General features: G+C 72.3%; 212 protein-coding genes and 5 pseudogenes (2 of these 217 cut by a window edge). 132 read left to right on the top strand and 85 right to left on the bottom strand.

The annotated features are described in order from the left end of the window. Together ACIA77_RS13645 and ACIA77_RS13640 are read left to right on the top strand one after the other, a co-directional pair. Positions 1-274, top strand: partial view of an OB-fold nucleic acid binding domain-containing protein gene (locus tag ACIA77_RS13645; RefSeq protein ID WP_204090244.1) — the 3' portion only. 107 nt of this gene lie to the left of the window's left edge; 274 of the gene's 381 nt are visible here — the last part of the coding sequence; the start codon falls outside the window, past its left edge; it ends in the stop codon at positions 272-274. 9 nt (positions 275-283) lie between these two features. Beyond that, positions 284-1,039, top strand: coding sequence for a DUF3159 domain-containing protein (locus tag ACIA77_RS13640; RefSeq protein WP_395886152.1), 756 nt, complete (start codon positions 284-286; stop codon positions 1,037-1,039). Positions 1,040-1,103: 64 nt separating this feature from the next. Here the strand turns inward: ACIA77_RS13640 and ACIA77_RS13635 are convergent, their stop codons facing one another. Both ACIA77_RS13635 and ACIA77_RS13630 read right to left on the bottom strand, forming a co-directional pair. Next, positions 1,104-1,760 carry a potassium channel family protein gene (locus tag ACIA77_RS13635; protein ID WP_395886151.1) on the bottom strand — a complete coding sequence of 219 codons (657 nt, stop codon included), beginning with the start codon at positions 1,758-1,760 and terminating at the stop codon, positions 1,104-1,106. Beyond that, positions 1,760-2,425 carry a potassium channel family protein gene (locus tag ACIA77_RS13630; protein ID WP_395886150.1) on the bottom strand — a complete coding sequence of 222 codons (666 nt, stop codon included), beginning with the start codon at positions 2,423-2,425 and terminating at the stop codon, positions 1,760-1,762. The genes ACIA77_RS13635 and ACIA77_RS13630 overlap by 1 nt, the downstream gene beginning before the upstream one ends. Positions 2,426-2,575: 150 nt before the next feature. Between ACIA77_RS13630 and ACIA77_RS13625 the strand changes: the two genes are divergently transcribed. The 3 genes from ACIA77_RS13625 to ACIA77_RS13615 all read left to right on the top strand — a co-directional run bounded on the left by ACIA77_RS13625 (position 2,576) and on the right by ACIA77_RS13615 (position 6,583). Further along, a complete protein-coding gene (locus ACIA77_RS13625; RefSeq protein WP_395886149.1) occupies positions 2,576-4,636 on the top strand; it encodes an APC family permease in 2,061 nt (686 codons plus the stop codon). Beyond that, the gene (locus ACIA77_RS13620) at positions 4,633-5,823 is read left to right on the top strand and encodes a class I SAM-dependent RNA methyltransferase (RefSeq protein WP_395886148.1); all 1,191 of its coding nucleotides are present in this window, start codon (positions 4,633-4,635) and stop codon (positions 5,821-5,823) included. Before ACIA77_RS13625 ends, ACIA77_RS13620 begins: the two co-directional genes overlap by 4 nt. 196 nt (positions 5,824-6,019) lie before the next feature. Next, complete coding sequence (locus ACIA77_RS13615) at positions 6,020-6,583, top strand: TIGR03086 family metal-binding protein (protein WP_395886147.1); 564 nt, start codon at positions 6,020-6,022, stop codon at positions 6,581-6,583. A 13-nt stretch (positions 6,584-6,596) separates the two neighbouring features. Here ACIA77_RS13615 and ACIA77_RS13610 read toward each other — a convergent pair whose 3' ends face one another. The 5 genes from ACIA77_RS13610 to ACIA77_RS13590 form a co-directional block, all read right to left on the bottom strand. Continuing rightward, on the bottom strand, positions 6,597-7,604 hold the full coding sequence (locus ACIA77_RS13610) for an ABC transporter substrate-binding protein (RefSeq protein WP_395886146.1): 1,008 nt from the start codon (positions 7,602-7,604) through the stop codon (positions 6,597-6,599). Positions 7,605-7,644: 40 nt separating this feature from the next. Continuing rightward, positions 7,645-8,070: a hypothetical protein gene (locus tag ACIA77_RS13605; RefSeq protein ID WP_395886145.1), complete on the bottom strand. Its 426-nt coding sequence runs from the start codon at positions 8,068-8,070 to the stop codon at positions 7,645-7,647. Between the two features lie 82 nt (positions 8,071-8,152). Then, a complete protein-coding gene (locus tag ACIA77_RS13600; protein ID WP_395886144.1) occupies positions 8,153-9,700 on the bottom strand; it encodes a GMC family oxidoreductase in 1,548 nt (515 codons plus the stop codon). Then, positions 9,697-11,232: an APC family permease gene (locus ACIA77_RS13595; protein WP_395886143.1), complete on the bottom strand. Its 1,536-nt coding sequence runs from the start codon at positions 11,230-11,232 to the stop codon at positions 9,697-9,699. The genes ACIA77_RS13600 and ACIA77_RS13595 overlap by 4 nt, the downstream gene beginning before the upstream one ends. A gap of 65 nt (positions 11,233-11,297) precedes the next feature. Beyond that, positions 11,298-12,767, bottom strand: a complete 1,470-nt coding sequence (locus tag ACIA77_RS13590) for an aldehyde dehydrogenase family protein (RefSeq protein ID WP_395886141.1) — start codon at positions 12,765-12,767, stop codon at positions 11,298-11,300. A gap of 207 nt (positions 12,768-12,974) precedes the next feature. Here ACIA77_RS13590 and dxs point away from each other — a divergent pair, with 207 nt between their 5' ends. Continuing rightward, positions 12,975-14,894: a 1-deoxy-D-xylulose-5-phosphate synthase gene (gene dxs, locus ACIA77_RS13585; RefSeq protein WP_395886140.1), complete on the top strand. Its 1,920-nt coding sequence runs from the start codon at positions 12,975-12,977 to the stop codon at positions 14,892-14,894. A gap of 236 nt (positions 14,895-15,130) precedes the next feature. Here the strand turns inward: dxs and ACIA77_RS13580 are convergent, their stop codons facing one another. The 4 genes from ACIA77_RS13580 to ACIA77_RS13565 are packed head-to-tail and all read right to left on the bottom strand — an operon-like array spanning position 15,131 to position 20,587. Further along, complete coding sequence (locus ACIA77_RS13580; RefSeq protein ID WP_395886139.1) at positions 15,131-16,528, bottom strand: aminobutyraldehyde dehydrogenase; 1,398 nt, start codon at positions 16,526-16,528, stop codon at positions 15,131-15,133. Continuing rightward, entirely contained in the window at positions 16,525-18,162 is a 1,638-nt protein-coding gene (locus ACIA77_RS13575) for a thiamine pyrophosphate-binding protein (protein ID WP_395886138.1), read from the bottom strand. Before ACIA77_RS13575 ends, ACIA77_RS13580 begins: the two co-directional genes overlap by 4 nt. Continuing rightward, positions 18,159-19,103, bottom strand: coding sequence for an agmatinase (speB, locus tag ACIA77_RS13570; protein WP_395886215.1), 945 nt, complete (start codon positions 19,101-19,103; stop codon positions 18,159-18,161). The genes ACIA77_RS13575 and speB overlap by 4 nt, the downstream gene beginning before the upstream one ends. A gap of 35 nt (positions 19,104-19,138) precedes the next feature. Beyond that, the gene (locus tag ACIA77_RS13565; protein WP_395886137.1) at positions 19,139-20,587 is read right to left on the bottom strand and encodes a sodium:solute symporter; all 1,449 of its coding nucleotides are present in this window, start codon (positions 20,585-20,587) and stop codon (positions 19,139-19,141) included. 106 nt (positions 20,588-20,693) lie between these two features. On the opposite strand from ACIA77_RS13565, the gene ACIA77_RS13560 reads away from it, so the two are divergent. The 5 genes from ACIA77_RS13560 to ACIA77_RS13540 all read left to right on the top strand — a co-directional run bounded on the left by ACIA77_RS13560 (position 20,694) and on the right by ACIA77_RS13540 (position 25,161). After that, a complete protein-coding gene (locus ACIA77_RS13560) occupies positions 20,694-22,187 on the top strand; it encodes a PucR family transcriptional regulator (RefSeq protein WP_395886136.1) in 1,494 nt (497 codons plus the stop codon). A 53-nt stretch (positions 22,188-22,240) separates the two neighbouring features. Continuing rightward, positions 22,241-22,918 carry a response regulator transcription factor gene (locus ACIA77_RS13555; RefSeq protein ID WP_395886135.1) on the top strand — a complete coding sequence of 226 codons (678 nt, stop codon included), beginning with the start codon at positions 22,241-22,243 and terminating at the stop codon, positions 22,916-22,918. After that, positions 22,915-24,048 (top strand): sensor histidine kinase, encoded by a 1,134-nt coding sequence (locus ACIA77_RS13550; RefSeq protein ID WP_395886134.1) that lies wholly within the window; start codon positions 22,915-22,917, stop codon positions 24,046-24,048. The genes ACIA77_RS13555 and ACIA77_RS13550 overlap by 4 nt, the downstream gene beginning before the upstream one ends. A 78-nt stretch (positions 24,049-24,126) precedes the next feature. After that, the gene (locus ACIA77_RS13545; protein WP_395886133.1) at positions 24,127-24,591 is read left to right on the top strand and encodes a hypothetical protein; all 465 of its coding nucleotides are present in this window, start codon (positions 24,127-24,129) and stop codon (positions 24,589-24,591) included. Between the two features lie 39 nt (positions 24,592-24,630). Next, positions 24,631-25,161, top strand: coding sequence for a permease-like cell division protein FtsX (locus ACIA77_RS13540; protein WP_395886132.1), 531 nt, complete (start codon positions 24,631-24,633; stop codon positions 25,159-25,161). 85 nt (positions 25,162-25,246) lie between these two features. Here the strand turns inward: ACIA77_RS13540 and ACIA77_RS13535 are convergent, their stop codons facing one another. Both ACIA77_RS13535 and ACIA77_RS13530 read right to left on the bottom strand, forming a co-directional pair. Further along, a complete protein-coding gene (locus ACIA77_RS13535) occupies positions 25,247-27,358 on the bottom strand; it encodes a 3-hydroxyacyl-CoA dehydrogenase NAD-binding domain-containing protein (protein WP_395886131.1) in 2,112 nt (703 codons plus the stop codon). Further along, the gene (locus ACIA77_RS13530) at positions 27,355-28,590 is read right to left on the bottom strand and encodes a thiolase family protein (protein ID WP_395886130.1); all 1,236 of its coding nucleotides are present in this window, start codon (positions 28,588-28,590) and stop codon (positions 27,355-27,357) included. Before ACIA77_RS13530 ends, ACIA77_RS13535 begins: the two co-directional genes overlap by 4 nt. Before the next feature lie 125 nt (positions 28,591-28,715). On the opposite strand from ACIA77_RS13530, the gene ACIA77_RS13525 reads away from it, so the two are divergent. Beyond that, entirely contained in the window at positions 28,716-29,666 is a 951-nt protein-coding gene (locus ACIA77_RS13525) for a tetratricopeptide repeat protein (RefSeq protein WP_395886129.1), read from the top strand. A 2-nt stretch (positions 29,667-29,668) separates the two neighbouring features. Here ACIA77_RS13525 and ACIA77_RS13520 read toward each other — a convergent pair whose 3' ends face one another. From ACIA77_RS13520 to ACIA77_RS13505, 4 genes are all read right to left on the bottom strand, one after another. Beyond that, positions 29,669-30,880 (bottom strand): hypothetical protein, encoded by a 1,212-nt coding sequence (locus ACIA77_RS13520; RefSeq protein ID WP_395886128.1) that lies wholly within the window; start codon positions 30,878-30,880, stop codon positions 29,669-29,671. 46 nt (positions 30,881-30,926) lie between these two features. Further along, positions 30,927-32,192 (bottom strand): HRDC domain-containing protein, encoded by a 1,266-nt coding sequence (locus ACIA77_RS13515; RefSeq protein ID WP_395886127.1) that lies wholly within the window; start codon positions 32,190-32,192, stop codon positions 30,927-30,929. A 71-nt stretch (positions 32,193-32,263) separates the two neighbouring features. Beyond that, entirely contained in the window at positions 32,264-32,980 is a 717-nt protein-coding gene (locus tag ACIA77_RS13510) for a response regulator transcription factor (protein WP_033291604.1), read from the bottom strand. A 720-nt stretch (positions 32,981-33,700) separates the two neighbouring features. Beyond that, on the bottom strand, positions 33,701-34,264 hold the full coding sequence (locus tag ACIA77_RS13505) for a DUF3000 domain-containing protein (RefSeq protein WP_395886126.1): 564 nt from the start codon (positions 34,262-34,264) through the stop codon (positions 33,701-33,703). Positions 34,265-34,492: 228 nt separating this feature from the next. On the opposite strand from ACIA77_RS13505, the gene hemE reads away from it, so the two are divergent. Genes hemE through ACIA77_RS13485 form a run of 4 tightly spaced genes read left to right on the top strand, consistent with a single transcriptional unit; the run spans position 34,493 to position 39,097 of the window. After that, complete coding sequence (hemE, locus tag ACIA77_RS13500) at positions 34,493-35,560, top strand: uroporphyrinogen decarboxylase (protein WP_395886125.1); 1,068 nt, start codon at positions 34,493-34,495, stop codon at positions 35,558-35,560. Beyond that, a complete protein-coding gene (hemG, locus tag ACIA77_RS13495; RefSeq protein WP_395886124.1) occupies positions 35,557-36,966 on the top strand; it encodes a protoporphyrinogen oxidase in 1,410 nt (469 codons plus the stop codon). Before hemE ends, hemG begins: the two co-directional genes overlap by 4 nt. Positions 36,967-37,013: 47 nt before the next feature. After that, positions 37,014-37,706 carry a hydrogen peroxide-dependent heme synthase gene (gene hemQ, locus ACIA77_RS13490; protein WP_395886123.1) on the top strand — a complete coding sequence of 231 codons (693 nt, stop codon included), beginning with the start codon at positions 37,014-37,016 and terminating at the stop codon, positions 37,704-37,706. 5 nt (positions 37,707-37,711) lie between these two features. Beyond that, the gene (locus ACIA77_RS13485; RefSeq protein ID WP_395886122.1) at positions 37,712-39,097 is read left to right on the top strand and encodes a CoA transferase; all 1,386 of its coding nucleotides are present in this window, start codon (positions 37,712-37,714) and stop codon (positions 39,095-39,097) included. A 305-nt stretch (positions 39,098-39,402) separates the two neighbouring features. Here the strand turns inward: ACIA77_RS13485 and ACIA77_RS13480 are convergent. The 5 genes and pseudogenes from ACIA77_RS13480 to ACIA77_RS13460 form a co-directional block, all read right to left on the bottom strand. Further along, positions 39,403-39,746, bottom strand: a pseudogene (locus ACIA77_RS13480) (DUF692 family multinuclear iron-containing protein); the annotation flags it as partial. Positions 39,747-39,939: 193 nt separating this feature from the next. Beyond that, entirely contained in the window at positions 39,940-40,365 is a 426-nt protein-coding gene (gene msrB, locus ACIA77_RS13475; RefSeq protein ID WP_395886121.1) for a peptide-methionine (R)-S-oxide reductase MsrB, read from the bottom strand. 19 nt (positions 40,366-40,384) lie between these two features. Beyond that, on the bottom strand, positions 40,385-40,690 hold the full coding sequence (locus ACIA77_RS13470; protein WP_395886120.1) for a hypothetical protein: 306 nt from the start codon (positions 40,688-40,690) through the stop codon (positions 40,385-40,387). A gap of 157 nt (positions 40,691-40,847) precedes the next feature. Then, the gene (locus tag ACIA77_RS13465; protein ID WP_395886214.1) at positions 40,848-42,560 is read right to left on the bottom strand and encodes a protein kinase; all 1,713 of its coding nucleotides are present in this window, start codon (positions 42,558-42,560) and stop codon (positions 40,848-40,850) included. Between the two features lie 117 nt (positions 42,561-42,677). After that, the gene (locus ACIA77_RS13460) at positions 42,678-43,352 is read right to left on the bottom strand and encodes a TVP38/TMEM64 family protein (protein WP_395886119.1); all 675 of its coding nucleotides are present in this window, start codon (positions 43,350-43,352) and stop codon (positions 42,678-42,680) included. An 89-nt stretch (positions 43,353-43,441) separates the two neighbouring features. Here ACIA77_RS13460 and ACIA77_RS13455 point away from each other — a divergent pair, with 89 nt between their 5' ends. The 4 genes from ACIA77_RS13455 to ACIA77_RS13440 all read left to right on the top strand — a co-directional run bounded on the left by ACIA77_RS13455 (position 43,442) and on the right by ACIA77_RS13440 (position 46,531). Further along, positions 43,442-44,464, top strand: a complete 1,023-nt coding sequence (locus ACIA77_RS13455) for a DNA polymerase domain-containing protein (protein ID WP_395886118.1) — start codon at positions 43,442-43,444, stop codon at positions 44,462-44,464. A 217-nt stretch (positions 44,465-44,681) separates the two neighbouring features. After that, a complete protein-coding gene (locus ACIA77_RS13450) occupies positions 44,682-45,074 on the top strand; it encodes a DUF6221 family protein (protein WP_395886117.1) in 393 nt (130 codons plus the stop codon). A 42-nt stretch (positions 45,075-45,116) separates the two neighbouring features. After that, entirely contained in the window at positions 45,117-46,106 is a 990-nt protein-coding gene (locus tag ACIA77_RS13445) for an LLM class flavin-dependent oxidoreductase (RefSeq protein ID WP_395886116.1), read from the top strand. A gap of 179 nt (positions 46,107-46,285) precedes the next feature. Further along, positions 46,286-46,531, top strand: a complete 246-nt coding sequence (locus ACIA77_RS13440) for a S1 RNA-binding domain-containing protein (RefSeq protein ID WP_395886115.1) — start codon at positions 46,286-46,288, stop codon at positions 46,529-46,531. 34 nt (positions 46,532-46,565) lie between these two features. Here the strand turns inward: ACIA77_RS13440 and ACIA77_RS13435 are convergent, their stop codons facing one another. Genes ACIA77_RS13435 through ACIA77_RS13425 form a run of 3 tightly spaced genes read right to left on the bottom strand, consistent with a single transcriptional unit; the run spans position 46,566 to position 49,324 of the window. Further along, positions 46,566-47,069: an AAA family ATPase gene (locus ACIA77_RS13435; protein ID WP_395886114.1), complete on the bottom strand. Its 504-nt coding sequence runs from the start codon at positions 47,067-47,069 to the stop codon at positions 46,566-46,568. Further along, the gene (locus ACIA77_RS13430) at positions 47,066-47,686 is read right to left on the bottom strand and encodes a maleylpyruvate isomerase N-terminal domain-containing protein (RefSeq protein WP_395886113.1); all 621 of its coding nucleotides are present in this window, start codon (positions 47,684-47,686) and stop codon (positions 47,066-47,068) included. The genes ACIA77_RS13435 and ACIA77_RS13430 overlap by 4 nt, the downstream gene beginning before the upstream one ends. A 42-nt stretch (positions 47,687-47,728) precedes the next feature. Further along, positions 47,729-49,324: a PucR family transcriptional regulator gene (locus tag ACIA77_RS13425; protein WP_395886112.1), complete on the bottom strand. Its 1,596-nt coding sequence runs from the start codon at positions 49,322-49,324 to the stop codon at positions 47,729-47,731. Between the two features lie 135 nt (positions 49,325-49,459). Between ACIA77_RS13425 and pruA the strand changes: the two genes are divergently transcribed. Next, complete coding sequence (gene pruA / locus ACIA77_RS13420; RefSeq protein ID WP_395886111.1) at positions 49,460-51,088, top strand: L-glutamate gamma-semialdehyde dehydrogenase; 1,629 nt, start codon at positions 49,460-49,462, stop codon at positions 51,086-51,088. A 12-nt stretch (positions 51,089-51,100) separates the two neighbouring features. Further along, on the top strand, positions 51,101-52,030 hold the full coding sequence (locus tag ACIA77_RS13415) for a proline dehydrogenase family protein (protein WP_395886110.1): 930 nt from the start codon (positions 51,101-51,103) through the stop codon (positions 52,028-52,030). 143 nt (positions 52,031-52,173) lie between these two features. On the opposite strand, the gene trxA is transcribed toward ACIA77_RS13415, so the two are convergent. Beyond that, complete coding sequence (gene trxA, locus ACIA77_RS13410; protein WP_395886109.1) at positions 52,174-52,551, bottom strand: thioredoxin; 378 nt, start codon at positions 52,549-52,551, stop codon at positions 52,174-52,176. 87 nt (positions 52,552-52,638) lie between these two features. On the opposite strand from trxA, the gene ACIA77_RS13405 reads away from it, so the two are divergent. Continuing rightward, on the top strand, positions 52,639-52,881 hold the full coding sequence (locus ACIA77_RS13405; RefSeq protein ID WP_395886108.1) for a DUF2630 family protein: 243 nt from the start codon (positions 52,639-52,641) through the stop codon (positions 52,879-52,881). 428 nt (positions 52,882-53,309) lie between these two features. On the opposite strand, the gene ACIA77_RS13400 is transcribed toward ACIA77_RS13405, so the two are convergent. From ACIA77_RS13400 to ACIA77_RS13355, 10 genes are all read right to left on the bottom strand, one after another. Beyond that, a complete protein-coding gene (locus ACIA77_RS13400) occupies positions 53,310-54,878 on the bottom strand; it encodes an alpha/beta hydrolase (protein ID WP_395886107.1) in 1,569 nt (522 codons plus the stop codon). Positions 54,879-54,955: 77 nt separating this feature from the next. After that, on the bottom strand, positions 54,956-56,035 hold the full coding sequence (locus ACIA77_RS13395) for an ATP-dependent DNA ligase (protein WP_395886106.1): 1,080 nt from the start codon (positions 56,033-56,035) through the stop codon (positions 54,956-54,958). Between the two features lie 26 nt (positions 56,036-56,061). Further along, a complete protein-coding gene (locus ACIA77_RS13390) occupies positions 56,062-56,661 on the bottom strand; it encodes an alkaline shock response membrane anchor protein AmaP (protein ID WP_395886105.1) in 600 nt (199 codons plus the stop codon). Next, positions 56,658-57,194 (bottom strand): DUF6286 domain-containing protein, encoded by a 537-nt coding sequence (locus tag ACIA77_RS13385; RefSeq protein WP_395886104.1) that lies wholly within the window; start codon positions 57,192-57,194, stop codon positions 56,658-56,660. Before ACIA77_RS13385 ends, ACIA77_RS13390 begins: the two co-directional genes overlap by 4 nt. Further along, a complete protein-coding gene (locus tag ACIA77_RS13380; RefSeq protein WP_395886103.1) occupies positions 57,194-57,583 on the bottom strand; it encodes an Asp23/Gls24 family envelope stress response protein in 390 nt (129 codons plus the stop codon). Before ACIA77_RS13380 ends, ACIA77_RS13385 begins: the two co-directional genes overlap by 1 nt. Next, positions 57,580-57,756 (bottom strand): hypothetical protein, encoded by a 177-nt coding sequence (locus tag ACIA77_RS13375; protein ID WP_395886102.1) that lies wholly within the window; start codon positions 57,754-57,756, stop codon positions 57,580-57,582. Before ACIA77_RS13375 ends, ACIA77_RS13380 begins: the two co-directional genes overlap by 4 nt. Before the next feature lie 25 nt (positions 57,757-57,781). Beyond that, the gene (locus ACIA77_RS13370) at positions 57,782-58,234 is read right to left on the bottom strand and encodes an Asp23/Gls24 family envelope stress response protein (RefSeq protein ID WP_395886101.1); all 453 of its coding nucleotides are present in this window, start codon (positions 58,232-58,234) and stop codon (positions 57,782-57,784) included. A 133-nt stretch (positions 58,235-58,367) separates the two neighbouring features. Further along, entirely contained in the window at positions 58,368-58,808 is a 441-nt protein-coding gene (locus tag ACIA77_RS13365; RefSeq protein WP_395886100.1) for a hypothetical protein, read from the bottom strand. Next, the gene (locus tag ACIA77_RS13360; RefSeq protein WP_395886099.1) at positions 58,805-59,350 is read right to left on the bottom strand and encodes an RNA polymerase sigma factor; all 546 of its coding nucleotides are present in this window, start codon (positions 59,348-59,350) and stop codon (positions 58,805-58,807) included. Before ACIA77_RS13360 ends, ACIA77_RS13365 begins: the two co-directional genes overlap by 4 nt. Beyond that, positions 59,350-60,096, bottom strand: coding sequence for a pyrimidine reductase family protein (locus ACIA77_RS13355; protein WP_395886098.1), 747 nt, complete (start codon positions 60,094-60,096; stop codon positions 59,350-59,352). Before ACIA77_RS13355 ends, ACIA77_RS13360 begins: the two co-directional genes overlap by 1 nt. 102 nt (positions 60,097-60,198) lie before the next feature. On the opposite strand from ACIA77_RS13355, the gene zapE reads away from it, so the two are divergent. Further along, a complete protein-coding gene (zapE, locus tag ACIA77_RS13350) occupies positions 60,199-61,221 on the top strand; it encodes a cell division protein ZapE (RefSeq protein WP_395886097.1) in 1,023 nt (340 codons plus the stop codon). Here the strand turns inward: zapE and ACIA77_RS13345 are convergent. After that, positions 61,184-61,759 carry a phosphatase PAP2 family protein gene (locus ACIA77_RS13345; RefSeq protein WP_395886096.1) on the bottom strand — a complete coding sequence of 192 codons (576 nt, stop codon included), beginning with the start codon at positions 61,757-61,759 and terminating at the stop codon, positions 61,184-61,186. The two genes, zapE and ACIA77_RS13345, sit on opposite strands and share 38 nt — an antisense overlap. A 104-nt stretch (positions 61,760-61,863) precedes the next feature. Between ACIA77_RS13345 and ACIA77_RS13340 the strand changes: the two genes are divergently transcribed. Beyond that, entirely contained in the window at positions 61,864-62,742 is an 879-nt protein-coding gene (locus tag ACIA77_RS13340; protein WP_395886095.1) for an FAD-dependent oxidoreductase, read from the top strand. 19 nt (positions 62,743-62,761) lie between these two features. Here the strand turns inward: ACIA77_RS13340 and ACIA77_RS13335 are convergent, their stop codons facing one another. Together ACIA77_RS13335 and rocD are read right to left on the bottom strand one after the other, a co-directional pair. After that, positions 62,762-64,129: a DUF2252 domain-containing protein gene (locus ACIA77_RS13335; protein WP_395886094.1), complete on the bottom strand. Its 1,368-nt coding sequence runs from the start codon at positions 64,127-64,129 to the stop codon at positions 62,762-62,764. A gap of 43 nt (positions 64,130-64,172) precedes the next feature. Further along, positions 64,173-65,408, bottom strand: coding sequence for an ornithine--oxo-acid transaminase (gene rocD, locus ACIA77_RS13330; protein ID WP_395886093.1), 1,236 nt, complete (start codon positions 65,406-65,408; stop codon positions 64,173-64,175). 144 nt (positions 65,409-65,552) lie between these two features. On the opposite strand from rocD, the gene ACIA77_RS13325 reads away from it, so the two are divergent. From ACIA77_RS13325 to ACIA77_RS13285, 9 genes are all read left to right on the top strand, one after another. Then, a complete protein-coding gene (locus ACIA77_RS13325; protein WP_395886092.1) occupies positions 65,553-65,885 on the top strand; it encodes an ArsR/SmtB family transcription factor in 333 nt (110 codons plus the stop codon). Continuing rightward, the gene (locus ACIA77_RS13320) at positions 65,882-66,349 is read left to right on the top strand and encodes an SRPBCC family protein (protein ID WP_395886091.1); all 468 of its coding nucleotides are present in this window, start codon (positions 65,882-65,884) and stop codon (positions 66,347-66,349) included. Before ACIA77_RS13325 ends, ACIA77_RS13320 begins: the two co-directional genes overlap by 4 nt. Positions 66,350-66,364: 15 nt before the next feature. Then, positions 66,365-67,216, top strand: coding sequence for a PPK2 family polyphosphate kinase (locus tag ACIA77_RS13315; RefSeq protein WP_395886090.1), 852 nt, complete (start codon positions 66,365-66,367; stop codon positions 67,214-67,216). Between the two features lie 20 nt (positions 67,217-67,236). After that, positions 67,237-69,357 (top strand): prolyl oligopeptidase family serine peptidase, encoded by a 2,121-nt coding sequence (locus tag ACIA77_RS13310; protein ID WP_395886089.1) that lies wholly within the window; start codon positions 67,237-67,239, stop codon positions 69,355-69,357. Beyond that, positions 69,354-70,307, top strand: a complete 954-nt coding sequence (locus ACIA77_RS13305; protein WP_395886087.1) for an LLM class F420-dependent oxidoreductase — start codon at positions 69,354-69,356, stop codon at positions 70,305-70,307. The genes ACIA77_RS13310 and ACIA77_RS13305 overlap by 4 nt, the downstream gene beginning before the upstream one ends. Before the next feature lie 728 nt (positions 70,308-71,035). Then, positions 71,036-72,481, top strand: a complete 1,446-nt coding sequence (locus ACIA77_RS13300) for a pyridoxal phosphate-dependent decarboxylase family protein (protein ID WP_395886086.1) — start codon at positions 71,036-71,038, stop codon at positions 72,479-72,481. After that, a complete protein-coding gene (locus ACIA77_RS13295; RefSeq protein WP_395886085.1) occupies positions 72,478-73,773 on the top strand; it encodes a lysine N(6)-hydroxylase/L-ornithine N(5)-oxygenase family protein in 1,296 nt (431 codons plus the stop codon). Before ACIA77_RS13300 ends, ACIA77_RS13295 begins: the two co-directional genes overlap by 4 nt. Further along, complete coding sequence (locus ACIA77_RS13290) at positions 73,770-75,563, top strand: IucA/IucC family protein (RefSeq protein ID WP_395886084.1); 1,794 nt, start codon at positions 73,770-73,772, stop codon at positions 75,561-75,563. Before ACIA77_RS13295 ends, ACIA77_RS13290 begins: the two co-directional genes overlap by 4 nt. Further along, positions 75,560-76,873, top strand: coding sequence for a glutamine synthetase (locus ACIA77_RS13285; RefSeq protein ID WP_395886213.1), 1,314 nt, complete (start codon positions 75,560-75,562; stop codon positions 76,871-76,873). Before ACIA77_RS13290 ends, ACIA77_RS13285 begins: the two co-directional genes overlap by 4 nt. 81 nt (positions 76,874-76,954) lie before the next feature. Here the strand turns inward: ACIA77_RS13285 and ACIA77_RS13280 are convergent, their stop codons facing one another. Then, on the bottom strand, positions 76,955-78,349 hold the full coding sequence (locus ACIA77_RS13280) for an FAD-binding oxidoreductase (RefSeq protein WP_395886083.1): 1,395 nt from the start codon (positions 78,347-78,349) through the stop codon (positions 76,955-76,957). Positions 78,350-78,440: 91 nt separating this feature from the next. Continuing rightward, the gene (locus tag ACIA77_RS13275) at positions 78,441-81,458 is read right to left on the bottom strand and encodes an ATP-binding protein (RefSeq protein WP_395886082.1); all 3,018 of its coding nucleotides are present in this window, start codon (positions 81,456-81,458) and stop codon (positions 78,441-78,443) included. Positions 81,459-81,618: 160 nt separating this feature from the next. Between ACIA77_RS13275 and sthA the strand changes: the two genes are divergently transcribed. Then, positions 81,619-83,031: a Si-specific NAD(P)(+) transhydrogenase gene (gene sthA, locus ACIA77_RS13270; protein WP_395886081.1), complete on the top strand. Its 1,413-nt coding sequence runs from the start codon at positions 81,619-81,621 to the stop codon at positions 83,029-83,031. A gap of 103 nt (positions 83,032-83,134) precedes the next feature. Here the strand turns inward: sthA and ACIA77_RS13265 are convergent, their stop codons facing one another. Beyond that, a complete protein-coding gene (locus ACIA77_RS13265; protein ID WP_395886080.1) occupies positions 83,135-83,458 on the bottom strand; it encodes a hypothetical protein in 324 nt (107 codons plus the stop codon). Between the two features lie 9 nt (positions 83,459-83,467). After that, positions 83,468-83,887 carry a hypothetical protein gene (locus tag ACIA77_RS13260; protein ID WP_395886079.1) on the bottom strand — a complete coding sequence of 140 codons (420 nt, stop codon included), beginning with the start codon at positions 83,885-83,887 and terminating at the stop codon, positions 83,468-83,470. Positions 83,888-84,120: 233 nt separating this feature from the next. On the opposite strand from ACIA77_RS13260, the gene ACIA77_RS13255 reads away from it, so the two are divergent. From ACIA77_RS13255 to ACIA77_RS13235, 5 genes are all read left to right on the top strand, one after another. Then, on the top strand, positions 84,121-86,031 hold the full coding sequence (locus ACIA77_RS13255; RefSeq protein ID WP_395886078.1) for an intein-containing Rv2578c family radical SAM protein: 1,911 nt from the start codon (positions 84,121-84,123) through the stop codon (positions 86,029-86,031). Positions 86,032-86,483: 452 nt separating this feature from the next. After that, entirely contained in the window at positions 86,484-88,256 is a 1,773-nt protein-coding gene (gene aspS / locus ACIA77_RS13250; RefSeq protein ID WP_395886077.1) for an aspartate--tRNA ligase, read from the top strand. Further along, positions 88,256-89,197, top strand: a complete 942-nt coding sequence (locus ACIA77_RS13245) for a DUF389 domain-containing protein (protein WP_395886076.1) — start codon at positions 88,256-88,258, stop codon at positions 89,195-89,197. The genes aspS and ACIA77_RS13245 overlap by 1 nt, the downstream gene beginning before the upstream one ends. 69 nt (positions 89,198-89,266) lie before the next feature. Further along, positions 89,267-90,454: a phosphotransferase gene (locus ACIA77_RS13240; RefSeq protein ID WP_395886075.1), complete on the top strand. Its 1,188-nt coding sequence runs from the start codon at positions 89,267-89,269 to the stop codon at positions 90,452-90,454. 150 nt (positions 90,455-90,604) lie between these two features. Further along, positions 90,605-91,474, top strand: a complete 870-nt coding sequence (locus tag ACIA77_RS13235; protein WP_395886074.1) for an SGNH/GDSL hydrolase family protein — start codon at positions 90,605-90,607, stop codon at positions 91,472-91,474. Here ACIA77_RS13235 and ACIA77_RS13230 read toward each other — a convergent pair. The 3 genes from ACIA77_RS13230 to ACIA77_RS13220 all read right to left on the bottom strand — a co-directional run bounded on the left by ACIA77_RS13230 (position 91,440) and on the right by ACIA77_RS13220 (position 94,215). Then, positions 91,440-92,195 (bottom strand): metallophosphoesterase family protein, encoded by a 756-nt coding sequence (locus ACIA77_RS13230; RefSeq protein WP_395886073.1) that lies wholly within the window; start codon positions 92,193-92,195, stop codon positions 91,440-91,442. The two genes, ACIA77_RS13235 and ACIA77_RS13230, sit on opposite strands and share 35 nt — an antisense overlap. Positions 92,196-92,266: 71 nt before the next feature. Further along, on the bottom strand, positions 92,267-93,475 hold the full coding sequence (locus tag ACIA77_RS13225) for a cytochrome P450 (protein ID WP_395886072.1): 1,209 nt from the start codon (positions 93,473-93,475) through the stop codon (positions 92,267-92,269). Positions 93,476-93,510: 35 nt separating this feature from the next. Next, the gene (locus ACIA77_RS13220) at positions 93,511-94,215 is read right to left on the bottom strand and encodes a TetR/AcrR family transcriptional regulator (protein WP_395886071.1); all 705 of its coding nucleotides are present in this window, start codon (positions 94,213-94,215) and stop codon (positions 93,511-93,513) included. A 129-nt stretch (positions 94,216-94,344) separates the two neighbouring features. Between ACIA77_RS13220 and ACIA77_RS13215 the strand changes: the two genes are divergently transcribed. After that, complete coding sequence (locus ACIA77_RS13215) at positions 94,345-95,721, top strand: replication-associated recombination protein A (RefSeq protein WP_395886070.1); 1,377 nt, start codon at positions 94,345-94,347, stop codon at positions 95,719-95,721. A 3-nt stretch (positions 95,722-95,724) separates the two neighbouring features. On the opposite strand, the gene ACIA77_RS13210 is transcribed toward ACIA77_RS13215, so the two are convergent. The 3 genes from ACIA77_RS13210 to ACIA77_RS13200 are packed head-to-tail and all read right to left on the bottom strand — an operon-like array spanning position 95,725 to position 99,346. Next, complete coding sequence (locus ACIA77_RS13210) at positions 95,725-98,058, bottom strand: FtsX-like permease family protein (RefSeq protein WP_395886069.1); 2,334 nt, start codon at positions 98,056-98,058, stop codon at positions 95,725-95,727. Beyond that, positions 98,055-98,780, bottom strand: coding sequence for an ABC transporter ATP-binding protein (locus ACIA77_RS13205; protein WP_395886068.1), 726 nt, complete (start codon positions 98,778-98,780; stop codon positions 98,055-98,057). The genes ACIA77_RS13210 and ACIA77_RS13205 overlap by 4 nt, the downstream gene beginning before the upstream one ends. Further along, positions 98,777-99,346 carry a PadR family transcriptional regulator gene (locus ACIA77_RS13200; protein ID WP_395886067.1) on the bottom strand — a complete coding sequence of 190 codons (570 nt, stop codon included), beginning with the start codon at positions 99,344-99,346 and terminating at the stop codon, positions 98,777-98,779. The genes ACIA77_RS13205 and ACIA77_RS13200 overlap by 4 nt, the downstream gene beginning before the upstream one ends. A gap of 229 nt (positions 99,347-99,575) precedes the next feature. Here ACIA77_RS13200 and ACIA77_RS13195 point away from each other — a divergent pair, with 229 nt between their 5' ends. The 11 genes from ACIA77_RS13195 (at position 99,576) to ACIA77_RS13145 (ending at position 111,301) form a co-directional block, all read left to right on the top strand. Beyond that, a complete protein-coding gene (locus ACIA77_RS13195) occupies positions 99,576-100,127 on the top strand; it encodes a cupin (RefSeq protein WP_395886066.1) in 552 nt (183 codons plus the stop codon). Between the two features lie 61 nt (positions 100,128-100,188). Then, complete coding sequence (locus ACIA77_RS13190) at positions 100,189-101,043, top strand: NAD(P)-dependent oxidoreductase (protein WP_395886065.1); 855 nt, start codon at positions 100,189-100,191, stop codon at positions 101,041-101,043. 185 nt (positions 101,044-101,228) lie between these two features. Then, positions 101,229-101,624 (top strand): DUF948 domain-containing protein, encoded by a 396-nt coding sequence (locus tag ACIA77_RS13185; protein WP_395886064.1) that lies wholly within the window; start codon positions 101,229-101,231, stop codon positions 101,622-101,624. Then, positions 101,621-101,932 carry a hypothetical protein gene (locus ACIA77_RS13180; protein WP_395886063.1) on the top strand — a complete coding sequence of 104 codons (312 nt, stop codon included), beginning with the start codon at positions 101,621-101,623 and terminating at the stop codon, positions 101,930-101,932. The genes ACIA77_RS13185 and ACIA77_RS13180 overlap by 4 nt, the downstream gene beginning before the upstream one ends. Positions 101,933-102,043: 111 nt before the next feature. Then, positions 102,044-104,707: an alanine--tRNA ligase gene (gene alaS, locus ACIA77_RS13175; protein WP_395886062.1), complete on the top strand. Its 2,664-nt coding sequence runs from the start codon at positions 102,044-102,046 to the stop codon at positions 104,705-104,707. Continuing rightward, positions 104,697-105,197 (top strand): Holliday junction resolvase RuvX, encoded by a 501-nt coding sequence (gene ruvX / locus ACIA77_RS13170; protein ID WP_395886061.1) that lies wholly within the window; start codon positions 104,697-104,699, stop codon positions 105,195-105,197. The genes alaS and ruvX overlap by 11 nt, the downstream gene beginning before the upstream one ends. An 833-nt stretch (positions 105,198-106,030) precedes the next feature. Then, positions 106,031-107,521, top strand: coding sequence for an endolytic transglycosylase MltG (gene mltG / locus ACIA77_RS13165; RefSeq protein WP_395886060.1), 1,491 nt, complete (start codon positions 106,031-106,033; stop codon positions 107,519-107,521). After that, a complete protein-coding gene (locus ACIA77_RS13160; RefSeq protein ID WP_395886059.1) occupies positions 107,508-108,371 on the top strand; it encodes a shikimate dehydrogenase in 864 nt (287 codons plus the stop codon). The genes mltG and ACIA77_RS13160 overlap by 14 nt, the downstream gene beginning before the upstream one ends. Before the next feature lie 65 nt (positions 108,372-108,436). Continuing rightward, positions 108,437-109,699: a GrpB family protein gene (locus ACIA77_RS13155; protein ID WP_395886058.1), complete on the top strand. Its 1,263-nt coding sequence runs from the start codon at positions 108,437-108,439 to the stop codon at positions 109,697-109,699. A 17-nt stretch (positions 109,700-109,716) separates the two neighbouring features. Further along, entirely contained in the window at positions 109,717-110,340 is a 624-nt protein-coding gene (locus ACIA77_RS13150; protein WP_395886057.1) for an HAD-IA family hydrolase, read from the top strand. 19 nt (positions 110,341-110,359) lie between these two features. Then, positions 110,360-111,301, top strand: coding sequence for a D-2-hydroxyacid dehydrogenase family protein (locus ACIA77_RS13145; RefSeq protein WP_395886056.1), 942 nt, complete (start codon positions 110,360-110,362; stop codon positions 111,299-111,301). Between the two features lie 216 nt (positions 111,302-111,517). Here the strand turns inward: ACIA77_RS13145 and ACIA77_RS13140 are convergent, their stop codons facing one another. The 4 genes from ACIA77_RS13140 to ACIA77_RS13125 form a co-directional block, all read right to left on the bottom strand. Next, a complete protein-coding gene (locus ACIA77_RS13140) occupies positions 111,518-112,333 on the bottom strand; it encodes a serine hydrolase domain-containing protein (protein WP_395886055.1) in 816 nt (271 codons plus the stop codon). Positions 112,334-112,434: 101 nt separating this feature from the next. Further along, positions 112,435-112,704: an HPr family phosphocarrier protein gene (locus ACIA77_RS13135; RefSeq protein ID WP_395886054.1), complete on the bottom strand. Its 270-nt coding sequence runs from the start codon at positions 112,702-112,704 to the stop codon at positions 112,435-112,437. A gap of 31 nt (positions 112,705-112,735) precedes the next feature. Continuing rightward, on the bottom strand, positions 112,736-113,977 hold the full coding sequence (locus ACIA77_RS13130; RefSeq protein ID WP_395886053.1) for a PTS transporter subunit EIIC: 1,242 nt from the start codon (positions 113,975-113,977) through the stop codon (positions 112,736-112,738). After that, positions 113,974-114,774 (bottom strand): GntR family transcriptional regulator, encoded by an 801-nt coding sequence (locus ACIA77_RS13125; RefSeq protein WP_395886051.1) that lies wholly within the window; start codon positions 114,772-114,774, stop codon positions 113,974-113,976. Before ACIA77_RS13125 ends, ACIA77_RS13130 begins: the two co-directional genes overlap by 4 nt. Before the next feature lie 232 nt (positions 114,775-115,006). Between ACIA77_RS13125 and ACIA77_RS13120 the strand changes: the two are divergent. Together ACIA77_RS13120 and ACIA77_RS13115 are read left to right on the top strand one after the other, a co-directional pair. Next, a pseudogene (locus ACIA77_RS13120) lies at positions 115,007-115,252 on the top strand (glucose PTS transporter subunit EIIB); the annotation flags it as partial. Continuing rightward, entirely contained in the window at positions 115,249-115,704 is a 456-nt protein-coding gene (locus ACIA77_RS13115) for a PTS glucose transporter subunit IIA (RefSeq protein ID WP_395886050.1), read from the top strand. The pseudogene ACIA77_RS13120 and the gene ACIA77_RS13115, both read left to right, overlap by 4 nt. A gap of 81 nt (positions 115,705-115,785) precedes the next feature. On the opposite strand, the gene ACIA77_RS13110 is transcribed toward ACIA77_RS13115, so the two are convergent. Beyond that, a complete protein-coding gene (locus tag ACIA77_RS13110) occupies positions 115,786-116,223 on the bottom strand; it encodes a Rieske (2Fe-2S) protein (protein ID WP_395886049.1) in 438 nt (145 codons plus the stop codon). Between the two features lie 132 nt (positions 116,224-116,355). Between ACIA77_RS13110 and ACIA77_RS13105 the strand changes: the two genes are divergently transcribed. The 11 genes and pseudogenes from ACIA77_RS13105 to ACIA77_RS13055 all read left to right on the top strand — a co-directional run bounded on the left by ACIA77_RS13105 (position 116,356) and on the right by ACIA77_RS13055 (position 125,722). Next, positions 116,356-116,760: a hypothetical protein gene (locus ACIA77_RS13105; RefSeq protein ID WP_395886048.1), complete on the top strand. Its 405-nt coding sequence runs from the start codon at positions 116,356-116,358 to the stop codon at positions 116,758-116,760. Between the two features lie 43 nt (positions 116,761-116,803). Beyond that, entirely contained in the window at positions 116,804-117,289 is a 486-nt protein-coding gene (locus tag ACIA77_RS13100; protein WP_395886212.1) for a sigma-70 family RNA polymerase sigma factor, read from the top strand. Next, a pseudogene (locus ACIA77_RS13095) lies at positions 117,286-117,384 on the top strand (zf-HC2 domain-containing protein); the annotation flags it as partial. The gene ACIA77_RS13100 and the pseudogene ACIA77_RS13095, both read left to right, overlap by 4 nt. Positions 117,385-118,155: 771 nt before the next feature. Beyond that, a complete protein-coding gene (locus ACIA77_RS13090; RefSeq protein WP_395886216.1) occupies positions 118,156-118,605 on the top strand; it encodes a hypothetical protein in 450 nt (149 codons plus the stop codon). 204 nt (positions 118,606-118,809) lie between these two features. Beyond that, a complete protein-coding gene (locus tag ACIA77_RS13085; RefSeq protein ID WP_395886047.1) occupies positions 118,810-119,928 on the top strand; it encodes a prepilin peptidase in 1,119 nt (372 codons plus the stop codon). 45 nt (positions 119,929-119,973) lie between these two features. Further along, positions 119,974-121,161, top strand: coding sequence for a chorismate synthase (gene aroC, locus ACIA77_RS13080; protein WP_395886046.1), 1,188 nt, complete (start codon positions 119,974-119,976; stop codon positions 121,159-121,161). Further along, entirely contained in the window at positions 121,158-121,697 is a 540-nt protein-coding gene (locus ACIA77_RS13075) for a shikimate kinase (protein WP_395886045.1), read from the top strand. Before aroC ends, ACIA77_RS13075 begins: the two co-directional genes overlap by 4 nt. A 10-nt stretch (positions 121,698-121,707) precedes the next feature. After that, a complete protein-coding gene (aroB, locus tag ACIA77_RS13070) occupies positions 121,708-122,817 on the top strand; it encodes a 3-dehydroquinate synthase (protein WP_395886044.1) in 1,110 nt (369 codons plus the stop codon). Beyond that, the gene (gene aroQ / locus ACIA77_RS13065) at positions 122,814-123,245 is read left to right on the top strand and encodes a type II 3-dehydroquinate dehydratase (protein ID WP_395886043.1); all 432 of its coding nucleotides are present in this window, start codon (positions 122,814-122,816) and stop codon (positions 123,243-123,245) included. Before aroB ends, aroQ begins: the two co-directional genes overlap by 4 nt. After that, a complete protein-coding gene (locus ACIA77_RS13060) occupies positions 123,242-124,171 on the top strand; it encodes a GNAT family N-acetyltransferase (protein ID WP_395886042.1) in 930 nt (309 codons plus the stop codon). Before aroQ ends, ACIA77_RS13060 begins: the two co-directional genes overlap by 4 nt. A gap of 21 nt (positions 124,172-124,192) precedes the next feature. Then, entirely contained in the window at positions 124,193-125,722 is a 1,530-nt protein-coding gene (locus ACIA77_RS13055) for a beta-xylosidase (protein ID WP_395886041.1), read from the top strand. On the opposite strand, the gene ACIA77_RS13050 is transcribed toward ACIA77_RS13055, so the two are convergent. Next, positions 125,646-126,239 (bottom strand): B-4DMT family transporter, encoded by a 594-nt coding sequence (locus ACIA77_RS13050; RefSeq protein WP_395886040.1) that lies wholly within the window; start codon positions 126,237-126,239, stop codon positions 125,646-125,648. The two genes, ACIA77_RS13055 and ACIA77_RS13050, sit on opposite strands and share 77 nt — an antisense overlap. Positions 126,240-126,374: 135 nt before the next feature. Between ACIA77_RS13050 and ACIA77_RS13045 the strand changes: the two genes are divergently transcribed. From ACIA77_RS13045 to nusB, 3 genes are read left to right on the top strand one after another with little or no spacing between them, the layout of a single operon-like run. Next, entirely contained in the window at positions 126,375-127,472 is a 1,098-nt protein-coding gene (locus ACIA77_RS13045; RefSeq protein WP_395886039.1) for a M24 family metallopeptidase, read from the top strand. 44 nt (positions 127,473-127,516) lie between these two features. Continuing rightward, positions 127,517-128,080, top strand: coding sequence for an elongation factor P (gene efp, locus ACIA77_RS13040; RefSeq protein WP_395886038.1), 564 nt, complete (start codon positions 127,517-127,519; stop codon positions 128,078-128,080). Then, the gene (gene nusB, locus ACIA77_RS13035) at positions 128,080-128,538 is read left to right on the top strand and encodes a transcription antitermination factor NusB (protein WP_395886037.1); all 459 of its coding nucleotides are present in this window, start codon (positions 128,080-128,082) and stop codon (positions 128,536-128,538) included. Before efp ends, nusB begins: the two co-directional genes overlap by 1 nt. Before the next feature lie 201 nt (positions 128,539-128,739). On the opposite strand, the gene ACIA77_RS13030 is transcribed toward nusB, so the two are convergent. Beyond that, complete coding sequence (locus ACIA77_RS13030) at positions 128,740-128,886, bottom strand: hypothetical protein (RefSeq protein WP_395886036.1); 147 nt, start codon at positions 128,884-128,886, stop codon at positions 128,740-128,742. Positions 128,887-128,896: 10 nt separating this feature from the next. Continuing rightward, the gene (locus ACIA77_RS13025) at positions 128,897-129,385 is read right to left on the bottom strand and encodes a transcriptional regulator (protein WP_003096372.1); all 489 of its coding nucleotides are present in this window, start codon (positions 129,383-129,385) and stop codon (positions 128,897-128,899) included. A gap of 261 nt (positions 129,386-129,646) precedes the next feature. Here ACIA77_RS13025 and pyrR point away from each other — a divergent pair, with 261 nt between their 5' ends. From pyrR to ACIA77_RS12960, 13 genes are all read left to right on the top strand, one after another. Further along, positions 129,647-130,264 (top strand): bifunctional pyr operon transcriptional regulator/uracil phosphoribosyltransferase PyrR, encoded by a 618-nt coding sequence (gene pyrR, locus ACIA77_RS13020; RefSeq protein WP_395886035.1) that lies wholly within the window; start codon positions 129,647-129,649, stop codon positions 130,262-130,264. Then, entirely contained in the window at positions 130,261-131,193 is a 933-nt protein-coding gene (locus ACIA77_RS13015; RefSeq protein WP_395886034.1) for an aspartate carbamoyltransferase catalytic subunit, read from the top strand. The genes pyrR and ACIA77_RS13015 overlap by 4 nt, the downstream gene beginning before the upstream one ends. Next, complete coding sequence (locus tag ACIA77_RS13010; protein WP_395886033.1) at positions 131,190-132,524, top strand: dihydroorotase; 1,335 nt, start codon at positions 131,190-131,192, stop codon at positions 132,522-132,524. The genes ACIA77_RS13015 and ACIA77_RS13010 overlap by 4 nt, the downstream gene beginning before the upstream one ends. Next, entirely contained in the window at positions 132,524-133,039 is a 516-nt protein-coding gene (locus ACIA77_RS13005; protein WP_395886032.1) for a transporter, read from the top strand. The genes ACIA77_RS13010 and ACIA77_RS13005 overlap by 1 nt, the downstream gene beginning before the upstream one ends. Continuing rightward, on the top strand, positions 133,036-134,169 hold the full coding sequence (gene carA, locus ACIA77_RS13000; RefSeq protein ID WP_395886031.1) for a glutamine-hydrolyzing carbamoyl-phosphate synthase small subunit: 1,134 nt from the start codon (positions 133,036-133,038) through the stop codon (positions 134,167-134,169). Before ACIA77_RS13005 ends, carA begins: the two co-directional genes overlap by 4 nt. Next, entirely contained in the window at positions 134,169-137,483 is a 3,315-nt protein-coding gene (gene carB, locus ACIA77_RS12995; protein WP_395886030.1) for a carbamoyl-phosphate synthase large subunit, read from the top strand. Before carA ends, carB begins: the two co-directional genes overlap by 1 nt. Beyond that, positions 137,480-138,328, top strand: coding sequence for an orotidine-5'-phosphate decarboxylase (gene pyrF, locus ACIA77_RS12990; protein WP_395886029.1), 849 nt, complete (start codon positions 137,480-137,482; stop codon positions 138,326-138,328). The genes carB and pyrF overlap by 4 nt, the downstream gene beginning before the upstream one ends. Before the next feature lie 107 nt (positions 138,329-138,435). Next, a complete protein-coding gene (mihF, locus tag ACIA77_RS12985; protein ID WP_003096398.1) occupies positions 138,436-138,753 on the top strand; it encodes an integration host factor, actinobacterial type in 318 nt (105 codons plus the stop codon). Further along, positions 138,750-139,412: a guanylate kinase gene (gene gmk, locus ACIA77_RS12980; protein WP_395886028.1), complete on the top strand. Its 663-nt coding sequence runs from the start codon at positions 138,750-138,752 to the stop codon at positions 139,410-139,412. Before mihF ends, gmk begins: the two co-directional genes overlap by 4 nt. A 5-nt stretch (positions 139,413-139,417) precedes the next feature. Further along, positions 139,418-139,687 (top strand): DNA-directed RNA polymerase subunit omega, encoded by a 270-nt coding sequence (gene rpoZ, locus ACIA77_RS12975; RefSeq protein WP_098509382.1) that lies wholly within the window; start codon positions 139,418-139,420, stop codon positions 139,685-139,687. After that, complete coding sequence (coaBC, locus tag ACIA77_RS12970) at positions 139,680-140,918, top strand: bifunctional phosphopantothenoylcysteine decarboxylase/phosphopantothenate--cysteine ligase CoaBC (protein ID WP_395886027.1); 1,239 nt, start codon at positions 139,680-139,682, stop codon at positions 140,916-140,918. The genes rpoZ and coaBC overlap by 8 nt, the downstream gene beginning before the upstream one ends. 82 nt (positions 140,919-141,000) lie before the next feature. Continuing rightward, a complete protein-coding gene (gene metK / locus ACIA77_RS12965) occupies positions 141,001-142,203 on the top strand; it encodes a methionine adenosyltransferase (protein WP_395886026.1) in 1,203 nt (400 codons plus the stop codon). A 217-nt stretch (positions 142,204-142,420) separates the two neighbouring features. Next, positions 142,421-144,532: a primosomal protein N' gene (locus tag ACIA77_RS12960; protein ID WP_395886025.1), complete on the top strand. Its 2,112-nt coding sequence runs from the start codon at positions 142,421-142,423 to the stop codon at positions 144,530-144,532. Between the two features lie 168 nt (positions 144,533-144,700). Here ACIA77_RS12960 and ACIA77_RS12955 read toward each other — a convergent pair whose 3' ends face one another. Together ACIA77_RS12955 and ACIA77_RS12950 are read right to left on the bottom strand one after the other, a co-directional pair. Continuing rightward, a complete protein-coding gene (locus tag ACIA77_RS12955) occupies positions 144,701-145,831 on the bottom strand; it encodes a hypothetical protein (protein ID WP_395886024.1) in 1,131 nt (376 codons plus the stop codon). A 2-nt stretch (positions 145,832-145,833) separates the two neighbouring features. Continuing rightward, positions 145,834-146,898, bottom strand: coding sequence for a helix-turn-helix domain-containing protein (locus ACIA77_RS12950; protein ID WP_395886023.1), 1,065 nt, complete (start codon positions 146,896-146,898; stop codon positions 145,834-145,836). 247 nt (positions 146,899-147,145) lie between these two features. Between ACIA77_RS12950 and ACIA77_RS12945 the strand changes: the two genes are divergently transcribed. The 4 genes from ACIA77_RS12945 to ACIA77_RS12930 all read left to right on the top strand — a co-directional run bounded on the left by ACIA77_RS12945 (position 147,146) and on the right by ACIA77_RS12930 (position 149,087). After that, positions 147,146-147,778, top strand: a complete 633-nt coding sequence (locus ACIA77_RS12945) for a hypothetical protein (RefSeq protein WP_395886022.1) — start codon at positions 147,146-147,148, stop codon at positions 147,776-147,778. 19 nt (positions 147,779-147,797) lie between these two features. Beyond that, positions 147,798-148,460 carry a Crp/Fnr family transcriptional regulator gene (locus ACIA77_RS12940; RefSeq protein WP_395886021.1) on the top strand — a complete coding sequence of 221 codons (663 nt, stop codon included), beginning with the start codon at positions 147,798-147,800 and terminating at the stop codon, positions 148,458-148,460. A gap of 82 nt (positions 148,461-148,542) precedes the next feature. Further along, on the top strand, positions 148,543-148,872 hold the full coding sequence (locus tag ACIA77_RS12935) for a hypothetical protein (protein ID WP_395886020.1): 330 nt from the start codon (positions 148,543-148,545) through the stop codon (positions 148,870-148,872). Then, a complete protein-coding gene (locus ACIA77_RS12930; protein WP_395886019.1) occupies positions 148,869-149,087 on the top strand; it encodes a hypothetical protein in 219 nt (72 codons plus the stop codon). The genes ACIA77_RS12935 and ACIA77_RS12930 overlap by 4 nt, the downstream gene beginning before the upstream one ends. Before the next feature lie 820 nt (positions 149,088-149,907). Here the strand turns inward: ACIA77_RS12930 and ACIA77_RS12925 are convergent. Beyond that, entirely contained in the window at positions 149,908-150,363 is a 456-nt protein-coding gene (locus tag ACIA77_RS12925) for a GatB/YqeY domain-containing protein (RefSeq protein WP_395886018.1), read from the bottom strand. A 103-nt stretch (positions 150,364-150,466) separates the two neighbouring features. Between ACIA77_RS12925 and fmt the strand changes: the two genes are divergently transcribed. From fmt to ACIA77_RS12910, 3 genes are read left to right on the top strand one after another with little or no spacing between them, the layout of a single operon-like run. Continuing rightward, positions 150,467-151,393: a methionyl-tRNA formyltransferase gene (gene fmt / locus ACIA77_RS12920; protein WP_395886017.1), complete on the top strand. Its 927-nt coding sequence runs from the start codon at positions 150,467-150,469 to the stop codon at positions 151,391-151,393. Next, the gene (locus ACIA77_RS12915) at positions 151,390-152,814 is read left to right on the top strand and encodes an RsmB/NOP family class I SAM-dependent RNA methyltransferase (RefSeq protein WP_395886016.1); all 1,425 of its coding nucleotides are present in this window, start codon (positions 151,390-151,392) and stop codon (positions 152,812-152,814) included. Before fmt ends, ACIA77_RS12915 begins: the two co-directional genes overlap by 4 nt. Further along, positions 152,811-153,314: a flavoprotein gene (locus ACIA77_RS12910; protein ID WP_395886015.1), complete on the top strand. Its 504-nt coding sequence runs from the start codon at positions 152,811-152,813 to the stop codon at positions 153,312-153,314. Before ACIA77_RS12915 ends, ACIA77_RS12910 begins: the two co-directional genes overlap by 4 nt. A gap of 47 nt (positions 153,315-153,361) precedes the next feature. Here ACIA77_RS12910 and phoA read toward each other — a convergent pair whose 3' ends face one another. After that, positions 153,362-154,765: an alkaline phosphatase gene (gene phoA / locus ACIA77_RS12905; protein WP_395886014.1), complete on the bottom strand. Its 1,404-nt coding sequence runs from the start codon at positions 154,763-154,765 to the stop codon at positions 153,362-153,364. Between the two features lie 169 nt (positions 154,766-154,934). On the opposite strand from phoA, the gene rpe reads away from it, so the two are divergent. From rpe to ACIA77_RS12880, 5 genes are all read left to right on the top strand, one after another. After that, positions 154,935-155,621, top strand: a complete 687-nt coding sequence (gene rpe, locus ACIA77_RS12900) for a ribulose-phosphate 3-epimerase (RefSeq protein WP_395886013.1) — start codon at positions 154,935-154,937, stop codon at positions 155,619-155,621. A gap of 93 nt (positions 155,622-155,714) precedes the next feature. After that, positions 155,715-156,320 (top strand): riboflavin synthase, encoded by a 606-nt coding sequence (locus tag ACIA77_RS12895; protein ID WP_395886012.1) that lies wholly within the window; start codon positions 155,715-155,717, stop codon positions 156,318-156,320. Between the two features lie 90 nt (positions 156,321-156,410). Further along, positions 156,411-157,688, top strand: a complete 1,278-nt coding sequence (locus tag ACIA77_RS12890) for a bifunctional 3,4-dihydroxy-2-butanone-4-phosphate synthase/GTP cyclohydrolase II (RefSeq protein WP_395886211.1) — start codon at positions 156,411-156,413, stop codon at positions 157,686-157,688. Then, positions 157,678-158,184 (top strand): 6,7-dimethyl-8-ribityllumazine synthase, encoded by a 507-nt coding sequence (ribH, locus tag ACIA77_RS12885; protein WP_395886011.1) that lies wholly within the window; start codon positions 157,678-157,680, stop codon positions 158,182-158,184. The genes ACIA77_RS12890 and ribH overlap by 11 nt, the downstream gene beginning before the upstream one ends. A 62-nt stretch (positions 158,185-158,246) precedes the next feature. Then, positions 158,247-158,642, top strand: a complete 396-nt coding sequence (locus tag ACIA77_RS12880) for a PH domain-containing protein (protein ID WP_395886210.1) — start codon at positions 158,247-158,249, stop codon at positions 158,640-158,642. Between the two features lie 71 nt (positions 158,643-158,713). Here the strand turns inward: ACIA77_RS12880 and ACIA77_RS12875 are convergent, their stop codons facing one another. Next, positions 158,714-159,499, bottom strand: coding sequence for an exodeoxyribonuclease III (locus tag ACIA77_RS12875; RefSeq protein ID WP_395886010.1), 786 nt, complete (start codon positions 159,497-159,499; stop codon positions 158,714-158,716). Positions 159,500-159,565: 66 nt separating this feature from the next. Beyond that, complete coding sequence (locus ACIA77_RS12870; RefSeq protein WP_395886009.1) at positions 159,566-160,282, bottom strand: S1 family peptidase; 717 nt, start codon at positions 160,280-160,282, stop codon at positions 159,566-159,568. 206 nt (positions 160,283-160,488) lie between these two features. Between ACIA77_RS12870 and uvrC the strand changes: the two genes are divergently transcribed. From uvrC to whiA, 4 genes are read left to right on the top strand one after another with little or no spacing between them, the layout of a single operon-like run. After that, the gene (gene uvrC / locus ACIA77_RS12865; RefSeq protein WP_395886008.1) at positions 160,489-162,507 is read left to right on the top strand and encodes an excinuclease ABC subunit UvrC; all 2,019 of its coding nucleotides are present in this window, start codon (positions 160,489-160,491) and stop codon (positions 162,505-162,507) included. Positions 162,508-162,557: 50 nt separating this feature from the next. Further along, complete coding sequence (gene rapZ, locus ACIA77_RS12860) at positions 162,558-163,415, top strand: RNase adapter RapZ (protein ID WP_395886209.1); 858 nt, start codon at positions 162,558-162,560, stop codon at positions 163,413-163,415. Position 163,416: 1 nt separating this feature from the next. Beyond that, entirely contained in the window at positions 163,417-164,388 is a 972-nt protein-coding gene (yvcK, locus tag ACIA77_RS12855) for a uridine diphosphate-N-acetylglucosamine-binding protein YvcK (RefSeq protein WP_395886208.1), read from the top strand. Positions 164,389-164,424: 36 nt separating this feature from the next. Then, positions 164,425-165,417, top strand: coding sequence for a DNA-binding protein WhiA (gene whiA, locus ACIA77_RS12850; protein ID WP_395886007.1), 993 nt, complete (start codon positions 164,425-164,427; stop codon positions 165,415-165,417). Here whiA and ACIA77_RS12845 read toward each other — a convergent pair. Together ACIA77_RS12845 and ACIA77_RS12840 are read right to left on the bottom strand one after the other, a co-directional pair. After that, the gene (locus ACIA77_RS12845) at positions 165,414-166,277 is read right to left on the bottom strand and encodes a hypothetical protein (RefSeq protein WP_395886006.1); all 864 of its coding nucleotides are present in this window, start codon (positions 166,275-166,277) and stop codon (positions 165,414-165,416) included. The genes whiA and ACIA77_RS12845 overlap by 4 nt on opposite strands. Positions 166,278-166,310: 33 nt before the next feature. Next, positions 166,311-167,185: pseudogene (locus ACIA77_RS12840) on the bottom strand (sterol desaturase family protein). A gap of 70 nt (positions 167,186-167,255) precedes the next feature. On the opposite strand from ACIA77_RS12840, the gene ACIA77_RS12835 reads away from it, so the two are divergent. Then, complete coding sequence (locus ACIA77_RS12835; protein ID WP_395886005.1) at positions 167,256-167,864, top strand: TetR/AcrR family transcriptional regulator; 609 nt, start codon at positions 167,256-167,258, stop codon at positions 167,862-167,864. Between the two features lie 217 nt (positions 167,865-168,081). Here the strand turns inward: ACIA77_RS12835 and ACIA77_RS12830 are convergent, their stop codons facing one another. Then, positions 168,082-168,519: a PPOX class F420-dependent oxidoreductase gene (locus ACIA77_RS12830; RefSeq protein WP_395886004.1), complete on the bottom strand. Its 438-nt coding sequence runs from the start codon at positions 168,517-168,519 to the stop codon at positions 168,082-168,084. A 77-nt stretch (positions 168,520-168,596) separates the two neighbouring features. Here ACIA77_RS12830 and ACIA77_RS12825 point away from each other — a divergent pair, with 77 nt between their 5' ends. The 4 genes from ACIA77_RS12825 to ACIA77_RS12810 are packed head-to-tail and all read left to right on the top strand — an operon-like array spanning position 168,597 to position 176,256. Then, entirely contained in the window at positions 168,597-170,075 is a 1,479-nt protein-coding gene (locus ACIA77_RS12825) for a hypothetical protein (RefSeq protein WP_395886207.1), read from the top strand. Beyond that, positions 170,075-170,878 carry a hypothetical protein gene (locus tag ACIA77_RS12820; protein WP_395886003.1) on the top strand — a complete coding sequence of 268 codons (804 nt, stop codon included), beginning with the start codon at positions 170,075-170,077 and terminating at the stop codon, positions 170,876-170,878. The genes ACIA77_RS12825 and ACIA77_RS12820 overlap by 1 nt, the downstream gene beginning before the upstream one ends. 10 nt (positions 170,879-170,888) lie before the next feature. Further along, the gene (locus tag ACIA77_RS12815) at positions 170,889-175,409 is read left to right on the top strand and encodes a hypothetical protein (RefSeq protein WP_395886002.1); all 4,521 of its coding nucleotides are present in this window, start codon (positions 170,889-170,891) and stop codon (positions 175,407-175,409) included. A gap of 19 nt (positions 175,410-175,428) precedes the next feature. Next, positions 175,429-176,256: a TIGR03620 family F420-dependent LLM class oxidoreductase gene (locus ACIA77_RS12810; protein WP_395886001.1), complete on the top strand. Its 828-nt coding sequence runs from the start codon at positions 175,429-175,431 to the stop codon at positions 176,254-176,256. Here ACIA77_RS12810 and ACIA77_RS12805 read toward each other — a convergent pair. Next, entirely contained in the window at positions 176,253-176,897 is a 645-nt protein-coding gene (locus ACIA77_RS12805) for a LysE family translocator (RefSeq protein WP_395886000.1), read from the bottom strand. The genes ACIA77_RS12810 and ACIA77_RS12805 overlap by 4 nt on opposite strands. A gap of 72 nt (positions 176,898-176,969) precedes the next feature. On the opposite strand from ACIA77_RS12805, the gene ACIA77_RS12800 reads away from it, so the two are divergent. The 6 genes from ACIA77_RS12800 (at position 176,970) to ACIA77_RS12775 (ending at position 182,259) form a co-directional block, all read left to right on the top strand. Further along, the gene (locus ACIA77_RS12800; protein WP_395885999.1) at positions 176,970-178,157 is read left to right on the top strand and encodes a winged helix DNA-binding domain-containing protein; all 1,188 of its coding nucleotides are present in this window, start codon (positions 176,970-176,972) and stop codon (positions 178,155-178,157) included. Positions 178,158-178,444: 287 nt separating this feature from the next. Next, positions 178,445-179,449, top strand: coding sequence for a type I glyceraldehyde-3-phosphate dehydrogenase (gene gap, locus ACIA77_RS12795; protein ID WP_395885997.1), 1,005 nt, complete (start codon positions 178,445-178,447; stop codon positions 179,447-179,449). Positions 179,450-179,454: 5 nt separating this feature from the next. Then, complete coding sequence (locus ACIA77_RS12790) at positions 179,455-180,675, top strand: phosphoglycerate kinase (protein WP_395885996.1); 1,221 nt, start codon at positions 179,455-179,457, stop codon at positions 180,673-180,675. Then, positions 180,675-181,460 carry a triose-phosphate isomerase gene (tpiA, locus tag ACIA77_RS12785; RefSeq protein WP_395885995.1) on the top strand — a complete coding sequence of 262 codons (786 nt, stop codon included), beginning with the start codon at positions 180,675-180,677 and terminating at the stop codon, positions 181,458-181,460. The genes ACIA77_RS12790 and tpiA overlap by 1 nt, the downstream gene beginning before the upstream one ends. Positions 181,461-181,591: 131 nt before the next feature. Then, the gene (gene secG / locus ACIA77_RS12780; protein ID WP_204090114.1) at positions 181,592-181,822 is read left to right on the top strand and encodes a preprotein translocase subunit SecG; all 231 of its coding nucleotides are present in this window, start codon (positions 181,592-181,594) and stop codon (positions 181,820-181,822) included. Positions 181,823-181,914: 92 nt separating this feature from the next. Then, positions 181,915-182,259 (top strand): RNA polymerase-binding protein RbpA, encoded by a 345-nt coding sequence (locus ACIA77_RS12775; protein WP_395885994.1) that lies wholly within the window; start codon positions 181,915-181,917, stop codon positions 182,257-182,259. A gap of 100 nt (positions 182,260-182,359) precedes the next feature. On the opposite strand, the gene ACIA77_RS12770 is transcribed toward ACIA77_RS12775, so the two are convergent. From ACIA77_RS12770 to tkt, 10 genes are all read right to left on the bottom strand, one after another. Further along, positions 182,360-182,965, bottom strand: coding sequence for a dihydrofolate reductase family protein (locus tag ACIA77_RS12770; RefSeq protein WP_395885993.1), 606 nt, complete (start codon positions 182,963-182,965; stop codon positions 182,360-182,362). Continuing rightward, complete coding sequence (locus tag ACIA77_RS12765; RefSeq protein WP_395885992.1) at positions 182,962-184,254, bottom strand: FAD-binding oxidoreductase; 1,293 nt, start codon at positions 184,252-184,254, stop codon at positions 182,962-182,964. The genes ACIA77_RS12770 and ACIA77_RS12765 overlap by 4 nt, the downstream gene beginning before the upstream one ends. A gap of 53 nt (positions 184,255-184,307) precedes the next feature. Further along, positions 184,308-185,126 (bottom strand): DUF6597 domain-containing transcriptional factor, encoded by an 819-nt coding sequence (locus ACIA77_RS12760; protein WP_395885991.1) that lies wholly within the window; start codon positions 185,124-185,126, stop codon positions 184,308-184,310. A gap of 126 nt (positions 185,127-185,252) precedes the next feature. Beyond that, positions 185,253-186,443: a sensor histidine kinase gene (locus tag ACIA77_RS12755; protein ID WP_395885990.1), complete on the bottom strand. Its 1,191-nt coding sequence runs from the start codon at positions 186,441-186,443 to the stop codon at positions 185,253-185,255. Between the two features lie 424 nt (positions 186,444-186,867). Continuing rightward, positions 186,868-187,644: a 6-phosphogluconolactonase gene (gene pgl, locus ACIA77_RS12750; RefSeq protein WP_395885989.1), complete on the bottom strand. Its 777-nt coding sequence runs from the start codon at positions 187,642-187,644 to the stop codon at positions 186,868-186,870. After that, entirely contained in the window at positions 187,641-188,669 is a 1,029-nt protein-coding gene (opcA, locus tag ACIA77_RS12745) for a glucose-6-phosphate dehydrogenase assembly protein OpcA (RefSeq protein ID WP_395885988.1), read from the bottom strand. The genes pgl and opcA overlap by 4 nt, the downstream gene beginning before the upstream one ends. Beyond that, on the bottom strand, positions 188,666-190,192 hold the full coding sequence (gene zwf / locus ACIA77_RS12740) for a glucose-6-phosphate dehydrogenase (protein WP_395885987.1): 1,527 nt from the start codon (positions 190,190-190,192) through the stop codon (positions 188,666-188,668). The genes opcA and zwf overlap by 4 nt, the downstream gene beginning before the upstream one ends. Then, a complete protein-coding gene (locus tag ACIA77_RS12735) occupies positions 190,189-191,808 on the bottom strand; it encodes a glucose-6-phosphate isomerase (RefSeq protein ID WP_395885986.1) in 1,620 nt (539 codons plus the stop codon). Before ACIA77_RS12735 ends, zwf begins: the two co-directional genes overlap by 4 nt. 9 nt (positions 191,809-191,817) lie before the next feature. Further along, positions 191,818-192,933 carry a transaldolase gene (gene tal / locus ACIA77_RS12730; RefSeq protein WP_395885985.1) on the bottom strand — a complete coding sequence of 372 codons (1,116 nt, stop codon included), beginning with the start codon at positions 192,931-192,933 and terminating at the stop codon, positions 191,818-191,820. Between the two features lie 26 nt (positions 192,934-192,959). Continuing rightward, positions 192,960-195,062, bottom strand: a complete 2,103-nt coding sequence (gene tkt, locus ACIA77_RS12725; protein WP_395885984.1) for a transketolase — start codon at positions 195,060-195,062, stop codon at positions 192,960-192,962. A 498-nt stretch (positions 195,063-195,560) separates the two neighbouring features. Here tkt and ACIA77_RS12720 point away from each other — a divergent pair, with 498 nt between their 5' ends. The 4 genes from ACIA77_RS12720 (at position 195,561) to ACIA77_RS12705 (ending at position 199,839) form a co-directional block, all read left to right on the top strand. Then, on the top strand, positions 195,561-196,541 hold the full coding sequence (locus ACIA77_RS12720; RefSeq protein WP_395885983.1) for a heme o synthase: 981 nt from the start codon (positions 195,561-195,563) through the stop codon (positions 196,539-196,541). Between the two features lie 181 nt (positions 196,542-196,722). Next, on the top strand, positions 196,723-198,999 hold the full coding sequence (locus tag ACIA77_RS12715) for a HelD family protein (RefSeq protein WP_395885982.1): 2,277 nt from the start codon (positions 196,723-196,725) through the stop codon (positions 198,997-198,999). Positions 199,000-199,009: 10 nt separating this feature from the next. Further along, entirely contained in the window at positions 199,010-199,591 is a 582-nt protein-coding gene (locus ACIA77_RS12710) for an FKBP-type peptidyl-prolyl cis-trans isomerase (RefSeq protein WP_395885981.1), read from the top strand. 2 nt (positions 199,592-199,593) lie between these two features. Continuing rightward, positions 199,594-199,839, top strand: coding sequence for a cold-shock protein (locus tag ACIA77_RS12705; RefSeq protein ID WP_395885980.1), 246 nt, complete (start codon positions 199,594-199,596; stop codon positions 199,837-199,839). A 40-nt stretch (positions 199,840-199,879) separates the two neighbouring features. Here the strand turns inward: ACIA77_RS12705 and ACIA77_RS12700 are convergent, their stop codons facing one another. After that, a complete protein-coding gene (locus ACIA77_RS12700) occupies positions 199,880-200,851 on the bottom strand; it encodes a quinone oxidoreductase family protein (protein ID WP_395885979.1) in 972 nt (323 codons plus the stop codon). Positions 200,852-200,947: 96 nt separating this feature from the next. Between ACIA77_RS12700 and ACIA77_RS12695 the strand changes: the two genes are divergently transcribed. Further along, positions 200,948-201,265: a hypothetical protein gene (locus tag ACIA77_RS12695; RefSeq protein WP_395885978.1), complete on the top strand. Its 318-nt coding sequence runs from the start codon at positions 200,948-200,950 to the stop codon at positions 201,263-201,265. Further along, positions 201,262-202,128 carry a RimK family alpha-L-glutamate ligase gene (locus ACIA77_RS12690; protein ID WP_395885977.1) on the top strand — a complete coding sequence of 289 codons (867 nt, stop codon included), beginning with the start codon at positions 201,262-201,264 and terminating at the stop codon, positions 202,126-202,128. Before ACIA77_RS12695 ends, ACIA77_RS12690 begins: the two co-directional genes overlap by 4 nt. On the opposite strand, the gene ACIA77_RS12685 is transcribed toward ACIA77_RS12690, so the two are convergent. The 5 genes from ACIA77_RS12685 to mptB form a co-directional block, all read right to left on the bottom strand. Beyond that, positions 202,125-203,075 (bottom strand): acyl-CoA desaturase, encoded by a 951-nt coding sequence (locus tag ACIA77_RS12685; protein ID WP_395885976.1) that lies wholly within the window; start codon positions 203,073-203,075, stop codon positions 202,125-202,127. The genes ACIA77_RS12690 and ACIA77_RS12685 overlap by 4 nt on opposite strands. 92 nt (positions 203,076-203,167) lie before the next feature. After that, positions 203,168-204,172 carry a heme A synthase gene (locus tag ACIA77_RS12680; protein ID WP_395885975.1) on the bottom strand — a complete coding sequence of 335 codons (1,005 nt, stop codon included), beginning with the start codon at positions 204,170-204,172 and terminating at the stop codon, positions 203,168-203,170. A gap of 84 nt (positions 204,173-204,256) precedes the next feature. Continuing rightward, positions 204,257-205,045, bottom strand: a complete 789-nt coding sequence (locus tag ACIA77_RS12675; RefSeq protein ID WP_395885974.1) for an ABC transporter permease — start codon at positions 205,043-205,045, stop codon at positions 204,257-204,259. After that, positions 205,042-205,968, bottom strand: coding sequence for an ABC transporter ATP-binding protein (locus ACIA77_RS12670; protein WP_395885973.1), 927 nt, complete (start codon positions 205,966-205,968; stop codon positions 205,042-205,044). The genes ACIA77_RS12675 and ACIA77_RS12670 overlap by 4 nt, the downstream gene beginning before the upstream one ends. A 6-nt stretch (positions 205,969-205,974) precedes the next feature. Beyond that, positions 205,975-207,615 carry a polyprenol phosphomannose-dependent alpha 1,6 mannosyltransferase MptB gene (gene mptB, locus ACIA77_RS12665; RefSeq protein ID WP_395886206.1) on the bottom strand — a complete coding sequence of 547 codons (1,641 nt, stop codon included), beginning with the start codon at positions 207,613-207,615 and terminating at the stop codon, positions 205,975-205,977. Between the two features lie 134 nt (positions 207,616-207,749). On the opposite strand from mptB, the gene ACIA77_RS12660 reads away from it, so the two are divergent. The 13 genes from ACIA77_RS12660 (at position 207,750) to ACIA77_RS12600 (ending at position 218,940) form a co-directional block, all read left to right on the top strand. Next, complete coding sequence (locus ACIA77_RS12660) at positions 207,750-208,589, top strand: helix-turn-helix transcriptional regulator (RefSeq protein ID WP_395885971.1); 840 nt, start codon at positions 207,750-207,752, stop codon at positions 208,587-208,589. After that, entirely contained in the window at positions 208,586-210,034 is a 1,449-nt protein-coding gene (gene sufB / locus ACIA77_RS12655; RefSeq protein ID WP_395885970.1) for a Fe-S cluster assembly protein SufB, read from the top strand. Before ACIA77_RS12660 ends, sufB begins: the two co-directional genes overlap by 4 nt. 2 nt (positions 210,035-210,036) lie before the next feature. Then, a complete protein-coding gene (sufD, locus tag ACIA77_RS12650; RefSeq protein ID WP_395885969.1) occupies positions 210,037-211,209 on the top strand; it encodes a Fe-S cluster assembly protein SufD in 1,173 nt (390 codons plus the stop codon). Positions 211,210-211,249: 40 nt separating this feature from the next. Further along, complete coding sequence (gene sufC / locus ACIA77_RS12645; protein WP_395885968.1) at positions 211,250-212,020, top strand: Fe-S cluster assembly ATPase SufC; 771 nt, start codon at positions 211,250-211,252, stop codon at positions 212,018-212,020. A gap of 46 nt (positions 212,021-212,066) precedes the next feature. Beyond that, positions 212,067-213,380: a cysteine desulfurase gene (locus tag ACIA77_RS12640; protein WP_395885967.1), complete on the top strand. Its 1,314-nt coding sequence runs from the start codon at positions 212,067-212,069 to the stop codon at positions 213,378-213,380. After that, positions 213,377-213,826, top strand: coding sequence for a Fe-S cluster assembly sulfur transfer protein SufU (gene sufU / locus ACIA77_RS12635; RefSeq protein ID WP_395885966.1), 450 nt, complete (start codon positions 213,377-213,379; stop codon positions 213,824-213,826). The genes ACIA77_RS12640 and sufU overlap by 4 nt, the downstream gene beginning before the upstream one ends. After that, on the top strand, positions 213,823-214,233 hold the full coding sequence (locus ACIA77_RS12630; protein ID WP_395885965.1) for a metal-sulfur cluster assembly factor: 411 nt from the start codon (positions 213,823-213,825) through the stop codon (positions 214,231-214,233). The genes sufU and ACIA77_RS12630 overlap by 4 nt, the downstream gene beginning before the upstream one ends. A 173-nt stretch (positions 214,234-214,406) precedes the next feature. Continuing rightward, on the top strand, positions 214,407-214,820 hold the full coding sequence (locus ACIA77_RS12625; RefSeq protein ID WP_395885964.1) for a hypothetical protein: 414 nt from the start codon (positions 214,407-214,409) through the stop codon (positions 214,818-214,820). Then, complete coding sequence (locus ACIA77_RS12620) at positions 214,817-215,152, top strand: YnfA family protein (RefSeq protein WP_395885963.1); 336 nt, start codon at positions 214,817-214,819, stop codon at positions 215,150-215,152. Before ACIA77_RS12625 ends, ACIA77_RS12620 begins: the two co-directional genes overlap by 4 nt. 29 nt (positions 215,153-215,181) lie before the next feature. Further along, positions 215,182-215,964, top strand: coding sequence for a signal peptidase I (lepB, locus tag ACIA77_RS12615; protein ID WP_395885962.1), 783 nt, complete (start codon positions 215,182-215,184; stop codon positions 215,962-215,964). A gap of 155 nt (positions 215,965-216,119) precedes the next feature. Beyond that, positions 216,120-216,674, top strand: a complete 555-nt coding sequence (locus tag ACIA77_RS12610) for a snapalysin family zinc-dependent metalloprotease (protein ID WP_395885961.1) — start codon at positions 216,120-216,122, stop codon at positions 216,672-216,674. Positions 216,675-217,075: 401 nt separating this feature from the next. Then, positions 217,076-218,296, top strand: a complete 1,221-nt coding sequence (locus ACIA77_RS12605) for a sensor histidine kinase (protein ID WP_395885960.1) — start codon at positions 217,076-217,078, stop codon at positions 218,294-218,296. Then, the gene (locus ACIA77_RS12600) at positions 218,287-218,940 is read left to right on the top strand and encodes a response regulator (RefSeq protein ID WP_395885959.1); all 654 of its coding nucleotides are present in this window, start codon (positions 218,287-218,289) and stop codon (positions 218,938-218,940) included. The genes ACIA77_RS12605 and ACIA77_RS12600 overlap by 10 nt, the downstream gene beginning before the upstream one ends. 4 nt (positions 218,941-218,944) lie before the next feature. Here ACIA77_RS12600 and ACIA77_RS12595 read toward each other — a convergent pair whose 3' ends face one another. Together ACIA77_RS12595 and ACIA77_RS12590 are read right to left on the bottom strand one after the other, a co-directional pair. Further along, positions 218,945-220,624: a GGDEF domain-containing protein gene (locus ACIA77_RS12595; RefSeq protein ID WP_395885958.1), complete on the bottom strand. Its 1,680-nt coding sequence runs from the start codon at positions 220,622-220,624 to the stop codon at positions 218,945-218,947. Between the two features lie 402 nt (positions 220,625-221,026). Next, positions 221,027-222,163, bottom strand: coding sequence for a lycopene cyclase family protein (locus ACIA77_RS12590; RefSeq protein WP_395885957.1), 1,137 nt, complete (start codon positions 222,161-222,163; stop codon positions 221,027-221,029). Positions 222,164-222,251: 88 nt separating this feature from the next. On the opposite strand from ACIA77_RS12590, the gene ACIA77_RS12585 reads away from it, so the two are divergent. From ACIA77_RS12585 to ACIA77_RS12565, 5 genes and pseudogenes are all read left to right on the top strand, one after another. Further along, on the top strand, positions 222,252-223,814 hold the full coding sequence (locus tag ACIA77_RS12585; RefSeq protein ID WP_395886205.1) for a deoxyguanosinetriphosphate triphosphohydrolase family protein: 1,563 nt from the start codon (positions 222,252-222,254) through the stop codon (positions 223,812-223,814). A 246-nt stretch (positions 223,815-224,060) separates the two neighbouring features. Continuing rightward, a complete protein-coding gene (locus ACIA77_RS12580; protein WP_395886204.1) occupies positions 224,061-226,928 on the top strand; it encodes a S8 family serine peptidase in 2,868 nt (955 codons plus the stop codon). Between the two features lie 53 nt (positions 226,929-226,981). Beyond that, the gene (locus ACIA77_RS12575; RefSeq protein ID WP_395885956.1) at positions 226,982-227,650 is read left to right on the top strand and encodes an acVLRF1 family peptidyl-tRNA hydrolase; all 669 of its coding nucleotides are present in this window, start codon (positions 226,982-226,984) and stop codon (positions 227,648-227,650) included. Positions 227,651-227,835: 185 nt separating this feature from the next. Next, a pseudogene (locus ACIA77_RS12570) lies at positions 227,836-228,423 on the top strand (ATP-binding cassette domain-containing protein); the annotation flags it as partial. Between the two features lie 75 nt (positions 228,424-228,498). After that, on the top strand, positions 228,499-229,145 hold the 5' portion of the coding sequence (locus ACIA77_RS12565; RefSeq protein WP_395886203.1) for an ABC-F family ATP-binding cassette domain-containing protein. Its footprint extends 328 nt past the window's final position; only the first 647 of its 975 coding nucleotides appear in the window; its start codon is at positions 228,499-228,501; the stop codon falls past the right edge of the window.

Here is a 229,145-nt window from a genome sequence, read left to right as displayed (position 1 = left end):
TGCGCAGCGCGCCTGTGACTGCAGGTCCGGCGAAGAGGTGACGGTGCTCGGCAGGCTCCGCAGCGTCGAACTGTGCCCGACCGAGGGAGCCCCGACGCTCCAGGCCGAGCTGTTCGACGGAACACAGGGAGTGACGCTAATCTGGCTGGGCCGACGCCGGATCCCCGGCATCGAGCCGGGGCGGACCATCAAGGTCCGTGGCCGGATGGCCGAGCGTGACGGCCAGAAGGTGCTGTACAACCCGTACTACGAACTCCAGAGCCCAGTAGGTTGATCGACTCCCGTGACTGAACCCGCCCCCCGCGACGAGAAGCACGTGCCCGAAGGCGGGGACGACCGGACGGACGCCGACAAGCCCGAGCCCACGTTGCTGGAGCAGATGGGCGGCGTGTCCGGACTGTTCTACTCGGCCGTGCCGGTGATCGTGTTCGTCCTGGTGAACGCGTTCTTCGGACTGACCGCGGCCATCTGGGGCTCGATCGGTAGCGCGGTGGCGATCACGGTCCTGCGGGTCGTGCGCAAGGAGCCGCTGCAGCCGGCGATCTCCGGCTTCTTCGGCGTGGCGATCGCGGCGTTCATCGCGTTCCGCACGGGTTCGGCGAAGGGCTTCTTCCTCTTCGGCATCTGGGCGAGCCTCGCCTACTGCGCCGTGTTCGTGATCTCGATCCTCGTGCGCTGGCCGATCGCCGGCGTCGTGTGGAGCGCGCTCAACGGCGCCGGCCAGGCGTGGCGCAAGGACAAGCCCTCGCGCTACGGCTACGACATCGCCACGGCCGCGCTGGCCGTGATCTTCGCCGCCCGGTTCGTGGTGCAGCGCTGGCTCTACGACAGCGACTACACCGGCTGGCTCGCGTTCGCGAAGATCGCCATGGGGTACCCCCTGTACGCGCTGGGCCTGCTCGTGGTCGTCTGGGCGGTCCGCCGCTCCGACAAGCGCCTCAAGGCCCTGGCCGCCGACGAGCCGAAGCCGGAGACCGACGAGGAAGTCGAAGCGCGCTTGCGCGAGAAGTACGCGCAGGCGCCGACCCCGGAAACCTGAGCCGCCGCCAGACTCGCGAAAGGCCCCCTCACGACGTGTGAGGGGGCCTTTCGCGTGCCGAAGCTCAGTACCCCAGCGCCGACCGGATCTCGGGCTCGACGTCCGCGCTCGCGACGAACAACAGCTCGTCGCCGGCCTCCAGCGGGTCCTCGGGCTGCGGCACGATCACGCGGTCGCCGCGCAGGATCGTGACGAGGGCGGAGTCGCGGGGCAGGGCGATGTCGCTCACGGGCTTGCCGGCCAGCGGGGTCTCCTCCGGCAGCGTCAGCTCGACGAGGTTCGCGTTGCTCTGGCGGAACGTCATGAGCCGCACGAGGTCGCCGACGCTCACGGCCTCCTCGACCATCGCGGCGAGCATCCGCGGGGTCGACACGGCGACGTCGACGCCCCACGCGTCGGTGAAGAGCCACTCGTTGGCGGGGTTGTTCACGCGCGCCACCACGCGGCGCACGGCGAACTCCGTCTTCGCGAGCAGCGACACCACGAGGTTGGACTTGTCGTCGCCGGTGGCGGCGATCACGACGTCGCAGCGCTCGATGCCGGACTCCTCGAGGTTCGAGACCTCGCACGCGTCACCGAGTACCCAGTCGGCCTGCGGCACGCTCTCGGGCTCGAACTGGTCCGCTTCGCGCTCGATCAGCATCACCTGGTGCCGCCCGTCGATCAGCTCGACGGCGATGGAGCGCCCGACGGCGCCCGCACCCGCGATCGCGACCCGCATCAGTTCTCCTCCTCCGGAGCGCGAGCGGCCACGCTCGTCACGTCGCTGACGGTGCCGGAGCGGGCCGCGACGTACACCAGGTCGTCGGCCTGCACCATGGTCTTGTTGTCCGGCAGCACACCGTTGCCGAACCGCATGATGAACGCGACGCGCGCGCCCGTGGCGTCCTGGAGGTCGCGGACGCTGCGCCCGACCCAGCCCTCGTGCAGCGGCAGCTGCAGTAGCGCGACGTTGCCGGAGGGGTCGCGCCACGCGGAGGCGACACCGTCGGGCAACAGGGTCCGCAGGAAGCGGTCGGTGGTCCACGGCACGGTCGCGACGGTCGGGATGCCCAAGCGCTCGTACACGGCGGCGCGCTTGTGGTCATAGATCCGCGCGACGACGTTCTCGATGCCGAAGTTCTCGCGCGCGACCCGCGCGGAGATGATGTTGGAGTTGTCACCGCTCGACACGGCCGCGAAGGCGCCGGCGCGTTCGATGCCCGCTTCCTCGAGCACCTGCCGGTCGAAACCGACGCCGACGATCTGCTGGCCGTGGAAGTCGCTGCCCAGCCGGCGGAACGCCTGGGGGTTCTTGTCGATGACGGCCACCTCGTGGCCGAGACGCTCCAGCGCCGCGGCCAGGGATGAGCCGACCCGGCCGCACCCCATGATCACCACGTGCACGCCCTGCCTCCTCGTAGGTGGGGTAAACCCGTCCGTAGGTACCCTCGCGCACCAGCGCCGAACCTACCCTGCCGGGTGCCGGTTGGCTCCACCGTCCTCCCCGCCACCGCCCTCGGCGGAACAGCTTCGCTCCGCTGTAGATTCGTCAGGGTGTCGAAGTTCCCGACCGTGCTGAAGCGACTGGTCCTCGGACGTCCGTTCCGCAGCGACAGCCTGGCCCACACGCTGCTGCCCAAGCGCATCGCGCTGCCGATCTTCGCCTCCGACGCGCTCTCGAGCGTCGCGTACGCGCCGGAGGAGATCTTCCTGACCCTCAGCTTCGCGGGCCTGTCCGCGTACGCGTTCGCGCCGTGGATCGGGGTGGCCGTGGCGGTGGTCATGCTCACGGTCGTCGCGTCGTACCGGCAGAACGTGCACGCGTATCCGAGCGGTGGTGGTGACTACGAGGTCGCCACCACCAACCTCGGCGGCAAGTTCGGGCTCACGGTGGCGAGCGCCCTGCTCGTGGACTACGTGCTCACCGTCGCGGTGTCCACGTCGTCCGGGGTGGCCAACATCGGATCCGCCATCCCGTGGGTCGCGGATCACAAGGTGCTCACCGCCGTGGTGATCGTCGCCGTGCTCACCGCGCTGAACCTCCGCGGCGTCCGCGAATCGGGCAAAGCGTTCGCGATCCCCACGTACGGGTTCATCGTGGGCATTCTGGTCATGGTCGTCTGGGGTCTGATCGAGGCCGCGACGGGCACGACCATGCGCGCGGAGAGCGCGGACTTCCAGCTGCACTCCGAGGGCACGTGGACCGGGTTCGCGTTCGTCTTCCTCATCCTGCGGTCGTTCTCGTCCGGCGCCGCGGCGCTCACCGGGGTCGAGGCGATCAGCAACGGTGTCCCGGCGTTCCGGAAGCCGAAGTCCAAGAACGCGGCCACCACGCTGCTGATGATGGGCGTGCTCGCGGTCACGATGCTCATCGGCATCATCACGCTCGCCGTGATCACCAAGGTGAACTTCGCCGACAACCCGGCCGAGCAGCTCCAAGGCGCGCCGCCGGGGTACCAGCAGAAGACGATCGTGGCGCAGATCGCCCACGCCGTGTTCGCGGACTTCCCGCCGGCGTTCTACTACATCTCGTTCTCCACCGGCATCATCCTGCTGCTGGCGGCCAACACCGCGTTCAACGGTTTCCCGGTGCTCGGCTCGATCCTCGCGCAGGACCGCTTCCTGCCGCGCCAGCTGCACACGCGCGGCGACCGGCTGGCGTTCTCCAACGGCATCCTGTTCCTCGCGATCTTCGCGCTCGTGCTGATCATCGCGTTCGACGCGGAGGTCACGCGGCTGATCCAGCTCTACATCGTGGGCGTGTTCGTGTCGTTCACGGTGAGCCAGGCGGGCATGATCCGGCACTGGAACCGCCTGCTGGCCAAGGAAACCGACGGTTCGAAGCGGCGCCGGATGCGGCGCTCGCAGACGGTGAACGCGATCGGCCTCACGATGACCGGCACCGTGCTGGTGATCGTGCTCATCACCAAGTTCCTGCTGGGCGCCTGGATCGCGATCGCGGCGATGGTGGCGATCTTCGCGCTGATGACCGCGATCCGGAAGCACTACGACCGCGTGGCCGAGGAGCTGAAGGAGCTCGGCGACACCCCGACCGTGCTGCCTTCGCGCAACCACGCGATCGTGCTCGTGTCCAAACTGCACCGGCCGACGCTGCGCGCGCTGGCTTACGCCAAGGCGATGCGGCCCGACGTGCTCGAGGCCATCACGGTGAACGTCGACGACTCCGACACCCGGCGGCTCACCCACGAGTGGGAAGCGCACAAGTTCAAGGTGCCGCTGAAGGTCGTCGAATCGCCCTACCGCGAGATCACCAAGCCGGTGCTGGACTACGTGAAGCGCGTGCGCGGCGACAACCCGCGAAACGTGGTCACGGTCTTCATCCCCGAGTACGTGGTGGGCCACTGGTGGGAACAGGTGCTGCACAACCAGAGTGCGTTGCGGCTCAAGGGAAGGCTGCTGTTCCAGCCCGGGGTCATCGTCGCGAGCGTGCCGTGGCAGCTGGAGTCGTCGGCGAAGGCGGCCGAGCGCGAGCGGCGGGCACGGCCGGCGGCCGGTGACGTCCGGCGCGGCTTCGGGGCCGCGGGTGCCGGCGTGCCGGTGAAGCCCGCCAAGCCCGCCGAGGAGCCGAAACCGGCCAAGGAGCCGGCTGAATGACGGAGAGCTGGCTCGGCCGCACGCTCGAGCTCGAGATCGGGCCCGTAGCGCACGGCGGGCACTGCGTGTCCCGTGTGGACGGACGCGTGGTGTTCGTGCGCCACGGGTTACCGGGCGAGCGCGTGCGAGCCGAGGTGACCGAGGACAAGGGCGGGTCGTTCTGCCGCGCCGACGCGGTGGAGGTCCTGTCGGCGTCGGAGCACCGCGTCACGCCGCCGTGCCCGCTCGCGGTGCCGGGCGGCTGCGGCGGGTGCGACTGGCAGCACGCCGACCCCGAGTACCAGCGGTCGCTCAAGGCTTCCGTCGTGGCCGAGCAGCTGCGGCGGCTCGCGGGGATCGAGCGGGACGTCGTGGTGGAACCGCTCGACGGCGGGCCGCTCGGCTGGCGCAGCCGCGTGCGGCTCGTTGCCGGACGTGACGGCCGCGCCGGGCTGCGTCAGCACCACAGCCATCGCGTCGTGCCGCTGGACGACTGCCCGATCGCGGTGCCGGGGATGCTCGACGTCGCGCTGGCGAAGCGCTGGCGCCCGGGCGCCGAGCTCGAGGTGACCAGCGACGGCGACGGGCACACGCACCTGCGGGAGCTGACGACCGTCCACGGGCGCGCGCGGTCGCGCGACCTGTCGGGCGGGGTCGCGGTGCAGCACGCGGCGGGCCGCGACTGGCACCTCGACGCGCACGGGTTCTGGCAGGTGCACCCCTTCGCGGCGGAGACCTTCGCACAGCTGGTGGGGGAGTGGGCCGAGGCGCCGCGCGGCGGCGTGGCGTGGGATCTCTACGCCGGGGTCGGGTTGTTCGCGTCGGTGCTGGCCGGGCAGGTCGGCCCGGACGGGCACGTGTTCGCCGTGGAGTCGGGCCGCCGGGCGGTGTCCGACGGGCAGCGCAACCTCGCGGACCTGTCCTGGGTTTCGTGGCGCACGGGCCGGGTGGAGCACGTGCTCCAGGGTGCGCCGAAGCCCGTCGACGTGGTGGTGCTGGACCCGCCGCGCAAGGGCGCCGGGCGGGAAGTCGTGGACGCGATCGCGGCGGGGGAGCCGGACCGGATCGTGTACGTGGCTTGTGATCCGGCAGCGCTCGCGCGGGATCTGGCGACGTTCGCCGAGCACGGCTACTCGCTGACGGACCTCCGGGCGTTCGACGCGTTTCCCATGACGCACCACGTGGAGTGCGTGGCGCTCCTGCAGTAATTCGGCCCCGCCTTCGGCGGGGCGGGCGAGATCGCTTTTGAGCCGGCTTCCGGATGCGGCGGTCGGATCGGCCCGGGGGCCGATCGCACCGCCCCATCCGGAAGCCGGCGCGATCTCGCGTCGTGGTGAGGTTGGCGCCGGCTGCCGCAGTGACGTCGGGTGCGAAATTGTCGGTGGTGCGCGTCACACTGACGGCATGGCTCTGCTCGACGATTTCGACCGCGCCGCGGTGGCGGTCCAGCACGTGGTTTCGGCGGTGCGCGACGACCAGTGGGCGTTGCCGACGGCGTGTTCGGAGTGGGACGTGCGCGCGGTCGTGAACCACCTCGCGCACGGCAACGCCCGCACGGCGGAGTGGGCCGGGTCCGGTCCGCCCGCCCCACCCGGTGACTACCTCGGCGCGGATCCCGCGACGGCGTTCGCCGCTTCGGTCTCGCGGGTGCGGGCGGTGCTGGCGGCGCCGGATCTGGCGGGGCGGCTGGTGGTGACGCCGCTCGGCGAGGTGCCGGGGTCGATGCTCGTGCACCTGCGGCTCAACGAGTTCCTCGCCCACGGCTGGGACGTCGCCGATGCGACCGGGCAGCCGACGGACCTCGAGCCGGAGCTGGCGGCGCAGGCGCTGGAGTCGTGGCGGGCGCGGTTCGGCGACCGGGAACGGACGCCGGGCGGACCGTTCGGCCCGCCGCGACCGGCTCCGCGGGGCGCGGCGGCGGCGGACCGGCTCGCGGCGTTCCTGGGGCGGGTGCCGGTGCGAGCGTGAGGTTCCCGCCGGCTCAGGCCTTGAGGGCGCCGGAGAGCTGGGGCACCACTTCGCGCAGGCCGTAGGGCACGCTCAGCGCCGACGGGAACGCCAGCGCGATCGCCGTGGTCAGGTCGAGCGCGAGGTAGGAGCCGCGGCGCACGGCGGGCAGGTGCTGGAACAACGGCTGCGCCTCGGTCTGGGCCCGGCTGCCGGGCGTGGTGTAGGTGAGGACGAGGACGTCCGCGTCGATGAGGTCGAGCCGTTCCGGGCTGATCTGGGAGCGGCCCGGGATGGAGGTCTGCGGCAGCGAGGTCACCTTCGGCGACAGCACGAGCCCGAGCTGCGCGAAGAACACGGCGGACGCGTCGGTGACGCTGCTGATCGTGGTGATGGTGCCGTCGCCGGTCACGGGACCGATGGTGAACGTGCGGCCCGCGAACGCGGGGTTGGCGGCCTTCGCGGCCTTGATCTGGGCTTCGACGTCGGCGACGAGGCGGTCGGCCTCGGGGGAGCGGCCGAGCGCGGTGCCGGCGCGGCGGGTGGTGACCTGCCAGGTGTCCTTGTTGTAGCCGTCGGCCGAGGACACCGTGGGCGCGATCGCGCTCAAAGTCTTGTAGTCCTGCGCGAGCGTCGGCCGGTCGGTGCCCAGGATGAGGTCGGGCTTGAGCGCGGCGATGCGCTCGAAGGGCAGCTGCGCGTCGGCGAACAGCTCCGGCGGGTGGGCCCCCGCCTCGGCCGTCAGCCACGGTGACCGGCCGCCGGGCAGGAACTTGCCCAGGTCCGGCGTGATCAGCGGGACGACGCCGAGCGCGACGGCCGCGTCGGCGTCGCGGTACTGCCCCACGGACACCACGCGCCGCGGCGGCCGCGGGATCGTCGCGGTGCCCTCGACGCCCTTCACCTCGACCGGGAAACCCGGCGCGGACACACCCCCGGCGTCCGCCGAACCGCCGCTCGAACACGCCGCGAAGGCCAGCCCCGCCGACGCCCCCGCCGCGGCTTTGAGGACACCGCGCCGCCCCACCAGGCCAGAAGTCATGGGCGGATATTAGGTAAGCATTGCCTATGTTGGCAACGCCTCAGGTTCGCTTGACGGCGAACCCGGCGGCCAGCCCGGTCACCGTGAGCAGCACCCCGACGCCGAGCAGCAGCCACGCACCGAGCCCCGGAGCGATCGCCGCGGCCGGGAAGAGGTCGGCCAGGCCCGGCAGCGTCCGCGCCAGGTACCGCACGGCGATCCCGACCACGATCAGCCCCGGCAGCGTCGCGAACGCCAGCACCTCGTCGCTGTGGCGCTTCAGCGCCACCCACCCCAGCGCGACGGCCGCCGCGAGCGCCGCCGCGCACACCAGGCGCAGCGCCAGGCTCAGGTCCGGGCTCGGCACCCCGTCGGGGAACTTCGCGGTCGTGTACCGCACCGCGGGCAGCACCAGGGCCGCCCCGCCGGCCACCGAAGCGGCCAGCACCACAACCGCCCGCGTCCTCCGCAGCGCCCCACCGCCCACGACACCTCCCGCGACCCAGGGGCCCCGAGCCTACCGGCGGCGTTACCGGTTCCACCGCCTCCGGACGGCCGCATGTGGCCGGTCAGCCGCGGTCTTCCTTCACCAGGTCCACGCACTTCTCGCCGATCGCCATCGTCGTGATGCACGGGTTGACGGTCACCAGGTAGGGCATCACCGACGCGTCGGCCACGCGCAGCCCGGACACCCCGCGCACGCGCAGCCGGGCGTCGAGGACCGCCGCGGGGTCGCCGTGCGGGCCCATGCGGGCCGTGCAGGCCGGGTGGTAGACGGTGTTGTGGGTCTTGCGCAGGTAGTCCGCGATCTCGTCGTCGGAGACGCAGTCGCGGCCCGGGGCGAGTTCGACGCCGGCCCATTCGTCCAGGGCCGGTTGGGCGGCGATGTCGCGGGCCAGCCGCACGCCGGCCGTCATGACGCGCATGTCGTGCTCGTCGGTGAAGTAGCGGGGATCCACGCGGGGTTTGTCGCGGAAGTCGCGGGTGCGCAAGCGGACCGTGCCGCGCGAGCGGCTGCGCGTGACGTTCGGCGTGAGGCAGAAGCCGTTCTCGGTAGTGGGGTAGCCGTGGCGCAGCGTGTTCAGGTCGAAGGGCACCGAGCCGTAGTGGAACATCAGGTCGGGGCGGTCCAGGCCGTCCTCGGTGGTCGTGAACACGCCGATCTCCCACCACTGCGTGGACTCCGCGACCATCGGCTGCAGCGCGTCCCACATGACCAGGCCCTCGGGGTGGTCCTCCAGGTTCGAGCCGACGCCCGGCGAGTCCACCAGCACGTCCACGCCGACCTCGCGCAGGTGCTCCGCCGGCCCGATGCCCGACAGCATCAGCAGTTTCGGCGTGTCGATCGCGCCCGAGCTGACGATCACCTCGCGCCGCGCGGTCACCGTCGAGTGGTGGATGAGGTCCGGGGCCTGCAGTTCGACGCCGGTGCAGCGGCGGCCGTCGAACAGCAGCCGCTTGGCCCGGGCGCCGGTGCGCACCTCCAGGTTCGGCCTCGAGTCCATGATCGGGTGCAGGTACGACACCGAAGCCGACGACCGGACCCCGTCCTCGCGCGCGTTGATCTGGAACCAGTTCGCCCCGTGCGTCACCGTCTTGCCGGAGTTGAACTCGGTCGTCGGGATACCCGCCTGTTCGCACGCCGCCAGCAGCGCGACGCCCGCGGGGTCCTTCGGCGGCACCGACCGGATCGTCACGGGACCCGAGCGACCGTGGTGCTCACCGGGGCCGTCGTTGGTCTCGAGCCGTTGGTACAGCGGGAAAACGTCCGCGGCCGACCAGCCCGGCAGGCCCAGCGCGGCCCAGTCGTCGAGGTCCTCGGCCGGTGCCCAGAACGCGATGCACGAATTGTGCGACGAACACCCGCCCAGCACCCGGGCGCGCGCCTGGCGCAGGTACGAGTTGCCGGCTTCCTGCGGCTCCACCAGGTAGTCCCAGTCGTAGCCGGATTCCAGCAGTGCCATCCACTTCGTCAGTTCGAGCACGGCCGGGTCGTCCACATCGGACGGTCCGGCCTCCAGCAGGCACACGGTGACGCTCGGGTCCTCCGAGAGCCGAGCCGCCACCACCGAACCCGCCGTGCCGCCGCCGACCACGACGTAGTCGAACTCGTTCACCGGGAATCCTCCTCATCAGCAACGGAAAGCGGCGCCGCGGCGTGGTCGGCCAGCACCCCGATGCGGTGGCGCTGCACGAACCAGTAGTAGGCGAACCCGCCGGCCGCGAAGACGCCGACGAAGAGCACCGAACTCCACCGCAGGTACCAGTGGAACGGCGGGGACGCGTTGTAGATCTCCGTGCGGGGCCAGGCGAGGTTCACGGTCATCGCGAGGCCCCACAGCACGGCCAGCACGTTCACCGGCAGCCCCCAGCGCCCCAGCGAGAACCGCCCGGGCGGGCGGTCCTCGCGCGGCCAGCCGCCCCGCAGCCGCTTGACCAGCATCGGCACCGTGACCAGCAGGTACGCGAGGTAGATCAGGATGATCGCCAGGCTCGTGACGGCCGAGAAGATCTGGGTCGAGTTGATGTTCACCAGCAGCAGCGCGACCGCGAGCACGCCGATCACGATCGCGGGCAGCACCGGCGTCCCCGACTTCTTGCTCACCTTCGCGAGCTTCGAACCGCCGGGCAGCGCGTTGTCCCGCGCCATGGCGAACGCGATGCGGATCGCCGCGGTGTGCACGGCCAGCACGCACACCGTGATCGCCACGAACACCACGAACAGGAAGATCCGCCCGATCGCCGGCCCCAGCGCGTCGGTCAGCACGTACTGCAGGCCGATCGTGCCGAGCTCCGGCGCGCGGATGTTCCCGACGGCCATGAGCGCGAACAGGATGATCAACCCGCCGAGCACGAACGACGCCACCAGCGCGCGCAGGATCGCCTTCGGTGCGTTGCGGTGCGGGTCCACGGATTCTTCGCCGAGCGACGCCGCGGTGTCGAACCCGTACATGACGTACGAAGATGCGATGGCCGCGATCAGGAACGCGCCGAGGTAACCGCCCGCGTGGCCCGCGCCCGTGCCGTTGGTCTCGGTGACCACACCGGGGCCGCGCACGAAGTGCAACGCCAGGAAGAGCACCAGCAGCACCGCGAAGAGCAGTTCGACGAACACGCCCGTGCTGTTGATCCGCGCCATCAGCTTCACCCCGAACGCGTTGACCAGCGTGGTGAACACGATCAGGCAAGTCGCGAGCAGCACGCCGTTGGCCGCGTCGCTGGAGCCCGAGCCGTCGCCGAGGAACTGGAAGAACGACGTGATCTGCGGCAGCGTCCGCTGGTAGGCCAGTGCCGTCGCGGAGATCGACACGATCGAGGCCAGCAGCATCATCCACCCCGCGAGCCACGCGACGTGGGAGTTGCCGAGCTTCTTCGCCCAGTTGTAGACCGACCCGGCCACCGGGTACTGCGCGGCCAGCTCCGCGAAGCTCAGCGCCACCATCAGCTGGCCGCCGAACACCATCGGCCACGACCACCAGTACGCCGGTCCGCCTTCGGAAAGGCCCAGGTAGGAGAGCTGGAAGACCCCCGTGAGCACCGAGATGTAGCTGATCCCCGCCGCGAAGGTGTGGAAGCTGCCCAGCGTTCTCTTGAGCTGGTTGGTGTAGCCGAACTCGCTCAGCTCGTGGTCGCTGGTGTCGGTGCTCACGGGCACTGGTCCTTTCGGTGGTTCTCGATCGGACTAGGGCTGGGGGCGGGGCCCGACCGGCGGGGTCAGCCGGCGAACCACTTCTGCGGGCCGGGCCGCAGGTTCTGGTAGATGTGCTTGGCCTCCGTGTACTCGGCGAGCCCCGTCGGGCCGAGCTCGCGGCCGAAGCCGGATTGCTTGTACCCGCCCCACTCGGCCTGCGGCAGGTACGGGTGGTAGTCGTTGATCCACACGGTGCCGTGGCGCAACCGGCCGGCCACGCGCTGCGCCTTGGCCGCGTCGTTGGTGAACACGCCGCCGGCCAGCCCGTAGGACGTGTCGTTCGCGATGCGCACGGCGTCGTCCTCGTCGGTGAAGGTCTCGACCGTCAGCACCGGTCCGAACGACTCCTCGACCACGGCGTTGCTGCCCTGGCGCACGTCGTCGAGGATCGTCGGCAGGTAGTAGAAACCCGACTGCAGCCGGGGGTCGTCGGGCCGCTCGCCGCCGGTGCGCAGCACGGCGCCCTCTTCGAGGGCCTTGGCGACGTAGCGCCCCACCTTCTCGCGGTGGGCGGCGGAGATGAGGGGCCCGGTCTCGGCGTGCTCGTCGAACGGCCCGCCGAGGCGGATCCGCTCGGCGCGGCGCACCAGCTCGGCGACGAACTCGTCGTGCCACTCGCGCTGCACGATGAGCCGCGCGCCGGCGGAGCAGACCTGCCCGGAGTGCAGGAACACCGCCGTGAGCGCGTAGTCCACGGCCGTTTCGAAGTCGGCGTCGGCGAACACCACGTTGGGGTTCTTGCCGCCGAGCTCCAGTGCCACCTTTTTCACCGTCGCGGCGGCGGTGGCGGCGATGATCCGGCCCGTGGCGAGGCCGCCGGTGAAGGACACCAGGTCCACGTCCGGGTGCTCCGACAGCGGCGCGCCGGCCTCCGGGCCGGCGCCGAGCACCAGGTTGGCGACGCCGCCGGGCAGGCCGGCCTCGGTCAGCAGCTTCATGAGCATGATCGACGTGTGGGGCGTCAGCTCGCTCGGCTTGAGCACGAACGTGTTGCCCGCGGCCAGTGCGGGCGCGACCTTCCAGCTGGTCTGGAGCAGGGGGTAGTTCCACGGCGTGATGAGACCGCACACCCCCACCGGCTCGTGCACGATCCGGCTGAACGCATCGGCGCTGCCGGAGTCGACCACGCGGCCGGCGTCGTGGGCCGCGAGCTTGCCGAAGTAGCGCAGGCAGGCGGCGACGTCGGCCATGTCGTAGCGGCTCTCCACCAGGCGTTTGCCGGTGTCGAGCGATTCGGCGCGGGCGAACGCCTCGGCGTCGCGGTCGAGCAGGTCGGCCGCGCGCAGCAGCAGGTCACCGCGCTCCGCGGCGGGGGTCGCGGGCCAGGGCCCGGTGTCGAACGCGCTCCGCGCCGCGGCGATCGCGGCCTCGGTGTCCTCGCGCGTGGCCTCGGCCACCTCGGCGACCGGCGACCCGTCGGCCGGGCACCGGATCTCGCGCCGGCCACCCGCCTTCGCGTCCACCCATTCGCCGCCGATGAACAGGTCCGCCATGAGGTCCTCTCGATCTTGATCCGGTTCGGATTATCGTGGCCACTCGCGGTAGCCGCGACTCGGCCGGAGCCCATGGTCACACCCGGCAGGGGGAAGTGCGGCGGGTGCTCCGTGTGATCCGGGACGCGGGTGCCGCAGCCGTGGTGGCGCCGGTCCGTAGACTGGCCGGATCTGGCGGGAGCGAAGGGAACCAGGCGAGGTGGAGCTGTGACGATGCTGGACTCCGTGCACGGACCGGCGGACCTGAAGCGCATGAGCGTCGAGGACCTCGACGAGCTGGCCGCCGAGATCAGGGACTTCCTCGTCGAGAAGGTGCGGCGTTCGGGTGGCCACCTGGGGCCGAACCTGGGTGTCGTCGAGCTCACGCTCGCGCTGCACCGGGTGTTCGACTCACCACGCGACGCGATCGTGTGGGACGTGGGGCACCAGGCTTATGTCCACAAGATCGTGACGGGCCGTCACGGTGACTTCGACAAGCTGCGCCAGCTCGGCGGCCCGACGGGGTACCCGTCACGCGCCGAGAGCGAGCACGACCTGGTGGAGAACAGCCACGCGTCCACCGCGCTGTCCTATGTGGACGGCCTGGCGAAGGCGTTCGAGCTGTCCGGCGGGGCCCCGCGCCACGCCGTGGCGGTCGTCGGCGACGGCGCGCTGACCGGCGGCATGTGCTGGGAGGCGCTCAACAACATCGCGGCGAACAAGGACCGCCCGGTCGTGATCGTCATCAACGACAACGGCCGTTCCTACTCGCCGACCATCGGTGGCCTCGCCGACCACCTCGCGTCGCTGCGCCTGCAGCCGGGTTACGAGCGCCTGCTCGACGGCGGTCGCGAGATCCTGCGCAACACGCCGGTGGTGGGCAAGCCCATCTACGCCGCGCTGCACGCCGCGAAGGCCGGCATCAAGGACGCGCTGAGCCCGCAGGTCATGTTCTCCGACCTCGGCCTGAAGTACCTCGGCCCGGTCGACGGCCACGACCTCGTCGCGCTGGAGAAGGCGCTGCACAGCGCCCGCTCGTTCGGCGGCGCGGTGATCGTGCACGTCGTCACCGAGAAGGGCCACGGCTACGCGCCCGCGGTGAACCACCAGGCCGACCAGATGCACCAGACCGACCCGATCGACCCCGAGACCGGGCTGCCGCCGGTCAAGGGCCCGAGCTGGACCGGCGTGTTCGGCGACGAGCTCGTGAAGATCGGCGGCGAGCGAGAAGACGTAGTGGCCATTACGGCGGCGATGCTGCGGTCCACCGGGCTGGAGAAGTTCGCCGAGAAGTTCCCGGACCGCTGGTTCGACGTCGGCATCGCCGAGCAGCACGCCGTGACGTCGGCGGCCGGCCTCGCGATGGGCGGCTGCCACCCGGTGGTGGCGGTCTACTCCACGTTCCTCAACCGCGCGTTCGACCAGGTCCTGATGGACGTCGCGCTGCACCGCCAGCCCGTGACGTTCGTGCTCGACCGCGCCGGCATCACCGGTCCCGACGGGCCGAGCCACCACGGCATGTGGGACCTCTCGCTGCTCGGCATGGTGCCCGGCATGCGGGTGGCCGCGCCGCGCGACCCGGGCACGCTGCGCGAGGAGCTGCGCGAGGCCGTCGCCGTGGCCGACGGCCCGACCGCGCTGCGGTTCTCGAAGGGCTCGGTCGGCCCCGACGTGCCGGCCCTCGAGCGCCTCGGCACGGTCGACGTGCTGCGCCGCCCGCGCGACACCTGCACGCCCGACGTGCTGCTGGTGGCCGTGGGCTCGTTCGGCAAGCTGGCCCTCGCGGTCGCCGACCGCTTGGCCGACCAGGGCATCGGCGTGACCGTCGTCGACCCGCGCTGGGTCGTCCCGGTGCCCGCCGAGCTGGTGGCCCTCGCGGAGCAGCACCGCCTCGTCGTGACCGTCGAGGACAGCGGCCGCCACGGCGGCTTCGGCTCCGCCCTCGCGGCCCTCCTGCGCGACGCCGACTGCGACGTCCCGCTGCGCGACCTGGCCGTCCCGCAGACCTTCCACGAGCACGGCACGCGCGACCAGGTCCTCGACCGCGTCGGCCTCACCGCCCAGAACGTCGCGCGGCGCATCACGGAGTGGGCGTCGGGCCGCCTGGGCTCGGCGCAGGACGTACCGGCGGAGAACCCGCGGGGCTGAACCCCGGCAGAGCGAACCGGACGGCGGGTTTCCTCGAGGGAGACCCGCCGTTCGTCGTCTCCTGCCTGCTTGCTCGGCTGGTTCGTGCGACGACGGTGGTTCGTGGTGTGGCCGAGGCCGGAAATAAGGAGCGCACGGACGTCCTCGGCGGCTTTCCACACGGTAGGCCAGTTGGAAGTGTTGCTCCGGAATGCTCTTGGACCGTTGCCCGCAAGATCTTCTCGCTCATCGGCACCTCATCCGAAGCGAGTCATGACGTGCTTGACGCGGGTGTACTCAGCGAACGCGTACGCCGAGAGGTCTTTCCCGTGACCCGAGTGGCCGAACCCGCCGTGGGGCATCTCGGCGGTCAGCGGGCCGTGGGTGTTCACCCACACGCAGCCGAAGTCGAGGTCGCGTGACACCCGCGCCACGCGGGCGACGTCGCGCGTCCAGACCGACGACGCGAGCCCGTACGGCACGCCGTTGGCCAGCTCGATCGCCTGCTCTTCGGAAGTGAAGGCCTGCACGGTGAGCACCGGCGCGAAGACTTCTTCCTGCACCAGTTCGTCGTCCTGGTGCAGACCGGTGACGACGGTGGGGGAGAGCTGGAACCCCGGCCCGGGCGCGGTTCCGCCCGTCTCGACGCGTGCGTGCGCGGGCAGCCGCGCCAGCAGGCCCAGCACGCGGTCGAGCTGCGCCCGGCTGTTCAGCGGCCCGTAGTCCACCCCGGGTCGCTGCGCGGCGGCGGCCTTCGTCAGCTCGGTGACGAATTCGTCGTGTACGTCCGCGTGGACGAGCACGCGGCTGCCCGCAGTGCAGTCCTGGCCGGCGTTGTAACAGGCCGCGCCGACGATGCGGGCCGCGGTGTCAGCGATGTCGACGTCGGGGAACACGAGCAGGGGAGCGTTGCCGCCCAGCTCGAGGTGGGTGCGTTTCAGGTCGGCCGCCGCGACCGTGGCCACGTCGATCCCGGCGCGCGTGGAACCGGTGATGGACACCAGGTCCGTGAGCGGGTGGCGCACGAGCGCGCGGCCGGTCTCGCGGTCGCCGCAGAGCACGGTGAAGACGCCGGCGGGGAAGAACTCCGCGGCCACCCGCGCGAGCAGTACCGCGGTCGACGGCGTGGTCTCGGCGGGTTTGAGCACCACCGTGTTGCCCGCGGCGAGCGCCGGCGCGATCTTCCACACGGCCATCATGAGCGGGTAGTTCCACGGCGCGATCTGGGCGCACACGCCCACCGGCTCGCGGCGGATCACCGAAGTGTGCCCGTCGAGGTACTCACCCGCCGCCGTGCCCTCCAGTTGCCGCGCGGCGCCGGCGAAGAACCGCAGCGCGCTCACGCACTCGGGGATCTCCTCGGCCAGCACGACGTCGCGGATCTTGCCGGTCTCGCGCACCTCGGCGCCGGCGAACTCCTCCGCGCGGGTTTCGAGGGCGTCGGCCAGCCTCAGCAGCGCGCCCTGGCGTTCGGCCGGGGTGCTGCGCCGCCACGTGCGGAACGCCCGCGCGGCGGCGGTCATCGCTTTGTCGACTTCGGACTGTCCGGAGAGGACGCTCGTGCCGAACGCCTCGCCGGTCGCCGGGTCGGTGAGGGTGAGCGAGCCGCCCGCGTCGGCCGGGGAGCCGTCGACGAAGTTCAGGACGTGGGTCACCGCTTCTCCAGGTGGGTCGGGGCGAACATCCTCAGCACGGTGGGCAGCACGACCACCGACGGACCCGGCGTGCGCAGCGCCTTCGCCAGCTCCGCGCCCACGGAGTCCTCGGTGGCCGGCACGGCCGGGACACCGAACGACTCCGCCAGCGCCACGAAGTCGGGCCGCGCCAGTTCGGTGGCCGTGGTCTCGCCGAACGCGCCGGTGAGGTATTCGCGCAGGATGCCGTATCCGCCGTCGTCGACGATGAGCCACGTGACGTCGAGGCCGTGCTGCTTCGCGGTCGCGAGTTCGGCCAGGCCGTACATCGCGCCGCCGTCACCGGAGACGGCCAGCGCCGGGACGCCCGCGGCGGCCGCGCCGAGGGCACCGGGCAGACCGTAACCGAGGCCGCCGGCACCCTGCGCGGTGTGGCTCGGCGCGCCGTCCGGGCGCCACGCCGACCACGCCCAGTACGCCGCGATCGTCATGTCCCAGAACGTCTGCGCGCCGCCGGGCAGCGCGGCGCGGACGTCGTCGACGAGCTTGCGCTCCGCGCTCAGGTCCTGCTCGGCCAGCCGGGTTTCGACGCGGCCGAGCAGCTCGGCCACCGCCGCTTCGGCGCGCCCGTCGGCGGCGCGCGCGGGAACCTCCAGGGCTCGCAGGAACAGCCGCACGTCGGCGTGGATGCCGAGCGCGGGGTAGTTCGACTCGAGCTTCCCGAGGTCGGCTTCGACCTGGATCACGCGGCCGCGCGGCGCGAATTCGCGGTAGTTGCTCGACAGCTCGCCGAGCCCGGAGCCGAGCACCAGCAGCACGTCGGCGCCGGCCAGGAACTCCGTGGTGTGCCAATCCTCCAGCCACGACCGCGCGGACAGCTCGTGGTCCCAGCCGAACACGCCCTTGCCGCCGAAGGTCGACACCACGGGTGCGCGCAGCGCTTCCGCGAGTGCGCGCAGCTCGTTGTGGGCGCCGGCCCGCAGCGCGCCACCACCGGCGAGGATCACCGGTTTCCGCGCTGCCGCAAGGAGTTTCGCCGCCTCGGCCACCAGCTCCGGCAACGGTTCGGGCGGTGCCGGCGAGGCGGGGACAACGCTCAGCGGCGGCAGCGTGGCCGGCGCGAGCAGCACGTCCTGCGGGATCTCGACCCACACCGGCCCGTACGGCGCCGTCGCCGCGACCGTCCACGCTTCGCGCAGCGCCGCCGGGATCTGGCTCACGGTGCGGACCACGTGCACGGACTTCACCACGTCGCGGAAACTCGCCTGCTGGTCGGGCAGCTCGTGCAGGTAGCCGTGGCGTCCGCCGCCGAGCCCGGCGACGGGGATCTGGCTCGAAATCCCCAGCACCGGCACCGAAGCCGCGCGCGACTCCTGCAGCGAGGCGAGCGTCAGCAGCGCACCCGGGCCGGTCGACACGACCATCGGCGTGACCGGCACCGGACCGTCGGGAGCCGCGGCGAGCCGGGCCCGCGCGAAGCCGTCGGCGGCGAACGCGAGGTTGTTCTCGACCCGCGAGCTCACCACGCGCACGTCGTCGGCGCGGCGCAACGCCTCGAACAGGCCCAGCGCGTGCTGGCCGGGCAGGCCGAACACCGTGTCCGCGCCGAGCGCCCGCAGCGTCTCGACGACGACGTCGCCCCCGATCCGACTCATTCCGGTTTCCCGAGCGCCAGGAGGCTCACCAGGTCGTAGGCCACGTGCGACGCGGCGATGGCGGTGATCTCGGCGTGGTCGTAGGCGGGCGCGAGCTCGACGACGTCGGCGCCAACCAGGTGCAGATCGCGCAGCCCGCGCAGGATTTCCAGCAGTTCGCGGCTCGTCAGGCCGCCGGCCTCGGGCGTGCCGGTGCCCGGGGCGTGCGCGGGGTCGAGCACGTCGATGTCCACCGAGATGTACAGGGGCCGGTCGCCGATGCGCCGGCGCAGCGCGCCGACGGTCTCGTCGATCCCGCGGCGCAGCACGTCGCCGGAGGTGACGATGCCGAAGCCGAGCCGGCGGTCCTCCTCGAGGTCGCGCTTGCCGTAGAGCGGACCGCGCGTGCCGACGTGGGAAAGCGCGCTGGTGTCGAGGATGCCTTCCTCGGCGGCGCGCCGGAACGGCGTGCCGTGCGTGTAGGGCTCGCCGAAGTAGGTGTCCCACGTGTCCAGGTGCGCGTCGAAGTGCAGCAGCGCCACGGGACCGTGCTTCTTCGCCGCCGCGCGCAGCAGCGGCAGCGCGATCGTGTGGTCGCCGCCGACCGTCACGAGCCGCGTGCCGCCGGCGGTGAGGGCTTCGGCGTCCTGCTGCACCTTTTCGATGGCTTCGCCGATGTGGAACGGGTTCACGGCGATGTCGCCCGCGTCCACCACCTGCCGCTCGGCGAACGGCGACACGTCCAGCGCCGGGTGGTACGGCCGCAGCAGCCGGCTGGCCTCGCGCACCGCCGCGGGACCGAAGCGCGCGCCCGGCCGGTAGGACACGCCGGAGTCGAACGGCACACCGACCACGGCGACGTCGGCGTGCGCCACTTCGTCGAGCCGCGGCAGCCGCGCGAACGTCGCGAAGCCGGCGAAGCGCGGGACGCGCGACGAGTCGAGCGGGCCGATCGGGGGCAGGTCACTCACTGCGGGTTCTCCTGGTTCTCGTGGGTTCAGGCCTGTGCTGCGGCAGCGGTTTCCGCCTGCTGCTCGTCGGCCGCCGCGGACCCGTTCAGGCGCCGCGTCCAGACCGACAGGATGCTTTCGGGCGTGCGCGGGGTCGCCAGGCTCACCGCGACGTACACGACGAGGCTCGCGCCGAGCCCCCAGTAGATCGGGCTGTTGGCGGCGACGCCGTCGATGATCATGAACGCGAGCACGAACCCGGTGCCGGCGACCATCGAGGCGTACGCGCCCTGCCGGGTGCCGCGCTTCCAGACCAGGGCGCCGATGATCGTCACGAGCAAGCCGCCGACGAGGATGTCGTAGGCGATGGTGAGCGCGTTGACCACGTCGTCGACGACCATCGCGATGCCGATGGCGACGATCCCCAGCACGAGCGTGGTGATCCGGTTGCGCAGGACTTCGCCGCCCTTGAGGCCGATCTTGCGCAGCAGGTCCGACGTCGTGGTGGTCGAGCACGCGATCAGCGCACCGCTGGAGGTCGACATGAGCGCCGACAGCGCGGCGGCCAGCACGAGCCCGCGCACGCCGGTGGGCAGCAGCCGCTCGGCAATGGTGGCGAACGCGTCCTGCGCGCTGCCGAGGTCGGGGTAGAGCACCTTCGCGGCCGTGCCGATCAGCGCGCCGGCCACGCCGTAGACGAGGCAGTAGACGCCCGAGATGATGCCGCCTCCGGTGGCGACGCGCGGCGTGCGCGCGGTGAACACGCGCTGCCAGATGTCCTGCCCGATCAGCAGGCCGAAGGTGTAGATGAGGAAGTAGGTGAGGATGGTGCCGCCGCCGATCGAGGTGAACTCGAAGTAGGTGGCGTCGAGCTTCGCGGCCATCCCGCCGAACCCGCCCGCGGACACGAGCGCGATGGGCAGCAGCACGAACAGGATGCCGACGGTCTTGATCACGAACTGCGCGATGTCGGTGAGCGTGATCGACCACATGCCGCCCAGCACCGAGTACAGCACCACGATCGAACCGCCGATGGCGATGCCGGCCCAGCTGGGGATCGAGAAGAGGACCTTGAAGATCGACGCGAACGCCAGCGTCGAGGTCACGGTGAGCATGAGCGTGTAGCCCCACATCACCACGCCGGACACGGCGCTGGTGCGCCCGCCGTAGCGCAGGTCGAGCATCTCGCCGACGGTGTACACGCGCAGCTTCACCAGCCGCCGCGCGAACACCGCGTGGAGCACGAGGATGCCGACGCCGATCGTCACGACGAGCCACGCGCCGGAGACGCCGTAGGTGTAGCCGAGCTTCACGCCGCCGACCGTGGACGCGCCGCCGAGCACGACGGCCGACATCGTGCCCGAGTACATGAACCAGCCCAGCCGCCGGCCCGCCACGAGGTAGTCGGATTTCGTCTTCGCCAGCCGCAGGCCGATCCAGCCCACGCCGATCATGCCCGCGATGTACAGCGCGATCACCGCGTAGTCGCCGCCCACGGTGTCCTCCTCGGTCGTCTGCGGGGTGTTCGGGCCACCGTAGGTTCGCTCGCCACCCCTCCGGCATGGGACGATCCGTCCAGGAACCGTGGAAAGCCGGGATGGAATGACCCAGAACCTCGAGCCCGAGTCCGCTGAGGTGACCGTGCCGCTACGGACCGTCGTCGGCAACCCGGAGCTCGCGCTCGACGTCGTCCGGGAGTCGGTGCGCCCGGGCGGCCTCGACGCGCCCGTGCGCTGGGCCCACGTGAGCGAGCTCGACGATCCGGCGCCGTACCTGCTGGGCGCCGAGCTGGTGCTCACCGCCGGGGTCAACCTGCCGCGCGACCCCGGCCGCTACGTCCGCCGGCTGCGCGACGCCGGCGTGACCGCGCTCGGGTTCGGCCTCACGCCGACGGTGTCGGAGACGTTGCCGGAGCCGCTGCGCGACGCGTGCGTGCGCCACGGCCTGCCGCTCGTCGTCGTGCCGCCGCGCACGCCGTTCCTGGCGATCAGCCGGGCCGTGGCGGTCTCGCTCGCCGAAGCGGGACAACGGGAACAGCGCCGGACGGCGGCCGCGCGGGAGGCACTCACACGTGCCGCCGGCGACGGCATGGGCGCGCTCGTGACGGCGCTGGCGGCCCGGTTGCGCGGCTGGGTGGCGCTCGTCGGGCCGGCCGGCGAGCACGTGGCCGGGCACGACGCGCCGCAGCCGCTGCCGCCGGCGGTGACCGAGCTGCTCTCGCCGCTGCGCGCGGGCAGCGGCATCCGCAGCGCGACCACCGAACTGGCCGACGGCACGTTCGTGGTGGCGCAGCCGGTGTACCCGCAGGCGACGGCGGCGCACCTGCTCGTGTTCGGGCGGTGGCGCCGGTTCGACGGCGGTGACCGCTCGATCCTGGCCGTCGGCGCGGCGCTGCTGGGGCTCGTCGGCCGCGCCGGATCGGACACGGCCGAACTCGGCGCGGCGGCGACGGGACTGCTGCTCGGCCGGGGTGGCGCGGCGGTGCTCTCGACGGTGCTGGGTTCGGCGCGGGCCCGGCTCGTCGCCGGCGTCGCGCACCGCCGGGGCCCGGACGAGGTCGCCGTGCGGCACGACTGGCTGCGCGCCCGGCTCGACACCCCGCTCGTGCAGGTGCTGCCGGGGCCGCGGTTCCTCGCCGTGGTGAGCTCGGTGCCCGCCGACCTCGACGGGTTGCGCGAACACGGCTGGCTCGCCGTGGCGGGTTCTTCCGTTGCCGCCGAAGGGTTGCCGGGCGCACTCGCCGAAGCGGACCTGTTGCTGGCGCGAGCGCGAACGCTGGGGCGGCCCGTCGTGGCCGAGACCGATCCGCTCGGCTTCGACGCGCTGGTTTCCCCGGGCGCGGCGGGGGAATTCGCCGTCCGGGTGCTGGCCCCGTTGCGGGAGCTGGACCGGGCGCAGGATCGCGAGCTGGTGCGGACGCTGCGGACGTGGCTCGCGCACCACGGCGGCTGGGACCGCACGGCCGCGGAGCTCGGGGTGCACCGCAACAGCGTCCGGCACCGCATCGGGCAGGCGGAGCGGGCGCTGGGCGTGGATCTCGCCGATCCGGAGACGCGGATGCGGCTGTGGTTCGCCTTGCGGTGGTCCACAGCCTGAGTGTCCATTCCGGTCTCTCAGGTGCTCTCAGGAAACTGTGGGATTGTGGACTCGTGCGTGTTCTGGTAGTCGAAGACGAAGAGCCCTTGGCCGACGCGATCGCCCGCGGCCTGCGCCGCGAGGGCATGGCGGTGGACATCGCCCTGACGGGTGACGACGGGCACGAGAAGTCGACCGTGACGCGGTACGACGTCGTGCTGCTCGACCGCGACCTGCCCGGGATGTCGGGCGATGAGCTGTGCCGCGAGATCGTCGCGTCGGGCGAGCTCACGCGGGTGCTCATGCTCACCGCGAGCAGCTCCGTCTCCGATCGCGTCGACGGCCTGTCGCTCGGCGCCGACGACTACCTCGCGAAACCCTTCGCGTTCCCCGAGCTGGTCGCCCGCGTGCGCGCGCTCGGCCGCCGCGCGACCCCGGCCGCGCCGCCGCTGCTGACCGCGGGCGACGTGGAGCTGGACCCGGCGAAGCGCACCGTGCGCCGCGCGAGCGGGCCGATCGAGCTGACGCGCAAGGAGTTCGGCGTGCTCGAGGTGCTGCTGTCGGCGTCGGGGTCCGTGGTGAGCAGCGAGGAGCTGCTGGAGCGCGTGTGGGACGAGAACGCCGACCCGTTCACCACGACCGTGCGGGTCACCGTGATGACCCTGCGGAAGAAGCTGGGTGAGCCGGGCATCATCGAGACCGTGGTGGGTTCGGGCTACCGGGTTCCGGTCGCGGAGGCCGGCGCCGAGTGAACCTGCCCGGCACACGCAGCCTGCGGGCCCGGGTCACGATCCTCGCGACCGTACTCGTGGCCGCGGCCGGGCTGCTCCTGCTGTGGCTGGCGTGGTCGCTCGTGGGCGACGCGGTGGACGCCGTGCCGCACATGCCGCCCGGCACGATCGTGCGGGTGGACGGCGTGGACGTCGACGCGTCCACGCTCGCGCAGCACCTGCGCACCCACGCGGTGAACCGGGTGCTGCTGTTCGGGTCGCTGGCGTTCTGCTTCGTCGTGGCGGCAGCGGCGATCCTGGCCTGGACCTTCACCTCGCGCGTGTTGCTGCCGCTGCGCGAGATCACCGGCACGGCGCGGCGGCTGTCGGTGGAGTCGCTGGGGGAGCGCATCGGCGAAATCCGCTCGCGCGACGAGCTCGCCGAGCTGGCCCGCACGTTCGACGACATGCTCGACCGCCTGCAGGCGGCGTTCGACGCGCAGCGCCACTTCGTCGCCAACGCGAGCCACGAGCTGCGCACGCCGCTGTCGGTCATCCGCACGGAGCTCGACGTGACGCTGTCGGACGAGCACGCCGACGAAGCCGAGCTGCGCCGCATGGGCGGCGTGGTGCGCGACGCGACGGAACGCGCGGCACAGCTCGTGAACTCACTTCTGCTGCTGGCCCGCACCGACGGCGCGGGGCTCGTCGTCCGGGAACCCGTCGACCTGGCCGTGCTCGTCGACCGCGCGTGGGCGGCGGTGCGGGCGGAGGCGTCTTCACGGGGCCTGCGCGCCGAGTTCTCGTTGGTCGGCGCACCCGCATACGGCGACCCCGCACTGCTGGAACGGATCGCGGGCAACCTCGTCGAAAACGCCGTCCGCCACAACGTCGACGGCGGCTGGCTCGAAGTGAGCACCCAGCCCGGCCCGCAATGGGCGACGCTGCGCGTGCGCTCGTCGGGCGGCCTGCTGGATCCCGCGGCTGTGCCGGAGCTGTTCGAACCGTTCCGCCGCGCCGGCGTCGCCCGCACGGCCCGCTCGGGCGCCGGCCTGGGCCTCTCCATCGTCCGCGCCGCCGTCCAGGCCCACGGCGGCGCCCTCTCGGCGGAACCGGTGGTGGGCGGCGGGTTGACGGTCACGGTGCACCTGCCGGTGGGCCCGGGCCGGTAACGTTCCCGCGCTGTTCGTTGATGATCGTGCGTGGGGATTCGCTTGTGGCGCTGGTTGGCGCCGGTTCTGGTGGTTGCTGTGGGCGCCGGTGTCGCTTCGGCTTTCGGAGTCGCGTCTCTGGTCCGGCCCGATCCGCTGCCGATCGACCGCACGGCGGTGCCGCTAGCCGCGCACCAGCCGTGCCGGGACGTCCAGGTGTACTTCGACACCGACGAAGAGATGACCCGCGCCGCCGCCTCGTTCCACGACGACCCCGACGCGCGCCTGGTCTTCGTCGAGACCAAACACGACTCGTACCTCTCGTTGCGCGACGGCTTCAAGGACCACCCGGAGATGCTGAACGGCCTGGGTGGCGAAGAGAGCTCGCCGGCGGTCGTCACGGTGCTGCCGCTGCCGGCCACCGACCTCGCCGCGTACACCGCACGCCTGAAGACCCGTTTCCCGCGGGCGCAGGAGGTCTACTCCATGGACGTCAACGCCTTCAACAAGATGTTCGGCAAACCCCGCGACGGCCGGACCTGCCCGCGTGCGGGGGAGTTCTGACCCGGGACAGGTCCCGGCCGGTTGTGTGATGATCGCGCCATGGGGATTCGCATCTGGCGCCGGCTCGTCCCGGTGCTGGTGCTCGCGCTCGGCGCGGGCGCCGGGCTGGCCTTCGTCGCCGCGGCGATCGTGCGGCCGGCTCCGCTGCCGGTGGACCGCACGCCGGTGCCGCTGGCCGGGCACAGGCCGTGCGCGGCCGTGCAGGTGTTCTTCGACGCCGGTACCGACGCGCGCGATCTCGACGCCGAGATGCGGAAGGCGGCCGCGGCGCTCGCCGACGACCCGACGGCGCGCCGCGTGTACACCGAGACGCAGGCCGAGGCGTGGGTGCGCTTCCAAGAGGTGTTCAAGGACCGCCCCGACCTGCTGGCCGAGGTGAGTCAGGAGAACATGCCGGCCATGGTGACCGTGGTCCCCGTGCCGGGCACCGACCTCACCGCCTACGCGGCGGACCTCGCCAAGCGGTTCCCGGCCGCGAAGAACGCCCAGACCTACGATCTGAACGCCGTCCGCGAGCGGGTGGCGCCGGACAAGCGGGGCCCGGCGTGCCCGCGCGCGGGCGAGTTCTGACGGGCAGGAGGAATCCGGCGAAACCGCCGCGCCGGGCGGCCGGACCGGGGCGGCCGTCCACACAGGACAGCCACCCCGGGCTCGATCAAGCCACCGGCACCGAAGCGACACCCGGAGCCAGGAACGGCTTCCCGTTCACCCGCTCCGAGACACCCGCGCGGTCCAGGTACGGCGTGATGCCACCGAGCCAGAACGGCCAGCCCGCGCCCAGGATCAGGCAGAGGTCGATGTCCTGGGCTTCGGCGACCACACCCTCGTCGAGCATGATGCGGATCTCCTCGGCGATGGCGTTCAGCGCGCGGTCGCGGACCTGCTCGGCGGTGGACGGCTCGTCGCCCTGCGTCCACAGTTCGGCGACCTCCGGGTCGACGGACGCGGTGCCCGACGAGTCCCAGGTCCACACGCCCTTCTTGCCCGCCTGCACGAACTTCGCGAGGTTCTCGCTCACGGTGAAGCGGTCCGGGAACGACGCGTGCAGCGTCTCGCCCACGTGCAGCGCGATCGCCGGGCCGACGAGCTGCATCAGGTTCAGCGGCGACATCGGCAGGCCCAGCGGCTCGAGCGCCGAGTCGGCGACGTCGAACGGCGTGCCCTCGTCGACGGCCACGAGCACCTCGCCGAGGAAACGCAGCAGTAGCCGGTTGACGACGAACGCCGTCGCGTCCTTCACCAGCACGCTCGACTTCTTCAGCTGCTTGCCGACCGCGAACGCCGTCGCCAGGGCCGCGTCGTCGGTCTTCTCGCCGCGCACGATTTCCAGCAGCGGCAGCACGGCCACCGGGTTGAAGAAGTGGAAGCCCACCACGCGCTCGGGGTGCTGCAGCTTCGACGCCATCGCGGTGATCGACAGCGACGAGGTGTTCGTCGCGAGGATCGCCTCGGGGGAGACGTGCTGCTCCAGGTCCGCGAACACCTGCTGCTTCACGCCGAGTTCCTCGAACACCGCCTCGATCACGAAGTCGGCGTCGGCGAACGCGGCCTTGTCGAGCGACCCGGTGACGAGCGCCTTGAGCCGGTTCGCGCCGTCCGGCGACACCCGCTTCTTGGCGAGCAGCTTGTCGATCTCGTCGTGGACGTAGCCCACGCCCTTGTCGATCCGCTCCTGGTCGACGTCCGTGAGCACCACGGGCACCTTGAGGCGGCGCACGAACAGCAGCGCGAGCTGGCTCGCCATCAGGCCCGCACCGACGATGCCGACCTTGTTCACCTTGCGCGCCAGCGACTTGTCCGGCGCACCGGCCGGCCGCTTGGCGCGCTTGTTCACGAGGTTGAACGAGTACAGCCCGGCGCGCAGCTCGTCGGACATCAGCAACTCGGCCAGGCCGTCGGTCTCGGCGGCGTACCCGCGGTCGAGATCGTTCTCCCGCGCCAGCTCCAGCAGCTCCACGGCCTTCGTCGCACCCGGCGACGCGCCGTGCGTGCGACCGTCCACGATGGACTTGGCCCGCGCGATCGCCGCGTCCCAGCCGGCCCCGCGGTCGATCTCCCGCCGCGCCGGGGTGACCTCGCCGTTCACGACCTTCGCGAGCCACAGCAGCGACTGTTCGAGGTAGTCGGCCGAGCCGAACACCTCGTCGACGATGCCGAGCTCGGCCGCCTGCTTCACGTTCAGCATCTTGTTCTGCGCCAGCGCGTTCTCGATGACGACCGTGACGGCGGCGTCCGCGCCGATGAGGTTCGGCAGCAGCTGCGTGCCGCCCCAGCCCGGGAACAGGCCGAGGAACACCTCGGGGAACGCGATCGCGGCGGTGTTCTCCGACAGCGTGCGGTAGTGGCACGACAGGGCGAGCTCGAGCCCGCCGCCCATCACCGCGCCGTTGACGAAGCCGAACGTCGGGACCTTCGACTCGGTCAGGCGGCGGAACACGTCGTGGCCGGTCTGCGCGATCTTGCGCGCCAGCGCCGGGTCCGCCACAGCCTCCACACCGGACAGATCCGCGCCGACGGCGAAGATGAACGGCTTGCCGGTGACCGCGATCGCCGCGGGCTCGGCGGCGAACGCCACGTCGAGCGCCGCGTCGAGCGACACGAGGCCCTGCGGGCCGAACGTGCTGGGGCGCGTGTGGTCGTGGCCGTTGTCGAGGGTGATCAGCGCGACGGGCTTGCCGAGCCCCGGCACCTTCACCAGCCGTGTGACGGCGGTCGTGACGACCTCGTCCGGGAACGCGGCCTTGGCCTCTTCAGCGGTGAACATCACTTCGCCCCCTCGTACGCCGGGTTCTCCCAGATCACGGTGCCGCCCATGCCGATGCCGATGCACATCGTGGTCATGCCGTAGCGCACGTCGGGCCGCTCGGCGAACTGGCGCGCCAGCTGGGTCATCAGCCGCACCCCCGACGAGGCCAGCGGGTGGCCGCACGCGATCGCGCCGCCCCACTGGTTCACGCGCGGGTCGTCCTGGTCGATGCCGAAGTGGTCGAGGAACGCCAGCACCTGCACGGCGAACGCCTCGTTGATCTCGAACAGGCCGATGTCGTCGATCGACAGGCCGGTGCGCTTGAACAGCTTCTCGGTGGCCGGGATCGGGCCGATGCCCATGACCTCGGGCTCGACGCCGGCGAACGAGTAGCCGACCAGCCGCATCGCGACGGGCAGGCCGAGCTCGCGCGCGGTCTCCTCGTCGGCGACGATCGCGGCGGTGGCGCCGTCGTTGAGGCCGGCGGCGTTGCCCGCGGTGATGCGCCCGTGCGGGCGGAACGGCGTCTTGAGCTTCGCCAGCCCTTCGACGGTGGTGCCCGGCCGCGGCGGCTCGTCCTCGGTCGCGAGACCCCAGCCGAGTTCCTTCGACCGGATCGCCACGGGCACCAGCTCCGGGCCGATCTTGCCGGTCTTCACAGCTTCGGCGTAACGCTCCTGGCTGCGCGCGGCGTAGGCGTCGGTGCGTTCCTTGGTGATCTCCGGGAACCGGTCGTGCAGGTTCTCCGCGGTCTGGCCCATGACGAGCGCGGTCGGGTCGACGAGCTTGTCGGCGATGATCCGCGGGTTGGGGTCCACGCCCTCGCCCATCGGGTGGCGGCCCATGTGCTCGACGCCGCCCGCGATGGCGATGTCGTACGCGCCGAAGCCGATCCCGCTCGCGACGGTGGTCACGGCCGTCATCGCGCCCGCGCACATGCGGTCGATCGCGAAGCCCGGCACGGACTTGGGCAGCCCGGCCAGCAGCGCGGCCGTGCGCCCGATCGTGAGGCCCTGGTCGCCGATCTGCGTCGTCGCCGCGATCGCGACGTCGTCCACCCGCTCGGGCGGCAGCTCGGGGTGCCGGCGCAGCAGCTCGCGGATGGCGTTGACCACGAGGTCGTCCGCCCGGGTCCCGGCGTAGATGCCCTTGTCGCCCGCCTTGCCGAAGGGGGTGCGTACCCCCTCGACGAACACGACGTTCCGTACCGCTCGCGCGGTCGGCGCGAGCGGCGGCGTAACTGGTGCGGCCACGAATGCTCCTGAAGTAGACAGAAATCCTGTCCGCACGATAGCCCTTGTTACCCGTGGGTAACCAGTGGAGTGGCCCGGACGAGTGGGCGACGGCACACTCCCGCGCACCTGACATACTTCGCACTGTGGACAGAACCTCGCGGTGGCGCTTCGGACCCCGGCCCGTCGACGAGGTGGGTGCGCTGCGCGCGGCGGTCGCCCGGCTGCGCGGCCGGTCCGGCGCGCGCGACCTCACCGAGCTCCTCCAGCTGGGCGCGGCGCTCGGCGAGCGCGGCGAATGGCGCGACGCCGAGCAGGTCTTCCGCGAGCTCGTGCCACCGGCGACCGCCGAGTTCGGGGCGCAGGGCAAGCTGACGCTGATCGTCTGGCAGTACCTCGCGCTGTCGTGGTCCGGGCAGGGCCGGCCCGACGAGGCGGTGCCGCTGCTGGCCGAGACGGAGGGCGTGTTCGAGCAGGTCTGGGGCGCCGAAGCCGAGACGATCGCCTGCCGCAGCGCGCTCGTCGAGGTCCTGGGCGTCGCCAACCGGGTCGACGAGCGCGTCGCCGCGTCGGCTTCGCTGGTCCGCTACTGCGCTGCCGAGCTGGGCGACGAGGACCCGCTGACCATCGGCGTGCGCTTCGCGGACGTTGTCGCGCTGTGCGACGTGGACCGCCAGGACGAGGCACTGCGCGAGCTGGACGAGAAGATCGTCCCGTTCCTGCGCAAGCCCGCCGACCTCGACCGCGCCGAAGCCACCCGCCTGACCATCACCGCCGAACGCGGCGCCGAGGTCCTCGAACCCCTGCGCGCCCTCGCCGACCGCCACCCCCGCGACGGCTTCTACCGCCAGTGCCTCGCCGACACCCTCGTCCTCACCGGCGACCACCCCGCCGCGGCCGACCTCCTGGCCCCCCTCGTCGCCGACGGCTGGGGCGGCTGGCGCCAGACGCTGCGCAACCGCGGCACGCTGGCCCAGGTCCACCCTGATCCGGAGGTGGCGGCGTTCCACGCGCGCGCGGTGCTGGCGGCGGGCGCCTGGCCGGTCGGGCATCCGGAAGTGGTTGCCGCGCAAGAGGTCCTGAACCGCTGGGGCTGAGCTCAGCGGGTCCACTCGCGCAGGAATCCGTCGCGCACCTCGGCGAAGCGGCCGGTACGCGGGTCGGCTGCCGCCGGCCGGAAACCGGGTACGAACGCGATCCGGGCGCCGTCGGCGGGGTCCCACACTTCGAAGCCGCCGGCCGCAGACACGTACAGCAGGTTGCGGACTGCCCACATCGGACCATCCGGGCCCGCGAACAGTCCGCGGCTCTCTCGCGTGTTGGGGTCGAACAGTTCGACGCCGTCGATGGTTTCGCCGTCGTCCGGGCCGGGCTTCTGCATGGCCAGGAGATCGTCGCCAAGCCAGGCCATCGGTGTGTCCCACACATACCCGCGGTCGGCCAGCGGCTGCGGATCTCGTGGTGCGCGAGCGTCGCCGGCGAGCCAGGCCGCCGCGTCGATCACGGTGGGGACGCCGACCGGGTGCCAGACCCAGCCGTCGTCGACGAGCCAGCGACCGGACGGGCTCGGCGTGAGGCCGCCGTGGAAGTGGTCCGGGTCTTCGCCCTCCAGCGGGAGCCGTTCGCCGGTCTCCGCGTCGAAGAGGTCGAGGCGGTTCCACGCCGTGGCGGCTGCGAAGTGGCCGGGCAGGAATGCGAACGGGAACCGCACCTGCTCGCTGTGGTAGTCCTCGTTGTCGAGCCGCCGAACGACCTCGCCGGTGCGGGTCGCGAGGACCACGCCGTGGCTGCCGTAGTCGCAGACCACCGCGACCCGCTCGCCATCTTCGGACGTGTGCAGAGCCGGAGTGGGTTCGTGGTGCCGGGACTCGGGCGAGTCCTCGTCGGGCAGCACGATCGGTCCGGTGACCGCGCGTGGGTCGCCGCCGTCGGGGATGGCCACGAGGCCGTCGGCGGTAAGCACGAGCCAGCCGTCCGGCAGTGGCGCGAGGCAGCGGTCGCCGAGCGGTACGACCGGGCACGCGCGGGTGCGCCACCACCCGCCAATCGGCGCGTCACGGTGGACCGGCTGAGGGGTGCCGATGAGGCGCTCGACCTGGAGGACCCGGTGCGTTGTCGCGACGCACCTCGCGCAGATCGCTTCGAGTGAAGCGGCGGCCGGATCGGCGGCGCAGGTCTCGCACAGCAGGTCGAACTCGCTGGCGACTCCGGTGAAGACGAGGCAATGGCAGGGGGAGCCTGGGCCGATCAGGTGCGGGCACCGGCGGGTGGCCGAAGCCGGACCCGGGTGCCCGCAGGAAAGCATGTTCACGCCGGCAAGCGTGGCAGCCCGGGAGCCGCCACCGCATGCGGTTTTCTCAGACCGCCGCCGTCGAGTGCAGGGCCTTGCTCAGCGCGCCCACCGTCAGCTCGACCTGCCACGGCCGCGCGCCGCCGGCGCGCAGGACCTCGGCCACGCCGTCCTCCGACAGGTCCGACGGCGGGCGCCAGCAGGTGCGGCGCACGAGGTCGGGCAGCATCAGGTTCTCCACCGGCAGGCGGCGGTCTTCAGCGATGGCGGCCAGCGCCGTGCGGGCCGCGGAGAGGCGGGCGGCGGCGTCGGGGTCCTTGTCGGCCCAGCGGTTGACCGGGGGTGGGCCGTCGGAGGGCTGGGTGGCGCTGGGGAGCTCGCTCGCGGGCAGCGTCTTGGCCGCCTGGAGGTGGCGCAGCCAGCTGGCCGTGTACTTGCGCTGCACGCGCCCGCTGAACACCGGCAGGGCCTGCAGCTCCTCGACCGTTTTCGGATCCGAAACCACGGCGTTGACGATGGCGCTGTCGGGCAGGATGCGGCTGGGCGCGCGGTCGCGTTTGCGGGCGAGCTCGTCGCGGGCCTGCCACAGCTCGCGCACGGCGGCGAGGCCGCGCGGGCTGCGGATCTTGTGCACGCCCGACGTCCGGCGCCACGGCTCGGCCCGCGGGGCGGGCGGCGGCGCCGTGCGCACGTTCTCGAACTCCTGCCGCGCCCACTCGATCTTGCCCTGGGCCGCCAGCTCGGCCTCGAGCTTCTCGCGCAGCTCGTTGAGCAGCTCGACGTCCAGCGCGGCGTAGTTGAGCCAGTCGACGGGCAGCGGCCGCTTCGACCAGTCGGCGGCGCTGTGGCCCTTTTCGAGCGTGTAGCCCAGCAGCAGCTCGACGAGCGTCCCGAGCGCCACGCGCTCGTAGCCCGCCAGCCGGCCGGCCAGCTCGGTGTCGAACAGGGACTTCGGGTGCAGGTCCAGCTCGGCCAGGCACGGCAGGTCCTGGGACGCGGCGTGCAGCACCCATTCGGTGTCGTTGAGGACTTCGCGCAGGGGGGCGAGGTCGTCGGCCAGTGCGATCGGGTCGACCAGCACCGTGCCGGAGCCTTCGCGGCGCAACTGCACGAGGTAGGCCTTGGGCCAGTAGCGGTAGCCGGACGCGCGTTCGGTGTCCACCGCCACGGCGCCGGTCCCCGCGGCGAGCCGCGCGCACGCCTCGGCCAGCGCCGCCGCGTCGGTGACGACGGGCGGGGTGCCTTCGGCGGGTTCGCGTAGCAGCACGGGCGTTCCGGCGTCCTCGGTGGTGGTCTCTCCGGTCCGAACGCCGTCCGCCTGTGCACTTCCCATGGTGTGCGACCCTACGGGACGGGCGTACCGCGCCTGGTCCGCCCGCCCCGCAGGGCCTCTGTTCGCCTTCGTCAGCGGATCACACCGGCTCGCATCGCCAGCGCGACCATCTGCGCCCGGTCACCCGTGCCGAGCTTGCGCCCGATCCGGGAGAGGTGCGACTTCACGGTGAGCGCGGAGAGGGAAAGCTCCTCCCCGATCTCCTTGTTCGATTGCCCGTCGGCGACGAGCTGAAGCACCTCGACCTCGCGGGCGGAGAGCTCGCGCGGCGTGTTGTCGGTGCCCGCGACCCGCGTGCCGGTCGCCAGGACCGGGGCCACGCTCGGGTCGGCGTAGACGCCGCCTTCCAGGACCCTGCGCACGCCGTCGGTGACCACCACCGGCGACGCGGACTTCAGCAGGTACGCCTGGGCACCGGCCTGGAACGCCGACCTGACCGCGTACGGGTCGTCGGACGATGCGAGCACCACCACGCGCGGCCATCCGTGGCTACGGAGTTCCGTAACCAGTTCGATGCCGCTGCCGTCCGGCAGTCCGAGGTCGAGGATCGCCAGGTCGCACGGGCCGGTGGCCTGTGCTCGCGCCCTCGCCTCGGCCACCGTGGCGGCCTCGTGGACCGTGCCCGCACCCATCTGTGCGAGTCGTGCTGCGATCGCCTCCCTCAACAGCGGGTGGTCATCGACCACCAACACGGAAAAGAGCTCTTCCCGCGGGTGCGGAACCATGCTCGCCGGCAATGCACCGGCTGGCGTGGATCGAACGGCCTGAGATAAGCCGACGGTAGCCACGTCACTACCTCCCTGGAGTCGGTCGTGCCCCCCGACCGGCACCGGGACCTTCGGCCGTTCAGCCGCGCCAGCTTTAGACCGAAAGTGGTGTCGTCGAAGGCACTGTAGCCGCCCGGAGGCCGTTACGGGGGGATCGAATGGGTATCTATCTGAAACGACTCGTCACTCAGGGCGTTCGCTGTCACACGATCGGGCTAGTGCTGCGACATTTGTTAACGGAAGAGCTTGCAAGTGCGATGGAACATAGTTACCGAGACTGAAATGCCCGTGCAGGTGGGCCGTGCACCTGCCGGTGCTTCCGCCCGGACGCCTCCCGACGAGTGCACCAGACGCCGGAAATCGGCCTCGGCCGGGGCAAGATCAACTTTCTTCACGTTTGCCGAACGGACCTCCGGGTGGGTCTGCGCGGGGGTGTGGCGGCCGGTTCCGGGCGCCGGAGCGCCGCGGTGTGGGTGACCAGGGCATAACAGCGCGTGATTGCCGGGTCTTCACGAACGTGGGCGTCCGCGCGTGCTAGCCCGTGCGGTCCGGGATGGACGGACGTGAACGGCGTTCAGAACCGCGTTCGGTCGCCCGCCAGTGCCCTCTGTTGTCCAGACCACGAGAGGCCGTTCTGGGCGAGTTCAGGGCTCGCAAGGGCCTCGGGTGGGGTGCCCGTCCGGGTGAACTTCGGAAAACGAGCGAAATCGAGCGGGATTCAGCCGGGGGCCGGACCCGGGTTCAGGAGCTCTGGCGCTGCTCGAACAGCGTCACGCCGACCGGCGGCAGGCCCACGACGCTCGCCATCACCTGGCAGAACGCGTAACCGTGGGCGCGCAGGGCGGCGTCGGTGGGCGTCCAGGACGCCCGCAGCTCCAGGTCGTCGGTGCGCGCCGGGCCGGCGATGTCGCCGAAGCGCGCCGACGACGTCTCCGTGACCGTGCCGCCCAGCGCCCGGTACGACGCGCCGGACGCCTCGAGCGCGTCGGTCAGCCACGACCAGCCCACCGCCGGCAGGAACGGGTCCGTCGCGAGTTCGCGGTCGAGTTCGGCCCGCACGTACATGACCAGCCGCAGCACGCCGTCCCAGCCCTCCTGGCCCTCGGGGTCGTGCAGCAGCACCAGGCGGCCCGACGCCAGCACGTCGGCCGGTCCGGAAACCTCGCAGCTCAGCGCGTACGACCACGGGGCCAGCCGCTGCGGTGCGCGCATCGTCTCCAGCTGCACCTCGGGACGGGGCCGGACGGACTTCAGCGCCGCGACGGCTTCGCGGAAGAGCTCGGGCACTGGTGTCATCGCGGTCACGCACCGACTGTAGGGCGGCGGCGCCCCGTTGCGGACGCAGGCGCGCCGAGGGAAGACCCGACCGGCCGAATGGTCCGGTTCCGGGCTTTCCGGCCGGACTCGTGAACGTTCCCGGGCCGGCGGCGAGGTGACCTGCACCGCCGCCGCGTCCGGCACCGGGCGTCGACGGACGAAGCCCCGGGCACACCGCCGCCTCCCCGCCCGGGCGCCCGGAGCGCGCGTGGGAGCATGGACGGCGTGGCCCAGGTTTCCCCCGCACCCGTCCCGACCCGTCGCGACCTCGCCGGTTCGCCCTTCCTCGCCGCGGCGCGCGGGGATCGGCCCGCGCACCCGCCCGTGTGGTTCATGCGCCAGGCCGGCCGGTCGCTGCCGGAGTACCGGAAGCTGCGCGAGGGCGTGCCGATGCTCGACGCGTGCTTCGACCCGGAGATGCTCGCCGAGATCACGCTGCAGCCGGTCCGCCGCCACGGCGTCGACGCGGCGATCCTGTTCAGCGACATCGTGGTGCCGCTCAAGGCGGCGGGGCTGGACATCGACATCGTGCCCGGCACGGGTCCCGTCGTGGCCGAGCCGGTGCGCGACACCGCGGCCGTGCGGGCGCTGCCGCTGCTCGAGCCCGACCAGGTCGCGCGCGTGGCCGAAGGCGTCGGCCTGCTGGTGGAGAGCCTGGGCGACACGGCGCTGATCGGGTTCGCCGGCGCGCCGTTCACGCTGGCCAGCTACCTCATCGAGGGCGGCCCGAGCCGCAACCACGAGCACACCAAGGCCCTCATGCACGCCGAGCCGGCGCTGTGGCACGAGCTCGCCGGCCGGCTCGCCGACATCGCCCTGACCTTCCTGCGCGCGCAGCTCGACGCCGGCGCCGACGCGATCCAGCTCTTCGACTCGTGGGCGGGCGCGCTGTCCGAGCGCGACTACCGCGAATTCGTCCAGCCCCATTCGCGCAAGGTCCTCGAAGGCGTCGCGGACTACGGCGTGCCGCGCATCCACTTCGGCGTCGGCACGGGCGAGCTGCTCAAGGCGATGCGCGACGCGGGCGCCGACGTCGTCGGTGTCGACTGGCGGGTGCCGCTCGACGAGGCCGTGCGCCGGCTCGGCGGCTCGGCCGTGGTCCAGGGCAACCTCGACCCGGCGCTGCTGTACGCGGGCTGGCCCGTGATCGAGGCCGAGGTGCGCCGCATCGTCGACGAGGGCCGCGCGGCCGACGGCCACATCTTCAACCTGGGCCACGGTGTGCTGCCCAGCGTCGAGCCCGAGGTGCTGACCCGCGTCGCCGAGCTGGTGCACTCGCTGTGAAGCACGTCGCCGTCGTCGGCGGCGGCATCTCCGGCCTGACCACCGCCTACCGGCTGCGGACGCTACTCGGCGACGCCGTCGAGATCACCGTCTTCGAGAGCACCCCCGCCGCCGGCGGCAAGCTCCGCACGGCCGAGGTCGGCGGCGTGGCCTACGACGTCGGCGCGGAAGCGTTCCTCGCGCGCCGGCCCGAGGTCACGGCGCTGGTCGCCGAGGTCGGGCTGGCCGAGCGGCTCGTGCACCCCACGAAGGCGCGCGCCAAGATCCACGCCGGCGGCGCGGTCCTGGGCCTGCCGCCGGGCACCGTGATGGGCGTGCCGGGGTCCGCCGAGGTCGTCGCCGGGGTGCTGTCCGAGGACGGCCGCCGCGCCGTCGAAAAGGAACGCTCGCTCGGTCCCGTCGAGCTCACCGGCGCCGACCTGCCCCTGGGGCCTCTGCTGCGCGGCCGGTTCGGCGACGAGCTCGTCGACCGGCTCGTCGACCCGCTGCTGGGCGGTGTCTACGCGGGCGGCGCCGACGGTCTCGGCCTGCGCGCGACCATGCCCGGCCTCGCGAAGGCCGTCGCCGAGGGCGCCGGCTCGCTCACCGACGCCGCGGCGTCGCTGTTGCCCAAGACCCCCGGCACGGCCCCGGTGTTCGGCACCCTCACCGGCGGTTTGACCACCCTGCTCGACCGGTTGCGGGAACTCTCGCGCGCGACCGTGCGGACGTCTTCGACGGTCCGCGCCCTGACCCGCACCGCCACCGGGTGGCGCCTCGACGTCGGCGCGGCTGCGCCGGCCCACGCGCCCGCGGACACCCCGGTGGACGTCGACGCGGTCGTCCTCGCCGTGCCGGCGCCCGCCGCGCGCAAGCTGCTCGACGGCGTGGCCCCGGCCGCGTCCGCGGCGTTCGCCGAGGTCGAGCTGGCGTCGATGGCGGTCGTCGCGCTCGCGCTGCCGCCCGGCACGCAGCTGCCCGACGCGTCGGGGATCCTGATCGGCGCGGGGGAGCGCGACGACCACAGGGTGCCGTACGCGTCGAAGGCCTTCACGTTCTCCTCGAACAAGTGGGCCCACTACGGCGGCGAAGGCCCCGTGCTCGTCCGCGGGTCCGTCGGCCGCTTCCGCGAGCCCGGCGCGCTGACCGGCGACGACGATTCGCTCGTGGCCGCGGTGCGCGACGACCTGGCGCGGCTCACCGGCGTCACCGCCGAACCGATCGACGCACTGGTCACGCGCTGGGGTGGCGGCCTGCCGCAGTACGGCGCCGGGCACCTCGAACGCGTCACGCGCATCGAAACCGCCGTCGCCGAGGTGCCGGGCCTGGCGGTCGCGGGCGCGACCCTGCACGGCGTCGGCCTGCCCGCGTGCGTCGCGACGGCGGACGCGGCCGCGCGGCGGATCGCGGCGGGCCTCGCGGTGTGACGCCAGCCGCTTGGCGCTCGACCCGCGCGCGGTGGGAGGATGGAGTCATGGCGCGGCTGAACTACAACGAGCTCAACGACACCATCCGTTACACCGCTTGGTCGGTCTTCAAAGCCGAGCCGGGCCGGCTGGGCGAGGACCGCGGGGCCGCGGGCCAGGAGACGGCGGAGTTCCTCGACGGTCTCGCCGACAAGGGCGTGGTCGTGCGCGGGGTCTACGACCTGTCCGTGCTGCGCGCCGACGCCGACTTCATGGTCTGGTGGCACGCCGAGGAGATCGAGCAGGTCCAGGCGGCCTACTCCGGGTTCCGGCGCACCCCGCTGGGCCGCGCGTCCACCCCGGTGTGGAGCCAGGTCGCGCTGCACCGGCCGGCGGAGTTCAACAAGAGCCACGTCCCGGCGTTCCTCGCCGGTGAGGAAGCGCGCAAGTTCATCTGCGTGTACCCGTTCGTCCGGTCCTACGACTGGTACCTGCTGCCGGACGAGGACCGCCGCAAGATGCTCGCCGACCACGGCAAGGAAGCGCGGGACTACCCGGACGTGCGGGCCAACACCGTCGCGTCGTTCGCGCTCGGCGACTACGAGTGGATCCTCGCGTTCGAGGCCGACGAGCTGCACCGCATCGTCGACCTGATGCGCCACCTGCGCGCCACCGAGGCGCGCCGGCACGTGCGCGTGGAGATCCCGTTCTACACCGGCACGCGCGTGGCGCCGGCCGAGCTCGTCGCGGCTCTGCCGTAACCGCCGTGCAGGACGTGCTGGCCGGGGTGTGGCGGACGCTCACCGGCGATGCCCTCCCGCCCGTTTCCCTGACCGGCGACGAATCCGTGCTGCCCGGGACGTTCCGCGTCGCTGCCGCCGCTTCGGCCGGCGTCGGCGCGGCCACGCTCGCGGCCGCCGAACTGCTGCGGCTGCGCGGCATCGAGCCCGGCGCCGTCGGCGTCGACGCGCGCCACGCCGCGGCTTCGATCCTCAGCGAGGCGTTCCTGCGCGTGAACGGCGAGCCGCCGCCGAGCCCGTGGGGCCCGATCGCGGGCGACTACCGCGCGGCCGATCGCTGGGTCAAGCTGCACGCGAACTACCCGCGTCACGAAGCCGCCATCTGCTGGGCGCTCGGGGTGCCCGCGCAACGCGAGGCCGTGGCGAAGGCCGTGGCCGGGCGGCCCGCCGCCGAGGTCGAGTCGGCCGTGGTCACCGCGGGTGGCGCGGCCGCGCTCATGCGCTCGCGCGAGGAGTGGCTCGAGCACCCGCAGGGCCGGGCCGTCGCGGACCTGCCGCTCGTGGAGATCCGCCGGCTCGGCGAAGCGCCGAACCGCGTGCTGTTCGACTCCGACCGGCCGCTCGGCGGTGTGCGCGTGCTGGAGCTGACGCACGTGCTCGCCGGTCCGGTGGCCGGGCGCGTGCTCGCGGCGCACGGCGCGAACGTGCTGCACGTCGGGGCCGCGCACCTGCCGCGCATCCCCGCGCTGACGATGGACACCGGGCACGGCAAGCGATCCGCCTTCGTCGCGCTCGACACCGAGGGCGGGCGGGCGAAGCTGAAGAAGCTCGTCGCGCGCGCCGACGTGGTGCTGCAGTCGTTCCGCCCCGGCGCTCTCGCCCGAATCGGGTTCGGTCCGGACGAGCTCGCCGAGCTGCGGCCCGGCATCGTCACGGCCGATCTCTCCGCGTACGGCTGGACCGGCCCGTGGGCGCGGCGACGCGGGTTCGACAGCCTGGTGCAGATGTCGTCGGGCATCGCGGACGAGGGCGCGCGTGCCGAGGGGGCCGACCGGCCGGTGCCGCTGCCCGCGCAGGCGCTCGACCACACCACGGGCTGGCTCGCGGCCGCGGCCATCATGACGGCCGTGCGCCGCACCGTCGAGGTGGGCGGCAGCCAGCACGTGCGGCTCTCGCTCGCCGGCACGGGCCGCTGGCTGGATTCCCTGGGCCGCAAGGACTCCGGACCGTCCGGAGTGGACTACGCCGCCTTCGCCGACCGCGCGGACCTCGTCGAAGACGTCGACAGCGACTTCGGCCGGCTCACGCGCGTGCGCATGGCCGGCGAGCTGCCGGGCGCGCCGCCGCACTGGGACCACGCGTCGCACCTGCCGGGGGCCGACAGCGCGGTGTGGCACCCCGTCGCCACCTGAACCAGCGGCGCCGCTTCGGTTTCGGGAGCTCACCGCGTTCGTCGAGCCACGGCGTGTTCGCAGGCCCGGACGGAGTCCCGAAACGGATGCGAGGCGGCGGAGGTGTCGAAGAGGACTTCGAAACGCTCGTCGCCCAGCGTTTCGAGCAGGTCGGGGCGCAGGCCGGGGCCGTTTGCGGAGCAGGACACCGGATTCGAGCAGCAGGCGGTCGCGCGCGAAGCCCGGTGGGGCCGGCGCACCGGTGAGCAACGCGTCGAGCAGCGCCGCCTGCGGGCGGCGAGTTCTCCGCGGCTCACGCCGTCACCGGAGGCGATGTTCTCGAGAGGCCAACGGTGCGTCCACAATGGACTGGGCGAGCCCGGGCGTTGGCCACGAGCACGTTGAGTGCCTCGCGCGTGCGCGGCAGCGGCATGAGGTGGCCGGAATCGAGGCCCCCTGCGCGGCCGAAGCACACGTGGTCGCTCGCCGGCGACGCGCCGAGGACCCGCGCCAGCTCGGCGAGGTGCTCCACGCGGTTCGTGTCCAGCGGCTCGGCGCCATCCGGCGACAGCGAAACCGCGTGCGGCAGCACGGGTGGCCCGCGCTTGCGCAGCGCCGGCAGGTGCTGCGCGCGCAGGTCCGCCATGACCTCGACCCGGTCGACGCCCGGTCGGAGGTCACCAGGCGCCGGCGCTGCAGTTCGGTGACGAAGGTCGCCCATCGACTGCGCTCGCCCCAGCTTGACCCGCAGGTGGACCCGGACCGTCCGGTTCGCCGGGTGGGTCGGCACATCTGACCCCGATGTGGGCGCGGAGATTCCCCTGGAAGAAGAGGTGCCCTCCCCGCGGGGAGGGCACCGGTCGTCACTCGGAAGCGGGGGTGAGCTTCAGCGAGATCGAGTTGATGCAGTAACGCTGATCGGTCGGTGTGTCGTAGCCCTCGCCCTCGAAGACGTGGCCGAGGTGGCTGTGGCAGGACGCGCAGAGCACCTCGATGCGGCGCATTCCGAGCGTGCGGTCTTCGCGCAGCAGCACGGCGTCGGACTCGGCCGGGTCGAAGAACGACGGCCAGCCGCAGTGGCTTTCGAACTTCGTGTCGCTGCGGAACAGCTCCGCGCCGCAGGCCCGGCACTCGTAGACACCGGTGGTCTTGGTGTCGGTGTACTCGCCGGTGAACGGCCGCTCGGTGCCGGCCCGGCGCAGCACCGCGTACTCCTCGGGGCTGAGCTGCGCCCGCCACTCCTGCTCGGACTTCACCACACGGGGCGTGGTGCCGACCACGGGTTTCATACCTTTCACCACGTCCACGTTACCCCGCGAGGAACGCGATCGCGTGGGTCACGATGTCCCATGCGGTCACGATCACCCCGAGCACGATGAGGGCCACGATGAGCGCTGAAACCCAGTAGCGCAGCCCGCCCGCACGGCTGCTGGAATCGGCGAAGTCGGAGACCTGGTCGAGGCACGCTTCGACGGTGAACGTCGGGCCCGTGCGCTCCATCCGGTCGAGGTGCGCGGCGAACGCGCGAGCCTCCGGGTCGTACGGATCCAGCCCGACCAGGTCCTCGTGGAACCGAGGACTCCAGCCCGGCTGCTGAGCTCCGCTGTCGGCCATGGCACCACGGTAAGCCATCGCGCCTGCTCAGCACACTCCCCGCGCGGTGAGTCTCACTCGCGCCGGGGCGTTGCCTGCCACGGTCTCGACTCCCTGCGACAGCGCGGCTACCGCGTGGTGGACATCGGTGGTGGAACTCACCGCTCCACCACGGTGATCACTGGCTGGCGGTGCCGTCCGGGCGCGGGTCGGTGTTGAGCATCAACGTGCCGTCCTGCGCGGCGATCACTTGCACGATCTTCGGCGCGGTAGCCCCGTTCGCGGTCAGGTTGATCTGGATGTCGACCGACCCGTCCGGGTTGTTTTGGCGCTTGTAGGCCGCGGCGCCCTTGTAGCCGTTGATGTCCTGCTGGCTCCAGAACGAGGTGAAGCCGTCGAGGCTGCCGTACGGCGCCTGGGCGGTGGGGGTCAGCATGGCCCAGGCGGCAGCCGGGTTCTTGCTGACGGTCGAGTAGAACTCCACCACCCGGGCGCCGGCGGGCTGCCACTGGACATTGCCGTTCGAGGCCACCGGCGGCGGCGAGGAGCTGCTCGGGGTGCTGCTGGGAGCGGGCGGCAGAGCCGAATGCGTCGGCTGCTGCGGCTGCTGGGCGGTGTTGTCGGTCCCGTTCGAGCCGCCGCTGCCGGAGCTCAGGACGAGGAACACCACGACCGCGATGACCACGACGGCGGCCGCGCCGCCGGCGAACAGGGCGATCTTGCGCTTGCGGTCGTGGTCCGGACCGCCGCCGGACGACGCGGCGCGGTAGTTCGGCGCCGCCGCGGTGGTGGCGGGCGTGCGGGGCTGCTGCTGGGTCGGGCGGGCCGCGGGCTGGGGGCGCGGCGGGGTGTGGGGTGGTGCCGCGGGGGAGCGCATCGGCATGAACGCCGCCGTCGGGGTGTGGGGCGGGTTCGACGGGGTCTTCGGCGCGGGGACCGGCGTGGGGGCGGGCTTCGGGGCGTCGAAGCGCTGCCACGGCGGACGCGCGCCACCGCGATCGGCGGCCGCGGCGCCGGCGGCGGCACCCGCGGCGGCCGCACCGGCGGCGCCCGCCGCCGGGCCGGCGTCGAGCTTCGGAGTGGCCGGTTCGCCCGACGCCAGCTTGGCGAGGCGTTCCCGCGCCTCCGCCATGCTCGGGCGCTCGCCGGGCTCGCTGCGCAGCAGCGACATCAGCAGCGCCGTCGCGGGCCCGGCCTGCGTCGGCGGGTTGATCTGGCCGTTCGCGGCCGCGTAGAGCAGCGCGAGCTGGTTGGTGGTGTTGCCGTAGGGCGTCTGGCCCTCGATGGCCTGGTACAGGGTCGCGCCGAGGGCGAACACGTCGGAGCTGGGCACCGGGTCGGCGCCGCGCGCGAGCTCGGGCGCGAGGTACGCCGGGGTGCCGCCGATGAGGCCCGTCTGGGTGAGCGTCATGTCGCCGGCCGCGCGGGAGATGCCGAAGTCGGTGATCTTCGCGGTGCCGATCTCGTCGATCAGGATGTTGCCCGGCTTCACGTCGCGGTGGACGATGCCGGCGCGGTGCGCGGCCACGAGCGCCGCGGCGACCTGCTCCCCGATGCGCGCGACCTGCCCGACGGGCAGCGTGCCCTGCTCGGCCAGCACGGCCGAGAGGCTCGGCCCGTTGAGGTACTCCATCACGAGGCAGGGGTCGCCGCCGTGCTCGGCGATGTCGAAGACGACGATCGCGTTCGGGTGCTGGAAGCGGGCCGCGTTCTTGGCCTCGCGCATGGCGCGCTGGCGCATGTTGTCGCGTTCGGCCTCCGACACCCCCGGCTGCGGGAGGATCTGCTTGATCGCGACCGTTCGCTCGAGCCGCACGTCGACCGCGCGCCACACCACACCCATGGCACCGCTACCAATGTGCTCGACGAGGCGGTAGTGCCCCGCGATCAGCTGCCCGGTGTCGATGGCGACCGCTCCTGACGAAATCCCGGTGATCGTGGCTTTACACAGCGCGGATTCCCCTCGCGCACCCGAATGAGTGTAGCGGTCGGGCGGACGTCGCCGCCGTCAGCCAGCCGGTGCGGACGCGGCGGGCTCTTCCGCCTCGGGCGCGGGCACGCGCTTCTTCAGCACCCTGACCAGGCCGAGGGCGCCGGCCACCGCGAAGACGCCGTAACAGGCCAGCAGCGCAGGCGGCGTGTCGCCTGTCAGCGCGTCGGCCAGCACGACCACGGCGACCGTGCCCGGGACGCTGCCCAGGGCCGTTCCGACCAGGTAGGGCACCAGTTTCACCGACGACACGCCACACAGGTAGCTCAGCGGCGCGAACGGCACCACGGGGATCAGCCGCAGCGACGTGATCGCGAGCACACGGCCGCCCGAGAGCCGGTCGTTGACCGCGCGCACGGGCGCGCGGTGCAGGTGCCGCAGCACGAGGTCACGGCCCAGCAGCCGCGCCAGGCCGAACGAGAGCCCGGCGGCGATCGTGGTCGCGACCAGGCCGATCACGATCCCGGCGACGCTCCCGACGAGTAGCCCGGCCGCCAGGTTGAACACGGTGCGCGGGATCGGGGCCACGGTGAGCAACGAGTACGCGACGAGCAGCACCAGCGGCGTCGCCGGCCCCGTCGCCTGAGCCCAGTGCCGCAACTCGGCCGGGCCCGGGATCGGCAGGAACACCGCGGCCGCCGCGAGGAGGGCGAGCACGGCGAGCGCGAGGATCAGTTTGGTTCTGCCGGACACCCGGCCCACGGTAGGGCACGGTGGTCCGACCAGTGCGCGCCCGCATGCGAAAGGCCGTCGCGCGGCCCGGATCCGGCTACGGTGGGCTCATGCCCAAACACGGCGATCCGGTCGAGTATCAGGTGGGGGAGCGCACCGTCAGGGTGACGAGCCCGGACAAGGTCTACTTCCCGCAGCGCGGCATCACCAAGCGCCAGGTCGTGGAGCACTACCTCGCCGTGGGCGAGCCGCTGCTGCGCGCGATCGGCGAGCGGCCGACCACGCTCAAGCGCTACGTCGACGGCGTCGAAGGCGAGTGGTTCTACGCCAAGCGCGTGCCCAAGGGCGCGCCGGAGTGGGTCGAGACGGCGAAGATCACGTTCCCGTCCGGCCGCACGGCCGACGAGGTGTGCCCGACCGAACCCGCGGTGTTCGTGTGGGCGGCCAACCTCGGCACGTTCGACTTCCACCCCTGGCCCGTCCGGCGGTCCGATGTGGACCATCCGGACGAGCTGCGGATCGACGTGGACCCGCCGGACTCGGCCGGCTTCGACGACGCGGTCGCCGTCGCGAAGGTCGTCCGCGAGGTACTGGCCGACGCCGGGCTCACCGGCTACCCCAAGACGTCCGGCGGCCGCGGCGTCCACGTGCTCGTGCGGATCAGGCCGGAGTGGGACTTCATCGCCGTGCGCCACGCCGTGATCGCGCTCGGCCGTGAGGTCGAACGCCGCATCCCGGACAAAGCCACGGTTTCGTGGTGGAAAGAGGAACGCGGCGGACGGGTGTTCCTGGACTACAACCAGGCGGCGCGCGACCGGACCGTCGCGTCGACCTGGTCCGTCCGCGGCACGCCGCGCGCGACCGTGTCGACGCCGCTGACCTGGGCGCTGCTCGACGAGGTGCACCCGGACGACTTCGACGTGCTGACCGTGCCGGCTTTCCTGGCGGAGCACGGTGATCTGCACGCACCGATGGACGAAACGGCGTTCGGGCTCGAAACCCTGCTGGAGTGGTACGAACGCGACGATCGCGATCTCGGCGGGGCAGAACTGCCCTATCCGCCGGATTACCCGAAAATGCCGGGTGAACCCAAGCGCGTGCAGCCGAGCAAGGCCCGCGCCGACACCGAGTGAGCACACCCTCGCCGCAGGTGATCACCCACGGTGCTCAACTTCGGCGAATGCGAGAATTTTCCACCTTCACGGCTGCATAACGTTCCCGCAGGTCAGACTGGGACGCGAGTAGCGTGCGGCGGACCCGGGGGTAGCCCGTGGCGTGCCTGGGGCGTAACGCCCCGGCCGCGTGCCACGACCGGATCGGAGGAGCCAGGCTTGAGGAGGGAGGCTCTTCGTGGACGACCTGATCGCGTTCCTCGCCGCGCGGGTCGGTCAGCGGCAGGCGCTGATCATGCAGGCGGTGCAGAAGGCGAAAACGGGTGAGGCGCTCAACCGGGGCGAGACGAAGGTCTCGGTCGAGCAGCGCGTGCGCTCGCTCGGCGACCTCGAACTCGACGTGGTCAACCAGATGATCAGCGAGGTCGAAGCCACGCGGCGGATCATGCTCGCGCACCGCACGACCGTGTCCGAGAAGGTGCCCGGCTTTCCGTTGTACGGCAGCGAGTACTGGTGCGAGACCTGCAACGTGCCCGCCGACGAGGCCGGGTCGAACTGGTGCCTGACGCTGCGGCTGCTCACCCTGCCCTACGCCGATCACCCCGACTACAGCGAACGCTGGCGGCCCTGAGCCGAGGGGAATCCGGGGCCCGGCGCTCGTGTTGTTCTCGAGGTGACGTTCCGGATCTCCGTGCTCGACCGTTCGCCCGCCCGGCGTGGGCAGGGCAGTGCGCAGGCGCTGAGGGACACGGTGGCGTTCGCGCGGGAGATCGAAGCGCTGGGCTACCACCGGTTCTGGGTGTCGGAGCACCACAGCGTGCCCGGCGTCGCCGGGTCGGCGCCGACGGTGCTGGCGGCCGCCGTGGCGTCGGTGACGTCGCGGATCCGCGTCGGGACCGGCGGGGTGATGCTGCCGAACCACCGGCCGCTGGTGGTGGCCGAGCAGTTCGGGGTGCTGGAGTCGCTGTTCCCCGGGCGCATCGACCTGGGGCTGGGCCGGTCGGTCGGGTTCACCGACGGCGTGCGGCGCGCGCTCGGCCAGGGCCGCGAGGCCGCCGCCGACTTCGGCGCCCAGGTGCGTGAACTCCTCGGCTTCTTCCGCGGGGACCAGACCACGTACCCGGGTGTGCACGCGATCCCGGCCGAAGGTCTGGACCTCCCGGTGTTCCTGCTGGCCACCGGCGCCGGCGCGGACCTCGCCGCCGAAGTGGGGCTGCCGCTGGTGATCGCGCCGGCCCGCGGGGAGCGGGCGATGGCCGAGGCCATCCGGCGCTACCGCGACCGGTTCACCGGCGCCGAGCCGTACGTCGTGGTGTCGACCGCGGTCGCCGTCGCGGACACCACGGAGGCGGCGCGCCGGCTGCTCGTCCCGGAGGCCTGGTCGACGGTGTACTCCCGCAGCCACGGCGTCTTCCCGCCGCTGGCGCCGGTCGACGAGATCATGGCGCTGACCATGACCGACCGTGAGCGCGGCCGCCTCGACGACATCGTCGCGACCCAGATCGGCGGCACCCCGGCCGAGGTGACCGACCGGCTCGGCGCACTGGTCGAGACCACCGGCGCCGACGAGGTGCTCGTGAGCACGAGCACCTACGACCAGGCCGCGCGCGTCGAGTCGTTCGCCGCGCTCGCGGAGCTGGCCGCTTCGGCGGTGTCCGTCTGAGCCGGCGCCGGAAATTTCGCTCACGTCCGCCGCGCCGCGCTGCTAGCGTGGCGGCATGACTGCCGGGTCGGCCTTGCGCCGTGAGCAGACGGGGTACCCGGCCTTGCCGTGACCTCCCGGCGGGCCCGCGGCCCGCCACCTCCTCGCGCACCGGAGAAAGCACGAGTGCGGGAGAGGAGGTGAATTCTTTGTCCACAGCGGAATCCGCGTGGCGGGGCTGGGTGTCCGAGCACGCCACGGGCGGGGTGCTCGACGGCGTTGTCGTGCAGCAGCTGCCGTTCGGCGCGTTCGTCGAGGTGGCGCCCGGAGTGCAGGGCCTGCTGGTGACCGACCGCGGCGCGGCCCCCGAGGTCGGCGCGCGGCTGTCGGTGCGCATCCAGCAGATCGACGTCGAAAAGCGCCGGTTCAGCCTGGTCGCGGCGTGACACCGAAGGCCGGGGCGGCTTGCCGCCCCGGCCTTCACCGCACGGCCGCGGCGATCCTCCTGGCCACGTCCGCCGGCGGGGTGTCTTCGGTGTCGACGACCGTGCCCGTTTCCCGCAACCACGGCAACGCGTCCTCGTACGCGTCGAGGTGGTCCAGCCGCCACCGCCGGATGCTCGCCTCGCCGGCTTCGATGCGGCGCCGCAGCTCTGCCCGGCCGGCGTGCAGCACGAAATGGTTGACCTCGATGCCGCGCTCGGCGAGCGCGGTGAAGATCTCGCGGGCGTAGCGCTCGACGAGGAGCGTCTGCGGTGCCACGAGCGGGCCGCCGGTGTGCTCGTGCACGCGCGCCGCGTTCTCGACGACGAGCGGGCGCCACAGGTCGAGGTCCTGGAAGTCGCCGACGGGCTCGGGGAACGGGACGCGCAGCAGGTAACCGACGAACTCCGGGTCGAAGACCCGCGCGCCCAGCAGGTTCGCGAGCTCCCGCGCGGTGGACGTCTTGCCGGATCCGAACGTGCCGTTGAGCCAGACGATCACCCGAGCGCCACCGGCTCGAACCCGGCCGGCGCGGGCAGTCGCCCCGTCGCGAACAGCAGCGCTTCGCGGTCGTCGGCGGCGGGCGCCGGCCGTCCGGCGACGCGTTCGACGATTTCCCTGGTGGCGGCGAGCGTTTCGGGTGGCGGTCCGTCCACTCCGGACAAGTGCAGGGTGAGGTCGAGGTGGTGCAGAGTGGTCTCGACCACGTAGGTCGTGAGGTAGTCGGCCACGGTCAGCACTTCGTCGCGCGTTTCGACGCGCGCGGCGGGATCCGCTGCGGCGGCGGCTTTTCCCGCGGCCACGGCCAGGTCGTCGAAGTGGTGCGTCAGCGCGGCCGGGCCCGAATACGCGCCGGCGCCGCGCCGGATGAACGCCGACTCGGCGTCCGTGCCGTCGCCGGGGGTGCCGGGTTCCCAGTAGCTCACGGCGTCGCGCGTCGCGGGCGCACCGGTGGTCGTGACGAGCGTGATCAGGATGTCCTGCGCCCCGATGATCAGGTGGAACACGAGGTCCTGCACGAGCCACCCGGCGCACCCGGACGGCGCGACCCACTGCGGGGCCTCGAGCGCGTGGACGGCGTCCTGCAGGGCGTTCCAGGCCCGGGGGAAAAGCTCCATGCCGCACCCTAGCGAGCCGAACCCCTCGTGGCAGCCGGGTTTCTAGAGCCGCAGCTGCAGTTCGGTGAGCAGCCGCTGAGCGGGATCGCCGAGGTCGACGCCGGAGATCTCGGCCGCGCGGCGCACGCGGTACCGCACGGTGTTCGGGTGGATGTTCAGCGCTTTGGCCGCCGCCCGCACGTCGCCGAACGCGTCGAGGTACGCGAGGACCGCGGGCACGAGGATGTCGCCGTGATCCGCGTCGTGGGCGCGCAACGCGGTCAGCCGCGGGTCGCGGATGCGGGGCTGCTCGCCCAGGTACGCCAGCACTTCCGACAGCAGCACGTCCGCGCGCACGTCCGCCAGCGACGCCACGGCCCCGGGCCAGCGGCCGCGCGCCATGGCGAGTAGCACGCGGTCAGCGTCACCGCGCGAGGCGGCGGCTTCGGACAGGCCCGGCACCACGCCACCGAGCGCGGCGCGCACGGGCACGTCGAGGTGGCGTTCGGCCGCGGTCACGATCTCCTTGGCCAGCGAGAGAACGGCCGCGTCGGAGTGCTCCGGCAGATCGGGCAGCAGCGCGTACACCCGGCTGCCCAGCACGCTCACCAGCGCGCTGCGCCGGTACGCCGCCGTGTGCACGGCGATGAGGTGCACCAGTTCCGCCCGCCGCAGCAGCCGGTCCGACGCCGCGGGCCCGGCCGACGACAGCGCGAACGCCAGCACCTGCGCGGGCCGCGCGGGGTCGGCACCGATGTCGTCGGCCACCGATTCGGCGTCGACGCGGCCCTCGAGCAGGCCGGCCAGCAGGTCTTCGCGCAGGCGCAGCTGCGGGCTCGGCAGCGTGCGCGCCCGGATCAGCTGCGGTGCCAGGCTGCGGCTCGCGCCGAGCAGCGCCACCTCGGCCTGTTCCGTCAGCGGGGTGGAGCCCTCCTGCACCCAGATCGTGCCCAGCGGCTGCGACCCCGCGTGGATGCCGGCCGCGATGCGCCGCCGGATGCCCAGGTCGGGCCGCTCGTCGATCCGCACGATGCCCTCACCCGCGCGCAGCCGCTGGTAGACGCCCCACTCGCGCAGCATCGCCAGGTACCGCTCGGGTCCCTCGCGGCCGAGGATCGACAGCCGGCGCAGCTCGTCGACCTCGTCGGACGAGCGGGAGTACGCGAGCACCCGGCTCGCCGTGTCCTCGATGCTGACGAGGCCACCGGTGAGCGTCGCGACCGTCTGGGCCAGGGCGAACAGGTCACCCAGCACCTCGCCGGTCTCCGCTTCGCCACCCGCACGGGCCGCGTCGACGACCCCGCGCGCCAGCGCCTCGACTTGCTCCCACCGCGCCTCGGCGCCGACGGTCAGCAGCGCGACGCCCGCGTCGGCCGCGAGGTCCGTGCCGCTTTCACCCTTCACGGCCACCGCGGCCGCGCTGCCGCGCCCCGCCGCCCGGATCGCGGCCGCCGCCGCCCGGCCGCGCGCGCCGATCACCAGGACGAGGTCACCGGGGTGCGCCTCGGGCGGGTCCTCCGGGTCGAGGATCACCACGTCGTCGACCCGCACGCCGAGCCCGCGCGGCGCCACGAGCACGCGGACGAGCGGCTCGCCGAGCGTCGCCAGCACGTGTCTGAGCGACGTCGCGGGCAGCCCGTCGGCACTGTCTGTGCTCACCCGGACACCTTCATCCGATCGGACAAGTTCATCACCTCGATTCTAGCCGGTCGGACAAACCCACCGGCGCTTTCCGGAGTTACCGTTCGGGCATCCGACCAGCACGATGCTCAAGGAAGACCAGAGGGAGCCGCCGTGGACGCCGTGACCCAGACCCCCGCCCCGAAGAACGAGCCGGTGTACACCTACGCACCGGGTAGCGCCGAGCGCGCCGAGCTGGAGGGCGCGCTCAAGAAGCTGGGTCAGGCCGGTCCCGTCGACCTGACCGTGACCGTCGGCGGCGAGCAGCGCGCCGGTGGCGGCGAGAAGATCGACGTCGTCCAGCCGCACAACCACGGCCACGTGCTCGGCACCATCTCCAGCGCGTCCCAGCAGGACACGAAGGACGCCATCGCCGCGGCCGCGAAGGCCGCGCCCGAGTGGCGCGCGCTGTCCTTCGACGATCGCGCCGCCGTGCTGCTGCGCGCCGCCGACCTGCTCACCGGCCCGTGGCGCGCGACGCTGAACGCCGCCACGATGCTCGGCCAGTCGAAGACCGCGACGCAGGCCGAGATCGACTCCGCGTGCGAGCTCGCCGACTTCTGGCGCTTCAACGTCCAGTTCGGCCGCCGCGTGCTCGCCGAGCAGCCGAACAGCTCGCCCGGCGTGTGGAACCGCATGGAGCACCGCTCGCTGGAGGGCTTCGTCTACGCGATCACGCCGTTCAACTTCACCGCCATCGCCGGCAACCTGCCCACCGCGCCCGCGCTCATGGGCAACACGGTGCTGTGGAAGCCGTCGCCGACGCAGAGCTTCGCCGCGCACCTGACCCTGCGACTGCTCGAAGAGGCCGGCCTGCCGGCGGGCGTGATCAACCTGCTGCCCGGTGACGGCAAGGCCGTGTCCGAGGTGGCGCTGACGCACCGTGACCTCGCCGGCATCCACTTCACCGGCTCGACCGCGACGTTCCAGCACCTGTGGGGCACCGTCGGCGCGAACATCGCCGGCTACCGCAGCTACCCGCGGCTCGTCGGCGAGACCGGCGGCAAGGACTTCGTGCTCGCGCACCCGTCGGCCGACGTCGACGTGCTGCGCACGGCGCTGGTCCGCGGCGCTTTCGAGTACCAGGGCCAGAAGTGCTCCGCCGCTTCGCGTGCGTACGTGCCGCGCAGCGTGTGGGAGCAGCTGAAGGACGGCCTGGCGTCCGAGACCGAGGCCCTCACCTACGGCGACGTCAGCGACCTGTCGAACTTCGGCGGCGCCGTGATCGACCGGCGCGCGTTCGACAAGCACGCGGCGCTGTTCGAGCGGGTCAAGGGCGACAGCGAGGTCGAGATCCTCACCGGCGGCACCGCCGACGACAGCGTGGGCTACTTCGTGCAGCCGACGATCCTCGTGTCCTCGAACCCGAAGCACGAGATCTTCAGCACCGAGTACTTCGGGCCGATCCTGTCGGTGCACGTCTACGAGGACCGCGAGTTCGACTCGATCCTCAAGGTCATCGACGAGACCGCCGCCTACGCGCTGACCGGTTCCGTGATCGCGACCGACCGCGCGGCCGTCGCCAAGGCGTCGGAGGCGCTGCGGTTCGCCGCGGGCAACTTCTACGTCAACGACAAGCCGACCGGTGCCGTCGTCAGCCAGCAGCCGTTCGGCGGGGCCCGCGCCTCGGGCACCAACGACAAGGCCGGCTCGATCTTCAACCTGCTCCGCTGGACGAGCCCTCGCTCGATCAAGGAGACGTTCGTGCCGCCGACCGCCGTGCGCTACCCGCACCAAGGCTGAGGGAGAACCGCCATGTTGCGTGCCCCGTTGCTCGCCGCCGCCCGATCGAAGCGGATGCGCGCGCTGGTCGAAGCCGTGCCCGCGACGCGATCCGTCGTGCGCCGCTTCGTCTCCGGGTCCACGACGGCCGACGCCGTGCGCACCGCGCGCGAGCTGGCCGCCGACGGCCGGTCGATCACCATCGACCACCTCGGTGAGGACACCACCAACGCCACGCAGGCGGCCACGACCGTCCGCGCCTACGAGGACCTGCTCTCGGCGCTGGCCGCCCAGGGCCTCGCCGCGGGGGCGGACGTGTCGGTGAAGCTGTCGGCCGTCGGGCAGTTCCTGCCCGGCGACGGAGCGGGCGTCGCGCTGGAGAACGCGCGCAAGATCTGCGCGGCGGCCGAGGCCGTCGGCGCGACGGTGACGCTGGACATGGAGGACCACACCACGACGGACTCGACGCTCGCGATCCTGCGGGAGCTGCGCGCCGAGTACCCGTGGGTGGGCGCGGTGCTGCAGGCCTACCTGCGGCGCACCGAGCAGGATTGCCGTGAGCTGTCCGGCCCGGGCTCCCGGGTTCGGCTGTGCAAGGGCGCCTACGCGGAACCCGAGGAGGTGGCGTTCCAGGACAAGGCGGAGGTCGACAAGTCCTACGTGCGCTGCCTGCGCGTGCTCATGGCCGGCGAGGGTTACCCCATGGTGGCCTCGCACGACCCGCGCGTGATCGCGATCGCGCGGCGCCTCGCCGCCGACGCCGGGCGCGAGCCGGGCGACCACGAGTTCCAGATGCTCTACGGCATCCGCCCGGAAGAGCAGAAGCGCCTCGCGGCCGAAGGCAAGACCATGCGCGTGTACGTGCCGTGCGGCGACGAGTGGTACGGCTACTTCATGCGCCGCCTCGCGGAACGGCCGGCCAACTTGGCGTTCTTCCTGCGCGGTCTCGCGACGCGATCCTGACGGGAAGGCGTGGCCCCGGCCCGGGCCACGCACTCCCGTGACTTACCCGGCCCGAAACGCCGAAGACCCCTCGCACCGCGGTGCGAGGGGTCTTCGGCGTCCATCGGTCACCCGGCCGCTCGGGGCGGCGGTGCTCACGGCCGTCAGGCCTGCTGCTGGGCGGCGGCCTGCTCGGCGGCGGCCTTCTTCACCTCGTCCATGTCGACCTCGCGGGCCTGGCGGATGAGGTCCTCGAGCGCGGCCTCCGGCAGCGCGCCCGGCTGCGCGTAGATCAGCGTCTTGTCGCGGATCACGGCGAGCGTCGGGATCGAGCGGATGTCGAACGCGGCGGCGAGCTGCTGCTCGGCCTCCGTGTCGACCTTCGTGAAGGCGATGTCGGAGTGCTTCTCCGAGGACTTCTCGTACACCGGCGCGAACTGGCGACACGGGCCGCACCAGCTCGCCCAGAAGTCGATCAGGACGAATTCGTTGTCGGTCACGGTCTGGTCGAAGTTGGCGGCAGTCAGTTCCTGGGTGCTCATGCCGTTGTCAACGGATGGTGCCGGGTGGGAATTCCCCGGCGGCGGGTAGCGTCATGGGCCGGTAGTACGAGGTGAGGAGGACACTCGATGGCTGACGGAGAAATCCTGGGCCGCATCGACGGCCTGATCGCGGAAGAGCACGAACTCCGGTCGCGGTCGGTGGGCGTGGGGCTCAACGGAGACGACCAGTCGCGGCTGACGCAGGTGGAGCAGGAGCTCGACCAGTGCTGGGATCTGCTGCGGCAGCGGCGGGCGAAGACGGAGTTCCACGAGAATCCGGAAGAAGCGAAGGTGCGGTCGGTGGGGGAAGTTGAGGGGTATCGGCAGTAGGGGTGGATGAACCCCCTCGCGGGTGGCTCGTCGCGCTGGCGGTGTGGTCGCGGGTGGCTGGTCGGTCGCGGGCGGTTGGTCATTGGCGGGCGGCTGGTCGGTCGCGGGCGGCTCGTCGCGCTGGCGCGCGACGTTGCGCCCGGGGGTTGGGGGCACCCCGATTTTTGAGTGTCTCTACGGTTCTGGGCCCTTTGTCAAGGCTGGAAAGCGTGCCTTGACAAAGGGCCCAGAACCGTGAGGAGAGCGGGGATCGAGGTGCAGGGCGGGGGCTGGGTGACTGGTTGGGCTTTGTAGAGCCGTGGTTGTTTCGTAGGTGGTTGTGGGGCCGTGCGGCCCCTTTTTTGTTGCTGTTGCGGGGTTGGGGTGCGGTCGGCTGGGTGCGTTGGGCTCGTGCGGTGTGTGTCGGTGTGGCCGGCGGTCCGACTGTTTTACGCGGGGCAGAGGGTGCCGTTGGTGGGGACCTTGCCGTCGATCAGGAAGGACTGGGCGGCGGCGGTGACGCAGGGGGATTGGGTCAGGGCGCCGTGGCCGGAGCCTTGCCAGGTGATGGTGACGGCGCTGGGCATCTGGTCCGCGGCGCGGGTCGTGCCGATCTCCGGGGTGACGGGGTCGGAGGCGGTGGCGGCGACGAGGATGGGCGGGGCGCCGGGGGCGCCGGCGCTGGGGAGGGGTTCGCGGCGGACCGGCCAGGGGCCGCACCAGGCGAGTTCCTGGGCGATCGCCGCGCCGAACTGGGGGTACTTCGTGCGCATGCCCTGGGCGACCTTGTCGATCTGGTCGGCGGGGAGGCGGGTGGCGCTGTCGTTGCAGCGGGTGGCGATGGTGCCGCCGATGCGGGACGTGCGGCCCTCCGCGTCGGTCAGCACGGGGTCGGCGAAGGACTCCAGGGCGGTGACGTCGCCGGTCTTCGCGGCGTTCAGCGCGTCGGCCAGTGCGGGCCAGCGGGTGCGGTCGGCGAGGCCCAGGTACACGGCGTAGGTGGCGATGCCCGGCGACACGGTGACGCCGTCCGGGGTGGTGACGGGCGCGGCGCGCAGGCGGTCGGTGACCTGCTTCAGCGCGGCTTTCGCGTCGCCGAGCGGGCAGCCGCGGGAGGCGCAGTCGGTGGAGAACGCGTCGAAGGTGGACTCGGCGCCGGCGGCGACGGCGTCGAGGACGGCGGCGCGGTCCTCGCCCGGGTCGGGCAGGCCGTCGAGCACCATGCGGCCCACCTGGGACGGGAAGCGCACCGCGTACGCGGACAGGACCTTCGAACCGTCGCCGCGGCCGAGGGCGTTCAAGCGCGGCAGGCCGAGGTCCTGGCGGAGCTGGTCGAGGTCACCGGCGGTGCGCCAGCTGTCGAGCGCGGTCTGGGCCGTGTCGAGGTCGATGGCGCACTGCTGGCCGGCGCGCCGGGCCGCGTCGAGCACGTCGCCGAGGCCGCCCTGGGCCGGGTCGGCACCCAGCAGCGCGTCGCGCGCCTCCGGCGGCACGCACTGCACGCCACCGGAGAGGCCCGTGCCGCGGCGGTCCACGCCGATCAGCGAGAACTTCTGCAGGAACGCGGGCGGCAGCTGAGCGGCCAGCCGCGCGGCGAAGACGGAACCCGGTTCGCCGCCGACGTCGTTCACGACCACCAGCGGGATCGGGCCGGTGCCGGCCTTCAGCACGAGGATGCGCGCGAGCAGGTGCTGCGTGTCGTCGGGTGCGTCGAGCTGCGTGGTCATGCGCGCGCACGTGAAGTGCAGCGACGTCGGCACGCCGGGGGAACCGAGGCGCGACCGCGTGTCGCCGTCGCAGTCGGTCCAGCGCAGCGACGCGCCCTGCGGCTCGGTGAGCGGGGGCAGCGGCACGGGCGCGGCGCTCGGGGGTGCGGGCGTGGTGACACCGCCGTCGTTGTCCACCACCGCCGGGCGCACGGACGGTCCCGTCGTGCAGCCCGCGACCGTCAGCGCACCCAGGAGCGCCACCACCAGCCGGGCGCGCAGGCGGGGACGGCTGGTGGAACGGCGGCGCACGGGCGGGTCCTCACGTCTTCCGGTGGCATTCGAGGCTACGGTCCGTCGAGCTTGGCACGGCGGGTGTGGGACGGCAGTTAGCGGGTCCGCACGACCTCACCCCGGAACACGGCCGCCAGGTCGTAGCGCGCGGGCTCGTCGAGCTGGGCGTACCCGCACGAAGCCGGCTCCCGGTCCGGGCGCCACCGCACGAACTGCGCCGTGTGCCGGAAGCGCGCCGGGTCGCCGCCCTCGGTGTGCTCGTAGGACACCTCGACCACGCGCTCCAGCCGCAGCGGCACCCACGGCTGCTCCTTCGACCGCCAGCGCGTGATCCCGCCCGGGATCCGCTGGCCCTCGCGCACGGCGTCGCCCAGCCACGGGTGGTCCTCGCCGTCGGTGATCAGCGGGGCCAGCTCCTCGGCCAGCTCGCGGCGCCGCTTCACCGGGAACGACCCGACGACACCGACGTGGTGCAGCAGCCCGTCGGCGTCGTAGAGCCCGAGCAGGAACGAGCCGACGGCCTCGCCCGGCGCGCCGTCGACGTGCCAGCGCAGCCCGGCCAGCACGCAATCGGCCGTGCGGGAGTGCTTGTACTTCACCATCACGCGCTTGCCCGGCGAGTACGGCTCGTCGAGCGGTTTGCCGATCACGCCGTCGAGCCCGGCGCCCTCGAACAGCTCGAACCAGCGCCGCGCCGTCTCCGGGTCGGTGGTGGCCGGGGTGAGGTGCACGCCGTCGCCCGAGATCTGCTCCAGCCGCGCCCGCCGGGCGGACGTCGGTTCGTCCAGGAAGGACTCCGAGCCGAGCGCGAGCACGTCGAACGCGACGAACTCCGCTGGTGTCTCCTTCGCGAGCAGCTGCACGCGGGAGTCGGCCGGGTGGATGCGCTCGGTCAGCGCGTCGAAGTCCAGCTTGCCGCCGCGCCCCACCACGAGTTCGCCGTCGAGCACGACCTGGTCCGGCAGCGTCGCCAGCAGCCGCTCCAGCACTTCGGGGAAGTAGCGGTTGAGCGATTTCTCCGCGCGCGACTGGAGCGTGATCTCCGGGCCGTCGCGGAACACCAGGCAGCGGAACCCGTCCCACTTGGGTTCGAACAGCAGCCCGCCGGAGTCGGGGATCGCCTTGGCCGGCTTGGCGAGCATGGGCTTGATCGGTGCCTGCACTGGGAGGGCCATGCGGGCATTCTGTGCGAAACGCGCGGTCAGCGCACGCGTGCCGGGCCCGCCGTGTCGAGTTCGAGCCGGACGGCGGTGGGCAGCGAGTCGAGCCCGAGCGCCTCGCGGGCACGCGTCAGCACGAACGCGTCGAGGTCCGTCCAGATGCGCCGGACGTCGGTGCCTTCGCTGAGCCACAGCGTCACCCGCAGCGCCGGTGCGGCGGGCGTGCCGACGGCTCGCGCCCGGGCGCGCGTGACGCCGGCGATGTCCTCCGCGTCGGCCTGCACAGCGCCCGCTAGCGCGGCGGCGGTCACGGTGAGCTCGGCGCCGGGCGTCGCGTCCAGCGCCAGGTCGGGCCGGCGTTCGGGCCGCAGCGAGCGGAAGAACCACCACAGGCCCGCCACGAGCAGCACCACACCGAGCACGACGGCGCCGATGCGCGCGGCGAGTTCGTGGTCGCGCAGCCAGCCGACGGCGATCGGGTCGAGCAGCGGCCGCTGCCCGCGGAACTCGCCGAGCCAGCCTTGCCCGACCACGAGCGCGGCGGCGCCCGCGAGCACGGCCACCAGCCCGAGCAGGAACGTCAGCGTGCGCTCGGCCGCGTGCGAACGGCCCACGGCGCGGCGGGCGGGGGAGCGGCTCATCGGCGGTCCTTCGGGGAGTCGACGACCACGGACACCTTCGGCCGGCGCTCGAGCGGGACGTCGTCCAGCACCGCCGCGACGGTCTCCAGCAGCCGCGGCCGCAGCTGTTCCTCGGTCTCCAGGCGGCTGGTCGCGCGCACGCGCACCTTGCGGGCGCTGGCCGTGACGCTCGCGCCACTGACGTTGGCCTGCGCGCGCACGGCGAGCCCGACCAGCCGCGCGAGCGCGCGCGGGGAGGTGCTCACGCAGATCCCGTCGGCCGGGTCCGTCATCCGCACGGCGCGGTTGCCCGCCCCGAGCGCGAACACGACCAGCAGCAGCCCCGCGACGACCACGAGCGCGGCCGTGACCCGCACCGGCGTGCCGGTCCACTGCAGCGCGGCCAGGTCTTCGCGCCACCGTTCCCACTGCACGATCAGCGGTGCCCGGCCCGGCTGCCACCAGCGCCACCCGACCTCGAGCGCCAGCAGCGCCCCGCCGACCGCGACGGCGAGACCGAGCACAGTGGACAGCAGCCGCACGACGACGCGCATCAGCGGACCCTCGGCGACGCGTCGGGCAGCAGCGCGGAAACCGTCACCGCGATCGAGCGCACGTGGTAGGCGGTGATGCGCTCGACCTCCTCGGTGACCTTCGCGCGCACGTCGCCCGTCACCGCCCGCACCGGCGCCGGGTAGCGCAGCGCGAGGTCCAGGGCGAGGTCGACGTCGTTGTCCTCGCCGCCGACCTTCGCGGTGGCACCGGAGCGCCCGCGCGCGAGCCCGGCGACGCGGCGTTCGGCCAGCACCGTGCCCGGCACCTGGTCGGCGGCGTGCTGCGCGACCTTGCGCACCACGGCGTGCGCGATGCTCAGGCTGCCGCGCTCCTCGGGTTCGGCCAGGTCGCCGCGCGGCAGGTCGACCTCGCGCACGTGCGCGGTCACTTGTCGCGGCCCCGGCCGAACACGTCACCGAGGTCGAGTTCGCCGTCGAGGACGCGCCCGACGACCAGCCCGACGACGCCCACGGCGAAGGTCACCAGGAAGGCGGTGAACCCGTGGGTGGCGGCGAGGCCGAGGATGAGCCCGGCGAGGATGCCGGTCTGCGTAGCGTTCAACGTTTCCTCCTGGTGCGTAAGGGATTCATTCGACGCGTGAGGACTCGGGCTCGTCGTCCTCGTCGGGCAGGTGGATGTCGTTGACCGCGATGTTGACCTCGATCACCTCGAGCGCGGTGATCTGCTCCACGGCCTCGATCACGTTGCGCCGCACCGCTCGCGCCACTTCGACGATCCGTGCGCCGTACTCGACGACCAGGTCGAGGTCGATCGCCGTCTGCTTCTCGCCGACTTCCACCGCCACGCCCGCCGTCGAGGTCGTGCCCGAGCCCGGGATGCGCTCCTTGAGCGCCCCGAACGCTCGCGACACCCCGCCGCCCAGCGCGTGCACGCCCGCGATCTCGCGCGCCGCGAGTCCGGCGACCTTCTGCACGACCAGCGACGAGATCGTGGTGCGGCCAGCCGCGCCGTCCTCGTTCAGCGGTGTCGTGATCGCGGTACCCGGGACCTCGGTCCGCCGGGGGCTCGGCTGCACCATGGAGTTCGCTCCTCGCTGTCGGTGGGGATCGGCGCCGGTGTTCGCGGCGTTCGCTCCGGCGCCCGAAGCTTGCCCACTCCTACGATGTCCGAACCGGTGAAAAGCTCACGGCGGGTCACTCGAACGGGCGAAGCTAGTTCGGCTGCACGTCGATGACGTGCACGTTCACCACCGGTGGCCGGGCGCGCAGGAGGCGCGCGAGCTCGTCGGTGAGGTGGCGCTGGAGAGTGCGCGCGGCTTCGCCGGCGGCGGTGCCGAACCGGACGGTCGTGAGGACCTGGAGTTCACCGCCCTCGAGCGCGACTGCGGAGACCATGACGCCGTCGACGTCCTCGGCCTGGTCGGTGGCGACCGTGCGGGCGAGGCGGACCAGGGCTGCTTCCGAGACGGCCAGCGGGCCGTCTTCCGCCGCCAGCGACAGCGGCGGGCCTTCACGTTCCACGGCGAGCGAGCGCAGCACGCGGTCGACGAGACCGGGCGGCGTGGCGACGCGGCGGTGGGCCGCGGCGCGCACCAGCTCCCAGCGGGGATCCCGCTCGGGATCCGCCGGGCCGCCGGTGGCCTCGTCCGTCATCGCCGCTCCCTCAACTGGCCGAGCAGCGCCACCCTGGCCCGGTGCAGGCGCGAACGCAAGGCCGGGATGCCGACTTCGAGCACTTCGGCCACTTCTTCGTAGCTGAGCCCCTCCAATTCGCGCAGCACCAGCGGCACGCGCTGCGCGACGTCGAGCCGCGCGATCGCGCGCAGCACCTCGTCGACCTGCTCGGCGTGAACGACCTGGCGCTCGGGGCTGCCGTCGGCGACGAGGCCGGGCAGCTGGTCGAGCGCCACGGTTTCGATGGACACCGTGGGGCGGTGCCGGCGCAGCAGGGCGAGGGCGCCGTTGGTGACGACGCGGTACAGCCACGTCGACACGGCCGACTCGTGGCGGAATGCCGAAAGGGACCGCCAGGCGGCGAGCCACGCCTCCTGGACGACGTCCTCCGCCTCGGCCGGGCTGCCGGTGATGCGCAGCGCGACGCGGTACATCATCGGGGTGTGCCGGCGCACGAGCGTGTCGAACGCGGCGTGGTCACCCGCCGCGGCAGCCGCGACGAGCGCCTCGCTGTCGGCCATCAGCCGCTGCCCCGCCGGTAGCGCAGCAGCGTGAAGCCGTCTTCCACGAGGACCGACGCGAGGGCCAGCCGGCGCGGCGCCGGGGCGGCCGGGCCCACCGCGATCCGGCTCGCGGTGCCGCCGATCAGCAGCGGGGCGACGCTCAGGCACAGCTGGTCGACGAGGTCGTCGGCGATCAGCTGCGCGAACAGGCCCGGCCCGCCTTCGCAGTCGATCCGCCTAAGGCCGCGCTCGGCCAGCATCGCCAGCGCGCGCGGCAGGTCCACGTCGTCCTCACCCGCGACGAGCACTTCGGCGCCGGCCTCGGCGAGCGCGCCGGTTTCGGCCCGCGCCGTGGTGACGACCAGCGGCGGCACGCGCGTGTCCGTGAACAGCGGCCCCGCCGGGTCGAGCGTGGCCGTGCGCGTGACCACGGCGATCGGCGGCACCGGCGCGAGCCCCAGCCGCGCGCGGCGCGCGGCGCGCACGGCGTTGGTCCGGGCGCCGCGGTAGTTCTCGGTGCGCGCGGTGCCGCCGCCGACGAGGATCACGTCGGCGAGATCGCGTCCCAGCAGGAACACCCGGCGGTCGGCCGGGTGCGAAAGGCCCTTCGACAGCTCGTCCACGGCCACCGCGCCGTCGGCGGACGCCACGAAGTTGACCTGCACGAACGGGCCGCGGAGGTCCTCGGGGTAGCCGTAGACGAGCTCCAGGTCCTCGTCGGACAGCTCGGTCCCGGCCGGTGATGGTGGCCACACGCTCCGCACGCCTGCTATCCCAGCACGGGCCCGGACCCCGCCCCGACCGGGGGATACGCGGGGCGGGCACCACGTCGGGCCGCGGCGGGGCCGTGGTTAGGCTCTGCACCCGTGCCCGCTGCTGCCCTGACAGACCGGTTTCCCGAGCTCGGGGCCGACGAGCTGATCTCCTCGCTGGTGCCGCCGCCGCGCTTCGGCGAGGCGCGGTTTTCGACGTACCTGCCCAACCCCGACGAGCCGAGCCAGGCCGCCGCCGTCGCCGCGTGCTCGGCGTTCGCGCAGCGGATCGGCGCGCGCCCGGCCCGGAAGTCGCGGCTGCGTTCGCTCTTCGGCGGCGGCGACGCCTCCCCGGCCGCGAAGCCGGGGCTCTACCTCGACGGCGGGTTCGGCGTCGGCAAGACCCACCTGCTGGCGTCGACGTGGCACGACGCGCCTTCGCCCAAGGCGTACGGCACGTTCGTGGAGCTCACGCACCTCGTCGGCGCGCTCGGGTTCGCCGAGGCCGTGCGGCGCCTGTCGGAGCACCGGCTGCTCGCGATCGACGAGTTCGAACTCGACGACCCCGGCGACACCACGCTCGTCAGCCGGCTGCTGCAGGAGCTCACCGACGCGGGCGTGCACGTGGCCGCGACGTCCAACACCCTGCCCGACAAGCTCGGCGAGGGCCGCTTCGCCGCCGAGGACTTCCTGCGCGAGATCCAGGCGTTGTCGCGCCGCTTCGACGTCGTGCGCGTCGACGGGCCCGACTACCGCCACCGCGGCCTGCCCGACGCGCCGCCGCCGGTGAGCGACGAGGAGCTCGAAGCGTCCGCCGCCGCGCACGAAGGGTCCACTGTGGACGATTTCGGTGCGCTCGTGGCGCACCTGGCCAAGCTGCACCCGTCGCGCTACGGCAAGCTGCTCGACGGCGTGCGGCGCGTGCACCTCAAGCACGTGACGCCGGCGCCGGACCAGAACGTGGGGCTGCGGCTCGTGGCGTTCGCCGACCGGCTCTACGACCGCGCGATCCCCGTGGTCGTGTCGGGGGTGCCGCTGCCGGAGCTGTTCACCGAGGAGATGGTGAACGGCGGGTACCGCAAGAAGTACCTGCGCGCGGTCAGCCGGCTGACGGCGCTGGCACGCGACGCGGTGTGACGGACCGCAGCCCGGTGACCACAGCGGTGCCGAAGAACGTGCCGCCGACGATGTCGGTGAGGTAGTGGTAGCCGAGGCCGATCATGCCGATCGCCGCGCAGCACAGGAGAAGCACGCCGAGCACGGCGGTCAGCACCTTGGGGCGGGCGAGCAGGACCAGCACCGCGAGCACCGTCACCAGGCTCACCGTGTGCCCGCTCGGGTAGACGAGGATCCCGTCCTTCCAGCGGTCGAACAGCGGTTTGAGCACCCACGTGTTCAGCCCCACCGCGACGGCCGGGCCCGCGACGGCCAGCGCCGCGTCCGGCCAGCGCCGCAGGTACGCGCAGCTCCCGGTGACGACGGCGATCGCGGGCAGCAGCACGTACGGCTCGGTGGGCAGCACGAGCACGTCGAACGTCGTGCGCCCGAGGCCCGCGACGCCGCCGGCCACCGCCGAATCGAGCGAGCCGGGGGAGTGCCCGCCGGCGTAGACCAGTCCCAGCGCGACGGTCGCCAGCAGGCACACGACGGCCACCGCCGCCAGGATCCGGTTCACGCGCTCTCCCCTCCGCGGGGGGAGCCTACGCGGAGGGCGGGTGGCGCCGGTGCCCCCGCGTCGGCCACGATCTCCGGTGCTGGGGCACGAGCGGAAGGAGCGGCATGCGGATCACCGTGGCCGGCGGCGGAGTCGTCGGGCTGAGCTGCGCGCACCGGCTGGCGGAAGCGGGGCACACCGTGACCGTCGTGACCGAGGGCGGACCGGGCGAGACGACGTCGGCCGTGGCCGGCGGCCTCATCTACCCGCCGGTGGTGCGGCCGGACGAGCGCGTGGTGCGCTGGACCGGGACGACCGTCGGTGTGTACCGGTCGTTGCTGGCCGCGCCGGGGATCCGGTTCCTGCCCGGCTGGATCCGCGTGCCCGCCGACGCGCCCGACCCCGGCTGGCTCGCCGCGATGACCGACGTGTCCCGCGACGGCACGGTCCTCGCGTTCACCACGGCGCTGGTCGACACGCCCGTGTACCTCACGTGGCTGGCCGAGGAGGCTGCCGCGCGCGGCGTGCGCACCGAATACCGCACGGTCACCTCGCTCGCCGACCTCGACGCCGACGTCGTCGTGAACGCCACCGGGCTCGCGGGCGGCGCGCTGGCGGGCGACGACACGCTCGTGCCGGTGCGCGGCCAGGTCGTGCACCTCACCGACCCCGGCCTCACGTCGTGGTCCGTGGAGGAGACCGACGGCGACCTCGCCTACGTCATCCCCCACGGCCGCCACGTCGTGTGCGGCGGCACCGAAGAGATCGGCCGCCGCGACCTCGACCCGGACCCCGCCACCGCGGCGGCCATCGTGCGCCGCTGCCGCGCCCTCGAACCGCGGCTGGCTGACGCCGCCGTCCTTGGCACGCGCGTCGGGCTGCGCCCGGGCCGCCCGAGCGTCCGCCTGGAACGCACCGGCGACGTCATCCACTGCTACGGCCACGGCGGCGCGGGGATCACGCTCGCGTGGGGCTGCGCGGACGACGTGACGGAACTGGTCTAGCCGGGCTGGTCGTGCCGCGTCAGGGTCGCACTGCGTTCGTGAACTCGGCGTGGTCGGCTTCCGTCTGATCGGCGTAGCGCACCGCGTACGCGCCGATCGCCTCGTCGAGGTCCTCGTCGTCGGCGAAGTAGCCGGCCAGCAGTTGCGGGTGCAGCGAGCGCGTGTGCGCCCGCGCGAGCAGCGCGCCCGCGAGCCGGCCGTAGTCGTCGAGGTGGTCCTTGCGCAGCGCGGCGGGGTCGATCGCGCCCTTGAGGTTGCGGAACTGCCGCACCACGAACGGCACGCTGTCGATCGTCGTCCAGCCCAGGAGGATGTCGGTCTCGGCCTGCACGAGCCGGGCGCCGTGGACGATGCGGCGGCCCTCGTGCTCGACCGGTGGCCCGTCGAGGTACGGCGCGAGCGCCGACGGCTGCGCCTGCTTCACCTGCAGCACGAGGTCTTCGTCTTCGTTGCCGTGCAACAGGACCACGTAGCTGCGCAACCCGACGCTGCCCGTGCCGACCACGCGGAACGCGACGTCGGCCACGCGGTAGCGCGCCACGAGCGTCCGTCGCGACTCGCGCAGGGTGTCCACATAGGACACCAGGCCGGCCACGACGGACGCCGCCGTCGCCTCGTCGACGGCCGCCAGCACCGGCGGGTCGGTGACGAACCGGTGCCGCGCCAGGCCCGTCTCGTGGTCGTCGACGTGGCGGGTCCACTTGGCCGCCACCTTGGCGCTGGTGTTGCGGCGCGCCTTCTCCTCGGCGTCGGCGAAGTCGTCGATCAGCTCGTCGGCGCGCGCCTTCGACACCACCGACGCGTCGGGCAGCGCGTTCCACGACCGCAGGAACGGCAGCTGAGCCAGCGCCCGGATCGTGCGCCGGTAGGACTTCACGGCGTCTTCCGCGGCTTCGCGGCAGGCCGCGTCACCGATGCCGCCTTCGCGCCCGGCCAGCACCAGGCTCGCCGAGAGCCGCTTGAGGTCCCACTCCCACGGCCCGGGCGCGGTCTCGTCGAAGTCGTTGACGTCCATGACGATCCCGCCCTCGGGAGTGCCGTAGAGCCCGAAGTTGGCCGCGTGCGCGTCGCCGCACAGCTGCGCCGTGAGCCCCGCCGACGGCGAGCCCGCGAGGTCGGCCGCCATCAGGCCGGCCGAACCGCGGAAGAACGTGAACGGCGACGCCGCCATCCGCTCCCGCCGCAGCTCGACCAGTTCGGGCAGCCGCCCCGCGTTGCTCGCCGCGAAGTACTCGCGCACCCCCGGCCGCCGCTCGCCGGCGGCCGCGTGGTCGTGCGCCTCGACCGGTGCGCGGCCGCGCAGCTCCTTGCCCCGCGCGTACAGCCGCGCTGGGTCCACGTCGCCGTCGCCGACCAGTGGCCGGTCCAGCCAGTCCCCTCGTGCCATACCGGACCCAACGAGCGAACCGGGCGAAACGCTCCCGCGGTGGTTACGGACGCACCACCTGGGCAACCGCGTCGACGCCGCGGTCCAGCTCCTCGCGCGTGATCACCAGCGGCGGCGCGATCCGCAGCGTGCGGTCGTGCGTCTCCTTGCACAGCACGCCGAGCCCGGCCAGCGCCTCCGACGCGGCGCGCCCGGACGGGCCGCCCGGCGCGATGTCGACGCCGGCCCACAGGCCGCGGCCGCGAACGGTGGACAGGCCGTGGCCGACGAGCGCGGACAGGCGTTCGTGCAGGTGCGCCCCGAGCTCGGTGGAGCGCTGCTGGAACTCGCCGGTCCGCAGGAGACGGACGACGGCGCGGCCGACCGCGCACGCGACGGGGTTGCCGCCGAAGGTCGAGCCGTGTTCGCCCGGCTTGAGCACACCGAGCACGTCGCGGCTGCCGACCACGGCCGACACCGGCAGGATGCCGCCGCCGAGCGCTTTGCCGAGCGTGTAGACGTCGGCGCGCACGCCTTCGTGGTCCAGCGCCAGCACCGTGCCCGTGCGGGCGAGGCCCGACTGGATCTCGTCGGCGATGAGCAGGACGCCGTTTTCGTCGCACGCGCGCCGCACGTCGGCGAAGAAGCCGGCCGGCGGCACGATCACACCGGCCTCGCCCTGCACCGGTTCGAGCAGCACCGCGGCCGTGCGCGGGGTGATCGCGGCGCGCACCGCGGCCGCGTCGCCGTAGGGCACCGTGACGAACCCCGGCGTGAACGGCCCGAAGCCGGCGCGCGCGGTTTCGTCGGTGGAGAACGAGACGATCGTGGTGGTGCGGCCGTGGAAGTTGGCGCCGGCGACCACGATCTCGGCGGTGCCGTCGGGCACGCCCTTGACCTCGTGCGCCCACTTGCGCGCGACCTTCACGGCCGACTCCACGGCCTCGGCGCCGGAGTTCATCGGCAGCACCATCTCCGTGCCGGTCAGCTCCGCGAGCTCGCGGCAGAACAGGCCGAGCTGGTCGTGGTGGAACGCGCGCGAGGTCAGCGTGACCTTGCCCAGCTGCTCGACGGCCGCGGCGATCAGCGCGGGGTGGCGGTGCCCGAAGTTCAAGGCGGAGTAGCCGGACAGGAAGTCGAGGTAGGACTTGCCCTCGACGTCGGTCACCGTGGCGCCCTCGGCTTCGGCGATCACGACCGGCAGCGGGTGGTAGTTGTGCGTGCTCCACCGCTCGTCGAGCTCGATGAAGCCGTCGGCGGAGGCAGGGCTGGCGGTCTCCCGACCGGCGAACGTCGTCATGCGTTCAGGCTAGATCGAACGCAGGGGGAGTTTCAGCCGGGAAACGTTGCTTTCACCCGTCGTTCGTTGCGCAGTCGGGCGCCGTGAACGGCGAATCGCTGCGTACCGTTGACTCGATCATTGGTAAGTCTTAGCTTACGGTTCGTGGCGACTTACGGAAGCGAGCAGCTGACCGCTCTCGCCGACCCCTCGCGGCGCGCGATCGTCGAAGCGCTTCGCAGCGGGCCGCGCGCGGTCGGGGAGCTGGCCGCGACGTTGCCGATCAGCCGTCCCGCCGTGTCCCAGCACCTCAAGGTGCTCAAGGAGGCGGGCCTGGTCACCGATCGGGCGGAGGGGACGAAACGGCTGTACCGGCTCCGGCCCGACGGGATCGCCGCGCTGCGCGCGTACCTCGACCGGATGTGGTCCGACGCGCTGAGTTCGTTCGCCCGGCAAGCCGAATCCACTGCGGAAAGCGAAGGAAGCGAACAGCCATGACATTCGAACCGATCCGCAAATCGATCACCGTCGCCTGCTCGCGCGAGCACGCGTTCAAGGTCTACACCGAGGGTTTCGACAGCTGGTGGCCGCGCGAGCACCACCTGGGCGAGGGCGCACTGGCCGAAGCCGTGCTGGAGCCGCGAGAAGGCGGCCGCTGGTACGAGCGGCTCGTCGACGGGTCCGAATGCGACTGGGGCCGCGTGCTCGCGTGGCAGCCACCCGGCCGAGTGGTTCTGTCGTGGCACATCGACGGCGACTGGAAGATCGACCCGGACCCGGCGCACGCGAGCGAGATCGAGGTCCTCTTCACCGAAGAGTCGCCCGGGACCACGAAAGTCGAGATCGAGCACCGCGCGTTCGAACGCCACGGCGCGACCGCGCAGAAGGTGTACGACGGAGTGAACACCGAGGGCGGCTGGAACGGGCTGCTGAAGATCTTCGCCGCGAAGGCCGCCGCCTGACGTTATCGTCGCCGGATGGCGAAGAAGGACAACGGGACCCGGGTCCGCGACGCGCTCCGCGCCGGGGCGCAGCTGCCGCACCCGGGCTCGTCACCGGTCGGGCCGGGCAAGAAGGCCAAGGGCGAGAAGAAACTCGCGACCGCGGGCGAACGGCTCGACGCCCTGCAGGAGGCGCTGTACGCCGAGGGGCAGGCCGGCGGCGGCCGCAGCGTGCTGCTGGTGCTGCAGGGCATGGACACCGCCGGCAAGGGCGGCACCGTCCGGCACGTGCTGGGGCTCGTGAACCCGATGGGCGTGCGCTACAAGGGCTTCAAGGTGCCCACGCCGGCCGAGCGCCGGCACGACTTCCTGTGGCGCGTGCGCCGCGAGCTGCCGGCGCCGGGCCAGCTCGGCGTGTTCGACCGGTCGCACTACGAGGACGTGCTCGTGCCCCGCGTGTCCGGGCTGCTGACCGCCGCCGAGCGGCGCCGGCGGTATTCGCAGATCAACGCGTTCGAGAAGGAGCTCGAGGCCGAGGGCACCACGATCGTCAAGGTGTTCCTGCACATCTCGCCCGAAGAGCAGCTGCGCCGGCTCGTCGCGCGGCTCGAGACGCCGGAGAAGCTCTGGAAGTTCTCGCCGTCCGACGTCGAAGCCCGCGGCCATTGGGGCGCCTATGCCCAGGCTTACTCCGACGTGCTCGCGCGCACGTCCACCGAGCACGCGCCGTGGTACGTCGTGCCCGCCGACCGCAAGTGGTACCGCAACTGGGCCGTCGCGGAGCTGTTGATCGAGACGCTCACCGAACTGGCGCCCGCGTTCCCGCACCCGCACTTCGACGTGGCCGGGGAGCTCTCGCGGCTGCGGGGTGATGGCGTGCCGGCCTGATCGTCTGGAAGAGTGCGGGCGTGACCGACTCTGCTCTCGACGACCTCTCGTTCCTCCGCCGCCAGGCGCGCACGCAGCGCTTCACGCTCGGCGCGCCCAAGCAGTTCCGCGTGTCCCCGGACGGTTCGCGGGTGCTGTTCCTGCGCAGCGAAACCGGCACCGACCCGCGGCACAGCCTGTGGTCGCTGGACCTCGCGAGCGGCGCGGAGACCAAGCTGGTCGACGCCGCGGAGCTGCTGCCCGGCGAGGAGGACCTGCCGGCGGAGGAGCGGGCGCGGCGCGAGCGCGCGCGGGAGACCGGCGGCGGCGTGGTGGCCTACGGCGTGGACGACGCGTTCACCGTGGTCACCTTCACGCTGTCCGGGAAGCTCTACACCCTCGACCTGGCCACCGGCGCGATCGCGGTGCTCGTGGACGGTTCGGTGGTCGATCCGCGGCCCAATCCGACCGGCACGCACGTGGCCTACGTCCGCGACCGGCGGCTGCGCGTGATCGAGCTGGCCTCGGGTGAAGACCGCGCCCTCGTCGAGGAAGACGGCGGTGACGTCGCGGACGTGGCGTGGGGGCTCGCGGAGTTCATCGCCGCCGAGGAAATGGACCGCACTCGCGGCTACTGGTGGGCGCCGGACGGGCGCAGCCTGATCGCGGAGCGCTCCGACCGCGGCCCGGTGCCGCGCTGGACGATCGGCGACCCGGCGAACCCCGACCGTCCCGCGAACGTCGTCGCGTACCCCGCGGCCGGCTCGGCGAACGCCGAGGTGTCGCTCTCGGTGCTGGGCCTGGACGGCAGCCGCGTCGACGTCGAGCGCGGCGACTGGGAGTACCTGGTCACGGTCCACTGGTCGGCCGGCGGCGCGCCGCTGCTCGCGGTGCAGCCGCGCGACCAGAAGCGGATCACGGTGCTGGCGCTGGACCCGGCCGCCGGGTCCGTGACCGAGCTGGTCACCGACACCGACGACGTCTGGGTCGACATCCTCCCGGGCGTGCCCGCGTGGACGGCCGACGGGCGGCTCGTCACCACCAGCGCCACGGACGGCGACCACCGGCTGTTCGTGGCCGGCGAGCCCGTCACGCCGCCGGGCCTGCAGCTGCGCGCGGTGCAGCACGTCGGCAGCGAGGTGCTCTTCACGGCGTCGGCGGACGACCCGACGCAGATCCACGTCTACCGCACGGAAAACGGTGGTGTACGGCAGCTCTCGGCCGCGGACGGCGTGCACGTCGGCGCGGGCAGCGCGGAGCTGACCGTGCTCACGGAGTGGAGCCTCGCGCACAGCGGCCCGGTGGTCACCGTGCTGCGCGACGGCGAGCCCACCGGCCGGATTGCGTCGTCCACTGTGGACCCCGAGGTGGAGCCGAACCTGCGGTGGCTCACGCTGGGGGAGCGGGGGTTGCGGGCCGCGCTCGTGCTGCCGCGCGGGTACGAACCGAGCGAGGGCAAACTGCCCGTGCTGCTGGACCCGTACGGCGGCCCGCACGCGCAGCGCGTGCTGCAGAGCCGCAACGCGTTCCTCACGCCGCAGTGGCTGGCGGACCAGGGTTTCGCCGTGCTCGTGGCCGACGGGCGCGGCACGCCCGGCCGCGGCGCGGAGTGGGAGCGGGCGGTCTCGGGCCGGCTGGCGGAGGTGACGCTGGCCGACCAGGTCGACGCGCTGCACGCGGCCGCGGCCGAGCACCCCGAGCTGGACCTCGAACGCGTCGCGATCCGCGGCTGGTCCTACGGCGGTTACCTGTCCGCGCTCGCCGTGCTGCGGCGGCCGGACGTGTTCCACGCCGCCGTTGCCGGCGCCCCGGTCACCGACTGGGCCCTGTACGACACGCACTACACCGAGCGCTACCTGGGCAAGCCGCAGGACTCGCCCGAGGTCTACGAGCGCAACTCGCTGATCTCCGACGCCGGCGAGCTGTCCCGCGCGCTGCTGATCGTGCACGGCCTCGCCGACGACAACGTGTTCCCCGCGCACTCGCTGCGGCTGTCCGGCGCGCTGCTCGCCCACGGGCGGCCGCACGTGTTCCTGCCGCTCGCCGGGGCCACCCACATGACGCCGCAGGCCGAGGAGGTCGCGGAGAACCTGATGCGCACGCAGGTCGACTGGATCCTGCGTGAGCTCGCCGCTGTCGCCGTCGACAAGGAGAACGCATGAACCGCTGGGGCCTGACCATCCCGCTCACGGGTGTGCCGCTCACCCAGCACCGCGAGCTGATCGAGCAGCTTCCCGACCTCGGCTACACGGACGCCTGGACCGCCGAAACCGCCGGGACGGACGCGTTCACGCCGTTGGTGCTCGCCAGCCAGTGGGCCCCGCAGCTGCGCCTGGGCACCGCGATCGTGCCGGTGTACACGCGCGGGCCGGGCCTGCTGGCCATGAGCGCGTCGACGCTCGCGGAACTCGCCCCGGGCCGCTTCGTGCTCGGCATCGGTGCTTCGTCGCCGGTCATCGTCGAGAACTGGAACGGCGGTGCGTTCGACGAGCCGTTCGCCCGCACCCGCGACACCCTGCACTTCCTGCGCGCGGCCCTTGCGGGCGAGAAGGTGTCGGAGAAGTACGACACCTTCTCCGTGAACAAGTTCCGCCTCGAGCGCTCGCCGGACCCCGCCCCGAGCATCATGCTGGCCGCCCTGCGCCCCGGCATGCTCCGCCTGGCCGCGACCGAGTCGGACGGCGCCATCACCAACTGGCTCGCCGCCACCGACGTCCCGAAGATCCGCGACGTCATCGGCCCCGACGTCGAACTCGCCGCCCGGATCTTCGTCTGCCCCACGGAAGACGAAGAGGCCGCCCGCGCACTCGGGCGCATGATGATCTCCAGCTACCTGACCGTCCCCGTCTACGCCAAGTTCCACGACTGGCTCGGCCGCGAGGAAGCCCTCGCCCCCATGCACGCGGCCTGGGCCGCCGGCGACCGCAAAACGGCCAACACCGTGATCCCCGACGAGGTCGTCGACTCCCTCGTCATCCACGGCAGCGTCGAATCCTGCCGCGACCAGGTGCAGTCCTATGTAGACAACGGCCTCACCACCCCCGTCATCGCCCTCCTCCCCACCGGCAACGACCCCTTCGACCTGGTCAAGGGCCTAGCTCCCCAGCGCTGACCACGGCCACCACGCCGGCAACCGCCGGCGCAGCACAACCCCGCCACCACACCGAAACCGCCGGGGCCCCGCACACCTGCACCACCACAACCAAACCGCCGGGGCAGCACACAACCGCACCACCGCAACTCAACCGCCGCGGCGCAACGCACTTCGCCACCGCAACCAAGCCGCCGCGGCCCGACACACCTGCACCACCACAACCAAACCGCCGGGGCAGCACACAACCGCACCACCGCAACTCAACCGCTGCGGCCCAACGCACTTCACCACCGCAACCAAGCCGCCGCGGCCCGACACACCTGCACCACCACAACCAAACCGCCGGGGCCCTACGCAGCTCACCAGCGCACCCAGCCCCCGCCCTGCACCTCGATCCCCGCTCTCCTCACGGTTCTGGGTCCTTTGTCAAGGCACGCTTTCCAGCCTTGACAAAGGACCCAGAACCGTAGAGACACTCAAAGATCGGGGTGCCCCCACGCGCCCTACGCCCGACGATGTCGCGCGCCAGCGCGACGAGTCGGCTGCGTCCACCCACCGCACCAAGCCACGCACCACCCCAGCGTCCCTCACGCCCCATCGGGTCACCCCGAACACGAATGGCCGACGCATCCACCTCCCAACCCCTCCATCCTGAAAGAGGCCCCGGACACCCACCGTCGCCCCTCCCCCTGGGTGTCCGTATTGTTGCGTAGGGTAGGCAAGGTTACCCTAAGAAAGGCGGCTCCATGGGCGGAGATTCGGCAACGTGGCTGGCCGGCGGCCGCACCGGCACCGACCACCTCACAGCTCTGCTCCCCTCGGCCCTGCGCGGCCTGGCAGCAGGCGTAGCCGAACGCAACGGCCCCATCCCCTCCGGCGGCCCCGCCGCCGTCGCCGCCGCGCTGGCAGCCTCCGGCGCCGGCAAAACGCTCCCGAAAACGGGGATCGGCGCCGAACGAGCGCTGGAGGACTACGCCACCCTCCTCGCCGCCGGGTCCGCCGACCCCGCGGACCCGGCCTGTGCCGCCCACCTCCACTGCCCGCCGCTGGCCGTGTCGGTCGCCGCCGACGTCGTCGCCGCGGCCATGAACCCGTCCATGGATTCGTGGGACCAGGCGCCGATGGCGAGCGAGCTGGAAGCCGAGTTCACCTCCGGCATCGCCCGCCTCTGCTTCCCCGGCGCCCCCAACGCCGACGCCGTCGTCACGTCCGGCGGCACCGAGTCCAACCTCCTCGGGCTCTTGCTGGCGCGAGAAACGACCGGCAGCACCGTCCGCCCGGTGTGCGGCACCAACTCCCACCACAGCGTCGCCCGCGCCGCCTGGCTGCTGGGCTTGCCGGCTCCGGTCGTCGTGCAGTGCGCCGACGACCGGATGATCCCGGCCGCGCTCGCCGAAGCGCTGGCGCCGCTCGGCGCGTCCGCGGTCGTCGTCGCCACCGCCGGCACCACGAACACGGGCCGCATCGACCCCCTGCCGGAGATCGCGCGGATCTGCCGCCTGGCCGGCGCCCGGCTGCACGTCGACGCCGCGTACGGCGGCCTGGCCCTGTGCAGCGAAACCCTCGCCCCGCGGCTGGCCGGCCTCGAACTGGCCGACTCGGTGGCGCTCGACCTGCACAAGTTCGGCTGGCAACCCGTCGCGGCGGGTCTGCTCGCGGCCCGCGACGCCGCGGACCTCTCGGCGCTGACCGTGCGCGCCGAGTACCTCAACGCCGACGACGACACCGAAGCCGGCCTGCCCGACCTGCTGGGCCGCTCGATCCGCACGTCGCGCCGCCCGGACGCGTTCCGCATGGCCGTCACCGTCCGCGCGCTCGGCACCGACGGTCTCGGCGCGCTCGTCGAACGCTGCTGCACCACCGCCGCCGAGGTCGAGGAACTGGTCGAGCGCCACCCGGACCTGCAGTCGTGGGGCCGGCCCGAGCTGTCCACCGTGGTGTTCCGCCCGTGGGGAGCCGACGACGACCTCGTCGCGCGCGTGCGCCGGACGCTGCTGGAAGCCGGCACCGCGGTGATCGGCCGCGGCGCGCTGCCGACCGGGCCCGAGGGGGCGAACCAGCTGTGGCTCAAGCTCACCCTGCTGCACCCGCACACCACCGCGCAGGACTACGCCGCGCTGCTCGACCGCGTCGCCGAAACCGCGGCGGCCGAGCGGACCGCGCCCGCCCCGCAGAGCCCGGTCGCCTCGTGAGGCGCTTCGACCTCGCGGGTGTCGGCATCGGGCCGTTCAACCTCTCGCTCGCCGCGCTGGCCGACCCGCTCGACCGGCTCGACGTGGTGTTCTTCGACGCGCGCCCGGAGTTCCGCTGGCACCCGGGGCTGCTCGTCGACGGTGCGACGCTGCAGGTGCCGTTCCTCGCCGACCTCGTGTCGCTCGTCGACCCCACGAGCCGGCATTCGTTCCTCAACTACCTGCGCGAACGCGGCCGCCTCCTGCCGTTCTACTTCGCCGAATGCTTCCACCTGCCGCGCGCGGAGTACGACGACTACGGCCGCTGGGCCGCCGCCCGGCTGCCCGCGTGCCGCTTCGGCCACGAGGTCACCGGCATCCGCTGGGTGGGAGCGGAAGAGGCGTTCGAGGTGACCGTCACCGGGGCCGAGCCCGTGCTCGCGGCGTCGGTCGTGCTCGGGGTCGGCACCCGCCCGAGCGTGCCGGAACCGTTGCGGGACCTGGTGGCCGACGAGGGCGTGCTCGCCCTGCACTCCGCCGACTACCTGACCCGCCGCGCGGAGCTGCTGGCCGCGGAGACGGTGACCGTGGTCGGCTCGGGGCAGTCGGGCGCCGAGGTGTTCCTCGACCTCCTGCGCTCGCGCTCCACTGTGGACGGTCTGCGGTGGCTCGCGCGCACACCGGCGTTCGCGCCGATGGAGTACTCGAAGCTGGGCCTGGAACAGTTCACCCCGGACTACACGGCGTACTTCCACGGACTGCCCGAAGCGGTTCGCGACCGGCTGCTGCCGGCGCAGTGGCAGCTGTACAAGGGGATCGACGCCGAGACCATCGCCGCGATCCACGACGAGCTGTACCGCCGCAGCATCGGCGGCGGCTGGCCCGGCGCGGCGCTCACCCCCGGCGTCGAGGTGGTTTCGGCCGCCCCCGGTGCGCACGGCATCGAGCTGGGCCTGCGGCACGTCGAACAGGGCCGCACCGCCACGCACCGCACGCACGCCGTCGTCGCCGCGACCGGCTACGCGGAAACGCCCACCGAGCCCCTGCTGCGTGAACTCGACGTGCGACGCGACGGCCGCGGACGGCTCATCGTTCAAGCCGACAACCGGCTGGCCCTCGGCGCCGGCGTGCCCGGCTCGGTGTTCGTGCAGAACGCCGAGCGCCACACCCACGGCCCCGGCGCGCCCGACCTCGGTCTCGGCGCCTGGCGCGCCGCGGCGATCCTCAACTCCGTGTGCGGCAAGGCCGTTTACGACCTGCCCGAACGCACGGCGTTCACCACGTTCGGCCTAGCTGACCCGGAGGAGCAGTGACCCTGACCGAAGCCGCCGCCTGGCGGGCCGCCGGTTCGCTCGTGACGCACAAGGTGCTCGGCGAACTGTCCTACGAGGCGATGCTGCGGCCGCGGCCCGGCGAACCGGCCCGCGCCGGGCACCGCACGTGGCACCTCGAGCTGCCCGGCAGCGTCTCGTACCGCTTCGAGGCCCGCCGCGGCGCGTTCGAATCGTGGACGGTGCTGCCGGGCAGCGCCGTGCGGCGTGAGAACGGCGCCGAAGCGCCCGCGGACGACCCGCGCACGCTGGTCGTCGACGCGCGCGAAACGCTGGGGCTCACCGGGTTGCGGCTCGCCGACGTCCTGGCCGAGCTGACCGCGACCGTCACCAACGAAGCGGCGCGGCTGCGCCGGGCGCCGACGGCCGCCGAACTGTCCACGATGGACTACAACCTCGCCGACGGGCACCTCACCGGCCACCCGCGGCTCGTGCTCAACAAGGGCCGCGTCGGCTTCTCCGCGCCCGATCGCGCCCGCTACGCCCCGGAGGCCGGTGCCGAGGTGCACCTGCGGTGGTACGCCGTGCACCGCGATCTCGCGCAGTTCCGCAGTGTCGCCGGACTCGACGCCGCCGGGCTGCTGGGCGGCGAGCTGGACGCGGCGCAGCGCGAGGAGTTCAGGGCGCGCGTCGCCGCCGTCGGCGATCCGGCCGACTACGTGTGGGTGCCCGTGCACCCGTGGCAAGCCGACGAGATCCTCGGCACGCTCTACGCCGCCGAACTGGCCACCGGCCGGGTGGTCGAGCTGGGGGCGAGCGCCGACGCCTACCGGCCGCACCAGACGGTGCGCACGCTCGCCAACCGCAGCCGCCCCGGGCGCCACGACGTCAAAACCGCCGTGTCCGTGCGCAACACGCTCGTCTACCGCGGCCTCAACTCCGCGGCGACGCTCGCGGGGCCGTCGGTCACCGAGTGGCTGCGCCGGATCGACGCGGCCGACCCGCTGCTGTCGGAGAAGTACCGCTTCTCCCTGCTCGGCGAGGTGGCGAGCGTGTCCGTGCGCCACCCGCTGTTCGGCGCGCTGGAGGAGCTGCCGTACCGGTTCCACGAGACGCTTGGCGCGCTGTGGCGCGAGCCGCTCGTCGCGACGCTGGCCGAGGGGGAGCACGCGATCTCGTTCGCCGCGCTGCCCTACCGCGACGCGGCGGGCGAAACCGTGCTGACCCGGCTGATCACGCGCTCCGGCGACGGCGCCGAAGCCTGGCTCTCGCGCCTGTTCGACCTGCTGCTCACGCCGTTGCTGCAGTGGCTGCTGCGCTACGGCGTCGGGTTCTGCCCCCACGGCCAGAACCTGATCCTCGTCGTCGACGGCGAGGGCCGGCCGGTGCGGGTGGCGATCAAGGACTTCGCGCAGGGCGTGGACCTGCTCGACGAAGAGCTGCCCTGTTACGCGGACCTGCCGCCCGAGGCCGGTGCCGACATGCTGCGCTGGCCCGCCCACCTGCTCGCGCAGTCGCTGTTCAGCTCCGTGTTCTCCGGCCAGCTGCGGTTCTGGGCCGAGGTCCTGCTCGACGACCTCGGCCTGGCCCGCGCGGACTTCTGGGCGCTGGTGCGCGCGGTCGTCGGCCGCTACCGCGACGAGAACCCGGACGTGGCCGAGCGGTTCGACGCCTGCCTGCTGTTCGCGCCGGACGTCGAGCGCGTCACCCTCAACCGCGAGCACTTCGCGGGGCAGGGTTTCGACAAGGTGGAGCGCGACGACGAGTTCGACGTGCGCTGGGGCCGCGTGCCGAACCCGTTGCACGCGCCCGATCCGGACGGCGCGTGGTGACGCCGTTCGACCGGCCCGTCGGCGCGCGCTCCCTCGCGGTGCGCGCCGAGGCGGGCTCGGCCGCGGCGGCGGTGCTGCGGCGCGTGCTCGCCGAAGCCGGCACGCGGCTCGTGCTGCTCGTACCCGATCCGCACGCGCGGTTCGCCGCGGTGGAGCTCGAAGCGCCGTTCGCGGCCGAGGTGCTCGACGACGGCTACGGCGTGTGCAGCTACGTCTTCGCGTGGACGCCGGAGCGGGATCCGTTGCCGGGCAACGACGTCCTGCAGCCGTACCTCGGTGGCTTCGGCGATCTGCGGATCCGCGCCGACGCCGCGTCGGCCGTCCCGCTGGGGGATCGCACGTGGGCGGTGGTGTGCGACGCCGAACTGCCTTCGGGCGCACCGGCGGACCTCGCGCCGCGCACGGTGCTGCGGAGGCAGCTGGCCGAACTCGAAGAACTGGGGCTGGTGCCGTCCGTCGGCCTCGAGCACGAAGTCGTGTTCCGCGACGCCGACGGCGTGCCGCTGACGGGCCACGGCGTGGACTACGCGGTGGGCGGCACCGAACGCCTGGCGCCGCTGCTCGCGGACCTGCGCTCGGCCGCGGCGGGGCTCGGCGTCGAATCCGCCCGCGCCGAATGCCACCCCGGCCAGTACGAGGTCGTGCTGCGCCACCGCGACGCGCTGTCCGCGTGCGACGACGCCCTGCTGCTCCAGCTGCTCACGCGCCGCACGGCCGCGGCGCACGGCGCGCGGGCGGACTACCTCGCCGCCCCGGAAACGGGCCAGGGCAACTCGTGCCACGTCCACCTCTCACTGTCCACACCGGACGGACCGGCCGGCTTCCCGTTCGGCCTCGGTGCGTTCCTCGCCGGTGTGCTGCGTGACGCCCGGGCACTGACGGCGCTGTGGGCACCCACGTGGAACAGCTACGTCCGCCTGCGCACCGCGCCGTTCTCGCCCCGCGTGCTGCGGTGGGGCCCTGACGACCGCACCGCCGCCGTACGCTTGTGCGGCCGCGCCGAAGCGCCGCGCCTTGAGTTCCGCTTCGCCGGCGCGGACGCCCAGCCGCACCTCGTCGTCGCCGCATTGCTGGCGGCCGGCCGCGCGGGCGTCGCCGAAGGCCTGACGCCGCCGGAGCCCGGCACGGCCGTCGGCGAGCTGGCGGCCACACCGTGGGACGCGTTGGCGGAGCTGGAAAAGGGACGCGCGGAAGAGCTGCTGGGCGCGGAACTCGCCACCCAGCAGCTCACGGTGCTCCGAGCGGAGCTGGACTCGGGCCTGGACACCGTCACGGACGTCCAGCGCCGCCGCGGTGCGCTGCGTTCGTGAACCCACCGCGGGCCGGGGCAAGACCGGAGTGCTGCGGTGCGGCCCCGACCACCGCACCGCAGCTGCCCCCGCACCCCGGAATCACCCGCCGGCAGGCCGGATGTTCTGGTTGATGTGGAACAGGTTCTTCGGGTCGTAGCGCTCCTTCACCCGGGCCAGCCGCTCGTAGTTGCCGCGGTAGGCGGCGCGGACGCGGTCGTCGCCCTCTTCCATCATGAAGTTCACGTACGCGCCACCGGCCGAGGTCGGGTGCAGCTCGGTCCAGTAGTCCTTCGTCCAGCGGGTGATCACTTCGCGGTTGTCGGGTGAGGGATCGACACCCACGATCACACCGGACCAGCCGCCGTCGCGGTACGGGAACGCCGTGGCGTCGGGGGCGGCTCGGGCCGCGGCGCCGTCGATCGGGTACAGGTGCATGGACGAGTGCCCGGTGGGCAGGGCTTCCCCGAAGCGGCGGTGGATCGCGATCGCCTCGTCGGAGATCTCCGTGGTGACGTCGGCCCGCCAGTACCACTGCAGGCCCGAGGGGTACAGGGCGTCGAACGCGCTCTGCAGAGCCGTGAACGGCATCTCCATGAGCCCGACGACCAGCGGCGAACCGAAGGAACGCACCGGTTCCAGCACCTCGTCGGCTCGGGCGTGGGAACCCGTGTAGCACCAGACGATGCCGCACGCCTTGCGGCCCCACAGCTCCTCCGGGAACGGCGGTGCGGGCGGGATGGTCAGCAACCCGAACCAGCCGCTGAGCTCTTCGGGCAGCGACGGCATCAGTTCGCGGTACCAGCGCAGGACGTCTTCGGTGTCTTCCAGCGCGTAGAGCACCGGCCCGGCGATGACGGTGCCGTGCTCGCCGATGTCGTGGCAGCGGAACGTGAACGACGTGACCACTCCGAAGTTTCCGCCGCCGCCGCGCAGCGCCCAGAACAGGTCCGGGTGCGATTTCTCGCTGGCGTGCACGAAGCTGCCGTCGGCCAGGACGACGTCGGCGGACAGCAGGTTGTCGACCGTCAGGCCGAAGCGCCGGGCCAGGTAGCCGATGCCGCCGCCGAGGGCCAGCCCGGCGACGCCGGTGGAGGAGATGATCCCTGAGGGGGTAGCCATGCCGAACGCGACGGTCGCGTGGTCGACGTCGCCCCACGTGCAGCCGGCGTCGACGCGCACGGTGTGCGTTTCGGGGTCGACCGTCGTGCTGCGCAGCGCGGAGAGGTCGACCACGAGCGCGTCGTCGGCGATGCCGAGCCCGCCGGCGTTGTGGCCGCCGCCGCGCACGGCGAGGTCGACGTGGTTCTCCCGGGCGAAGTTCACGCACGTGATGACGTCGGCGGTGTCGCGGCAGAAAGCGATGGCGGACGGGTGCTTGTCGATCATTCCGTTGTAGACGGCCCGCGCCTGCTCGTAGCCGTCGTCGCCGCGCGTCAGGAGGGCGCCGCGCAGGGCGAGGGCGAGTTCCGGGAACGGTGCGGTGATGGTGGTCATGCGGTTTCTCCCTGATTTCCGAACGGCTCACCCCGGTCGGGCTGCCTGTGCCACCGAAGCTAGGCAGGGGGCGTTCGCGCAGCGTTCGGCTTCAGTCCGCGAGGCGTTCGAGGTCGCGTTCGCAGCGCAGCCGCAGCGTCGTACTGCCTTGCGCGGCAGCCAGTTCCACCGCGGACTTCAGGCGCAGCTGCGCGCGTTCCGGGGTGTCGTAAGCGGACCGCAGCCGCAGCACTTCGGGCAGCCACCACAGGTCGTCGCGGGCCTGGCCGACGACGAGGGCGGCGTCGAGCGCGGCGCGACCCGGGCCGGGCCGCCCGTCGCGCGCCATCAGGTCGGCCTGCAGCGCGAGCCAGTACGGCATGCGCGCCAGGGAACCCTCGGCTTTGAGGTTGGCGATGCCGCGCTGCGCGTCCGTGAGCCCGACGCGGTCCCCGCGCGCCCACCCCCTGAGCACGAGGCCCCACTCGCGGTAGTACGCGAAGCCGTAACGGCCGCACAATTCGCGCAGTTCGGTGGAAACGGCCGACACCCGCTCGCGATCACCGCACATCTGGTGCGTGATCCCGGCGTACGCGAGCGCGACGGCGAGACTGTAGGGGTGCGGGTACGTCCGCGCGATCTCCACGGCCTCACGGCACTTCCGCAGGGCCTCGTCGTCGTGCCCCAGCAGCCAGTGCGCGTGCGCGGCCCACGCGGGGCTGTGCACCTCGGGCCGCGTGCCGATCGGCAGCGACGGCGCTCCGCGGGTCAGCCGAGCGGCCACGTCGAAGTACCGCAACGCCTCCGCCGGGCGCCCGAGGCTCACCGACGAGCCCGCGAACGCGAAGTGCGCGGATCCGGACAGCTCGTCCTTGGTGCTCCCGTCGACGAGGGCGAGCGCGCGGATCGCGGCTTCGTGCGCTCGGGCCGTGCGGCCCTGCACGAACCTCGACGTCCACAGCCCGACGAGGCCGACGAGCGTGGAATCGCGCTGTCCCAAGCGTTCCGAGAGCTCGATCGAGCGTTCGAGCGTGCGCTGCAACTCGGCGGACGAGTAGCCGAGCCGGGCGTTGAGGGGGCCTGACAGCGCTTCGAGCACCTCGAGCTCGCGGCGGTCGGTCTCGGGCCCGGCGGGCGCGTCGGCCAGCAGCGCCAGCGCTTCGCGTAGCAGCCGGATCGCCTCGCCGTGGGCGAACGTGCCCGCGGCCAGCCCGGCGGCCCGGCGGTAGTACGCGACCGCGCGGTCCGGCCGTCCGCCGCGAGCGTACTGCTCGGCCAGCTGCGCGGACACGGACCCGGTGTCGCCGGGGTGCAGCAGTTCGAGGCTCTGGGCGAGCCGGCGGTGCAGCAGCCAGCGGCGCGGCCGGCTCACCTGCTGGTAGGCGGTATCGCGCAGCAAGTCGTGGGAGAAGTCGTAGCCGTCGCGGAATTCGCGCAGGATCCGCAGCCGCCACAGTTCGTCGACGGCGCGCACCACGGCCCCGGCGTCGAGGTCGCTCGCCTCGGTGAGCAGGTCGAGCGTGAAGTCCCGCCCGACGGCCGCCGCGAGCCCGGCGAGCTCACGCGCCTGCGGGGCCGGCTGTTTGAGCCGGGCTTCGAGCACCGCGGCGAGGTCGCCGGGCGGCCCGGCGCCGCCAGAGCGCAGCGCCTCCACCACCGACAGCGGGAAGCCGCCGGTCGCGGCGTGCAGCAGCGCCAGCTCGTCGTCCTCGGGCCGCCGGCCGGAGACGGATTCGGCCAGCCGCGCGGTGTCGGGCGCGTCGAGCGGGGTCAGATCCACTTCGGTCAGCCGGCCGGTGGCGCGCAGCCGTTCGGTCCAGCCGGCCAGCGCGCCGTCGCCGGGGTCGGTGCGCTGCGTGGCGGCGAGCAGGAGCGGGGCCCGCGGTTCGAGGCCGAGGCAGAAGAGGAGGAACACCAACGTTTCCTGGTCGCACCAGTGCGCGTTGTCGAGCACGAGCAGCGTCGGCCGGCCGGCGCCGGTGAGCGCACGGGCGAGGCCTTCGAAGAAGCGGTGCCGCTGCCAGGCGTCGGCGACGGCGCGCACGACCGGCGGCGGCCCGCCCGTCTTGCCGGCGGGCACGAGCCGGTCGACCTCCGCGCGCCACACCGGGGCGAGCGCGGACAGGGCCGGCTGCAGCACGGGGTTGCGCAGCCAGTCGGCGACGGGCGCGAGCGCGAGGCGCCCCGAGGTCCCGAAGCACTGCGTCCCCGCCACCACCGCGCCCTGGCTGCGCGCGAGCCGCGCCAGCTCGACCACGAGCCGCGTCTTGCCGACCCCGGGGTCGCCGCGCACGAGCGAGACGGACGGCTGCCCGCCCGCCGCCTTCCGCCACAGTTCGCGCAGGAGCGCGAACTCGCGGGCGCGGCCGACGAGCCGGGACTCGAACCCGTCGCGGCCCGGCGCGGGGTCGGCCAGCAGCCGCCGCAGTGCTGCCTGGGTGGCGCGGTCGGGCACCACCCCCAGCTCGCGTTCGAGCACCGCCGCGCACCGGTGGTAGGTGCTCACGGCACCCGCGCGGTCACCGAGCTCGGCCTGCAGCCCCATCAGCGTCCGGTACCCGACCTCCTCCAGCGGCCGCAGGCGGATCCGGCGCCGGGCCGTCTCGGCCGCACCCGCGAGGTCGCCGAGGCGCGCCTGGGCGTCGCCGAGGAGGTCGCACAGCGCCACGCAGTCCTGTTCGAGCTCGGCGCGCGGTGCGTCGAGCCAGTCGTCGGCCAGGCCGGGCATCAGCTCGCCGCGGTACTCGGCCAGCGCGGCGCCCGCGTGGGCGACCACTTCCTCGTCGCGCGTGGTTGCTGCTGCGGCACGGCGTTCGGCGTCGAAGACGCGCACGTCGACGCGGCAGCTCGGGGTGTCGTGCCACGACAGGTCCTGGGCCGTCACGAGCAGCGCCGACTCCTCGCCGAGGACCTGGCGCAGGTGGTGCAGCTCGCGGCGCAGGTTCGTGCGGGCCTGCGCGTCGGACGAGTCGGGCCAGAACAGCGCCGCGATCCGCTGCCGCGGCTGGGGCAGCCCGGCGTGGGTCACCAGGAAGCCGACGAGCGCGATCGCCCGCGGCGACCGGGTCAGCGCCGGCCCGGTCGCACCGTCGGTGACCGACTGCTCTCCCAGCAGCGAGACGTGCAGCATCCCGTGGTGCCCTCCTGAGCAGGCACGCTAGTCCCGCGCGCGGCGGCCGGGGGATCTTGCGCCGTCCGGCCCACGCCCGCGCGAACACGGCGTAAATCCCCGGCGGCGACGCGCGCCCCGGGCTTGCGGAGCACGGGCCGGGTGCGCAGGCTCTGTGATCGTGAGCGAACGCGAGTACGAACTGATCGTCATCGGCTCGGGCCCCGGGGGGCAGAAAGCGGCCATCGCGGCCGCGAAACTGGGCAAGAAGGTGGCGGTCGTCGATCGCCACGACATGGTGGGCGGGGTGTGCGTGAACACCGGCACGATCCCGTCGAAGACGTTGCGCGAAGCCGTCCTCTACCTGACGGGGATGAACCAGCGCGAGCTCTACGGCGCGAGCTACCGCGTGAAGCAGGACATCACGATCGCCGACCTGATGGCGCGCACGCAGCACGTGGTCGGGCGCGAGGTCCAGGTGGTGCGGGCCCAGTTGCTGCGCAACCACATCGATCTCGTGCCGGGCACGGGCTCGTTCGCCGACCCGCACACGGTGCTGGTCGAGGGCAAGCACCCGGGCGACCGGACGATGATCACCGGCGACCACGTCGTGATCGCCACCGGCACCCGCCCGGCGCGCCCGAACCACGTCGACTTCGACGCCGCGCGCGTGCTCGACTCCGACGAGATCCTGCGGCTGGAGGAGATCCCGTCGTCGCTCGTGGTGGTGGGCGCGGGCGTGATCGGGATCGAGTACGCGTCGATGTTCGCGGCGCTCGGTTCGCGCGTGACGGTGGTCGAGCAGCGCGACCAGATGCTCGACTTCTGCGACCCGGAAATCGTGGAATCGCTGAAATTTCAACTCCGCGATCTGGGCGTCACCTTCCGCTTCGGCGAGAAGGTCGCCAACGTCGCCGTGTCGGCCGACGCCACCGTCACCACGCTCGTCAGCGGCAAGCGCATCCCGGCCGACGCGGTCATGTACTCGGCCGGGCGCCAGGGCATGACCCGCGACCTGGCGCTCGGGAACGCGGGCCTGCTGGCCGACGAACGCGGCCGCCTCGCCGTCGACGAGCACTACCGCACCGAGGTCCCGCACATCTACGCCGTCGGCGACGTCATCGGCTTCCCCGCGCTCGCGGCCACCTCCATGGACCAGGGCCGGGTCGCGGCGTACCACGCGTTCGGCGAACCGTCGAACGGCCTCGGGGCGCTGCAGCCCATCGGCATCTACACGATCCCGGAGATCTCGTACGTCGGCGCCACGGAGGCGCAGCTGACGTCCTCGTCGGTGCCCTACGAGGTCGGCATCGCGCGCTACCGCGAACTCGCCCGCGGCCAGATCTCGGGCGACAGCTACGGCATGCTGAAGCTCCTCGTGTCCACCGCGGACCGCACCCTGCTGGGCGTCCACGTCTTCGGCACGGGCGCCACGGACCTCGTCCACATCGGCCAGGCCGTCATGGGCTGCGGCGGCACCGTCGACTACCTGGTGGACGCCGTGTTCAACTACCCGACCCTCTCGGAGGCGTACAAGGTCGCCGCCCTGGACGCGACGAACAAGATCAGGGCGCTGGAGCGGTTCCCGGTGTGAGGTTCGCTCGGCGGCACCGCCGGGGTCGTCGTGCCCCGGCGGGGTTGTGCTGTTTCACCATGGCCTCGTAGGTACAGGTGTGGCGTCAAGCACCGCGTGGTGGTCACGGCGTGGACCAGTCCAGGGACACCGAGTGCGAAGGCTGCCTGCTCGGGTCGGTACCTGCGAGAAGCACGTGCACTTCCGAATGGGGAGAGCCGACTGGCTGACGCTGACACGCGTAGACAACGGCATCGCCTCCAACGGGATTGTTTCGGGCCGCCCACTCCAGTGCTTCGGCAGCCGTGCAGCGCGTCAGCTCGTGCTCGGTCACCGTCCAGTGTTCGTTGCTTTCGCCGGCGTTCCGCGTCCAGAACTCGATCAAGTACACCGGCGACTCGACGGCGATGACGTTCCCAGAGCCGTGGTATCCCTCGGTCACTTGCATGCCGAAATCCTATGCTCCGCAGGCCAGCGTGGCTTTCGGGCTTTCGACTGTCGCCGCCTGCGGAATTCCGTGCCACACCGCGCTCACCGTCGCTCGCCCGAACCAGGTGGTCGCGGCGTCGCCAGAGCAGTTGAAGCCGATCCGCTTGTTCTCCACTGAGACCTGACCCGCGTTGGTCGAAGTCGGAGCGTCGCCGCGTGCAGCCGTACTCCCGTTGACCACGGCGAACATCTGGCCGGTCAGCGAGATCGTGTCCATCGGTTCCGAACAGCTGAACTTCGGCTTGAACCCGACGACCATCTTCGCGCCGGAGGTTCTCAGGTATGTGTTGCCCGTCTGGAGCTCGCAGTGTGGAGCGACGATGCTGATCGCCGGGTCGTGGGCGGCGACCGTGTTCGCGTTCGGCGCGAATGTCGGCAACGAGACCATCGATGTGAACGTGGTCGCGGCCAACAGAAGTCTGTTGATCATAAAACTAAGCTAGACGCACGCAGGTTGAACAGGGGCGGTTTACCCGAGCTCGGCCCGATGAGGTCACGGGTGATCACCCTGTGTGCTTGGCCGAGGTTGAGCGTGTGGCGCTACTGGAGGGTCGCGTCACGCTGACCTGAGCGTTCGAACACCTGTTTGACACCGGTTAGAACATGTGTTCGACTGGGTGAGTGCGATGGGAACGACAACGAGCGGGGGAGGGCGAGCCCAGCCTGCCCGGGCTGGACGGCCTGGTGCGGTCGGTGCGGTCACCGGAATTCGACGGCGTCACGTTTCACGAGGTGCACGCCAAGTCGGTGCTGAACCGGGTGGCCGAGGGGTCCCAGGTGCCGTTCCGGTGGACGGTGAACCCCTACCGGGGGTGTTCCCATGCCTGCACATATTGCGTTGAAGGCAGCACGCCCGTCCTGATGGCCGACGGTCGGCATAAGCCGATCTCGGAGTTGAAGGTCGGGGATCTCATCTTCGGCACGCGCGGGCACGGCGTCGCGCGGCGGCTGGTGCCCACGGAGGTGCTCGCGCACTGGACGACGGTGCGCGCGGCCTACCGCGTGACGCTCGACGACGGCACGGCGATCGTCACCGGTCCGGACCACCGGTTCCTCGGTGCGCGGGGCTGGAAGTACGTGACGGGCAGCAAGCTCGGCGCGGCACAGCGGCCGCACCTCGAGGTGGGTGGTGACCTCGTCGGCGGGGGCCGGTTCGTGCGCACGCCCGACGAAACGCTCGGCTACCGCGCCGGGTACCTGTGCGGGATGCTGCGCTCCGGCGGCTTCGCGGCGGAGGCCGACGCGGCGGCGCGCGCGTTGCGGTACCTGCCCGACTTCGGTTCGTCCGTGGGGTTCATGCGGCTCCCGGCCGAACCCGACGCGCACTGGTCGCGCGGGTTCCTCGCGGGGCTGTTCGACCTGGCGGGTGCGTACCGGCGGGGCGTGCTGTCGATCGCCCACGACGAAACCGACGTCGTCGACGCGATGTTCGCGGCGCTGGACCGGTTTTCGTTCGAGTACGACACCGTCGGCCACCGCCGCTACCCGGGCCGGCGCCAGGCGCGGCTGACCGGCGGCGCCGGGGAAGTGCTGCGGTTCCTGCACTTGACGGACCCGGCCGTCGCGTGGAAGCGCTCTCTCGACGGCACCACCATCGGTTCCGTGCGGCGCACCGTCGCGTCGGTCGAAGCGCTCGGCCTGGAGCTGCCGCTGTTCGACATCACCACCGGCACCGGCGACTTCATCGCCGAGGGCATGGTGTCCCACAACTGCTTCGCCCGGAACACCCACACGTACCTGGACTTCGACGCCGGCCACGACTTCGACACCCAGGTCGTGGTGAAGGTCAACGCGCCGCAAGTGCTTGCGGCGCAACTGAAACGGCCGAGCTGGCAGCGTGAGCACGTCGCCATGGGGACCAACACCGACCCGTACCAGCGCGCCGAAGGCCGCTACCGCCTCATGCCCGGCATCATCCGCGCGCTCGCCGACTCCGGCACGCCGCTGTCGATCCTGTCCAAGGGCACGGTCATGGCCCGCGACCTGCCGTTGCTCGAGTCGGTGTCGAAGGACGTGCCGGTGAGCCTCGCCGTGTCCATCGCCCTGCTCGACCGCGAACTGCAGCGCCGGCTCGAACCCGGCACCCCGAGCCCGCAGGCGCGGCTCGACCTCGTCCGCAAGGCCCGCGCGGCCGGCCTGCCGTGCTCGGTGCTGGTCGCCCCGGTGCTGCCGTACCTCACCGACTCAGTCGAAGCCCTCGACGCCCTCTTCACGCAATTGGCCGACGCCGGCGCCGACAGCGTCACGGTCATCCCGCTGCACCTGCGCCCCGGCGCGCGCGAGTGGTTCGCCTCCTGGCTCGGCCGCCACCACCCGCAGCTGGTGCCCCGCTACAAACGCCTGTACTCCCGCGGCGCCTACGCCGACCGCGGCTACCGCGCCCTGCTCGGCGAACGCGTCGGCCCGCTGCTGCGCCGCCACGGCCTCGCCCGCGAGACGGGCTACAACCCCCGCACCGCAGCCGAACCGGAGGTCCCGGCGCCGCGCGCCGAAGGCCCGCCCCCGTCCTCCGAACAGCTGCGCCTGCTCTGAGCGCGCCGCCCGGCCTTCCCCGGCCGGCGCGCCCAGGGGCGGTGACCCGGCCGCGACGCCCCCCGACAGCCGGGTCACCGCCATGCCCCGGGAGATCAGTTCCATCCCCTCGGCGGCGCTCGCTCGGCTGTGTCCCGCCGACGTTGTCCACACCGCGCCCGACTCGTGGACAGTTCGGCACCCCGCCGGCCATCTCGCCGATCTTGCCGGTGGCGGCGGACACGCTGGACGAGGGACGCCCCTGGGACGGCGGGGGTTGTGGCCGCCTCACGACAGCTCGGCGAGGACCCGCCGGCACACGAATCTCCGCTGCCGGAGGCGTCACCCGCGCCCGTCACCACCCCTGCCGGGAATGAGTCAAACCTGGTCGCCGCCCTCGCGGGGTCGTTCGTTAGCCTCTGTGTTCGGCGAAAACCCGTCGACGAACCCGTGGGCTAAGGAGAGCAGTCGCAGTGCTCCGCACTCATCAAGCCGGCACCCTGCGTGCCGGGCAGGCCGGCCAGACCGTCACCCTCACCGGCTGGGTGGCCCGGCGGCGCGATCACGGCGGTGTCATCTTCATCGATCTGCGCGACGCCAGCGGGGTCGCGCAGGTGGTGTTCCGCGAGGGCGAGATGGCGGAGCGCGCGCACGCGCTGCGCTCGGAGTTCTGCGTGAAGATCGTCGGTGAGGTGTCGAAGCGGCCGGAGGGCAACCAGAACGCCGAGATCCCCACCGGGGAGATCGAGGTGCTCGCCACGGAGCTCGACGTGCTGTCGGAGGCCGCGCCGCTGCCGTTCCCGATCGACGACCGCGTGGACGTCGGCGAAGAGGTGCGCCTCAAGTACCGCTACCTTGACCTGCGCCGCAACGGGCCGGCCGCCGCGATGCGCCTGCGCAGCAAGGTGAGCCGCGCGGCGCGCGAGGTGCTGGACGAGCAGGACTTCGTCGAGGTCGAGACGCCGACGATGACCCGCTCCACCCCCGAGGGCGCCCGCGACTTCCTCGTGCCCGCGCGCCTGAAGCCGGGCAGCTGGTACGCGCTGCCGCAGTCGCCGCAGCTGTTCAAGCAGCTGCTGATGGTCGGTGGCCTCGAGCGCTACTACCAGATCGCGCGCTGCTACCGCGACGAAGACTTCCGCGCCGACCGTCAGCCCGAGTTCACGCAGCTCGACATCGAGATGAGCTTCGTCGACCAGGACGACGTGATCAAGCTCGGCGAGGACATCGTGTCCGCGCTGTGGAAGCTGATCGGCCACGAGATCCCGCGCCCGATCCCGCGCATCACTTACCACGAGGCGATGGCGAAGTACGGCTCGGACAAGCCGGACCTGCGCTTCGACCTCGAGATCACCGAGCTCACCGAGTTCTTCGCCGACACGCCGTTCCGCGTGTTCCAGGCGCCCTACGTCGGCTCGGTCGTGATGGCGGGCGGCGCCGACCAGCCGCGCCGCCAGCTCGACGCGTGGCAGGAGTGGGCGAAGCAGCGCGGCGCCAAGGGCCTCGCGTACGTGCTGGTGAACGAAGACGGCACGCTCGGCGGCCCGGTCGCGAAGAACCTGTCCGAGGCCGAGCGTGAGAACGTGGCGAAGGCCGCGGGCGCGAAGCCCGGTGACTGCATCTTCTTCGCCGCCGGCAAGACGTCCGCCGCGCAGCCGCTGCTCGGCGCCGCGCGCGACGAGATCGGCCGCCGCCTCGGCCTGATCGACGAGGACGCCTGGTCGTTCGTGTGGGTCGTCGACGCGCCGCTGTTCGCGCCGGTCGACGAGATCGGCGACGACGTGGCCGTCGGCGGCGGCAAGTGGACGGCGGTGCACCACGCGTTCACCTCGCCCACCCCGGAGTGGATCGACAAGTTCGAGCAGGACCCGGGCAGCGCGCTGGCCTACGCCTACGACATCGTCTGCAACGGCAACGAGATCGGCGGTGGCTCGATCCGTATCCACCGCGGCGACGTGCAGAAGCGCGTGTTCGCCCTGATGGGCCTCGGCGAAGAGGAAGCGCAGGAGAAGTTCGGCTTCCTGCTCGACGCGTTCGCCTTCGGCCCGCCGCCGCACGGCGGCATCGCGTTCGGCTGGGACCGCATCGTGATGCTGCTGGCGAAGGCCGATTCGCTGCGCGACGTCATCGCCTTCCCGAAGACCGGCGGCGGGTACGACCCGCTCACGTCGGCGCCCGCGCCCATCACCGCGCAGCAGCGCAAGGAAGCCGGCATCGACGCGAAGCCGGTGAAGCCGCAGAGCTGATGCTCCACCTCAGGGCGGTGTGCCCGCCGGAGCAGACAGCCGAAGCGATCGGGCTCCTGCGGGCACACGCCGGAACCGCACACCTCGTGGTGCACCGCGGCGTCGCTGTCACGCCCGCGGGTGACCTCATCGAGGCCGATATCGCGCGCGAGGCGGCCGACGAGATCGTCGACTCGCTGTGCGCGCTGCGCCTCGACCGCACCGGCGGGATCACCCTCGAAGCGCTCGACACAGCGCTCTCGGACGCGGCCGACGCCGCCGAAGAGGCCGCGCCCGGTGAGGCCGCAGACGCCGTCGTCTGGCAGGAGCTGCTGGGCCGGACGGGGGAGGAGTCGCGCTGGAACGCGACGTTCCAGGCGTTCCTCGCGATCGCCTGCCTGCTCGCGGCGGTCGGTGTCCTCACCGACTCCCCGGTGACCGTCGTCGGCGCCATGGTGGTGGGGCCGGAGTTCGGCCCTCTCGCCGCGATCGCCGTGGGGCTCGTGCTGGGCCGCTGGGACCTGGTCCGGCAGGCGCTGATCGCGCTGGTCGTGGGATTCCCGGTGGCGATGGTGCTCACGGGGGCAGTGGTGCTGCTGGGGAAGGCGATCGGGATCTTCGATCCCGCGGCCATCGTGCAGAACCACGACGTCGACTTCGTCTACCAGGTCGGCGCGGTGTCGTTCGTGGTCGCGCTGCTCGCCGGCGCGGCCGGAATGCTCGCGATGACCTCGGCGAAATCCGCGGCGCTGGTGGGTGTGTTCATCTCCGTGACGACCGTTCCGGCGGCCGGGTACGCGATGGTCTCGGTGGTGGCGGGGCGGTGGGACCGCGCGGGTTACTCACTGTTGCAATTGTTCGTCAACCTGGCCGGGATTGTGCTCGCTGCGGCCATTGTGCTGATACTTCGCCGGCGCAAGCAACGTTCCGACGTGTTGTTACGTCCGCTTTCACGCGGGTGACGCGGTTCGCCGCTTCTTGCCCGGATCACGGTGGTCATGGTTGCTCAGTCACGAGTAGGGTCGGTGCCAATGACAGTCGACACCTCCTCCGCCGGCGACGCGGGCGTCGGAGCAGGAGCCGGACAGCTCACTGTCGCGGCGGCCGTCGCGGCGGGCGAGGCGGTGCTCTCGCGCCGCTTCGGCAGCGCGATCACCCTGGTGTCCCCGGAAGACCTCGCCGGCAGCGGACCGGCGACGGTCGTGCGCGCGAGGGTCGTGTCGTCGTCGTTCGCGCTGCCGCGCACGCTCGTCATCAAGCACTACCCGGACCCGCCGGAACCCGGTGAGGCCGACCCGTTCGCGCAGGAAGCCGTGAGCTACCAGCTCTTCACGGCCCTCTCGCCCGACGAGCGCATGTGCCCCGAACTGCTCGCCCACGACGGCCGCCAGCGCGTGCTCGTGATCGAGGACCTCGGCCGCGCGCCGACGCTGCAGGACAAGCTCGCCTCGCGCGATTCCCGCGCGGCGGAGCGGGCGCTGCTGTCGTGGGCCCGCTCGCTCGGCCGGCTGCACGCGAGCACCGCCAGCCGCGAAGCCGATTTCAACGCGCTGCTGCGCCGCCTCGGCGGCCCGGTCCGCAACCAGGACGCCGGGCTCGCCGCCGCGACGGCCGAGGTGCCGCCCCTGCTGGGGGAACTCCTCGACGTGGTCGTCGCCCCGCCGATCCTCGAGCGGGTCGAGCATGCCGTCCTGCAAGCGCGGGCGGCGTCGTTCCGCGCGTTCAGCCCGGTGGACCTGAGCCCGGACAACAACCTCGTGACCGGCTCCGGCGTCCGGTTCCTCGACTTCGAACGCGGCCGCGTCCGCACCGCGCTCGTCGACGCGGCCTACCTGCGGCTGCCGTTCGCCTCGTGTGACAGCCCGCTGGCCCTGCCGGCGGGCATGAGCGAGGCCATGATCGCCGCCTGGCGCGCCGAAGTCGTGTCCGTGTGGCCCTCGTTCGCCGACGACGAGGAGCTCGCCGCGCACCTGACGATCAGCGAGCTGCTCCTCGTCTGGCTCATCACCCGCGAAACCCTCCCGACGCTCGACCTCACCCGCCACGCGACACCGGTGAGCCGCGAAGCCGCGCTCGTCACGTGGTGGCGCGAGCTGGCCCGGCACGCGGGGTACGCGCGGCTGACCGACATCACCGAGCACGCGCAGCGCGTGGCGGCGGCGCTCGGGGCGCGGCTGGGGCCGCACGCGGACCTGGCGTTCTACCCCGCCTTCCGCTGATCCGGTTCGTCCGGAAGATCCCGGTCCGGGCGGGTGAACGCGGGAAACCGGCATTCCCGACCCCGGTGCGCGGACAGGACATGCCAAGAGTTTCAGCCCCCGTCCATGCGGCGTTACCTGGTCCTCACCGCAGGTGAGTTTCGGTGCCGGATGGTCTTGGGCGTGACCGTGATCAGCGTCGAAGTCACCCGCTTCCCCGAACCCGCCGATCCCGCGCCGCAGCCGGCCACCGCGGCGCCCGCCGCCGAGCCACGCCGCGCCCGGCGCCTGGCCGTGCTGGGTGACTCCACCGCCGTCGGCCTCGGCGATCCGCTGCCGAACCGCGGCGGCTGGCGCGGGGTGGGGCCCCTGGTCGCCGCCGCGCTGGGCGTGGACGACGAGGGTTACCTCAACCCGTCGTTCGAGGGCGCGCGCATGAAGAACGTGCTCACCGAACAGCTTCCGGCCGTGCTCGCGCACCGGGCCGACGTCGCGCTGCTCGTGGTCGGCATGAACGACACGCTGCGGCCGGACTTCGACGCCGAGTCGATCACCGCCGACCTCACCGAACTCGTCCGCACGCTGGCCGCGGCGGACACCCTGCTCATCCCGGTGCGGTTCCACGACCACAGCAAGGTGTTCCGCCTCCCGCCGTCGATCAAGCGGGCGCTGGCCGCGCGCGTGGCCGAACTCAACGAGGCCATCGACGCGGTCGTCGTGGCCGAGGGGGTGCCGTGCCTCAACCTCGACGAGCTGCCCGGCGCGTACGAGCTGGCTTCGTGGAGCGTCGACCGGCTGCACCCGTCGGAGCTCGGGCACCGCATGCTCGCCCTCGGCTTCACGACGCTGCTGGAGCAGGCCGGTTACGCCGTGGCGGAGCCGGTGAGCCTCACGTGCTCGGGCGGTGTGGAGCAGAGCGCGCTCAGCCACTTCGGCTGGCTCGTCGGGAAGGGTGTGCCGTGGCTGTGGCGCCGCGGTCGCGAGTTCCTGCCCTACGCGGCCGCGATCATGTGGCGCTCGTTCCGCGGGCACGAGGACTGAACACGCGCAGCGCTTCGGCGTCCGACACCGGATTCCGCACGAAGTAGTCGGCCCACTCCGCGATTTCCGCGTACCCCGACTCGGCGGCCAGCACTTCGCACGCTTTGGCGGCGTCGTAAGGGGTTCGGCGCAGCTGCACCCCCGGGCCGAGCAAGGCCCAGTGCGCACCCGTTGTGCCGTAAGGCATTCCGACGCTGCCGGGGTTGACGATCCGGGTGCGGTCGGCCAGCCGCGTGAACGGCATGTGCGTGTGCCCGCAGACCACGGTTTCCACGGTGACGCCGTCGAGGACCTCCGCCCAGCGCGGCAGCGGGCTGTCGACGAGCACGACTTCCTCGTCGTCGCGCGGGGTCGCGTGGCAGAACAGCACTTCGCCGAGCCCGTCGACGTCGAGCGTGACGCTCAGTGGCAGGCCGGCGAGCAGCGTCACCTGGTCCGGGCGCAGTTCCCGAGCCGCCCACGGCGCGATCGGGTCCGGGATCTCCGTGGTGCCGCCGCCGGCGAGGTCGACGAGCTCGCGGTCGGCGTTGCCGCGCACCCACACCGCGCGTTCGCCCAGCTCGAGGAGCCGGTCGAGCGTCTGCCGCGGCAGCGGCCCGGCGGCGAGATCCCCGCACAGGACGACTGCGTCGGCCGACGCGACGTCGGGTTCCGCGAGCACGGCGTCGAGCGCCGGCAGCACGCCGTGGATGTCGGACAGGACCGCGACGGAAGACACCATCCGCCGATTGTGCCCGCTGCGGCGCCGCCGGCGAGCCGTGTTCGCCGGCGGCGCAACGAGCCGTAACCCGGTCAGACGCTCAGCGGCAGCGTCTTCACCCCCGTCATGCCCGGGTTCGGCTGGAACGTCGGCACTTCGCCGGGAATGGTGCTCAGCGACGGGTACCGGTCGAGCAGGATGTCCACGGCCACGCGCCCTTCCAGCCGCGCCAGCGGTGCGCCGATGCAGAAGTGGATGCCCCGCGAGAACGCGAGGTGCGTGTGGGAGATGTCCTCGCGCAGCGGGTTGAAGGTGTCCGGCTCGTCGAACGCGCGCGGGTCGCGGTTGGCCGCGGCCAGCCACAACAGCACCATCTTGTCCGCCGGGATCGTGGTGCCGGCGACCTCCACGTCGCGGTTGGTCACGCGGGCCACCGCCGAGAACGGCGACAGGAACCGCAGCGACTCCTCGATCGCCGGCGGCAGCAGCGAACGGTCGGCACGCACGCGTTCGTTCCACTCGGGGAACAGGTCGAGGCACAGCACGGTGTTGCCCAGCAGCATGGTCGTGGTGATGTGCCCGGCGATCAGCAGCACCTGCGCGAAGTTCACGATCTCCGTGCGGCTGAGCCGTTCGCCGTCGACCTCCGCCAGCACGAGCTTCGACAGCAGGTCCTCGCGCGGGTGCTTCCGCCGTTCGTCGGCGTGCTCACCGAGGTAGTCGATGAACTTGTGGCTCACGGCCAGCTGTTTCTTCAGCCGCTGTTGCGCCTCTTCGGAATCGTCGGTGAGCGAGATCTGCTCCGGGCTCTCGAACATCCGGTCCACCCACTCGCGGAACAGGTACCGGTCGCTCGCCGGCACCCCGAGCAGCTCGGCGATCACGATCACCGGCAGCGGGTACGCGAGGTCGGCGACGAGTTCGAGGCGGTCGCGCCCCTTCGCTTCGTCGAGCAGCTCGTGGGTCAGCTCCGCGATCCGCGGTTCGAGGTCGGCGACGACCTTCGGCGTGAAGGCGCGGCTGATGAGCTTGCGCATCTTGTTGTGCAGCGGGGGATCCATCTGCAGCAGGTTCCCCGCGGTCAGCTCCTTCATGTCCCCGAGGGTCTCCTCGGGCATGATCCGCGTGGTGGCGGACGAGAACGTCGCCGGGTCCGAGAGGATCGCGAGCGCCTCGGGGTGCCCGTAGACGTTCCACGTGCCCAGCTCGGGCTTGTACTCGACCGGGTTCTCCGGGTGCTCGCCCCGGAGCCAGAACTGTCCTTCGTGGATGGTCCAGGCTTCGGGAAGTGCGGTGCTCATGGTGCGACAGCCCCAATCTGTCGGACGGGCCGGGATCAGCCGGCCTCGGTGGTGGTGCTCCCTGGGTAGATCGCCGCGCGGCAGGCCGAGACGTAGGTCTCGAGCACCTCGCGGAGTTCGGCCGCCGCCTTTTCGACCACCGCCGGTCCGGGTTCGGCCGCCGGCTCGAACCCGGACCGGATCACGTGGGCGAGCGAGTCGGCTTTGCTCTCGAGCGTCACGTGTTCGTAGTCGGGGTTGACGTTGCCGTAGAGGTAGAAGCCGCTCGCCGCCGCGGCGACGGAGAAACGGAGGTTCGCCACGTCGGTGCGCAGGAATCCGCCGCTGGTCCAGACGTCCCAGGTGCGTTCGGTCGTCTCCGCGGCGGCCTGCCGGGTGTCCCGCGCGGTGAGCGCGTAGTGGCCCAGCAGTTCGGTGTCGTTCGCGAGCATGGCCGACAGCAGCGGGTCGCGGACGGTCAGCAGGAACGTGGCGCGGAAGTAGCGGTGTGGCACGACCGCGCGCGGATCTTCGCGCAGCTGTGCCGCGCACCCCTCGAGCAGCGTGATCGACGCGCGCATCAGCACGGCTTCGAACAGCTGGTCCTTGGTGCGCCAGTGGAGGTAGACAGTGCCCTTGCCGATGCCGGCGTGGCGCGCGATGTCCTCGATCGTGACCTTGCGCGAGCCCCAGCGGACGAGCAGGTCGGCGGCCGCGTCGAGGATCCGGTCGGCGCGATCGCGGTTCGGCTCGTCAGGCATGGGCAACTCCTTCGACCCGTGGGATTTGACCCCGTGACCAGATTCGCTCATCCGGTCACGATCAACGGTAGCGCGGGTCAGCGAGCCGGGCAAGCGGAGTTGTCGGGGCGGTCGGTTAACGTCAACGGTGTGGCACAGGACGAACTCTTCACGGTGAACCCCGATCTGGGGCCGCCGCCCGAGCCCACCGGGGTCAGCGGCGCGGAACCGCAGGCCGACCCGGCGAGCTCGCCCCTCGCGGTGCGGATGCGGCCGCGCACGCTCGACGAGGTGGTCGGGCAGCAGCACCTGCTGCGCGAAGGCGCGCCGTTGCGGCGGCTCGTGGAGGGTGCCGCACCGGCGTCCGTGCTGCTCTACGGTCCGCCGGGCACGGGCAAGACCACACTCGCCAATCTCGTGTCGATCGCGACCGGGCGCCGGTTCGTCGCGATGTCCGCGTTGTCCGCGGGGGTCAAGGAAGTCCGCGGCGTCATCGAGGAGGCGCGGCGGCGCCGGCAGTACAACGCCGAGAACACCGTGCTGTTCATCGACGAGGTGCACCGCTTCTCGAAGACGCAGCAGGACGCGCTCCTGGGCGCGGTCGAGGACCGCACGGTGCTGCTCGTGGCGGCGACGACCGAGAACCCGTCGTTCTCCGTGGTGTCCCCGCTCCTGTCGCGGTCGCTGGTGCTGCAGCTGCGGCCGCTGACCGACGACGACATCGTGAAGCTGCTCGAACGGGCGCTCGCCGACGACCGCGGCCTGGCCGGCGAGCTCACGCTCACCGGCGAGGCGCGTGACCACCTCGTGCGGCTGGCGGGCGGCGACGCGCGCCGGGCGCTCACGGCGCTGGAAGCCGCGGCCGACGCGGCGTCGGCCACCGAGGCGAAAACCATCGACCTCGCGACCGTCGAGTCCACTGTGGACAAAGCGGCGGTGCGCTACGACCGCGACGGCGATCAGCACTACGACGTGATCAGCGCCTTCATCAAGTCCATCCGCGGGTCCGACGTCGACGCCGCGCTCCACTACCTCGCCCGCATGATCGAGGCGGGGGAGGACCCGCGATTCCTGGCGCGGCGGCTCGTGGTGCACGCGAGCGAGGACGTCGGCCTCGCCGACCCGACCGCGCTGCAGGCGGCCGTGGCGGCCGCGCACGCCGTGCAGTTCATCGGCATGCCGGAGGGCCGGCTCGCGCTCGCGCAGGCCACCATCCACCTCGCCACGGCGCCCAAGTCCAACGCCGTGGTCACCGCGATCGACTCCGCGCTGGCCGACGTGCGCGCCGGGCTCGCCGGCACCGTGCCGCCGCACCTGCGCGACGGCCACTACGCGGGCGCCAAGAAGCTCGGCAACGCGGGCTACCGCTACCCGCACGACGTCCCGGAAGGCGTGCTGGCCCAGCAGTACCCGCCGGACGACCTCGTCGGCCGCGACTACTACCAGCCGACCCAGCGCGGCGGCGAACGCACGCTCGCCGAACGCGTGCCCCGGCTGCGCCGCACGATCAGGGACGAGCGAGGGTAGCGCTCACTCCGTGCGCAGCGAGGTCGGGTGCATCGTGCTGCGCAGCGCGGGCAGGGTCAGCGCGGGCACCGCGAACACGAGCGCCAGCCCGGTGCCCGACAGCACCCCGATCGTCGCCCAGTCGACCACCAGGTTCAGGCCGAGCATGCGGGTGATCAGGGCGGCGAGCCCCACGCCGGTGCCGGCGGCCACGAGCACGCCGAGCACGACCGGGACGGCGGTCTGCCACAGCACGGACCGCGACAGCACCGACCTCGGCACGCCGGCCGCGGCCAGCAGCGCGAGCGGGCGGCGGCGTTCACGGACCTGCTCCAGCGCGAGCACGAGCAGGCTGACCCCGGCCAGCAGCAGGGTGAACAGCGATCCGCCGTCGAGTGCGCTGCGGATCGGCGCGAAAGTCGGCTGATCGGCCGTGAGCAGGTCGCTGCCGCTGTCCGTGACGAACACCTGCCAGGTCAGGTCACCGACCGCGGCGGCGATCAGGTCGGCGGCGCCCGCTTGGCCGGGGGGAACCCGCACCCACGCTTCGGCGCTCGAATCCGCCGGCGGGGTCAGCTTCGCGGCGGCGGCCGGCGTCAGCAGCACTTCGCCGACGTACGGCCCGGGCCCGGTCGAGTTCCGCTGAGCCACGGGCGTGAGCTTGGCCGGCAGCGTGAACGTGCCGAGCGCCCGTGGGTGCGCGGCCTGGTCGTGCTCCCCGACGAGGGTCAGCGTGGTGCCGGGATCGAGTGTGCTCGGTGTCCCGTACCGGGGGAGGAACGCGTCACCGTCGGCGCAGGCGCGCACGTCGAGGACGCGTTCGATGGTCGCGCACGAGGCGACGGTGATCGTCTGACGGCTCGCGCCGTCCGGGGCGAGCGCTCGCACCTGGGTCGCGAGGCCGAACTGCCGGGCCGCCGGTGCGTGGGCCAGGTCGGCGGCGACCCGGCCGGCGGCCGCGGGAGTCGTGGCCACGGTGACCCAGTCGTCGCCGGTCGACGGAGCGCCGCTGGGCGGGGTCATCGAAAGCAGCACGAGCTGCAGCGCGATCGATCCGGCCAGCACCACCGCCACGCCGCAGACCACCCGCGCCGGGGTGCCGCTGTCGAGCTGGAGGCGGCGCGTGGCCAGCCGCCACGACGGCGAGCCGCCCCGCAGCCGGCCGACCGCGGGTTCCAGCAGCCAGGGCAGGATCGCCGGCACTCCGGCCAGCAGCGCGGCCGAGCCGGTCGCGACGACGGCGATCCACGGGACCGAGCCGGGTTCGGCACCGGGCGCGAACAGGGCCAGGAGGGCGGCGCCGAGCCCGATCGGCACGACCCGCCACCACAACCGCCGGCGCACCGGTTTGGCTTCGCGCACCACGCCGAGCGGTTCGATGATGGTGCGGCGCAAGGAAACCAGCACCGTGCCGACGGCCAGCGCCGGGACCAGCAGCACGATCAGCACCGTGAACAGGGGTGAGGGCACGACGTCTTCGGCGTACGCGCTCCAGCCGAGCAGCTCGAAGCTCGGCGTCAGCTGCCGCACCCCGAGGAACGCCACCGCGCCCAGCACGAGGCCGGCGGCGGCGCCGACCAGCGTCTCGGCCGCCGCGATCCGCCGGACCTGCCGGCCGCCCACGCCGGCCAGGCGCAGCGCCGCGAGCCGGCGATCGCGTTGCGCGCCCGCGATTCGGCTGCTCACCGACACGAAGATCAGCACCGGCACGAGCACCGCGACGCCGGAGAGGATCGCCAGGAGCAGCAGCGTCGGGTCGGTCGAGGTCTGTGGCGCGCTGCTGCCGAAGGAGTAGACGGACTGGGCGCGCGGCCCGAACTCCGCGGCCGGGGGCAGCGGGCCGCTGCCGGCGAAGAACGCCAGGTCGGCCGGCCCGCGCAATCCCGCACGGTCGATGGTGCCGGCGATCGTTCCGGGGAACCGCGCCCGGAGGCCGGGGTCCGCGTGCAGCAGGTCGGCCAGTGCGGGGGAGACCACGATCTCGCCGGCTCCGGGCAGTCGCGAAAGGCCCGGCGGAACGGGCGAGGCCGGGCCGGTGCCGTGCAGGTACGCGCCCTCGATCAGGCGGGTGCGGTAGGACAGGTCGGCGCGGACGAACTCGGTGGGGCTGACCCCGGCGATCGCGGTGGTGTCCGGCAGGCCGGAACCGACGCGCGCGTCCTGGTCGCGCAGCACGTGGCCGATCGACGCGAACAGCAGCAGCACGGTGACGGCGAGCCCGATGCCGAAGGTGCCGAGCGCGAAGCGGATCCACGACGTGCGGCCACCGCCGACCGCGAGCCGCACGCCCAGCGCGAAGTCGCGGCGCCGGCTGGTGCGCTCCGGCCGGCCGGCCGGCACCGACACCGGCGCGGTCACCGGCTCGGTTCCAGCGCGCGGATCCGCCCGTCGCGCACGACGACCTCGCGGTCGGAGTACGCGGCGACGCGCGGCTCGTGGGTGACCAGCACGACCGCGGCGCCGGTGACCTCGGCGGCCGACACCAGCAGTTCCAGCACGCGCTCGCCGCTGAGGGAGTCGAGCGCGCCGGTCGGTTCGTCCGCGAACACCACCCGCGGGCTGGTCACCAGCGCCCGGGCCACGGCGACCCGTTGCCCCTGGCCGCCGGACACGGCGGCGGGCCGCTGGGCCGCGACGTCGGTGACCTCGAGCCGGTCCAGCCACTCGCGCGCGACGGCTTCGGACTTGCGGCGGCCCAGGCCGGCCAGCCGCAGCGGGAGGCTCACGTTCTCCAGACACGTCAGCTCGGGCACGAGCTGACCGAACTGGAAGACGAAGCCGAAGTCCCGGCGGCGCAAGGCGCTGCGCCGGTCGTCCGGCAGGCCCCACACGTCGGCGCCGGCGTACTCGACGGTCCCGCTGTCCGGCGCGACGATGCCCGCCAGGCAGTGCAGCAACGTCGACTTGCCCGACCCCGAAGGGCCCATCACGGCGACGACCTCACCCGCGTGGATCTTCACGCTCGCGCCGTCGAGCACTGCGGTCTCGCCGAACGCCTTGGTCAGCCCGGTGCCGCGCAGCACCACTTCGGGCCGCGGGCCGGCGGGTGTTCCGCGCTCGGCCGAAGCGGGCCCGTTCACGCGTCGTCTCCCTGCTCCGGAGTCTGCTGTGGTTCCGGCACCCGGCCGGCCACCAGCCCGGCGAGGCGGTCGAGCCGGGCCGCGGCCAGTTCCAGCCAGCGCAGGTCGGCTTCGAGGTGGAACAGGGCGTGGTCGCCGATCAGCGCGTCGACGAGGTCACCCGCGCGCTTGCGCCTGGTCAGCTCGCGCATGACCCGCAGGTGCTCGGCGCGCTGGACGTCGAGCACGTCGGCCGCGTCGCGGCCGGACAGCAGCGCGAGCACGACCTTCGTGTAGAGGGTGTTCTGCAGGTGCGCGACCGGCTCCTCCGGCGTGCGCAGCCAGGTCTCGACGTCGGTGACCCCGGCGCCGGTGATCGTGTAGCGCTTGCGGTCCGGGCCACCGCCGGGCTCGACGCCCGCGACTTCGACGAGCCCGTTTTTCAACAGGCGCGACAGCGTCGAGTACACCTGCCCGTAGCGCAGCGGCCGGTCCTGGCCGAACTGCTCGTCGTACGTCCGCTTCAGGTCGTACCCGTGGCGCGGTCCCGCCTCCAGCAGCCCCAGCAGAGCGTGACTGATCGACATGAAGGCAACTATACCTGAGAAGTATACCCGCCGTGTATAGTCGCATTTGCCCAGTTCACCGCATTGGGGTGGAGAGCGGTGCAGCCCGTTACCGCCGGGCAGTTCTGGTTCCCCGTTGAATCCCGCTCGCTGAAACCTCCGTGAACGTCGCCACTTTCTTCCGTATAACGGCTACAGGGGGAATGTCCGGCCGTCGGGCCGGTTGATCCCGTCGACGGAGGGGGTGGCGATGACGCTGCTGACGGTGTGGCCCGACGACCGGCCGGGTCACGTGCTGCTGAGAACCGAGGACCCGGGGACGATCACGGCCGAGCTCGCCCGCATCGGCGTCGAGTTCTGCCGCTGGCCGCTGGCGGCCCTCGTGCCCGGCGGCACGGAGTCCGAGGTGCTCGCCCGCTACCGGGACCGCATCGACTCGCGCACCACGGCCGTGGGTTACCACGCCGTCGACGTGGTGATCGGCGACTCCGACGCGACCGAGCACGTGCTGCCCCTGGACGAGGACCGGTTCTTCGTGAGCGGCTCCGCCGTCTGGTACCTCCACGCGGGCCCCCAGGTGCACGCCGTGCTGTGCGAGCCAGGAGACCTGCTCGCCGTCCCCGCCCACACCCACCACTGGCATTCGGGCGGGCCCGACGCGGACCACGTGACGATCCGCGTCCGCCACCCGGCTTCGCGCGCGGCGGTGCCGGCACAGGCACCGCTCGCGGCCGCCGTCTTCCCGGGGTACGACGAGCTGATCGCCGGGCGCGCGTCGACCTGGCCCGCGCTGAGCCACTGACAACCCGGGCGGCGCGGAACCCCGGGTGCGCGTGAAAAACCCGAAGGGCACCATGAAGATCATGACCACTGTCGCTTTGCTGGGCACCGGGATCATGGGACACCCCATGGCCAAGAACCTCGTCCGCTCCGGCGTCGCACTGCGGGTGTGGAACCGCACGCGCGGCAAGGCCGAGCCCCTCGCCGAAGACGGCGCCACGGTCGCCGGCACCCCCGCCGAAGCCGCGGAAGGCGCCGACGTGCTCGTGACGATGCTGGCCGACGGCCCGACGGCCGCCGAAGTCTTCACCGCGGCGAACGTCGCGCCCGGCACGGTGTGGCTGCAGATGAGCACCGTCGGCGTCGAGTGGGTCGGCAAGCTGGCCGAGCTCGCGAAAGCCGCGGACGTCGTGTTCGTCGACTCCCCGGTGATGGGCACGAAGGTCCCCGCCGAGCAGGCGCAGCTGCAGGTGCTGGCCGCCGGGCCCGACGACGTGCACGAGAAGGCCGACCTGGTGTTCGGCGCCATCGGCTCGAACACGCGCTGGCTCGGCGTGGAACCCGGCACCGCCACGCGGCTCAAGCTCGTGATGAACGCCTGGGTCCTCGCCCTCACCAACGCCACCGCCGAAAGCCTCGCGCTGGCCCGCGCGCTCGGCGTCGACCCGCAGCTGTTCTTCGACGTGATGACCGGAACGGGCTTCGACGTCGGCTACGCGCGGATGAAGGGCCCGCTCATGCTGAACGACGACTACCCGGCGAGCTTCCCGGCCGCGCTCGCCGCGAAGGACGCTCGGCTCGTGGTCGAGGCCGCGGGCGACGCGATCGACGTGGCGGGTGCCGCGGCGACGCTCGCGCACCTGCAGGCCGCCGTCGACGCCGGCCACGGCGAGGAGGACATGGCGGTGCTCTACCGGGCGGTGGCCAAGGAAGGCTGACCCGCCCGCAGCGCCCGACGAGCCCTCCGCCGGCCCCGGCGGAGGGCTCGTCGCGGTCCGGCTCCCGCAGGTCGCAACCGGTTCGGCTGCGCTGCGTGACCGACCGGCGGGGCGACACCGCCGAACGGCTGGCCAGGCGGTAACCTCACTGGCACCGAAGACCCGTGCAACCCCGAGGAGGGCCCGTGTCGGCAGGGCAGATCGCCGCACTGATCGCCGCAGGAGCGTTCGTACTGCTGGTCTTGCTGCTGGCGATCCCGCTGCTCAAGCTCGGCCGCACGCTGGACGAGGCGACGATCGCGATCCGCAAGGCCCACGAGAACACCGACCCGCTGCTGCTCGGGGCCAACGAGACGATCACGCACGTGAACACGCAGCTCGAGCGCGTCGACGGCATCACGGCCAACGCGCAGGCGGTCACCGGCAACGTGTCCGCGCTGTCCTCGGTGTTCACCGCGACGCTCGGCGGCCCGCTCGTGAAGACGGCCGCGCTGTCCTACGGGATCAGCAAGGCGATCCGCGCGCGCCGCAAGAAGCAGGAAGCGAAGGCCCAGCGCCCCGCTCGCCGGAGGAAGAAGTGAAGCGCCTGTTCTGGCTCGGCGTCGGTGTCATCGCCGGGGTCGCGCTCACCCGCAAGGCCGGCGAAACGGTTCGTCAGGCCACCCCGGCAGGGTTAGCATCGAACCTGGGCGACGCCGTGCGAGAACTGGCCGGCGCCGTCGGCTCGTTCGGTGCGGAAGTGCGCGCCGGGATGAGCGAACGGGAACAGGAGCTGCACGACATGGTCGAGGAACGGACCGGGTACATCGCACCGCAGGGCGGTGCCGGCAGGCACGCCGCCGCCGCGGCGCGCCGCCCCGTCCGGCGAGCTCGCCGGGCGGAGGGCTGATCTCGTCGCGCCCCGCGCGACCAGATGCGCTTTCCGCCGTCGCCGCCTCCCCCGTTTCCCGGTCCGGTCCCGCACCGAGCGGTGCCCGGACCCCAGCCCGAGGACGTACCCGTGGACACACACGAGATCACTGACCGATTCCTGCGCCACTTCGAGGCTAAGGGGCACACCCGCGTGCCCAGCGCCTCGCTGATCCTCGACGATCCGAACCTGCTGTTCGTGAACGCCGGCATGGTGCAGTTCAAGCCGTACTTCCTGGGTGAGGCGCCGCCGCCGTACCCCCGGGCGACTTCCGTGCAGAAGTGCGTGCGCACGCCGGACATCGACGAGGTGGGCAAGACCACCCGGCACAACACGTTCTTCCAGATGGCCGGCAACTTCTCGTTCGGCGACTACTTCAAGGAAGGCGCGATCGCCAACGCCTGGGAGCTCATCACGAAGTCCCAGGACGACGGCGGCTACGGCCTCGACCCGGACCGCATCTGGGCGACCGTCTACGAGGGCGACTCCGAGGCGGCCGGCCTGTGGCGCAAGCTCACCGGCCTGCCCGGCGACCGCATCCAGATCCGCGACGGCAAGGACAACTACTGGGACATGGGCGTGCCCGGTCCCGGCGGCCCGTGCTCGGAGATCTACTACGACCGCGGCCCGGAGCACGGCCGCGAGGGCGGCCCGGTCGCCGACGAGGACCGCTACATCGAGATCTGGAACCTCGTCTTCATGCAGGACGTCCGCGGCGACAAGAGCCCGAAGCTGGGCTTCCCGCCGATCGGTGAGCTGCCGAAGAAGAACATCGACACCGGCATGGGGGTCGAGCGCGTCGCGACCCTCCTGCAGGGCGTCGAGAACGTGTACGAGACCGACCTCGTCCGCCCGGTGATCGGCCGCGCCGAGGAGTTCTCGGGCCGCCACTACGGCGCCAACCACCTCGACGACGTCCGCTTCCGCGTGATCGCCGACCACGCGCGCACCGGCGTGCTGCTGATCGGCGACGGCGTCACGCCGGGCAACGACGGCCGCGGCTACGTGCTGCGCCGGCTGCTGCGCCGCATCGTCCGCTCCACGCGCCTGCTGGGCGTGCAGGAGCCGGTGCTGCAGGAGTTCGCGCGGGTCGTGCGCGACACGATGGGCCCGACCTACGGCAACCTGATCACGGACTTCGACCGCATCTCCGAGGTCGTGCGCGTGGAGGAGGAGGCGTTCCTCGCCACCCTCAGCAGCGGTTCGCGCATCTTCGACCTCGCCGCGGCGGAGACCAAGAAGTCCGGTGGCGACGTGCTGGCGGGTGACAAGGCGTTCCAGCTGCACGACACCTACGGCTTCCCGATCGACCTCACGCTCGAGATGGCGGGCGAGCAGGGCCTGACCGTCGACGAGGACGGCTTCCGCACCCTCATGGAGGAGCAGCGGCAGCGCGCGAAGGCCGACGCGGCGCAGCGCAAATCCGGCCACGGCGACCTGTCCGAGTACCGCAAGCTCCTGGAGCAGCACGGCGAAACCGAGTTCCTCGGCTACACCGACCTGCAGGCGAGCGCGAAGGTCGTCGGCCTGCTCGAAGACGGGCAGCCGGTGCGCAGCGTCGTCGCGGGCCACAAGGCCGAGCTGGTGCTCGACCGCACCCCGTTCTACGCGGAGAGCGGTGGCCAGGTCGCCGACATCGGCGTGCTGATCGGTGACGGTGTGCGGATCAACGTCCTCGACGTGCAGAAGGTCGTGCCCGGTCTGTTCGTGCACCGCGTCGAGGTGGCCGAGGGCGAGGTCGGCATCGGCACCGCGCTCACCGGCTCGGTCGACGGCGCGCGGCGGCTCTCGATCGAGCGCTCGCACTCGGCGACGCACCTCGTGCACGCGGCCGTTCGCGGTGCGTACGGCAAGCGCGCGGCGCAGGCGGGTTCGCTGAACTCGCCGGGCCGCCTGCGGTTCGACTTCACCACGCCCGCCTCGGTGTCCACGGACATCCTCACCGAGGTCGAGGAAGAGGTGAACGACTACCTGCAGACCGACGCCGAGGTCCAGAGCTACATCACCACGAAGGACAAGGCGCTCGAGCTCGGCGCGGTCGCGCTGTTCGGCGAGAAGTACGGCAACGACGTGCGCGTGGTCGACATGGGCGAGTACTCGCGTGAGCTGTGCGGTGGCACGCACGTGGACCGCATCGGCCAGCTGGGCCTCGTGAAGCTCGTGGGTGACTCGTCGATCGGGTCGGGCGTGCACCGCGTCGAGGCGCTGGTGGGCCCGGACGCGCTGAAGTACGTCCGCAAGGAGCAGCTGCTCGTGTCGCAGCTGGCGAACACGTTCAAGGTGCCGACCGACGAGCTGCCCGGCCGCATCGAGGACGTGCTGTCGCGGCTGAAGAGCGCGGAGAAGGAGATCGAGCAGCTGCGCACGCAGCAGGTGCTCGGCTCGGCGGGCGCGCTCGCCGGCAAGGCGCAGGACGCCGGCGGCGTCTCGGTGGTCGCCGAGGTCGTGCCGGACGTCGACGGCAACGGGCTGCGGGCGCTCGCGTCCGACGTCCGCGGCCGCCTGGGCGACCGGCCCGGCGTGGTGGCGCTGTTCTCGCCGTCGGGCGACAAGATCGCGTTCGTCGTCGCGACCACGGCCGCGGCGCGCGACCGCGGCATCGCGGCCGGCAAGCTCGTGCCGTCGTTCGCCGAGGCGATCGGTGGCCGCGGTGGTGGCAAGCCGGACATGGCCCAGGGTGGCGGCAGCAACCCGGCGGGCGCGGAGCAGGCCGTCGCGGCGGTGCGCGCGGCCGTCGCCGGCGTTGCCCGCTAGTCCGCGGAGGGGCCCGGATCGACCCGGTGAGTCCGATCCGGGCCGCGGCAGGCGGCTCGGGGTCGATGTCGGGTCTGTCCGGGTGGGGGTCGCGCTCAGCGATCCCGCCCCCATCCTCGCCAGCCCGCTCGTTACCCTCTCCCGTGATGCGAAGGACGACAGCGATCTGGACAAGCTTGCCGAACTCGTCACCGAACACGAGGTGGTCGAGGTGATCGTGGGCTTGCCGAGGACACTGGCGAATCGGGCTGGACCGGCCGCGCAGATCGCGGTCGAGTACGCCGACAAGCTCGCCGGGCGGATCGGCGACGTGCCGGTGCGCCTCGCCGACGAACGGTTGACGACGGTCACCGCTTCCAGAATGCTCTCCCAACGGGGGGTCAAGGGACGCAAGCAGCGGGCGGTGGTCGACCAGGCTGCCGCCGTCGAGATCCTGCAGGCCTGGCTCGACGCCGCCGCTGCGCAGCGCGCCCGGAAAGGCGAGTCATGACCGACCCCCGCGGTCCTGAAAACCACGGCGGCCGCCGCCGGCTCCGTGAACCCGGAAACCCTCCCGCAGGTGAACCCCGCCGCGGCCGCCGGACCCCGCCGGACGGACCCCCGCCGCCGGCACGCTCCCGCCGCGCCCCAGCCGATCCGTACGACGCGGCACCGCCCCCGAGCGGTGGCCGCCGCCGGCGCCGCGACGACAGCGGCGAGGCGCCTCCGCCGCCGAGCGGTGGCCGTCGACGCCGTCGCGAAGACGCGGGCGACGTGGCGCTGCCCACCGAAATCCCTCCGGCGCCCGCGACCGGCCGCCGGCGCCGTCCCGGCCCAGGCCCCGTCCCGCCCCCTCCGGCGGGACCGCGCCCGGGCGACCCGCAGCCCGCGGGCGATCCGCGTGGTGCCGGCGACGTGCCGCCGCCACCGGGCCCGCCGCCCGGTCCACCGCGCCGTCGGCGCCGGGCCGACCCGGGCGACGTCCCGCCCCCGCCGCCCCGCCGTCGTCCGCGCTCGGACACCGGTGACGTCCCGATGCCCGAACCGGGCCCGTCGCGTCCGGTCCGCCGCCCCGGCCCGCCGGACGGCTCCATGCCGCCGGATCCGCGGTTTGCTGGTCCGGTGGATGGTTCGATGCCGCCGGATCCGCGGTTTGCCGGCCCGCCGGATGGCTCCATGCCGCCGGATCCGCGGTTTGCCGGTCCGGTGGATGGTTCGATGCCGCCGGATCCGCGGTTTGCTGGTCCGGTGGATGGTTCGATGCCGCCGGATCCACGGTTCGCCGGCCCGCCGGATGGCTCCATGCCGCCGGATCCGCGTTTCGCCGGTCCGGTGGATGGTTCGATGCCGCCGGACCCGCGGTTCGCCGGCCCACCGGATGGCTCCATGCCGCCCGACCCGCGGTTCGCCGAAGGCTCCATGCCGCGTGACCCTCGCCTGGGCCGGCCGGGCGACCAGCCGCAGCCCGGGCCGCGGCGCCGTCGCCCGCCGCTGCCCGTGGAGCACCCGACGGACGTGCTCCCGGCCGTCCAGGACCCCGCCCCGCAGGAGGGCGAGCAGTTCGACGACCTCTTCGACGAAGACGACTACGAAGACGAGTACCGCGAGTACGACGGCGAATACGACGAGGCGTACGACGAGTACGACGAAGATCCCGACGCCGAGTACGAAGAAGAGGAATTCGCCGAAGAACCCGTCCCCGTCAAGAAGAAGCGCAAGCGCGGCAAGCGCGCGTTCGGCTGGGTCGCGGCGCTGATGGTGCTCGTGCTCATCGCCGGCGGCGCGTACTACGGCTACCACAAGGTCTTCGGCTACGACGACTACGAAGGCGGCGGCGAGGGCAGCGCGCTCATCCAGGTCGAGGACGGCGACACGACGTCGGCCATCGGCAGCAAGCTGGTGAAGGCGGGTGTCGTCGCGAGCACGAAGGCGTTCGTCAAGGCCGGTGAGGACAACACGGCGCTCAGCCGCATCCAGCAGGGCTACTACCTGCTCAAGCAGCACATGTCCGGCGGCAGCGCGGTCACGCTGATCACCTCGCCGGCCGCGCGCGTCGGCAGGCTCGAGATCCGTCCGTACATGCAGCTCGACGACGTCAAGCAGCCCGGCGACAAGGTCGCGCCGGGGATCTACTCGCTGATCTCGAAGGCTTCGTGCGCCGAGCTCGATGGCAAGAGCACCTGCATCTCCACCGACGACCTGCGCAAGACGGTCGCCGACGCCGACCTCAAGACCCTCGGCGTGCCCGACTGGGCGGTGAACGACTCGCAGAAGGCGCTGAGCAAGGACAAACGCATCGAAGGCCTCATCGCGCCCGGGCTCTACGACGTCAAACCGGGCTGGACCGCGACGGAGCTGATGACGAACCTCATCAAGCAATCCGCCGACGCGATCCAGGCCGCGGGCCTCAGCGCGCAGAACACCGGGCCGAAGCAGACGCCGTACCGGACGCTGATCATCGCGTCGCTCATCGAGCGCGAGGCGATCACGGACGACTTCCCCAAGATCTCGCGGGTCATCTACAACCGGCTCGACCAGAAGATCAAGCTGGGCCTCGACTCCACGGTGAACTACGTGGTCGACAAACCGACCCTGCTGACCAACCAGGCGGACCGCGAAGCCCCCGGCCCGTACAACACGTACCTGAACTACGACCTGCCGCCCACGCCGATCGGGGTGCCGAGCTCGGCCGCCATCAAGGCGGCGCTCGACCCGGCGCAAGGCGACTGGCTGTACTTCGTGAAGTGCGAGAAGGACGGGCACTCCTGCTTCGCGTCGACCAACGCCGAGCACAACAAGAACCGACAACTGGCGCAGCAACGTGGTGTCTTCTGACGGGCCGCGCAAAGCGGCGGTGCTGGGCAAACCGGTGGAGCACTCGCTCTCACCGGTGTTGCACCGCGCGGCTTTCGAGGCGCTCGGGCTGACCGGCTGGACCTACGAACGGGTGGAGACCTCCGCCGAAGAGCTGCCCGGGTTCGTCGACGGGCTCGGCCCCGAGTGGGTCGGCCTGTCGGTGACGATGCCGGGCAAGCGGTGCGCGCTCGACCACGCCACGGAGATCACGCCGCGCGCGGCGGCGGTCGGTGCCGCCAACACGCTGGTGCGCGTCGAGGGCGGCTGGCTCGCCGACTGCACCGACGTCGACGGCGTCACCGGCGCGTTGCGAGCCGCCGGCGGGTACGCGCCTTCGCCGGGTGACCGGGCCGTGGTGCTCGGCGCCGGCGGTACCGCGGCCGCGGCGGTCGTGGGGCTGGCCGCGCTGGGCGTGGCGGCGGCGAGCCTCGTGGTGCGCGAACCGGCGCGCGCGGGCGAGACGCTCGACGCGGCCAAGCGCGCGGGCCTCGAGGTCGACGTCCTCCGGTGGTCCGAAGTGGACTTTCGGGACCTGGCGGCGCGAACCGCCGTGCTCGTGAACACCGTGCCGCCGGACGCGGTGCGGCCGCACGCCGCGGCGCTCGCCGTGGTGCCCAGCGTGGTCGACGTGATCTACCACCCGTGGCCGACGCCGCTGGCCGAAGCCGTCACCTCGCGCGGCGGCCGGCTCGCGACCGGGCTGGACATGCTGCTGCACCAGGCGTTCGGCCAGGCGGAGCACTTCACCGGACGGCCCGCGCCGCGCGAACGGATGCGGGCGGCGCTGCGGGCGGCGACCGGCGACCTCCTCCCGCTGCCGATTTCCTGAGGACGAGCCGGCGGTCGGCTGTTAATCTGGCCGACTGCCCATCTCGACCTGATCAGGGGGAACGCATGCCGGCCACCAGCCAGCCGCCGCACACTGACGAGGAGATCCAGAACGCGTGGGTCGACGAAGCACCCCGGCTCGACGGCACGGTGCACCTCGCCGAGTACGACCCGCGGTGGCCCGCGTTGTTCGAGGGCGAAGCCGAGCGCATCCGCGCCGCGCTGGGGGAGCGGGTGCTGCTGCTCGAACACGTCGGGTCCACGTCCGTGCCCGGCCTCGCCGCCAAACCGATCATCGACATCCTCCTGGAGGTTCCGGACTCCGACGACGAACCCGCCTACCTCCCAGCGCTCGAAGCGGCGGGCTACCAGCTGGTGATCCGCGAACCGGCGTGGGAAAGGCACCGCGCCTTCTCCGGTTCGGACCCGCGAGTGAACCTCCACGTGCACTCGCCGGGCAACGGTCAGACCGAGCGCTACCTGCTCTTCCGCGACCGGCTCCGCGCCCACCCGGAAGAACTGGCCACCTACCTCGCGAAGAAGCGCGAGCTGGCCGCGAAGACGTGGCGATACATCCAGAACTACGCCGACGCGAAGTCCGAAGTGATCGACGAGATCGTGGCCCGCGCCCGCGCCGCGCAGTACGACGAGTTCAGCCAGGCGTACGCCGACCACGCGGCGAAGAGCGTGACGAACGCCCTCTACGACCGGCCGGCGATCGTCGAGCTGGCCGGCGACGTCGCGGGCCGGCGCGTGCTCGACGCCGGCTGCGCGGCCGGGCACCTCAGTGCGCTGCTGGCCGCGCGCGGCGCGGACGTGCTGGGCCTCGACGTGAGTCAGGGCCTGATCTCGTTGGCCCGCAAGGAGTTCGGGTCCGTCGCGGAGTTCGAGGTCGCCGATCTCGCGCAGCCACTGTCCCTTGAGGACAGTTCCGTCGACGTCGTCACGGCGTCCCTCGTGTTGCACTACCTGGCGGACTTCGGTCCGGCGCTGCGCGAGTTCCACCGCGTGCTGCGCCCGGGCGGACTCCTCGTGTTCTCCGTGCACCACCCCGGTGAGGACTGGCACTGGTTCGACCGCGAGAACTACTTCGAGACGGAGCTGCTCGACGACGAGTTCCCGCTCGGGTCGTACCGGCAGCGCGTGCAGTTCTACCGCCGGCCGCTGAGCGAGACGTTCGGCGCGGTGCGCGACGCCGGGTTCGCCGTCGACCGGCTGGTGGAACCGCAACCGGTGGCCGAAGCGGACGAAGCGGATCCGCGGGTCGCGCAGGTGCTGCGGACGAAGCCGCGGTTCCTCTACTTCCGTTGTGTGGCTGGAGAAAAGTGATCCTGAACTGTCGTGCCGTGCTGTTCGACGTCGACGGGGTGCTCGTCGACTCCACCGCGTCCGGCGAGCGGTCGTGGACGCGGTGGGCGGGCGAACACGGGCTCGACCCGGCGGCCGTGCTCGACGGGGTGCACGGCCGCCGGTCCGCCGAGACCGTGCGCCGGTTCCTGCCCGAAGACCAAGCGGGGGAGGGGCTGCGCCGGATCGACGAGCTGGAGATCGGCGACGCCGGCACCACCGTCGCGATCCCGGGCGCGGCCGGGCTCCTCGCCGGCCTGGCCGGGAACTGGGCCGTGGTCACGTCGGCGTCGGCGCCGCTGCTGAACGCGCGGCTGGCCGCGGCGGGACTGCCGTTGCCGCCCGTGGTGATCACCGCCGAGGACGTCGAACGCGGCAAACCGGACCCCGCGGGCTACCTGCTCGGGGCCCGGCGCGTCGGCGTGCCGATCGGCGAGTGCGCGATCTTCGAGGACAGCGGCAACGGGCTCGCGGCGGCGGTGGCGGCGAAGCCGGCGGCCGTCGTCGGCGTCGGGCCGGGAGCGCTGGATTCGCCCGCTTCGCCGGTTGTGCGCGACCTGCGGGGGATCCGCTGGACGGGCGCCGGGCTCGACGTCGGGCAGGACGCTGTGCTGCGGGCGTGAGCGGACTACGGTGGGGCGCATGAAGATCGCGATCCTCGACGACTACCAGAACGTCGCGCTCACCTACGCCGACTGGGCTTCCCTCGGCGCCGACATCGAGGTCTTCACCGAGGCCTTCAGCGGGCCCGACGACGTGGTGCGCCGGCTCGCCGGGTTCGACGCGGTCGTGGCGATGCGGGAGCGCACGCGGTTCCCGGCCGACGTCCTGGACCGGCTGCCGGACCTCAAGCTGCTCGTCAGCACGGGCCGGCGCAACGCGGCGATCGACCTCGAAGCGGCTCGGCGCAACGGGGTCGTGGTGTCGGCGACGGGGTACCTGGGACCGCCGACGCTGGAGCACACGTGGGCGCTCATCCTGGCCACCGCCCGCAACCTCCCGGCCGACGTGCGCTCCATGCGTGACGGCGGCTGGCAGGTCGGCGTCGGCACCGTGCTCAGCGGCAAGACGCTGGGCCTGCTCGGGCTGGGCCGCCTGGGGAGCGCGTCGGCGAAGATCGGGCAGGCGTTCGGGATGGAGCCGATCGCGTGGAGCCCCAACCTGACCCCCGAGCGCGCCGCCGAACACGGCGTGACCGCGGTGTCGAAGGACGAACTGTTCGAACGCAGCGACGTGCTTTCGGTGCACCTCGTGCTGTCCGAACGCAGCCGCGGCCTCGTCGGGGCACCCGAACTCGCCCGCATGAAGCCGACGGCGCTGCTGGTGAACACCTCCCGCGGCCCGATCATCGACGAGACCGCCTTGCTGGACACCTTGCGGGCCAAGAAGATCGCTGCGGCCGCGCTGGACGTCTACGACGTCGAACCGCTGCCCGCGGACCACCCGCTGCGGGCGCTGGACAACGTCGTCCTCACCCCCCACGTCGGCTACGTCAGCAAGGAAACGTACGAGATCTTCTACCGGGACGCGGTGGAAGACATCGCGGCTTTCCAAGCAGGCACACCGATCCGCGTGATGGAGTGAGGGGTTTTCGGTCCTGCGCAGGGGCGTGTCGCGTGGCGTAAGCCCCCCGAAGCTTGAGTGTGCTAACGGCCGGTGACCCCGTGTCAAGGCGGGAAAGCGTACCTTGACACGGGGTCGCCGGCCGTAGAGGAGCTTCGGATCGGGGGGCTGGGGCAGGGCTGGGTGGTGGGTCGCGTGGGGTTGTCGGCTTGCGTGGCGTAGGCGTGTGTTGTCGCGTTAGGCGCGGAGGTCGGCGAGGACCGCGTCGGTGAACTTCGGCCACACCTCTGCCGCCCAGGGACCGAACGAGCGGTCCGTCAGTGCGACGCACGCGTGCCGCGCATCGGGATCCACCCACAGGAACGTCCCGGACTGGCCGAAGTGGCCGAAGGTGCGCGGTGAGCTGTGGGACCCCGTCCAGTGCGGGTTCTTGTGGTCGCGCAGTTCGAACCCGAGGCCCCAGTCGTTGGGCTTCTGGTGGCCGAAGCCGGGCAGCACGCCGTTGAGGCCGGGGAACGCGACCTCCGTGGCGGCGGCCAGTGTTTCCGGCGCGAGCAGTTTCGGGGCCTGCAGTTCGGCGGCGAACGTGAGCAGGTCGTCCACAGTGGACGAAGCGCCGGCGGCGGGGGAGCCGTCGAGGGTCGTGGCGGCCATGCCGAGGGGGTCGAGGAGGGCTTCGCGCTGGTAGTCGGCGAACGCGATCCCCGAGTGGTCCGCCAGGGTTTCCGCCAGCACCTCGAAGCCCGCGTTGGAGTACAGCCGCCGGGTGCCCGGTTCGGCCATGGCCTTGTGCGCGTCGAACGCCAGGCCGGAGGTGTGGGCGAGCAGGTGGCGCACGGTCGAGCCCTCGGGGCCCGCCGGGGTGTCGAGCTCGACCACGCCCTCTTCGAGCGCGATGTGCGCGGTGTAGGCGGTGAGCAGCTTGGTCACCGAGGCCAGGCGGAACACGCGGGTGGTGTCGCCGTGGCGGCCGCGCACCTCGCCGCCGGCCGAAACCACCGCGGCCGCGGCGTTGTCCACCGGCCAGTCGTCGATCAGGCGCAGGCTCTCCATGCCGCCAGCTTAAACACCCCCGAAACGCGCGAAGGGGCCACCCGGCACCGGATTCCCGGCACCGGACGGCCCCTCGCTGCTGCCCCTGGAGCGGTACCCGGCTACGCGTCGAGGTCCGTGGCGACGAGCTGCGCGACCGCGTCGACCGCGGCCTCGGCGCCCTCGCCGTCCTCGGCGCTGATGACGACCTCGTCGCCGTGGGCGGCGGCGAGCGTCATCAGGTTGAGCACGCTGCCGGCGGCCACCGGATTGCCGCCGGCCTTGGCGATGTTCACCGCGACGGGCTGAGCCGCGGCCGCCTTGGCGACCAGCGCGGCCGGCCGGGCGTGCAGGCCCACCTTGCTGGCCACGGTGACTCGTTTCTCCGGCATGGTCGTCCTCTCTCGTTCTCTGCTGGCGATCTTACTTCGCGGCCGTGCGGTCGAGGTCGGCTTCGATCGAGTCGTCCTCGCGGCCGGGGGTGCGCATGTTCCACTTGGTGATCACGAAGCGGAACACCACGTAGTAGATGACGGCGAAGACCAGGCCGATCGGGATCAGCAGCCACGCCTTGTGGGCCGTGTCCAGCGACGAGTTCAGGGCGAAGTCGATCGCACCGCCCGAGAACGAGAAGCCGAGGTGGATGCCCAGCGCGTTGCAGACGGCCAGCGAAACGCCGGTCATGATCGCGTGGAAGATGTAGAGCGGCCACGCGACGAACATGAACGCGAACTCGATCGGCTCCGTGACACCGGTGATGAACGAGGTCAGCGCCGCCGAGATCATGATCGAGCCCACGATCTTCTTCTGGCCCGGCTTCGCGGTCTGCCAGATCGCCAGCGCCGCGGCGGGCAGGGCGAACATGAAGATCGGGAAGAAGCCGGTCTGGAAGATGCCCGAGCCCTGGACGTGGTTGTTCAGGAAGTTCGGGATGTCACCGCCGTTGAAGATGAACCAGACCGGCACGTTGAGCAGCTGGTGCAGGCCGATCGGGATCAGCAGGCGGTTGAGCACGCCGTAGATGCCGCCACCGACCACCGGCGAGCCAACCACGGCCTTACCGATGTCGTTGATGGCCGCGTCGACGTACTTGAAGACCAGGCCGAAGATCACGCCGAGGATGATCATCGCGAACGCGGTGATGATCGGCACGAACCGGCGACCGCCGAAGAAGGCGAGCCAGCTCGGCAGCTTGATCCGGTAGTAGCGCTGCCACAGCAGGGCGGCGACGATACCGCTGATCACACCGGTCAGCACGCTGTAGGGCCAGTGGATCGGCGACGCGTCCCACGCGGGTTTGTACCCCTGCTGGCTGCTGATCGGGGCGATCGCCTGGATCACCTTGTTGAACACGACCCAGCCCACGACGGCGGCGACGGCCGTCGAGCCGTCACCCTTGCGCGCGAAGCCGACCGCGATACCGATGGCGAACAGCAGGGGCAGCCAGTCGAACAGACCACCGCCCGCCGCGCCGATCACGGCCGCGACCTTGTCCCAGCCCAGGCCCTTGCTGCCGAACACGTCGTCCTGGCCCAGCCGGTTCAGGAGACCGGCCGCGGGCAGGACGGCGATGGGGAGCATAAGGCTGCGGCCGAAGCGCTGCAGCCCGGCGAGCCCGCCGCCGCCCTTCTTGCCCTTCGCCCCCTCCGTGGTGGTGGCGCTCATCGTCGGGTACCTCCGTAGTGGGGTTCGTGGCCGGAATCCGGGGTGTTCCGATCCAACTGCATGGTCACCTGGTAGTGGTCCCCCCGGTACCAGGACGTCATGTCCTCGACCGGTTCTCCGCCTGCGCTGGAGATCCGGCGGAAGACCAGGAGCGGACTGCCGGTGCGCATGCCGAGCAGGCGCGCCGTGTCGCGGTCCGCGGACTCGGCCCACACCGTCTGGTACGCCTGGTCCGGCCGCAGGTCGTAGGCCTCGGCCAGCTGCGCGTACAGGGAACGGGTGAGGTCGAGGTCGAGCAAGCCGGGCGTGCGCCCGGCGTGGTACCAGCCGCGTTCCACGGCCAGCGGCACGCCGTCCGCGCGCCGCAGCCGCACGAGCCGGTGGGCCGTCACGCCCTCGGCCAGGCCGAGTGCGTGGGCCGAGGTCACCGGCGGGACCTCGACCGACGTGGACACCACCTCGGTGGTCGGGGTGAGCCCGCGCCGGCGCATGTCGTCGGTGAAGGACATCAGGTAGAGCTGCAGCTCCATCCGGCGAGCGGCGGTGAACGTGCCCTTGCCGCGCACGCGGGCCAGCAGGCCCTCCTCGACGAGCTTGCCGATCGCCGAGCGGACCGTGAGCCGCGAGACACCGTAACGCTGCGCGAGCTCCCGCTCCGACGGGATCGGCGAACCGGGCGGGAGCTCGCGCTCCACGGACCGGCGCAGGATCTCCCGCAGCTGGGCGTGCTTGGGGGTGGGCCCGTTGGTCACCCGGTCGACCCGGTCGGGCGGCGGGACGTGCGCGGCCGCGCTCATCGGTGTCACCCTCCTCGTGTCGTCGCACCGGGCAGCCGGTGCTCGCGTCTTCGCCGGAAGATTGGTACGTTCCGGTCTAGACCAATGAATCCGATGGGGCAGGATGCTCTGCTTCGTGAGCGGGTGTCAACCACCGTTATGCGTTCGTGGCCCGCGGCGACGTGCATGCCGACGAACGGCGTAGTAGTGGTGGAGCGCACTTGGCCCACGTCGGGAACGAACGGGAAACGAGGAGGCCGCGATGGCGGATGACAGGCCGGAGAAGATTCTCGCGGCGCTCGGCGGCGCGGACAACGTCGTCGAGATCGAAGGCTGCATCACGCGCCTTCGGTGCGAGCTCGAGGACAACAGCCTCGTCGACGAGGCGGCGCTCAAGGCCGCCGGCGCGATGGGCGTGGTGAAGATGGGCTCCGCGGTCCAGGTGATCGTCGGGCCGGAGGCGGACACGATCGCCAGCGACATCGAGGACCTGATGTGAGCCTCGAGATCCTGAGCCCCGTCGCGGGTGAGGTCGTCGCGATCACGGAGGTGCCCGACCCCGTGTTCGCCGAGGCGATGGTCGGCCCCGGCATCGCCGTGAAGCCGAGCGGCGGCCGCGCCGACGCCGTCGCGCCGGTGGACGGCACCGTCGTGACGCTGCACCCGCACGCCTTCGTGGTGGCGACCGAGGACGGGCGCGCCGTGCTCGTGCACCTCGGCATCGACACCGTCAAGGAGAAGGGCGAGGGCTTCACGCTCCACGTGGTCAAGGGCGAGGTCGTGCGCGCCGGCCAGCCGGTGGTCGGCTGGGACCCCGAAGCCGTCGCGGCCGCCGGCTACTCGCCGATCGTGCCGGTCGTCGGGCTCGACGCCCAGGCCGACGTGCTCGCGGGCCTCGAGCCCGGGCGCACCGTCGCCGCGGGCGACCCGTTGTTCACCTGGACCGGCTGAGCCGGGTACTGCGCGGAAGGGCCCCTGGCGGACGCTGATCGTCCGGCAGGGGCCCTTCGTCGTGCGCGGCTGGGGGTGTGTTCAGGCGGTGACGACCTCGCCGTTCTGGACCTTCACGTTCACCTTCGGCAGTGGCTTTTCGGCCGGGCCGTTCTTCACCGCGCCGGTGAGCGAGTCGTAGACCGAACCGTGGCAGGGGCAGTGGATCTCGGCGCCCTGCGGCGGGTTCACGGTGCAGCCCTGGTGGGTGCAGACGGCGCTGAAGCAGTTCACGGTACCGGCGGTCGGCTGGGCCACGATCACGTCCTGGCCGTCGGGGGTCTTGGCGGACTTCGCCTGGCCGACGGGCACGTCGGACAGCGCGATGACCTTCCCGCCGGGCTTGGGGGCGTCCCCGCTCGACGAGCCGGAGTCCGAGCCGCCGCCGCACGCCGCGAGGGCGACGGTGCCCACGGCGACGCCGGCGACGGCGGCACCGGTGGTGAGAACGGAGCGGCGGGAGTGCAGTTCGGCAGTCATGCCCCTAGTAACGAAGCCCCGGCCCGAGTGGTTCACCCGTTCACCGCATCGGTCGTCCGGTGAACCGGAAGGGCGGTGCTTCCGTGTAGTGGGGGAGAGGGATTCTGAACGGGTGAGGTGAAGGAGAGAGCCATGTTGGCCAACTGGATGCGCGGACTGGGCGCGCTCGGGCTCGTGGGGTCCGCCGCGGTCCACTTCTACCTGTACTTCGGCAGCGGTTACTCGGACATCCCCGTGGTCGGGCCGCTGTTCCTGGTCAACGGGATCGCCGGCGTCGTGATCGCCGTGGCGCTGCTGGCGTGGCGGCACTGGGTGCCGCCGTTCCTCACGTTCGGCTTCGGCGGCGTGACGCTGCTGGCGTACGTCCTGTCGGTGACCGTCGGCTTCTACGGCGTGCACGACCAGTTCAACAGCCAGTTCGAGTACTGGGGTGTGGTCACCGAGGCGCTGTGCGTGATCTGCGGCCTGGTGCTGCTGGCGCAGGAGGTGCGGGCGCGCCAGGCGGGCGGCGCGCACGCGGTGCCGGCCGGTCGCTGACCGAGGCGGCCCGGTGGGGAGGAGCGACGTCGAGGACCAGCTGATGCGCGCGCTGCACGAAGAGCACGCGGCCGCGCTGTGGTCCTATGCCCTGCACCTGACCGGCGGCAACCGGATCCACGCGGAGGACGTGGTCCAGGAGACGCTGCTGCGGGCGTGGCGGCACACGGACGTGCTGGACCAGTCGCGGGGTTCGGCCCGCGCGTGGCTGTTCACGGTCGCGCGGCGCATCGCCATCGACGGGTGGCGGTCGGCGACCTCGCGCTCGGAGGTCGTCACCGACGCTCCGCCCGAGCGCGCGGTGGCCGACGGTACGGAGCGGGCAGTGCAGGGGTGGCTGGTGGCCGAGGCGCTGGGCGAGCTCTCGGTGCGGCACCGCGAGGTGCTCGACCTGTGCTACTTCCAGGGGTACTCGGTGGCCGACGCCGCCCGGACCCTGGGGATCGCCGAGGGGACGGTGAAGTCCCGAACGCACTACGCGTTGCGGGCCCTTCGCCTGGCTTTGGAGGAGCGGGGCGTGACGCAGTGATCGCCGACGAATTCGCGACGTATGACGCGGCGTACGTGCTCGGTGCGCTGTCACCGGAGGAGCGCCAGGCGTTCGAAGAGCACCTGCCGGGGTGCGACCGGTGCGCGGCCGCGGTGCGAGAGCTGGCGGGGTTGCCGGGATTGCTGGCGCAGACCCGGGGGTCGGGTGGCCCCGGGGCTTCGGGTTCTGCTGGTGTTCCGGGCTTTCCCGGGGTGGAGGGTGCCTCGGGAGCGTCCGGTGCTTCAGGAGTCCCCGGAGCCCCGGGTGCTGGGGGTGCGCCGGATGCCTCGGGCGTTGACGGTGCTGCCGGAATGTCCGGTACGGGTGGGGGTTCGGGTTCTGCTGGTGCTGCGGGTGGTCCGGGGTTGTCGGGCCCGGTAGCGCCGGATGCCTCGGGTGTTGCCGGTGCCGCCGAGGTTGCCGGCGCGGGTGGGGTTTCGGGCTCTGCCGGTGGTTCGGGTCCTGCTGGTGCTGCGGGTGGTCCGGGGGTGTCGGGCCCGGCGGCGCCGGATGCCTCGGGCGTTGCCGATGCCGCCGAGGTTGCCGGCGCGGGTGGGGTTTCCGGTTCTCAGGGGGGTTCGGGTGGTCCGGGGGTGTCGGGCCCGGCGGCGCCGGATGCCTCGGGCGTTGCCGGTGCCGCCGAGGTTGCCGGCGCGGGTGAGGTGTCGGGCTCTGCCGGTGGTCCGGAGGTTCCGGATGCCGCGGAGGTTTCGGGTACGGCTGGTACTGCCGGTTCGTCGGCGGTGCCGGGTGGTTCGGGGGTTTCCGGTTCTTCGGGTTCGTCGGCGCCGGTCGGGGGCGGCGAGGGGCCCGGGGAGGTCGCGGGCGGTTCGGAGGGGCCGCCCCCCGACCTGCTTCCCACGCTGATGCGCAAGGTGCGCCGCCGGCGGCGGATCCGGACCGCGGTGACCGGGGGAGCGGCCGGGTTGGCCGTCGCGGCGGGGGTGGCGCTGGCGGTGTCGCTGGCTTTGCCGGAGGCGCCCCCGGCGGCGCCCGCACCGCCGCCGCAGCCGCCCGCGCTGGCGATGTCCGCGTTGGGCGAATACCCGATCCAGGCTGCGGCGCGCCTCGAAACCGAGGCGTGGGGCACCGAGGTCGAGATGTCCTGCAGCTACCGCGGTGGTCGTGGCGGCGACTATTCGCTGGTCGCCATCGCGCGCGACGGTGCCCAGACACAATTGGCGACGTGGCAGGCGATGCCGGAGTACACCGCCAAGGTCGTCGTCGGGACGAAGCTGAAGTCGCAGGACATCGGGTCGCTGGAGATCCGGAGCGTCCGGACGGGGAAACCGTTGATGCGCTTGGTTTATCCATGACTTGTCCGGAGGTTAGGTAGCCGCTCCCGCCGCAGCTCGATTTCGCGCAGCTGCGGCGGTTTGCGTTTTCCACCGCGGTTCGGCGCGTGCTCCCGTTGGTGTTCGGCTGCTCCGTCGGGTGAATTCGGGGCCGTTTCGGCGCGAACGGTCCCCTCGCACCATCGCGGCTTTGGCCTTTCGCGGCATCGCTGCGAACGTGGAGGCATGTCCTGGGGAATGGTCGTGGCGGGAGTGGTCGTGGTGCCGCTGCTCGTCTGGTCGGTGAAGCGAGCCGGGGCGCCGGTGCCGCCGGTGGCCGCGGTGGCGCTCGTCGCCGGTGCGCTCGGTGTCGTCGCGTGGCGCAGCGGTGCGGACGCGTGGGCGCGGTGGTGGTGGCCGGTGCCGTGGCTGCTCACGGTCGTCGGCGTGCCGCTGAGCCTCGCCGACCTCAAGCACCGCCGGCTGCCCGATGCGCTCACGTTGCCCGCGTACCCCGCGATGGCGGTCGCGCTCGGGCTGGCCGCGGCGACCGGCGGGGGCCCGGCCCTCCTCGTCGACGCCGTGGCCGGGACCCTCGTGTTCGGCGGCGCGCACCTCGCGGTCCACCGCGCCCTGCCGGGCCGGATGGGCGCGGGCGACGTCAAGCTCGCGGGCGTCCTGGGCGCGGTGCTGGGCGCGCTGGGCTGGGTGTCGATGGTGTTCGCGGCGATCGCCGCGGCGGTCGTGAGTGCGGTGCTCGCCGTGCGGATGGAGATCGTGGCGCGGGCGCGGTGGCCGGATGGGGGCGGCGCGATCGGGCCAGACGGCAGCCTGTCCGGGCCCGGTAGTGCCGGGTTCTCGCCGAGCCGCGGCGCGATGGGGCCGGGTAGTGGATCGTCCGTGCTCGGCAGTGCTGGGTTCGCGCCACGCAGTGGCGCGAGCGGTAAGCCGTTCTCGCCAAGTCGCGGCGCGATGGGGCCGGGTAGTGGATCGTCCGTGCTCGGCAGTGCTGGGTTCGCGCCACGCAGTGGCGCGAGCGGTAGTGCCGGGTTCTCGCTAAGTCGCGGTGCGATGGGGCCGGGTAGTGGATCGTCCGTGCTCGGCAGTGCTGGGTTCACGCCACACAGCGGCGCGAGTGGCAGGCCGTTCTCGCCAGGCAGCGCCGGGTTCGCGTCGGGCGGCGATGCGATTCCGGCTGCCCTCGGTGCGGGTGGCCGTGCGCGGGCGCAGGGCGGCGGCAACGGGGCCGCCGGTAGCCCCCGCCGGGCGCTCCGGTGTGGTGTGCCCCACGGGCCGGCTCTGGTGCTCGCGGCCTGGACGTGCGCGGTCTTCCCCGGGGTGGGATCGGGGGTGGTCCCGAGCTGAGGGGCTCCCGGCCGGGCGTCCTGCCAGCCGTGACAGGATTGTCAGGTGTTGCGCTGGATCACCGCAGGAGAATCGCACGGACCCGCCCTCGCCGCTGTGCTCGAGGGCCTGCCCGCCGGGGTGGAGGTGACCACCGGGGACCTCACCGCGCAGCTGGCGCGGCGCCGGCTCGGGTTCGGTCGCAGCCCCCGCATGGGGTTCGAAACCGACCACGTGCAGTTCCTCGGCGGGGTCCGCCACGGGCTCACGCAGGGCGGCCCCATCGCGGTGCAGATCGAGAACGCCGAGTGGCCCAAGTGGGAACAGGTCATGGCGGCCGATCCGGTCGACCCGGAGGTGCTCGCCGGGCTGGCGCGCAACGAGCCGCTCACGCGGCCGCGCCCCGGGCACGCCGACCTGCCGGGCATGCAGAAGTACGGCTTCGACGAGGCGCGCCCGGTGCTGGAGCGGGCGAGCGCTCGCGAGACCGCTTCGCGCACGGCGCTGGGCACGGTGGCGCGCAACTTCCTGCGCCAGCTGCTGGGCGCCGAGGTCCTGAGCCACGTCGTGTCGATCGGGGGCGCGGACGCACCCGAGGGCCCGCTGCCGAAGCCCGAGGACCTCGCGGCGATCGACGAGAGCCCCGTGCGGTCGTTCTCGGCCGAGGGCACCGAGGCGATGGTCGCCGAGGTGGACGCGGTGCGGAAGGCGGGCGACACCGTCGGCGGCGTGATCGAGGTGCTGGCCTACGGACTGCCGCCGGGCCTCGGGTCCCACGTGCACTGGGACCGGCGGCTCGACGCGCGCCTCGCGGGCGCGCTGATGGGCGTGCAGGCGATGAAGGGCGTGGAGGTCGGCGACGGCTTCACCACGGCGCGGCGCTGGGGCAGCCAAGCCCACGACGAGATCGACCGCGGCACCGGGCCGGTGGGCGTCACCCGACGGACCAACCGCGCGGGCGGGCTGGAAGGCGGCATCACCAACGGCGAGATCCTGCGGGTCCGCGTCGCGATGAAGCCGATCTCGACGGTGCCCAAGGCGCTGTCCACGGTGGACGTGCGCACGGGCGAGCCCGCCGTCGCGATCCACCAGCGGTCGGACGTGTGCGCGGTGCCGCGCGCCGGGGTCGTGCTGGAGTCGGTCGTGGCGCTGGTGCTGGCTGAGGCGGCGCTGGAGAAGTTCGGCGGCGACTCGCTCGCCGAGACCAAGCGCAACGCCGAGGCCTACCTGAAGGCGCTCGAGGAGCGCTGGTGAGCCCCCGCGCCGTCGTGGTCGGGCCGCCGGGTTCGGGCAAGAGCACGGTGGGCCCGATGCTGGCCGAGGCGTTCGGCGTGGCGTTCCGGGACACCGACGACGACATCGTCGAGCGCGCCGGCCGCGCGATCGCCGACATCTTCGCCGAGGACGGCGAACCGGCGTTCCGCGCGCTGGAGGCGCAGGCCGTGGCGACGGCGCTGGACGAACACGACGGCGTGCTGTCGCTCGGCGGCGGCGCCCCGCTCACGGCGGAAACCCGCGCGCTGCTGGCGAAGCACACCGTGGTGTTCCTGAACGTCGGGCTCGCCGCCGGGGTGCAGCGCACCGGCCTGTCGAGCGCGCGCCCGCTGCTCGCGGGCGTGAACCCGCGCGCGACGTTCAAAGCCCTGCTCGACGCGCGCCTGCCGGTGTACCGGGAAGTGGCGACCGTCGAGATCGAGACCGATCAGCGGACGCCCGCCGAGGTGGTGGCGGCCGCCGTCGCCGCGCTCGAGCCGGCCGCCGACCAGCAATCCGAGCAGTTGCAGGAGTAGTGAGACAACCGTGTCCGAACCGGTCCGGATCCGCGTCGCGACGGCGCACCCCTACGACGTGGTCGTGGGCCGCGGCCTGCTGGCCGAGCTCACCGCGCAGCTCGCCGACGCGTCCAAGGTCGCGCTGATCCACCCGCCCACCCTCACCACCACGGCCGAGGCCGTGCGCGACGAGCTGGCCGCCGCGGGCCTGGACGCGCACCGCGTGGAGATCCCCGACGCCGAGGACGGCAAGGCCTTCACGGTCGCCAGCTTCTGCTGGGAGGTGCTCGGCCGCATCGGCCTCGACCGCCGCGGCGTGGTCGTCGGCCTCGGCGGCGGCGCCGTGACGGACCTCGCCGGGTTCGTCGCCGGCACCTGGATGCGCGGGGTCCGCCTGGTCAACGTGCCGACGACCCTGCTGGGCATGGTCGACGCGGCCGTCGGCGGCAAAACGGGCATCAACACCGAGGCCGGCAAGAACCTCGTCGGCGTGTTCCACGAGCCGAGCGCCGTGCTCGTCGACCTCGCGACGCTCGAGACGCTGCCGCCCAACGAGCTGGTCGCCGGCATGGCCGAGGTCGTGAAGACCGGGTTCATCGCCGACCCGCGCATCCTTGAGCTGATCGAGCAGGACCCGGCCGGCGCGCTCGACGCGACGGGCGACGTGCTCGCCGAGCTGGTCCGCCGCTCGATCCAGGTCAAGGCCGACGTGGTCGCCGCGGACCTGCGCGAATCCGACCTGCGCGAGATCCTCAACTACGGCCACACCCTCGGGCACGCCATCGAGCGCCGCGAGCGCTACCGCTGGCGCCACGGCGCGGCCGTGAGCGTGGGCCTCGTGTACGCCGCCGAGCTCGCGCGCCTCGCGGGCCGCCTCGACGACGAGACCGCGGCGCGCCACGCGTCGGTGCTCAAGCTGATCGGCCTGCCGACCACGTACGACCCCGACGCGCTGCCGCAGCTCGTCGAATCCATGAAGGGCGACAAGAAGACCCGTTCCGGTGTGCTCCGGTTCGTGGTTCTCGACGGGCTCGCCAAACCGGGCCGGCTCGAAGGCCCCGACCCGGCGCTGCTGGCCGCGGCCTACTCCGCGGTCGCGGCGGAAGCGCCCCAGAACGGCGGGAGCGTGCTGCTGTGAAGGTCTTCGTCTTCAACGGTCCCAACCTCGGCCGCCTCGGCAAGCGCGAGCCCGACGTCTACGGCTCCACCACCCACGACGACCTCGTGGCCCTGTGCGTGGACACCGGCACGGAGCTCGGCCTCGACGTCGAAGTGCGCCAGACCGATCACGAGGGTGAGCTCGTCGGCTGGCTCCACGAAGCCGCCGACGCCGCCACCCCCGTCGTGCTCAACGCCGGCGCGTGGACGCACTACTCGATCGCCGTGCGCGACGCCGCGGCGCAGGTGCCCGCGCCGCTGATCGAGCTGCACATCACCAACGTCCACAAGCGTGAGCAGTTCCGCCATCACAGCGTGCTCTCCGACATCGCCGACGGCGTGATCGTGGGTCTCGGCGTGGACGGGTACCCGCTCGCGCTGCGCTGGCTGGCCGCGAACGCGAAGTGAGCCCGGTCCCGGAGCTCACCACCGAACGGCTCCGGTTGCGGGCACTGACCGAAGGCGACACCGACGCAGTGGTGGCGGTGTTCGCCGACCCGGAGATGAGCCGGTACTTCGCCGCCGACTTCTCCGACCCCGCGCAGGCCCACACCATGGTCGCCCGCCGGCTCGCCTACGCCGGTCCCGAAGGCCAGGGGCACTGGGCCGTGGAACGCGCCGGCGAGGTCATCGGCGTCGCGCACCTGCGCCCGTCTTCGCAGTTGCCGGGAGACGTCGCGGAGCTGGGCTACTTCATCACGGCCCGCCACGCCGGCCACGGCTACGCGACGGAAGCCGCCCGCGCGCTCGTCGACCACGGCCTGCACGGTCTCGGCCTGCCCGCCGTCTGGGCGCTGGTGCACGAGGACAACGCGGCCAGCCGGGCCGTCGCGAGCCGGCTCGGGTTCCTCGACGTCGGGTCCGGTGAGCACTACGGCGCCGAGCACCGTGTGCTCGTCGCCCTGCCCACCGCACACGGGAAACCGCACCACATCGAGCTCTGGGTGCCGGACCTCGCGCGCGCCGAGCGCAGCTGGGGCTGGCTGCTGGGCCGGCTGGGCTACCGCGAGTTCCAGCGCTGGCCCACCGGCGTCAGCTGGCGCCTGGGCCCGACGTACGTCGTCGTCGAAGCCTCGCCCGCCCGGACGGCCGGCACCCACGAGCGCACCCGTCCGGGGCTCAACCACCTCGCGCTGCACGTGGCGACCCGCGCGCAGGTCGACGAACTCGCCGGCGGCGGATCCGGCTGGCGGCCGCTCTTCACCGCCGAATACCCCTACGCGGGAGGAAAAGCGCACTACGCGGCCTACCTCGAGAACGAAGACGGCTTCGAGGTCGAACTCGTTGCCCTGGACCACCCGCCACGCCGGGAGCCACTCACCCGTCCGGGTTAAGGCTCGTTACACTTCCCCATCATGCGCCCGTTCCGTCGCGGGGGTCCGCGACCAGTGCGTGCCCTCCTCGCCCTGGCTCTGTCCGGGGTCGTGGTGGCGGGCTGCAGCGACAGCTACGCGCAGTCCCAGGCCGACGGACCGGACCACGGCGGCATCGCCGGCGGCGAGCAGGCTCCGCCGAAACCACCGCGCGAGGCGAACGTCGCGCTCGGCACCGCGAACGCCCGCCAGAGCTCCGGGGTGGTGGCGGCCGGCGCCGCGGACGCGGTCTACAACTACGGCCCCACCGTGATGGTCGAGGGCGGCAAGACCCGCATGTGGTGGTGCAGCCAGTACAGCAGCGCACCCCCGCCGGGCGACGACATCCTGTACGGCGAAGCGCCGACGGCCGACGGGCCCTTCACCGGCCCGGGCGGTGGCGCGCCGGTCGCGGTGCTGTCCGGTTCACCGGGCGGGTTCGACGGGGTGCACACGTGCGACCCGTCGGTGCTGCGCGTCGGCGGCACGTACTACCTGTACTACACGGGCGCGGCGGGCGACCACGCGCTCGGCAACGCCATCGGGCTCGCCACGAGCAGCGACGGCATCCACTGGACGCGCGCCGCGGGCGGGCAGCCGATCCTCGGGCCCTCGCACGACGTGCACCGCGACAACGTCTACGGCGCGGGCCAGCCGTCGGTGGTGTTCCTCGACGGCTGGTACTACCTGATGTTCACCGACACCACGGGCCGCGCCGCCGGCTGGAACGGCGCGGGGCAGTTCGTGATCCGCTCCCACGACCCGGCGTTCCGCAGCGGCGTGGAAGCGCTGGGGGACGGGGGTTTCGCGCCCGTCGCGGGGACCAACGCCCCGCGCGAGCGCTCGGTGGTCGACGGGTTCAGCGCCGATCTCGAATGGGCCGGCGCGCTCGACGCGTTCGTGATCGCCCACGAGACCGCGACGGGCACGACGCTGACCTTCTGGGACCGCGATTTCACGCTCCAGCCCTACGCGCCGCTCACGATCCCCGGCGCGTGGAAGGAAGGCCCCGGGCTCGTCCGCCGGCCCGACGGGCACGCGCCGACCTCGGTCACGGACCCGTGCGACACGGTCTCGCTCGACGTGGTCCGCGCGACCGCGATCGGCTCCGCGGGCGCGCCGACGGGGCTCGAGCACTTCGGCCTCGACGTGCACGGCGCCGGCGGCTGCTCGAGTCCGGACCGCGTGACGACGACCTTCGACGGGGTCGCGATGCCGTCACCGGACCGCCGGATGGACCTGTTCCGCCGCGGCGAGCGCATCCGCGTCGACCGCCGTTCGGTCGCGGTGGAGCTGGCCGGCGAGGTCGTGGACCGGCCGCTCACGCCCGTCGGCGGCATCCCGGTGAAGGCGACGCTGAAGTCCGCCACCCCCGTGGTCCACGCCTACGGGCGCGGGTACGGCGTGGTGCTCGGCGACGTGCTCTACGGCCTGCCCGACACGGCGACCGTCGGCCTCAACGGGGCCGAGGTGACGGAGATCGACCCGCGACAGTGGGACGCCTACGCGCCCGGTTTGCCGCTGGGCGGCTGACCGGCGACGGCTTGGGCTTCGCCGCGGCCGCGGCGGGCTCCGGCAGCTCCAGCTGCCCCGACTGGCTGCCCGAACCGTCGTCGGAGTCGTCGTCGGCGTCCCCGATTTCGGGGGCCTCCGGTGCGGGCCGCCGGATGCGCCCGCCCACGAACAGCCCCAGCCCGGCCGGCACCAGCACGAGCAGCGCCGAGAACGCCGCACCGCCGGTGAGCGCCGCGGCCAGTTCCGACACACCGGTCTGGTCGACGAACACCGCGCGGCCGATCACGTACAGGATGCCGGACACCACACCCGCCACCAGCGCGGCGATGAACCAGGCCCGCCCGCGGTGCGCCACGCCGCGCCAGCCGTCGACCGCGCTCCACAGCGCCGCGATCCCCACCAGCACGGCGAGCGTGGCGGAGGTGATCACGGTCTGGTCGGTCGGGTGGAACACGGACCACTTGGCGAGCAGCGTCATGGCGGCGGCGTGCACGACGGCCATGACCAGCCCGCGAGTCAACCAGGCACCCAGCATGGACGGAGTGTAGGTGGCCGGGCGTGAACGCCGCGTGTCCGTCCCCGGCCGGCGACGCCGGGTGCGCTCCCGGGCGCCGACGTGACCGCCGCGCGCGTCCCCGGCCCGCCCTCGCCGGCTGGTTAAGCTGGCCGGGTGCCTGAAACCCACGCTCACCGCCGCGGCTCGCTGCGGTCCCTGATCACCGAATCCGGGGTCGACGCGCTGCTCGTCACCGACCTGCTCAACATCCGCTACCTCACCGGGTTCACGGGGTCCAACGCCGCGCTGCTCGTGCACGCCGGCGGTGAGGACAAGACCGTGTTCTGCACCGACGGGCGCTACACGACCCAGTCGGCCGCCGAGGTGCCCGACCTGGAGCGCGTCATGGGCCGCGCGAGCGCCCGCGTGCTGGCCGACCTCGCGGCGCGCGAGCACTCGGCCTACGGGCGGACCGGCTTCGAGAGCCAGCACGTGAGCGTGGAGGAGCACGAGGTGCTCAAGGTGCGCTTCGAGAAGGTGGCGCTCATCCGCACGCCCGGGCTGGTGGAGCAGCTGCGCGCGGTGAAGGACGAGGTCGAGGTCGCGGCCCTGCGCTCGGCCTGCGCCGCGGCCGACCGCGCGCTCGCCGACCTGCTGGCGGCCGGTGGCCTGCGCGCCGGCCGCACCGAGCTGGAAGTGGCCCGCGACCTGGAGAACCGCATGCTCGAGCACGGCTCGTCGGAGCCGTCGTTCGCCACGATCGTGGCCACCGGGCCCAACTCGGCGATCCCGCACCACCAGCCCACCGGCGCCGAGCTGCGCGAAGGCGACTTCGTGAAGCTCGACTTCGGCGCGACGGTCGACGGCTACCACTCCGACATGACGCGCACGTTCGTGCTCGGCAAGGCCGCCGACTGGCAGCGCGAGCTCTACGACCTGGTCCACCGCGCCCAGGCGGCGGGCACCGCGGCCGTTGCGCCGGGCGCCGACGTGTCCGAAGTGGACGCGGCGGCCCGGTCGGTGATCGCCGCGGCGGGCCACGGCGACGACTTCGCGCACGGGCTCGGCCACGGCGTCGGGCTCGAGGTGCACGAGGCGCCGAGCCTCGCTACCACGGGCGTCGGTACACTGTCCGCCGGTATGGCGGTCACCGTCGAGCCCGGCGTGTACCTCGCGGGGCGCGGTGGCGTGCGCATCGAGGACACGCTCGTCGTGCGGGCCTGGAGGCCCGAACTCCTCACCCTGACCACCAAGGACCTCGTGGCCGTCTGAGACGGGCCGCGGACGAAGAGATCGACACAGGAGACCGAAAGCTCGTGGCCACCACCAACGACCTGAAGAACGGGCTCGTCCTCAACCTGGACGGCCAGCTGTGGACCGTCACCGCGTTCCAGCACGTCAAGCCGGGCAAGGGCGGTGCGTTCGTGCGCACCACGCTCAAGCACGTGCTGACCGGGAAGGTCGTCGACAAGACCTTCAACGCCGGCACGAAGGTCGACACCGCCACCGTGGACCGCCGCAACATGACCTACCTGTACAAGGACGGTCAGGACTTCGTGTTCATGGACGGCGACACCTACGACCAGATCACGGTGCCGGCCCAGGTCGTGGGCGACAACGCCAACTACATGCTCGAGAACACCGAGGTCCAGGTCGCGGTGCACGAGAACGAGCCGCTGTACGTCGAGCTCCCGACCTCGGTCGAGATCCTCATCCAGCACACCGACCCGGGCCTGCAGGGCGACCGCTCCACCGGCGGCACCAAGCCGGCGACGCTGGAGACCGGCGCGGAGATCCAGGTGCCGCTGTTCGTCTCGACCGGCGAGAAGATCAAGGTCGACACCCGTGACGGCCGGTACCTCGGCCGCATCTCCGGCTGATGGCGGACAAGCAGAAACCGCACCCCCACCGCGGCGGTCCGATCAGCCGGCGGCAGGCCCGGCGGCGCGCCGTCGAGATGCTGTACGAAGCCTCCCAGCGCGGCACCGACGCGGTCACCCTCCTGGCCGACCGCGTCGGTTCCGTCGAGGTCGACCCGATCGCCGACTACACGATCACCGTGGTCGAGGGCGTCACGGCGCACCGCGAGCAGATCGACGAGCTGCTCGCCGAGCACTCCCAGGGCTGGACGCTGGAGCGCATGCCACCCGTCGACCTGGCCGTGCTGCGCGTGGGCGTCTACGAGATGCTCTGGTCCTCGGACGTGCCGGACCCGGTCGCCATCGACGAGGCCGTGGGCCTCGCGAAGGAACTTTCGACCGACGACTCGCCCCGCTTCGTCAACGGCGTGCTCGGCCGCATCGGCACCATCGCGGACCGGCTCCGCGCCGTGCTCTAGCTGTAGCGGCCCCGGCCGCACGAAAGGCCGCGCACCCCTCGGGGAGTGCGCGGCCTTCGTCGTTTCCGAAGCTGAGGTGCCCCCAGGAAGCCTCACGTGTGGGGTCCGGGAGAGGTCTTCGTCACACCTCGCTCCGCTCGGGCGTCGCCCGGTGAACCGGGTTCACCGGAGGGGTGACCCGGAAGCGCTAGCCCGATCGGGTCACGCGCCGGGGCGGCCGCGCGGCAGCGAAGGGACCGGCGGGGCGGCGATGATCACCGTCCGCAGCCGGGCGAGGGCGCCGGCGGGTGTCCGGAGCATGCTGAGCGTCGCCGGTGCCCCGCCGAAAACGCCCACCGCGTCGGACATCCGCCGCGCATCAGTCTTCTTTGGACGGACGAGCCTCGGGCGGCAGGACGCCCCAGTCGATGAGCTGCTCGGTGAGCTCGCCGGGGGTCATGTCGTAGATGATGGCGAGCGACCGCAGGTCCTCGGTGCGGATGGAGAGCACCTTGCCGTTGTAGTCGCCGCGCTGGCTCTGGATGGTGGCCGCGTACCGCGCGAGCGGGCCGACCTTCTCCGCTGGCAGCTGCTGCAGCCGCTCCAGGTTGATCACGATCTTCGTGGCGGGCTCGGCACCCGAGGGTACGCGGCCCTCCGGCAGCAGTTCGACCACCGGCACACCGTAGAAGTCGGCCAGTTCGGCCAGCTTCTGGACGGTGACGGCTCGATCACCACGCTCGTACGAGCCGACGACGACGGCCTTCCAGCGGCCGCCCGACTTCTGCTCGACCCCGTGCAGGGACAGGCCCTGCTGCTGGCGGATCCCGCGGAGCTTGGCCCCGAGCGCCTTGGCGTAATCGCCCATCTGGTGGTTCTCCGTTTCCTCACCCCCACGCCGGTCGGGTTGACCGGTCAGGGGACTCCTCGAGTCGAATACTCAGAGTAATGGTTACGCATAGTTGTCACCAGGTCAAGCAGAACGTCTTCGTGCCTGGTCGCGGACGTGGGTACACCACCCGGAAGGCTGATTGACCGCTCCTGCTACTGTCGGTGCGATTTCCCGGCACGAGCTGGGAGTCGACGTCCTTTAAGGACCCGTCCAGAGAGGCGGGGAAGGAGGTCCGCCTTGTCGTCACGTCCGCGTGGCGCGGCGGAGCCGGTCGGGGAGCGCGAGCTCCTGTCGGCCGGCGATGTCGCGCGCACCATCGCCCGGATGGCCCATCAGGTCATCGAGAAGACCGCACTCGGTGCGGGTGCTTCGGGCGACGTTCCACCCGCCGGGCACGCGCCACCGGTGCTGCTCGGCATTCCCACCCGCGGTACGCCGCTGGCCGCCCGCCTCGCCGAGAAGATCGGCGAGTTCTCCGGGGTCGTGCCCCCGTCCGGCGCCCTCGACGTCACCCTGTACCGCGACGACCTGCGCCGCCGTCCGCCGCGCGCGCTCGAGCAGACCCAGCTGCCGCCCGACGGCGTCGACGACCGCGTGGTGATCCTGGTCGACGACGTGCTGTTCTCCGGCCGCACCATCCGCGCCGCGCTCGACGCCCTGCGCGACCACGGCCGCCCGCGCGCCGTGCAGCTGGCCGTGCTCGTCGACCGCGGCCACCGCGAGCTGCCGATCCGCGCCGACTACGTCGGGAAGAACGTGCCCACCGCGCGGGCCGAGGGCGTGAACGTGCTGCTGTCCGAAACGGACGGCCGCGACGCGGTCCTGCTCCGCGCGCCGGAAGGAGAACCCCGGTGAAGCACCTGCTCGCCACCGACGGCCTGGACGCCGGCACCGCGACGGCCGTCCTGGACACCGCCGACGAGCTCAAGCACACGCTGCTCGGCCGGGAGGTCCGCAAGCTGCCGACGCTGCGCGGCCGCACGATCATCACGCTGTTCTACGAGAACTCGACCCGCACGCGCGTGTCGTTCGAGATCGCCGGGAAGTGGATGAGCGCCGACGTGATCAACGTCTCGGCGTCGAGCTCCTCGGTGAACAAGGGCGAATCGCTGCGGGACACCGCGCTCACCCTGGCGGCGGCCGGCGCCGACTGCGTGATCATCCGGCACCCGGCCTCGGGCGCGGCTCACCGGCTGTCGGGCTGGCTCGCCGAGGCCGGCACCGCGGTGGTCAACGCGGGTGACGGCACCCACGAGCACCCCACGCAGGCGCTGCTCGACGCCGCGACGCTGCGCGAGCGGCTCGGCACGCTCAAGGACCGCCGGGTCGCGATCGTCGGCGACGTGCTGCACAGCCGTGTCGCCCGCTCGAACATCCACCTGCTCAGCACCCTCGGCGCGGAGGTGGTGCTCGTGGCGCCGCCGACGCTGCTGCCGGTGGGGGTCGAGACCCTGCCGGTCACCGTGTCCCACGACCTCGACGCCGAACTGCCGGCTGTCGACGCCGTGATGATGCTGCGGGTGCAGGCGGAGCGGATGACCGGCGGGTTCTTCCCGAGCTCGCGCGAGTACTCGATCGCGTACGGCCTGTCGGAGCGGCGCCAGCGCCTGCTGCCCGACCACGCCGTGGTGCTGCACCCCGGACCGATGCTGCGCGGGATGGAGATCGCCTCGGCGGTCGCCGACTCCCCGTCCGCGGCCATCACCGAGCAGGTCCGCAACGGCGTGCACGTCCGCATGGCCGTCCTCTACCACCTCCTGGCCAGTGAAGGAGCCGCCGAATGACCGCCGACGCACGCACTTCTGCGGAGGCGGCGCCGCACACCGGCACCCCGCTCGTGCTCAAGGGCGCCCGCCCGTACGGCGAGGGCGAGCCGGTGGACGTGCTGGTCGAGGACGGCGTGATCACGGCGATCGGCCGGGTCTCCGTGCCCGCTGACGCCGAGGTCGTCGAGGCCGCCGGCCAGGTCCTGCTGCCCGGGTTCGTCGACCTGCACACCCACCTGCGCGAGCCCGGCCGCGAGGACACCGAGACGATCGAAACCGGTTCGGCGGCCGCCGCGCTCGGTGGCTACACCGCCGTGTTCGCGATGGCCAACACCGACCCGGTGGCCGACAACGCGCTGGTCACCGACCACGTGTGGCGGCGCGGGCAGGACATCGGCCTGGTCGACGTGCACCCCGTCGGCGCCGTGACCGTCGGGCTCAAGGGCGAGAAGCTCGCCGAGCTCGGCACGATGGCCAAGGGCACCGCGGCCGTGCGCGTGTTCTCCGACGACGGCGTCTGCGTGGCCGACCCGCTGCTGATGCGCCGCGCGCTGGAGTACTCGACCGCGCTCGACGCGGTGGTCGCGCAGCACGCCGAGGAGCCGCGGCTGACGGTCGGCGCGCAGGCCAACGAAGGCGAGCACTCCGCGCGCCTGGGTTACCCGGGCTGGCCCGCGTCGGCCGAGGAGTCCATCGTGGCGCGCGACTGCCTGCTGGCCCAGCACGCCAAGGCGCGGCTGCACGTGTGCCACGTGTCCACCGCCGGCACGGTCGACGTGCTGCGCTGGGCCAAGGACCGCGGCACCCGGGTCTCGGCCGAGGTCACGCCGCACCACCTGCTGCTCACCGACGAGCGCCTGGCCACCTACGACCCGGTGAACAAGGTGAACCCGCCGCTGCGCACCGGCGGCGACGTCGAGAAGCTGCGGGCCGCGCTGGCCGACGGTGTGATCGACTGCGTCGCCACGGACCACGCGCCCCACGCGCCCCAGGACAAGGACACCGAGTGGAGCGTCGCGCGGCCCGGCATGCTCGGGCTGCAGACCGCGCTCTCGGTCGTCGTCCGCGCGATGGTCGAAACGGGCCTGCTCGACTGGCGCGGCGTCGCCCGCGTGCTGAGCGAGCGGCCCGCCGCGATCGGCAACCTGCCCGACCACGGCCGCCCGATCGAGGTCGGCGAGCCGGCCAACCTGACGCTCGTGGACCCGGGTGCCGAGTGGACGGTGCGCGGTGCGGAGCTCGCCAGCATCGCCGCCAACACCCCGTACGAGGGAATGCGGCTGCCCGCCGTGGTGACGGCCACCGTGCTGCGCGGGCGGATCACGGCGCGCGAAGGGAAGATCTGCTGATGGACCGGCTCCTCCTCACCCTGGGGATCGTCGTCTTCTTCCTGCTGTGCCTGTGGGGCATGTGGGTGGGCTGGCGGCGCAAGGCGCGCTCGCAGAGCGCGCAGGTGGCGCCGTTCCCGCAGCTTCCGGCGGAGCCCGGCGAGGTGCTCCTGGAATCCGCGGGGCTGTACGTCAGCACCACGACCGCGGGCAACTGGCAGGACCGCATCGTGACCCGGGGCGCGGGCCTGCGCACCGGCGCGGTGTGGCGCCTGCACCCGGGCGGAATCGCGATCGAACGCGGTGGCGCGCCCGACTTCTGGATCCCGCGCGAGGCGGTCACCGGCGTCCGCCGCGATTCGCGCATCGCCGGGAAGGTGATGGGCACCGACGCGCTGCTCGTCATCACCTGGCAGCTGGCCGGCAAGGAACTCGACACCGGGTTCCGCGGCGACGAGCTCGACGACTATCCACAGTGGATCGAGCAGCTTTCCCCCGACAACTCGGATCACGACATCAAGGGAGGTGCCCAGTGAGCACCGCGAACGGCACCCGCGGCCCGGCCGCCCTGGTCCTCGAGGACGGCCGGGTCTTCCGCGGCGCGGCGTACGGCGCGCGCGGGCGGACGCTCGGCGAGGCGGTGTTCTGCACCGGCATGACCGGCTATCAGGAGACCCTGACCGACCCGTCCTACCACCGGCAGATCGTGGTGCAGACCGCGCCGCAGATCGGCAACACCGGCTGGAACGACGAGGACGACGAGTCCGCCCGCATCTGGGTCTCGGGGTACGTCGTGCGCGACCCCGCGCGCACCCCGTCGAACTGGCGCGCCAAGCGCGGCCTCGACGAGGAGCTGACGCGCCAGGGCGTGGTCGGCATCGCCGAGGTGGACACCCGCACGCTCACGCGCCACCTGCGCGAGCGCGGCGCGATGCGCGCCGGCGTGTTCTCCGGCGACGCGCTGGGCACCGAGGAGCAGATGGTCGCCGAAGTGCTGGCGAGCCCGCAGATGAAGGGCGCCGACCTCGCGGGCGAGGTCTCCACGGACAAGCCGTACGTGGTCGAGGCCCAGGGGGAGCGGCGCTTCCGCGTGGCCGCGCTCGACCTGGGCATCAAGTCCAACACCCCGCGCCTGATGACGCAGCGGGGCCTCGAGGTCCACGTGCTGCCCGCCGCGACCTCGGTCGAGGACCTGCTCGCCGTCGAGGCCGATGGCGTCTTCCTCTCCAACGGCCCCGGCGACCCGGCGACCACCACGCACGCGACCGAGCTGACGAAGGCCGTGCTGGAGCGCGAGATCCCGCTCTTCGGCATCTGCTTCGGCAACCAGATCCTCGGCCGCGCGCTGGGGCTGGGCACCTACAAGATGCGTTACGGCCACCGCGGCATCAACATCCCGGTGATCGACGTGGCGACCGGCCGCGTCGCGATCACGGCGCAGAACCACGGCTTCGCGCTCGAAGGTGAGCCGGGCCAGCGGTTCGAGTCGCCCTACGGCGAGGCGCAGATCAGCCACTACTGCCCGAACGACGACACGGTCGAGGGCGTGCGCGCCTTCGACGTGCCGGCGTTCTCGGTGCAGTACCACCCCGAAGCCGCGGCCGGCCCGCACGACGCGGCTCCGCTGTTCGACGAATTCGTGACCCTGATGGAGAAGAAGGCCTGATGCCGAAGAGGACGGACATCCAGCACGTGCTGGTGATCGGCTCCGGGCCGATCGTGATCGGGCAGGCCGCCGAGTTCGACTACTCGGGCACGCAGGCCTGCCGGGTGCTGCGCAGCGAAGGCCTGCGCGTGAGCCTGGTGAACTCGAACCCGGCGACCATCATGACCGACCCCGAGTTCGCCGACGCCACCTACATCGAGCCGGTGACGCCGGACTTCGTGGAGAAGGTCATCGCGCAGGAGCGCCCCGACGCGCTGCTGGCGACCCTCGGCGGTCAGACGGCGCTCAACTGCGCCGTCGCGCTGCACGAGCGCGGTGTGCTCGAGAAGTACGGCGTGGAGCTGATCGGCGCCGACATCGACGCCATCCAGCGCGGTGAGGACCGCCAGAAGTTCAAGGACATCGTGCGCACGGTCGGCGCCGACGTGCCGCGCAGCCGCGTGTGCCACGACATGGCCGAGGTGCGCGACACCGTCGCCGAGCTCGGCCTGCCGGTTGTGATCCGGCCGTCGTTCACCATGGGCGGGCTCGGATCCGGCCTGGCGTACACGCCGGAGGAACTGGAGCGGCTGGCGTCCACCGGCCTGAGCGAGTCGCCGGTCACCGAGGTGCTCATCGAGGAGAGCGTGCTCGGCTGGAAGGAGTACGAACTCGAGCTGATGCGCGACAAGCACGACAACGTCGTGGTCGTGTGCTCGATCGAGAACGTCGACGCGATGGGCGTGCACACCGGCGATTCGGTCACCGTCGCGCCGACGATGACGCTCACCGACCGCGAGTACCAGGTGATGCGCGACGTCGGCATCGCCGTGCTGCGCGAGGTCGGCGTGGACACGGGCGGCTGCAACATCCAGTTCGCGATCAACCCGGCCGACGGGCGCATGGTCGTGATCGAGATGAACCCGCGCGTGTCGCGTTCGTCGGCGCTCGCGTCGAAGGCCACCGGCTTCCCGATCGCCAAGATCGCCGCGAAGCTCGCCATCGGTTACACGCTCGACGAGATCCAGAACGACATCACGGGCGAGACCCCGGCGGCGTTCGAGCCGACGCTGGACTACGTCGTGGTGAAGATCCCGCGCTTCGCGTTCGAGAAGTTCCCCGGCGCGGACCCGACGCTCACCACGACGATGAAGAGCGTCGGCGAGGCGATGTCCTTCGGCCGCAGCTTCCCCGAGGCGCTCGGCAAGGCCATGCGGTCGATCGAGACCAAGGCCACCGGCTTCTGGACCCGGCCCGACCCCGAGGGCGCGACGCTGGAGTCCACTTTGGACGCCTTGCGCGTGCCGCACGAGGGCCGGCTGTACGAAGTGGAGCGCGCGCTGCGGCTGGGCGCCGGCGTGCAGCAGGTGCACGAGGCCAGCGGCCTCGACCCGTGGTTCATCGACCAGATCGCGCTGATCGGCGAGGTCGGCGCCGAGGTGCGCGACGCACCGGTGCTCGACGGCGACCTGCTGCGCCGCGCCAAGCGCACCGGCCTGTCCGACCGGCAGATCGCCGCGCTGCGGCCCGAGCTCGCGGGCGAGGACGGGGTGCGCGCGCTGCGCCACCGCCTCGGTGTGCGGCCGGTGTTCAAGACCGTCGACACCTGCGCGGCCGAGTTCGCCGCCAACACGCCCTACCACTACTCCGCCTACGAGACCGACCCCGCGGCGCAGTCGGAGGTCGTGGTGCAGGGCGACAAGCCCAAGGTGCTGATCCTCGGCTCCGGCCCGAACCGCATCGGGCAGGGCATCGAGTTCGACTACTCGTGCGTGCACGCCGCGATCGCCTTGCGCGAGGCCGGGTTCGAGGCCGTGATGGTCAACTGCAACCCGGAGACGGTCTCGACCGACTACGACACCTCCGACCGCCTGTACTTCGAGCCGCTGTCCTTCGAGGACGTGCTCGAGGTCGTGCACGCGGAACAGGCGTCGGGCACGGTCGCGGGCGTGATCGTGCAGCTCGGCGGCCAGACGCCGCTGGGCCTGGCGCAGCGGCTCGCCGACGCCGGGGTCCCCGTCGTGGGCACCCCGCCGGAGGCGATCAACCTGGCGGAGGACCGCGGCGCGTTCGGCGAGGTCCTCGGCGACGCCGGGCTGCCCGCGCCGAAATACGGCACGGCGACCTCGTTCGAAGGCGCGAAGCGGATCGCCGACGAGATCGGCTACCCGGTGCTGGTGCGCCCGTCGTACGTGCTCGGCGGCCGCGGCATGGAGATCGTGTACGACGAGGAGACCCTCGCCGGCTACATCCGCCGCGCCACCGAGGTCACGCCGGAGCACCCCGTGCTGGTCGACCGGTTCCTCGACGACGCGATCGAGATCGACGTCGACGCCCTCTTCGACGGCGAGGAGCTCTACCTCGGCGGCGTCATGGAGCACATCGAGGAGGCCGGCATCCACTCCGGCGACTCGTCGTGCGCGCTGCCGCCGATCACGCTCGGCGCCACCGACCTCGAGGAGGTGCGCCGCTCCACGGAGGCGATCGCCCGCGGCGTGGGGGTGCGCGGCCTGCTGAACGTGCAGTACGCCCTCAAGGACGACGTGCTGTACGTGCTGGAGGCCAACCCGCGCGCCTCGCGCACGGTCCCGTTCGTCTCCAAGGCCACGGCGGTGCCGCTCGCGAAGGCGGCGGCGCTGGTCATGACCGGCTCCACGATCAAGGACCTGCGCACCTCCGGGGTGCTGCCCGCCGAGGGCGACGGCGGCCGGATGCCCGCCGACTCCCCGGTGGCGGTCAAGGAAGCCGTGCTGCCGTTCCACCGCTTCCGCACCCCCGAGGGCCACGGCGTCGACTCGCTGCTGGGCCCGGAGATGAAGTCGACGGGTGAGGTCATGGGCGTGGACGTGTCGTTCGGGAAGGCGTTCGCGAAGTCCCAGAGCGGCGCGTACGGCTCGCTGCCGACCTCCGGGCGGGTGTTCGTCTCGGTGGCCAACCGCGACAAGCGCTCGATGGTCTTCCCGGTCAAGCGGCTCGCGGACCTCGGCTTCGAGATCCTCGCGACGTCCGGCACCGCGGAGGTGCTGCGCCGCAACGGGGTCGAGTGCACGGTGGTGCGCAAGCACTACGAAGGCTCGACCGAGGCCGAGCCGAACATCGTGGACGTGATCCTCGCGGGCGGGGTCGACATGGTCATCAACACCCCGTACGGCAACAGCGGGCCGCGCATCGACGGCTACGAGATCCGGACGGCGGCGGTGTCGCGGGACATCCCGTGCATCACCACCGTGCAGGGCGCGGCGGCGGCCGTGCACGGCATCGAAGCGCTCATCCGGGGTGACATCGGGGTCCGGAGCCTCCAGAGCCTCCAGGCGGCGCTGAAGGCCACGACGTGAACGCGCCCGAGCGGTTCGGGGCCCGGCTGGCGAGAGCGGTGGCCGCGCGCGGGCCGCTCTGCGCCGGCATCGACCCGCACCCGGGCCTGATCGAGTCCTGGGGCCTGCCGCTGGACGCGAGCGGGCTCGAGCGGTTCGCGCTGGGCGCCACGGAGGCGCTGGCGGCCGTCACGGCGATCGTGAAGCCGCAGTCGGCGTTCTTCGAGGCGTTCGGCCCGGCCGGGGTGGCGGTGCTGGAGCGCGTCGTCGACGCGGCCCACGACGCCGGAGCGCTCGTGCTGCTGGACGTCAAGCGCGGGGACATCGGTTCGACCATGGCCGCCTACACGGCCGCGTACGTGGCCGACAAGGCCGCGTTCACGGCCGACGCGGCCACGGTGTCGCCCTATCTCGGGTTCGGTGCGCTCGATCCCGCGGTGGCGGCCGCGACCGCGGCGGGCAACGGCCTGTTCGTGCTCGCGCGCACCTCCAACCCCGAGGCGCACGCCCTCCAGAGCGCGCGGCTGCCCGACGGCCGCACGGTCGCGCAGAGTGTCGTCGACGCGGCGGCGGAGCACAACGCGGGGACTGAACCCTACGGTGACGTAGGTGTGGTCGTCGGTGCCACGATCACCCCCGGCGAGCTGGATCTTTCCCGGCTCAACGGCCCCGTGCTCGCGCCCGGTTTCGGCGCCCAGGGGGCAACCGTGGCGGACTTACGGGCAGTGTTCGGTCCGGACCTCCCGGGCGTGCTGCCGGCGTCTTCGCGTGATCTGCTGCGCCACGGTCCGGACCCCGCTTCCTTGCGCCGCGCGGCCGCCGAGGTCGCGGACCTGCTGGTGCGGACACCCGAAAATGACCAATAGCAGGCCCTGGAATCGGCCTCCACCAGCCACCCCCGCATTGTGGCCCCTGCTCAAGGGTGGGTACCGTCGCGTCACCCACCCAGATTTGAGAACTACCGGAGGAAAACGTGGCACTTCCCCAGCTGACAGAGGAACAGCGTGCTGCGGCGCTGGAGAAGGCCGCCGCCGCCCGCCGCATCCGTGCTGAGCTGAAGGAGCGGCTGAAGCGGGGCGGTACCACTCTGGTCGACGTGCTGAAGCAGGCCGAGGAGAACGAAGTCCTCGGCAAGATGAAGGTTTCGGCCCTGCTCGAGGCTCTCCCCGGCGTCGGCAAGGTTCGTGCCCAGCAGACCATGGAACGACTGGAGATCGCCCCCAGCCGCAGGCTCCGCGGGCTCGGCGACCGGCAGCGCAAGGCGCTGCTGGCCGAGTTCAGCGGCGAGTGAGCGGCGTCGGTCAGGACTACCCGGTGATCCGGGGTACCGGCCGCGACGGTGAGCCGGTGGCGGGGGAAACCTCCCGCCACCGGCTCACCGTCGTCTCGGGACCTTCCGGGGTCGGGAAGTCGAGCGTGGTGGGGGAGCTGCGCAGGCTGGAACCGGACATCTACTTCAGCGTCTCGGTCACGACGCGCAAGCCGAGGCCCGGCGAGGTCGACGGGAGTCACTACCACTTCATCGACCGGGCGGAGTTCGACCGGATGGTCGCCGACGGGCGGCTGCTGGAGTGGGCGGAGTTCGCGGGCAACTGCTACGGCACGCCGCGCGAGCCCGTGGAACGGGCGCTGGCGGCCGGCAGGCCCGCCGTGCTGGAGATCGAACTGCAGGGCGCGCGGCAGGTCCGGGCGGCGATGCCGGAGGCCCGGCTGGTGATGCTGATGCCGCCGTCGTGGGACGAGCTGGTCGGCAGGCTCACCGGGCGCGGCACGGAGTCCGAAGCCGCGGTGCAGGCCCGGCTCGCCGAGGCGGAGCGGGAGCTGGCCGCCGCGGGCGAGTTCGACGAACGGGTCGTCAACGCCGACGTGCGGGCCGCTGCTCAGCGGTTGCTAGACTTGATTACCGGCGGCGACACCTCTGCCGCCGATCTTCGCAACGATACGGAGTAGCACGAGTGGCTGTTCAACAGGCGACGCTGGAAGAGCTCGAAGGCATCACCAACCCGCCGATCGACGACCTGCTCGAGAAGGTCTCCTCGAAGTACGCGCTGGTGATCTACTCGGCCAAGCGGGCTCGCCAGATCAACGACTACTACGCCCAGCTGGGCGAAGGCCTGCTCGAGTACGTGGGCCCGCTCGTCGAGCCCGGTCCGCGGGAGAAGCCGCTGTCGATCGCGCTGCGCGAGATCCACGGTGGCCTGCTCGAGCACACCGAGGGTGAATGACCGCAAGCCCAGGATCGTCCTGGGCGTGGGCGGCGGCATCGCCGCCTACAAGGCCTGTGAGGTCCTGCGGGGTCTCACGGAGTCCGGGCACGACGTGCGCGTGGTGCCCACCGAAGCCGCGCTGAACTTCATCGGCGCGGCCACCTTCGAGGCCCTGTCGGGACACCCGGTGCACACCGGGGTGTTCACCGAGGTGCCCGAGGTGCAGCACGTGCGGGTCGGCAAGGAAGCCGACCTCGTGCTGGTCGTCCCGGCGACCGCGAACCTGCTGGCCAAGGCCGCGCACGGCATCGCCGACGACCTCCTCACGAACACCTTGCTCACCGCCCGGTGCCCGATCGCCTTCTTCCCGGCGATGCACACGGAGATGTGGGAGCACCCGGCCACCCAGGACAACGTCGCGCTGCTGCGCTCGCGCGGCGTGGTCGTGACCGAACCCGCGGCGGGGCGGCTCACCGGCGTCGACACCGGCAAGGGCCGGCTGGCCGACCCGGCCGAGATCGTCGACCTCGCCCGGCTGCTGCTCGACGAGCCGCACGCGCTGCCGCGTGACCTCGAGGGCCTGCGGGTGGTCGTCTCCGCCGGCGGCACGCGCGAACCGCTGGACCCCGTTCGGTACCTGGGCAACCGTTCGTCGGGCAAGCAGGGCTTCGCGCTCGCCCGCGTGGCCGCCCAGCGCGGTGCCGACGTGACGTTGATCGCGGCCCACACCGTCGAGCTCCCGCAGCCCGCGGGCGCCGTGGTCGAACGCGTGTCGAGCGCGGAGGAGCTGCGCAAGGCCGTGCACGCGGCCGCCGCGGACGCCGACGTCGTGGTGATGGCCGCGGCCGTCGCCGACTTCCGGCCCGCCACGCGCGCCGAGCACAAGATCAAGAAGTCCGACGATTCGCCCGACCCCGTGATCACCCTCGACCGCAACGCCGACATCCTCGCCGAGCTCGTCGCGGGCCGGCGCGAGGGCCAGACCGTGGTCGGGTTCGCGGCCGAGACGGGCGACGAGCACGGCAGCGTGCTCGACCACGCCCGCACGAAGCTGCGCCGCAAGGGCGCCGACCTGCTGGTGGTCAACGCCGTCGGCGAAGGCAAGGCGTTCGGCACCGAGGACAACTCCGGGTGGCTGCTCGCGGCCGACGGAACCGAACAGGCGATCCCGCTCGGCGCGAAGGCCAGGCTGGCGGCCACAGTGTGGGACGCTGTAACAGACTTGCGGGTACGTCGACTCCAGCACTAGGCCTTCTGGGTAATGTGGGGCCTTGTAAGGGGTACCTAAGTTTCGCTGGGTACCGAGCCGAATCGAGGGAAGTGACGAGGTCGTGACTGCGTCCACCAAAAGGCTGTTCACGTCGGAATCGGTGACCGAGGGCCATCCCGACAAGATCTGTGACGCCATCAGCGACTCGATCCTCGACGGCCTGCTCACCAAGGACCCGCGCAGCCGGGTCGCCGTGGAGACGCTCATCACCACGGGCCAGGTGCACGTGGCCGGCGAGGTGACCACCGAGGCCTACGCCGACATCCCGACCATCGTCCGGGACGTGATCCTGCGGATCGGCTACGACTCCTCCGCCAAGGGCTTCGACGGCAACTCGTGCGGCGTCAACGTGGCGATCGGCTCGCAGTCGCCCGACATCGCACAGGGTGTCGACACCGCGTACGAGTCGCGGGTGGAGAGCGACGAGGACGAGATCAACCGACAGGGCGCCGGCGACCAGGGCCTGATGTTCGGTTACGCGTGCTCGGACACGCCCGAGCTGATGCCGCTGCCGATCGCGCTCGCGCACCGCCTCTCGCGCCGCCTCACCGGCGTCCGCAAGGACGGCGTGCTGCCGTACCTGCGCCCGGACGGCAAGACCCAGGTCACCATCGAGTACGCCGGTGAGCAGCCCGTGCGCCTCGACACCGTGGTCGTCTCCACGCAGCACGCCGACGGCATCGACCTCGAGCAGATGCTCGGTGTCGACGTGAAGCAGCACGTGGTGGAGCCGGAGCTCGCGGAGCTGGGCCTCGACACGTCCGGCACGCGCCTGCTCGTGAACCCGACCGGCCGCTTCGTCATCGGCGGCCCGATGGGCGACGCGGGGCTGACCGGCCGCAAGATCATCGTCGACACCTACGGCGGCATGGCCCGCCACGGCGGTGGCGCGTTCTCGGGCAAGGATCCGTCCAAGGTGGACCGTTCCGCGGCGTACGCGATGCGCTGGGTGGCCAAGAACGTGGTCGCCGCCGGGCTGGCCGGGCGCGTGGAGGTCCAGGTGGCCTACGCGATCGGCAAGGCCGCGCCGGTAGGCCTGTTCGTGGAGACGTTCGGCACCGAGACCGTGGACCCGACGAAGATCCAGGACGCGATCAGCGAGGTCTTCGACCTGCGGCCGGCCGCGATCATCCGCGACCTCGACCTGCTGCGCCCGATCTACGCCCCGACCGCCGCGTACGGCCACTTCGGCCGCACGGACCTCGACCTGCCGTGGGAGAGCACCGCGCGCGCCGAGGCCCTGCGTTCGCTCGCGGGCGCCTGATCACCAATCCGACCAGCAGCAGGCCGAACCCGAGCAAGACGGTTACGTTGCGACGCAAGGCAGTGGGCCGTGACTGTGGTCGGATGGGTCATGAACGGCACAGCACGTTCCCCGAGGCCCCCGTTCCGGTGTTCCGCACCGGGGCGGGGGCCTCGGTTGTGTCGCGGTGCGTGTTCTGGCGGCGGGACCGTCGGGGGCGTCTGGTAGAGATCTCGGGGTGAGCAGCTCCGAACCCGCCCCGCTGTGGGACCTGCCGGAGCCTTCGCGCTCCGCCTCGGAGCCGAAGGCCGCTTCGCCGCGCGCTTCGTCCGGTGCTGCGAAGAAGAAGGCCGCGCCGCGCAAGGGCCAGCAGCAGCCGGCGCCCGAGCTGCCCGTGGCGAAGGTCGTGGTGGACATCCCGCTGGCGCACCTGGACCGCACGTTCGACTACCAGGTGCCCGAGAAGCTGCACGAGGCCGCGGTGCCGGGCTGCCGCGTGCGCGTGCGGTTCGCGGGGCAGCTCGTGGACGGGTACCTCGTGGAGCGCACGGACACCACGGAGTACGAGCGGAAGCTCGCGTACCTGGAGCGCGTGACGTCGAGCGAACCGGTGCTGCCGCCGTCGCTGCACGCGCTGTGCCGGTCCGTGGCCGACCGGTACGGCGGCACGCTGTCCGACGTGCTGCGGCTCGCGTTGCCGCCGCGGCACGCGAAGGCGGAGGGCGAGCCGGCCCGCGAGCCGGCGCCGGCGCCGGAAGTGCCGGACGTGTCCGCGTGGGCGCGGTACCAGCGGGGCCCGGCGTTCCTCGACGCCGTGGCCGACGGCAAACCCGCCAACGCCGTGTGGCAGGCGCTGCCGGGCGAGGACTGGCCGCGGCGGCTCGCGGAGGCCGCGGCGGTGGCGGCCGCGTGCGGGCGCGGCGCCGTGCTCGTGGTGCCGGACCACCGGGACCTCACGCGGGTGCACGAGGCGTGTGTCGCGTTGCTGGGTGAGGACGCGGTGGTCGCGTTGATCGCGGGGCTCGGCCCGGCGGAGCGGTACCGGCGCTGGCTCGCCGTGCTGCGCGGCGGCGTCCGCGTCGTGGTCGGCACGCGGGCGGCGATGTTCGCCCCGGTGACCGACCCGGGCCTGTTCGTGGTGTGGGACGACGGCGACGACCTGCACCTCGACCCGCACGCGCCCTACCCGCACGTACGCGACGTGCTCATGGACCGCGCGCACGCCACGAAGTCGTCGCTGCTGGTCGGTGGGTTCGCGCGGACGGCGGAGGCGCAGCTGCTCGTCGAATCGGGCTGGGCTCAGGCGGTGGCGGCCGACCGCACCGGGCTGCGCGCGGCGGCCCCGCGCGTGACGCCGGTGGGGGAGGACTTCGACGTGGCCCGCGACGAGGCCGCGCGCATCGCCCGGCTGCCCGCGGTCGCGTTCGAGGCGGCGCGCCAGGCGTTCGCGGCCGGGCTGCCGGCGCTGGTGCAGGTGCCGCGGCGCGGGTACGTGCCGGGCCTGGCGTGCGGCAACTGCCGGACGCCCGCGCACTGCCGGCGCTGCGCCGGTCCGCTGGCGCTGCCGGGTGGTTCCGTCGACGGCGCGCCGAGGCCGCCCGCGTGCCGCTGGTGCGGCGTGCCCGAGACCGCGTTCCGCTGCCCGGCTTGCGGTTCGGTGCGGCTGCGCGCGGTGATCGTGGGCGCGAAACGCACCGCCGAGGAGCTGGGCCGGGCCTTCCCCGGCGTTCCCGTCCGCACGTCGGGCGCGGCCGAGGTGCTGGCGAGCGTCCCCGGACGGCCCGCGCTGGTGGTCTGCACCCCCGGCGCCGAACCCGTCGCCGAAGGCGGCTACGGCGCCGCGCTGCTGCTCGACGGCTGGGCGTTGCTCGGCCGGCAGGACCTGCGCGCCGCCGAGGAGACGCTGCGCCGCTGGATGGCCGCCGGCGCCCTCGTGCGCCCGGCCGCTTCGGGCGGCCGGATCGTGGTCGGCGCCGAGGCGGGGCTGTCCGTGGTGCAGGCGCTGGTCCGCTGGGACCCCGCCTGGCACGCCGGGCTGGAGCTCGCCCAGCGACGGGAGCTCGGCTTCCCGCCCGCCATGCGGATGGCGAGCGTCGAGGGCTCACCCGACGCCGTCGCCTCCGTCCTCGACGACCTGCCCCTGCCCGGCACCGGCGAGATCCTCGGCCCGGTCCCCCTCGGCGAACTCGACCAGGACGGCAACGCCGCCCGCGAACGCGCCCTGGTCCGCGTCGCCCGCCCGGAGGGCAAAACCCTGGCTACGCTCCTCCACGACACCGCCGCCCGCCGCGACGCCCGCAAGGCGGTCGAACCGGTGCGGATCCAGCTCGATCCCCTGGACCTGATCTAGCTCCCGGAACGCGCGGATCCCGCTGCCGGACGGCCCGGCTCAGGAGCGTGGCCCGGACACCGACCCGTTTGGTTTACACCTCGATGACTACGGCGCGGTCGTATGCCACGCCGAGGAATCCGTTCCGGACGACCGAACCGCGCGAGGTGCGGGTGAAGGACCTCGCAGTCAGCTCCGCAGCACCAGCTCGGCGATGCCGAGGGTGCCGAACGCTCCCTCCACACCGCCGCCCTCGTGGCGTTCGTGCAGGTTGGCCAGGTGCGCGCCCCACGTCGCCCGGTCTTCGTGCCAGGCTCGCACGAACGCCGCACACAGCTCGGGCGTCAGCCGCTCTTCGTTGCGGCGCAAGGCACAGCGCAACGCTTCGATCATGGCGCCGCGCTTGCCGGGATCGAGGCCGACCGCTGCCCGCACCTGGCGCAGCGCGGTGCGGATGAACGCCCGGCGGCTCTCCAAGAACATCTGCCAGTAGGTCTCCGTCGCGTCCGCGGGACGCAGGCCTTGGCCGAGCAGGAAATAAACACCTTCGGCGAGCGTGTCGCCCAGCTCCTCGGACTCGGCCCGGACCAGGTCGTACGGGTTGTAGACCGCCTGGTACGCACTCCCGGTGAGCGCGGTGGGGCGCAACCCCGTGTCGTCGAGCAGGAAGAACCAGTCCTCGTTGTAGACGTCCGGGAAGAACGAGTCGAAGCAGTGGTGGCCCACGACCAGGGCCCCGCCACCGACGAAGGTGTCCTGCGGCCCGCCGGACTCGCGGTACGCGTGGCACACCACGGAGTTGTCGGGCATCCCGGTGTTCGGCAGGCCGACCGCCGCGTACCGGCCCAGCAGGCCTGCGGCCTCGCGCAGATCAGCCGGGCGGAGCAGCGTGATGTCGTCGTCCAGGAACAGCACGCGCTGCCAGCCGGCGAGGCCGGCGACGAGCAGGCCCAGGTTGCGCTTGACGCTCGTGTTGGCACCGCCCAGGAGCCCGTGGTGGCGCAGCAGGCGGGTCGTGGCGAAGCGGGGCAAGACGTCGTCGGGAACCTGATCGGCGTCGATCGCGAAGGCCCGCGCTCCGGCCTTCTTCGCAGCCAGCACAGCCTGGGCGGCGTTCGCGTCGTGGCTGCAGAGCAGCAGCACCGGCGCGCCGATCTCGCGTGCGACGGCCCAGGTGTGCTCCAGGGTGTGGCCGGCCCGGCCGTTGGGCACGACGATCGCGTCCAGCCCGGCTTCCGAGGTGGCACCGGTGCCGACTTCGACCAGCAGACGCCGGTGGACGGTGTGGTTCGGCGGCGTTGCGCTGACGGCAGCGGTCATGCTCAGCTCGTTTCGGGCCACTCGTGAAGCCGGTGGTCGGCCAGGGTCCAATCGGGCGTGAGCCCTTGGTTGTTGAAGATCGGCACCCGGCAGATGATGCTGAAGGACGCCGTGGAGGCGAATCGCGCGTCCAAGTAGGCCTGGTTGCGATCGCGGAACCGCGGGTCGGTCAGCGCTCGCACGGCTCCGAGGGTTCCTCGGCCATACATCCCGTTGCACACGGTGACGGTGCGTCTGCGGTTGAGCGGGTTGACCCCGTGGTAGAAGAGCGCGATGTCCTCGATGAGGGTGCCCTCGGGTGACACGCGCGTGTCGAATCGTTCGGTCGTGCCGTCCGCGTGGGTTACCTCGAACCCGCCCAGTTCGTCCTCGCCCGGCTTGCCGCGGCCGATCTGGCGGACCGGGGCGTCGATCCGGTGCATCATGTCGCGGGTCTGCGGGTTCCAGTCGACGCCGCCGAGCAGTACGAGGTGTGCGGTGTACTCCTTGGGTCGCAGGGGAGCTCGGGGGTTCGCCGTGCGGAAGGCGACGTTGGTCGAGGGGTTGCACGCCCGGATGTGGCCGTACAGCTCGATCAGCGCGTCCGGGTCGGCGTACGCGAACAGACGGGCGTAGTCAGGACTAGCCGGGTCGGCGTACTCGATCCGCATGTCTTCCGGCAGCTCCGAGCCGATGATCACGACGTCCTCGTTCGGCGGGAACCGCCACAGGTTGCCCGGCGCGAACTCGGCCGTGTCCGTGGCCTCGGAGGTGCCTCCGCGCAGGTCGGTCAGCTCCGCGAGCAGGTCCCGGCGCCGGCGCTGCTCCTCGTCGGTGAGCTGGTCGGCCGGCAGGACTCGGAATTCGTGCTCCTCGACCGACCGGCGGGTGGCGAAGAACGTGGCGTACGCGTCGAGCCGGAACGGGGGTGGGCTCACCGGCTTGCTGGTGTTCTCCCACGCCGACAGCAGCCCGGTGCTCACCCCGAACGCATCCGCCAGTTGGCGCTGAGTGATGAGCACTCCCGGCCAGCTCTCCTTGCGGAGGGCCCGGAGACGTCCGGCGAGGGCCGGGCTGGGTTGCGACATGACTTCAGTTCCTTCAGTGAAGTTTGGTCAAGCTGCCGATCGGGTACTGTACTTCGGACGTGCCGGGGTAGCCAGCCCGGTATGCAGCACACTTCGCACCGCCGCCGCAGTGTGTTCGTTTCCCGGTCTGTTCCTGGCAGTCCATGTGCGCGACACCATTGATCAGTCCGTGGTCAACCCTTATAGTTCATAGTTCGCTTGGTGAAGTTTACTAGATTTTAGTAGCCACCTGAATAGGGGGGCGGCCATGGACACCGCAGTTCTGCACGTACCACTGCATCGAGCGATCGTGGTGGTCGACATCGAAGGGTCGACGACGCGCACCAACCCCGCTCGGGCCCAGCTGCGCGAGATTCTGTTCGACCTGCTCGACGAGGCGTTCCGCGCCGGGGGGATCGCGGAGGAGTTCCGGGACCCGTTCGTCGATCGCGGCGACGGGGCGTTGTGCCTGGTCCGGCCGGTCGACGAGGCGCCGAAGACGGTGCTGCTCGCCGACGTGGTGCCGGCGCTCGCCGAGTTGCTCTCGCGGCACAACGCAGACAGACCGGACTCGGCCTTCCAGCTCCGGGTGGCGCTCCACGCCGGCGAGGTGCACTACGACTTGCACGGCCCCTACGGCGAGGACGTCGACCTCGCCTGCCGGCTGCTCGACGCCTCCGAGCTGCGCCGCCGGCTGCGGGGCGCCGCCGGGCCGGTCGCGCTGGCGGTGTCCGAGGCCATCCACTGGTCGGTGATCCGCCACGACTACGCCGGGATCGACCCCGCCGCGTTCGCCCAGGCCTTCCACGTGCGCGTCGGCAAGAAGCGGATGCGGGGCTGGCTCCGCACCGACGACTGGACCGCCGGGGCCGGTAGCTCCAGAACGGGGCTGACCGCCTGACGAGCCCGGGAGGTGACGCGTGGAGACGACCGGATTCTGGCCGGCCCTGGGCGAGGCCGAACGCGGCAAGGTGGCGGAACTGGCGGTCCGCCGGCGCTACCGCCGGGGCGACGTGGTGTGCCGCGAGGGTGACCGCGCCGCGGTGGTGGTGCTCCTGCTCTCCGGGCACGTCCGGATCACCGGCGCGACGTCCGACGGGCGCGAAGTCCTGATCGCCGTCCGCGGTGCGGGCGACGTCGTCGGCGAGCTCGGCGCGATCGACGGCGGCCCGCGGTCGGCGACCGTGGCGGCGCTGGACGACCTCGACGCGCTCGTCGTGCCCGCCGCGCGGTTCGCCGCGCTGTGCCGGCGCGACTCGGCGATCTCGTGGGCGTTGTTGCTGGTCCTGGCCGCCCGGCTGCGGGACATCGGGCGGCAGCGGCTCGACCTCGGCGCGGGCACGATCACCCGGCGCGTCGCGGCGCAGCTGATGCAGCTGGCCGTGCAGCACGGAGTGCGCCGGGGCGACGACCTCGTGATCGCGATCCCCGGAACGCAGGCCGAACTCGCGGCCAGCGCGGCGGTTTCGCGGGAATCGTGGGCGCGGGTGACGCGGGAACTGCGCACCCGCGGAGTGCTGAGCACCGCGCGCGGCCAGGTCGTGATCCACCGGTTCGCGGAACTGCGCCGGCTCGCCCGCTGATCTCCTCGAACGTGTCTGCTGACACAGATTTCCCTGTGCCACGGGGGAATCCTGGAAGCAGACATTCACGAGGGAGGCAGTCATGGACCCGTTTCTTCCCGCACCGCAACCGATCCGCTGGCGTCGTGGCGTCTACGCGGCGGCGCTGGTGATCCCGTTCACCGTGCTGCAACTGTGGGCGCTGCTCGTGGTCTTGCGGCTCGTGCCGCTGAACGGCCTTGCCGGGCAAGCGGTTCTGGTGCTCGTGCTCGGCTCGGCGATCTCGCTCGGCGTCGGCTGGCGCTGGGCGTGGCGGCTGGGTTCGGAGCGCCGGCGCGCACTCGAAATCCGCCGCGAGGTCGAGGCGTGGCGCGCGGTCGCGCGCGAAAACCCTTCGCCGGAACGGGTTTTCGCCGGACGGGGCGAACGGTGAACGCCGCGGCGGCTGCCGTCGAAAACGGCGCGGGCACGTCGGCGGTCGTGCTGGTCCTCGTCCTCGTCGCGTTCGCCGCGGTGGTCCGAATCGCGCGGCGGCTCGTCGGACGGGTCCTGAAAATCACCGCGGCGGCAGCCTCACTCGCCGGCGTCGTGATGGCGGTCGGCGGCCTCGGCGGTTTGGCGACGCTGGCCTTGGTCGTGCTGCGGTAACCGCTTGACCTTCCCGTACCACAACGATTCCCGGGCGTCCGGGAACCCGGTCCGCGGACGGCGGGGACCGGGTTTTCTCGTTCCGGGGGCAGAACGGGCCCTATGCCCAACCCTGCGAGGCAGCGAGGCCCGTTCGGACCGTCAAGTGGTGGCAGGTCGGCTCAGCCAGTCGTCTGTGGCTTCGCTTCGGCGGTTTGGTGACGCTGGCGTTGGTTGTGCTGCGGTAACCGCTTGACCTTCCCGAACCACAACGATTCCCGGGCGTCCGGGAACCCGGTCCGCGGACGGCGGGCACCGGGCCTTCTCGTTCCGGGGGCAGAACGGGCCCTATGCCCAACCCTGCGAGGCAGCGAGGCCCGTTCGGACCGTCGAGCGGTGGCAGGTCGGCTCAGCCGGTCACCTGTGGCTGCGCTTCGGCGGATTGGTGACTCTGGCGTTGGTCGCGCTGCGGTAACCGCTTGACCTTCCCGAACCACAACGATTCTCGGACGCCCGGAACCCGGTCCGCGGACGGCGGGCACTGGACCTTCTCGTTCCGGCGGCAGAACCGGCCAGCCGCGGTGCGCGCCCCCGGGGCAGCGATGACCGTCTTCGGGTCGCAAAACTGTGACCGGTCGGCTCAGCTGGCCAGTTGCCGCTTGCCTCGGCGGAATAGCGACACTGGCCTTGGTCGTGCTGCGGTAACCGCGTACCACAACGATTCCCGGGCGTCCGGGAACCCGGTCCCGCGGACGGCGGGCACCGGGCCTTCTCATTCCGGCGGCAGAACCGGCCCGATGCCAAACCCGCGAGGCGGCCTTGACCCCTCGGGCCGGAAGGCTCAGCCGGCCAGCTGCCGCTTCACTTCGGCGGCGACGCGGGAGCCCTCGGCGCGGCCGGCGATCTTCGGCTGCACCGCCTTCATCACCGCGCCCATCCCGGCCATGCCCGACGCACCCGTTTCCGCCACCGCGGATGTCACGAGGGAGGTCAGCTCGTCGTCGGAGAGCTGCGCCGGCAGGTACGCCGTGAGCACTTCGGCCTCGGCGCGTTCGCGGTCGGCGGATTCGGCGCGGCCGGCGTTGGCGAAGGCCTCGGCGGCGTCGCGGCGTTTTTTCACCTCGCGCGTGATGATCTTCTGGACCTCGTCGTCCGACAGCTCGCGGTGGGTGTCGCCCGCGGTTTCCTCGTAGCCGATGGCCGAGAGCGTCAGGCGCAGCGTCGCGGAGCGGAGCTGGTCGCGCGCCTTGATCGCGGTGGTGAGGTCGTCGTGGAGGGTCTGCTTGAGCGTGGTCATGCGTCGATCCTGGCACCACCGCCGGGGCGACGCGCGGGTCTTCTAGACTCGACCCGATGTCCGACCAGGTTGAATCCCCCTTTCCCGAGCCGGAGGTGCGGTGATGCGGCTCGTCTTCGCCGGCACCCCCGAACCCGCCGTGCCGTCGCTGCGCGCCCTGCTGGAGTCCGGGCGCCACGAGGTCGTCGCGGTGGTCACGCGGCCCGACGCCCAGGCCGGGCGCGGCCGCCGCGTCGTGCGCTCGCCCGTCGGGGCGCTCGCCGACGAGCACGGCATCGAGGTGCTGACGCCGGCCCGCGCGGGAGATCCCGAGTTCCTGGCGCGGCTCACCGAGCTGGCGCCCGACGCGTGCCCCGTCGTCGCGTACGGGGCGCTGCTGCCGCAGCGCGCGCTCGACATCCCGGCCCACGGCTGGGTGAACCTGCACTTCTCGCTGCTGCCCGCGTGGCGCGGCGCCGCGCCGGTGCAGGCGTCGGTGCGCGCCGGCGACGAGATCACCGGCGCCAGCACGTTCCGCATCGTCAAGGAGCTCGACGCGGGGCCGGTGTTCGGCGTCGTGACGGAGAAGGTCGGGCCGGCCGACACCTCCGGCGCGCTGCTCGGCCGGCTCGCCGAATCGGGCGCGCAGCTGCTGCTGTCCACGATGGACGGCATCGAAGCCGGCACGCTGCAGGCGGTCGAGCAGGCCGCCGACGGGGTGACGTACGCGCCGAAGGTGACGGTGGACGACGCGCGGGTGTCGTTCGCGGACCCGGCCACGGCCGTCGACCGGCTGATCCGCGCGGTGACGCCCGACCCGGGCGCGTGGGCGGAGTTCCGCGGCGAGCGGTTCAAGCTCGGCCCGGTCACGGTCGTCGACGAGCCGGGCCCGGCGCCCGGCGAGCTCGTGGTGGAGCGCAAGCGCGTGCTCGTGGGCACGGCGACGAAACCGGTGCGGCTGGGCGAGGTCCAGGCACCGGGCAAGAAACGGATGGCGGCCACCGATTGGGCGCGTGGCACACGGATCGAAGAGGGAGAGCGCCTGCGGTGAACGAGCGTGGGGAACGGCGGCCGTCGCGGCCGCAGCGGGGCCGGCCGGCCCCGCGCAAGCAGGGACCGCGCCGTCCGCCGGAGGTCGACCCGGCCCGGCAGGTCGCGTTCGACGTGCTGCGCGCGGTGCGGGAGAAGGACGCGTACGCGAACCTCGTGCTGCCGCAGCTGCTTCGCGAACGCCGCCTCGGCGGCCGCGACGCCGCGCTGGCCACCGAATTGACGTACGGCGCCTCGCGCGCCCAGGGCCTGCTCGACGCCGTGATCGGCGCGTGCGCCGAACGCCCGGTCGAGAAGACGGACCCGGTCGTGCTCGACGCGCTGCGCCTCGGCGTGTACCAGCTGCTGCGCACGCGCATCCCGGAGCACGCCGCCGTCGGGTCCACTGTGGACCTCGTGCGCGCCGAAGCCGGTTCGTGGGCCACGGGTTTCGCCAACGCGATCCTGCGCGCGGTGTCCGAGAAGGACGAAGCGCAGTGGCTCGACGAGCTCGCGCCCGACGAGGCGGCGGACCCGATCGGCGCGTACGCGCTGCGCACCGCGCACCCGCGCTGGATCGCGCGCTCCTTCGCGGAAGCGCTGGGGGACAAGGGCGCCGAGCTGAAGGCCGCGCTCGAAGCCGACGACGCGCGCCCCGAGGTGCACCTGGTCGCGCGCCCCGGCGAGATCTCCGCCGACGAGCTGGCCGCGATCACGGGCGGTGACCCCGCGCCGTACTCGCGCTACGGCGTGCGGCTGCCCGCCGGCGCCGGTGACCCGGCCGACGCCGAACCCGTGCGCGAGCGGCTGGCCGCGGTGCAGGACGAGGGCAGCCAGCTGTGCGCCATCGCCGCCACGAAGGTGCCGCTCGAAGGCTCCGACGAACGCTGGCTCGACCTGTGCGCCGGCCCGGGCGGCAAGGCCGCGCTGCTCGGCGCGCTCGCGGCGATCAGCGGGGCGACCGTCGACGCCGTCGAGAAGGCCCCGCATCGCGCCCGGCTCGTGGAGAAGGCGACGGCGGGGCTGCCGGTGACCGTGCACGTCGCGGACGGGCGCGAGTCCGGCCTCGAACCGGGCTTCGACCGCATCCTCGTCGACGCGCCCTGCAGCGGCCTCGGCGCGCTGCGGCGCCGGCCGGAGGCGCGCTGGCGCCGCAAGCCCGGCGACGTCGCCGACCTCACGAAGCTGCAGGGCGAGCTGCTCACGGCCGCGCTCGACCTGGTCCGGCCGGGCGGCGTGGTCACGTACGTCGTGTGCTCGCCGCACCTGGCCGAGACCGAGGGTGTGGTCGGCGAGATCGCCCGCCGCACCAAGACGGAGGTCCTCGACGCGCGGGAGTTCTTCCCGGGCGTGCCGCAGCTCGGCGACGGGCCGTACGTGCAGCTCTGGCCGCACCGCCACGGCACCGACGCGATGTTCTGCGCCACCCTGCGCAAGCCGTGAGGGACCTCGGGCTGGTCGCGAGCTCGTGCGGCGGGCTGGACACCCGGTTCACCGCCGAGCTCGCCCGCCCGGCGTCGGCGCGCGGCTGGCGGCTCGCGATCACGCTGACCCCCGTCGCCCACCGCTGGCTCGACTCGACGGGCGGGCTGGCCGAGCTCGGCGCCACCACGGACCTGCCGGTCCGCAGCGTTTCGCGGTTGCCCGGTGAGCCCCGCCCGCACCCGGACCCGGCTGTGTTCCTCTTCGCGCCCGCGTCGGCCAACTCCCTGGCCAAGCTCGCGCTCGGCATCGCCGACAACCAGGCCCTGACCCTGCTCGGCGACGTCCTGGGCGCCCCCGGAATCACGATCGTGGCGGCCTACCAGATCCAGGACACCCGCGTGCACCACCCGGCCTGGCGGCGGCACCTCGACACCCTCGAGTCGGCGGGCGTGCGCCTGCACCGCCTCGACCCGCGCCGGCCGTGGTCCGAGGTGCTGGACCTGCTGCCCGCGGCGTAGCGAAGTACCCCCGGTCCGAGGGCCGGGGGCACTTCGCACGAACAAAATCAGCGCAGGCGCAGAGCCCGCTTGAGCGTCGAGAACAGGTCGGTCTGGTTCGTCAGGCCGACGACGTTCGCGGCCTGCGGCCCGTAGCCCGCGATGCGGACCTGGGTGCCGGTGTGCGACTGCGAACCGCCCGTCTCCGCAGTGCCGTACGCGAGCGTCATGTTCGAGCCCTCGTTGGTGACCAGTGTCGCGGTCAGGCCCGGGGTGGCGGTGGGCTCGACGATCTGGCTGCTGTGGCCGTGGTCGGCGGTCACCAGCACCAGGGTGTCGCGGTGGGTGCCGGCGTACGCCATACCGGCGGCGATCGCGGCGTCGAAGTCGACCGTCTCGCCGATCTGGCCGCACGGGTCGGCCGCGTGGTCCTGCTTGTCGATGCTGGCGCCTTCGACCTGGAGGAAGAAGCCCTTGTCGCTGCGGCGGTCGTCGAGCAGCTCGATCGCCTTGCGCGTCTGGTCGGCCAGCTTCGGCTGGGTCTTCGGCAGCGCCGGGTTCGGGGTGCAGCGCGCCGGCTGCGTGCCGCCGTGGACGGCGGCCGGGCCGGTCCAGTTCACCGGCATGTTGTTCTTGGCGAACAGGCCCAGCAGCGGCGTGCCCTTCTTCGCCTTCGCCAGGTCCGCGGCCGTCTCGACGACGTCGTAACCGGCCGCCTTCGCCTGGTCGCGCACGGTCTTGCCCTTGAACTGGCCGGCCGTCACCTTCTGGTCGAAGAAGGTCGCGCCGCCGCCGAGCAGCACGTCGGGGCGGGTCTGCACCAGCTGCTCCGAGATCGAGCCGGCGCCGCCGTTCTCCTTGGCGTTCTGCGCGCACTTGGCGGTCGTCTCGACCGGGCCCTTGCAGTCGCGGCTGACCACGTGCGAGCCGAGCACGGCCGGGGTGGCGTCCTGGACCTCGGAGGTGGTGACGTCGCCGGTGCGCAGCCCGCCGCGCTTGGCCAGCTCCAGGATGGTCGGCACGGGGTTGCCGTACGCGTCGACCGAGATGGCGCCGTTGTAGGTCTTGGTGCCGGTGGCCCAGCCGGTGCCGGACGCGGCCGAGTCGGTCACGTAGTTCGGCTTGCCGGGGTTGTTCTGCTCCACGGCGTACGTGGTGTAGTCGCCCGTCAGCGGCAGCTCGTCCATCGCGAGCCGCCCGGCGGCGCCGCGCTCGTAGTTGCGTGCCGCCGTGATCTCCGACTGGCCCATGCCGTCGCCGATGAACAGGATCACGTTGCGTGCGGTGCCGCCCTGGATCGCGTTGCGGACCTCCTGGGTGCGGTCGCCGGCCGAAGCGGCGCGGGACCCGGCGGTGTCCGACGGGCCCGACGTGTCCGACGCGGCCAGCGCGACCGGGGCGCCGGCGAGCAGCGCCGCGCCCAGCGCGCCCGCCGTCACCCACTTGCGACGGCCTGCGAAGAGCGTTCTCATGCAGTTCTCCTCGTACGGGATTAATCCGGAAGTTCCGGCTCGGGTTATTAGTCCGTCCGCATGTGTTCCGTACGAGGAATCCGGATGATCACTGAATGTCCGAAAGGCGAACACCGAGGGCGCCGCAGCCGGTTCACGACGGTTAACCCGCCCCACCTAGACTCGGGCCGTGGCAGACCGACCCCTCATCGCACCCAGCATCCTGTCCGCGGACTTCGCCCGGCTCGGCGAAGAGATCGCCGCGGTGGCGCGGCCGGGGGAGACCCGCGCCGACTGGGTGCACGTCGACGTGATGGACGCGCACTTCGTGCCGAACCTGACGCTCGGGCTGCCCGTGGTCGAGTCGCTGCTCAAGTCCACCGACGTGCCGATCGACTGCCACCTCATGATCGACGACCCGGACCGCTGGGCCATCGGGTACGCCGAGGCCGGCGCCTACAACGTCACCGTCCACGTCGAGGCCGCGAACGACCCGGTCAAGCTCGCGAAGGACCTGCGCGCGGCGGGCGCGAAGGCGGGCCTGTCGATCAAGCCCGGCACGCCGCTCGAACCCCACGTCGAGACCCTCAAGCACTACGACACGCTGCTCGTGATGTCGGTCGAGCCCGGCTTCGGCGGCCAGTCGTTCATAGCCGACGTGCTCGAGAAGGTGCGCACGGCGCGCCGGCTCGTCGACACCGGCCACCTCAAGCTCGTCGTCGAGATCGACGGCGGCATCAACGCCGACACCATCGAGCAGGCCGCCGAGGCCGGCGTCGATTGCTTCGTCGCCGGGTCCGCCGTCTACGGCGCGGACGACCCCGGCAAGGCGGTCGCGGCGCTGCGCGAACAGGCCGCGCGGCACCGTCGGAGCTGACCCGCGCCCCGGGAAACAACGGGGTACGGGCGGGTGTTGGATGGAGGGATCACCGGGTTTCGGACGGTGACGGCGGGCGAGGAGGCAGCAGCAGTGTTCACCGGGATTGTCGAGGAGATCGGCGAGATCACCGCGGTCGAGCAGGGCACCAACATGGCCCGGCTCACGGTGCGTGGCCCGCTGGTCACGTCGGATGCGGCCCACGGCGACTCGATCGCCGTCAGCGGGGTCTGCCTGACGGTCGTGACCGTCTCGGAGGGTGAGTTCACCGTCGATGTGGTGAACGAAACACTCGTGCGCTCCAGCCTCGCCAAGGTCGCCGTCGGCGACGCCGTGAACCTCGAGCGCGCCACCCCCGCGGGCGGCCGGCTCGGCGGGCACATCATGCAGGGCCACGTCGACGGCACGGGGGTCTTCCTGTCCCGCGACGACACGGGCGTGACCACGTTCGCCCTGCCCACGGCCCTCGGGAAGTACGTGGTGGAGAAGGGCTCGATCGCCGTCGACGGCGTTTCGCTGACCGTGGCGTCGGTCACGGACGAGCAGTTCTCGGTGGCGCTCATCCCGACGACCCTCGAGGCTACGACCCTCGGGCGGCGCGAAGCCGGCGATCTCGTGAACCTCGAGGTGGACGTCGTCGCGAAGTACGTGGAGAAGCTGGCAACCCCACACCTGGCCGCCCAGGCGCACAATGTGTGACGTTCGGTCGGACAGTACGAAGGAGCAGCCGTGAGCGAGACGAAGGCGGCCGAGCCGCAGGCGGGCTGGACACCCTGCGGTTCCGGGGCGGTGTTCGACGCGGATGCCATCGAGGCGGCGGTCGCGGACATCGCGGCGGGGCGTGCGGTGGTCGTGGTGGACGACGAGGACCGCGAGAACGAGGGTGATCTGATCTTCGCGGCGGAGAAGGCGACGCCGGAGTTGCTGGCGTTCATGGTCCGCTACACCTCGGGGTATGTGTGTGTGGCGTTGACCGAGGCGGAGGCCGATCGGCTGGATCTGCCGCCGATGTACCACACGAACCAGGATGTGCGCGGGACGGCCTACAGCGTGACGGTGGATGCGGCGGAGGGCATCACGACCGGGATTTCGGCTGCGGATCGGGCGCACACGATGCGGTTGCTGGCCGATCCGGCGGCGTCGGCGAAGGATTTCCGCCGGCCGGGGCACGTGGTGCCGTTGCGGGCGAAGGAGGGTGGCGTGCTGCGCCGGCCCGGGCACACCGAGGCGGCGGTGGATCTGGCTCGGATGGCGGGGTTGAACCCGGCCGGGGTGTTGTGCGAGATCGTGTCGCAGAAGGACGAGGGCGACATGGCGCGCCGCGATGAGCTGGAGGTGTTCGCGGCCGACCACGATCTGCGGGTGATCACGATCGCGGATCTGATCGCGTACCGGCGGCGCACGGAGAAGCAGGTGGAGCGGGTCGCGGAGGCCCGGATCCCGCTGACCGCGGGCACGTTCCGGGCGGTCGGTTACGACAGTCTGCTGGACGGGATCGAGCACATCGCGTTCGTGTACGGGGAGGTCGGGGACGGTGAGGACATCCTGGTGCGGGTGCACTCGGAGTGCCTGACCGGGGACGTGTTCGGGTCGTTGCGCTGTGATTGCGGGCCGCAGCTGGAGGCGGCGTTGCAGGCGGTGGCCCAGGAGGGCCGCGGGGTGGTGCTCTACATCCGCGGGCACGAGGGCCGCGGGATCGGGCTGTTGCACAAGCTGCAGGCCTACCAGTTGCAGGACGCCGGCGCGGACACCGTCGACGCCAACCTGGCCCTCGGCGTGCCGGCTGACGCCCGCGACTACGGCACCGGCGCCCAGATCCTGTGCGACCTCGGCGTGCGCTCCATGCGCCTGCTCACGAACAACCCGGCCAAGCGCGTCGGCCTCGAGGGCTACGGCCTGCGGGTGAGCGGCCGCGTGCCGCTGCCGATCTCACCCAACCCCGAGAACCTCCGCTACCTGCGCACCAAGCGCGACCGCATGGGGCACGACCTCAGGCAGCTGGAGCACTACGAACAGGTGGGTGCCGCCGACCAGGCGGAGAAGGGGACAGCACCCGATGAGCGGTGAGGGACGGCCCGAGTACGAGCTCGACCTGAGCGACTGCAAGGCGCTCAAGCTCGGCATCGTGGCGACCCGGTGGAACGCGGACATCACCGGCACGCTGCTGGAGCGCGCGCTGGCCGCCGCGAAGGCCGCCGAGCTCGAGGAGGAGCCGACCGTCGTGCACGTCGCCGGCGCCATCGAGCTACCGGTCGTCGCGCAGGCGCTGGCCCGCCACCACGACGCGGTCGTCGCGCTCGGTGTGGTGATCCGCGGCGAGACCCCGCACTTCGACTACGTGTGCGATTCGGTCACGGCCGGCCTCACGCGCGTCGCGCTCGACGAGAGCACGCCCGTGGGCAACGGGGTGCTCACCGTCGAGAGCGAGCAGCAGGCGCTCGACCGCTCCGGCCTGCCGGGGTCCAAGGAGGACAAGGGTTACGAGGCCACGGTCGCGGCGCTCGACACCGCGCACGTGCTGCGGAGCCTGCGCCAGCCCTGGACCGAACGGGGATTCGTGTGAGCCCGGCCGTGACGCAGGAGCAGGACACCACCCTCGTGATCCGCCCCCGCCGGGCGGTGCTCATGTGCAGCGTGCTGGCCGTGGTGCTGCTCGCGGTGTTCGTCGTGGTGGCGGTGCTGCTGCGCAGCTCGCACACCGGCGTGGTCTTCGAGAAGTCGGACCAGGTGGCGATGATCGGCATCGGCGTGCTGCTCGCGCTGGGCACGATGTTGTTCGCCAACGCGCGGGTGAAGGCCGACGCCACCGGCATCGAGGTCCGCAACGTGCTCACCAGCCGCCGCTTCGCGTGGCAGGAGGTCCTGTCGGTCAGCTTCCCCGACGGCGCGTCGTGGGCGCGCCTGGAGCTGCCCGACGACGAGTACTACTCGGTGATGGCCGTGCAGGCCGTGGACCGCGAGCGCGCTGTCGCCGCGGTGCGCGCGTTGCGCCGGCTGCACAAGAAGGCCACGGCTTCCTGACGTCTTCGGCGAAACGAGCCGCCCGGCACGGTCCGGGCGGCTCTTTTCGATGCGGCTGGGGATCTTCGCGGCTACAGCTCCAGGTCGACGACGATCGGCGCGTGGTCCGACGGGCCCTTGCCCTTGCGCGCCTCACGGTCCACATAGGAATCCCGCACGACCGTGGTGAAGGGCTCGTTGCCGTACACGAGGTCGATGCGCATCCCGCGGTTGTTGGGGAAGTTCCCGGCGCGGTAGTCCCAGTACGTGAACGGGTGGTCGTACTTGAGCGGGCGCGGGAAGACGTCGCCGAGCCCGAGGTCGCGCAGCCGGGCCAGCGCCGCGCGTTCGGGTTCGGTCACGTGCGTGGAGCCCTCGAACAAAGACCGGTCCCACACGTCGGCGTCGGTGGGTGCGACGTTGAAGTCGCCCAGCACCGCCAGCGGTGTGCCGGACCGCTCCGACAGCTCGGCCGCGACGGTCGTGCGCAGCGCTTCGAGCCACTCCAGCTTGTACGCGTAGTGCGGGCTGTCGGGTTCGCGGCCGTTGGGCACGTACACCGACCACACCCGCACGCCACCGCAGGTGGCGCCGACGGCGCGGGCCTCGGCCGCGCCGTCGAACCGCGGTTCGCCCGTGAGGCCGCGGACCACGTCGGTCAGGCCGGCGCGGGAGACGATCGCGACGCCGTTCCAGCGGCCGAGCCCGAACGCGGCGACGTCGTAGCCGAGCGCCTTCACCTCTTCGGCCGGGAACGCGTCGGTGGTGTTCTTCAGCTCCTGCAGGCAGAGCACGTCGGGCGCGGTGTGCTCGAGCCAGTCGAGCACGCGCGGCAACCGCGGCACGATCGAGTTCACGTTCCAGGTCGCGATCCGCATGCCCGCCAGGATAGGGGTGCGTGGCCCGGGGCACCCGGCCACGCACCCCCGGCTCGGTGTGCCCGGTCAGACGCCCGCGGTGCTGCGGATCCACGAGCGGCTGGTGGCGACGCTCGCGTAGTTGTTGGTGCCGCGGGTGTTCGTGCCGCTCTGGTTCTGCACGGTCGACGCGACGCCGACCTGCACGCCGTTCGAGACCTCGGGCCCGCCCGAGTCGCCCTTCCACGCCGAGCCGTCGATGCCGACGCTCTGGATCGCGCGCCCGCCGTACGCGTCGGTGGAGCGCCCGGTGACCTGGACGTTGGCGACCTTCAGCGACGAGGCCGGCGGACCGGTCGGGGTCGTGCGGCCCCAGCCGTAGAGCTGGTTGGTGCTGCCCGTGGCCGGGTCGGCGCTGCCGAGGGTGATCGGCTTCGCGGTGGTGGCCTGCGCGAGGTGCAGCAGCGCGATGTCGCCGCGGGGTGACTGCTCCTCGCGGTCCACGGCGATCTTGGTGCCGCCGAAGAGCGTGTTGGTGCCGACGCGCACGTACATGCCGCTGCCGTCCTCGTCGAGGCAGTGCACGGCCGTCATGACCCAGCGCGACGCGACGACGGTGCCCGAGCAGTTGAAGCCCTGGAAGTCGCGGCCCGGCGTGTTGACGTACACCTGCGCACCCCAGCTGACGGTGGGCGCGGTGCCGCCGCCGACGATGTTCGTCTGCGCGGTCGCGGCGGTGCCGCCCGCGAGGGTCAGCGCGACCGCGGCGGCCGTGGCCGCGCCGGCGAAACGGGTTCTTCTCACGGGGGTTCCTTTCGGTGGGGACCGGAATCGCCGGGTCTCGGCTGGAACGGACCGTAATCAGCGCGTCACCCGGCCGGGAACCGACGAAGGTCGCTCGTGTCCGAATCACCCGACTTCCGTCGGGTCGGGGCAGCGTCGGGCGGGCTCCCGGGAGCCGAGGACCGGGGCCTCGCAAATCTGTCGGGGCCGCGCCATAGGCTGGACGGGTGGCTGACCCGACCACCTACCGTCCCTCGCCGGGGAGCATCCCGGACGCCCCTGGCGTGTACAAGTTCCGCGACGCCGCGAAGCGGGTCATCTACGTCGGCAAGGCCAAGAGCCTGCGCAGCCGCCTGAACTCCTACTTCGCGGACCTCATGGGCCTGCACCCGCGCACGCGCCAGATGGTCACCACGGCGGCGAGCGTCGAGTGGACCGTGGTCACCACCGAGGTCGAGGCGCTGCAGCTCGAGTACAACTGGATCAAGGAGTTCGACCCGCGGTTCAACGTCCGCTACCGCGACGACAAGAGCTACCCCGTGCTCGCGGTGACGCTGAACGAGGAGTTCCCGCGCCTGCACGTCTACCGCGGGGCGCGCAAGAAGGGCGTGCGCTACTTCGGGCCGTACTCCCACGCGTGGGCCATCCGCGAGACGCTCGACCTGCTGCTGCGCGTTTTCCCCGCCCGCACGTGCTCGGCCGGCGTGTTCCGCCGCCACGGCCAGATCGGCCGGCCGTGCCTGCTCGGCTACATCGACAAGTGCTCGGCGCCGTGCGTCGGGCGGGTGACGGCCGACGAGCACCGCTCGATCGTCGAGGACTTCTGCGACTTCCTCGCGGGCCGCACCGACGTGATGATCAAGCGGCTCGAGCAGGAGATGGCCGCCGCGTCGGGGGAGCTGGAGTTCGAGCGCGCGGCGCGGCTGCGCGACGACCTCGGCGCACTGCGCCGCGCGATGGAGAAGCAAGCCGTGGTGTTCGGCGACGGCACCGACGCCGACGTGGTCGCCTTCGCGCACGACGAGCTCGAAGCCGCCGTGCAGGTGTTCCACGTGCGCGGCGGGCGCGTGCGCGGGCAGCGCGGGTGGGTCATCGACAAGGCCGAGGAAATGGCCGTCACGGACCTCGTCGACCAGTTCATCACGCAGTTCTACGGCGAGGAAGCCGAGCGGGCGGCGCGCGACGGCGTCGACACCGGTCCGGTCGTGCCGCGCGAGGTGCTCGTGCCCGAGCTGCCCGCGGACGCCGATGCACTCGCCGAGTGGCTCTCGGGCCTGCGGGGTTCGCGGGTGCGGGTGCGCGTCGCGCAGCGCGGCGACAAGAAGACGCTCGCCGAAACCGTGGAGCGCAACGCGGGCGAGGCGTTCACGCAGCACAAGCTGCGCCGCGCCGGCGACCTCACCGCGCGTTCGGCCGCGCTGCAGGAGCTGCAGGACTACCTCACGCTCGACAGCGCGCCGCTGCGCATCGAGTGCATCGACATCAGCCACATCCAGGGCAGCGACGTCGTCGCGTCGCTCGTGGTGTTCGAAGACGGGCTCGCGCGCAAGTCCGAGTACCGCCGGTTCGCGCTGCGGGAGGCCGCGGAGGAGGGCGACGTCGCGTCGATCGCGGAGGTCGTGCGGCGCCGGTTCCACCGCTACCTCAAGGAAACGGCGACGGAAACCGTGGAAACCGTGGACACTGCGGAATCCGCTGCGCCGGCCCGTGACGAGGCCGAGATCGACACCTCGCGGCCCGGCATCGACCCCGACACCGGACGGCCGCGCAAGTTCGCCTACCCGCCGAACCTGCTCGTGGTCGACGGCGCGGGCCCGCAGGCGACGGCGGCGGCCGACGTGCTGGCGGAACTGGGGATCACGGACATCGCGGTGGTGGGGCTCGCGAAGCGGCTGGAAGAGGTCTGGCTGCCCGGCGACCCCGATCCGGTGATCCTGCCGCGCACGTCCGAAGCGCTGTACCTGTTGCAGCGCCTGCGCGACGAGGCCCACCGCTTCGCCATCCGCTACCACCGCGAGAAGCGCTCCAAGCGGCTGTCGGCGTCCGAATTGGACAGTGTGCCCGGGCTCGGGCAGGCTCGGCGCACCGCGCTGATCAAGCACTTCGGCTCGGTGAAGAAGCTCAAGCAGGCCAGGGTCGAGGAAATCGAGGCGGTGCCCGGCTTCGGCAGGCGCACCGCGGAGGCCGTGGTGGCGGCGCTGGCCGGGGAGACCGGCGCCGGCTCGGGAGGGGACAAGGGGTCGTGATCGGGGAAGGAACCATCGTGAGTGCGCAAGAGGAGAACCGGGGAACCGGGATGGAGGTCGCCGTCGTCAGCGGCCTGTCCGGAGCGGGGCGCTCGACCGCGGCGAAGTGCCTGGAGGACCTGGGCTGGTTCGTCGTCGACAACCTGCCGCCGGAGCTGATCGCCACCATGGTCGAGCTCGGCGCGCAGGCGCGCGGCGCGATCACCAAGGTGGCCGTGGTGATGGACGTGCGCTCGCGGGCGTTCACCGACGACCTGGCCTCGGTGATCAAGGACCTCGACGCGCGGGGCTACAAGCCGCGCGTCCTGTTCCTGGAGGCGACCGACGCGGTGCTGGTGCGCCGCTTCGAATCGGTTCGCCGCGGGCACCCGATGCAGGGTGACGGCCGGCTCGCCGACGGCATCACGGCCGAGCGCAAGCTGCTCGCGCCGCTGCGCGAGGAAGCCGACCTCGTGCTCGACACGTCGGCGCTGTCGGTGCACGACCTGCGCGCCAAGATCGAGGACGCGTTCGGGTCCGAGGCGAGCACGCAGACGCGCGTGACCGTGCTGTCGTTCGGCTACAAGTACGGCCTGCCGATGGACTCCGACCTCGTGATGGACGTGCGGTTCCTGCCGAACCCGTTCTGGATCCCGGAGCTGCGCGAGCACACCGGGCTCGACGGCGAGGTCCGCAACTACGTGCTCTCCCAGGAGGGCGCGGAGGAGTTCCTCGACCGCTACCACCAGCTGCTGCGGCTCATCGGCGCCGGGTACAAGCGCGAGGGCAAGCGGTACCTGACGCTGGCCGTCGGCTGCACGGGCGGCAAGCACCGCAGCGTCGCGATCTCCGAGGAGCTCGCGCACCGACTGTCCAATGAAGACGGAATGGCCGTGAAGGTGGTGCACCGCGACCTTGGCCGTGAGTGACGTGCGCGCGGTCGCGCTCGGTGGCGGACACGGCCTGCACGCGACGCTGACCGCGTTGCGGCGGGTCACCCGCGAGGTCACGGCGGTGGTCACCGTCGCCGACGACGGGGGCTCGTCCGGGCGGTTGCGCCGCGAACTGGGCCTCCTCCCGCCGGGCGACCTGCGGCAGGCCTTCGCGGCCTTCGCCGCGGAGGATGGCGGCGCGCTGTGGGCCGAGGTGTTCCAGCACCGCTTCGGCGGCGACGGCGCGCTGGCCGGCCACGCGGTGGGCAACCTGCTGCTGGCCGGCCTCTTCGAGGTGCTCGGTGATCCCGTGGCGGCGCTCGACGAGGCGAGCCGGCTGATGGGCATTTCCGGGCGCGTGCTGCCGATGTCGCCGGAGCCGCTGGAGATCGAGGCCGAGGTGAGCGGTCTCGACAGCGAGGACCCCGACGCCGTGCGGCGGATCCGGGGCCAGGTCGCGGTGGCGAGCACACCCGGCCAGGTGCACCGGATCAGCCTGCACCCGATGGGCCGCCAGCAACGGCCGCCGCACGGCTGCCCGGAGGCCATCGAGGCGGTGCTGCGCGCCGACGTCGTGTTCCTCGGGCCCGGGTCGTGGTTCACGAGCGTGCTGCCGCACGTGCTCGTGCCGGATCTGCACGACGCGCTCGCGCGCACGAAGGCCACGAAGGTGGTGGTCCTCAACCTTGTCCCCCAGCCGGGGGAAACTGCCGGATTCTCACCTGAGCGGCATCTGGACGTACTCTTCGAACACGCCCCCGCGCTGCGGGTCGACGCCGTGATCGCGGACCGCGATTCCGTGCCCGACCCGGCGAGTCTGCGCCGGGCGGCGGAGCGGCTGGGCGGCCGCGCCCACCTGGGGGCGGTGGCCGACCCGGTGGTGGAGGGACGGCATGATCCTGATGCGCTCGCCCGGTGCATGCGAGAGGCTCTCGGCCTCGATGGGGGAACCAGCGGGCACCGTGGCTGACGGCGGGCGCGCAGCGGAAGGCAGGAGGGGCAGTACATGGCGATGACCGCCGCGGTGAAGGACGAACTCAGCAGGCTCGAAATCACGAAGGTCGGGCCACGCCGGGCGGAAGTCGCGTCACTGCTTCGCTTCGCGGGCGGGCTGCACATCGTGGCCGGGCGCGTGGTGGTGGAAGCCGAGCTCGACACGGGCTCCGTGGCGCGGCGGCTGCGCAAGGAGATCCACGAACTCTACGGTCACCAGTCCGACGTGCACGTGATCACCGCCAGCGGCGGCCTGCGCAAGGGCACGCGCTACGTGGTGCGCGTCGTCAAGGACGGCGAGGGCCTCGCCCGCCAGACGGGGTTGATCGATCAGCGCGGGCGTCCCGTGCGCGGCCTGCCCGCCGCCGTCGTCTCCGGCGGGGTCGCCGACGCGGAAGCCGCCTGGCGTGGCGCGTTCCTGGCGCACGGTTCGCTGACCGAGCCGGGCCGGTCGTCGTCGCTCGAGGTCACCTGCCCGGGTCCGGAAGCCGCGCTCGCGCTCGTCGGCGCCGCCCGCCGCATGGGCATCCAGGCCAAGTCCCGCGAGGTCCGCGGCGCCGACCGCGTCGTCGTGCGCGACGGCGACGCCATCGGTGCCCTGCTGACGCGCCTCGGCGCGCACGCGAGCGTGCTGCAGTGGGAAGAACGCCGCATGCGCCGCGAGGTCCGCGCCACGGCCAACCGCCTTGCCAACTTCGACGACGCCAACCTGCGCCGCTCGGCCCGTGCGGCCGTCGCGGCGGCCGCCCGGGTCGAACGCGCCCTCGAAATCCTCGGCGACACCGCCCCCGACCACCTGCTGGCCGCCGGCAAATTGCGCCTGTCGAACCGCCAGGCGTCGCTCGAGGAACTCGGCCAGCTCTCCGACCCCCAGATGACGAAGGACGCGGTCGCCGGCCGCATCCGCCGCTTGCTGGCCATGGCGGACAAGCGGGCGAAGGAGCTGAGCATCCCGGACACGGAGTCGGCCGTGACGGCGGAGATGCTGGAGGACGAGGAAGCCTAGGCCCTGCGTTGCCTCGGCAGCTTCAGTTCGGTGACCAGCGCGCGTAGCCACGGCTGCGCGATCGCGGGTTCCTTCACCAGCACGCCGACCATGCGGTCGCGCACGGCGGCCGTGCGCCCGGCCGCCACGACCGCCTGCGCTTCGGCGAGGGCCTCGCGGGTTTTGTCGTCGTGCCGCGGCGCACGGGCTTCCTCGGCGGACCAGCGCTTGCGGGTGAAGGAGCGCGTCAGCTTCGGTTGCCAGTTGCCGAAGTAGCGCCAGACGTCTCCGTCGAGGGACACGTTCTGGACCGCGCTCGCCGGCAGGTCGGCGGTCCAGTCCGCGTGCTGCTGCCACCGCCACGTCTTCGGGCTCGTCGCTTCCCGCGAGGTGATCCCGACGAACCGCAGCCGCCGCCGGACCTCGCCCCAGGCGACGCCGTCGTCGGCCGCCCAGTCGCGCAGCAGGGCTACGAAGGTCCGGAACGTACCGCCCGAGTGCACGAGGTCGGTGAACACCACCGGCCGCCCACCCGCGGCGAGCCCGGCGGGGGACACCCCGGCGCCGGCGAGGTTGGCGCGCAGTTGCGCGGTCTCGCCGGGCCGCATCGGCCCGAGCAGCGGGCTCCCGACCGAGCCGAGCGACAGCGGCAGCAGGTGCAACCGTGCGGTGTCGGTCAGTGCGCCGCTCAGCAGGTCGTGCACGCTGTCGCCGGACCGGCCCACGAAGTGCAGCTCGCCGTCGCCGCTTCGCGCCAGCACCCGCGCCGCCGTCACCGCGAGCTCGTCCAGGTACCACAAGTCCGGCACCCCGGCGGGCAGGGCGCCGACGTGGTCCGGGCGCACGAGGTCCCAGCGGTACGGGCGGATCGGTTCAGGCACCCGTCCAGAACACCATGGGCCGCAAGCGATTTCTCACGCGACGACGGTGGCTGCCTCCGCCCGGGCCGGCTGCCAGCCGGGCGGGCCGAACACGTACCCCAGCCGCGAGCGCCAGGAATCGGCCAGCGCAGGTCGCGCAGGATCGAGCCGTACTCGTGGAAGCCGACCTCGAGCAGGTTGTACGTCTCGATGTTCTTCGTCAGCCCGTACGTCGGCCGCTTGCCCTCGGGGACGAAGCTGCCGAACAGCCGGTCCCAGACGATCAGGATGCCGCCGTAGTTCGCGTCGAGGTACTCGGCGTCGCTGCCGTGGTGGACGCGGTGGTGCGACGGGGTGTTGAACACGTACTCGAACCAGCGCGGCAGCTTGCCGACCTTCTCCGTGTGCACGAAGAACTGGTACACGAGGTCGATCGACAGCCCCGTGAGGATCAGCCACGGCGGGATCCCGCACAGCGCGAGCACGGACCAGAACGGCAGCTGGAAGTACGGGGTCCACTTCTGCCGCAACGCGGTGGAGAAGTTGTAGTGCTCGCTCGAGTGGTGCACCTGGTGCCCGGCCCACAGCAGCCGCACGCGGTGGCTCGCGCGGTGGTAGGCGTAGAACACGAGCTCCTGGCCCAGCAGCATGAGCACCCACGTCCACCAGTCGCGCGGGTCGAGCTTCACCGGCGCCAGCTCGAACAGCACGGCGAACACCACCAGCATCACGAGCCGGAACAGCGCGTTGACGCCGAGCGCGACCGTGCCCATCAGCATGCTCGTGCGGGTGTCCGCGGCGCTGTAGCCGACCACGCCGTCGTCGTGCCCCAGCACGTGCACCGCGACGATCTCCACCGCCACGAACAGCAGGAACACCGGGATCGCGTAGAGCACCGGATCACGCAGGTGCGCCAGGAAGTCGGCCACGTCGTCTCCTCCACCGGGAACTGACTCAAAGGTAAATTACCTCAGGGTCACTTACGGTAGGCTCATCCTCGTGACAGGGTCAAGGGCCGTCGGGACGAAGGGTGTGCCGCGCGGCGAACGCGAGTCGCAGATCCTCGCGGCGGGCACCGAGGAGTTCGGCCGGGCCGGGTACGCGGGCGCGTCGATGGTGGAGATCGCGCGCCGGGTGGGCGTCACGAAACCGTTGCTGTACCAGTACTTCGGCTCGAAGGACGGGCTGTACCTCGCCTGCCTGCACCGGGCGGGCGACCGGCTCACCGACGGCGTCGCCGAGACCATGGCGGCCGGTGGCGAACCCGATCGCATGCCGCTCGCGGTGCTGGCCGCGATCTTCGCGACCTTCGACCACGACCGCTACGCCTGGAAGCTCCTGCGCGACCCGACTGTGCCGGGCACGGGTGACATCGCGGCCTCGGCCGCGGGCTACCGCGAGCGGCTCGACGCGTTCGCCCTGGTGGGCGCGGGCCGGCTGCTGGCGGCCCGGGGCTTGTCCGACCCGCTCGACACCGAGGCTGTCGCGCACGTCTGGACCGGTGTCGTCGACTCGCTGATCGGGTGGTGGATCGACCGGCCCGGCGAGACGGCCGCGTCGATGACCCGGCGCTGCGAACGCGTGATGGCGAGCCTGTTCGGCTGGTGAAGCGTCCGCTGTGGACGGAGCGTGGACGGAAGGTGCGGCCGGGACAGCCGGCGCCGCTCCGGCTGTCCCGGCCGCGGTCCGGAGGTGCTGGAAGCGAGTCGGGGTTTGATAGTTAGGAAACTTTCCTATCTATTACCGAAGATCACACCACCCGGACGGGGCGGTGTCAATACCGGACCGTCCGATCACTCTTCGTGCGTGGACTGGTCCAGCCGGCTCAGCCGGCGATGTCCGCCCGGGCGATCACCTTCGTGATCTTCGCCCGGACGAGGGATTCCTCCGGCACCGCGTTGCGCTTGCCGTACGCCTCGGCCAGGTCGGCGCCCATGTAGCGGCCGCCGAGGCGGGTGGCCCAATCCAGCATCTCGTCGAGGTCGTGGTGCAGCGTCGCTTCGGCGGTGAACTGCACGTAGGAGTACGGCGGCCGCTGGTCGTCGACCGCCAGCGACAGGCGCGGGTCGCGGCGCAAGGCCTTGCCCTTCAAGGTGTCCGTACCCGTCGTGAACACGATTTCGGCACCATCGGGGCCCTCGTTCAGCAGAAACCAGATCGGCGTGACGATCGGGGCGCCGTTGGCGCGCACGATCCCCAGCATCCCCGTCCGCGTGCCCTCACTCGCGAACGCCCACCACTCGTCCCTGGTCATCTCACGCATGTGGGTCACGCTAGCCGTCCGCGTGTGCGGGGGCCTGAGCAGGCCGACTAGCCTGGCCTGCTGTGCGAGACGACGAGATGGGGAGCGCGGGCCTGGCCGACGAGGGGCTGACCCGCCGGCTGAAGGCGCTCGCGTGCACCGCGCCGCTGCACGACCTCGACGCCCGCAAGGCCAAACTCGACTGGGCCGAAGCCACGGTGTACCAGATGGCCGAGATCGCGCTGCACACGATCGACCAGGTCACCATCGCCATGGACTTCGACACCGGCGCGGGCCACGACCAGGTGATCGACCGGCTGCTGCCGTTCATCGCGCAGCAGGCGCGTTCGCGCACGCCCGAGGAGCACGTGCGCGTGGCCAAGTGGGTGCTCGACAACCTGATCAACGTCGGCACCACCGACCGCGGCTTCCGGCGCGTCTACGGTTCGATGGGCCCGGACGGCTACCAGCGCCGGCAGTTCGACTTCAAGCTGCTCGTCGAGCTGGCCGCGCCCGACGGCGAGGTGTACCTGCGCGCCACCGACGAAGCGATCAACGTGCTCGTCGGCGCGCTCGACACCGACGTCGAGTCGGCCCAGATCGCGGCCGAGGTGAAGCTCGAGAACCTGATCAACCGGGGCCGGCTGGCCGACGCGAAGCTCGCGGCCGAGCAGGCGCGCTACCGCACCGTCCAGTACGGCGAAACCTTGCGCGCCAAGCTCGACGCCACCCGCCGCGACGTGCGCGCCGTCGACTGGGAGCTCGAGGTCCCGGAGCTGATCGACACCGCGCTCGGGCACATCGAGTCCCGCTTCCGCGCGGAGAACGCGATCCTCAAGAACATCACCACCGCGCGCGACGAGTCCGAGGACGTCGACCACAAACGCCGCGCGGCCGAGCTCGTCGACATCGTCGCCGACTGCATCCGCCGCCACACGCGTCTCCAGTCGCGCCTGGCCGCCGCGGGGGCGGTGTTCCGCGCCGAGCAGGACCGCCAGCAGTTCTCCGGACCGCCGCAGCGCGCGACGATCGACCTGTTCGGCCAGCTGCTCGTGCCGACGCTCGGGCTGCCGCTGGCCGACGCCGTCGGGCCCGCCGAGCACTTCTTCCACGCCGTCGCCGGGATCACGCCGCCCGTGGTGCCCGCGCTCTCGTCGCTGGTGTCGCTGCTGCTGCGGCCCGCCCCCGAGCGCGACCAGCTCGTGGGCGAGATCCCCGAACCCGAGCTGATGCCCGCCGAAGACACCGACCGCTTCGGCGACGACGTGTGGCGCCTGGCCGACGACCTGCTCGACCTGCCCGACGTGCCGCGCCGCCTGTCGGGCCTGCTGGAGGACGCGCGCCGCACCAAGCAACCCGGGCTGGCTGCTCTGGTCGCGCTGCGCGCCCTGCACGCCTACAGTCCCGAGGTCGGCGCCGCGCGCCGCCAGGGGGAACGCCAGGTGCTGCTGGCCGTCGACGACGGCACGTTGCTCGAGGACCCCGAGTTCGGCGGAGCCGATCTGCTGCTGTCCACTGCGCAGGTCGAGCGCGCCGAAGACCACGATGCCGAACCCGAGCCCCAGGAGGTCGCCTGATGCCCGTGACCCACACGAGCGTCGACGCCGAGGCCGCCGCGCGCCTGGTCGCGTTCGGCATGCGCCCGAAGCAGCTGCCCGCCCGCGACGTCGTCTACGGCGAGCTGGTGCGCCGCTACGCCGAGGACAACGCGTTCAAGGCGCTCACGCACGCCGTCGCTTCGGGCCTCGGGCTCATGGTGCTGGAGGTCAACCAGCAGGCGGGCGCTGTGCTCGCGGCCGTCGACGAGTCGATCTTCGAGATCAAGATGGACAGCTACGCGCGCCAGGCCAAGATCCGCGAGCGCCGCGAGACCGAGAAGGTCATCCACGGCCTCATCCACCTCGCCGCGGCGGCGCTCGCCTACCCGCGGCCCGACGACCTCGCCAACGACACCTACATCGGCCGCGTGAGCGTGGAGCAGGTCGACGCGATGGTGCGCGAGGCCGCGCGCATCCTCGACGAGCGCGCGCAGCAGGCCGAGGCCAACAACGACCCGCTGGCCGACGCGCCGGAGCTGGAACAGGCGTGGCGCGCCTACGCCCGCCGCCCGGCCGCGGCGGCCACGAAGGACGGCCGCCTGGCCGCCGACACCACCCGGGGCATGGTCGCGCGCGCCCTGCGGTTCCTCGCCGACCAGGGCTTCCTGGTGCCGGTGAGCGACGAGCAGGGCGGGACCTACCGCACCACGCCCCGGTACCAGATCCAGGTGCGCGAGCTGGCCGCCGACGCGGCGTTCGACGACTTGCTCGCGCTCGACGTCGTCGCGGTCGCGAGCGCGGGGGGAACGTTGCGCGCGACCGCTTCGGACACGTTGCAGTAGAGGGGATTCGATGTACGAGCTTTCGCGGGTCCGCCTGCACTCGGTGGGCCCCGCGGGCGCCCGCTACCAGGACGTGGTGCTGGACTTCAGCGGCGTCGGCGCCACCATCACCGCGCCGAAGCAGGACGCGCTGTTCAGCGCCGGCATCCACGCCGGGGGACCGGTGCGCCGGCCCTCGCCCGCGAGCGTGCTGTTCCTGGAGAACGGCGGCGGCAAATCGGTGCTGATCAAGCTGATCTTCTCCGTGATGCTGCCGGGCCGCCGCCAGGTCGTGGGCACCACGAGCACCAAGGTGCTGGAGAAGTTCGTGGCGGCCAAGGACGTTTCGCACGTCGTGCTGGAGTGGCTGCACGTGGAGACCGGGCACCGCGTGATCACCGGCAAGGTGTCGGAGTGGCGCGGGCACGTGACGTCGGCGGATTCGGAGAACCTCGTCGACTCGTGGTACTGCTTCCGCCCGACGGCGGCAGTGGGGCTCGATTCGCTGCCGCTGACCGAGGACGGCCGGCTGCTCACCATGTCCGGCTTCCACGACCGGATCGCCGCGGCCTCGATGGCCGAACCGGAACTGGAGCTGTCGTGGACGCGGCGCCACCACGAGTGGACGGCCAAACTGGACTCGCTCGGTCTCGACACGGAGCTGTTCCGCTACCAGCGCGCGATGAACGCCGGCGAGGGCGAGGCGGCCGACGCGTTCCAGTTCTCCACCGACGAGACGTTCGTGGAGTTCCTGCTGCGCGCCGTGCTGTCGGAGGACGAGCCGAAGGACCTCGCCGAGGTCGTGTCGACGTATGCGCACAACCTCGCGCAGCGCGGTGATCTGCTGGCGGAGAAGGACTTCGTCGAGGGTGCGCTCGAACTGCTCGGCCCGCTCGCCGACGAGGAGGGCGTGGCCGCCGCGTCGCGCCGGATCGCCGAGTCGGCCCGGGCGGACCTGCAGGAGCTCGCCGGGCGCATCCACGCGCGCAACGAACTCGAGAACGCGCGGCTCTCAGGGCTGGAAGAGCACGTCGACGAGGTCAAGTCGGCGGAGAAGCTCGCCGAGGGCGACCACCGGCGGCTCGCGGCGGGGGTCACGGAGCTGCGCCGGCTCGTCGCCGTGCTGCGGCTGGACGACGCGCAGGAAGCGCGCAAGCGCGTGGACGACGAGCTGGCCGAGGCGAAGACGGCCGCCGAGGCGTGGCGCGAAACCGCCACCGTCCTCAACCAGCTCAACGCGGCGCGCAAGGCGAAGGACCTGCGCGAGCTCGTCGGCAACCGCGAGGAGAAGGCGAAGCCCGCGCTGGCCGCCCGCAACGCGGCGGCTTCGGCGCTCGCGCGCGGCCTGCGGGCGCTCGCCCGCGACGCGCAGCGGCAGGCCGACCAGGCCGAGGCCCACGCCGGCGCGTTGCGCGCCGAAGCGGAAAAGGCGCAGACCGACCGCGACGAGGCCGCGAACCTCGCCGCTTCGCGCCGGGCGGAGGCGCGGGGGCTGTCGTCGCGCATCGCCGAGCTGCGCGAGGAGATCTCGAACTCTGTCCGAAGTGGACTGCTCGCGGCGGGAGCGGACGTGCCGGAGGCGGCGCGAGCCGCGCGCACCGAAGCCGACGAAGCGGCGGCCGAACTCGGCCGGCGCGAGCAGGAGCTCGACCGCGCGCGGGAGGATCTGCAGGCGGCGCAACGGGCGGTGAACGAGGCGAACCAGTTCGCCGGGTCCACTCAGGACCGGTTGGCGCGCGCGGCCGAGGACCTCGACCGGGCGCACCGGCGCACGGACGCGCTGGCGGCCGAACCCCGGCTCGTCGAGCTGCTGGCCGCCGACGACGTGCGCCTCGAAAGCGATCTGCCCGTGCTGCTGCAACGGCTTCGCGACGCGAGCGCGGCCGTCGAGAAGGAGCAGACGGCGCTGCGCATGGAGGAGTCGGCCGACGAACGCGCGCTCGCCGCGCTCGGCTCCGGGGGGCTGCTGCCGCCGCCGCACGACGTGCAAGCAGCGCTCGACGCCCTCGAACAGGCCGGGATCACGGCGTGGTCCGGCTGGCGGTACTTGTCCAAATTGGACGCCGGGCGCCGCGCCGAGGTGCTGGAACGCCTGCCGCAGCTCGTCGCCGGGGTGCTGCTGAACGACGCCGCGCAGGTGCCGCGGGCGCGTGCGGTGCTGGCGGCCGGGCGGCTGCTGCCCAGCGCCGTGGTCGCCGTCGGCACCACCGGGGCGTTCCAGCAGGACGACGCGCCGGCCGCGGCGGGCGTGGAGTTCCTCGTGCCGCCGAACCCGGCGATGTACGACGAGGAAGCCGCCGACACCGAACGCGAAGCGGTGGCGCAGCGGCACGCCGAACGGCAGCGCCGCCTTGAGCAGCTCGCCGGTTCGCTCGCCACCGACGGCGCGCTGACGTGGAAGCTCACCACGTGGCGCGAGGACTACCCGGCCGGCGCGATCGCGACGCTCGCCGAACAGGCCGAGAGCGCCCGCGTCGCGCGCGAGACCGCGCAGACGGCGCTCGGACAGGCGGAAGCGGAATTCGCGCGGTTGAGCGAAAAATCGGCCACGCTGCGCGAACGCGTGCCGGCGTTGCGCACCTCGGTGGCCGAGGGCGAGGAGAAGGCCCGGCGGCTCGGTGAGCTCGCGACCCGGGCGACCCGCGTCGCGGAGTGGACCGAAGAAGTCGAGCGCGCCACGGAGATCGCCGAGCGCGCCGAAGCCACCGCGGCCGACGCGGCGGCCCGCGCCGCGCGGTTGCGTGAGCAGGCGGGGGAGGAGCAGCGCACCGCCGACGGGCACCGCCGCACGGCGACCACCGCCCGGTCGGAGCTGGCCGAGGTGCCGGGTGCCGCCGAAGTGGCGGAAGACCCCGAAGACACCGAAGACCCCGAGGCGCCGGCCGAACCGGTGGACGCGCTGCGCCGGACCTTCGCGTCGGCTTCGGACGCCTACGCCAAGGTGGAGGTCGGCAGCGACCTGCGGTCCGAGCTGGAACAGGCCGAGTCCGCGGAGGCCGCGGCGGCGTCCGCGCTCGAAGCGCTCGACGAAGCGGTGCGCACGCGCGCCGCGGAGCTGCTGGAGACCCCGGACGGCTCCGACGCGTCGGCCCGCGCGGCGGCGCTGGCCCGCGCGCGGCGCGGGGTGGACGCCGTGGAGGAGGAGCGCACCGAGGCGATCGGCCTGGTGTCCACGCGGCGGGCCGAGCTGGACGTGCTGCCGCTTCAGACGGGTGCGGCGTCGCCGGCCGAGCGGCCCCGCGACATCGAACACGGCCTGGAGCTCATCGACGCCGCTTCGCTCGAGGTGTCGGCCGCGGCCCGCAAGTGGGAGGAGCTGCAGGAACGGCGAGCGGCAGCGGAGGCGACGCTGGACGCGGCCAAGGCTTCGGCGTCCGGGTTCGGGCTGCTCGGGGAATCACTCGCGCACTTGCTGACCGAGGACGCGAACGCCGAGGCGTACGACGGCGACGTCGAATCCGCGCGCGCCAAGCACGCGCAGCTGAACGCCGTGCTGTCGAACGCGCAGGAGTCCGCCGACACGGGCGACCGGCGCGTGCGCGCGGCCGCGGACCAGCTGGCGCAGTACGCCACGGAGAAGCGCTTCGAGAAGCTGAGCACGCCGGTGCGCCAGCAGGTGATCTCGGTGAAGCGCGACCAGCTGCCCGCCCACGCGGCGGAGTGGGCCGAGGCGCTGCGCCCGCGGCTGCGCACGCTCACCGACGACCTCGCGCAGATCGACCGCCACCGCGGCGGCATCATCACGCGCCTGCAGGGCATGGTCGACGGCGCGCTGCGCACGCTGCGCTCGGCCCAGCGCGTGTCGCGGCTGCCGGATGGGCTCGGCGACTGGTCGGGCCAGGAGTTCCTGCGCATCCGCTTCACCGAGCTCGAGGACAACGTGCTCGCGGACAAGCTCGGTGAGGTCGTCGACGAGGCGGCGGTGGGCAAGACGGCCGACGGCCGCGACGTGAAGCGCGACGGCCTGTCGCTGGTGCTGCGCGGCGTGCAAGTGGCCGCGCCCAAGGGGTTCCGCGTCGACATGCTCAAGCCGGATTCCGTGCTGCGCACCGAACGCCAGCGCGTGTCGGAGATCCGCGACGTGTTCTCCGGCGGCCAGCAGCTCACCGCGGCGATCATCCTGTACTGCACGCTCGCGGCGCTGCGCGCGAACAACCGCGGCAAGGCGCGCAACCGCCACTCCGGCGTGCTGTTCCTGGACAACCCGATCGGCCGCGCGTCGGCGGGGTACCTGCTGGAGCTGCAGCGCGCGGTCGCGGAAGCCCTGGGCGTGCAGCTGATCTACACCACCGGCTTGTTCGACGCGGGCGCGCTCGCGGAGTTCCCGCTCATCGTGCGGCTGCGCAACGACGCCGACCTGCGGGCCGGCCGGAAGTACCTGTCGGTGGACTCGACGATCCGCACCTCCCTGGAAGACCTCGGCGACCCGGACGGCGTCGCCCGGCTCTCGGCGACGCGGATGTTCAGCAAGGCCGACGCGCCGGAAGAGCACGCCGAGGACTCCGGTGCCGAGTCCGCGGTGGATTCCGCTGTCGACGAACAACCGGCGTGATCGGAACACCACCGGGGCGGTGCCGGTTGCCACCGGCATGACGGCATTCGGCCCGGTGGGGGCGGCGACACCCGCGTTCGGCACGGCGGACTCGGCGGCGGCGGTCGCCGAGGCGGTGCGGCTGGAGGAACTCGGCTACTCCACGGTGTGGCTCCCGGGCGGTCAGGGCGACAACCTTGCACTCGTGCCCGAACTCGTGCGCGCGACGCGGCGGGTGACGGTGGTCAACGGGATCCTCTCCGTCGACCGGGTGCGCGCGGCCGACGTGGCGGCCCGGTACCGCGACCTGGCGGCCACGCACCCCGGCCGCTGGCGGCCCGGCCTCGGCGGCGCCCACGGCGCCCGCCCGCTCGCCACGCTGTCGGCTTACCTGGACGAGCTCGACGCGGTGGTCCCGGCCTCGCAGCGCGTGCTGTCCGCACTGGGCCCCCGCATGCTCGAACTGGCGCGCGACCGCGCGTCCGCGGCGTACCCGTTCCTCGTCACGCCCGACTACGTCGCGTCGGCCCGCGAGCTCCTCGGCCCGGACACCGGCCTGGCCGTCCTCACCACGGTCGTCGCCGACCCCGACCCGGCCCGCGCCCGCGACACCCTGCGCACCGGCTCGCTGCGGTTCCTCGCCGGCGTCCCGGGTTACGCCGCCAACTTCCGCCGCATGGGCTTCACCGCCGCCGACGTCGCGGACCTGTCGGACCGCCTGCTCGACGGCGTGACCGTCCACGGCGATTTCGACACGGTCGTGGCCCGGCTGCGCGAGTACCGCGCCGCGGGTGCCGACCAGGTGGTCGTCTCGCTCGACGGGCTGCCCGGCGAGTGGCAGCGCGACCTGGTGACCGCGGTGGCCTAGTCCTTGCGGCCCGTGAACGCGAGCGTCGCACCCAGGCCGATCATCACCAGGCCCCCGGTGCCGCCGACGAGTTCGAGGCGGCGGGGCGAGCGGGCGAACCACGTGCGCGCCGTGCCGGCGACGAGGGCCCACGCGCTGTCGGTCGCCAGTGCGATGGCCGGGAGGCAGATGCCGAGCAGCAGCATCTGCGCGGGCACCGACCCGGCGGCCGGGTGGACGAACTGGGGGAGCAGCGCGGCCAGGAACACGATCGACTTCGGGTTGGCGAAGCCGACGACGAAGCCGACGCGCAGCACGGACAGCGTGCGGCCCGGGGTGCTGCGCACGGCGGCCGCCATGGCGTCGGCGAGCTTGCGGCGCTTGCGGATCGCCTGGACGCCCAGGTAGACGAGGTACAGCGCGCCCGCGAGCTTGATCGCGGTGAACACGGCGGCCGACGTGGTCACGACCGCGCCCAGCCCGAACGCGACGGCCACCACCTGCGTGTACACGCCCGCGGCGTTGCCGAGGACGGTGAGCAGCGCGTCCCGGCGCCCGACGGTCAGCGCGCGGCTGATGGTGAACAGCACGCTGGGGCCGGGGACGACGACCATGAGGAACGTCAGCGCGGCGAAGGCCGCGAGGTGTGCCGGGGTGACCATAGGCCGAGGGTAATCGCGGAGCGAGGCGGCGGACGAAGCGTTTTTGTCGCACCCCGCTGGTACAACGAGCGCGTGAAGATCTCCCTCGCGCAGCGCCGGGCCCGGCTCGGAGTGCGCCACGGCCTCGCGGCTCCGGCGACCACCGTCGAGGACGCCGCGGCCGGTGTCGTCGCGCTGCACGCGACCGACCCGGCGTCGGTGTACCTCGCCGCGTGGGCGCGCACGCCCGCCGGGACCGACATCGTGGGCGAGGTCGAGCGCGCGCTGTACGAAGACCGCACCCTGGTGCGGCTGCTCGGCATGCGCCGCACGGTGTTCGTGCTCGACGTGGCGACGGCGGCGCTCGCGCAGGCCGGCTGCGCGGCCGACATCGCCGTGCGGCAACGGAAACTGCTCGAACAGCACCTCGGCACCGTCGGGCACCCCGCCAACGTCGAGGATCCGCCGCGGTGGCTCGCCGAGGTCGCCGTGAGCGTCGAAAAAGCCTTGCGCGCCAGGGGATCCGCGACCGCGCAGGAGCTGGCCCACGACGAACCGCGGCTGCGCCAGCAGTTGCACATGGCGAAAGGCAAGCCGTACGCCGCGATCGCGAACGTCACGAGCCGCGTGCTCTTCCAGCTCGCGGTCGACGGCCGCATCGTGCGCGGGCGGCCGCGCGGCAGCTGGCTGAGCACCCAGTACGTCTGGGCCCCGCTCGACGGCTGGCTGCCGGGTGGCCTCCCGGAACTGCCGGCCGCCGAGGCCCGCGCGGAGCTGGCTCGCCGCTGGCTCCACGCCTTCGGCCCGGCTCCCGCCTCGGACCTCCGCTGGTGGACCGGCTGGACGGCCACGCAGACGAAACAGGCCCTCGCCGCCCTCGACACCACCGAAGCCGACCTCGACGGCGAACCCGGGCTGGTGCTCTCCGACGACCTCGACCCCGTCGCCGAACCGGAACCGTGGGTCGCGCTGCTGCCCGCCCTCGACCCGACGGCGATGGGCTGGTCCGCCCGCGACTGGTACGTCGGCCCCCACCGCGCCGCGCTCTTCGACCGCAGCGGCAACATCGGCCCCACCGTGTGGGCCGATGGCCGCGTCGTGGGCGCCTGGGCGCAGCGACCGTCCGGCGAGATCGCGCTGCGGTTCCTCGAAGACCCCGGCCGCGAACGGAAAGCGGCGGTCGAAGCCGAAGCCGTCCGTCTGCAGACCTGGCTCGGCGAGACACGCGTCGTGCCCAAGTTCCGCACCCCCGTCGAACGGGAGCTCTCGGGCGGCGGGTGATTTCCGATCTTCCGGACACCGCCGGCGCGTCAGCCGACCACGTGAACCGTGGCACCAAGACCGATCAAGCGAGTGGTCCGCACCCCCGGCCGGGCCGCGGGCCGATTTCCGGGCGCAAGCTTGTGAGCTGGCTTCTTAATCGATTCTTGACGGTGCGGCGCAGTGGTGGAAGTCTCGTCAGGGCGGTCAGGGACGACCGCGCGCGCACGCTAGGGTTGCGCCGAACCCGGAAGTCTTCCGGGGCGTGGGCCCCGGTTCGAGGATCACGAACAAGAGGAGTGGCAGCAGTGACCGTTCGCGTAGGTGTCAACGGCTTCGGCCGGATCGGCCGCAACTTCTTCCGCGCCGTGAAGGCGAGCGGCCACGACATCGAGGTGGTCGCGTTCAACGACCTCGGCGACGTCGCCACAATGGCCCACCTGCTCAAGTACGACTCCGTCCTGGGCCGGTTCCCGGGTGAGGTGTCGCTGTCCGACGAGGGCATCGTCGTCGACGGCACGACCATCAAGGCGCTGGCGGAGCGCGACCCGGCGAACCTGCCGTGGGGCGACCTGGGCGTGGACGTCGTCGTCGAGTCGACCGGTTTCTTCACCAACGCCGACGCCGCCAAGGCGCACATCGCCGGCGGGGCCAAGAAGGTCATCATCTCCGCGCCCGCCAAGGGCGAGGACCTCACCGTGGTGCTGGGCGTCAACGACGACAAGTACGACGGCTCGCAGGTCATCATCTCCAACGCCTCCTGCACCACCAACTGCCTCGGCCCGCTGGCCAAGGTCCTGCAGGACGCGTTCGGCATCGAGCAGGGCCTGATGACCACCATCCACGCCTACACGCAGGACCAGAACCTGCAGGACGCCCCGCACAAGGACCTGCGCCGCGCCCGCGCCGCCGCGATCAACATCGTGCCGACCTCCACCGGCGCCGCGAAGGCCATCGGCCTGGTGCTGCCGGAGCTCAACGGCAAGCTCGACGGCTACGCGCTGCGCGTGCCGGTCCCGACCGGCTCGACCACCGACCTGACCGTGACGCTGACCAAGAGCGCCACCCTCGAAGAGGTCAACGCCGCGTACAAGGCCGCCGCCGAGGGCCCGCTCGCCGGCATCCTGCGCTACAACGAGGACCCGATCGTGTCCTCGGACATCGTCACCGACCCGGCGTCCTGCATCTACGACGCGCCGCTGACCAAGGTCATCGGCAACCAGGTCAAGGTCGTCGGCTGGTACGACAACGAGTGGGGCTACTCCAACCGCCTCGCCGACCTGGTCAAGCTCGTCGGTTCGAAGCTCGCCTGAGCCCGATGACGGTCAAGAACCTCGAAAACCTGCTGAGCGAGGGCAGTGCTGGTCTCCAGGGTCGCTACGTGCTGGTGCGCAGCGACCTGAACGTCCCGCTCGACGGGTCGAAGATCACCGACGACGGCCGCGTCCGCGCCGCCGTGCCCACGATCGAGAAGCTCGCCCAGGCGGGTGCGAAGGTCGTCGTCACGGCGCACCTGGGCCGGCCCAAGGGCGAGCCCGACCCGAAGTACACGCTCGCGCCCGTCGCGAAGCGGCTGGGCGAGCTGCTCGGCGCCGAGGTCCCGCTCGCGGGTGACCTCGTGGGCGATTCGGCCAAGGCGCTCGTCGGCGGCCTCGCCGACGGCGGCGTCGCGCTGCTGGAGAACGTGCGCTTCGACGCGCGCGAGACCAGCAAGGACGCCGTCGACCGCTCCGAGCTCGCGGCCGAGCTGGCCGCGCTCGTGCCCGGCGGCGCGTTCGTGTCCGACGGGTTCGGCGTGGTGCACCGCAAGCAGGCCTCGGTCTACGAGATCGCCGCGGTGCTCCCGGCGTACGCGGGCGGCTTGGTGCTGGCCGAGCTCGACGTGCTGAAGAAGCTCACCGACGACGTCAAGCGCCCCTACGTGGTGGTGCTCGGCGGCGCGAAGGTGTCGGACAAGCTCGGCGTGATCGCCAACCTGCTGACCAAGGTCGACCGCCTGCTCATCGGTGGCGGCATGGCGTACACCTTCCTCAAGGCCCAGGGCCACGAGGTCGGCAAGTCCCTCCTGCAGGAGGACCAGCTCGAGCAGGTGTCGGGCTTCCTGGCCGAGGCCGAGAAGCGCGGCGTCGAACTCGTGCTCCCGGTCGACGTGCTGGCCGCGACGGACTTCTCGGCCGACGCCGAGCACGACGTCGTCGACGCCACGGCCATCCCGGCCGAGCGCCAGGGTCTCGACATCGGCCCGCGCAGCCGCGAGTTGTTCGCCGGCAAGCTGGCCGACGCGGCCACTGTGTTCTGGAACGGCCCGATGGGCGTGTTCGAGTTCGAAGCGTTCTCGGGCGGCACCCGTGCCGTGGCCGAGGCGCTCGTGAAGAGCGACGCCTTCACCGTGGTCGGCGGCGGCGACTCGGCGGCCGCGGTGCGGCAGCTGGGCCTGCCCGAGGACGGGTTCTCCCACATCTCCACGGGTGGCGGTGCTTCACTGGAGTACCTCGAGGGCAAGGAACTGCCCGGCGTGGCTGCATTGGAGAAGAACTAGTGGCACGCAAGCCGTTGATCGTCGGCAACTGGAAGATGAACCTGAACCACCTCGAGGCGATCGCGCTGGTTCAGAAGATCGCCTTCGCGTTGCCGGAGAAGTACTACGCGAAGGTGGACGTCGCGGTGCTGCCGCCGTTCACGGACATCCGCAGCGTGCAGACGCTCACCGACGGCGACAAGCTGTCGCTCACCTACGGCGCGCAGGACCTGTCGCCGCACGACTCCGGTGCCTACACCGGCGACGTGTCGGGTCCGATGCTCGCCAAGCTGGGCTGCACGTTCGTCGCGATCGGCCACTCGGAGCGGCGCGAGTACCACGCCGAGACCGACGAGCTGATCTGCAAGAAGGTGCGCGCCGCCCTCAAGCACGGGATCACGCCGATTCTGTGCGTGGGCGAGAACCTCGAGATCCGCGAGGCCGGTGAGCACCACGCGCACGCGACGAACCAGCTGCTCGAGGGCCTCAAGGGGCTGAAGGCCGACCAGGTGAAGAACGTGGTCGTGGCCTACGAGCCCGTGTGGGCCATCGGCACCGGCAAGGTGGCGACGCCGGCCGACGCCGAGGAGGTCTGCAAGACCATCCGCACGGTGCTCGCCGAGAAGTACGGCGACGAGATCGCTTCGGCCGTTCGGGTGCTTTACGGCGGTTCGGTGAAATCGGGCAATGTGGGCGAGCTGGTGGCCTGCGAGAACATCGACGGTGCTCTCGTGGGTGGCGCGAGCCTCGACGGTGACGAGTTCACCAAACTCTGCGCACTCGCGGCGGGTGGCCCGCTGCCCTGATCGAGGCCACTACCGGGTAACCTGTGTATCCGGTCCGTCACACAGCAGTGGACGAGTCCAGGGGTACGGTGGAGATCCGCGGTGCGGGTCGGGCCGTACCCCTGCGTTCTCCGAAGAGCACAGAGGATGACATGAAGCTGTTCCTGCAAATCCTGTTGATCGCCTCCAGCGTGCTGCTGGTCGTGGCTGTGCTGCTCCACCGGGGACGCGGTGGCGGTCTGTCGTCGCTCTTCGGTGGGGGTATGCAGTCCAGCCTCTCGGGGTCGAGCGTGGCCGAGAAGAACCTCGACCGGATCACGCTGCTGCTGGGTGCCATCTGGCTGATCAGCATCGTCGGCCTCGGCCTGCTGCTCAAGGTCTGACCGGACCTCGCTCGGGCCCGGCGCTCAAGGGCTCGTGTGCATCGGCGTGCCTATTGGGGGGCGCGCCGCCGATTCCCTAGGTGTGAGGATTCATGGTTGGCGGTAACGCGATTCGCGGCACCCGCGTGGGTGCCGGCCCTTCTGGCGAATCGGAGCGGGGTGAATCCGCGCCGCGGCGCCGCATCTCCTACTGGTGCGCCAACGGTCACGAGGCCCGCCCGTCGTTCTCGATGGACGCCGAGATCCCGGACGAGTGGGACTGCCCGCGCTGCGGCCTGCCCGGTGGGCAGGACCAGCAGAACCCGCCCGCCGCGCCTCGCACCGAGCCGTACAAGACGCACCTCGCGTACGTCAAGGAACGCCGCTCCGACGCCGACGGCGAAGCGATCCTCGCGGAAGCCCTCGAACGCCTTCGGCAGCGCCGGGAACTGATCTAGCGCCTGCTTTTTCTCGAAACCACCGACTTTGTCCGGTTTCCGGTCGAAGTCGGTGGTTTCGTGCGTCCGGGGTCCGTTCAGGCCCGACGCCTCACGAGGGTCAGCGCAGGACTTCGTAGTGGAGGTGCGTGACGCCGGGGGCCGGGACGGCCTGGCGCAGGCGCAGCCGGACGTGGGCGGGCAGCTCGTGGAAGAACGGGCGCCCGCCGCCGAGGAGGACGGGGACCTGGTGCAGGACGAGCTCGTCCACGAGGCCTTCATTCAGCGCCTCGGTGGCGAGGCCGCCGCCCATCACGCCGATGTCCTTGCCGCCCGCGGCGGCGCGGGCGGCGGCGATCGCGTCCGCCACGCCGGTGGTCACGAGGGTCTGCGGGCCGGCGAGGTCGGTCACCGGGCGGTGGCTGACGACGAACAGCGGCGCCGTCGGGTGGGGGCTGCCGCTGCCGAAGCCGCTGGAGTGCTCGTAGGTGGTGCGTCCCGCGACGACCGCGCCGATGCGGCCCGCGAACTCGTCGAACAGGCGCGCGCTGGGCTCGCTCAGCTTGAACCCGTCGAACACGCGGCTCGGGGTGTCCCCGCTGAAGTACCAGTCGAACAGGGTGGTCGCGTCGCCGAGGCCGCGGCCGAACTCGTCCTGGCCGTCGGGGGTGCGGCCGCTGATGAAGCCGTCGACCGAGACGGCGTGGGCGCAGATGACCTTGCTCATCGTTCCTCCGTGGGTTCGGAAACCTTGAGTACTCCGAAAAATCCGTGTGGGTCGTACGCCCGCTTGACCGCCGCCAGGCGGGCGAGGTTGCCGGCGTGGTAGGCGGCGGGTTCGTCGGCGAGCGCGGGATCGGGGAAGTTGGGGTAGACGTGCCCCGAGCCGCCGGGGTGCGCGGCGGCCCACGAACGGTCCACCCACGGATCACCGGCGTCGGCGACGTGTTCCAGCAGGAAGCGCTCGCCGCGGTGGGCGAAGGCCGTGGCGGCGGAGGCGACGCGGTTGTAGGCGCCGCCCATCGCGGTGAAGGTGAGCTCCCGCCGGCCGGCGGCCCGCGGCTCGCCGAGCCCGGCGAGGAGCTCCGCGAGCGTGCGGTCCGGCAGCGCGCGGGCGAAGAACTCCGACCGGATCCGCACGGCCCGCGTGTCCGGCGGCTCGGCGAACGTGCGCTTCAGCTCGGGGACGGACAGGCCGCCGCGCACTGAAACCGCGGGGAGGCCGCGCAGCAACGAGCGCGTCCGCCCTTCCCCGAACGTCGAGGCGCCGAACAGCCGCGCCACCGCGGGTGACCCCGGCGAGGACGTCAGCGTGAGGTTCACGGTGAGCCCGTCGGGCGCGTCGGGCGCCCCGGCCTGCCACGTCGAGACCAGCTCGGCGAGCCCGGCTCCCGCCACGTGGCCTTCGACGCGGGTCATCGCCGGCTCGGGCACGGGGTCGAACCGCAGCGAGGTCACCACCCCGAACCGCGCCCCGCCCGCTCCCCGCAGCGCCCAGAACAGGTCCGGCTCCCGCTCGTCGTCGCACTCCACGACGCTGCCGTCCGCGAGCACCACCTGCGCGCCGGTGAGCCGGTCGCACGTCAGCCCGTGCTCGCGTCCCAGCAGGCCGATCCCGCCACCGAGGGTCAGGCCGGCGATGCCGACGGTGGGTCCGCACCCGGCCGGCAGCGTGCACCCGTGCGCGTGCAGCGCCGCGTACACCCGCGCCAGCCGGGCGCCCGCTCCGATCGTCGCCCGCCCGGCCACGCGCACGTCGTCCATTGTGGACAGATCGAGCACGATCCCGGCCGTCGAAGACCGGCCCGCGAAGCAGTGGCCGCCGCCGCGCACCGCGAAATGATCCCCGGTCGTCCGCGCGTGGGCGAGGGTCGCGACGACGTCCCGGACCGACCGGCACCGCACCACGAGCCGGGGCCGCACGTTCCCGTAGACCGGGTTCACCGGCCGGCGCACCGCTTCGTACCCCGGCGAGCCGGGGCGGAACACCTCGCCGTCGAGCGAAGAACCGAACACGCGCCGACCCTACGAAGGGCGCCACCGCGGTTTCTTGAACGAAACGCGCACCCTCAGCGTCCGCGACCGGCGAGGAACGGCCGGTACGACGCCGAGTGGTCGTGACCGCACGCGCACCGGTCGACGTCGCCGCCGAGGAGGCTGCGCGGCGTCACGCCGGTGAGGCGGAGGCACTCGCGGCTGAGGTGGGCCTGGTCGGCGTACCCGACGTCGACCGCGAGCCCGGCCACGCCATCGGCCCCGACCCGGCCGGACGCGGTGGCGCCGGCCTGCGCCAGCGCGAGGAACCCCTGGAAGCGCAGCGTGCGCTGGAGCACCTTGGGTCCCGTCCCGATCGCGTGCAGGCAGCGGCGGCGCAGCTGGCTCGCCGACAGCGCCAGGTGACCGGCCAGCGCGGAGATGTCGACCGGGCGCCAGGGCATCAGCGCCCGCACGGCTTCACCCACCAGCGGATCCGCGCCACCGGCGGCGCGGAACTCCCGCAGCAGGTGCGCCTGCAGCACCTCGAGCGCGAGCTCGGGCGTCGCGGCGACGCCCACCGCGTCCACGAGGCGCTCGACCGGAGAGCCCCACAGCTCGGCCAGGACGAGTCGCTGGTCGACCAGGTCGTCGAGCACCGCCGGCAGCGGGGGCGCGGCGCCCGGCCGGAACCGCACGCCGACGAGCGTGGTGTGCGCCGGGATGACTTCGACGTGCGGGCCCGTCAGCGGGCCGAGCAGCTGGGGCCGCCCGCCGATCGGGAAGTGGAGTTCGACGCCGCCCGTGGGCAGGTGGCGCTGCACGTAGGGCGCCGCGCCGGTCCGCTGGACCCACACCGTCCGCACCACACCCGCGAGCTGCGGCACCGGCGGTCGTTCGACGTACGAGGTCACCCCAGCACTGAAGCGGCCGGACGCACCGCGGTCAAGACGCGGCGAAGGGGTGGCACCGCAGTGGCCGGATCGCGGCCGCGCTGCGGTGCCACCCCTTCGACCTGAGGGGAGGGGGAGAGGCCTGGGTCAGCGGTCCAGGGGGTAGCGCGCGCGGACGCGGAAGCCGCCGTCTTCCGTGTCCGAGGTTTCGAAGCTGCCGCCGAGGAGGCGGGCGCGTTCGGCGAGTCCGGTGAGGCCGTGGCCGCCCGAGGGCAGGTGTTCCGACGCCCGCGCGGCGCGCTCGTTGCGCACCTCGATGCTCAACGCGCCGCTGCCGCCCTGGATGCGGATGGTCGCCGTGGCGCCGGGGGCGTGCTTGTGGACGTTGGTGAGGGCTTCCTGGACTGTGCGGTACGCGGCGGCCGACACCTGGCTCGGCAGCGTGTCCGGCAGCCGCTCGACCGTGAGGTGCACCGGGACGTCCGCGGTGCGGATCAGGTGGTCCAGCTCGCCGATGCCGGGCCGGGGCCCCTCTTCCTCGGCACCGGAGCGCAGCACGCTCACCAGCGAGCGCAGCTCCTCCAGCGTGCGGGTCGACAGCTGCCGGATGACCTGGGCGGTCTGCAGCGCCGTGCCCTCCTTCGCCTGGGCCTGCAGGGCGCCGGCCTGCATGGCGATGAGGGTGATCTGGTGCGAGACGACGTCGTGCATCTCGCGGGCCAGCCGGGCGCGCTCCTCGGCCCGCACGGCGTCGGCGTGGAAGCGGCGCTCGCGGTCGCGGCTGCGGGCCAGTTCGGCGAGCTTGGCGGAGATCTCCGCGCGGGCGCCGATCAGCAGGCCGATCGCGATCGGCATGCCGGCCACCAGCACGCCGTAGATGCCGTCGAGCACGTGCTCACGCCAGCTGAGCTGGACGAAGTCCTCCAGCGGCCACTGCACGAACCGGCAGGTGAACACCAGCCCGGCGCCCACCCACGTCTGCCAGTGGATCTGGCGGCGCGTGGCGAGCGTGCCCAGCGTGATCATCGACGCCAGCTGCGCCCAGCCGGCGAGGAAGCCCGGCACGGCCAGCACCATGGCGACGAACGGGACCTTCCGCCGCAGCACCACGGCCAGGCACGCCGCCGCCGACAGGTAGATCGAGTAGGGCGGCGCCTTCGGCGGGATGACCAACCACACGTCCAGCACGGCCGCCACCACCGCGATGGCCTCGACACCGATCGTCGACACGAACGGCCGGCGCAGCGCGGCGAAGCTGAACCGCCTGACCCGATCGGCAGCCCCCGCGCCGGGGCTGCCCATCGAGATGCCTGGAATCGAGAGTCCCTCAGTGCTCATGCGGCGACCCCATTCGTCTTGTGGACTTGATGATGAGATGCGCCGGCCACCCGATCGGGACGCGCGGCGGAGAACAAATTCGCGGATGCTAACGAAGAGGTGTGTGACGACGGTAAGTTTCACCCGCCCGCGAAGCTTTGGCTTCCTGATCTCCATCACTACGTCATCCAGGTGGCAGGAGACAGTCTGACGTCACCTCGTGTCGATCACAACACCGTACGTTCACCTTAAAGGTGTTCCCACGGGTTGGTGATCCACTCTTCGGAGTAGTCGTCACTGGCCCGTTCGGCACATGAATGATCTTCGTTCTTTCGCGCGACGGGCCGTCATCCCGTCGAGCGGCGCTGAAGACCCAGCGTCAGGACCTCCGGAAACGCCGAAGGCCGCCCGGGGAACTCCCAGGGCGGCCTTCGGGCATCGAGGACTAAGCGGTCGGCGGCTCGTACACCTTCGTCAGCTTGCCGGCCGCCGTGCGGTCCAGCAGCCAGAGCGTGCGCCGGTAGCCGCGCGCACCCGAGACGGGCACCTGCACCTCCGGAGCGCCGGACAGCGCCAGCGACACGGCCTCGGCCTTCGCGTCGCCCGCCGTCATCAGCCACACCTCACGCGCGCGGCGGATGGCCGGCAGCGTGAGCGAGACGCGAGTCGACGGCGGCTTCGGACAGTCGCGCACCGCCACCACCGAACGCTGCGTCTCGTGCACCGCCGGGGAGTCCGGGAACACCGACGCGGTGTGCCCCTCCCCGCCGAGGCCGAGCAGCATGATGTCGAACTCCGGCACGCCACCCGAGTCCGGCCCGGCCTGCGCGGCCAGGACCTCCGCGTACGCCGCGGCTGCGGCGTCCACGTCGTCACCGAACTCGCCGTCGGACGGCGCCATCGCGTGCACGCGCTTCGGGTCGAGAGGCACGTGGTCGAGCAGCGCCTCACGCGCGCCCTTCTCGTTCCGCTCGTCCGAGTCCGCCGGGACGAACCGCTCGTCGCCCCAGTACACGTCCAGGCGCGACCAGTCGATCGCGTCCCGGGCGCTCGAGTTGTTCAGCTCCTCCAGGACGGCGATGCCCGTGCCGCCGCCGGTGAGCACGACCGACGCGGAGCCCTTGGCCGCCTGCACGTCGACGATCCGCGTGATCAGCCGCGCCGCCGCGGCGGCGGCCAGCAGGGCGGCGTTCTCGTAGACGACGACCTCGGTCCGGCTCACGAAGCGCTCTTCTCGGCCTTGGCCTTGGCCTTCTTGGCCGGCGCCTTGGCCGCGGTCTTCGGCTTCGCGGCGGCCGAGGTGGACGGCGACGTGGTCGCTTTCGTGCTCGGCGCGGCGATCTTGTGCAGCCCGTTCAGCGAAGCCTCGTAGACCTCGTCCGGGTCGAGCCGGCGCAGCTCCTCCACCAGGCACTCCGGGTTGCTCCGCCGCTGCAGCGCGATCCGACGGGTCGGCTGGCCCGGCTGCGTCAGCGTGCCGACGCGGCCGTCGGGCCGGGTCAGGTCCACCGCGCCCGAACGCCGCTCGAGCTCCACCGAGATGATGCCCTGGGCGCTGGAGCTCTTGATCCGCTTCACCGGCACCTTGAGGTACTCGGCGAGCCAGCCCGCGAGCAGCTCCGTGGACGGCGAGTCGGCCTCGCCGGTCACGGTCGCGCCGGTGATCTTCTCGTACGGCGGCAGGTCGAGGGCCGACACGAGCTGCGCCCGCCAGTGCGTGAGGCGTGTCCACGCGAGGTCGGAATCGCCCGCCACGTAAGCCTTCGCGCGCGTGGTGAGTGCCCTTATGGGGCTCTTCTCCGCGGCCGAGTCGGTGATGCGCCGCTGCGCGATCTGGCCGAGCGGGTCCTCCGCCGGCGCCTTCGGCCCGGCACCCGGCCACCACGTGACGATCGGCGCGTCGGGCAGCAGCAGCGGCACGACCGCGCTCTGGCCCTGCGAGGCCAGCGGCCCGTAGAGGCGCAGCACGATGACCTCGCTCGCGCCGGCGTCGCCGCCCACGCGGATCTGGCCGTCGATGCGCGGCGCCGCCGTGCGGGCGCCCTTCGCGACCACGATCACGCGCGACGGGTGCTCCCGGCTCGCGTGGTTCGCGGCCTCGATGGCCTCCTCGAGCTTGGCGTCGTCGTCCGCGACGATGACCAGGGTCAGCACCCGGCCCAGCGCGACCTGGCCGCCCTGGTCGCGGATCTCCACCAGCTTCTTGTTGAGCTGCGAAGTCGTGGTGGATGGCAGGTCGATGATCACGGACGCCTCCAGTTCCGGCCCGTACGCTCGAGCATCTCGTCGGCGCTCTTCGGACCCCACGTACCCGGCGCGTACTGCTCCGGCGCGCCTTCCTTGGCCCAGTGGTCGAGGACCGGGTCGAGGATCTCCCAGGAGAGCTCGACCTCCTCGTTGACCGGGAACAGCGACGGCTCGCCCAGCAGCACGTCGAGGATCAGCCGCTCGTACGCCTCGGGGGAGGACTCGGTGAAGGCGTGGCCGTACCCGAAGTCCATCGTGACGTCGCGGACCTCCATCGTGGTCCCCGGCACCTTCGACCCGAACCGCAGCGTGATGCCCTCGTCCGGCTGCACGCGGATCACCAGCGCGTTCTGGCCCAGCTCCTCGGTGGAGGTGGAGTCGAACGGCAGGTGCGGCGCGCGCTTGAACACGACCGCGATCTCCGTGACGCGCCGGCCCAGCCGCTTGCCCGTGCGCAGGTAGAACGGCACGCCCGCCCAGCGGCGGTTCTGCACCTCCAGCGTCACGGCGGCGTAGGTCTCGGTCTTGGAGTCCTTCGCGAACCCGGCCTCCTGCAGCAGGCCCGGCACCTTCGTGCCGCCCTGCCAGCCGCCGGCGTACTGCCCGCGCGCGGTGGTCTGGTCGAAGGGGCGGATCGGCACGGTCGCCGCCAGCACCTTCGCCTTTTCCGAGCGCAGCGCCTTCGGCTCGAACGACAGCGGCTCGTCCATCGCCGTCAGCGCGAGCAGCTGCAGCAGGTGGTTCTGGATGACGTCGCGGGCGGCGCCGATCCCGTCGTAGTACCCCGCGCGGCCGCCGAGACCGATGTCCTCGGCCATGGTGATCTGCACGTGGTCGATGTAGTTGGCGTTCCAGATCGGCTCGAACAGCTGGTTCGCGAAGCGCAGCGCCAGCAGGTTCTGCACCGTCTCCTTGCCGAGGTAGTGGTCGATGCGGAACACCGACTCCTCGGGGAAGACGTCGTTCACGATCCCGTTGAGCTCCTTGGCGCTCTTGAGGTCGTGGCCGAACGGCTTCTCGATGACCACGCGGCGCCAGGTCGTGGCGTCGGCGTCGGCGAGACCCGAGCGGGCCAGCTGCTTCGTCACCACCGGGAACGCGCTCGGCGGGATCGAGAGGTAGAACGCCGTGTTGCCGCCGGTGCCGCGCTCGGTGTCCAGGTCCTTCACGGTCTGGGCGAGGCGGTCGAAGGCGTCGTCGTCGTCGAAGGTGCCCTGCACGAAGCGGATGCCCTCGGCGAGCCGGTTCCACACCGACTCCTTGAACGGCGTCCGCGCGTGCTCGCGCACCGAATCGTGCACGAGCTCGCCGAAGTCCTGGTGCTCCCAGTCGCGGCGGGCGAAGCCGACCAGCGAGAAGCCGGCGGGCAGCAGGCCGCGGTGGGCCAGGTCGTAGATGGCGGGCATGAGCTTCTTGCGCGCCAGGTCGCCGGTGACCCCGAAGATCACCAGGCTCGACGGACCCGCGATCCGCGGGAGCCGCTTGTCGCGCGGATCCCGCAGCGGGTTCTGCCAGGTCGTCACTCGCCGGCCTCCTGTACTGCCCGCACGAGCTCGGCGAGCCCGGCGGCCCGGTCGGTCAGGTGCAGCCGCAGGACCGGGCGGCCGTGTTCGGCGAGGACCTGTCCGTCGCCGAGCGCCTGCGCGTGCTGCAGCTGGCCCAGGGTGTACGGGCGGTCCGGCACCGCCAGGTCGTCGGCGACCGCGCCGGTGACCTGGAGGAAGCTGCCGTTCTGGTGGCCGCCCTTGTGGTACTGCCCGGTGGAGTGAAGGAACCGCGGGCCCCAGCCGAACGTGGTCTGCACGCCGGTGCGCTTGGCGATCTCGCCGCGCAGCAGCGAGGTCGACGCGTCGTCGAGCCGGTCGAGGTAGGCCTGCACCGCGAAGTAGCCGCCGTCGGCGACGGAGCCGAAGAACGCGCGCAGCACGTCCGCCAGCTTTCCTTCCGTGGCAACGCCTTCCGAACCGAACACCTCGACGGCACCGTCCACAGTGGCCGGAGTCTCCTTGCCGGACAGCTTCTCCGGCTCGTCCAGCAGCGCGCGCGCCGCCTTCTTCGCCGCCTCGACGTCGGGCTGGTCGAACGGGTTGATCCCGATCAGCCGGCCGGCGAGCGCGGTCGCGAACTCCCACAGCAGGAACTGCGCGCCGAGCGGGCCGGTCACCGCGATCTTCGCGGCGCCCTGCGGCGTGCCGATGGCGACGGCGGTCGCGTCGGCCCCGGCGTCGGCGAAGCCGGGGGCCTGCGGGCTCTCGACGGCGACCGGCAGCAGGCCGGTGCCGAGCTTGCCGGTGGATTCCGCGATCAGCTGCTCGGCCCAGTCGGGGAAACCCTTGATGCCCGAGCCGGTGTCGGCCAGCACGACCTTCTCCGCGCCGCCCTCGTGGGCCGCGCTCCACGCGGCGGCGAGCTTGATCGCCGGGTTGTCGGCCGAGTCGGCGCCGAGGGTCTCGGCGACCGCGGCGGCCTGGTCCAGCAGGCGCGCGATGTCCGCGCCGGCGAGGCCGGCCGGCACGAGGCCGAACGCGGTCAGCGCCGAGTAGCGGCCGCCGACGTGCGGGTCGGCCAGGAAGGTCTTGCGGTAACCCTCCTTTTCGGACAGTTCCGACAACGGCGAGCCCGGGTCGGTCACGACCACGACGCGCCGCGCCGCGTCGATCCCCGCGTCGGCGAACGCCTTCGCGAAGATGCGCCGGTGGCTGTCGGTCTCGACCGTGCCGCCCGACTTCGACGACACCACGATCACCGTGCGCTCGAGGTCGCCCGCGAGCGCGTCGGCGACCTGGCCCGGGTCGGTCGTGTCGAGCACGGTCAGCGCGACGCCGGCCGTGGCGGTGATGACCTCCGGCGCGAGCGACGAGCCGCCCATGCCGGCGAGCACCACGCGGTCGACGCCTTCGGCCTGCAGTTCCGCGCGCAGCGCCTCGATCTCACCGATCAGCGGCCGCGACGACTTGTGCAGCGACGTCCACGAGAGGCGGATCGACGCCTCGGACTCGGCGTCCGGGCCCCACAGCGTCGAGTCCTGCGCGGCCAGCTTCGACGCCGCCCGGTCGGCGACCAGCCGCTCGGCCAGCGGTGCCGCCTTGCCTGCCAGTTCGGCGTCGACGAGCTCGACGCCGGTTTCGTCCCCTGTCATGGTCTGGCTTCAGCCCTTCGCCTTGTTGAGCTGGCCGGTCACGCTCTCGAGCAGCTCCAGCCAGGACTTTTCGAACTTCTCGACGCCCTCGTCCTCGAGCGTCTTGAACACGTCCGGCACGTCGATGCCGGCCGCGCTCAGCTTGTCGAACACGCCCTGCGCCTCGGCGCCGCGGCCGGTGACGGTGTCACCGGTGAGCTCGGCGTGGTCCGCCACCGCGTCCATCGTCTTCTCGGGCATCGTGTTCACGATGTTCTTGACCACGAGCTGGTCGACGTAGCGGGTGTCGGAGTAGGCCGGGTCCTTCGTGCCGGTCGAGGCCCACAGCGGACGCTGCGCGTTGCCGCCCTCGGCGGCCAGCGCCTTCCAGCGGTCGGTCGCGAAGAGCTCCTCGAACTTGGCGTAGGCGAGCCGGGTGTTGGCGATGGCCGCCTCACCCAGCAGGGCCTTGGCCTCGTCGGTGCCGAGCGCGTTGAGGCGCTTGTCGACCTCGGTGTCCACGCGGGACACGAAGAACGACGCCACGGAGTGGATGCCCTTGAGGTCGTGACCGTTGGCCTTCGCCAGCTCCAGCCCGGCGAAGAACGCCTCGATGACCTGTGCGTAGCGCTCGACGGAGAAGATCAGCGTCACGTTGATGTTGATGCCCTCGCCCAGCGCCGCGGTGATGGCGGGCAGGCCTTCGGCGGTGGCCGGGATCTTGACCATCAGGTTCGGCCGGTCGACCGTCTTCCACAGGTCCTTGGCCTCGGCGATCGTCTTCTCGGTCTCGCGCGCCAGGCGCGGGTCGACCTCGATGGACACGCGGCCGTCGACGCCGTTGGTGGCGGTGTAGACGTCGCGGAACAGGTCGGCGGCGTTGCGCACGTCGGAGGTCGTCAGCTCGCGGACGGTGCTGTCGAGGTCCGCGCCGCGGGCGGCCAACTCGTTCACCTGCGCGTCGTAGGCTTCGCCCTTCGACAGCGCGTTCGCGAAGATCGTCGGGTTCGTGGTGACGCCGACGACGTGCTTGTCGCGGATCAGCGCCGCGAGGCTGCCCGAGTTCAGGCGCTCGCGCGAGAGGTCGTCCAGCCAGATGGAGACGCCCGCCTCCGAAAGCTGCGCGAGCCGATCAGTGGTGCTCATTTCTGCTTCATCCCCTTCGAAAAAATTCAGTTCTTGGTGTTGGCGATCGAGCGACGGGCGGCCTCCACCACGTGCTCCGGGGTGAACCCGAACTCACGGAACAGTGTGGCCGCGTCGGCCGAAGCGCCGAAGTGCTCGATCGAAACGTTCACCCCCGCGTCACCGGTGAAGCGGCGCCACGACTGGGCGACGCCGGCCTCGACGGAAACGCGCGCCTTGACGTTCGGGGGCAGCACGGCGTCGCGGTAGGACTGCTCCTGCGCGTCGAACCACTCGAAGCAGGGCATCGAAACGACGCGCGTCGGGACGCCTTCGGCCTCGAGCGTCTTGCGGGCCGCCACGGCCAGCTGGACCTCGGAACCGGTCGCCATCAGCAGCACCTCGGGGGTGCCGTTGGAGGCCTCTTCGAGGACGTACCCGCCGCGCTTCACGCCTTCCATGTCGGTGCCCTCCAGCACCGGCACGTTCTGGCGCGTCAGCGCGACGCCCGACGGGTGGTGGATGTCCTCCAGCGCCGCCTTCCACGCGTAGGCGGTCTCGTTGGCGTCCGCCGGGCGGACGACGTTGAGGCCCGGGATCGCGCGCAGCGCGGACAGCTGCTCGATCGGCTGGTGCGTCGGGCCGTCCTCGCCGAGGCCGATGGAGTCGTGCGTCCACACGTACAGCGTGGGCAGGCCCATCAGCGCCGCGAGCCGGACCGGCGGGCGCATGTAGTCGGAGAAGATGAGGAACGTCGCGCCGTAGGGCCGCGTGCCGCCGTGCAGCGCGATGCCGTTGAGGATCGAGCCCATGGCGTGCTCGCGGATGCCGAAGTGCAGCGTCCGGCCGTACGGGTGGGCGTTCCACGTCGAGGTGGCGGCCTTCACGGGGCCGAAGGAGTCGGCGCCCTTCATCGTGGTGTTGTTGCTCTCGGCGAGGTCGGCCGAACCGCCCCACAGCTCGGGCAGCGGGTCGCGCAGCGCGTTGAGCACCTCACCGGACGCCTTGCGGGTCGCGATGCCCTTGGGGTCCACGTCCCAGTGCGGGAGCCCGTCGGCGAAGCCCTCGGGCAGGGTGCGGGTCGAGAGCCGGTCGGCCAGCGCCTTGCGCTCGGGGTTCGCGGCGGCCCACGCGTCGTGGCGCTCCTGCCATTCGGCGTGCAGCTTCTTGCCGCGCTCGAGCGCCTTGCGGGTGTGGGTGATGACCTCGTCGTCGACCTGGAAGTCGCGCTCCGGGTCGAAGCCCAGGATCTCCTTGACGGCCTTGACCTCGTCGGCGCCCAGGGCCGAGCCGTGGGCCTTGCCGGTGTTCATCTTGGTGGGCGCCGGGTAGCCGATGATGGTCCGCAGCACGATGAACGACGGGCGCTCCGTCTCCGCCTTGGCGGCCTCGATGGCCTCCTCGATCGCGGTGACGTCCTCGCCGCCCTCGACGACCTGCACGTGCCAGCCGTACGCCTCGTAGCGGCGCGCGGTGTCCTCGGACAGCGCGATCGTGGTGTCGTCCTCGATGGAGATCTTGTTGTCGTCGTAGAAGACGATCAGGTTCCCCAGTTCCTGGCGGCCCGCGATGGACGAGGCCTCGGAGGTGACGCCCTCTTCGATGTCGCCGTCGGAGGCGATCGCGTAGATGTGGTGGTCGTAGATGCTCTCGCCGGGCGCGGCGTCGGGGTCGAGCAGGCCGCGCTCGCGGCGGGCGGCCATCGCCATGCCCACGGCGTTGGCCAGGCCCTGCCCGAGCGGGCCGGTGGTCGTCTCGACGCCCTTGGTGTGGCCGTACTCCGGGTGGCCCGGGGTCAGCGAACCCCACGTGCGCAGCTGCTTGAGGTCCTCGAGCTCGAGGCCGTAGCCGGCGAGGTACAGCTGGATGTAGAGGGTGAGGCTGGAGTGACCGGCCGACAGCACGAACCGGTCGCGCCCGCGCCAGGCGGGGTCGGCCGGGTCGTGGCGCAGCGTCCGCTGGAACAACGTGTACGCCAGCGGAGCGAGGCTCATCGCGGTGCCCGGGTGCCCGCTGCCGACCTTCTCCACGGCGTCCGCGGCCAGGACCCGGACGGTGTCGACGGCACGGGTGTCGGTGTCGGTCCAGTCGGCGGGCACGTTACGCCGGAGCAAAGGGTTGTTCTCGCTGGTAGAGGCGGTTTCGGACACTGAACTCGAACTCCCCGTCCTGAGGTTGTCGCTTGCTTTCCTTCGTGGTGTTGCCGGTGCGCACTGCCAGTAATCTCAATCGATCCCGAAGAGACGATATTCCTGCTGGCAGCCCTGTGCCGGGCACCACTCGGCCCGTCCGCGACAGACTAGTGCTTGGGGTGTTCGGGGGGCAGCCGCGACGGCCGGACCGGCCCGTCCGGCCGGGTGATCCCGCCCGTGCGGGTCGCTCGTGGTCCGGCGCTGGTCACAGACCGTGCAAAGGGGACACTCGGCGCGCGCGAGCGGTCCGTTCGCGAACACGGCGGCGCGGCGGCCCGGCGGCGGGCGCACCCGGTGGCGTGACGCAGAAGACAGGCCCCGGCGTGTCGAGGACCCTCGATCACCCACCGGATTCGCCACGTCTAACATCGAGCGCGGGCCTGGTCCGGGAGCTTCACCAGTTCCATCGCGGCCCTCCGGACCGCCGCCCGGCCCCGAACTGACTCAGGGAGTGAAATGTCGTTGGTGGACGCTGCGCACGGACGCAGCGAGGGCACCAGCGCCGAACACCCGACCGGTGAACGACCGCACGGTGCCCGGCGAAGCTTGCGCCAGGTCGTCGGCGCGTACGCCGCGCTCGCGAAGCCGCGGGTGATCGAGCTCCTCCTCGTGACCACGATCCCGGCGATGTTCCTGGCGGGGCGCGAGATCCCGAACCCGTGGCTCGTGCTCGCCACGCTCGTCGGCGGCACGATGGCGGCCGGCAGCGCGAACGCGCTCAACTGCGTGATCGACGCCGACATCGACAAGGTGATGAACCGCACCAAGCGGCGCCCGCTGGTGAAGGACTCGGTGCCGCGGCGCAACGCGCTGATCTTCGGGCTCGTGCTCGGCGTCGCCTCGTTCGCGGTCCTGTACTTCACCGTGAACCTGCTGTCGGCGATCCTCGCGATCGCGACGATCCTCTTCTACATCTTCGTCTACACCCTCGGCCTCAAGCGCCGCACGTCGCAGAACGTGGTGTGGGGCGGCGCCGCCGGCTGCATGCCGGTGGTCATCGGCTGGGCCGCCGTGTCGGGCACCGTGCAGTGGCCCGCGTTCGTGATGTTCGGCGTCATCTTCTTCTGGACGCCGCCGCACACGTGGGCACTGGGCATGAAGTACCGCGAGGACTACGAACGCGCGGGCGTGCCGATGCTGCCCGTCGTGGCGACCCCGCAGCACGTGGCCAAGCAGATCGTCATCTACTCGTGGGTGATGGTCGCGTGGACGCTCCTGCTGCTGCCCGTGACGAGCTGGCTCTACGGCACCTTCGCCGTCCTCGCCGGCGCCTGGTTCCTCTTCTACGCCCACCGCCTCCAGGCCGCCGTGCGCCGCGGCGAGGAGACGAAGCCCATGTCGCTGTTCCACCGCTCGAACACGTACCTGATGATCGTGTTCGTCGCGCTGGCCGTCGACTCGGCGATCGGGCTGCCGACGCTCGGTTTGCCCTTCTAGGCCCTTCTTCCCGCCACAACGCCGCCGAGGCCCTTCCGGTCCGGCGGCGTTTCGGCGTGCGCGCCCGGTTTTCACGCCGGTCGAGCCCGCTGAACGACGCCGGGGAATGGCGTAGTCTGGTTGGCCGTTGTGCTTTTCCGGCTCTCCGCCGCCTTTCCCCGATGCGAAAGCAGGATCTCTCTTGTCCGTGTCCCCGGACCGGGAAGCAGACCGCGCCCTCGAGGACGGTACGCCCGAGCACGCCGCCGAGCTGGCGCGCGAGCAGGCGTACGTCTCGACGCTCTACACGAAGCTCGACGCCGAGCGGGCGGAGGCCCAGCGGCGCCTCGACGGCACACTCCGCCAGGCCGGCGGCACCCCGCAGGCGCGCACGGAGCGGGACGTCGCCACGACGCTGTACACCGACCGGCTCGCGCAGCTGGGGTCGGTGGAGCAGGGGCTGTGCTTCGGGCGCCTGGACTTCGTCCCCGAGGCCGCCGAGGAGACGACCTACATCGGCCGGCTCGGGTTGTTCGACGAGGACGACGAGTACCGGCCGCTGCTGATCGACTGGCGGGCGCCGGTCGCGCGGCCGTTCTACCTGGCCACGGCCGCGTCGCCCGAGGGGGTGCGCCGGCGGCGGCACCTGCGGTCGCTGAGCCGGCGCGTGACGGGGTTCGACGACGAGATCCTGGACCTCAGCGCCGCCGACCAGGGGCAGGACCTCGGGCTCGCGGGTGAGGCCGCGCTGCTGGCCGCGCTGGAACGGCGCCGCACGGGTGAGATGAGCGACATCGTCGCCACCATCCAGGCCGAGCAGGACCGGATCATCCGCGCGCCGCTCGGTGGTGTGATGGTGGTGCAGGGCGCGCCGGGCACCGGCAAGACGGCCGTGGCGCTGCACCGCGCCGCGTACCTGCTCTACACGCACCGCCAGCAGCTCACCACGCGCGGCGTGCTCGTGATCGGACCCAACAGCACGTTCCTGCGCTACATCGGCCAGGTCCTGCCGTCGCTGGGCGAGACCGGTGTGCTGCTCGCCACGATCGGGCAGCTGTGGCCCGGCCTGGACGCCGACGGCGCCGAGGCGCCGGAGGCCGCGGAGGTCAAGGGGCGCCTGGTGATGGCCGACGTGCTCGCCAACGCCGTGCGCGACTGCCAGCGCGTGCCCGAGCCCGTGCTGGAGATCGAGCACGAGCGCGAGATCCTGAAGCTCGACCGCAAGACGTGCGCCGAGGCCCGCACGCGCGCCCGCCGTTCGCGCCGGCCCCACAACCTCGCGCGGCGCCTGTTCGTGTCCGACGTGCTCGACGCCCTGACCCGCCAGGCCGCCCGCAAGCTGGGGGAGGACCTGCTCGACGCGCAGGACGTGCAGGACATCCGCGCCGAGCTCGCGGCGAGCCCCGCCGTCGCCGCTGCCGTGAACCAGCTGTGGCCCAAACTCAGCCCGGAAGGCCTGCTCGACGACCTGTTCGCCGAGCGCGAACGCCTCGACCAGGCCGCCGGGAAGCTCCTGTCCGAGGCCGAGCGCGCGCTGCTGGAAAGCGGCCGCGACGCGAAGTGGACGCCCGCCGACGTGCCGCTGCTCGACGAGCTGGCCGAGCTCCTCGGCGAGGACGACAGCGAAGAGCGCGCCGAGCGCAAGCGCCGCGAACGCGTGCAGCGCGCGTACGCCGAGGGCGTGCTGCACATCCTGGAGCAGGACGAGGAGACCCAGGACGAGGAGATCCTGCGGGTGTCCGACGTGCTCGACGCCGAGCTGTTCGCCGAACGCCAGCAGGAGCGCAGCGAGCTGACGGCGGCCCAGCGCGCGGCGCAGGACCGCACGTGGACCTTCGGGCACGTGATCGTCGACGAGGCCCAGGAGCTGTCCGCGATGGACTGGCGGCTGCTGATGCGCCGGTCGCCGAACCGCTCCATGACGCTGGTCGGCGACGTCGCGCAGACCGGCGCGGCCGGGGGAGCGCGCACGTGGGACGAGGTGCTCTCGCCCTACGTCGGCGACCGCTGGCGGCTCGAGCAGCTGACCGTGAACTACCGCACACCGGCCGAGATCATGGCCGTGGCCGCGCGGGTGCTGGCAGAGCTGGACGTGGACCTCGCCGCGCCGGCGTCGGTGCGGGAGACCGGCGTGCCGCCGTGGTCGAAAGCGACGAGCGACCTCACCGCCGACCTGCCGGGGCTCGTCGCGACGGAACTGTCCGCTGTGGACGGTGGGACGGTGGCCGTGCTGGTGCCGGCGGCCCGGCTCGAGGCCGTGGCGGCGCTGGTGGATCTGGGTGACCGCGTGAGCGTGCTCACGGTGGAGCGCGCGAAGGGCCTCGAGTTCGACTCCGTGGTGCTGGTGGCGCCGGACGAGATCGTCGCCGCGTCCCCGCGCGGGCTGAACGACCTGTACGTGGCCCTCACGCGCGCGACCCAGCGGCTCGGCGTGGTCCAGACCGGTGACGCCGTCCCGGCGCTCACGGGCCTTGGTTAGGGTTTCCGGCATGCAGACAATCGGCAAGATCGCCTCCGTGGGCGCCGTGGCCGTGGCCGCGGCGTTCAGCCTGACCGCGTGTGGCGGCGACGACACCGCGGCCCAGCCGGCCACCCCGTCGGCCCCGGCCGCCCCGTCGAGCTCGGCCGCGCAGGCCGCGCAGCCCCAGGGCCGCGAGTGCACCGCGGACGACATCAAGACGACCGGGAACTTCGGCCAGCCGCCGACCATCACGATCCCGGACGACTGCGATCCGCCGAAGAAGCTGATCACGAAGGACCTGGTCGCGGGCACCGGCAACGGCGCGAAGGCCGGCCAGCAGCTGTCGATGAACTACACGCTGGTCACGTGGTCGGACAAGCAGAAGCTGGACAGCTCGTTCGACCGCGGTGAACCGTTCTCCCTGCACCTCGGTGCGGGCGAGGTCATCCCCGGCTGGGACCAGGGCCTCGTCGGCATCAAACAGGGGGGGCGCCGCCTGCTGATCATCCCGCCCGACCTCGGTTACGGCCAGGGCGGCAACGGCATCAAGGCGAACGAGACGCTGGTGTTCGTCACCGACGCCGTCGCAGTGCCGACCGACAAGAGCTGACCGTGGCGGAGACCGTCCACACCGGCTGGGTCGTGCTCTGGCACGACGAGCGGGGCTGGGGCGTGCTCGACGCCCGGACGGTGCCCGAGCAGGTCTGGGCGCACTACTCGAACGTCGACGGCGACGGGTTCCGGAGCCTGGACCCGGGTGCCGAAGTCGAGTTCACGGTCGAGCGCGCCGAGCAGGACGGTTACCACTGGCGCGCGGTGCGGGTGAAGGAGAAACCCCCGAAGAAGCGCAGGCGCTGAACCGCCGGGCCGGGCCCGCACCCGGCCCGGCGGTCGCGCGTCACGGGATGAGGATGAGCTTCCCGGTCGTGCGCCGGCCCTGCAGGTCCTCGTGGGCCCGGCGGGCGTCGGCGAGCGGGTAGCGGCCGCCGACGCGGATGTCGAGCGAGCCGTCGGTGATGGCGGCGAACAGCTCGTCCGCGCGCCAGTCGAGCTCTTCGCGCGTGCGCACGTAGTGGCCGGACGTCGGGCGGGTCAGGAAGAGCGAACCGCCCTGGTTGAGGCGCTGCGGGTCGATCGGCGGCACCGGGCCGCTGGCCGCGCCGAACAGCGCCAGCAGACCGCGGATCTTGAGGCTGGCGAGGCTGCCGTCGACGGTGTCCTTGCCGACGCCGTCGTACACCACGTCCACGCCCTCGCCGCCGGTGAGCTCGCGCGTCACCTTCGCGAAGTCCTCCCGGTCGTAGCGGATCACGTGGTCGGCGCCGGCGCCGCGGGCCAGCTCGGCCTTCGCGTCGGTGGACACGGTGCCGATCACGCGGGCACCGCGCGCCTTCGCGAGCTGCACCAGCAGCAGGCCGACACCGCCGGCCGCGGCGTGGACCAGCACGTCGTCGCCCGGCTTGACCTCGTACGTCGAGCGGACCAGGTAGTGGGCGGTCACGCCCTGCAGCATCGTCGCGGCGGCGACCTCGTCGGTCACGCCGGCGGGCACCTTCACCGCGACGGCGGCGGGCAGCAGCTTGCGGCTCGCGTAGCTGCCGAGCGAACCCTGCCAGGCCACGCGGTCGCCGGGCTGGAACCCGGTGACACCCTCGCCGACCTCGGTGACCGTGCCGGCCCCCTCGAGACCGAGGACGAACGGCAGCTCGAGCGGGTAGATGCCCTGGCGCTGGTAGGTGTCGATGTAGTTGACGCCGGCCGCGGCCACGTCCACCAGGAGCTCACCGGTGCCCGGTGAGCCGACCTCGATCTCGGTGAGCTCCAGCACCTCGGGGCCACCGGTCTTCCGGACCTGCACTGCGGTCGGCATGCTTCCTCCTCGCATCGGGATCACTCACCGGTGCCCACTATGGCCGACGCCACGCTTGTTCCGCGCCACCGGGTGGGAGCGGTTAAGCTCGCCGACGTGGCCGAGGACACCGAGCAGAAGCCCCCCGCACCGACGGCGCGCCAGCTGGCGGCCGCCCGCGACTTCGTGACGCGGCACGGAAAGCCGTCGCGTGCGGTGGTCGAGAACATCGGCCGCGTGGGCGCGCGGGTCGTGCTCGTCGGGGCCGACGGCGCGATGGGCGACGTGGTCGTGCCGGCTCCGGAAACGGGTACCGCGCTCGTCGAGGCCGTCGAGGACCTCGAACCCGCCGAATGGGACAGCGAGACCGTGAAGCAGACCAAGATCGGCGCGGCCCACCGCCGCAAGATGGCCGGTCCGCGAGCCGGCCGGTGACCCGCGAAGCCGTTTTCGCCGCCTGCGCGAAGATGCCCGAGGGCGACGGCGACGACAACGCCGCCGTCTCCGCGCTGTCCGATCTGGGGTTCACCGTCCGCTGGGGCGTGTGGGACGACCCGGCCGTGGACTTCTCCGCCGCCGACGTCGTGGTGCTGCGCGCGACCTGGGACTACCCCGAGCGCCGCGCCGAGTTCCTCGACTGGTGCGAAAGCGTGCCGGCGCTGTGCAACCCGGCCGCGGTCGTGCGCTGGAACACCGACAAGTCCTATCTCGTCGAACTGCTCGACGCGGGCGTGCCCACCGTGCCGACGACGCTGCTCGAGCCGGGTGAGCAGGCGCAGTGGCCGAAGGTGCCGTTCGTGGTGAAGCCTTCGGTGGGCGCCGGTTCCGTGGGCGCGGCCCGGTTCGGCGCCGACGCCGCCGGTGCCGCCGAACACCTGCGCACCCTGCACGCCGACGGGCGCACCGCGCTCGTGCAGCCGTACCAGTCCAGTGTGGACACCCAGGGTGAGATCGCCCTCGTGTACCTGGGCGGCGTGTATTCGCACGCCTTCACGAAAGCGGCGATGCTCGGGTCCGGAGTGGATCCGTCGGGCTTGTTCCTCACGGAGAAGCTCGCCGCGGCGGTCCCGGCGCCGGGCGTGCGCGCCGTCGCGGAGGACGCGCTCGACGCGGCGTGCTCGCTGCTCGGCATCCTGCGCGCCGAACTCCTGTACGCCCGCGTCGACGTCGTCCGCGGCGAGGACGGGCACCCGCTGGTGCTGGAACTCGAACTGACGGAACCGTCGCTGGGCTTCCGCAACGCCGACGCCGGCGCACCGCTGAGGTTCGCGTCAGCGGTGCGCCAGCAGCTCGCTTAAGCGGCTTTCACGCGCTTGGCGGCCAGCCGGTCCGCGCGCGGCCAGCGCACGTCCGTGGCCCAGCCGAAGCGCTCGAACAGCCAGATCACCCGGGCCGCCACGTCGACCTGGCCGCGCAGCACGCCGTGGCGGGCGCAGGTGGGGTCGGCGTGGTGGGAGTTGTGCCACGACTCGCCCATGGACAGCAGGGCCAGCGGCCAGAAGTTGGCGGCGCGGTCGCGGCTGGCGAACGGGCGCTCGCCGATCAGGTGGCACACGGAGTTCACCGACCACGTCACGTGGTGCAGGAACGCGATGCGCACCAGCCCGGCCCAGAAGAACGCCGTGCCGGCGCCCCACCACGACCACGTCAGGAGCCCGCCGAGCGCGGCGGGCAGGCCGAGGCTGAGCGTGATCCACAGCCAGAAGAACCGGTTCACCACCCGCAGGTCGCGGTCCCCGACGAGGTCCGGGGCGAAGCGGTCGGCGTTGGTGACCTCGCGCTTGAACATCCAGCCCATGTGCGCGTGCCAGAACCCGCGCAGCAGCGCGGCCGGCGACGTGCCGAACAGCCACGGCGAGTGGGGGTCGCCCTCGCGGTCGGCGAACGCGTGGTGGCGGCGGTGGCTCGCGACCCAGAAGATCACCGAGCCCTGCACGGCCATGCTGCCCGCGACGGCCAGCGCGATGCGCAGCGCCCGCGGCGCCTTGAACGCGCCGTGGGTGAAGTACCGGTGGTACCCGACGGTCACCCCGAGCGTCCCGAACGTGTAGAACACCACGGCGAGCGCCGCGTCGACCCAGCTCAGGCCCCAGCCCCACAGCAGCGGCACGGCCGCCAGGAGTGCCACGAACGGCACCAGCAGGATCGTCTTCAGCACCACCATCTCGACCGGTCCCCGGCGGCCGGAGAGCAACGGTTTCCCCGTGGTGGTGTTCGTGGTCGGGCTCGATGGGACGGCGGTCATGAGCGTCACCTCGCGGCGCTTCGGCTGGCGGTTCCGCGCCGAAGGGTAGGTGCCCGTTCTGTCCGCAGTGCCGACGACGCGTCGACGCGGAGTTACGCCCGTGTGGCCGTCCGGGGCGTCAGCTCGCCGGCGTCGGCTCGCGCAGCCGCGGGCGGCACCGGTTCCAGGGACACGGCCGGGCCGCGGTCGCGGGTGCCGGTCCACAGCGTGGCCGTCACGACGATCACCAGGGCCGAGCCGAGGACGTGGAACGAGACCATGGCTTCGGGGACGCCGAGCGCGTACTGCACGGTGCCCAGCACGCCCTGCGCGAGCGCGACGCCCCAGACCCACGCGTAGCGCTGCCAGACGCCGCGCGGGGTGGCCGAGCGCATCAGGACGAGGCCGAACACCGCGAGGACCACGAGGTAGGCGATGAGGAGCCCGCTGTGGACCTGGGCGAGTTGCTCGATCGGCACGTCGAGGCGGTGGGTGTTGATGTCGCCGCCGTGCGGGCCGGCGCCGGTGACGGTGGTGCCGGCGATGAGCACGGCCCACATGAGCACCGTGAGCACCACCAGGAGCTTGCGGCCCAGCGGCGCGACGAGCGGCCGGGCGGGTTCGTCGCCTTCACCGAACGCCTTCAGCAGCAGCACGGCGAGCCAGATCAGCGGTGTCGACGCGAGGAAGTGGATCGCGACCGTCCACCACTCGAGCTTCGCCAGCACCGTGATTCCGCCCAGCACGGCCTGCAGCACGACGCCGCCCGGCATCGTCCAGGCGAGCACGAAGAGCCGGCGGCGGCTCGGGTGGTCGACGAGGATGCGCCACGCCGTCAGCACGGCCAGCGCCGCGACGACGATGACGGCGCCCGTCAGCATCCGGTTCGAGAACTCGATCCACTGGTTCACCGCGTGGATCCCCGGGTGCTGCACCGGCACGAGGCTGCCGGGCACGCACTGCGGCCACGTCGGGCAGCCGAGGCCCGAACCCGTCACCCGCACCACGGATCCCGTGACGCCGATCCCGCCCTGCGCCACCACGGCGGCGATGCCGACGCCCCGCTGGACCGCGGCGGAGGGATAGGGCAGGCGGGCGATCAAACTGCGAAGGGACACGCGGGGAATCGTACTCGCGGGCAATTCCGCGTTTTCTCGCCGCACACCCGGACGCGCTTTTCTCACGCGCCTTTCACGACCGGTTCAGGTGAGTTTCGTGGTGCGCGTCGCAATCAGCCCGGCGACGACCGCCCACACCGCGAGCACGGCCATCGGGCCGGCCGCGAAGTGACCGTCCACCAAGGCCGCGCGCATGCCTTCCGCCAGCGCACCCGACGGCAGCAGGGAAACGACCACGCCCAGTCCCGTCGGCAGCACCGACGGCGCCAGCAGGATCCCGCCGGCGAGCAGCAGCACGAACCACACGACGTTCGCCAGCGCCAGCACGGCTTCCGCGCGCAGCGCGCCGCCCAGCAGCACGCCCAGCGCGCCGAACGCCGCGGTGCCCAGCACCAGCAGCACGATCGCCGCGCCGATGCCCGCGGCCGACGGCGACCAGCCCAGGAACGCCGCCACCACACCGATCACCACGGACTGCAGCACGACCACCACGAGCGCGGCGACCAGCCGTCCCGCCACCAGCAGCCACCGCGGCAGCGCCGTGGCGGACAGGCGCTTCAGCACGCCGTAGCGGCGGTCGAAGCCGAGTGCGATGGCCTGGCCGGTGAACGCCGAGGACAGCACGGCCAGCGCGAGGATCCGCGGCGTGATCCAGTCCACTTTGGACGCCGAACCGAGCTGGCTCGCGGGCAGCACGTCGAGCAGGCTCAGGCCGATCAGCAGCGCCAGCGGGATGATCAGCGTGAGCAGCAGCTGTTCGCCGTGGCGCAACGTCAGCGCGGCCTCGACGCGCGAGTGCGTGCGCAGCATCTTGCCCAGCGAACCGCGGCCCGGCGCCGGGGTGAACGTGCCCGGTGGGAACGTCGTGCTCATGCCCGCAGCTCCCGTCCGGTCAGTTCCAGGAAAACCTCTTCGAGCGTGCGGCGCCCGACTTGCAGTTCTTCCGGCAGCACACCCTGTTGCGCACACCACGAAGTGACGGCCGACACCACCTGCGGGTCGACGGGCCCTTCGACGAGGTACGAACCGGGCGAAGACTCCGTCACCCGGTAACCCTCGGGCAAAGCGGCCGTGAGCAACGTCGTGTCCAGCCGCGTGCGCGCGCGGAAGCGCAATTGCGCCGCGTCGCCGGCTTCGAGGGTGAGCGCGTGGGGCGTGCCCTCCACCACGACCTTGCCGTGGTCCACGATCACGACCTGGTCGGCGAGCGCTTCCGCCTCCTCCATGAGGTGCGTGGTGAGCAGCACGCTGACGCCGTCGGTGCGCAGCGCGGCGAGCAGTTCCCAGACCAGGCGCCGCGCCTGCGGGTCCATGCCCGCGGTCGGCTCGTCGAGGAACACGAGTTCCGGGCGCCCGACGAGCGCGCACGCGAGCGAAAGCCGTTGCTGCTGCCCGCCGGAGAGCCGCTTGAACGGCGTGCGCTTCGCACCGGCCAGACCCAGCACGTCGAGCAGCCACGCGGGATCGAGGGGGTGGGCCGCGCACGAGGCGACCAGGCCGAGCATCTCACCGGCGTGCACGCCCGGGTAGGCGCCGCCGCCCTGCGGCATGATGCCGACGCGCGGGCGCAGCCGGGCGCCGTCCTTCCCGGGGTCGAGGCCCAGGACCCGGACGTTTCCGGCGTCAGGCCGGCGGAATCCTTCGCAGACCTCGACGGTGGTCGTCTTGCCCGCGCCGTTGGGCCCGAGCAGGGCGAGCAGCGAGCCGCGCTCCATCCGCAGGTCGAGTCCGTCGACCGCGGTGGTGGAGCCGTAGCTTTTCACCAGGCCGGTGATCTCGACGGCGGGGTTGTCCACAACCAATCACGATACGACGTCGGTGACGGCGGGCCGTTCCGGGGACGTCCTCGACAGCAGCTGTGGGGCGACCCGGCGCACGATCGCGAGCCCGCCGAGCGTCACGACGACGGCCGCGCCGTAGGCCCACGGGAGGATGTAGGCGTGGCCGTCGAACGAGCTCCCGGTCGGCGGCAGCAGGAACGGCAGCCCGGCGCTGATCACGGTCGCGGCCACGCGGAACCGCGACGTCCCGGCCGCCGCGGCGAGCGGGATCACGGCCCACAGCACGTACCACGGCTGCAGGTTGATCTGGAGCATCATCGCCGCGCCCAGGGCGACGCCGAGGCCGATGATGGGCCGGTAGCGCCACTTGAAGCTCGCCCACAGGAACTTGACCGTGACGAGCGCGATCACGACGTAGCCCAGCGCGCCGACGATGGGCACGAGCGCGTCGGTGTGGTTGCCCAGGCCCAGTGCGATCCCGAGCACGCCGCCGAGGTTCGCGAGCTCGGCCGTGGGGGAGATCCACGAGCGCACCAGCCCCGGGGTGCCGAGCGCGCCGACCCAGCCGAAGCCCAGGCCGGTGCCGTAGGAGACCGCGACGAGCACCACGCCGAACAGCAGCGCCATCGGCACTCCGGCCCGCACGAGGTCCTTGATGCTCCCGTGCCAGCGCCGCGCCACCATCACGGCGAAGAACGGCAACGCGAGCAGCGCCGGCACCTTGACCGCGGCCCCGAGCGTGATGATCACGACGCCGAGCGCGATGCACAGCAGCTCGCCCTTGGCCAGCGGCGGCGGGGTGTCGCCCTTGATGCGCACGGGCAGGCGCCGGATGCCGACCTCCAGCCCGGCGACCATCAGGCCGATGGCCAGCGCGTCGTTGTGGGCCCCGGCGATGAAGTGGAAGATCAGCAGCGGGTTGGCCGCGCCCAGCCACAGCGCCGTCGCCGGCTGCACGCCGAAGCGGCGCGCCAGCCGCGGCACGGCCCACACGATGAGGACCACGCCGACGAGTGCGAGCGCGCGTTGCAGCAGCACGCCGGCCACGATGTTGTTGCCGCCGACCGGCGCGAGCCAGCCGCCGAGGCGCAGCAGCAGCGGCCCGTACGGCGCCGGGGTCTCGCGCCAGATGTTGGCGACGCCCGCGGTGAGCGGGTCGGCGACCCCGAGCGCCTGGGCGGGGCCCAGCTCGTAGGGGTCCATGCCGCGGTGCACGATCTCGCTCTGGGCGAGGTAGCTGTACACGTCGCGGGAGAACAGCGGCGGGATGAGCAGCAACGGCGCCACCCACATCGCGATCGTGCGCGCGAGCTGCCCGCGGCTGGCCAGGCGCGCGCTCGCGGGCCGCGCGAACCGGCCGAGCATGAGCCAGCTCAGCACGAGGATGCCCATCCCGGAGAACGCGATGGCGAGCGACACCGTCGGCATCCGGGTGAACAGGCGCAATACCGGCAGGTCCTGGACCGGATTGATCACGGGCGCGGCACCGGCGCCGAGCGAGCCGAGGGCGAGGAACAGCGAGCCGACCGTGCCGAAGCGGCGGACCACGCCGAGCCCGCGGTGCTCGGCGGCGTCGAGCGGCTGCGGCTCGCGCGGGCGGACGGGTGAGGGCACCGCGGACGGTGGCGCCACGGTCGTCGCCGTGTCGCCGGGTACGCCCACTTCCGGGTCCCGCTGCACGGGGTGCTCGCCGACTGCCACGCCACGAAGCGTATCGAGTCCCTGCTCCCGTGATGCGAGTCACTGCCGGACACCCCGCCTTTGCTCGTGGGCCGGAAATAAGACACACTTGTGTTGTGAAAAAGAACGGGACCCCGGAAGTGGAGCACGGCGAGCAGCCGCGCGCCGCGGACGTCGGCGTTCCCGTGCAGGTCAGCGTGGCCGAAGGGCGCACGCGCCACGAGGTGGCGCGCCTGTTGCTCGAGCAGGGCCCGATGACCGCCGCGGTGGTCGCCGAGCAGCTGGGCATCAGCCCGACGGCCGTCCGCCGGCACCTCGACGCGCTGGTGGCCGACGGTGAGGCCGAGACCCGCGACGCGTCGCGGCGCGGCCCGCGCGGCCGCGGCCGCCCGGCCAAGCTCTTCCTGCTCACCGAGTCGGGCCGCGCCCGGTTCGGCCACGCCTACGACGACCTCGCCGTGTCGGCCATCCGGTTCCTCGCCGAGCACGCCGGCCCCGACGCCGTGCGCGCGTTCGCCGAGAGCCGCGTCGACCGGCTGGTCGGCCCGCACCGCTCGGCCATCACCGGTTCGAGTGATCCCGCGGAGCGCGCCGAGGCCCTGGCCACGGCGCTGACCAGGGAGGGCTACGCTGCGTCGACCCGTCAGGTCGGCGTTGGCGAACAGCTCTGCCAGCACCACTGCCCGGTCGCGCACGTCGCCGCGGAGTTCCCGCAGCTGTGCGAGGCCGAGACCGAGGCGTTCGCCCGCCTGCTCGGCACCCACGTGCAGCGGCTGGCGACGATCGCACGCGGTGACAACGCGTGCACCACACACGTACCCGTCGGACCGTCGGGTACCCCGGCCCTTCCCGAGCCGGAAAGCACCAGGCTCCGCACGACGACCGAGCCGGCCCAGCCGGCCCAGCCGTCCGCGGGGCGCACAGCACGGATCCCGAATGGAGGGAAACCCGCATGACTGCCGCTGCCGAGCAGCGCACTCCCACCACCGCGCCACTGAGCCAGGAAGAGACCATCGAGTCCCTTGGCAAGTACGCGTTCGGCTGGGCCGACTCCGACGAGGCGGGCGCCAGCGCCCGTCGCGGGCTCAACGCGGATGTCGTCACCGACATCTCGGCGAAGAAGTCCGAGCCGGAGTGGATGCGCGAAGCCCGCTTGAAGGCGCTCAGGCTCTTCGAGCTGAAGCCGATGCCGAACTGGGGGGCCGACCTCTCCGGGATCGACTTCGACAACATCAAGTACTTCGTGCGCTCCACGGAGCAGCAAGCGGCGAGCTGGGACGACCTGCCCGAGGACATCAAGAACACCTACGACAAGCTCGGCATCCCCGAGGCGGAGAAGCAGCGTCTCGTCGCCGGCGTCGCCGCTCAGTACGAGTCCGAGGTCGTGTACCACCAGATCCGCGAGGACCTGGAGGCGCAGGGTGTCCTGTTCCTGGACACCGACACCGCGCTCAAGGAGCACCCGGAGATCTTCCAGGAGTACTTCGGCTCCGTGATCCCGGCCGGGGACAACAAGTTCTCCGCGCTGAACACCGCGGTGTGGTCGGGCGGCTCGTTCATCTACGTGCCCAAGGGCGTGAAGGTGGACATCCCGCTGCAGGCCTACTTCCGCATCAACACCGAGAACATGGGCCAGTTCGAGCGGACCCTGATCATCGTCGACGAAGACGCCTACGTGCACTACGTCGAGGGCTGCACCGCGCCGATCTACCAGTCCGACTCGCTGCACTCCGCGGTCGTGGAGATCATCGTGAAGAAGGGCGGCCGCTGCCGCTACACGACGATCCAGAACTGGTCGAACAACGTCTACAACCTGGTCACCAAGCGCGCCAAGTGCGAAGAGGGCGCGACCATGGAGTGGATCGACGGCAACATCGGTTCCAAGGTGACGATGAAGTACCCGTCGGTCTTCCTGATGGGTGAGCACGCCAAGGGCGAGGTCCTCTCGGTCGCGTTCGCGGGCGAGGGCCAGCACCAGGACGCGGGCGCCAAGATGGAGCACCTCGCGCCGCACACCTCCTCGACGATCGTGTCGAAGTCGGTGGCACGCGGCGGTGGCCGCACCTCGTACCGCGGCCTCGTGAAGGTCGCGAAGCGGGCGCACCACTCGCGCTCCAGCGTGGTCTGCGACGCGCTGCTCGTGGACACGATCTCGCGCTCGGACACCTACCCGTACGTGGACATCCGCAACGACGAGGTGTCCATGGGCCACGAGGCCACCGTGTCGAAGGTCAGCGAAGAGCAGCTGTTCTACCTGATGTCGCGCGGTCTCGACGAGGCCGAGGCGATGGCGATGATCGTGCGCGGGTTCGTCGAGCCCATCGCGCGTGAGCTGCCGATGGAGTACGCGCTCGAGCTGAACCGCCTGATCGAGCTCCAGATGGAAGGGTCCGTCGGCTAGTCATGTCGGTTACCGAGAACAACGTTTCCGAGGCGATTCGCGAGGGAGCGGTCGTCCCGGCCGCCTCCCGCGCGGAGCGCTTCACCTCCTACGACGTCGAGGCCTTCGAGGTCCCCGGCGGTCGTGAGGAGAACTGGCGGTTCACGCCGATGAAGCGGCTGCGCGGCCTGCACGACGGCAGCGCGGTCGCCTCCGGCGAGATCACGCTGGAGACCGACGCGGCGCCCGAGCTGAAGATCGAGACCGTCGACCGCGACGACGCCCGCCTCGGCGAGGCCGGCGTGCCGAGCGACCGGATCGCCGCGCAGGCGTACTCGTCCTTCAAGCAGGCCACCGTCGTGACGGTGGCGAAGGAGACCGCTGCGACGAAGCCGTCGGTGCTGCGCATCCACGGCCCCGGCGTGGGCGAGGTCGCGTACGGGCACCTGCAGGTCCGCGTCGAGGCGTTCGCGCAGGCCGTGGTCGTGCTCGACCACGTCGGCTCGGGCACGTACGCCGACAACGTCGAGTTCGTCGTGGGCGATTCGGCGAAGCTCACCGTGGTGAGCGTCCAGGACTGGGCCGACGACGCGGTGCACGTGTCCGAACAGCACCTCAAGCTCGGCCGGGACGCGGCGCTCAAGCACATCGTGATCACCCTGGGCGGCGACCTGGTCCGCATCTCGCCGACGGCGGCCTTCGCCGAGCGCGGCGGTGACGTGGAGATGCTGGGCGTCTACTTCTCCGACGCCGGCCAGCACCAGGAGCACCGGTTGTTCGTGGACCACGCCGTGCCCCACTGCAAGTCGCGCGTGATGTACAAGGGCGCGCTGCAGGGTGACGGTGCCCACAGCGTGTGGATCGGCGACGTGCTGATCCGGGCGGCCGCCGAGGCCACCGACACCTACGAGCTCAACCGGAACCTGGTGCTCACGCCGGGTGCGCGCGCGGACTCGGTGCCGAACCTCGAAATCGAGACCGGTGAGATCGAAGGCGCCGGCCACGCGAGCGCGACGGGAAGGTTCGACGACGAGCAGTTGTTCTACCTCCAGTCGCGCGGGATCGCCGAGGATGCCGCGCGCCGGTTGGTCGTGCGCGGGTTCTTCCACGAGATCCTGGTCAAGATCGACGTGCCCGAGGTGCGCGAGCGCCTGGAGGCGGCGATCGAAGCCGAGCTCGAAGCCGTGGGCGTCTAGGCCCCGTCGTCCGTCCACATCAGACTTTAGGAAACTGAGAATGGCTACGCTGGAAATCAAGGACCTGCACGCCTCGGTGAACACCGAGGAAGGCCCCAAGGAGATCCTCAAGGGCGTCAACCTGACCATCCGGTCGGGCGAGACCCACGCGATCATGGGCCCCAACGGTTCGGGCAAGTCCACCCTGTCCTACGCCATCGCCGGCCACCCCAAGTACGTGGTGACCTCCGGCGAGGTGCTGCTGGACGGCGAGAACGTGCTCGAGATGACCGTGGACGAGCGCGCCCGCGCCGGCCTGTTCCTGGCCATGCAGTACCCGGTCGAGGTGCCCGGCGTCTCGATGTCCAACTTCCTCCGCACCGCGGCCACCGCGGTCCGTGGCGAGGCCCCGAAGCTGCGCCACTGGGTCAAGGAGGTCAAGGACGAGATGGGCAAGCTCGGCATCTCTCAGGAGTTCGCGGAGCGCTCGGTGAACGAGGGCTTCTCCGGCGGTGAGAAGAAGCGCCACGAGATCCTGCAGCTGGCGCTGCTCAAGCCGAAGATCGCGATCCTCGACGAGACCGACTCCGGGCTCGACGTCGACGCGCTGCGCGTGGTTTCCGACGGGGTCAACGAGTACAAGAACAGCAGCGAGGTCGGCGTCATGCTGATCACGCACTACACCCGCATCCTCCGGCACATCACCCCGGACTTCGTGCACGTGTTCGCCGACGGGCGCGTGGTCGAGTCCGGCGGCAAGGAGCTCGCCGACGAGCTGGAGGAGAACGGCTACGTGAAGTACGTGGGCAAGGCCGAGCCCGCGGCGCTCTGAGCCCGCGCACGAGAAGTTCCCGACTACACCGAGAGGAGTTGGCTCGATGACCACCACGGCGAACAGCCCGACCAACTCTGTTCCCCTTGACGTGGCGGCACTGCGTGCCGACTTCCCGATCCTGTCCCGCACCGTGCGCGACGGGAAACCCTTGGTGTACCTGGACTCCGGCGCGACCTCGCAACGGCCGACGCAGGTCCTCGACGCCGAGCGCAAGTTCCTCGAGACCTCCAACGCCGCCGTGCACCGCGGTGCGCACCAGCTCGCCGAGGAGGCCACCGACGCCTACGAGTCCGCCCGCGCGCGGATCGCGGAGTTCGTCGGCGCCTCCCCGGAGGAGCTCGTGTTCACGAAGAACGCCACTGAGGGCATCAACCTCGTGGCGTACTCGATGAGCAACGCGGCCACGGCCGGCCCGGAGGCCGAGCGCTTCCGCATCGGTCCCGGCGACGAGATCGTGATCACCGAGATGGAGCACCACGCGAACCTCGTGCCCTGGCAGCAGCTGTGCCAGCGCACCGGGGCGACGCTGAAGTGGTTCAAGGTGACGCCCGAGGGCCGGCTGGACCTGTCGGACCTCGACGAGCTGATCACGCCGCGCACGAAGCTGGTCGCCTTCGTGCACCAGTCCAACGTGCTCGGCACGATCAACCCGGTCGACGTGCTCGTGGCGAAGGCGAAGTCGGTCGGCGCGCTGACGCTGCTCGACGCGTGCCAGTCGGTGCCGCACGGCGTCCACGGCCAGGGGGCCGTGGACCTGCGCGCGCTGGACGTGGACTTCGCGGCGTTCTCCGGGCACAAGATGCTCGGCCCCTCCGGGGTCGGCGTGCTCTACGGGCGCAGCGAGCTGCTCGAGGCGATGCCGCCGTTCCTCACCGGCGGGTCGATGATCGAGATGGTCCGCATGGAGGGCTCCACGTGGGCGCCGCCGCCGCAGAAGTTCGAGGCGGGCGTGCCGATGACGTCGCAGGCCGTCGGCCTCGGCGCGGCCGTGGACTACCTCAACGCGGTGGGCATGGACCGCGTCGCGGAGCACGAGCACGAGCTCACCGAGCACGCGCTCGCCGGCGTCGGCGAGATCGAGGGCGTGCGGATCATCGGGCCGACGGACCTCGCGAACCGCGGCGGCACGGTGTCGTTCGTGATCGACGGTGTGCACCCGCACGACGCCGGTCAGGTGCTCGACAGCGTGGGTGTCGCCGTGCGCGTGGGCCACCACTGCGCGTGGCCGCTGCACCGGGCGTGCTCGGTGCCGGCGACGGTGCGGGCCACGTTCTACCTGTACAACACGCTGTCCGAAGTGGACGCTCTCGTGGCCGGGATCCGCGAGGCGCAGAAGTTCTTCGGGGTCGCGAAGTGAACCTCGAGAGCATGTACCAGGACATCATCCTGGACCACTACAAGAACCCGCACGGGCGCGGACTGCGAGACCCGTTCGACGCCGAGTCGTTCCAGGTCAACCCGACCTGCGGCGACGAGGTGACGCTGCGGGTCAAGGTCGACGACGGGAAGGTCAGCGACGTCTCGTACGAGGGGCAGGGCTGCTCGATCAGCCAGGCCTCCACGTCGGTGCTGACCGACCTCGTCGTGGGCCACACCGTGGAGGAGGCGTTCACGACCATGGACGCCTTCGTGGAACTGATGCAGGGCAAGGGCAAGGTCGAGCCCGACGAGGACGTGCTCGAAGACGGCATCGCTTTCGCGGGCGTCGCCAAGTACCCGGCGCGCGTGAAGTGCGCCCTCCTCGGCTGGATGGCGTTCAAGGACGCCGTGGCCCGCACCCCCACAGGAGCTGAGAAGGCATGAGCGAAGAGACCGCGGTCCCCTCGACGGACCTCCGTGAAGGGCGCACCGCCGCGGACCTGCCGGAGCAGGCCGCGTCGCCGGTGCCCGCCGACATCGCCAAGATCGAGGACATCGAAGAGGCGATGCGCGACGTCGTCGACCCGGAACTCGGGATCAACGTCGTCGACCTCGGCCTGGTGTACGACATCCGCGTGGAGACCGACAACTCCGCCACGCTGGACATGACGCTGACCTCGGCGGCGTGCCCGCTGACCGACGTGATCGAAGACCAGACCTCGGCGGCGCTGACGTCGGGTGGCCTCGTGAGCGACTTCCGGATCAACTGGGTCTGGATGCCGCCGTGGGGTCCGGAGAAGATCACCGAGGACGGGCGCGAGCAGCTTCGGGCGCTCGGGTTCACCGTCTGAGTCTTTCCCTCGGGACAGGCCACTCCGCAGTGCGCGGGGTGGCCTGTTCTGTTCCTCGGGTTGTATAACGCCCTATACGGTCTCGCTGCGGCGCGCGCGTTGTTTCAGTCCAATACCAGGAAGCTGCGGGGAACGACCGACGAAAACCGGGCGCGGGTGCTATGACTGGCGACATGACCGAACGGGACAACGGGGGTGGACCCCGGCGTGGCCAGGCGGTCGCGGCGATGGCGATCGCGGCGGTCAGCTTGGTGCTGGTGGTGGCGACGTGGATCGCGTGGCTGCGGGTGCGGCCGAAGCTCCAGGAGGCGCCGGAGTACGCGCTCGTCGGACAGGTGTTCCTGCTCGTGCTGGGTGCGTTGTTCTTCGTCGGACTGCTCGCGGGGGTGCTGGCGATCGTGCTGGGGCTGACCCGGGGCGGGCGGGCACGCGGCGATGATCTGGCGCGTGGCGGCGCTCTGCTGGGAGCGCTGACGTGTGTGATCGCGCTCGCCGGGGCGGTGACGTTCGCCGCGAGTCCCACGTGGACACCCGTGGCCCCGCGCCCCGCGGAGACCTACGAAGGCTCCTTCGGCACCGGCTCGTGACCGTCCTGCGCTCGATCCTGCTGTTCGTCGCGGCCGCGGTGCTGGAGATCGGCGGCGCGTGGCTCGTGTGGCAGGGCGTGCGCGAGCACCGCGGCTGGGCGTGGATCGGCGGCGGAATCGTGGCGCTCGGCGTCTACGGGTTCGTCGCCACCCTTCAGCCCGACGCCCACTTCGGCCGCATCCTCGCCGCGTACGGCGGGGTGTTCGTCGCCGGGTCGCTGGCCTGGGGGATGGTCGCCGACGGCTACCGGCCCGACCGCTTCGACGTGATCGGAGCGCTGCTGTGCCTCGCCGGCGTCGCCGTGATCATGTACGCCCCGCGCGGCGGGTAACGCCGGCGGGGGCGGCCCGATAGAGGTGCGTGACCGACTTCCCGGCGCCCCCGGCGGCGCCGCCTCGCGCGCGGCGGTTTTCGCCGCTTCTGGCGCTTTTCGTGGTGTTCGTCGTGGCCGGCGCCGCGCTCGTGGCGACCGGGGTGGTGACGGTGCTCGGCTACAGCACGGTGCGCATCGGCGGACGCTCCATGGGCACCACGATCCCGGCCGGCGAGCCCGTAGTTCTCCACTGGGCCGGGAACCACGAGATCCACCGCGGCGACGTGGTTTCCTTCCAGGCCGACGCGTTCCCCGACGTGCCGCCGGGCTACCACTTCGTCAAGCGCGTGATCGCCATCGGCGGCGACCGCGTGGTCTGCTGCGGGCCCGACAACCGGCTGCAGGTGAACGGCAAGCCCGTTACCGAGCCCTACCTCGATTCGACGGTGCCGCTCGCTGCCGGCGCGTTGCCGTTCGCGGCACGAGTGCCGCCTGGTTCGATCTTCGTCGCCGGCGACCGGCGCGACATTTCCGACGATTCCCGCAGATTCGCCAGTCTCCCCGGCGGGGGCGCCATCCCGCTTTCCAAGGTGGACGGTGTGATCACCGCGCGGGGCACGATCTTCTCCTCCAGGACCCTCGCCCCCACGACGGCGTTCACCGACGCCGGCCTGCCCGGAGCGTCCACTGCGGACACCGGGTTGCCCGAGGGTCGCTCCTTCGCCGCCGGTGGCGCTGCGGTGTTCCTGCTCGGGTTCATCGGCGCGATCGTGACCGTCGTGCTGTCCGCCGGAAGACGACGAGCGGCCGCCGGCCCGCCAGTGCGCTGATGATCGGCGGGACCGGCTGCGGGGTGATCGGGCGCCCCCTCGGGAGGGGGCGTGATGACGGACGGTGCCGGGTCACCTACTTTCGGACGTGGCCGCGCGGTTGGTGAACTCCTAACGTCGGGGCCGTCGGTCATCGATGGGTGAAGGAGACGGGGATGAAGGCACGCGGGTTCGGGCGGGTCGCGGCGGTGGCGGTGGCCGTGGTGGCGCCGTTCGGGGTGGGTCTGGTCGCGGGGCCGGGTGCGTCGGCGGCCGCGGTGACGACCGTGTACTACACGTCGAGCGGGGCGCCGGATTACGTGGCGCAGATCGATCAGGGTGCGGCGAATTGGAACGCCGCGGTTTCCGATGTGAAGCTGGTGAAGAAGTCTTCGGGTGGCACCGTGGTGTTCCACGAGATTCACAGCGGGGGGTCTTACACGCAGACGGATGGGCATGGGAATGGGGATGTCTACCTGGATACGAGTCAGGTGGCGGAGGGGTTTGATCCGACGCGGATCGCTGCGCACGAGCTGGGGCACAATTTGGGGCTGCCGGATGATTACGAGGGGCCGTGTTCGGAGTTGATGTCGGGGCACGGGCCGGGGACCTCGTGCAAGAACGCGAAGCCGAGTGCGGAAGAGGCTGCGAAGGTGGAGCAGTTGTGGGAGAACGGGTTTGGTGGGGAGGTTGAGGGGATGGGGACTCGGGTGACTTCGGTGGTGTATTGATTTCGGGTGCGGTTTTTTTTGGGGGGGGGCGGGAAGGCGCCCCGAAGCTTGATTGTGACTACGGTTCGGGCCCCTTTGTCAAGGCGGGAAAGCGTACCTTGACAAAGGGGCCCGAACCGTGTGGCGGCTTCGTATCGGGGCGGGGGAGGGGTGGGCGTTTCCGCGGGTTTCGTAGTTGGCCGGTGGTTTTGGCGCCGTTTTGGTTAGGTGTCGCTGGAAATCTCCACCTACGCCTTTGCGACGCGATTGACCCACTAACCCGGCTCGCCGCACGCCGTCTAATCAAACGTGAGCCCCTCCGAGCACAAACGGCCAGCGACTGCGGAACCCCCGTCTGCCTTGTCCGACATCCCGCTCTGGAGGGAGGCGGGACCGGGGGCTGGGCTGCGAGGATCGTGCGGGTGCGGGTGTTGCGGCCGGTGTTGAGCGGGGTGACCTACCGGAGGTGGGCGTACCTGATCCTGGGCGGGGCGATCAGCGTGCCCTACCTGCTGTTCGCGGCGGTGGCGGTGCCCGCGCTGACGCCGTTCGTGACGTCCGGGGGGTGGGCGTCGGCGCTGGGGGCCGGGGCGACGGTGGTGGTGCTGGGGGCGACGTCGTTGTTGCCGGCGGTGCGGGTGCTCGAGGTGGCGGCCGTGCGGGAGTTGCTGGGGGAGGTGGCGGCGGGGGCCGCCGTGAGTTGGTGGGTGCGGGTGCGGTGCAGCGTCGTGTTCGTGGTGCACGTGGGGGTCGGCGCGGTGGTGAGCGCGGTGACGCTCGCGGTGCCCGTCGGGTTCGGGTTCGCGGTGGGTGCGGTGTTCTCGGGCGAGCTGGTGGACAACGGGACGCACTCGGTGACCGTGCCGAAGGGCTGGGCGTCGGCGTGGTTGCCGGCGGTGTTCGTGGTTGCGTTCGTGCTGCTGAGCTACGTGGTGTGGGGCGTGGGCGGGCTGCTGCGGCGGCTCGCGGCGGCGCTGCTGGGGATGTCGGCGGCCGAGCGGATCGCGCAGCTGGAGCGGCGGGCGGAACAGCTGGCGGAGCGCACGCGGCTGGCGCGCGAGCTGCACGACTCCGTCGGGCACGCGCTGTCCGTCGTCACGGTGCAGGCGGGGGCGGCGCGCCGGACGTTGCGCAGCGACCCGGGGTTCACCGAGCAGGCGCTGACGGCGATCGAGGAATCGGCGCGGACGGCGCTCGGCGATCTGGACCACGTGCTCGGGCTGTTGCGCGACGGGGCGTCGGCGCGGAACCCGCAGCCCGGGCTGGCGGAACTGGGAGCGCTGGTGGAGGCGACGAGACTGGCGGGGGCGGCGGTCAGCGCGGACGTGCGGGGCGAGGTCGGCGCGGTGCCCGCGGTGGTGTCGCGTGAGGTGTACCGGATCGTGCAGGAGTGCCTGACGAACGCGGTGCGCTACGCCGGGAAGGTGCCGGTCACCGTGGCCGTTTCGATCGGGCCGGGCGAGCTGTGCGCGAAGGTGGTGAACCCGCTGGGGCCGGCGCGCGCGTCGCGGCCGCGGGGCGGGCGCGGGCTGCGCGGCATGGCCGAGCGCGCCGAACTGCTGGGTGGCAAGCTGTCGGCCGGACCGGCGGGGGACCGGTGGGAGGTCGTGGTGACGGTGCCGTGGGGACAGCGATGGACGTGACGGTCCTGCTGGTCGACGACGAACCGCTCATCCGCGCCGGCTTGCGCGCGATCGTCGACGCCGAGCCGGATCTCACCGTCGTCGGCGAGGCGGCCGACGGCGCGGAGGTGCCGGGCCTGGTGTCGCGCCTGCGCCCCGACGTGGTGCTGATGGACGTGCGCATGCCCGCCGTCGACGGGATTCGCGCGACCGAGCACCTGCTGTCCACTGTGGACGAGCCGCCGAAGGTGATCGTGGTGGCCACGTTCGAGAACGACGACTACGTGTACGACGCGCTGCTCGCCGGCGCCAGCGGGTTCCTGCTCAAGCGGGCCCGGCCGGAGGAGATCGTGGCGGGCGTGCGCACCGTCGTCGCGGGCGAGTCGCTGCTGTTCCCGGCCGCCATCCGCCGCCTCGCCGCTCAGCACGCCCGGGCCACCCCGCGCGACGGCCTCACCGCCGCCGGCCTCACCGACCGCGAACGCGACGTCCTGCGCCTCGTGGCCGCCGGCCTGTCCAACCCCGAAATCGCCCGGGACCTGCACCTGGGGGTGCAAACGGTCAAAACCCACGTCGGCAACGTCCTCGCCAAGCTCGGCGCGCGCGACCGCACCCAGGCCGCGATCCGCGCCTACGAGTCGGGCTTCGTGACGCCGGGCGGCTGAGCGCTCAGGCCGACCGGCTGACCGCCACGTCGCGGCCGATGCCGCGGAGCACCTCGACGCGGTCGGAGCCCGGGCGGGACAGGACCCAGCTCGAACCGGGAACGTCTTTCGCGCGCTTCTTCAGCGGGGCGAGCAGGCGGGAGGCCTCCCGGTACGAGCCGATCGCTCCGCTGCCGCACACGAGCGTCGCGAGCGACACGGTGACGGGCATGCCCTCGGCGGACCAGTGGGTGTCCAGCAGGGCCGCGGCGACGGTGCCGATCTCGTCGACGTCGCAGACGATCAGGAAGTCGTCGCCGCCGACGTGCGAGACGCGCATGCGCGGGAGGCGGCGGGTGAGGCCCGTCAGGGTCTCGCCGAGGGCGCGGATGAGGTCGTCGCCCGCGGCGAAGCCGGCGTTGTCGTTGACGGACTTGAACGAGTCGACGTCGAGCCACCCCGCGACGAACTGCTCGCCGGTCGAGATGCGGCGCTCGACGTCGCGGGCCACGACTTCGCTGCCCGGCAGCCGGGTGAGCGGGTTGAGCGTGACGGCTTCCTCGACCTTGGCCTCGGCGACCCCGCGGACCACCTCGGTCACCAGCACCACACCGAGGGCGCGGCCCGCGCCGTCGACCACCACGACGTCGTCGCCGGTGCGGCCCCAGTCGGCGTCGGTGACCAGTTCGAGGAACTCCAGAGCGCTCGCCGTCGCCTCGATCGTGTGCGGTTTGTCCGCCAGGCGCTCGGCCGGGCGCTTGGCGTGCAGGGCGTGGCCGTACGGGCCGGTCACCGCCACGAGGAACCGCGTCCTGTCCACCGACCACCGCGGACGGTTGTGCTCGTCGACCCCGACCACACCGGTCGGGGCGTCGGCCGCCGCCAGGACCTCGCGCACGTCGTCGCACGTCGCCTGGGCCGGCAGGGTCGTCGCGGGTCGCAGGAAGTCGCCGACGCGGGGTGCCTGCGGCGGGGCGGGGGAGCGGCGGTCGTCGGGGACCAGCGCCCCGGCCGTCGCCGCGCTGCGGTGCGCGGCGGGCGGCGCCAGCAGGTTGCCCTGCGCGATCCGCACGCCGAGCCCCTGCGCCGCGTCGAGCTGCGGGCCGGTCTCGATGCCGGTCGCGACCAGCCGGATGCCGGTGCGGGTCGTGTAGTGCAGCAGTGACTCGACCACCGCGACCGCGCTCTGGTCGTCCGGCAGGCCGCGCAGCACGCTGCGGTCCAGCTTCACCAGGTCCACCGGTGCCTGCACGAGCAGCGCGAGCGGCAGGTCGCCCCGGCCGAGGCCGTCGAGCGCCAGCCGGAAGCCCAATTCGGTCAACGCGCGCATACCGGCCAGCAGCCGGTCGGCGGGCAGGTGCGTGAACGGCGGCCCGATCTCCAGCACGACGTCGCGCGTGCGGCGGCCGGCGGCGCCCAGTTCGGTGATCAGCTCGTCGAACGCGGCGGGACCGGACGCGAGCGTGCGGGCGGAGATGTTCAGGTGCAGCGGCAGGGCGCTGGGCCGCTCCGCCTCCTGGCGCACGGCGGCCGCGGCGAGCCCGAGGTCGACCTCGGCGAGCCGGCCGCCGCGGCGCGCCTCGGCGAGCAGCTCGTGGGCCGTGCCCTTGCCGGGGCGGGCGAGCGCTTCGTACGCGACAACGCCGCCGGTGTGCAAGCTGTACATCGGCTGGAAGGCGAACCGGACCGCACGGGGCGTCGTCACGACGGAGATCGTCGCATCCTCTCGCGCGGAAACGAAACCGTTGTCAGCAGATGTTCACCGCGCCGGAACCTGAGTTACCTGAATCGGAGTAACGAAATCGGTAGTGCTCACTCGATCGGGATGGATTTCCGCGGGCCGATCGGAAGTGTGAAAATTCCCGTCACCGCAGTCTCGGGCCGGTGGTCGCGCACAGTGCGTGTCGGTGCGGATCACGCCAGTGACCAGCAACGAGGTCGCTGCCGACCTTGATCGTTTCAAGCGAAGAAGATTCAGGTGCGGATTTCGCGGGAAGGGCCGCGATCGTCGCACCGGTTTCGCACACGGGCACGTTCCCGGCTGAGCCGGCCGCACGGTTTTGCGCCGATTCCCGACGCGCTGTGGCGAACCGCATCCGGTTGGTGATTATCGCCGTCCGGCCAGCCGGGCCCGGATCGGCGGTGGCGCGGCGCGGAACAACCGGGTCATCGCGGCCGCGGTGCCCGGCAAGTCCTCGCGCCCCGACGTGTACGCCCGCTGGAGATCTCCGGGCAGCCCGAAGAACAGGTCGAAGAACTCGGCGAGCTCACCCGGTGACATCCGGCGCAAAGCACGCAACCCGTACCGCCGCAAGGAATGCACGGCCCGCGCCTCGGCCGTCCACAGCGTCCGGCGCGCAGCGCGGACGGCCGCCTCCGGCCCCGCTTCGAACGCGCCCGCGAGTGCCGCGGCCACGCGCGGCGCGAGCCGCAGCGCCGTCGCCACGCTGTACCCGGTGGCCGGGTGCACGAGCCCCGCCGCGACCCCGAACGGGACCACCGCACCCCGGCCCGGCAGCGGCACGTCGAGCACGATCCGCACCCGTTCCTCCCTCCCGCGAGCGCGCAGGCCCGCCGCGGCGAGCCGGGTTCGCAGCCGCGCCGCGAGTTCGCCGACGGGCACGCCCGGCCGGCGCGCGAGACACGTCTCCTCCACGAGCACCGACCCGTCGCCGAGCGGCAGCAGGTAGCGGAAGCTGGGCGCGCCCTCGCGCCAGTCCATGAACACGGCCGTGTCCGCCGCGCCCGGAACCAGCCGGTCGGCCTCGGCGGCGGGCAGCACGAGCCCGTACGCCGTCTGCTCGGCCCGGTGGCCCCGCGGCGGGCCGCCGGACAGCACGCGGTGCGCGCCCGACGCGTCGATCACCACGGCGGCGGCGAGCCGGCGGTCGTCGGCGAGCACCACCGTCGAGCCGTGCCGGCCGTGCTCCGCGCCGGCGACCCGCCCGGTCACGACCGTCACCGGCGCGGTCGTGAGCAACGTGCGCAGCCCTTCGTTGTCCAGCACCAGATAACGCCGCGCCAGGCGGTGCTCGCGCGTGCCGAACGCGACCGTCTCGCCCGGGGCCGACGCGATCACCGGCGACGGCAGCCCGGGCAGCTCGTCGGCCCACAGGCCGTAGGTGCTGCGCCACGGCGCGAGCGGCGCCGGGTCGACGAGCGTGGTCGCGAGCCCGCGCCGGGCGCAGGCGCGCGCGAGCGCCCAGCCGGCGGGTCCGCCACCCGCGATCAGCACGTCGGTCACCCGTCCGATCCTGCCGCATCGGCGCCCGGCTTCCGGTGAGCCGGCGGGCTGGAGGGTTTACGGTGCCCGGATGGCTACGGTGGTGCGCATGGACGAGACCGACCCGAGGGCCGCGCGCCGGGATCCGGCGAGCTCGGCGGGCGGGTACACCGATCTCGCGACCAGCCCGTTCCGCATCGACCGCGACCGCATCGCCGCGTCGCCGTTCTTCGCCCGGCTGGGCGGGGTCACGCAGGTGGTCAACGCCGGCGGCGCGGGCCTGCTGCACAACCGGCTCACCCACAGCCTCAAGGTCGCGCAGGTCGCCCGCGCGATCGCCGAACGGATCACCGGCGCCAGCGAGTCGGCGGAACTGGCCGCGAAGCTCGGCGGCTGCGACCCCGACGTGTGCGAAGCCGCCGCACTCGCGCACGACCTCGGGCACCCGCCCTTCGGGCACCTCGGCGAGCAGACGCTCGACCGCATCGCCCGCCACCGCTTCGGCCTCGCCGACGGCTTCGAGGGCAACGCGCAGACGTTCCGCATCCTCACCACCACCGACGTGCGCGGGCCGTCGGCCATCGGGCTCGACCTCACCGCGGCCGTGCGCGCGGCGGTGCTGAAGTACCCGTGGGCGCGCCTGCACCACCCGCAGCCGCACCCCACGGCGATGCCGACACCTCCGCGCGGCGCCGCCGAACCCGACAGCGCGCCGGGCACGGGCGCGAGCAAGTTCTCGGCCTACGCCACCGAACTCGACGACTTCGCCCAGGCGCGCACCCCGTTCGCCGGCCGCGTCGAACAGTGGCAGCAGACGGTGGAGGCGTCGGTGATGGACACCGCCGACGACATCGCCTACGCGATCCACGACCTGCAGGACTTCCACCGCATCGGCGTGCTGCAGCACGCGCCCGTGGCCGCGGAGCTGGGGGAGTGGCTCGGCCACGCGCTGGAGCTGGCGGCCCTCGACGACGACCGGCTGGCCGCCCAGCTGCGCCGCCCCGGGCGCTCGCTCGAACAGCTGCGCCGGCGCACGCACCTCAAGGACAGCTGGATCGTCGACGACGACGCGTTCGCCGCCGCCGTGCGGCGCGTGCAGCGCGAGCTCGTCGACGGCCTGCTCGCCGACGGGTTCGACGGCTCGATCGAGGCCGAGCAGGCCACCGCGGCGTTCTCCGCGAACTGGACCTCGCGGCTCGTCGACGGGGTGTTCGTGCTGTCGTCGCCGTCCACGCGGTCCGGGCACGTGTCGCTGCGCACCGCCCAGTGGCACGAGGTCCAGGTGCTGAAGTTCGTGCACCGCCGCTTCGTGCTGCTGCGCCCGGATCTCGCGCTGCACCAGCGCGGCCAGGCCAGCCTCGTGACGTCGCTCGTCGACGCGCTCGACGCGTGGCTGCTCGACCGCGACGAGGTGGGCCGGCTGCCGCGGCGCCTGCACGACCTGGTCGAGCTCGCCCACGACGAGTACGCCGGATTGGTGCGGACCGCGCCCGAACTGCTCATCGGGGCGACCGGCGAGCGCGTGGAGGGCACCGACGCCGTCCGCGGCCTCGCCCGGGGGCGGGCGGTGGTGGACTTCGTGTCGTCGCTCACCGACAAGCAGGCCGTGACGCTGCTCGACGCGCTGTCGGGGCGTGCGGCGCAGCCGTGGTCGGACTCCTTCGTGCTCTGAGCCGGAGCACTGCCGCTGAACGGCCTACGACCTCTGTCGGGTTGGGGAAATTCACGACCATTTGTCACCCTAACGGCCGTTTGTAACGCTGTACGCGCGGTACTTAGCTGGATCCAGCCGGTGATCACCGGCGTTGGCCAGCGTGAGTCGGGGCACGCGGTGCGAGATACGGAGGCGCGCGTGCGTCGAAGCCGTTCCAAGCCCCTGTCCGGAAGAGCCACCACGAGAGCGAGATCCCGGGCGACGATCGTCGCGGCCGGGGCCGCGGCGCTGATCGCCGCACTGGGAGCCGTCGCCCCACCCGCGGGCGCCGCGACCGCGGGTACCCCGGATTCCCTCTCCGCCAACGCGGCGAAGCAGATCACTGCGTTGCAGGCCGTCAAAACCGGCCAGACGAAAGCCGAGTCCAAACTGGACAGCCGGCTGCTGGTCGCGCAGCAGCTGCGCTCCCGGCGGCTCAGCGCCGCGGTCGTGCCCGGCCTGAGTTCCGGCGCCGGGAGCACCGCGGTCGTGGACATCCGCGCCACCAAGGTGTCCGACGCGCTCGTGAGCGACTTGCGCAAGGCCGGTGCCGCCGTGCGCACGGTGTCGGACAAGGCGGCGAGCATCCGCGCCGAGGTCCCCCTCTCGGCGTTGCCCGCGATCGCCGCGCGCGCCGACGTGAAGCGGGTCGAAACCGCCGATCCGGCGATCACCGCCCACGAACTGGAAACCAAGGCGGCGCAAGGGAAAACCGCGCCGGCCGAAAGCAAGGAGCAGAAGGCCGCCCGCATCGAGGGCGCGCTGAACCAGGCACAGGCGGCGCAGAAGCAGCGCACCGCCGCGGCCACGATCACCAGCGAAGGGGACCGGGCGCACAACGCCGACGTCGCACGCCAGCAGTTCGGCGTGACCGGCACCGGGGTGAAGGCGTGCGCGCTGTCCGACGGCGTCGACTCGCTCAAGGTCTCGCAGGCCAAGGGAGAGCTGCCGGCCGTCGACGTCGTGCCCGGGCAGGAGGGCGACGGCGACGAGGGCACCGCGATGCTCGAGATCATCCACGACCTCGCGCCCCACGCGGCACTGGGCTTCGCGAGCGCGTTCAACTCCGACGCGAGCTTCGCGGACAACATCCGCAAGCTGCGCTTCGACGAGCACTGCGACGTGATCGTCGACGACGTCATCTACTTCAAGGAATCCCCGTTCCAGGACTGGATCATCGCCCAGGCCGTGAACGACGTGACCGCCGACGGCGCGCTCTACTTCTCCTCCGCGGGCAACGAAGGCAACGTCGCCGACGGCACCGCCGCCCACTGGGAGGGCGACTTCGCCGACTCCGGCAAGGCGGTCGGCAAGTTCGCGGGCAGCGCGCACAACTTCGCGGGCGCGGCCGGCAACCAGATCTTCGAGCCGATCTCCGACGCGTCCTCGGGGAACATCCCGGTGACGCTGCACTGGTCCGATCCGCTCGGCGCGGCCTCCGACGACTACGACCTCTACTTGCTCGACGCGGCGGGCAACGTCGTCTCGTTCAGCCAGGACGTGCAGGACGGCACCCAGGACCCGTACGAGCAGCTCGCCACCCCGCTGTTCGGCGGCACCGGGCTGCGGCTCGCGATCGTCAAGTTCGCCGGCGAGGGCCGCTACCTGTCGCTGACGGCGTTCGGCAGCCGCTTCCGCGACTCCGCCGACGGGCTCAAGGCCTACAGCACCCCGGGGGTCGTGGTCGGCCACTCCTCGGCGCGGGACGCGTTCGCCGTCGCCGCCGCACCCGCGGCCGCCGCGTTCGGCCGGCTGCTCGAGCCGGGTGACCCGGCGAACCCGACCGGTCCGTTCCCGGGTGCGTTCTCCTCGGCCAGCAAGGCCGAGCGGTTCAGCTCCGACGGCCCGCGCCGGATGTTCTACGAAGCCGACGGCACGCCCATCACCCCGGGGAACTTCTCCTCGACCGGTGGCGAAGTGCGGAACAAGCCGGAAATCACGGCCGCCGACGGTGTGCGCACCTCGGTGGGCGGCTTCGACCCGTTCTTCGGCACCTCGGCCGCCGCGCCCCACGCGGCCGCCATCGCGAGCCTCGTGCTCTCGGGCAACCCGGGTCTGTCCGCTTCGGACGTTCGCGACGCGTTCCTCCGCACCGCCGTGGACATCGAAGCCCCGGGCAGCGACAACCTCACCGGCGCGGGAGTGCTCCTCGCCGACAAGGTGCTCGAGTACACCGGCGCCAGCCCGCAGCCGTACGCGCAGGCGCAGCAGCCCACCATCACCGGGCCCGACGGCGGCAGCACGCTCGACCCCGGTGACACCGCGAAGGTGACGCTGCCGGTGACCAACACCGGCGACGGGACCGCCGTGTCCACGAGCGTCGTGCTCACCACGTCGACCCCGGGCGTCACGATCGCGCCGCGCGCCAAGTCGTACGGCACGATCAGCCCCGGCCAGACGGGCGTGAACGAGTTCACCGTGACGGTCCCGGCGACCCAGGGCCTCGGCGTGCCGGTGGTGCTGACCGCCAGGGTGACGTTCGCCGGTTCGTTCTCACCGGTCACCAGCACGTTCGCGGTGCCGGTGGGCACGCCGTCGCCGGTGGTGCAGACCTTCTCCTACACCGGCCCGCCGGTGGCGATCCCGGACAACTCGCAGCTCGGCGCTTCGGTGCCGCTGGTGGTGAGCGGGGTCGGGGCCGCGTCGAAGGTCTCGCTGTCGATCGACGGGTCGAGCTGCACGGCGGATGAGGGCTCGACCACGGTGGGGCTGGACCACACCTACGTCGCGGACCTGGTCGGCACGCTGACCTCGCCCTCGGGCGCCACGGCCACGCTGTTCCAGCGGGCCGGCAGCGGCGGCAACAACCTGTGCCAGGTCGTGTTCGACGACAGCGCCCCGGCGTTGCTGAGCACGGTCGGGTCGCAGTTCGCGCCGTTCACCGGCACGTACCTGCCGATCGACCCGCAGACGCCGCTCGCGGGTACCTCGGCGGACGGCACGTGGACGTTCAAGGCGGTCGATGCCGCGAACGGCGACAGCGGTTCGATCCGCAGCGTCTCGCTCCACGTGAACGGCTACGCGCCGGCGGGCACGGCCGGCACGGCCGCGCTCGTGGCCAAGACGGTGCACGCCGGTCCGGCGATCGCCTGATGCTCCGGTACGGGGCCGGCGCGGGTTCGCGGCGGCCCCGTACCGTGGCGACCATGGCCGGTGCACGGCAGGTCGCGGGTGGGGGACGAGCGGTCGAGGTCGCGCCCGGGCGGCTCGCGGGCTGGTTCACCCGCTTCGCCGACCGCAACGACGGCGTCCGCACCACGGAACTGGGGCCGGCCGAGGTGCGCGTCACCGCCGCCAACGGCGCCACGGCCACCGCGACCGTCCCCTTCGGACCGCTCGCGGACACCGGGGTCCGCACCGGACTGGCCGTCGAACCGCTCGTGGCACACGCGCTCGCCTCCCGGGTGATCGCGGTGCTGCTGGTGCGCCTCGGCGGGCACTCCCTCGGCCTCGCCCGCGACGGCGTCGTCGGGCTCTCCCGCACCGACCGGCACCTCGTGCCGGGCCGCACGGCCGCGGGCGGGTGGTCGCAACAGCGCTTCGCCCGCCGCCGCGCGGGGCAGGCGCGCACCGCGCTGCGCGCCGCCGCGGACGAAGCCTTCGAGGTCCTCGTGCCCCGGTTGTCCGAAGTGGACGCGGTGGTGCTCGGCGGTGACCGTCGCGCCCTCGACCGCCTCCGCGCCGACCGCCGCCTGGGCCCGCTCTTCGCCCGCGCCGAACCCCGCGTGCTGGAGATCCCCGGCCCCCGCCGCGCCGTGCTGGACGAAGCGGCCCGGCGGGCGATCGCGGTGCAGGTCGTGGTGCGCGAGGCGTGAAGCCGGCGTGAGTCCCGCCACGGGGCCGAAAACCGCTGGCGGCCGACCCGTACACTGGGCACCGTGGAGATGGAGATCCTCAGGGAGTAGCCGCCGCACCGCGCGCTCGTGACCGATCCCCGCCGCGGGCGGAGATGGTGGGCGCTGCCGGTGCCCGATGCTGTCCACGTCCACCCCCGATTCCGGGAGTTCTCTTGATCACGGCCACCGGCCTCGAGCTGCGCGCCGGCTCACGCATCCTGCTCAACGGCGCCACCCTCCGCATCCAGCCCGGCGACCGCATCGGTCTCGTCGGCCGCAACGGCGCGGGCAAGACCACGTCGCTGAAGGTCCTCGCGGGCGAGGGCGAACCGCACGCCGGCGACGTGCGCCGCAGCGGTGAGCTCGGCTACCTGCCGCAGGACCCGCGCGAAGGCGACCTGTCCGTCACGGCCAAGGACCGCGTGCTGTCCGCGCGCGGCCTCGACACGCTGCTGCGCGACATGGAGAAGGCGCAGACGGCGATGTCCGAGCTCGTCGACGAACGCCAGCGCGACAAGGCCGTGAACCGCTACAGCCGGCTCGAGGAGCGGTTCGCGTCGCTCGGCGGGTACGCCGCGGAGAGCGAAGCCGCGCGCATCTGCTCGAACCTCGGGCTGCCCGACCGCGTGCTCGCGCAGACGCTCAACACGCTCTCGGGCGGGCAGCGCCGCCGCGTGGAGCTGGCGCGCATCCTGTTCGCGGCCGCGGAAGCGGGCGCCGGCGGCAAGTCCGAGACGATCCTGCTGCTCGACGAGCCCACCAACCACCTCGACGCCGACTCGATCACCTGGCTGCGCAGCTTCCTCAAGCAGCACGACGGCGGGCTCGTGGTGATCAGCCACGACGTGGAGCTGCTCGCCGACGTCGTGAACAAGGTCTGGTTCCTCGACGCCACGCGCGGCGAGCTCGACGCCTACAACATGGGCTGGCAGCGCTACCTCGACGCGCGGGCCACCGACGAGAAGCGCCGCCGCCGCGAACGCGCGAACGCCGAGAAGAAGGCGTCCGCCCTGCAGCAGCAGGCCGCGAAGCTCGGTGCGAAGGCGACGAAGGCCGTCGCGGCGAAGAACATGGCCCGCCGCGCGGAGCAGATGCTCTCGGCGCTCGACGAGACGCGCCAGGCCGACAAGGTCGCGCGCATCAAGTTCCCCGAACCCGCGCCCTGCGGGCGCACCCCGCTCACGGCCGACGGGCTGTCGAAGTCCTACGGCTCGCTCGAGATCTTCACCGGCGTCGACCTCGCCATCGACCGCGGCTCGAAGGTCGTGGTGCTCGGCCTGAACGGTGCCGGAAAGACGACGTTGCTCCGGTTGCTCGGCGGAATGGAAACTCCGGATACCGGCTCCGTCGAACCGGGTCACGGATTGCGCCTGGGCTATTACGCACAGGAACACGAAACCCTCGACCACGAAGCGACGGTGTGGGAAAACATCCGCCACCTCGCCCCGGACACGGGGGCCCAGGAGCTGCGCAA

The sequence above is a fragment of the Amycolatopsis sp. NPDC051903 genome (assembly GCF_044452505.1).
Lineage (GTDB): Bacteria > Actinomycetota > Actinomycetes > Mycobacteriales > Pseudonocardiaceae > Amycolatopsis.
Note: the sequence above shows the minus strand (reverse complement) of the source record. Positions and strands in the feature narration are given on the sequence as shown.

Bases quoted from the DNA above. Each gene is read 5' to 3' on its own strand.
- ACIA77_RS13360 (WP_395886099.1), bottom strand. From the start codon at position 59,350: ATGGCCGACAGCGAGGCGCTCGTCGCGGCTGCCGCGGCGGGTGACCAC.
- ACIA77_RS12790 (WP_395885996.1), top strand. From the start codon at position 179,455: ATGACGGTCAAGAACCTCGAAAACCTGCTGAGCGAGGGCAGTGCTGGT.
- msrB (WP_395886121.1), bottom strand. From the start codon at position 40,365: ATGAAACCCGTGGTCGGCACCACGCCCCGTGTGGTGAAGTCCGAGCAG.
- ACIA77_RS13135 (WP_395886054.1), bottom strand. From the start codon at position 112,704: ATGCCGGAGAAACGAGTCACCGTGGCCAGCAAGGTGGGCCTGCACGCC.
- rapZ (WP_395886209.1), top strand. From the start codon at position 162,558: ATGGAGGTCGCCGTCGTCAGCGGCCTGTCCGGAGCGGGGCGCTCGACC.
- fmt (WP_395886017.1), top strand. From the start codon at position 150,467: ATGCGGCTCGTCTTCGCCGGCACCCCCGAACCCGCCGTGCCGTCGCTG.
- ACIA77_RS13540 (WP_395886132.1), top strand. From the start codon at position 24,631: ATGGGGATTCGCATCTGGCGCCGGCTCGTCCCGGTGCTGGTGCTCGCG.
- ACIA77_RS13155 (WP_395886058.1), top strand. From the start codon at position 108,437: ATGCCGGCCACCAGCCAGCCGCCGCACACTGACGAGGAGATCCAGAAC.
- ACIA77_RS12710 (WP_395885981.1), top strand. From the start codon at position 199,010: ATGCAGACAATCGGCAAGATCGCCTCCGTGGGCGCCGTGGCCGTGGCC.
- ACIA77_RS13240 (WP_395886075.1), top strand. From the start codon at position 89,267: ATGACAGTCGACACCTCCTCCGCCGGCGACGCGGGCGTCGGAGCAGGA.
- ACIA77_RS13405 (WP_395886108.1), top strand. From the start codon at position 52,639: ATGGCTGACGGAGAAATCCTGGGCCGCATCGACGGCCTGATCGCGGAA.
- sufB (WP_395885970.1), top strand. From the start codon at position 208,586: ATGACTGCCGCTGCCGAGCAGCGCACTCCCACCACCGCGCCACTGAGC.
- phoA (WP_395886014.1), bottom strand. From the start codon at position 154,765: ATGAGAACGCTCTTCGCAGGCCGTCGCAAGTGGGTGACGGCGGGCGCG.
- ACIA77_RS12575 (WP_395885956.1), top strand. From the start codon at position 226,982: ATGGCCGGTGCACGGCAGGTCGCGGGTGGGGGACGAGCGGTCGAGGTC.
- sufD (WP_395885969.1), top strand. From the start codon at position 210,037: ATGTCGGTTACCGAGAACAACGTTTCCGAGGCGATTCGCGAGGGAGCG.
- ACIA77_RS13275 (WP_395886082.1), bottom strand. From the start codon at position 81,458: ATGCTGCACGTCTCGCTGCTGGGAGAGCAGTCGGTCACCGACGGTGCG.
- ACIA77_RS12640 (WP_395885967.1), top strand. From the start codon at position 212,067: ATGACCACCACGGCGAACAGCCCGACCAACTCTGTTCCCCTTGACGTG.
- ACIA77_RS13235 (WP_395886074.1), top strand. From the start codon at position 90,605: ATGGTCTTGGGCGTGACCGTGATCAGCGTCGAAGTCACCCGCTTCCCC.
- ACIA77_RS12815 (WP_395886002.1), top strand. From the start codon at position 170,889: ATGTACGAGCTTTCGCGGGTCCGCCTGCACTCGGTGGGCCCCGCGGGC.
- ACIA77_RS12685 (WP_395885976.1), bottom strand. From the start codon at position 203,075: ATGACCGCCGTCCCATCGAGCCCGACCACGAACACCACCACGGGGAAA.
- rocD (WP_395886093.1), bottom strand. From the start codon at position 65,408: ATGACGACGTTCGCCGGTCGGGAGACCGCCAGCCCTGCCTCCGCCGAC.
- ACIA77_RS13610 (WP_395886146.1), bottom strand. From the start codon at position 7,604: ATGACTTCTGGCCTGGTGGGGCGGCGCGGTGTCCTCAAAGCCGCGGCG.
- ACIA77_RS13025 (WP_003096372.1), bottom strand. From the start codon at position 129,385: ATGGGCGATTACGCCAAGGCGCTCGGGGCCAAGCTCCGCGGGATCCGC.
- ACIA77_RS12950 (WP_395886023.1), bottom strand. From the start codon at position 146,898: ATGTCGCAACCCAGCCCGGCCCTCGCCGGACGTCTCCGGGCCCTCCGC.
- ACIA77_RS13280 (WP_395886083.1), bottom strand. From the start codon at position 78,349: ATGACCACCATCACCGCACCGTTCCCGGAACTCGCCCTCGCCCTGCGC.
- ACIA77_RS13365 (WP_395886100.1), bottom strand. From the start codon at position 58,808: ATGACGGACGAGGCCACCGGCGGCCCGGCGGATCCCGAGCGGGATCCC.
- ACIA77_RS13320 (WP_395886091.1), top strand. From the start codon at position 65,882: ATGACATTCGAACCGATCCGCAAATCGATCACCGTCGCCTGCTCGCGC.
- ACIA77_RS12945 (WP_395886022.1), top strand. From the start codon at position 147,146: ATGGACACCGCAGTTCTGCACGTACCACTGCATCGAGCGATCGTGGTG.
- ACIA77_RS12935 (WP_395886020.1), top strand. From the start codon at position 148,543: ATGGACCCGTTTCTTCCCGCACCGCAACCGATCCGCTGGCGTCGTGGC.
- ACIA77_RS13140 (WP_395886055.1), bottom strand. From the start codon at position 112,333: ATGGAGAGCCTGCGCCTGATCGACGACTGGCCGGTGGACAACGCCGCG.
- sufC (WP_395885968.1), top strand. From the start codon at position 211,250: ATGGCTACGCTGGAAATCAAGGACCTGCACGCCTCGGTGAACACCGAG.
- ACIA77_RS13515 (WP_395886127.1), bottom strand. From the start codon at position 32,192: ATGGGAAGTGCACAGGCGGACGGCGTTCGGACCGGAGAGACCACCACC.
- ACIA77_RS13385 (WP_395886104.1), bottom strand. From the start codon at position 57,194: ATGCGCGTCGTCGTGCGGCTGCTGTCCACTGTGCTCGGTCTCGCCGTC.
- ACIA77_RS13125 (WP_395886051.1), bottom strand. From the start codon at position 114,774: ATGAGCGCGGCCGCGCACGTCCCGCCGCCCGACCGGGTCGACCGGGTG.
- ACIA77_RS12625 (WP_395885964.1), top strand. From the start codon at position 214,407: ATGACCGAACGGGACAACGGGGGTGGACCCCGGCGTGGCCAGGCGGTC.
- ACIA77_RS13050 (WP_395886040.1), bottom strand. From the start codon at position 126,239: ATGCTGGGTGCCTGGTTGACTCGCGGGCTGGTCATGGCCGTCGTGCAC.
- ACIA77_RS13620 (WP_395886148.1), top strand. From the start codon at position 4,633: ATGACGGAGAGCTGGCTCGGCCGCACGCTCGAGCTCGAGATCGGGCCC.
- ACIA77_RS12720 (WP_395885983.1), top strand. From the start codon at position 195,561: ATGTCGTTGGTGGACGCTGCGCACGGACGCAGCGAGGGCACCAGCGCC.
- ACIA77_RS13225 (WP_395886072.1), bottom strand. From the start codon at position 93,475: ATGAGCACCGCACTTCCCGAAGCCTGGACCATCCACGAAGGACAGTTC.
- ACIA77_RS12585 (WP_395886205.1), top strand. From the start codon at position 222,252: ATGGACGAGACCGACCCGAGGGCCGCGCGCCGGGATCCGGCGAGCTCG.
- ACIA77_RS13005 (WP_395886032.1), top strand. From the start codon at position 132,524: ATGGACCGGCTCCTCCTCACCCTGGGGATCGTCGTCTTCTTCCTGCTG.
- ACIA77_RS12735 (WP_395885986.1), bottom strand. From the start codon at position 191,808: ATGACAGGGGACGAAACCGGCGTCGAGCTCGTCGACGCCGAACTGGCA.
- ACIA77_RS12955 (WP_395886024.1), bottom strand. From the start codon at position 145,831: ATGACCGCTGCCGTCAGCGCAACGCCGCCGAACCACACCGTCCACCGG.
- ACIA77_RS12830 (WP_395886004.1), bottom strand. From the start codon at position 168,519: ATGCGTGAGATGACCAGGGACGAGTGGTGGGCGTTCGCGAGTGAGGGC.
- ACIA77_RS13590 (WP_395886141.1), bottom strand. From the start codon at position 12,767: ATGGCGGACCTGTTCATCGGCGGCGAATGGGTGGACGCGAAGGCGGGT.
- ACIA77_RS13230 (WP_395886073.1), bottom strand. From the start codon at position 92,195: ATGGTGTCTTCCGTCGCGGTCCTGTCCGACATCCACGGCGTGCTGCCG.
- ACIA77_RS13455 (WP_395886118.1), top strand. From the start codon at position 43,442: ATGCCCAAACACGGCGATCCGGTCGAGTATCAGGTGGGGGAGCGCACC.
- hemE (WP_395886125.1), top strand. From the start codon at position 34,493: ATGGACGGCGTGGCCCAGGTTTCCCCCGCACCCGTCCCGACCCGTCGC.
- ACIA77_RS13265 (WP_395886080.1), bottom strand. From the start codon at position 83,458: ATGCAAGTGACCGAGGGATACCACGGCTCTGGGAACGTCATCGCCGTC.
- ACIA77_RS12770 (WP_395885993.1), bottom strand. From the start codon at position 182,965: ATGAGCAAGGTCATCTGCGCCCACGCCGTCTCGGTCGACGGCTTCATC.
- ACIA77_RS12630 (WP_395885965.1), top strand. From the start codon at position 213,823: ATGAGCGAAGAGACCGCGGTCCCCTCGACGGACCTCCGTGAAGGGCGC.
- ribH (WP_395886011.1), top strand. From the start codon at position 157,678: ATGAGCGGTGAGGGACGGCCCGAGTACGAGCTCGACCTGAGCGACTGC.
- ACIA77_RS12825 (WP_395886207.1), top strand. From the start codon at position 168,597: ATGGGGAGCGCGGGCCTGGCCGACGAGGGGCTGACCCGCCGGCTGAAG.
- ACIA77_RS13430 (WP_395886113.1), bottom strand. From the start codon at position 47,686: ATGGAGCTTTTCCCCCGGGCCTGGAACGCCCTGCAGGACGCCGTCCAC.
- ACIA77_RS12775 (WP_395885994.1), top strand. From the start codon at position 181,915: ATGGTTGGCGGTAACGCGATTCGCGGCACCCGCGTGGGTGCCGGCCCT.
- ACIA77_RS13130 (WP_395886053.1), bottom strand. From the start codon at position 113,977: ATGAGCGCCACCACCACGGAGGGGGCGAAGGGCAAGAAGGGCGGCGGC.
- ACIA77_RS13090 (WP_395886216.1), top strand. From the start codon at position 118,156: ATGCGCAAGGTGCGCCGCCGGCGGCGGATCCGGACCGCGGTGACCGGG.
- ACIA77_RS13635 (WP_395886151.1), bottom strand. From the start codon at position 1,760: ATGCGGGTCGCGATCGCGGGTGCGGGCGCCGTCGGGCGCTCCATCGCC.
- ACIA77_RS12610 (WP_395885961.1), top strand. From the start codon at position 216,120: ATGAAGGCACGCGGGTTCGGGCGGGTCGCGGCGGTGGCGGTGGCCGTG.
- carB (WP_395886030.1), top strand. From the start codon at position 134,169: ATGCCGAAGAGGACGGACATCCAGCACGTGCTGGTGATCGGCTCCGGG.
- ACIA77_RS12805 (WP_395886000.1), bottom strand. From the start codon at position 176,897: ATGGTCACCCCGGCACACCTCGCGGCCTTCGCCGCGCTGACGTTCCTC.
- ACIA77_RS12700 (WP_395885979.1), bottom strand. From the start codon at position 200,851: ATGCCGACCGCAGTGCAGGTCCGGAAGACCGGTGGCCCCGAGGTGCTG.
- ACIA77_RS13220 (WP_395886071.1), bottom strand. From the start codon at position 94,215: ATGCCTGACGAGCCGAACCGCGATCGCGCCGACCGGATCCTCGACGCG.
- trxA (WP_395886109.1), bottom strand. From the start codon at position 52,551: ATGAGCACCCAGGAACTGACTGCCGCCAACTTCGACCAGACCGTGACC.
- hemQ (WP_395886123.1), top strand. From the start codon at position 37,014: ATGGCGCGGCTGAACTACAACGAGCTCAACGACACCATCCGTTACACC.
- ACIA77_RS13300 (WP_395886086.1), top strand. From the start codon at position 71,036: ATGGGCGGAGATTCGGCAACGTGGCTGGCCGGCGGCCGCACCGGCACC.
- ACIA77_RS13305 (WP_395886087.1), top strand. From the start codon at position 69,354: ATGAACCGCTGGGGCCTGACCATCCCGCTCACGGGTGTGCCGCTCACC.
- whiA (WP_395886007.1), top strand. From the start codon at position 164,425: ATGGCGATGACCGCCGCGGTGAAGGACGAACTCAGCAGGCTCGAAATC.
- ACIA77_RS13340 (WP_395886095.1), top strand. From the start codon at position 61,864: ATGCGGATCACCGTGGCCGGCGGCGGAGTCGTCGGGCTGAGCTGCGCG.
- ACIA77_RS12880 (WP_395886210.1), top strand. From the start codon at position 158,247: ATGTGCAGCGTGCTGGCCGTGGTGCTGCTCGCGGTGTTCGTCGTGGTG.
- ACIA77_RS13315 (WP_395886090.1), top strand. From the start codon at position 66,365: ATGGCGAAGAAGGACAACGGGACCCGGGTCCGCGACGCGCTCCGCGCC.
- ACIA77_RS13560 (WP_395886136.1), top strand. From the start codon at position 20,694: ATGACCCAGAACCTCGAGCCCGAGTCCGCTGAGGTGACCGTGCCGCTA.
- ACIA77_RS13575 (WP_395886138.1), bottom strand. From the start codon at position 18,162: ATGAGTCGGATCGGGGGCGACGTCGTCGTCGAGACGCTGCGGGCGCTC.
- ACIA77_RS13145 (WP_395886056.1), top strand. From the start codon at position 110,360: ATGAAGATCGCGATCCTCGACGACTACCAGAACGTCGCGCTCACCTAC.
- ACIA77_RS13390 (WP_395886105.1), bottom strand. From the start codon at position 56,661: ATGAGCCGCTCCCCCGCCCGCCGCGCCGTGGGCCGTTCGCACGCGGCC.
- ACIA77_RS13370 (WP_395886101.1), bottom strand. From the start codon at position 58,234: ATGGTGCAGCCGAGCCCCCGGCGGACCGAGGTCCCGGGTACCGCGATC.
- ACIA77_RS13415 (WP_395886110.1), top strand. From the start codon at position 51,101: ATGTTGCGTGCCCCGTTGCTCGCCGCCGCCCGATCGAAGCGGATGCGC.
- ACIA77_RS13110 (WP_395886049.1), bottom strand. From the start codon at position 116,223: ATGACTGCCGAACTGCACTCCCGCCGCTCCGTTCTCACCACCGGTGCC.
- ACIA77_RS13105 (WP_395886048.1), top strand. From the start codon at position 116,356: ATGTTGGCCAACTGGATGCGCGGACTGGGCGCGCTCGGGCTCGTGGGG.
- ACIA77_RS13085 (WP_395886047.1), top strand. From the start codon at position 118,810: ATGTCCTGGGGAATGGTCGTGGCGGGAGTGGTCGTGGTGCCGCTGCTC.
- ACIA77_RS13030 (WP_395886036.1), bottom strand. From the start codon at position 128,886: ATGTCCGACGCGGTGGGCGTTTTCGGCGGGGCACCGGCGACGCTCAGC.
- ACIA77_RS12600 (WP_395885959.1), top strand. From the start codon at position 218,287: ATGGACGTGACGGTCCTGCTGGTCGACGACGAACCGCTCATCCGCGCC.
- ACIA77_RS12875 (WP_395886010.1), bottom strand. From the start codon at position 159,499: ATGCGGATCGCGACCTGGAACGTGAACTCGATCGTGCCGCGGTTGCCG.
- ACIA77_RS12755 (WP_395885990.1), bottom strand. From the start codon at position 186,443: ATGAGCACTGAGGGACTCTCGATTCCAGGCATCTCGATGGGCAGCCCC.
- ACIA77_RS13100 (WP_395886212.1), top strand. From the start codon at position 116,804: ATGCGCGCGCTGCACGAAGAGCACGCGGCCGCGCTGTGGTCCTATGCC.
- secG (WP_204090114.1), top strand. From the start codon at position 181,592: ATGAAGCTGTTCCTGCAAATCCTGTTGATCGCCTCCAGCGTGCTGCTG.
- ACIA77_RS12820 (WP_395886003.1), top strand. From the start codon at position 170,075: ATGCCCGTGACCCACACGAGCGTCGACGCCGAGGCCGCCGCGCGCCTG.
- ACIA77_RS13055 (WP_395886041.1), top strand. From the start codon at position 124,193: ATGCGCCCGTTCCGTCGCGGGGGTCCGCGACCAGTGCGTGCCCTCCTC.
- tal (WP_395885985.1), bottom strand. From the start codon at position 192,933: ATGAGCACCACTGATCGGCTCGCGCAGCTTTCGGAGGCGGGCGTCTCC.
- mltG (WP_395886060.1), top strand. From the start codon at position 106,031: ATGCCGCCGGACCCGCGGTTCGCCGGCCCACCGGATGGCTCCATGCCG.
- ACIA77_RS13245 (WP_395886076.1), top strand. From the start codon at position 88,256: ATGCTCCACCTCAGGGCGGTGTGCCCGCCGGAGCAGACAGCCGAAGCG.
- ACIA77_RS13190 (WP_395886065.1), top strand. From the start codon at position 100,189: ATGACCACTGTCGCTTTGCTGGGCACCGGGATCATGGGACACCCCATG.
- ACIA77_RS13195 (WP_395886066.1), top strand. From the start codon at position 99,576: ATGACGCTGCTGACGGTGTGGCCCGACGACCGGCCGGGTCACGTGCTG.
- ACIA77_RS13260 (WP_395886079.1), bottom strand. From the start codon at position 83,887: ATGGTCTCGTTGCCGACATTCGCGCCGAACGCGAACACGGTCGCCGCC.
- ACIA77_RS12925 (WP_395886018.1), bottom strand. From the start codon at position 150,363: ATGACCACGCTCAAGCAGACCCTCCACGACGACCTCACCACCGCGATC.
- ACIA77_RS13615 (WP_395886147.1), top strand. From the start codon at position 6,020: ATGGCTCTGCTCGACGATTTCGACCGCGCCGCGGTGGCGGTCCAGCAC.
- ACIA77_RS12675 (WP_395885974.1), bottom strand. From the start codon at position 205,045: ATGAGCACGACGTTCCCACCGGGCACGTTCACCCCGGCGCCGGGCCGC.
- ACIA77_RS13395 (WP_395886106.1), bottom strand. From the start codon at position 56,035: ATGGCCCTCCCAGTGCAGGCACCGATCAAGCCCATGCTCGCCAAGCCG.
- ACIA77_RS13335 (WP_395886094.1), bottom strand. From the start codon at position 64,129: ATGGCACGAGGGGACTGGCTGGACCGGCCACTGGTCGGCGACGGCGAC.
- ACIA77_RS13200 (WP_395886067.1), bottom strand. From the start codon at position 99,346: ATGTCGATCAGTCACGCTCTGCTGGGGCTGCTGGAGGCGGGACCGCGC.
- ACIA77_RS13470 (WP_395886120.1), bottom strand. From the start codon at position 40,690: ATGGCCGACAGCGGAGCTCAGCAGCCGGGCTGGAGTCCTCGGTTCCAC.
- ACIA77_RS13010 (WP_395886033.1), top strand. From the start codon at position 131,190: ATGACCGCCGACGCACGCACTTCTGCGGAGGCGGCGCCGCACACCGGC.
- nusB (WP_395886037.1), top strand. From the start codon at position 128,080: ATGGCGGACAAGCAGAAACCGCACCCCCACCGCGGCGGTCCGATCAGC.